Raw genomic sequence first — 230,686 nt, 5'->3', positions numbered from 1 at the left:
AACAGCAACACACGGGTGCGGCTGTCGAGGCTGGGGATCAGCGGGCACAGGCAATGGGCGGTCGGCCTCAGGCAGCGGGAACATTGGGGTCTGGACATGATTTTTCAGGCCTGGTTGAGCTGGGCTTTGAGCAGATCGCGGAAGGTCTGGATCAGCGGTTCGCGGCTGCGGCCACGGCGCATGATCATCGAGAACGGTGCCTGGTAGCCGAAGGTGGCCGGCAGCAATACGCGCAGGTCGCCCTTGTCGGCCCAGGCCTGGGCGTAGTGCTCGGGCAGGTAGCCGATATAGGCGCCGGACAGCACCAGAATCAGCTGCGCTTCCATACTTTCAACGGTCGCGGCGCTGTGCTTGAAGCCATGGCGCGCCAGTTCGGCCTGGCTCCAATAGCCGCGCCCGACCATGCGTTGCTGGGTAATCACCTGTTCGGGGATCCGCCGTTCATTGAACAACGGGTGCCGGTTGCTGCAATACAGCCAATGCTGTTCGCGGTACAGCGGCATATAGATCAGCCCGCTCATGCGGTTGGAGAAGGCGCCGATCGCCAGATCCAGGCGGTTGTCCTGCACGCCCAGTTGCAGTTCGTAGGGGCTCAGCACCGACAGATGCAGGTGCACCGCCGGATGCTCCAGGCTGTAGGCGCCGATCACTTCGGCGAACGGCAAGGCCTTGTCGCTGACGGTGGAGTCTAGAACCCCCAGCTTGAGCGTCCCGCGCAGCTCGCCCTTGAGTGCTGCGGCGTATTGCTCGAAACCCTCCAACTCACCGAGCAGGCGCAAGGTTTCCTGGTAGAACAGCTCGCCCTTGCTGGTCAGGCTGAACCCGCCCCGGCCGCGATGGCACAGCACCAGACCCAACGCCGACTCCAGCTGACTCATATACGTGCTGATGGCCGACGTGGACAGATTGAGTTCGTGCTGGGCATTGGCGAACCCTTGGTGTCGCACAACGCTGACGAAGATGCGCAGGAGTTTCAGGTCGGGCAAGGCGCTGGCCATGGAGTCTCCAGAAAACACAAACACTGTAGGAGCCGGCTTGCCGGCGATGGCGATCTATCTGACCCACTGCGATCGCCGGCAAGCCGGCTCCTACAGGTGGATCGAGTCCGACATGAGGTATTGCTCAGGCATCCGAGTCTACCTCACGCATTAGTTTAGAAAAATCTGAACTAAGTATTTGCCACTACCGATTCTTCCCGCCCCGAGCTTTTCGCAGAATCGACCGCTAATAAACACAACACGATGAGGCAATCCCGTGGACAAGATTTTCCACCAACCACTGGGCGGCAACGAAATGCCGCGCTTCGCCGGCATCGCCACCATGATGCGTCTTCCCCACCTGCAGTCGGCCAAGGGCCTGGACGCCGCGTTCATCGGCGTGCCCCTGGACATCGGCACTTCGCTGCGCGCCGGCACCCGCTTCGGGCCGCGGGAAATCCGTGCCGAATCGGTGATGATCCGCCCCTACAACATGGCCACCGGTGCCGCACCGTTCGACTCGCTGTCGGTGGCGGACATTGGCGATGTGGCCATCAACACCTTCAACCTGCTGGACGCCGTGCGCATCATCGAAGAAGCCTACGATGAGATCCTCGAACACGATGTAATCCCCATGACCCTGGGTGGCGACCACACCATCACCCTGCCGATCCTGCGGGCGATCCACAAGAAACACGGCAAGGTCGGGCTGGTGCACATCGACGCCCATGCCGACGTCAACGACCACATGTTCGGCGAGAAAATCGCCCACGGCACCACCTTCCGCCGCGCGGTGGAAGAAGGCTTGCTCGATTGCGACCGCGTGGTACAGATCGGCCTGCGTGCCCAGGGCTACACCGCCGAAGACTTCAACTGGAGCCGCAAGCAAGGCTTCCGTGTGGTCCAGGCCGAAGAATGCTGGCACCACTCCCTCGCGCCATTGATGGCCGAAGTGCGGGAAAAAGTCGGTGGCGGTCCGGTGTACCTGAGTTTCGATATCGACGGCATCGACCCGGCCTGGGCGCCCGGCACCGGCACCCCGGAAATCGGCGGGCTGACCACCATCCAGGCGATCGAGATCATCCGTGGCTGCCAGGGCCTCGACCTGGTCGGTTGCGACCTGGTAGAAGTTTCGCCGCCCTACGACACCACCGGCAACACCTCGCTGCTGGGCGCCAACCTGCTGTACGAGATGCTCTGCGTACTGCCCGGCGTGGCGCATCGTTGATGAGCACGCACGAGGTGTTGAACGCCGCCGCCAACCTGGTGGCGGCCTTCGCCCGCAATGATCGCGCCGCTTACTTCGATGCGTTCACGGCCGATGCCAGTTTTGTGTTTTACACCCTGCCCCAGCCGCTGCTCAGCCGCGATGCCTATCAGACGTTGTGGGATAGCTGGCGCCGGGACGAAGGTTTCGAGGTGCTGTCCTGCACCTCGAGCAACGCCGTGGTCAGCCTGCAAGGTGACGTGGCGATTTTCATTCATGACGTGGCCACCGAGTTGCGCATGAACGGGGAGCAATTTTTTAGCCAGGAACGCGAGACCATTGTCTTCAAACGGCAAGGCTCTCAAGTAGAACAACAAGGCCTATGGCTGGCCTGTCACGAACATTTGTCCGCTATGCCGGAAGGGCTGCCGCCCCCTTAGCCAATGTGATCGGAGCTGATCATGAATAATAAAAACAACGAAAACAGTATTCGCAAAATAGAAACCAACGGGGTCGAACAGATCCCGGACCACGAACGCACCGCCAGCCCCAAGGATCTGTTCCGCCTGATCTTCGGCGGTGCCAATACCTTTGCCACCGCCGTGCTGGGCTCGTTCCCCGTGCTGTTCGGCCTGTCGTTCCAGGCCGGCGTCTGGGCGATTGTGCTGGGCGTGCTGGTGGGCGCCGTGATCCTGGCGCCCATGGGCCTGTTCGGGCCGATCAATGGCACCAACAACGCCGTGTCTTCCGGGGCGCACTTTGGTGTGCACGGACGGATTGTCGGCTCGTTTCTGTCACTGCTGACGGCGATTGCCTTCTTCTCACTGTCGGTGTGGAGTTCAGGCGATGCGCTGGTCGGCGGTGCGAAACGGCTGATCGGCCTGCCGGAAACCGACCTGACCCTGGGCCTGGCCTACGGTCTGTTCGCCCTGCTGGTGCTGACGGTATGCATCTATGGCTTTCGCTTCATGCTGTGGGTCAACCGCATTGCGGTGTGGGCGGCGAGCCTGCTGTTCCTGATGGGCATCTTCGCGTTCGCACCGACCTTCGACAGCCACTTCACCGGCACCGTAGCCGTGGGCCAGACCGGCTTCTGGGCGGCCTTCATCGGCGCCGCGCTGGTGGCCATGAGCAACCCGATTTCCTTCGGCGCGTTCCTGGGCGACTGGTCGCGCTATATCCCACGGGAAACTCCGAAAGGTCGGATCATGCTCGCGGTGGTCCTGGCGCAGATCGCCACCTTGATCCCGTTCCTGTTCGGCCTGGCCACCGCGACCATCGTGGCGGCCAACGCACCGGACTACATCGCGGCCAACAACTACGTCGGCGGCTTGCTGGCGGTGGCGCCCACCTGGTTCTTCCTGCCGGTGTGCCTGATTGCGGTGATCGGCGGCATGTCCACCGGCACCACTTCGCTGTATGGCACCGGGCTGGACATGTCCAGCGTGTTCCCGCGCGTACTGTCGCGGGTCAAGGCCACATTGCTGATCGGGGTGATGTCGATTGCCTTCATCTTTATCGGACGTTTCGCCGCCAACCTGGTGCAGAGCGTGTCGACCTTCGCCGTGCTGATCATCACCTGCACCACGCCGTGGATGGTGATGATGATCATCGGCCTGATCGTGCGTCGCGGCTTCTATTGCCCGGATGACCTGCAGGTGTTCACCCGTGGTGAAACCGGCGGCCGCTACTGGTTCAGCCATGGCTGGAACTGGCGTGGCCTGGGTGCCTGGATCCCGAGTGCGCTGGTGGGGCTGTGCTTCGTCAACCTGCCGGGGCAGTTCGTCGGGCCGCTGGGCAATCTGGCCGATGGCATCGACATCAGCCTACCGGTGACGCTGGGCCTGGCCTCGGCGGTGTATCTGACGCTGCTGCACCTGTTCCCGGAACCGGCGGCCGTCTATGGGCCGACTGACCCCCGCAGCCAGCGCACGGATGCGCACCCTGCACCGACGCAGCAACACGCCACCTGATTTTCATAAAAAAAATAATCGGAGATTTGCCGTCATGGCTTTGGATTTATTCGTCGTCCTCCTCTACGCCGCCGGCATGCTTGTGCTCGGCTATTACGGCATGCGCCGCGCCAAGACCCACGAAGACTATTTGGTGGCCGGCCGTAACCTGGGGCCATCGCTGTACATGGGCACCATGGCCGCCACGGTATTGGGCGGCGCGTCCACTGTGGGCACGGTGCGCCTGGGCTATGTGCACGGCATCTCCGGCTTCTGGCTGTGCGCCGCGCTGGGCGCGGGGATCATCGCGCTGAACCTGTTCCTGGCCAAGCCGCTGCTGAAGCTGAAAATCTTCACCGTTACCCAGGTCCTGGAAAAACGCTACAACCCCATGGCCCGCCAGGCCAGTGCGGTGATCATGCTGGCTTACGCGCTGATGATCGGTGTGACCTCGATCCTGGCCATCGGCACCGTGCTGCAGGTGTTGTTCGGCCTGCCGTTCTGGATTTCGGTGTTGTTGGGCGGTGGCGTGGTGGTGGTCTACTCGACCATCGGTGGCATGTGGTCGTTGACCCTGACCGACATCGTGCAATTCGTGATCAAAACCGTCGGCCTGATGTTTATCCTGCTGCCGATCTGCCTGTACCGCGTCGGCGGCTGGGATGAGCTGGTGGCCAAGCTGCCGGCGTCGAACTTCAGCTTCACGGCGATCGGCTGGGACACGATCATCACCTACTTCATGATCTACTTCTTCGGCATCCTGATCGGCCAGGACATCTGGCAACGGGTGTTCACCGCCCGTGACGAAAAGGTCGCCCAATATGCAGGCACGTTCGCCGGTTTCTACTGCATCCTCTACGGCCTGGCGTGCGCGCTGATCGGCATGGCGGCCCATGTGCTGATTCCGGATCTGGATAACGTCAACAACGCGTTTGCGGCCATCGTCAAAGTGTCGCTGCCGGACGGGATTCGTGGGCTGGTGATTGCGGCGGCCCTGGCGGCGATGATGTCGACGGCCAGCGCCGGGTTGCTGGCGGCATCCACCGTATTGACCGAAGACCTGCTACCGCGGTTGCGTGGCGGCAAACAGTCGAGCCTGAAGATCAACCGCCTGTTCACGCTGTTGACCGGCATGGCGGTATTGGGCATCGCTCTGGTGGTCAATGATGTGATCAGCGCCCTGACCCTGGCTTACAACCTGTTGGTGGGCGGTATGCTGATCCCGCTGATCGGGGCGATTTTCTGGAAACGGGCAACCACTCCAGGTGCGATCACGTCCATGGCCCTGGGCTTTGTGACCGCGCTGGTGTTCATGTTCAAGGATGGGTTGGACGCGAACACGCCAATCTACTACAGCCTGGCGGTGGCGTTGGTGAGCTTTGTGGGAGTGAGTTTGCTGTCGCGCCGGCCTGAAGCGGTGGACGTGCGCGTAGCGTAGGAAACAACTGACTTTTGAGCGGTTTCTTCAGCGGGTGCGACGTCGGATGTCGCGCCCGTTTTTTTTGCCTTGCACAAAAACAGCCCCACTCTGTGCGGCGTTTTGAAAACTGCGCTCAAACACCAAGGCTTAAGCGCCTGAAGGCCTTATCTGCGACGTGGGCGACGTTGCTCATCGTCTGTACGAATCGGTACAGGTTGCAGTGGCGGCTCGATCAAGCCCAGTGCAACGCCGAGATCGTGGAGCCAGTTCTGGATTTTCTCTTTCATGGTTGCCCCCTTTGAGGGTAATGCGGGTAGGCGCATGTTCTGTCGCCTTTTCCTACAATGATAATAGCCCTAAGTCCTACGTATTGCTTGAACGAAACCACAACGAACTATTTCTGAATTGATCCAAATCCTGACGGATCGTTCAAGCAATGGCGCGCGTGTCTTGCAGGAGCGCGGTCTTCTCCGCTTGCTGCAGGTCGATCCATGCATTGAGGTTAGCGCCGAGCATACCCTTTCGCCACATCAGCCAGGTCGTCGCAGTGGCAAAAGGCCCAGTCAACGGATGAACGGACACGCTGTCCTTACCCGGAAGGCTGTTGAGCATCGATTCGGACATCAAGGCCACGCCAGAACCGGCAATGACGCAGGCGAGCATGCCTTGATAGGACTCGATTTCAATCGCTCGGCCCATCGCGACCCGCTCGTGGGAAAACCAGGTTTCCAAACGTGTGCGATAGGCGCAACTGCGGCGGAACGTGAACACCGCGCGGCCAGCGACATCCTGCGGCCCGCGCACCGGTGGGTGGTCGGCTTCACATATCAACACCAGTTTCTCCTCGCACAGCGGCACGCCATCCAGGCTGGCGATGGTCAGCGGGCCGTCCACCAGTGCCGCATCCAGACGCCCGGTGATCAATCCTTCCAGCAACTCTCCGCTGGGGGCCGATTGCACCTGCAAATTCACCATCGGGTAGGCCTTGTGATAGCGCGCCAGCAGCTTCGGTAAATGAACCGCCGCCGTGCTGTACATGCTGCCCAACACAAAGTCACCAGCCGGCTGCCCGCCCTGGACGGCGCCCTGGGCTTCGTCATGTAGCGCCAACAGACGCGTGCTGTAGTCCAGCAACACTTTTCCCGCAGGCGATAGCTGCAAACGCTGACGCTCACGCACGAACAAATCCACGCCAAGCTGTTCCTCCATCTGTTTGAGGCGGGTGGACAGATTCGATGGCACGCGGTGCAGGCGCTCGGCAGCGCGGGTAATGGAGCCCTCTTGCGCCACAGCCTGGAAAATCCGCAATTGACTGAACTCCACACCATTCTCCAAAACTGAACAAGTTACTCACTATTATTCATTTTTACAGAAAGTCAATCCACTCTAGCCTGATGGTCATTCGCTTGCTTGCAGGAAACCTGACCATGTCGCCTCTGATCCGCTTAGTCGCCAGCTTTATCGCGTTGATGATGGCCATGGGTATTGGCCGCTTCGCCCTCACCCCACAAATGCCCCACCTGCTCAGCGAGGGTCAGATCGACCTGACCGGCGCCGGCCTGATTGCGGCCGCCAATTACCTGGGCTATTTCGTCGGCGCGGTGGATTCGATCTTCGCCCGCAGCCATCACCATGTCCGCGGTCGTTTGTACGGTGGGCTGTGGTTGTGTGTGCTGCTGACCCTGGCGTCGTACTGGGCCCAGGGGTTCTGGCCGCACCTGCTGTTGCGCTTCGGGACCGGCGTGGCGAGTGCCTGGGTGTTGGTGATGATCACCAGCCTGAGCCAACCGCTGGCGATTGCCGCCGGACGTCCACGCCTGGGAGCCCTGGTATTTGCCGGGCCAGGGCTGGGGATTCTGTTGACCGGGTTACTGGCACTGGGCTCCAACCTGCTGGGGCAAAGCTCGGCAACCTTATGGTTGGTGTATGGCGGTGTCGCGCTGGTGATGCTGCTGGCGATCTTGCCGTTCCTGCCCAAGCCGTCCACCACCCGCATATCCATCGCCCGCCAAACCGAGAGCGCCAGTAACGACAGCATCACACACCTGTGCTGGATCTATGCGTTGTACGGCGTGGGCTACATCATCCCGGCGACATTCCTGTCCCAGATGGCCAGCGCACAGTTCAAGGGCGCCTGGCAGGCGGATCTGTTCTGGCCGTGCTTCGGCCTGGCTGCCGCGATGGGCGTGGTGGTCGCCAGCCTGCGCCGCAAGGACCCGAACACCACCCGCCGCTGGCTGATGACAACCTTATGGCTGCAAGCAGGCGGAGTGTTTGCCTGCCTGCTGGGCAATGGCTGGGGCCTGGCGCTGGGCGTGCTGCTGTGCGGTGGGCCGTTCCTGGCGTGCGCGCAATTGGTGATGGCGCGTCTGCAGGAGATCGCGCCCCACGGTTACCAGCGCAGCACGGGGTTACTCACCGCCAGCTTTGCCATGGGCCAGTTGAGCGGGCCGTTGCTGGCGTCGGTGAGCAGCCATGTGAGCGGTGGCCTGCAACCGGCGCTGGTGATTGCCGGCGCCGGTTTGTTACTGGCAGGCTCGGTATTGCTCAGCCGACAGCCATCGGCGCAGGCACGCGCACCTGTTCACGCCGCGCCAGCACCCAGTAAAACAGCCCACCCAGGAAGCAGCCGGTGAACCAGGCGAAGTTGGCCATCCCCTGCAACGCTGGGGTGAAGGTAATCGCGACGCCCACCAGTGTCGCAGGCACCAGCGCCTTGACCGCCGTCCAGTTCACGCCACCGTCGAAGTAGTAGCGCCCGCTCGGGCTGTCATCGAACAGTGCATCCACATCAATCTGCTGCTTTTTGATCAGGTAGAAGTCCACCAGCAAAATCCCGAACAGCGGACCGATAAACGCCGCGAGGATATCCAGGGTATAGTGAATCATCATCGGGTTATTGAACAGGTTCCACGGGGTGATGAAGATCGACGCCACTGCCGCGATCATGCCACCGGCACGCCAGCTGATTTTGCTCGGTGCCACGTTGGCGAAGTCAAACGCCGGGGACACGAAGTTGGCGACGATGTTGATACCGATGGTGGCGGTGACAAAGGCAAACGCGCCGAGCAGCACCGCCACGCTGTTATCAATGCGCGAAACCGTGGCAATCGGGTCATGGAGCATTTCGCCGAAGACCGGCAAGGTGCCCGAGACGATCACCACGGTCACCAGGGAAAACGCCAGGAAATTCACCGGCAGCCCCCAGAAGTTGCCGCGTCGCACGTCCTGCATGCTGCGGCAGTACCGGCTGAAGTCACCGAAATTCAGGGTCGGCCCGGAAAAGTACGAGACCACCAGCGCGATCGCCACGATCACCTGGCCGAACGCCTGCCAGCCCGACAGGGATTTTTCCGCCAGGGTAAAGCTGATATTCGCCCAACCGGCTTTCCACACGATCCAGCCGGCCAGGGCAAACATCACCGCATACACCACCGGCCCGGCCCAGTCGATAAAGCGGCGAATGGACTCCATGCCGGCCCAGAACACCGCCGCCTGCAAGACCCACAAGCTAAGAAAACCAAACCATCCGAGGTAAGACAAGCCTGCGAAATGCGGCTCTGCATACACCGCCATCTGCGGGAAAAAACGCAGCACCACGATGATCAACGCACTCGACGCCAAGTACGTCTGAATCCCGTACCACGCCACGGCGATCAAGCCACGAATCACCGCAGGAATATTCGCGCCAAACACCCCAAACGCCAGCCGGCAAATCACCGGATAAGGCACCGCCGCCTGCTGGCTCGGCTTGGCCACCAGGTTGGCGATCAATTGCACGATGCAAATACCAGCGAGCAAGGCGATCAATACCTGCCAACTGGCCAGGCCCAAGGCGAACAGACTGGCGGCGAACACATAGCCGCCGACGCTGTGCACGTCGCTCATCCAGAAGGCGAAGATGTTGTACCAGGTCCACTTTTGCGGCAGTGGCCCCAGGTCCTGGTTGTACAGGCGCGGGCTGTAGCCGTCGGGCAATTGTTCTGACATCGCTGGGCTCCTCGAAATACCGGCCTGCGCTTCCGTCACGGGATGCATACGGGAGGCTGGCTTGTTTGTATACGAGAGAGTCAGCAGATTGCGTGCCAATAGCACACAATCCCCATAAGACTGCGCACCAAAGGCAATTATGACGCTTTAGAAGTGCTGACCATGCTCAGCAACGGTGCACACAAATCCTGTACACAATCAGCGGTGCACTCGATGTGCACACAAGTGCCCAACCGTGCAGCAAGCCGCTGTGAGAACTGTGCCCCAGGCCATGTCCATCACGGTCAGCCCGGCGGACCAGCCGTGCAGCGTGGCCCAGTTGCTCAAGTCATAGGTGCCGTAGGCGACCAGGCCGAGCAAAGCGCCCATGCGCGCCGCGCGCTGCCAACTGACACTGGGCAAGACCACGAACACCACGCAACCGAGGACATACAGGAGGTAGAACAACACGGCGGGCAACAGCTGCGGCTGATCGAGCATCAGCGGGCCCAGCAGGGATTTGTAGGTCGGGCCCATGAGGACGCCGAGCCAGAGGCCGTCGAGCACCAGAAAGGCCAGCAAGGTGCCGAGGTAAGCGAATACAGATTTCTTTGACATGGCAGTGACCCACTATAGGAACGAGCTGGCTCGCGAAAGTATTCCACGCGCATCGCGGCGTCGGATGTACCTTTATTCGCGAGCTCGCTCCTGCAAGAGAGCAAAGCGGACTCAGCTTAGTTCAATGCGATCCGCATGAATCACGATCTGGCCCTGTTTGTAGAGCGCACCAATGGCCTTCTTGAAGTTGCCTTTGCTCACGCCGAACAAGTTGCTGATCACCGCCGGGTCGCTTTTATCGCTGACCGGCAAGGTGCCATTGTTTTCACGCAACTTGGCGAGGATCTTCGAGTTGAGGCTGGAGGCCGCTTCCTGGCCGACCGGTTGCAGGCTCAGGCTGATGTTGCCATCGGCGCGGATTTCCTTGATAAAGCCTTTCTCTTCCTTGCCCGGACGCAGGAACTTGAACACTTCGTTCTTGTGGATCAGGCCCCAGTGCTTGTTGTTGATGATCGCCTTGAAGCCCATATCGGTCGCTTCGGCCACCAGCAGGTCGACTTCCTGGCCCACCTGGTAGTTGGCCGGCGTCTTATCCAGATAACGATCCAGGCGCGCAGTCGCGGTGATGCGTTTGGTGTGCTTGTCGAGGTAGACGTGCACCACACAATATTCACCGGCGCTCAACTGACGTTTTTCTTCCGAATACGGCAACAACAGATCTTTGGGTAAACCCCAATCGAGGAAGACACCAATACTGTTGACTTCAACCACTTTCAAACTGGCAAATTCGCCAACTTGAACTTTCGGCTTTTCAGTCGTCGCGATAAGTTTGTCATCGCTGTCCAAGTAAATGAACACGTTAAGCCAGTCTTCATCTTCACTCGGAATATCTTTCGGGATATACCGATTAGGCAAGAGGATTTCACCGTCTTGCGCACCGTCCAGGTACAAACCAAAGTTAGTGTGTTTAACCACTTGCAAGCTGTTGTAGCGCCCGACTAAAGCCATTTCCAATACCCTCATTGCGTGGGCGGCATTCTACCCGAGTTGCGCTCGCCACGCGCGCACGCCTGAAAAATCGCGGGCTTGCGTGGCGTTCTCGCGGGCCCACCCCGCTCGTCCGATCAATCGACTCGATTTTGCCCCCAGAAAAATCCCGGCACGCCCCAGGGTTTCGAGCTAAAACAGTCAGTTAGGCGTTTAATTCAAAGGTGAACTTTGGTTCTTTCTCACCGCCGCACTTATTCTCCGCGGATATTTGCCAAGCAATTGTCAAGTATTTCCTGTACGATGCCTGGCCAAGTTAATTTTCTATAGGTTAGTGGCCGCCATGCGCGTAAAAGCATCCAATAGCAAAGCAAAGCCAGCTCCCGCCGTTGAAACCAGCGAGTCGATCAACAGCCAGATTGCTGCTTTTCTCAAGTCCGGTGGCGAAATCCAGCAAATTGCCAAGGGCGTGAGCGGCCAGACTTTCGGCCCGTCCAAGCAGATCAGCCTGGGTAAGAAGTAAGACTTCGCAACACACCTGGTCCCCGAGCGCCTTGCCTTCAAGGCGCTTGGACTAGAGCCGCCAATACCCTCTCAACACCTTCATCCTCGCACCAATCGACGAACGGGCCTCACCGCCGGGCATTCGCCGGTATGCTTGCACACGTCTAGCACGGGCATCTCCCGACTTTTTCGTCACTGCTCCTCGCTTTTCATGGAGTGAAGCATGTTCAAACCCTGCATTTTTTTGGTCGCCGCCCTGGCCACCAGCCCCCTCGCCGAAGCGCAGATCTTCCAGCGTGAATTGGGCGACTTCGACCTGAAATTGGGCACCACGCCCAGCCGAAGCATGGCCCAGGGACTGGTCAAACCAACCTCTCCCGGTGGCGATTCGTTCCATGGCGGGCTGGACCTCAGCCACGACAGCGGCCTGTACTTCGGCCAATTCTCGCCGAACATGGGCCTTTCTCCGGCGAGTAACCTCGAAATAGACTCCTATATGGGCTTCAAACACCCCTTCGATCAGACCCTGGGCTATGAAGTGGGCTTGATCCACTACAGCTACCCCAAGCTCAGCCCTCTCAACAGCCAGGAGTTCTATGGCGGCCTGAACCTGCTGGGCAATCGCTTCGGCGTCTCCTTCAGCAATGACCCGGACCGCCAGGACAGCACACTGTTTGCCGACCTCGGCGGTACGCAGCCGTTCGGCATCGGCGTCAGCATGAAATACACCACCCATCAGTTGGGCACGCCGGTCTCGGTGGAGGGCGGTTCCATTCGCGCCTTCAGCGACTGGTCGGTGCAATTTTCCAGGGCGTGGATGGGCGTTGACCTGAACCTGATCTACAGCGACTCCAGCCTCGGCGGCGGCGACTGCTCGGCCTACTCTGGACACAATTCGCAATGCGATGGCCTGTTGACCTTGAAGGCGGCGCGGCCGTTTTATTGATGGGCTGAACTGTCGCGCCCGCTGCGGGTTCACATGCATCAATACCTCTGCGCAAGGACCCGCCCATGTTGCACCGGCTCAAACTATTGCTGGTAGTGCTGACTATGAGCCTGGTGCTCGCCGCCTGTAACCGCGTCGGCCTGGCCTACCGCAATCTTGACGTGATCATCCCCTGGACCCTCGGTGACTACCTGGACATGAACGCCGGGCAGAAACGCTGGCTCAATGACAAGCTCAAGGAACACCTGGCCTGGCACTGCACCACCCAGTTGCCGGGTTACCTCGATTGGCTCGATCGCCTGCAACAGATGGTCGACAACCATCAGGTCAGCGACGCCGCCCTGCAGGCTCGTACCGTCGAAGCCAAGCAGGCCATCGCCAACGTCGCCCAGGCAATCACCCCATCGGCTGTCGAACTGCTCCAGAGCCTGGACGATCAACAGGTCAAGGACATGAACACCGCGCTGACCAAAGACCTGCACAAGCGCCAGGACGAGTACCTCAAGCCGCCCCTGGAGCAACAGATCAAGGAACGCGCCCAACGCATGAGCAAACGCCTGGACGCCTGGATGGGACCGCTCAGTGCCAGCCAGCAGAACCGGGTCACGATGTGGTCCATGGAGCTGGGCGAGCAAAACCGGGAGTGGATCGGCAATCGCGCCGATTGGCAGGCGCAGCTGATGGAGGCAATACGCCAACGCCAAACAGCCGACTTCCCGCAGAAACTGCAGCAGTTACTGGTGGATCGCGAAAGCCTGTGGACCCCGGAATATCGCGTCGCCTATGCCCAGACCGAAGCGGCGGCACGCAGCCTGCTGGTCGACTTGATGGCTGAAAGCAGCGTGCAACAGCGCCTGAAGCTGACGCAGAAAATCGACGGCGTGCGCAGCGACTTCAAGGCACTCAAGTGCCTCAAGACCGCCGCAAACTAACGAGCGAGCAAGCCCCCTCTCACATCAGGCGATCTGGGCCTTTGAGGCCACTTGCGCAAACATCGCCGGGTCCAGCGCATCGGCCTGCTCATCCAACACCTGACGCGGGTGATCATGGCCTGGAATCGAGCTGTCGATCAGCGCCAGCAACTGGGCGCCGAGGGTCGTCAGGACGAAATTCTCGCCATTACCCCCCTCTTCCTCCGGCCGCGATTCAATAAACCCACGCTTGAACAGCAGCGCCTCATAGTCGGCGGCGGTTTTTTTCAGCGCATCCAGATTACCGATGGACTCGCCCGCCGTGGCTTTCTCGGCGGCTTCCTGTTCGGCATATTTGCGTGGAGCAAAGCTGCCCTCACCGTTCTGAACTTCATGCAGCAGACGTTCGATCAAATCCCAGTTGTAAGTCGTCATCCTGATTCCTCCTGCGGGCCCAAGGAAAAGTCGCCCGTCTGAAGGTGTGACACGCCACATCAGCGGCCGTTCAGCTGAATGGACGGACGTCATTTCTCTGAATTTTCCAGGCATTCGCCCGCTCAACCGAGCATAAGAACTGAAAGGCGCCGCTGACAAAGCGAAAAATTGAAGGCATAAAAATCACTAAACCGGACATCGTCCGGTTTTTTACGCTCAGCCCTGCCTTACTCGGCAGCCGGTGCTTCCGGCTTGCGGCGCTTGAGCGGTGCCATGCCGTCCTTGCTGACGAGCGACAGGTTGTCGGTCTTCGGCCGGTTGGCGATCTTGCGCTTGGTCGGCGACTTGGCGCCGGCTTTTTTCTTGTCGCCCTTGGCGTCGGTCTTTTTCTTCTTCACGCCAACGGCCTTGCCGGACGCCTTGACCTTCTTCGGCCCGGTGTAGGTGCCTTTGACCTCCTTGATGGTGCGACGCTCGAACGACTGCTTGAGGTAGCGCTCGATGCTCGACATCAGGTTCCAGTCGCCATGGCAGATCAGCGAGATCGCCAGGCCATCGTTGCCGGCACGCCCGGTACGGCCGATACGGTGCACATACTCGTCGCCGCTGCGGGGCATGTCGAAGTTGATGACCATGTCCAGGCCATCCACGTCCAGGCCACGTGCGGCCACGTCGGTGGCAACCAGGATCTTCACGCCGCCCTGCTTGAGGCGGTCGATTGCCAGCTTGCGGTCCTTCTGGTCTTTCTCGCCGTGCAGCACGAATGCCTTGTAGTCCTGCGCAACCAGGCGACCGTAGATGCGGTCGGCCGCGGCACGGGTGTTGGTGAACACGATGGCCTTCTGATAGGTCTCGTTGGCCAACAGCCAGTTGAGGATCTGCTCTTTGTGCACGTTGTGGTCGGCGGTGACGATCTGCTGGCGTGTGGTCGCGTTCAGGTCGCTGACGTTGTTGACCTGCAGGTGCTCAGGGTTGTTCAGGACCTTGGCGACCATGTCGCGCAGGGTCGAACCGCCGGTGGTGGCGGAGAACAGCATGGTCTGCTGGCGATTCACACATTCGCCCACCAGGCGCTGCACGTCGTCGGCAAAGCCCATGTCGAGCATGCGGTCGGCTTCGTCGAGCACCAGCACTTCGACTTCCTTGAGGTCAAGGTTGCCGGCGTTGAGTTGCTCGATCATGCGGCCCGGAGTGCCGATCAGGATGTCCGGCACCTTGCGCAGCATGGCGGCCTGGACCTTGAAGTCTTCGCCGCCGGTGATCAGGCCGGACTTGATGAAAGTGAACTGGGAGAAGCGCTCCACTTCCTTCAACGTTTGCTGGGCCAGCTCGCGGGTCGGCAGCAGGATCAGGGTCTTGATGCTGACGCGGACTTTGGCCGGACCGATCAGACGGTTAAGAATCGGCAGGACGAAAGCGGCGGTCTTGCCACTCCCGGTCTGAGCCGTCACCCGCAGGTCACGCCCTTGGAGCGCGAGCGGGATGGCCGCTGCTTGCACAGGCGTAGGCTCGACAAATTTAAGCTCGGCCACGGCTTTGAGCAGGCGTTCGTGCAGGGCGAATTGGGAAAACACGGGTGCTACCTCGAAGAAATACAAAAAATCAGCTGCATAGGGTACCGGTTTCGGGCGTCCAAACCGAGTGTCTTTATGCGAACGGCGCTAATCAGCTGCTTTTTTGTCAGGGCATTTGTCCGGAACGCCAACTGTAATGCACTTAAATGCTCTAATCGCCCTCGTCTTGTCTTACAGAAGAATCGGTTCCACCCATGGATATCAAACAGCTCTGGCTCAACGCCCAGGACCTCTGGGGCGCCCTCGATCAACACCCGCTGCTGCATGCCAGCCTCGGCTTGCTGGTGTTGCTGATGGTGGCCCTGCTGCTCGGACGGGTGGCGCGTTACCTCATCCTCCACGCTGTTAAATTGCTCGGCAGGCAACCGTCCCTGCACTGGCTCAACGACCTGCGCCATAACAAGGTCTTCCATCGCCTGGCGCAGATGACCCCGTCCCTGGTGATCCAGTTCGGCCTGCACCTGGTGTCGGACCTGAGCAAGATCGCCATCCTGTTTATCGGCAATGTGGCTTTGGCGCTGACCATTCTGTTCCTGGTGCTGGCCATGAGCGCGCTGCTCAACGCCCTGCTGGACATCTACGCCCGCACCGAACATGCCCGCACCCGCTCGATCAAAGGCTATGTGCAGTTGGCGAAGATGGTGCTGTTCGTGTTCGGCGCGATCATCATCGTCGCCACCCTGATCGACCGTTCACCGCTGCTGCTGTTGTCTGGCCTGGGCGCCATGTCGGCAGTCATCCTGTTGGTGTACAAAGACACCCTGCTGTCATTCGTCGCCAGTGTGCAACTGACCAGCAACGACATGCTGCGGGTCGGCGACTGGATCGAAATGCCCCAGGTCGGCGCAGATGGCGACGTGGTCGACATCACCCTGCACACGGTCAAGGTGCAGAATTTCGACAAGACCATCGTCTCGATCCCCACCTGGCGCCTGATGTCCGAGTCGTTCAAGAACTGGCGCGGCATGCAGGCTGCGGGCGGGCGCCGTATCAAGCGCAGTCTGTATATCGACGCCAGCGGCGTGCGCTTTCTGCGTGATGACGAAGAAACACGCATGACCCAGGTGCATCTGCTTACGGACTACATCGGGCGCAAGCAGGCCGAGCTCAAGGCCTGGAACGAAGCTCAGGGTGAAAGCGCGCAACTGTCGGCCAACCGCCGCCGCATGACCAACCTCGGCACCTTCCGCGCGTATGCCCTGGCTTATCTGAAAAGCCACCCGGATATCCAGCCCAACATGACCTGCATGGTGCGCCAGATGCAAACCACCGCCCAAGGCGTACCGCTGGAAATCTACTGCTTCACCCGCACCACGGCGTGGGCGGATTACGAGCGCATCCAGGGGGACATCTTCGATTACCTGCTGGCGGTGTTGCCGGAATTTGGCTTGAGCCTGTATCAGCAGCCGAGTGGCAATGATTTGCGCGCCGGCATGTTGCCCGCCGTGTTGGGCGCCAGCCACCTGCCTGAGCCAGAAAAAACCGCGATCTAGAGCGATGCAGCACAGCCATTCAATCGTTGCGCTGATTATTTGACGACCCTTGGCCTCATGGAAAATCCTTCGAGGCCATGCCGATGCGCGCTCCAACCTTGCTTTCGCTTCTGCTGACCGGCACCTGCAGCAGTGTGCTGGCGGCGGGTTTTATCGAGGATTCGAGCCTCGACGTACTCAGCCGCAACTTCTACCTCGACAACAAGGAACGGTCCCCGTCCAGCCAGCCGCACAAGGCGGAATGGGCCCAGGGCTTTATCGCCGCGTTCGTCTCCGGCTTTACCCCCGGCACGATCGGCGTCGGTCTCGATGCCCACGCCTTTGTCGGCCTGAAACTCGACGGCGGCAAAGGCCACGCCGGCACCGGTGTGCTGCCGCTGGACAGTAAAGGACGCAGTGAACGCGATTACTCCAGCGCCGGCGGCGCCCTGAAGTTGCGCGTCGCAAAAACCACGCTGTCGGTGGGCGAGATGACCGTCGAAACCCCGGTGTTCGACACCGCCGACAAACGCCTGCAACCGGAATACGCCACAGGCCTGTTGCTGGACAGCCGCGAAATCGACGCCCTGCATTGGCAGGCGGGCCACTTCACCGCCTTCAAAAACCAGAATGCCTCGAGCGGGCACGGCGATTTCAATGGCTATGGCGCCAGCACGCGCAGCGGCGCCATCGACTTCCTCGGCGGGCAGTTCTTCGAAGGCCAACCGCTCGGTGGTGCGTTGTATGCCTCGCAACTGCACGACACCTGGCGCCAGTACTACGCCAACCTGCATGGAACCACGGCGAACTGGGGCCTCGACGGCAATATCTACCGCACCGAGGACCAGGGCCGCGCAGAGGCCGGTGCCATCGCCAACACCGCTTACAGCCTGGCCGGCAAGTACAGCTTCGCAGCGCAGTCGGTGACTCTGGCCTATCAGAAGATCAACGGCAATACGCCGTTCGACTTTGTCGGCGGCGACTCCATCTACCTGGCCAACTCCATCAAGTACGCCGACTTCAACGGCCCCGGCGAACGCTCATGGCAGCTTCGCTACGACCTCAACCTCGCCACCTTCGGCGTGCCGGGCTTGAAGTTCATGACCCGCTACGTCACCGGCCGAGGTATCGACGGCACGCACGCCCCCCAAGGCGGCGCCTACAACCCGTTCGATGCGGACAGCGGTAAGTATCAACCCCAGCAAGGCCGCGGCGGTCGCCATTGGGAACGCGATATCGACCTGCACTACGTGGTGCAATCCGGCCCGGCCAAGGACCTGTCGGTGCAGCTATCCCACGTCAGCCACCGCACCAACACGGTACAGGCCGGGGACGATATCGACCGGGTGTACGTCGTGATCGAATATCCACTCAAGCTTTAACCGCAGCCGAACGCACGCCCAACCGACTGATCCACACCGCCCCCACAATCACCAACCCGCCCAGCGCCAGGCGGCCCAGCGGTTCGTGCTGGTTCCAGATCAGCAGGTTGAGCAGCAACCCCACCGGCACGTGCAGGTTGTTCATCACCGCCAGGGTGCCGCCATGGACCAGGCAGGCGCCCTTGTTCCACCAGTACATGCCCAGCGCCGTGCTGACCAATCCGAGGAACACCAGCACACCCCATTGCAGCGGCGCGTCGGGCAGAAAGTCGGCTTTGCCGAACAGCAGGAACGCCGGCAACACCACCAGCAACGCGCCCAGGTAGAAATACCCGAAGCGTCGGTAGTGCGGCAGGTCGCTCGGATAACGCGCCACCAGATGCTTGTACATCACCTGCCCGGCGGCGTAGGTGAAGTTGGCCAGTTGCAGCAGCAAAAAGCCCATGAGGAAGTGCGGGGTGATCTGGTCGAAACGAATCACCGCCGCCCCCGCCACCGCCACCAATGCGGCGATCAGCGCCCAAGGGTTGAAGCGGCGGTTGAGGGCGTCTTCGATCAAGGTCACGTGCAGGGGGGTGAGGATCGTAAACAGCAGCACCTCCGGCACCGTCAACACGCGAAAGCTCAGGTACAGGCACACGTAGGTCACGCCGAACTGCAGCGCACCGATCAGCAGCATCCCACGCATGAAGGCCGGTTCCACCGAACGCCAGCGCGTCAGCGGGATAAACACCAGGCCGGCCAGCACGACACGCACCAGTACGGCGAAGTAGCTGTCGACGTGACCAGCGAGGTATTCGCCGATCAAGCTGAAGGAAAATGCCTGAATCAGGGTGACAACCAGTAAGTAGCCCATGCGCGCCTCGTTTCGAATGGGCCGGACATTAAAGGTTTTCGACGGTTGAAGAAACTCGGGGCAAAAAAAACCCGACCTCGCTATAGCGGCAGTCGGGCAGGAGCACTCAGGAGCAAAAGTGCAAAGGGAGGTCTGTTACGCGTACTTGAAGGGTTTGCGTGGCACTAGATAAACACCGCGCGATTATCTGGCGATTAAAGGATCAAGCCACCTGGGCCAACAGCACCTTGGCGTGCCGGCCTGCTTTCGATGATCAGAACTTTGGACATGACGTTGTAGGCTCCATCTGTAATTGCTGTAAGTCGATGGAGAAAAGATTAACCAGGGTTAATTCGATAAAAAAGCGCAAAAAACTGCTACAACCAATCTAGAAATTTGTTTATAAGCGGAGTATTCCTATAGACATGCTCCGCTGCTGCTTTATTTCGGGGCACAGGCCAGGGCGATGCGCATCTTGATAATCGCGCGGTTGAACTTGACCGTGGCGTTGGTGCTTTTGCCCGCGGGCACCGTCACCGTGCGACGACGTGGCGATTCCGGCCCATTGGTGAAGGTCACCGAACACACGGCATCCTTCGTGCCGTAATTGCTCAGTTGAATCGAACTGATATCGCCGTCCACGTCAGAAGCCGTGTAATCCACGCTCACGCCTTCGATCTTTTTTGTCACGTCGATGGGGTAGGCAAACGCGGTCATCGGCAACAGCGCCAACAGCACACAACACAATTTTCTCATTCGGCAGTCTCCAATAAGGACTGCCAGCTTAGGACAAGAGGAGCTCATCTTGAAAGCGCCCCGCGTTACCCTCGATCAATGGCGCACGCTGCAAGCCGTGGTCGACCATGGCGGCTTCGCCCAGGCGGCTGAAGCGCTGCATCGTTCGCAGTCCTCGGTGAGCTATACCGTGGCCCGCATGCAAGACCAGCTCGGCGTGCCGCTGCTGCGCATCGACGGGCGCAAGGCCGTGCTCACCGACGCCGGTGAAGTGCTGCTGCGCCGCTCCCGGCAACTGGTGAAAAACGCCAGCCAGTTGGAAGACCTCGCCCACCATATGGAACAGGGCTGGGAAGCCGAAGTACGCCTGGTGGTGGATGCCGCCTACCCCAACGCACGCCTGGTGCGTGCCCTCACCGCGTTTATGCCGCAAAGCCGTGGCTGCCGGGTGCGCCTGCGTGAAGAGGTGCTGTCCGGCGTCGAAGAGCTGTTGATTGAAGGCGTGGCCGACCTGGCGATCAGTAGCTTCAGCATCCCTGGCTACCTCGGCACGGAAATGAGCGATGTGGAATTCATCGCCGTGGCCCACCCCGAGCACCCCCTGCACCGCATGAACCGCGAATTGAGCTTCCAGGACCTGGAAAGCCAGATGCAGGTGGTGATCCGCGACTCCGGTCGCCAGCAGCCGCGGGACGTGGGCTGGCTCGGCGCCGAACAGCGCTGGACGGTCGGCAGCCTGGCCACCGCCGCCGCGTTTGTCGGCAGCGGCCTGGGCTTTGCCTGGCTGCCTCGGCACATGATCGAACGCGAACTCCACGAAGGCGTGCTCAAGCAGCTACCCTTGGAACAGGGCGGCAGCCGCCATCCCACGTTCTACCTGTACTCGAACAAGGACAAACCCTTGGGGCCGGCCACGCAGATCCTCGTGGAATTGCTGCGCACCTTTGACACGGCCCCCCTGGACGCGCCTTTCGCTGCGCCCCTGCAAGCCTGAAACGGAGTTCATCCATGGCCTGGTTCGACCACGAAGGCTGCAGCCTGCATTACGCGGAGTACGGCCACGGCACCCCGCTGATCCTGATCCACGGCCTGGGCTCCAGCAGCCAGGATTGGGAATTGCAGATCCCGGTGCTGTCGCGGCACTACCGCCTGATTGTGGTGGATGTACGCGGCCACGGGCGTTCCGACAAACCGCGCGAGCGCTACAGCATCAAAGGGTTCACCGACGACCTGATCGCCCTGATCGAACACCTGAACCTGCCGCCCGCCCATGTGGTGGGCTTGTCCATGGGCGGCATGATCGCCTTCCAGTTGGCGGTGGACGAGCCCGACCGAGTCAAGAGCCTGTGCATCGTCAACAGCGCGCCCGAGGTCAAGGTGCGCACGGTCGACGATTACTGGCAATGGGCCAAGCGCTGGACCCTGGCCCGTGTGCTCAGCCTGGCCACCATCGGCAAGGCCCTCGGCGACCGGTTGTTCCCCAAGCCTGCGCAAGCCGACCTGCGGCGCAAGATGGCCGAACGCTGGGCAAAAAACGACAAACGTGCTTATCTCGCCAGCTTCGATGCGATTGTGGGCTGGGGCGTGCAGGAACGACTTTCGAGGATTACCTGTCCAACCCTGGTCATCAGCGCCGACCACGACTACACCCCTGTGGCGCACAAAGAAATCTATGTAAAACTGCTGCCCGATGCGCGGCTGGTGGTGATCGACGATTCCCGCCATGCCACGCCCTTGGATCAACCCGAAGCCTTTAACACCACCCTGCTCAATTTTCTAAAAACTGTCGAAACCACTACCCAGGATCACTGACCCATGCTGAAAAAAATCGCCTTTTTTGCCGGTTCCGTTTTGTTCGCCGCCAACCTGATGGCGGCCCAGCCGGCCAAGGCGCCTCACGTACTGATCAGCACCACCAACGGCGACATTGAGATCGAACTGGACCCGGTCAAGGCACCGATCAGTACCAAGAACTTTCTGGCCTATGTCGACAAAGGCTTCTACACCAACACGATTTTCCACCGTGTGATCCCGGGCTTCATGGTCCAGGGCGGCGGTTTTACCCAGTCGATGTCGCAAAAGCCGACCGAAGCCCCGATCAAGAACGAAGCCAGCAATGGCCTGCATAACGTGCGCGGCACCTTGTCCATGGCGCGCACCAATGATCCGGATTCGGCCACCAGCCAGTTCTTCATCAACGTCGCCGACAATGCCTTCCTCGACCCGGGCCGTGACCGCGGCTACGCCGTGTTCGCCAAAGTGGTCAAAGGCATGGACGTGGTCGACATCATCGTCAACTCGCAGACCACCACCAAGCAGGGCATGCAGAACGTGCCTATCGATCCTGTCCTGATCAAGTCGGCCAAGCGCATCGACTGACGTCTGCAGGGAGTCCCGCGCGCGGCCTGCAAGGCTGCGCGCGCATTTGAACAGGAGAGCCCGCCAGGCGGGCGTCAACCCTAATGCTCTATCGTCGTTTCGAACAACTGATCGATATTTTCCGCGACGCGCCCAGCGCCGCCCCTCCCGATAAAGTCCTGCCCTTCTACCTCTATTACCTGCGCCAGGTGTGGCCGTGTTTTGCCGCGCTATTGGTGGTGGGCCTGATCGGTGCGCTGATCGAAGTCGCGCTGTTCAGCTACCTGAGCCGCATCATCGACCTGGCCCAGGGCACGCCGCCCGCCGACTTCTTCCAGATCCACAGCACCGAGCTGATCTGGATGGCCGTGGTCGCCCTGCTGCTGCGCCCGATCTTCGGCGCCCTGCATGACCTGCTGGTACACCAGACCATCAGCCCCGGCATGACCAGCCTGATCCGCTGGCAGAACCACAGCTATGTGCTCAAGCAGAGCCTGAACTTCTTCCAGAACGACTTCGCCGGGCGCATCGCCCAGCGCATCATGCAGACCGGCAACTCCCTGCGCGATTCCGCCGTGGCGGCGGTGGATGCGATCTGGCACGTGGCGATCTACGCCATCAGTTCCCTGGTGCTGTTCGCCGAAGCCGACTGGCGCCTGATGATCCCGCTGGTGACCTGGATCGTCTGCTACAGCCTGGCATTGCGCTACTTCGTGCCGCGGGTAAAAGCGCGTTCAGTGATTTCCTCCGAGGCGCGCTCCAAGTTGATGGGCCGCATCGTCGATGGCTACACCAACATCACCACCTTGAAGCTGTTCGCCCACACTCAATCCGAGCAGGAATACGCCAAGGAAGCGATCATCGAGCAGACCGAAAAAACCCAGCTGGCCAGCCGTGTGGTCACCAGCATGGACGTGGTGATCACCACCATGAACGGCCTGCTGATCGTCACCACCACCGGCCTGGCCCTGTGGTTGTGGACCCACTCGCTGATCTCCGTCGGTGCCATCGCCCTGGCCACCGGTTTGGTGATTCGCATCGTCAACATGTCGGGCTGGATCATGTGGGTAGTCAACGGCATTTTTGAAAACATCGGTATGGTGCAGGACGGCTTGAAAACCATCGCCCAGCCGCTGGCGGTGATCGACCGCGAGAACGCGCCACGCCTGACCGTGCCCCATGGCGAAGTGCGCTTTGAACAGGTGGATTTTCACTACGGCAAGAAGAGCGGGATCATTGGCGGCCTGAACCTGAACATCAAGGCCGGGGAAAAAATCGGCCTGATCGGGCCATCCGGCGCGGGCAAGTCGACCCTGGTCAACCTGCTGCTGCGCTTGTACGACCTGCAAGGCGGACGCATCCTGATCGACGGCCAGAACATCGCCGAAGTGGCCCAGGAAAGCCTGCGCGAACAGATCGGCATGATTACCCAGGACACTTCGTTGCTGCACCGTTCGATCCGCGACAACCTGCTGTACGGCAAGCCGGACGCCACCGACGAAGAACTCTGGGCCGCCGTGCACAAGGCGCGCGCCGATGAGTTCATCCCGCTGCTGTCGGACGCCGAAGGCCGCACCGGCCTGGATGCCCACGTGGGTGAGCGCGGGGTGAAACTGTCCGGCGGGCAACGCCAGCGCATCGCCATTGCGCGGGTGCTGCTCAAGGACGCGCCAATCCTGATCATGGACGAAGCCACCTCGGCACTGGACTCGGAAGTCGAAGCGGCGATCCAGGAAAGCCTGGAAACCCTGATGCAAGGCAAGACGGTGATTGCGATCGCGCATCGGTTGTCGACCATCGCGCGCATGGACCGCCTGGTGGTGCTGGAGAAAGGCCAGATCGCCGAGAGCGGCAGCCATGCCGAGTTGCTGGCCCATCGTGGGCTGTATGCGCGGTTGTGGCAGCACCAGACCGGGGGCTTCGTGGGCATCGACTGAGAACCCCCTCCCACATGGCTCTTCTGGATTTGTGCCACAACCGTGCTGTACTCAGTGCAGTGCCCAGACGGGCGCTGAAGTAAATCTGCAGGGAGCATCACTGATTTGCTGATTGGGTAGAGCGATCTATCAAGGACGGGTTGCATGTCTTTGTTCAAGCGTTCAGTCACAGAGGGGTTGGGAACGTTTTGGCTGGTGTTGGGCGGTTGCGGGAGTGCGGTGTTGGCCGCGGCGTTCCCCGCAGTCGGGATCGGGTTATTGGGTGTAGCCTTGGCGTTCGGGCTCACGGTGCTGACCATGGCGGTGGCCATCGGACACATCAGTGGTTGTCACCTCAACCCAGCGGTATCGGTGGGGCTGGTGGTGGGCGGAAGGTTTCCGGCCAGGGAGTTACCGGCGTACATCGTGGCCCAGGTGATTGGCGGCACTGTCGCCGCTGCACTGCTGTACTTCATTGCCAGCGGCAAACCGGGGTTCGAACTGGCATCGGGCCTGGCCTCCAACGGCTATGGCGAGCATTCGCCGGGCGGCTATTCAATGGCAGCGGGGTTTGTCTGTGAGCTGGTGATGACGGCGATGTTCCTGCTGATCATCCTCGGCGCCACCGACCATCGCGCCCCCAAGGGCCTCGCGCCCATCGCCATCGGCCTGGCTCTCACCTTGATCCACCTGATTTCCATCCCCGTGACCAACACCTCGGTCAACCCGGCCCGCAGTACCGGCCCGGCATTGATCGTGGGCGGGTGGGCGATCCAGCAGTTGTGGATGTTCTGGCTCGCGCCGATTCTGGGCGCGGCGATTGCCGGCGTGGTCTATCGATGGCTGGGCAAGGAGAAGCCGGACTGAGGCAAAGCGGGTTCAGCCCTGCCGATACGGCAGGGCTGCCCTCGCCTCTTCGGCATACGCCAGAATCCCCACCCGTTCGCGCTCGAGGAAATCCTCCACGGCCTTCTTCAAACCCGGATGGCGCAGGTAGTGCCACGACCGAGTAATCACCGGCTCGAACCCGCGGATCAATTTGTGCTCGCCCTGGGCACCGGCGTCGAAACGCTGCAGGCCGTGGGCGATGGCGTAGTCCATGCCCTGGTAGAAACAGGTTTCGAAATGCAGGCGGTCAAACTCGGCCAGACACCCCCAGTAGCGACCGTAGAAACTGTCGCCACCCAGCAGGCTGAAGGCCATGGCCACCGGGCGCGTACCTTGTTTGGCCAGCACGACACGGATCGCTTCAGGCATGCGCTCGGCCAGCAGGCTGAAAAACTCACGGGTCAGGTAGGGCGATTGGCGGCGTACCGCGTAGGTATTGGCGTAGCAGGCGTAGATAAAATCCCACTGCGCCTCGCTCAACTCATGGCCTTGCAACCATTCGAACTCAATACCCTGCCCGGCGACCTGCTCGCGTTCCTTGCGCATCTGTTTGCGCTTGCGTGAACTCAGGGCGTCGAGGAAATCCTGGAAGTCGCGGTAGCCGCGGTTCTGCCAATGAAACTGACAGCCCAGGCGCTGTAACCAGCCCGGCTGCTGGGCCAATGCTTCATCGGTCAATCCGTCGGTGAAGTTGATATGGGCGCTGGAGAGCCCTTCGATTTCCAGGTAGCCCGGCAGACTGTTGAGCAGTTCAAAACCGTCCCCGGCACTGCGCGCGAGTAAGCGCGGCCCGCTGACGGGGCTGAACGGCACAGCCGTCAGCAGCTTGGGGTAATAGTCGATGCCGGCGCGCTCACAGGCGTCGGCCCAACCATGATCGAACACGTACTCGCCGTAGGAATGCCACTTGCGATAACTGGGCAAGGCCGCCACCAGCCTATCGCCCTCCCAATGCAGCAAATGCTCGGCCTGCCAGCCCGACTGCGGGCCCAGGCTGGCGCTGTCTTCCAGCGCGCTGAGGAAGGCGTGCCGCACAAACGGCTGGGCATCCGGCACCAGCGCGTCCCAGGCCTGCGGGGCGATTTCAGACAGACTGTCCAGGCGTTGCAACGGCATTGGGATCCTCACTGCGTCATGGCGTGAAAGCTTCGCGAGTATCGCTTATCGCGGGTTGCGACACACTCTCAAATCGCACGACAAGGCTCTAGATAGATAGTTCCACACTTAAATAATTTGTCATCTAGATGACATCACTTCGCCACTCCTCCGTCATAAACGATGGCGATACTGACGCCTGTTTTTAGAGCGCCTGGTTCTAGCAGGTGGTTATTTTTCCGTCCGTCATCGGTCGGTTGTGTCCTGGATGGTTTGCCATCCCTCCTCACTTTCGGAGATTGATATGCGTCTTGCTTCCACTAAAACTGCGGCGGCCCTCTGCGGTGGCCTGTTACTGGCCCTGAGCGTTCCGGCCAGCGCCGCAGTCGACGCTAAATTGCTCGACATGCTCAAGGCCAACGGCCAGATCACCGCTTCGCAGTACACCGAACTGCAAGCGGAACTGGCCAAGGATCAGAAAGAAAAGCAGATCGCACAGCAAGCTCAACAAGAGACCAACGAACAGATCGCGGCCACCGCGAAAAAAACCAACGATCTGAGCATCTTCGACCAGAAGCTGGCCTGGGCCGCCAAGACTCAGTTCAAGGGTGATGTCCGTTTCCGTCAGGAAACCGTGAAAATCCAGGGCGAATCCAACAACGGTGGCCGCGACAAGGACCGCCAGCGCATCCGTGCCCGCCTGGGCGCCTACACCGAGATCAACCCTCAGGTCGACACCGGCATCCGCATCGCCACCGGCAGCAGCGACGACGCGCGCTCCACCAACCAGGACCTGGACAACTACTTCGACAAGAAGTCGATCTGGCTGGACCTGGGCTACATCGACTACCACCCGGACCAGATCAAGAACCTGCACGTCATCGGCGGCAAGATGCTGCAGCCTTGGGTAAACATGGGCGACGTGATCTGGGACGGCGATATCAACCCGGAAGGTCTGGCCCTGACCTACAAATACCCGTTGGGTAGCAGCGCCGAGCTGTTCGGCAGCCTCGGTAACTACAACCTCAAGGACAACGTCGACGGCGACGGCGTGCAGTTTCGCCACGACCTGCGCCTGACTTCCGGCCAGTTGGGCACGCGTTTCTCGGTGACCGACAACCTGAAAATGACCTTGGGCGGCAGCATCTACGCCTACCAGAACGACGAAAACAGCGCCTGTACGAGCAGCACCACGCCTTGCGCACTGGCGGTCAACGGCAACTCGGCAAACGAACAATTCCGTCTGTATGAAGGTTTTGCCCAAGCCGACATCGGCGGCCTGGCCGTACCGCTGGCGTTCTACGGTCAGTACGTGAAGAACAACGATGCGTCCAACGATCAGGACACCGCCTGGTTGCTGGGTGCCAAGTCCAAAGTGTTCGGCTTCAACCTGGACTACAACTACCGCGATACCCAACGTAACGCCGTGGTAGGCGCCTTCACCGATTCGGACTTCGCCAACGGCACCACCGGTTCGCGCGGTCACAAGATGAAGGTCAGCTACGACATCGACAAAAACTTCGCGCTCGGCGCCACGTACTACCTGACCAAGGCTGACTACGCCAGCCGCACTCAGCGTGATGCCAACACCAACACCCTGCAGTTGGATGCTGAAGCCAAGTTCTAAAAGTCAGTGTCAAACGCCTTGGGCCAGGACGGCCCGAGGTGGCTGTTACAGTCTTGCGCGGGGGGCGATCCCCATCATCCGTTCGATTCCCCCGCGCGAGCCTGCTTACTCCCCGCCTTTCGGATCCTTGAGCCGCTCGTCAGCCAGACGCTGCGCCAGGGCATCCACATCCTTGACCGGCTCCTCCGGCATGATCTTCAGCGTCGCCTGCATCAAGCGCATCTGGCGGATAAACCGTCGGCAGTTAGGGCAGAACATCAAGTGATGACGCACCAGCAAGCGCTCGCGAAAGGTCAATTGCCCATCGAGGTAGTCGCTGGAACGCGCCACTTGTTCTTTACAGGTCAACATTCGCCCGTTTCCTCAAAATGCTCCACCGTGGCGAAGACTTTAAGCCGTGCACGATGCAACAGCACACGCACGTTGGAGAGCGAGAGCGTCAGCAAATTACAGATCTCGTCCAGCTCCAGGCCCTGGCGTTCGCGCAGTACCAGCACGCTGCTTTGCAATTCGGACAGGCTCAGGATCGTGTGTTCCAGGCATTTGCGCAGTTCATCCTCGGTCAGCAGCGCTTCCGGGGTGTCCTGGTGCCAGGCGTACGGGGCGACAGCCCAGTGACCGTCGTCGGAGGTGAAGCGATCGTCGCCGATGGTGCCGTGGGGCGAGGGCAAATCGTCGAGCAACACTTCCCGACGATTTCGTTTGTAGCGGCCCTTGGCGGCGTTGGCGGTAATGGTCAGCAGCCAGGTCTTGAGGCTGGAACGCCCTTCGAACCTGGCCAGGTTGCGCACCACCGACAGCCAGGCGTCCTGTACCACTTCGTCGGCATGGCGCTGGCCGACGATGGCATAGGCCACCGCCCGCATTGCGCTTTGGTAGGTACTGACCAATTCCTTGTAGGCCCGCTGTTCACCCTTGAGCAGGCGCTCAAGCAGGTGCGCGTCGTCCGCTGCTGCCATTCAAGACCTCGATGTTTCAGCGTTTGCGCAGGATCACGCTACCGATCGAATAGCCCGCGCCAAACGAACTGAGTACCGCGACGGAGCCCTGGGGCAAGTCGTCCTGGTAGGTGTGGAACGCGATCACCGAACCCGCCGAGCTGGTGTTGGCGTAGGTATCGAGAATCACCGGCGCCTCTTCCACCGTGGCTTCGCGGCCCAGCAGTTTCTTCACGATCAGGTGGTTCATGCTCAGGTTGGCCTGGTGCAGCCAGAAGCGCTTCACATCGGCCACGTTCAAGTGGTTTTCTTCCAGGTGCGCACCGATCAGTTCGGCGACCATCGGGCAGACATCGCGGAAGACTTTGCGACCTTCCTGCACGAACAGTTTGTCCGGCGCGCCGATACCCTCTTCCGCCGCGCGGTTGAGGAAGCCGAAGTTGTTGCGGATGTTATTCGAGAACTTGGTCAGCAGCTTGGTGCTGACGACATCGAACTGATGCTCGGAAGTCGCCAGGTCGGCGCGCTCCAGGATCACGGCGGTCGCGGCATCGCCGAAGATGAAGTGACTGTCGCGGTCACGGAAGTTCAGGTGACCGGTGCAGACTTCCGGGTTGACCATCAGGATCGCCCGGGCCTGGCCCAGCTTGATGCTGTTGGCCGCGTTCTGAATGCCGAAGGTGGCGGAAGAGCACGCCACGTTCATGTCGAAACCGAAGCCCTCGATCCCCAGGGCTTCCTGGACTTCGATGGCGATCGCCGGATAGGCGCGCTGCAGATTGGAACAGGCGACGATCACACCGTCGATGTCGGCGGCGGTCTTACCGGCACGCTGCAAGGCCTGTTCGGCGGCGCCGACCGCCATCTGGCAGAGCACCGACCATTCGTCGTTGCTGCGCTCCGGCAGGCGCGGGGCCATGCGTTGCGGGTCGAGAATGCCGTCCTTGTCCATGACAAAGCGGCTCTTGATGCCCGAGGCTTTTTCGATGAAGGCCGCGCTGGACTCTGTCAGCGCCTTGACCTCACCGCGCTCGATGGCGGCGGCGTTGTCGGCGTTGAACTGATGCACGTAGGTATTGAAAGACTGCACCAGCTCTTCGTTGGAGATGCTGTTGGCCGGGGTGTACAGGCCAGTGCCGCTGATGACGACGTTATGCACGGTCGTTCCTCTAAATCTGTCAGGCAGAAGATATTGGTACCGTCGTACCAAACTTTAACTAGTCCGATTCCGCTCCGCGGGCACCAAACTGGCATCGCTTTATCCCATTGCGCCGCGGCTGCTCATCAGCCTCTCACGACGATCCCGGTATTTATGACCGCGAAGTTTGCCACAAACCCTGGGATTTGGCGCCATATGCCGGATAAGTGTCCCTTTCAGGGCGAACAGTGGCGAGCGGGGTTATTGTGGAGAGCGGGCTTGCCACACTGCCCCCCCCTAGACCGTCACGCCTCCACCACGCTCCATTGCTTGCTCAGGCGCTTATCCGAAATCGGCACCTTGGTACCCAATTGCTGGGCAAACAACGACACCCGGTATTCCTCCAACCACCAGCGATAGAGCGCCAGTTGCGGGTCACGTTTGCCTTCCTGGGCGTGCTTGTTCAGGCGGTTCTGGTACTGCGCCCACAGGCCGCCCAACTCGCCGCTCCACACGCGATCCTTTTGCACCTGGCTCGGCAGTTTCTCCAGGCGCAGCTCGATGGCCCTGAGGAAACGCGGCAGTTCCTTGAGCCATTGCGCCGGGGTTTCCCGCACAAAACCGGGATAGACCAGGTGGCTCAACTGCTGCTTGATGTCGTTCAAGGCCACGGCCTGGGCCAGGTCGATCTTGCCTTTGAAGCGTTTTTGCAGGCCGTGCCACAGTTTCAGCACCTCCAGGGTCAGGCGTGCCAAGCGTTCGGCGTGTTCGGTCCAGCTGCCGCGCTTGCGCTCGGCCAAGGCGGCCAGCCCCGCGCCGTCACGGGGCAGGTTGGCTTCGCCGTCGAGCACGCAGGTGTCGAGGCTGGCCAGCAAGATGTCTTCCACCAGCGCGTCGATACGCCCCAGTTCGCGGTACATGAGCCCCAACTCGGTCAAGCCGGGCAATTTACCGCGCAGGAATTTCGCCGGTTCCGCCAACTGCTGCATCAGCAGGCGCTGCAAGGCACGACGGTGCTGGAACTCGGCCTCGGCGGCGGTGGAGAAACGCCCTTCCTTGACCGTGCCGTTTTCTTCCACCAGCGCCGGATACACCGTCATCGACAGGCCCGCAATGTTCTGCTGGGTCTTCTCGGCCACTGCCGCGAAGACCTTGGCCTCCACCGGCTGTTGGCTTTTCGCCGTTCGTGGCACGGCCAACGCGGCCTGGCTGGCTTCGGCAAAGCGTGCGGTCAGCTCGGCCAGGTCGCGGCCTTCGCCGAGGAACTTGCCCTGGCCGTCGACCACTTCCAGGTTCATCCGCAGGTGGCTGTCCACCTGCTGCGCCGCTTCAGCCCAGGCTTCATCGCTGACCCGCGCACCGGTCATGCGCAGCAATTCGCGGCCCAGGGCCTGGGGCAGCGAGCCCTGGCCGAACTCGATGCGCTGCAACGCGGCCTTGACGAAGTCCGGCACCGGCACGAAGTTCTTGCGCAGCGCCTTGGGCAAATTGCGCACCAGGGCGATGCACTTGGCTTCGATCACCCCCGGCACCAGCCACTCCAGGCGCTCCGCCGGCAAGGCCGGCAACAGCGGCGCCGGCACGCGCAAGGTCACGCCGTCGCGCGGATGGTTAGGCTCGAAGTGGTAACTCAAGGCCAGCGCGAGGTCGCCCAGGTGCAGGGTGTCGGGGTAATGCGCGGCGGTGACTTCGCTGGCGTCGCGGGCCAGGACATCTTCCTCGCGCATGATCAACAGTTGCGGGTCTTTCTGGCTGTTGACCTTGTACCAACTGTCGAACGTGGCGGTCTGGTGGATCTGCGCCGGCAGCCGCGCATCGTAGAAGGCGTAGAGGGTTTCTTCGTCGGCCAGGATGTCGCGCCGACGCGCCTTGGCCTCCAACTCGTCGAGCTGCTCCAGCAATTGCTGATTGGCGGTCAGGCACTTGGCCCGCGACTGAATCTCGCCACGCACCAGGCCTTCGCGGATAAACAGCTCGCGCGACGCCACCGGGTCAATCGGCCCGTAATGCACCGGCCGGCGCCCGACCACGATCAGCCCGAACAGGGTGATCTGCTCAAAGGCCACGACTTGGCCGCGCTTCTTCTCCCAATGCGGTTCGAAGTGGTTTTTCTTGATCAGGTGCCCGGCCAGCGGCTCGATCCAGTCGGCATCGATCTTGGCCACCATGCGCGCATACAGCTTGGTGGTTTCCACCAGTTCGGCGGTCATCAGCCATTGCGGGCGTTTCTTGCCGATGCCTGACGAGGGGTGAATCCAGAAACGTCGCTGACGCGCGCCGAGGTAATCGCCGTCTTCGGTTTTCTGTCCGATCTGGCTGAGCAGGCCCGACAGCACCGCCTTGTGCAGTTTCGGGAAATCCGCCGGTTCTTTGTTGACGGTCAGCTGCATGTCGCGGCAGATCAGGCTCAACTGACGATGGGAATCGCGCCACTCGCGCAGACGCAGGTAGTTGAGGAAGTTCTTGCGGCACCAGTTGCGCAGCGGGCTGGCGGTCAGCGCCTGGCGCTGCTCTTCAAAGCCGCGCCACAGATTGACCAGGCCGGCGAAGTCCGAATCCGGGTCCTTCCATTGTGCGTGGGCCTGGTCGGCGGCCTGTTGGCGTTCCGGCGGGCGTTCACGCGGGTCCTGGATCGACATGGCGCTGGCCACGATCAGCACTTCCTGCAAGCTGCCCAGCTTGGCCGCTTCGAGCAACATGCGGCCCATGCGCGGGTCCACCGGCAGGCGCGCCAATTGGCGGCCCAGCGGTGTGAGCTGGCTGTTGCGATCCACCGCCGAGAGTTCTTGCAGCAGGTTGAAACCGTCGCTGATGGCCTTGCCATCCGGCGGTTCGATAAATGGGAAGTCGGTGATTTCGCCCAGGCGCAGGTGCAGCATCTGCAGGATCACCGCCGCCAGGTTGGTGCGCAGGATCTCCGGGTCGGTGAATTCCGGGCGGCCGATAAAATCTTCTTCACTGTACAGGCGGATGCAAATCCCCGGCTCGACCCGGCCACAGCGGCCTTTACGCTGGTTGGCGCTGGCCTGGGAAATCGCCTCGATAGGCAGGCGCTGCACCTTGGCGCGGTAGCTGTAGCGGCTGATGCGCGCGGTGCCGCTGTCGATCACATAGCGAATACCCGGCACAGTCAGCGAGGTTTCCGCGACGTTGGTCGCCAGCACCACGCGTCGACCGGGGTGGGACTGGAAAATGCGCTGCTGCTCGGCCGGCGACAAGCGCGCGTACAACGGCAGGATTTCGGTGTGCTTGAGCTGGGCCTTGCGCAGCATGTCGGCGGCGTCGCGAATCTCGCGCTCGCCGGGCAAGAACACCAGCACGTCACCTGGACTGCGGCGCTCGCTGCGCTCGTAGGCGGCGATTTCATCGAGGGTGGCGAGGATCGCCTGGTCGACGGTCAGGTCGTCTTCGACGCGGTTGCCCTCTTCGTCCTGTTCCAGGGTCAGCGGACGGTACCAAGTGTCCACCGGGAAGGTACGGCCCGACACCTCGACAATCGGCGCATCGTCGAAGTGCTTGGAGAAACGCTCCAGGTCGATGGTTGCCGAGGTGATGATCACCTTCAGGTCCGGGCGACGTGGCAGCAGGGTTTTCAGGTAGCCGAGCAGGAAGTCGATGTTGAGGCTGCGTTCGTGGGCTTCGTCGACGATGATCGTGTCGTAGCGCTCGAGGTAGCGGTCGTTCTGGGTTTCCGCCAGCAGGATGCCGTCGGTCATCAGCTTGATCAGGGTGTTGGAATCGCTCTGGTCTTCGAAGCGCACCTGATAACCGACCAGCGCGCCGAGCGGCGTGGCGAGTTCTTCGGCGACCCGGCTGGCGACACTGCGCGCGGCGATCCGGCGCGGCTGGGTGTGGCCGATCAGGCCGTGTTGGCCGCGACCGATTTCCAGGCAGATTTTCGGCAGTTGGGTGGTCTTGCCCGAGCCGGTTTCGCCGGCAATGATCAGCACCTGATGCTTGAGCAGCGCTGCCTTGATTTCGTCGCGCTTGGCGGCGATCGGCAGGCTGTCGTCATAGCGGATCAGCGGCAGGCTGGCACGCCGCGCCGTGACCTGGGCGCAGGACGCCTGCATGCGTGCGACCCACTGCGCCAGCTTCTGCTCATCGGGCTTCTTGCGCAGCTCGAGCAACTGCCGTCGCAGGCGGTTGCGGTCGGCGAGCATGGCGTGATCGAGGTTTTTCAGCAGTTGGTCGATAGCGGGCGCTTGGTCAGTCATCAGGTACGTATAGGTCGTCTATGTAGGCAAGGGGGCGGATTGTCGCAGAAAACCCTTGATGCGCGCGCCCCTCATTCGTTATCGCGGTCTTTGCGCCGGTACGGGAATACATCAATGACTTTGCCGGCGCGAATCGCATCCTGCAGGCCTTTCCAGTAGTCGGCGTTGTACAACTCGCCATGCAGTTCATTGAACAGCTTGCGTTGGCCGGCGTCGGCGAACAGGAACGGCGGGAACTCTTCCGGGAACACATCCAGCGGGCCGATGGAATACCAGGGCTCGGAAGCCATTTCATCCTCCGGCGTGCGCGGTGCGGGGATGTGGCGGAAGTTGGCTTCGGTGAGGTAGCAGATTTCGTCGTAGTCGTAGAACACCACGCGGCCATGGCGGGTGACGCCGAAGTTCTTGAGCAGCATGTCGCCGGGGAAGATGTTCGCCGCCGCCAGTTGCTTGATCGCCAGGCCATAGTCTTCCAGGGCTTCGCGTACCTGGGCGGGGTTGGCGTTTTCGAGGTAGAGATTGAGCGGGGTCATGCGCCGTTCGGTCCAGCAGTGGCGGATCAGCACGGTGTCGCCTTCGACTTCGACGGTGCCGGCGGCCACGTCGAGCAATTCGGCCAGGCATTCGGGCTCGAACTTGCTCAACGGAAAGCGAAAGTCGGCAAACTCTTGGGTATCAGCCATGCGCCCGACGCGGTCGACGCTTTTGACCAGGCGGTACTTCTCGATCACCGTGGCGCGGTTGACGTTTTTCGACGGCGAAAAGCGGTCCTTGATGATCTTGAATACGGTGTTGAAGCCCGGCAGCGTGAACACGCTCATGACCATGCCGCGTACGCCGGGGGCCATGATGAATTGATCGTCGGTGGTGGCCAGGTGGTTGATCAGCGCGCGGTAGAACTCCGACTTGCCATGCTTGTAGAAGCCGATGGAGGTGTACAGCTCGGCGATGTGCTTGCCCGGCAGGATGCGTTTGAGGAAGCCGATGAATTCTGCCGGCACCGGCACGTCGACCATGAAATAGGAGCGGGTGAAGGAGAATATGATCGACACATCGGCTTCGTCGGTGATCAGCGCGTCGATCTGGATACCCTGCCCTTCGCGGTGCAGCAGCGGGATGACCAGGGGCCACTGCTCGTCGCGGGTGTAGATACGCCCGACCAGGTAAGCGCCCTTGTTGCGGTAGAGCACCGAGGAAAACAGCTCGACTTTCAGGTCCGGGTCCTTGCACACCCAGTCCGGCAGGTTCTCGCGCAGTTGTGCTTCGATGCGACGCAGGTCGGCCGGCAGATCCGCGTAGGGCTCGCTGAAGCTGTAGTCGGCGAAAATCTGCGCCAGCATGGCGGAAATCCTGCCGACGGGCGTGTAGATCCGGGTTTGCGCGGCCCTCGCGCGGCGCAGGCTTGGCCGCGTGGTGTGGATGAACATGCAGCCGTCGCTGATCAGGTCGTGGCTGAACAGGCCGCAGAAGATCGAGTTGTACCAGGTCTCGGACAGCTCATCGTCGAAGCGCAGGTCGATCAGGCCGATGTAGGCGCTTTTCACCAGGGGCCAGGCGCCGATGTCGAGCAACACGGCTTCAGCGAAGTTCGCCCGCAGCCGAGCCGTCACTTCACTGACCTTTTCTTCGTACAGGTTGATACGCGCCGCCGACGCCGCCTGCCCTTGTTGCCACTGGGCTTTTTCAAAGCGCTCACGGGCGCCATCGGTGATCTGGCGGAAGTGCTCGCGGTAATCGTCGAAGCCTTCGAGGATCGTGCGGGCGATAGCGAGGGCAGGCGTGGGTTGCGACATGCGGAAAACCTCGAACGGGCATCTGGAAGCCCAGAGCTTAGCCAGTGAGTGCAGGCAGGAGAAGCAGTCATTTAGCATGCCTGGTTGTGGACTTTCGTGCATTTAGCGGATGGACGGGCGTTATCCGCGGGCAATGCGCCAATCGACCGGTGCAGGCCGGGGGTGGGATGTGTCCGGTAATCAGTGATTGTGTCGAGCCGGCCACTGGGCAACACTCGCCGCCTTATTGATGTAGGAGCGTTGCGTGAGACCTGTCGACACCCTGTACCTGCTGGGACTGGCCGCAATCTGGGGCGCGAGTTTTCTGTTCATGCGCATCATCGCGCCGGAAATCGGCACGCTGCCGACCGCGTTTTTCCGCGTATCGATTGCCGCCGCCGGGTTGCTGGTGATGCTGGCGGTGATGCGCGTGAACTGGGACTTCCAGGGCAAGTTCAAGACCATCCTGCTACTGGGCGTGATCAATTCCGGCATTCCCGCGACGCTGTACTCGGTGGCCGCCCAGGTGCTGCCGGCGGGTTATTCGGCGATTTTCAATGCCACCACGCCGTTGATGGGCGTATTGATTGGCGGCCTGTTTTTCAGCGAACGCCTGACGCCCTCGAAAGTTGCCGGCGTGTGCCTGGGCCTGTTTGGCGTGGGCGTGCTGACCCGCGCCGGGCCAGTGGCGTTTGATCTGGAGTTGTTGATGGGCGCGTTGGCCTGCCTGTTGGCCACCACTTGCTACGGCTTTGCCGGTTTTCTCGCGCGGCGCTGGCTGGATCAGCGCGGCGGGCTCGACAGTCGGCTCGCGGCCCTGGGCAGCATGCTCGGCGCAACCTTGTTCCTGCTGCCGCTGTTTGCCTACAGCGCCATCAACCATCCGCCAGCCAGTTGGGGCGGCTGGCACGTGTGGTTGTCGTTGCTCGGGTTGGGGCTGGTGTGTACGGCGTTTGCCTACGTCCTGTACTTCCGCCTGCTGACGGCGATTGGTCCGGTGAAGTCGATGACCACCACCTTCCTGATCCCGCCGTTCGGGGTGCTGTGGGGCGCGTTGCTGCTGGACGAGCCATTGTCGATGGCGCATCTGTATGGCGGGATATTGATCGCCGGGGCGTTGTGGTTAGTGTTGCGACCCGGGAAATTGGCCAAAACGCTGTAGGCGCATGCCTGCCCCTACAGCGTGTTCGGTGATCAGTGTTTACGGAACACAAAGACCAGGCCAATGATGATCAAGCCCATCCCCAATACGCTCAACAACGCGAGCCGGTTGCCGAAGATCAGGTAATCCATCACTGCCGTCACCGCCGGCACCAGGTAGAACAGGCTGGTGACATTGACCAGGTTGCCCCGGGCGATCAGGCGGTACAGCAACAGCGTCGCCAGCAGCGACACTACCAGTCCCATCCACAGCACCGGCAGGTAAAAGCTGGCGCTGTGTTCGAAATGGAACGGCTGGAACGGCACAAACACCGCGCACAACACCAGCCCCGCCAGGTATTGCACCGGCAGCGTGCCCAGGGGGTTATCGGTGATGCGCTTCTGCATGATCGAGCCGAAGGTCATGCTGGCCAGGGCCAGCAAACCGAAGAGCATCCCCGCCAGGGACATCCCCGACAGCCCGATGCCCTGGTACACCACCATGATCAACCCCGCCAACCCCAGACCCAGGCCGAACATCCGGCGCCAGGAGCGTTGGCGCTCCATCACCACCACGGTCAGGATCGGCTGCACGCCCATGATGGTCGCCATCATCCCCGGCGTGACGTTGAGGTCCAGGGCCAACAGATAGAAGATCTGGTAGGCCCCCAACAGCACCAGCCCGGTCGTCGCCGCATACAACAGCGGCTTGCCGGGTCGTGGCAGTTTCAGCTTGAGGATCGGTACCAGGATCACCAGCCCGGCCAGGGCGATGGCAAAACGGATCAGCAAAAAGGCGAAGGGCGACGCATGGGCCAGGCCCAGCTTGGAGAAAATCGCCCCGCTGCTCCACAGCAATACAAACAGGCTCGTCGAGGCCGTCGCGGCCACGGATTGTTTCGATATGACAGACATGGTTACCACCTGTAATCAGGCAAAAAGCCGATTCAGCAAAAGCCAAAACGCGAAGGTTCAGCCCAGTAGGTTTTTTTCAGGCGGGCATACGGGAACAGCTATTAGCTGATCAGCCCGAAATGCCGAGACCCGGCGGTGATACGACTGCGTACACCGGCGTGCTACTGACAGGTGGGGGGTAGTGACTGATCTGCGCAGGCTGCCGGTTCCCGCACGGCACGACCACAGCGCTGGACGCTGAATCGACTACCGCTGTGCACAGGAATGCAGGCATGGGCTGATCTTTTGAAGGGATGAGGACGCGACGACTATAACCAGCCACCGACATATTTTGCAATCGCTCCAGCAGCCGCTGTCGCGTGGCGGCTTTTTCATCTTGGCGGTGGAGTCCGCTCGCTATACTAGCGTCCGTTTTTTTCCAAGGATTTCAGATGGCCACTTTGCCCTGGTTGTACCTCGCCCTGCTGTCCATCGGCTATGTCCTGGCGCTGGTCTACGGCCAACTGGGTGTGCTGGCGGCAGTCTCCGTGACCCTGCTGCTGATTGCCGGATATGCAGTACGCCAGCAACGGACCCCATGGGCACGCTCCATCGGCCATGGCTTATTCATCGTGCTGGCCCTGAGCCTGGCGATGCACTGGCTACCGGGTTTCTACAACGGCCGCGGCATCGACCCGCAACGCTTGACCCCCGACGCCGTGCCCTTCTCGATGTACCTGAACCAGGACAAACCGCTGATCGGCTTCTGGCTGTTGCTGGCCTGCCCGTGGATCGTGGCGCGACGCACCTTGCGCCTGTCGATCTGCGTCACCGCCCTGGCCCTGACCCTGACCGCCATCGCCGCGCTGGGCGGCGCCACCTTACTGGGCGTCATCAACTGGGCACCGAAATGGCCGGAACAGGCCTGGCTGTGGATGCTCAATAACCTGCTGCTGGTGACCCTGGTGGAAGAAGCCCTGTTCCGCGGTTACGTGCAGGGCGGCCTGAGCCGGCGCTTCAAGCACCTGCCCTACGGCGACAACCTCGCGCTGCTGCTGGCTTCGCTGCTGTTCGGCCTGGTGCACGTGGGCGCGGGTTGGCATTGGGTGCTGTTGGCGAGCATTGCCGGAGTGGGTTACGGCATGGCCTATCGCTTTGGCGGGCTGGGTGCGGCGGTTGCCACGCACTTTGGTTTGAATCTGCTTCATTTTGGGTTGTTTACGTATCCGATGCTGGCGGGTTAACCCGGCACTGTTTCACGAGACACCCAGCCGTCTTGAAGGCGGTTTCGGTACTTTTATGCCCCCGCCCACACCTCCCCTACCTAACCGAACGGTCAGTAGCAGGCCGTTTGCCCTTTAGGCAGAATGGCCCACAGCCCCTTCGTACCTCCCCAAATACATACGACCCGGTTCCCAAGCACTTAAGGCCTGGCACTGCGTTGAAGGGAAGCGTGCACCCGCGATTCAGGCGGCGGACATCGCTCAGCATTTATTCACCAGTATCGGTTTATTTCCTTAAGAACAGGAACCATGCTCATGTCGCTCAAGACACTGTCGATTTTCGGCACACGCCCGGAAGCCATCAAAATGGCGCCCATGGTTATCCACCTGGCAAACGACGACCGTTTCAATTCAAAAGTATGCGTAACGGCACAACACCGGGAGATGCTGGACCAAGTGCTTGAGCTCTTCGGACTGGTACCTGACTACGATTTGGACATCATGACCGCAGACCAGAATCTGACGGATGTGACAACGGCGATCATTCAGGGGCTGCAGGCCGTACTGGAAGACTTCAAACCGGATGTGATCCTTGTGCACGGCGATACGGCGACCACGTTCGCCGCAAGCCTGGCGGCCTATTACCGGCAAATACCCGTGGCTCATATCGAAGCCGGGTTACGTACCAACGACCTCTATTCACCCTGGCCCGAGGAAGGCAACCGGCGCCTGACAGACAGCCTTGCCGCGATGCATTTCGCGCCCACTCAATCCGCTCGACAAAACCTGCTCAACGAGGGCATTGCCCCCAAGTCCATTCATGTCACCGGAAACACGGTGATTGATGCGCTGCTCAGTGTCGTCGAGAAGCTACGCCTGCCGACATCGCCGCTGCGCACGGCACTGGACCAACAATTTGCCTTCCTGCCCCAAGGACAACAGATGGTATTGGTCACCGGCCATCGCCGAGAAAACCTTGGCGACGGCCTTGAGCGCATTTGCCAGGCCTTGGTCGAAACCGCCGCACGCTTCCCAGCCGTGGTCTTTGTTTACCCTGTGCACCTGAACCCCAATGTTCAAGAACCTGTGCAACGCCTGCTGGCAGGTATCAAAAACGTGCACCTGATCCCGCCCCAGGACTACCTGCCGTTTGTATACCTGATGACACGTGCGTATCTGATACTCACTGATTCGGGCGGAATCCAGGAGGAAGCACCGGCGCTGGGCAAACCCGTATTGGTGATGCGCGACACGACTGAACGTCCCGAGGCCATCCACGCCGGGACGGTCAGGCTGGTGGGCACCGAGATCGCCAGCATCGCCCATCACCTTAAAGAGCTGCTCAGTAATGAAGCCGTCTATCGAGAAATGAGCAGTGCCCACAACCCCTATGGCGACGGCAACGCGTGCAGACGCATTCGCGACATACTGGCAACGACCTTGTGCAAAAACGAGGCGGCGGCATGAGCCTTTCAACGCTATGCGTCATCGGACTGGGTTACATCGGCCTACCCACCGCCGCTATCGTTGCCTCGCATCAACGGCAGGTCATTGGCGTTGATATAAGCCAGCATGTCGTTGATACCATCAACCTTGGTCAAGTGCATATCGTTGAGCCAGAGCTGGAGCAACTGGTTCACTCAGTGGTCAACAGCGGCTATCTGCGTGCAACCACCCGGCCCGAACCGGCAGACGCCTTCCTCATTGCCGTCCCCACACCGTTCCTGGCAAACCGTGAGCCAGACCTGAGCCATATCGAAGCGGCCTGCCGAGCCATTGCCCCGGTATTGAAAAAAAACGACCTCGTGATTCTGGAGTCGACGTCTCCGGTGGGAACCACCGAACTCATGGCGCAATGGCTGGCTGATGCACGTGCGGACCTGACATTCCCTGCCACCCATGGGGAAACCAGTGATGTCCGTATTGCTCACTGTCCTGAGCGTGTACTGCCAGGCCATATCCTGCGCGAGCTGGTCACCAATGACCGGATCATCGGTGGCATGACCGCAGCCTGCTCGACCGCGGCATTAAGGCTTTACCAACAGTTTGTCGATGGCCAGTGCATCGTCACCGACACCCGCACCGCAGAGATGTGCAAGCTGACCGAAAACAGCTTTCGCGACGTCAATATCGCCTTCGCCAATGAACTGTCCATGATCTGCGCACAGTTGAAGATCAATCCATGGGAACTGATCCGCCTGGCCAACCATCATCCAAGGGTAAACATTCTGCGACCGGGACCGGGTGTCGGTGGGCACTGCATCGCGGTCGATCCCTGGTTCATCGTCAGTAAAACGCCAGACCTTGCGCAGTTGATCCGCACCGCGCGCGAGGTCAACGACAGCAAACCCCAATGGGTCGTCCAACAAGTGAAACTCGCCGTGGCGAACCTCCTGTTCAAGCAACCCGGGCTTTGCACGAACAACGTAAAAATTGCCTGCTACGGCTTGGCATTCAAGGCCGATATCGACGACCTGCGCGAAAGCCCGGCACTTGGCATCGCCCGGCTGCTGGCCAAGGAGCTGGGGGTAACGCTGCTGCTGGTGGAGCCGAACATCGATGCACTGCCTGCCGATATGCTCGAACACTCGCTCACCGATACCGCCTGTGCCTGGGATAGCGCGCACATCCATGTACTGCTGGTAAGACACCGCGAGTTCAGGTCGATGTCGGCGCAACATTGGAACGGTGTGGTCATTGATGCCGCCGGCGTGCTGGCGAACTGAGCGAATATCGACGATGAACAACCAACGTCCCCTCGCCGATACTCACGATCACACCATGGATGCCTACTACGGCAGACTCAATGAACACCTCCCACTGAAAACGCGAGCGCGAATTCATTGGATCTGCGCACAGGTAGGCGGCAAAGCGGTAATCGACGCAGGCTGCTCGCTGAGTATCATCCCCGTGCTGCTGGCCCGTGACGGGCATGTAGTCACAGGAGTGGATAACCGCAGCCAGATGATCGAAGAGGCCTGTCACTGGCTGCGCACGGAACCCGAACACGTGCAACGTAACATTGGCTACGTGAACGCAGACTTTATGTCGCTGGATATCCAAGGTGCCGAACCTGACAGCATTGTGATCAGTGATCCCCCCCTCATACAGCTGGACGCCTGGGTAGAAAAGGCCGCGTCAATGCTCAAGGCCAACGGCAAACTGATCATCACCTTGCCCTTCGGAGTGAATGATCCTAACGACCATGACCCTGCGCTTTACCTGCTGGAGCCGTTTCGTCGGTTGAGTACACACCTGCAGGTTATCCAAGTCCAGGCGCTGGACAAATGGGTCGGAATGGTCGCAATCAAGGCCGAACCCGGACCTGCATTGTTGGGGGCCGAGCACATTCGCACGTTGGAGCGCGCTTTCGAGTCAGTCGAGCGCAGCCTGAATGGCAACCTGGCCGCCAGTCGCCAACAACTGGAGCAGATCAGTCAAAAACACTCTGCCGCCACCGACACGATTCACCAGCTAAAAAACGACCTTGCGCAATCCGTCGAGTGCAACGCCGGTCAGCAACGGCAAATACATGCCCTCATTGCCAACCTGCAGCGCGCGGATGCCAAGTGCCTCTTGCTGGAAACCCGCTTGATCAAGACGCGGGCAAGTACTACCTATCAATTGGGTTACCAACTGCGGATGGGGGTGAGCTCGCTCCGTGGCTTCCTTCATTTGCCTGCAGCCTTGTTTAACCTGTACCAGCAAGCCCGCGCGCGTCGAACAGACCGCCCACAGACGTCGCCCACGCCTGATGAAGCGGTCTCGCCCACGGCTCCAGAAGCCTGCCCTTTCCTTGTGTCACCGGCCCCCACGCCCTTGACGGATACCGATGACGCACGCCGTCACCTGCTGATCGCCCCTCATGATGGTGCCAAGCCGTTCAGAATCGCCTGTGTGCTGGACACTTTCACCCATGAGGCCTTCCGGTATGAAAGTGAGCTATTGCAACTGACCCCGGACCAGAGCCTGGCCGAGTTGCAATCATTTCAACCCCACCTGTTGTTTATCGAGTCTGCATGGCGCGGCCAGGATGACCGTTGGCATAACAAGATCACGCAGAACAGCCAGGAACTGCGAAGCCTCTTGAAGTGGTGCAGGGAGTATCAGGTGCCAACCGTCTTCTGGAACAAAGAAGACCCTGTGCATTTCGAGACATTCCTCAGCACCGCCAAGCACTTTGACCACGTGTTCACCACGGATATTGACTGCATCCACCGCTATAAAAGCGCGCTGGGACATGAACGCGTCTACGTGCTGCCCTTTGCCTGCCAACCCGCCGTGCATAATCCGATCGAACTGTATGAGCGCAAAGACGCGTTCTGTTTCGCCGGTGCCTACTACGCCCGATACCCAGAGCGGACCCGCGATCTTGAACACTTCGTCAGAGACCTGCCCCGCTTCCGGCCGCTGGAAATCTTTGACCGCAACTTTGGCAAACCAGAGGCCAACTATCAGTTCCCGGCCGAATATCGGTGCTACATCGCCGGCACCCTGAACACGGCGCAAATGGAGCGGGCGTACAAGGGCTACCGTTATGCGATCAACCTCAACTCAATCAAACATTCACAGTCCATGTTCGCCCGACGCGTATTTGAATTACTTGCGTCCAATACCCTCACGGTCAGCAACTTCTCTCGGGGCCTGCGTGTACTGCTGGGTGACCTGGTGGTCTGCAGCGATAGCAGCCAGGAAGTCCTGCGCCGGCTCAACACGCCCACTGAACACAACAAACTGCGCTTGGCCGGGCTGCGCAAAGTGATGCAGGAACACACCTGCGCCCACCGTTTGCGTTATGTAATGAGCAAGGTGACAGGCTGTTCGCAGGACGTGCCGCTACCAACGATTTGCCTCATTGCTGAAGCCGTCAACGAGGCTCAACTCCATGCGCTCGACGTCCACCTGCGCCGTCAGAACTACCCCCATGTCAAGCTGTACGTCGTGATAACCGCCGACTCAATAAGGCCGTCCGACAGTGCGGCCCCTCAATTACACCTGATTGATCGCACTCAACTCGACACACTCACACTCGGCGAACTGGCAAACGGCGCAGACCTGTTGGGGGTAATGGTTGCCGCAGACTACTATGGCCCCAATTACCTGCTCGACCTTGCCCTGGCAACGCGTTACAGCAAGGCCCAAGTGATCGGCAAGATGGCTCACCATGCTGCAGACGAACGGGGCATTCACCTGAAACACCAGGGACGGGAATACCAATACTGTGCCAGCGGTATGGCCGCACGGCGCGCCTTGATCAAAACGGCCTGCGTGGCAGAGCAGCCCATACACGACTGGCTGGGAAGACTACCGACCCTGACCTTTACACACGTTCAGGCACTGGCAACCGACGCCTTCAACTACTGTGAAAACGCCGCAGACCGCTATCAACAGCAAGCCATTGATGTGGTCAATGACCTTGACCTGTATGCCGGCATCAGCCTCCATCAGCTCCAGCACAACAGCGAAAGAATCCCGGCACTGAGCGTCGAAACCAACAGCCCACAAACCAGCGGCGCGGCGCTCGCAGAACTGTTTGGCCCAATTCGGAGCAAGTTCCTGCACGCGCAGGTCGAAGGTGATACTTGGCATCTCTGCTCATCGCTCGAAGACGCAACCCACGAATATCAGTACGCCCCACAGGAGTTGCGCGTTGCACAACTGATGGAAGCCGACGGCCCATTCCGGTTGCTGCTCGATGCAACGCCAGGTCTCAATCTTCAGTTGGTCGTCCTGTTTCTTGATGCGCAGAAACAGCGCATCAGCCATGTCATGCAACTGGCTAATCGCAACCACACCTGGGATGTCCCACCAGAAACAACTTACCTGCGCCTGGGCTTACGCGCCTATGGCAGCGGCAGTACGACGATCAAGGCCCTGATTCAAGGCCACCGCGATACTCAGCCGCACACACTGCTCGCCAAGGCCAAACATCTGCTACTGACCAATCACTACCCCTCCTATGACGACCTGTACCGCAATGGCTTTATTCACACCCGTGTCACCGCCTATCAGGAACAGGGGCTGCCGCTAGACGTTTTTCGCCTACGCCCAAACGACCCCGTGACTTATCACGAATTTGAAAATGTTGATGTGATCACAGGCCCGGGCAACGCCCTGGCGAAAATGCTCGACTCAGGAAACTACACGTCAGTGCTGGTGCACTTTCTGGACGCGCAAATGTGGGAAATAGTGCGTCCGTACCTGCCTGGCATTCAGGTGTTGGTCTGGGTGCACGGCGCCGAGATCCAACCTTGGTGGCGTAGAGCCTACAACTTCAACGACGACGAGCAATTGCAACTGAGCAAGGCACACAGTGAGCGGCGCATGAGTTTCTGGCGCAATCTGCTGCAACCCATGCCGCCCGGCCTGCAGCTTGTATTCGTGTCCCGCCAGTTTGCCGAGCAGGTGATGGAGGACCTTGGGTTCCGGTTGCCCGAGAGCCAATACCGAATCATCCATAACCCCATCGATACCCGACTGTTTTCTCACTCGGAAAAACCGCTCGAACAGCGCAAGAAAATCCTGTCGATACGCCCCTATGCTTCACGCACCTACGCCAATGACTTGAGTGTCAAAGCCATACAACTGCTGGCGACAAAATCGTGGTTCAACGAGCTTGAGTTCCTGATGGTCGGTGATGGGCCTTTGTTTGAAGAGACACTGGCACCGTTGCGTCAGTACCCGAATGTCAAAATCGAAAAGCGCTATCTGAAACGATCCGAGATCGCTGATTTGCACAAACACTATGGGGTGTTTCTATGCCCCAGCCGAATGGATACCCAAGGGGTATCGCGTGATGAGGCGATGGCTTCGGGCCTGGTCCCGGTGACCCATCGGGTGGGAGCAATCGGCGAATTTGTCGACGACACCTGCGCTTTCCTGTCTGCCCCCGAAAGTTACGTCGGACTCAGTGAGGCGATAGAAACGCTGTTTTTCAACCCGGATATCTTCAAAGCGAAATCGTTAAGTGCACGGCAGCGAGTGCTCATGCAAACAGACATACAACTGATCACAGCGGCTGAACTGAGCCTTATACGAGAAACCTGCGGTGAGCGAACAAGTAAAGGCATTACAACAAAGGATCCTTTCGACCCTCATCTGGTGCGTGCAGTTGGGCCATAACTTAATCAGCATTGCCCCGCGCGCCACTTTGATAGCGCATACCGCACACTTCTGCGCACAAGCGCTGTTGATCATGACCTATTTCCTGCCGATCAAGATCGTCATCCTGCTGGGATCGGAGACCGCCCCCGCCTATTTGCCGCCATTGTTGAAAGGCATTGACAAAACCGACCTGATCATCGCACTCAGTCTGTTGACGGCTATTTTTTATGCAGGCCATCTAAGCGCCGAATTTGTCGCGTCACGTCATTCAAGGGTTGGCGCACGCACCCTCATAAAGCACTGCGCCGACGCTGCGCTGTTAAACACTCAATTGCCTTTAGCGACCCGCGTGTTTTCCAGATTTACGCGGGGCTTGTCGGATGCCCTGTTTGTCCTGATCGTTTTCACCGTATTGCTCTACCTCTACCCGTTCCTCTTGGCCATCAGCCTGACTTATTGTGCCCTCGCCGCTGTCGCCCTCATTACGTTGAACAACCGTAACCAGCGCCTGCGTTCAGTACTGCGCCGTCACCCTCTCACGGTGTCCGACGCGTTCTACTCCACGGGCTTCCTGGTCACATTCAGCTTCATCATTGTGGACTTCCTTTGCCTACCGCCTCCCCATCTGTACATCGCACTTATATCCCTGATTCTCATACGCCAGAGTTTCAGCAGACTCAAAGTTATGACCCAAGACATTCTTTACCTGAACACCCACGCCCCGGCGATAAATCTACTGTTTTTTAGCGCCGCCCCCGTCCGCTGAACACCTTTTAAATCAACTGGAATCATCGCCCGTGTCCCGTATCGCCATGATCGTCTGGAATGAGTTCCGAAATGACGCCCGCGTGTTGAAGCAAGCCCGGACACTTCAGGCGAGCGGTTATCAAGTCACCGTGTTCGCATTGCATACGCCGGGCGTCACTTGTCATGAAGAAGTGCTGCCGGAAGGTATTCGTGTAATACGGGTGGCACGGACTGCGCCATGGCGAGCGACAACCGCTGGAGTTCGCTCATCAAGCGGCTCTTTTGAGCGCGAACAGTCAATGTCGGTGCGACGCCTCCTTTCGCGACTATGGGTACATGCAAGCCTGATGGTGCGGATCACTCTGCATCGCGCTGTTGTTGTGCACGCCCATGACGTCAATACCCTGCCTACTGCGTGGCTGGCAGCCCGGCTCAGCGGTGCCAAGCTGGTGTATGACGCACATGAAGTCAGTACCAGCCGCGAGGGGTATGCTCGCTTTCGAAAGTGGGTGGCCTGTATCGAAGCCACGCTGATGCCCAGGGCCGAGGGCACCATCACCACCACGCAAACCCGCGCCAAGTTTTTTGCCAGGGCCTATGGGATCGCTCGCCTTCTGGTGCTACAGAATCGCCCTTGTTTTAGCCTCAGCGCACCCACTCAGAGGATTCGCAACGAACTGGATTTGCAACACCCCTGGCCCATCGTCATTTATCAGGGTGGCCTTCAACAAGGACGCGGGCTGGAGCGTTTGCTACGCGTATCGGCAACGTTGCAGGGGGCTTATTTCGTCTTGATCGGGGGCGGGAGGCTGACCCAGGACCTAATGAAGTTGAGGGAGGAACTCGGTTTGACTGAGCGCGTGCACTTTATCCCGACCGTTCCACTCGCGGATCTACCCAGCTACACCGCATCCGCCGATATCGGCGTACAACCTATCGAAAATACCTGCCTGAACCACTTCAGCACCGACTCGAACAAACTCTTCGAATATGTCATTGCTGGACTACCCGTGGTGGCAACGAACTTTCCGGAGATTCGCAAGATTATCCGGCCCCACGCGCTCGGGCTGTTGGCAGCAGCAGACTCAGATCAACCACTGCGCACAGAACTCAAGCGACTGATTGATGATCCGTTGCTAAGGCAAACATGTGCTCGAAACGCGAAAATCGCTGCCCGGCATCTAAATTGGGAGCAGCAGGAAATCCAGTTAGTGGCACTGTATCAACGCGTATTGGCCAGGAACGCCGAGGTGCATCCATAACAATGCGTATTCTCTTGTTGAGCTATTACTATCCGCCCGACCTGTCGGCATTTCGCGTCGAGGCGTTGGTCAATGCACTCTTCACTCACGGTGGTGGTGAGGTGGAAATCGACCTGCTGACGACCCAACCGAACCGATACGCCTCCTATGATCCCGAGGGGGATCACCTCCTGCACCAACCGAAGCTTTCGATTACCCGCGTCGACCTGCCCGCCTCTGGATTCAGCGTATGCGGCCAGGCCTGGAGGTTCGCCAAGTATGCTTATGGCGTCCACAAATCAGTCAAGGGCAAACACTATGACGTGATCGTAGCGACCTCCTCCCGACTGATGACGGCTACGTTAGGCGCCTCAATCGCACGCAAGAAACAGACGCCACTCTATCTTGATATTCGAGACATCTTTGTCGATGTGCTGCCTGAACTGTTTCCCGGCGTCCTCGGCAAACTTTTAACGCGACTGTTTTCAGGCGTGGAAAGAATCACCCTCAATCACGCCACGCGGGTCAATCTGGTATCACCTGGCTTTTTGAGTTACTTCTCAGCCCGTTATCCACAAAAGACCTTTTCAACGCACACCAACGGTGTCGATGACCTGTTTATTCAGACCCCCTTCTATCCCGACACTCCCAGCGGTCCGAAAAGCCCATTGAACATTGTTTACGCGGGCAATATAGGGGCGGGCCAAGGCTTGGAGAAAATCCTGCCGGAATTGGCCGAGCGCCTGGCAAACACAGCTCGTTTCTATGTGATCGGCGACGGCAGTACGATGAAGAAATTGAGCGAAACGCTGATCAACAGACACGTCAAGAATGTCGAACTCATTCCCCCCATGCCCCGCCACAGGCTGATTCATTATTATCAGCACGCAGATGTGCTGTTCTTGCACCTCAATAGCTTCAAGGCTTTCCTCAAAGTCATTCCCTCCAAACTGTTTGAATATGCCGCCACCGGGAAGCCAATCCTGGCGGGCCTGGACGGACACTCAAAAGCATTCACCCTCGACCACATCCCCAATGCTTCAGTATTTCCCCCCGGAAACCCCGATGCAGCCGTTGCCGCACTGGCCAGGCTGAAACTGAGCGCCACTGACCGTGGCGCGTTTATCCGGGAGCATTCCCGCAACGCTATCCATCTGCGTATGGCGAACGACATTTTCAATACAGGTAGACTCAAATAAAACAGCGGGGCGGCCGTTCAGCGCGATGATTGGTACAAAATTAAGTTAAATAAACCCCCGCGCCGGCCGATACTCCCTGAAAGCCTTGCGGATTAGAACAACTATGCGTAATAACCAGCCCGTTACCCAGCGCGAGCGAACCTTCCCCGCTCAGCAACGGTTGATCTCCACCACAGACGCCAAGGGCGTGATCACCTACTGCAACGACGCTTTCGTCGAAATCAGTGGGTTCTCCCGTGATGAACTAGTCCGTGCCCCGCACAACCTGGTGCGCCACCCGGATGTTCCGGCGGCTGTGTTCGCGCATATGTGGTCCACGCTCAAGCAAGGCTTGCCATGGATGGGCATCGTCAAGAACCGCTGCAAGACGGGCGATCACTACTGGGTGAACGCCTATGTGATACCGGTCTTTGACGGCAACCAGGTGGTCGGCTACGAATCGGTGCGCATCAAGCCCACCGCGGAGCAGATCCGCCGGGCCGAAGCGCTCTACCAACGCATCAATCAGGGCAAGTCGGCCATTCCCCGGCGTGACAAGTGGCTGCCGGTGATGCAGGACTGGCTGCCGTTTATCCTGGTGAGCCAGCTGAGCTTCATGATCGGTGCTTCGCTCAACTCCCACTGGGGCTTTGCGTTGGCCGCCGGGCTGTCGGTGCCGCTGGGCCTGCTGGGCCTGAGCTGGCAACAGCGCGGCCTCAAGCGCCTGCTGCGCCTGGCTGAGCAGACCACCTCCGACCCGTTGATCGCACAGATGTATACCGACAGCCGCGGCGCTCAAGCGCGCCTGGAGATGTCGATCCTTAGCCAGGAGGCGCGTCTGAAGACCTGCCTCACACGTTTGCAGGACACCGCCGAGCACCTGAACGATCAGGCCGCGCAGTCCAATACCCTTGCGCACAACAGCTCCAGCGGCCTGGAACGTCAGCGCGTGGAAACCGAACAAGTGGCCACGGCGGTCAACCAGATGGCGGCGACCACCCAGGAAGTGGCCAGCCATGTGCAGCGCACGGCGGATGCGACCCAGGAAGCCAATCGACTGACCGGCCGCGGTCGCGATATCGCCGGGGAAACCCGCGAGGCGATTCAGCGTCTGTCGGTTGCCGTCGGTGAGACGGGCGTGACCGTCACCCAACTGGCCAAAGACAGCGACGAAATCGGCGGCGTGGTCGACGTGATCAAAGGCATTGCCGACCAGACCAACCTGCTGGCGCTCAACGCCGCGATCGAAGCGGCCCGCGCCGGTGAGATGGGTCGTGGTTTCGCGGTAGTGGCCGACGAAGTCCGCCAATTGGCGCAACGCACCGCTGAATCGACCGGGCAGATCCATACGCTGATCGCCAAACTGCAGCAGACCGCAGCTGCCGCCGTACAAACCATGGACGCAGGGCATCGCCAGGCCGAAGAAGGCGTTGCGAAGGTGATGGAGGCGGATCAGGCGTTGGTGGGCATCAGCGAAGCGGTGGCCAACATCACCGACATGACCACCCAGATCGCAGCAGCCACCGAAGAGCAAAGCTCGGTGGCCGAAGAGATCAGCCGCAATATCAGCACCATTGCGCTGTTGGCGGATCAAACCTCAGAGCAAGCACTGAACTCGGCGCAATTGAGTGAAGAGCTGACGCGTACGGCGAATACTCAGTATTCGCTGGTAGAAAGGTTCAACCGCTAGCACTCAATTCGCTGACACCGGCACGACTGAGGGTACCAACTTATGTTCGGGGCAACACGATTTGTAAATGATCGTGATGCTCCCGACACTGAATAAGTTTATAACCTGGAGAACGTCTCAAGCATTTGCGCATGAGATGAAAAAGCTGAAACACCATACTCATGCGTGTAATACAAACGCTTGTTCTGCGCCGAAAAATTACCCCCATGGCGGTTATAAGAAAAACTCGGGCTATTTTCAGCAGTTTCGACATACATCACATCCGCGCGATCTCGATCAACCTCTTCAAAACGCTCAGTAATACTAAAAGCACTCCGTGGATAGGCCCCGATCGACACCGAAAACTTACACCCCGTCATCACTCTGGAAAATTCTACATCTGCAACTTCAACCTTGCCATTGGCCAGAAAATACGAAACAAAGATCCGTTTCATCCCCACAATGACAGTCAAGCGTTTATCAGTCAGTACACTGGCGTGTTCAAGCGCCAAGCGTTGAATCGAATCAAAGTGCCGAGCCGTTATAAAATCATCATCGTCCAGTGCGAGCCGCACCACGACACATTTCTCCAACTCCCGCGCCGGAAAAAATCCTGATTTTTCAAGCGCTGCAGAAAAAAGCCGGTCTCGATGCTCCGGAAATGTAGAGTTAGGCCGACGGACCCGGTCTATATGGACCTCGTGTTCATTTCCGTATCCATCTTTGGGATGCGAGTAGATATTAATATAGACCTTTGAACCTAACCCAACACGCTCTATGACACGTCTGATCGCATCAATCGCTTGTCCCTTATCACTAGAGACATGAACAAACCAAATGAAATTACTGTAATTTTGCGAACTGACGCAGTAAATCAATCCTACAAAATAACTCAAGTAACGATTCAATACATCTGCATTCGTTTCGGTGTCGCAAAACACGGTTTCAATAACAATCAATGGAATAGCCAGACTGACTGTTGCTCGATAGTCACTGGACACCCACTTAAAAGCTGCGTGATTGAAACTATTGCACTGGGCAATCACCCTGCTGATTTTACTCAACGAACCGATGTTAAACGAATAGATTTCGGCTACTCCAGACTGCATAAACCTCAGCGCAGCCTTGAAATATGCAGCTTCAGGAGGAATTTCAATCTTTCCCGATTGATTTGCCGGAGAAGAACCGGATGCCAGCTTCTTGTTATCAGCATCAAAAAACACCAACACCGCAGTCAATGAAATATTCGACTGTGCGCTTAAAAAAACAAAGCAGTCGTCAGCATCGCAATGCAGGTCATCTACCGAAAGCACATCAGAATACAAGTAAGTATGAACGCCCTCTTCAAGCCTGGACGTACAGATCAACACATCATTGCTAAGAGAAACTTCTACCTCTTTGCTGGTCTTTCCTGAGAAAAGCTCAATCATGCCGCCCTCCTTTTTTAGATTTTTAGCCGCATTGAGTCGGACCATCGCCGCACTGAATAAATGAGCACTTTTAGGCAGGCGTGCCCTCTGTGAAACCCTAACAGGCATGGAGAAACCCGGCCACCCTCCGCGCCGCCGCCTCCAAATGCTGCTCATGGCTGAACCCCGACGCCTTCAACGGCTTCAGATCATGATCCCCCGCCACCAACCACATCACCTCAATGCCCGGCGCTAACGCATACCCCTGCACCGCCGCCCGATTGCCCAGTGCATCGCGCTCCCCCTGGACGATCAGCGTCGGCGTCTTCAGCCCGGCCAGGTGCTCGACCCGGGGCTTTTCCGGCTTGCCCACCGCATAGAACGGATAGCCCAGGCAGACCAGCCCATCGGCGCCCAATTCGTCCGCCAGCAAACTGGCCATGCGCCCGCCCATGGACTTGCCGCCAATGGCCAGTTTCCCAGCGACATGGCGTCGCACTTGGGCATACACCTCGCGCCACCGCTCTAACAGTTTCGGTGCCGGGTTCGGGGGGCGTTTGCCTGCGTCCACGCGACGCTGGGCCATGTAGGGAAACTCGAAGCGCAACACGTTGACGCCACGCGCAGCAAGGCGTGCAGCCATATCGTTCATGAAGGATGAGTCCATCGGTGCGCCCGCGCCGTGGGCCAGGATCAGGGTGACCGGTGGACGCCCATCGGCGCCCGACGCAGCATCCCACAACCAGCCATGTTCCCGCACACACCGCGCCCATTGATCCCCGTCAATACTGGCCTTGTGCTCTTTGCCCATGCTTGCCTCGCTATTTAGTCTGCCTATAACTCCAGCCCAAGTGTCGCACTTGCTTGGGTTGAACCGTGGATGGGGAACCATGAACACAACATTAAGCACCGCCTATAACTACAAGGTGGTCCGCCAATTCGCCATTATGACGGTGGTGTGGGGCATCGTCGGCATGGGGCTCGGGGTTTTTCTCGCAGCCCAATTGGTGTGGCCTGCACTCAACTTTGACTTGCCTTGGACCAGCTTCGGCCGCTTGCGCCCGCTGCACACCAACGCGGTGATCTTCGCCTTCGGGGGTTGTGCGCTGTTTGCCAGCTCCTTCTACTCGGTGCAGCGCACCTGCCAGACGCAACTGTTCGCGCCGAAAATCGCCCAGTTCTGCTTCTGGGGCTGGCAACTGGTCATTGTCCTGGCAGCGATCACCTTGCCGCTGGGTTACACCAGTTCCAAGGAGTACGCCGAGCTGGAATGGCCGATCGATATCCTGATCACCATCGTCTGGGTCGCCTACGCCATCGTGTTTTTCGGCACAGTGGCCAAGCGCAACACCAAACACATCTACGTCGGTAACTGGTTCTTCGGTGCGTTCATCATCACCGTGGCCATCCTGCACCTCGTCAACAACATGGAAATCCCGGTCAGCCTGACCAAGTCCTACTCGCTGTACGGCGGTGCGACGGATGCCATGGTGCAGTGGTGGTATGGGCATAACGCTGTAGGTTTCTTCCTGACCGCTGGCTTCCTGGGGATGATGTACTACTTCGTACCCAAGCAAGCCGAACGTCCGGTGTATTCCTATCGCCTGTCCATCGTGCACTTCTGGGCGCTGATCACCCTGTACATCTGGGCCGGTCCTCACCACCTGCACTACACCGCGCTGCCGGATTGGGCGCAGTCGTTGGGCATGGTGATGTCGCTGGTGCTGTTGGCTCCAAGCTGGGGCGGCATGATCAACGGCATGATGACCCTGTCGGGCGCCTGGCATAAGTTGCGCAGCGACCCGATCCTGCGCTTCCTGGTGGTCTCGCTGGCGTTCTACGGCATGTCGACCTTCGAAGGGCCGATGATGGCGATCAAGACCGTCAACTCGCTGTCCCACTACACCGACTGGACCATCGGCCACGTACACGCCGGCGCGCTCGGCTGGGTGGCGATGATCTCCATCGGCGCGCTGTACCACATGATCCCGAAAGTCTTCGGTCGCCAGCAGATGTACAGCGTCGGCCTGATCAACGCGCACTTCTGGTTGGCCACTATCGGCACCGTGCTCTACATCGCCTCGATGTGGGTCAACGGCATCGCCCAGGGCCTGATGTGGCGTGCAATCAACGAGGACGGCACCTTGACCTACTCCTTCGTCGAAACCCTGGTGGCCAGCCACCCAGGCTTCATCGTGCGGTTGGTCGGCGGCGCAATCTTCCTCAGCGGCATGCTCCTGATGGCTTACAACACTTGGCGCACCGTGCGTTCGGCACAACCTGTCGAAGACGCCCCTGTCGCGCAAATGGCCTGAGGAGTCAGTGATGAAACACGAAACGATTGAAAAGAACGTCGGCCTGCTGATGCTGCTCATGGTGCTCGCCGTGAGCATCGGCGGCCTGACCCAGATCGTCCCACTGTTCTTCCAGGACGTGACCAACAAGCCGGTCGAAGGCATGAAGCCCTACACCGCGCTGCAACTGGAAGGCCGTGACATCTACATCCGCGAAGGCTGCGTACAGTGCCACTCGCAGATGATCCGTCCGTTCCGCGCCGAAACCGAACGCTATGGCCACTACTCGGTCGCCGGCGAAAGCGTGTGGGACCATCCGTTCCTGTGGGGCTCCAAGCGCACCGGTCCGGACCTCGCACGCGTCGGCGCACGTTACTCGGACGACTGGCACCGCGCGCACTTGTACAACCCGCGCAACGTAGTGCCTGAGTCGAAAATGCCGGCCTACCCATGGCTGGTCACCGCCGCGGTCGACAGCAGCCACACCGAGACCAAGTTGAAAGTGATGCGCACCCTTGGCGTGCCGTACACCGACGACGACATCAGTGGCGCCGTCGCCAGCCTCAAGGGCAAGACCGAGATGGACGCGCTGGTTTCGTACCTGCAAGTGCTCGGCACCGCCATCAAGAGCAAGAGGTGAGCCATGGGATTTGAATTCGATGCGGGCACCATCCGCGGCCTCGGCACCCTGGTGGTTGCCATCGCCTTTATCGGCCTGTCGCTGTGGGTGTTCAACAACCGGCGCAATGCGGAATTCGAGCAGGCGCGCCTGCTGCCCTTCGCCGACGAACCCACTCCATCCGACGCTCAAGAAGAGCCTGTAACAAGGAGCAACCGGCCATGACTACCTTTTGGAGTACATGGATCTGCGTACTGACCCTCGGCAGCCTGATCGGCCTGACCTGGCTCTTGATCGGCACCCGCAAGGGCGAGACCAAGGGCAGTGTCGACCAGACCATGGGCCACGCCTTCGATGGCATTGAGGAATACGACAACCCGCTGCCCCAGTGGTGGTTCATGCTGTTCGCCGGCACCCTGGTGTTTGCGGTCGGCTACCTGATCCTCTACCCGGGCCTGGGTAACTGGAAAGGCGTGCTGCCGGGCTATGAAGACGGTTGGACGTCGGCCAAAGAGTGGGAAAAGGAGATGGCCAAGGCTGACACCAAGTTCGGGCCGATCTTCGCCAAATTCTCGGCCATGCCGGTGGAAGAAGTCGCCAAAGACCCGCAAGCGCTGAAAATGGGCGGTCGCCTGTTTGCCTCCAACTGCGCGGTGTGCCACGGCTCCGATGCCAAGGGCGCCTTTGGCTTCCCGAACCTGGCCGACAATATCTGGCGCTGGGGCGGCTCGGCCGACACGATCAAGACCACCATCATGAACGGTCGCCACGCGGCGATGCCGGCCTGGGGTGAAATGCTCGGCGACGAGGGCGTCAAAAACGTCGCCGCTTATGTCCGTCACGATCTGGCCAAACTGCCCTTGCCGGCTGACAACACCGCCGACCTGGCCGCAGGCCAAACCACCTTCAACACCATGTGTGTAGCCTGCCACGGTCCGCAAGGCCACGGCACTGAAGCCATGGGCGCGCCGAACCTGACGCTGCCAGCCGGCTTCATCTATGGCACCAGTCTGGCGCAGTTGCAGCAGACTATCCGCTATGGCCGCCAAGGTCAGATGCCGGCGCAGGAAGTGTTGCAAGGCAATGACAAGGTGCACTTGCTCGCCGCCTACGTTTACAGCCTTTCCCATAACGCTGATGGCGCAATGCCAGAAAGCCAGGCTCAGTAACCGCTGACTGCCGCCCCGCTCCGGGGCGGCAACTCTCCTTGCTCCCTCGCCACCGATTCATCGCTCGCGCTTGACTGAACCGCCCCTCCTGCGCGACCGAGTGTCGCACCCCCTCTAAAGCACAACTTTCCCCTCCTGCCATTCAGGTCTACGCTTGCTTGCACAGCGGACTGATCCTGGCGTACGCAACGACAGTCGTTGCGACCCTGAATTTTCCTGTCCACTCGATCAGCTTTTGATTTCGGATTTTGTCCTTACGCAAAACAGGGAAAGGGCGCAGAATCTGGCGTGGAACGTATTGATACAGGTCAGTCATTGCGTTGCAATGACCCCTTGCTTTCTACATACTTGCGGCCGATTTGACCTATAAAAAAACCTAAACCGTGGAACCTTAGAATGAGCACAGCAATCAGTCCGACTGCTTATAACTATAAGGTAGTCCGCCAGTTCGCCATCATGACGGTGGTCTGGGGGATCCTTGGCATGGGGCTCGGGGTGTTCATCGCCTCGCAACTGGTTTGGCCGGAGTTGAATTTCGGCTTGCCATGGACGACCTTCGGTCGCCTGCGCCCACTGCATACCAACCTGGTGATTTTCGCCTTCGGCGGATGTGCACTGTTTGCCACCTCCTACTATGTCGTGCAGCGAACCTGCCAGACGCGACTGATCTCCGACAGCCTCGCGGCCTTCACCTTCTGGGGATGGCAAGCCGTGATCGTGGGCGCGGGCATTTCGTTGCCGCTGGGCTACACCACCACCAAGGAATACGCCGAACTGGAATGGCCCATCGCCATTTTGCTCGCGATTGTCTGGGTGATCTACGCGGTGGTGTTCTTCGGCACCATCGTCAAGCGCAAGACCAAGCACATCTACGTGGGCAACTGGTTCTACGGTGCCTTCATCCTGGTGACGGCGATGTTGCACATCGTCAACCATGCATCGTTGCCGGTCAGCCTGTTCAAGTCCTATTCGGCCTATGCCGGAGCGACGGACGCGATGATCCAGTGGTGGTACGGGCATAACGCCGTGGGGTTCTTCCTCACCACCGGTTTCCTGGGGATGATGTACTACTTCGTGCCCAAACAGGCCGAACGTCCTATTTACTCGTATCGTCTGTCCATCGTGCACTTCTGGGCGCTGATCACCCTGTACATCTGGGCCGGTCCCCACCACCTGCACTACACCGCGCTGCCGGATTGGGCGCAGTCGTTGGGCATGGCGATGTCGATCATCCTGCTGGCCCCGAGCTGGGGCGGCATGATCAACGGCATGATGACCCTGTCGGGGGCCTGGCATAAGCTGCGCACCGACCCGATCCTGCGTTTCCTCGTCGTTTCCCTGGCGTTCTACGGCATGTCGACCTTCGAAGGGCCGATGATGGCGATCAAGACCGTCAACTCGCTGTCGCACTACACCGACTGGACCATCGGCCACGTACACGCTGGCGCACTGGGCTGGGTAGCGATGATTTCCATCGGCGCGCTGTACCACATGATCCCGAAAATCTTCGGGCGTGCGCAGATGCACAGCGTCGGGTTGATCAACACGCACTTCTGGCTGGCCACCATCGGCACCGTGCTCTACATCGCCTCGATGTGGGTCAACGGCATCACCCAAGGCCTGATGTGGCGTGCGATCAACGATGACGGCACCCTCACCTACTCCTTCGTCGAAGCGCTGCAAGCCAGCCATCCGGGCTACATCGTCCGCGCCCTGGGCGGTGCGTTCTTTGCCTCCGGCATGCTGTTCATGGCCTACAACGTCTGGCGCACCGTGCGCGCCTCTGACCCTGCAGAAGCCGAAGCCGCCGCCAAGATCGCCGTTGTGGGAGCCCACTGATGAAGCATGAAGTAGTCGAGAAGAATATCGGCCTGCTGGCCTTCTTCATGGTCATCGCCGTGAGTATCGGCGGCCTGACCCAGATCGTTCCGCTGTTCTTCCAGGACGTGACCAACAAGCCGGTCGAAGGCATGAAGCCACGCACCGCCCTTGAGCTGGAAGGTCGCGACATCTACATCGCCAACGGCTGTGTCGGCTGCCACTCGCAGATGATCCGTCCGTTCCGCGCCGAAACCGAACGCTACGGCCACTACTCGGTGGCCGGTGAAAGCGTGTGGGACCACCCGTTCCTGTGGGGCTCCAAGCGCACCGGCCCGGACCTGGCCCGTGTCGGCGGTCGTTACTCCGATGACTGGCAGCGCGCGCACTTGTACAACCCGCGCAACGTTGTGCCTGAATCGAAAATGCCGGCGTACCCGTTCCTCGTGGAAAACAAGCTCGACGGCAAGGACACCGCGAAGAAGATGGAAGTCTTGCGCACCCTGGGCGTGCCCTACACCGACGAAGACATCGCCGGTGCAGCCGCAGCCGTGAAGGGCAAGACCGAAATGGACGCATTGGTGGCCTACCTGCAAGGCCTTGGCACCATCATCAAAAGCAAACGGTGATTCTTCATGGATATCGGGATGATTCGTGGCCTGGGCACCGTTGTGGTGATGGTGGCCTTTATCGGCCTGGCGTTGTGGGTATTCAGCCCCAGGCGCAAGTCGGAGTTTGACGACGCGACCATGTTGCCCTTTGCGGATGATCCCGAAGCCATCAAGCACGTCGAGCAAGCTTCTAGGAGTAACAAAGAATGACTACGTTCTGGAGTCTGTACGTCACAGTCCTCAGTCTGGGTACCATCTTCGCCCTGACCTGGCTGCTGCTGTCGACCCAAAGGGGCCAGCGCAGCGAGCAGACCGACGAGACTGTCGGCCACTCGTTCGACGGCATCGAGGAGTATGACAACCCGCTGCCAAAATGGTGGTTCATGCTGTTCGTCGGCACCATCGTCTTCGCCCTCGGCTACCTGCTGCTGTACCCAGGCCTGGGCAACTGGAAAGGCCTGCTGCCGGGCTACAACTACCTCGATAACGACAAGCAAATCGCCTTCGCCAACGGCCAGACCGGCTGGACCGGCGTGCACGAATGGGAAAAGGAAATGGCCAGGTCGGACGCCAAGTTCGGGCCGATCTTCGCCAAATTCGCTTCGATGCCCATTGAAGAGGTCGCCAAGGACCCGCAAGCGCTGAAGATGGGCGGTCGCCTGTTCGCCTCCAACTGCTCGGTGTGCCACGGCTCCGACGCCAAGGGCGCCTACGGCTTTCCCAACCTGACCGACGCCGACTGGCGCTGGGGCGGCGAGCCGCTGACCATCAAGGAAACCATCATGAAGGGTCGCCATGCCGTGATGCCGGCCTGGCTGGATATCCTCAAGGAACAGGGCGTCAGCGACGTGGCCGCATTCGTCGTGACCAAGCTGGATGGACGCACGCTGCCGGAAGGCACCAAGGCCGACGCGGCCAACGGTGAGAAACTCTTCGCCGCCAACTGTGTGGCCTGCCACGGCCCGCAAGGCAAAGGCACCCCAGCCATGGGCGCGCCCGACCTGACCCATCCGGGTGCGTTCATCTACGGTTCGAGCTTCGCTCAACTGCAGCAGACCATCCGTTGGGGCCGCCAGGGCCAGATGCCTGCGCAGGAACTGCTGCAGGGCAATGACAAGGTGCACTTGCTCGCGGCGTATGTTTACAGCCTGTCCCATGGGGACAAGAAGGCTGAACAGCAGTAAGTCGGAGCAGCAACAACAACAAAGGCCCGCTCATTAAAAGGTGACGGGCCTTTTTTGTTGCCATGAACAGATCCAGTGTTTTGAAGGTTGAGCCCGCAAAAACCGTCCATACTTCGCAAGTCAATTGATCCAGATCACGTACACCATCAATTGATTTTCCCCAACGCGACCAAAGGTCGCACCCCTTGTACACTGTCGGGGGCGTATCATTACGCCACTGCAAGACTCTTTATTTGACCCCGGTTGGCACGCACTGGCCGAGGCAAATCTCCACCGCCGTGGGATGCAATGATGAGCAACCAGATACCGGTACATGACGTTACCCCGCCTGCCAAAAATCCAAATAGCGCAGACAGTAAAACCATTGATCTCTACGCATCGCGAGAGAAAATCTATACCCGCGCCTTCACGGGCTTGTTCCGCAACCTGCGCATGCTCGGCGGCGCGGGTTTGTTCCTGCTCTACTTCGGCACGGTGTGGCTGAACTGGGGCGGCCACCAGGCAGTATGGTGGGACCTGCCGGAACGTAAGTTCTTCATTTTTGGCGCGACCTTCTGGCCCCAGGACTTCATCCTGCTCTCGGGCATCCTGATCGTGGCCGCGTTTGGCCTGTTCTTTATCACCGTCTACGCCGGGCGCGTGTGGTGCGGCTATACCTGCCCGCAAAGCGTGTGGACATGGATCTTCATGTGGTGCGAAAAGGTCACCGAAGGCGACCGCAACCAACGCATCAAGCTGGATAAGGCGCCCATGGGCGCGAACAAATTCCTGCGCAAGTTCAGCAAGCACACGCTGTGGCTGCTGATCGGCTTTGTCACCGGCATGACCTTCGTCGGTTACTTCTCGCCGATCCGTGAACTGGTGTTCGACTTCTTCACCGGCCAGGCCGATGGCTGGTCGTATTTCTGGGTCGGCTTCTTCACCCTCGCCACCTACGGCAACGCCGGCTGGCTGCGCGAACAGGTGTGCATTTATATGTGCCCGTACGCACGCTTCCAGAGCGTGATGTTCGACAAGGACACCCTGATCGTCTCCTACGACCCACGCCGTGGCGAAGTGCGTGGCCCGCGTAAAAAAGGCGTCGACTACAAGGCCCAGGGCTTGGGCGACTGCATCGATTGCACAATGTGTGTGCAGGTATGTCCTACCGGTATCGACATCCGTGACGGCCTGCAGATTGAGTGCATCGGTTGCGCCGCATGTATCGACGCCTGCGACACCATCATGGACAAGATGGACTACCCGCGCGGCCTGATCAGCTACACCACCGAACACAACCTGTCGGGTCAGAAGACCCACAAGCTGCGTCCACGCCTGATCGGCTATGCGCTGGTATTGCTGACCATGATGAGCCTGTTGGCCACGGCATTTTTCATACGCCCACTGGTCGGCTTCGACGTCAGCAAAGACCGCGTGCTGTACCGAGAAAATGCCGAAGGCCGCATCGAAAACGTCTACAGCCTGAAGATCATGAACAAGGACCAGCGCGACCACAGCTATGTGCTCGACGCCGCCGGCCTGCCCGATCTCAAACTGCAAGGACGCCGCGAAATCAAGGTGGCCGCTGGCGAAATCGTCAGCATGCCGGTAGAACTGTCGAGCGCGCCGGAGCAATTGCCATCGAGCACCAACGAGGTGAAGTTCATCCTCCAGGATGCCGACGACACCAGCGTTCGTATTGAAGCCAAGAGCCGATTCATCGGCCCACAAGTTCGTTAACAGAGAGCCGATCAATGTCCGTAGCAACTGCCGCAAGCCCTTGGTACAAGCACCTCTGGCCCTGGATCATCATTGGCATCCTGGCCTGCTCGGTGACCTTGACCCTGTCCATGGTGACCATCGCGGTGAAGAACCCGGACAACCTGGTCAACGACAACTACTATGAGGCCGGCAAAGGCATCAACCGCTCCCTGGACCGCGAACTGCTGGCCCAGACTCTGCAACTGCGGGCCAAGGTGCACCTGGATGAGCTGACCGGCGAAGTCGAGGTGCACCTGACCGGCAACAGCAACCCGGCGACCCTGGAACTGAACCTGATTTCCCCGACCCAGCCGGAGAAGGATCGCAAGATCAACCTGGCGCGCACCGACAGCGAGCCTGGCCGCTATATCGGCCAGGTCACCGACAAAGTCGAAGGTCGGCGCTTCGTCGAACTGCTCGGTGTGGAAGGCGACCGCACCTGGCGCATGTTCGAAGAAGAGCAGGTCAGCCATGACAAGGACTTGCTGTTGGGTGATGAACCGTTGCAAGGTGCTGAAGACCTGAAAAACTAAAAGCCCGCGCTTCGCGCATCACGAGCAAGCCCGCGCCCACATCTGGAACGTGTTCCCCCTGTGGGCGCGGGCTTGCTCGCGATGAGGCCCACCCTGCCACCAAAGATCCCGAACCATGACCACCCCAACCCCCTGCTACCACTGCGCCCTGCCCGTTCCGCCCGGTAGCCGCTTCACCGCCGTGATCCTCGGCGAGTGCCGCGAACTCTGCTGCCCGGGCTGCCAGGCCGTGGCCGAAGCGATCGTGGCGGGCGGACTGGAAAGCTATTACCAGCATCGCAGCGAAGCCTCGGCCAACCCTGAGACGCTGCCGGTGCAACTGGTGGACGAACTGGCGCTGTACGACCGTGCCGACGTGCAAAAACCCTTCGTGCACCACAGCGGCGATCTCGCCGAAGCCACCCTGCTGATGGAAGGCATCAGTTGCGCCGCCTGTGGCTGGCTGATCGAAAAACACCTGCGCCGCCTGCCCGCCGTGGCCGAGGCGCGGTTGAACCTGTCCAACCATCGCCTGCAAGTACGCTGGGCCGATGGGCAATTGCCCTTGAGCCAGTTGCTCAGCGAGCTGCGCCACATCGGTTATGCCGCCCACCCCTATCAGGCCGACCGCGCGGCCGAGCAACTGGCCAACGAAAACCGTCTGGCGCTGCGCCAACTGGGGGTTGCCGGTCTGCTGTGGTTCCAGGCGATGATGGCCACCATGGCCACCTGGCCGGAATTCAATATCGACCTGAGCCCGGAGCTGCACGTCATCCTGCGCTGGGTCGCGATGTTTCTGACCACCCCCATCGTCTTCTATAGCTGCGCGCCGTTTTTCAAAGGTGCCCTGCGCGACCTGCGCACCCGCCACCTGACCATGGACGTGTCGGTATCCCTGGCGATTGGTGGTGCCTACCTGGCGGGGATCTGGACCGCGATCACCGGGGTGGGCGAGTTGTACTTCGACGCCGTCGGCATGTTCGCGCTGTTCCTGCTGGCCGGTCGCTACCTGGAGCGCCGCGCCCGGGAACGCACGGCGGCGGCCACCGCCCAACTGGTCAACCTGCTGCCCGCCTCGTGCCTGCGCCTGAAAGCAGACGGTCAGAGCGAACGCATCCTGCTCAGCGAACTGGCGCTCGGCGACCGTGTGCTGGTGCATCCCGGCGCGGTATTGCCGGCGGACGGGGTGATCCTCGACGGCCAATCCAGCATTGATGAATCCCTGCTCACCGGTGAGTACCTGCCGCAACCCAGGCAAGTGGGCGATACCGTCACGGCGGGCACCCTCAACGTCGAAGGCGCCTTGAGTGTCGAAGTCCGCGCCCTGGGCCATGAAACCCGCCTGTCCGCCATCGTGCGCCTGCTGGAGCGGGCCCAGGCCGAGAAACCACGCCTGGCCCAAATCGCCGATCGCGCCGCGCAATGGTTCCTGTTGGGCTCGCTGATTGCCGCCGCCGTCATCGGCCTGCTGTGGTGGGAGCTGGATTCATCCCGCGCGTTCTGGATCGTCCTGGCGATGCTGGTCGCGACCTGTCCCTGCGCGCTGTCCCTGGCTACGCCGACCGCCCTCACCGCCGCCACCGGCACCTTGCACAAACTCGGGCTGTTGCTGACCCGCGGCCATGTGCTGGAAGGCCTGAACCAGATCGACACGGTGATTTTCGACAAAACCGGCACCCTCACCGAAGGCCGCCTGGCGTTGAGAGCCATCCGCCCCTTGGGCAGCCTGAACAGCGACACATGCCTGGGCCTCGCCGCCGCCTTGGAGAACCGCTCCGAACACCCGATTGCCCGCGCCTTCGGCCGTGCGCCGCTGGCCGCCGATGAAGTGCTCAGCACGCCGGGCCTGGGGCTGGAAGGCCGCGTGGGTGAACGCCTGCTGCGCATCGGCCAGCCCGGTTTTGTCTGCGAACTCAGTGGTTGTCCGATTCCTGCCGCGCCCGAGGAGGCTGGCCAATGGTTGCTGTTGGGCGACCCACACGGCGCCCTCGCCTGGTTCGTGCTGGATGACCGCCTGCGCAGCGATGCCCCGGCATTGCTGGCGGCGTGCAAGGCGCGTGGCTGGCGCACGCTGCTGCTGTCGGGGGACAGTTCGCCGATGGTCGCCAGTGTCGCGGCTGAATTGGGCATCGACGAAGCCCACGGCGGCCTGCGCCCCGACGACAAGCTGCAGGTGCTGCAACGGCTGCATCAGGAAGGCCGCAAGGTGCTGATGCTCGGCGATGGCGTCAACGACGTGCCGGTGCTCGCCGCCGCCGATATCAGCGTGGCCATGGGCTCGGCCACCGACCTGGCCAAAACCAGCGCCGACGCGGTCCTGCTGTCCAACCGCCTCGACGCGCTGGTACAGGCCTTTACCCTGGCACGGCGCACGCGTCGGGTAATCATTGAAAACCTGCTGTGGGCCGGGCTGTACAATGGCCTGATGTTGCCGTTTGCCGCCCTGGGTTGGATCACTCCGATCTGGGCGGCCATCGGCATGTCCCTCAGCTCGTTGACCGTGGTGCTCAACGCCCTGCGCCTGACTCGCCTGCCGAGTCCGCAGACCGACAGCGCCCCTTTGGTAACCCGTCCACAGCCGGCTTGAGCCGCGTGGACCTGGAGTGCAGATGCCAGCTCTATACATCATGATTCCGGCGGCACTGTTGTTAGTGGGCGTCGCCATCTACATCTTCTTCTGGGCGGTCGACAGCGGCCAGTACGACGACCTCGATGGCCCGGCCCACAGCGTGCTGTTCGACGACCAGGACCCGAACCACCTGGCCGCCGTCGACGAAGCCAACGACCCCGAGCCGCCAACCACGCCCAAAGACCCGCCCCATGCTTGACCTCGCACCACTGCTGGTCTCCGCGCTGATCCTGGGCCTGCTCGGCGGCGGTCATTGCCTGGGCATGTGCGGCGGACTGATGGGCGCGCTGACGCTGGCGATACCCAAGGAGCAACGCCGCCGCCGATTCGGCCTGCTGCTGGCGTACAACCTCGGACGCATCCTCAGCTATGCCACGGCCGGCCTGTTGATCGGCCTGGCGGGCTGGGCCGTGGCCAACAGCCCGGCGGCGATGTTCATGCGCGTGCTCGCCGGTTTGCTGTTGATCAGCATGGGCCTGTACCTGGCCGGCTGGTGGAGCGGCCTGACCCGTGTCGAAAGCCTCGGTCGCGGCCTGTGGCGCTACATACAACCCGTCGCCAACCGCTTGCTGCCGGTGTCCAGCCTGCCACGCGCCCTGCTGCTGGGCGCGCTGTGGGGCTGGTTGCCGTGCGGATTGGTCTACAGCACCCTGCTGTGGGCCGCCAGCCAAGGCAACGCCCTGGACAGTGCCTTGCTGATGCTCGCGTTCGGCCTGGGCACCTGGCCGGTGCTGCTGGCGACCGGGCTGGCCGCCGAACGTGTCACCGCGTTATTACGCAAACGCAGTGTGCGCATGGCCGGTGGGTTGCTGGTGATCCTGTTCGGTGTGTGGACATTGCCCGGGCCGCATCAGCACTGGCTAATGGGCCACTAAAAGGCCATGTGGCATAGCGCCGCTCCCCGTTGACGCAAATCAAGATGCCCTATCAGCCGCGCCCCTAGACTCCGCCCATTAGCCTATCCGGGGGAACGCCCGCATGCTCGACGCCATTCGTTGGGACACCGATCTGATTCATCGCTACGACTTGGCGGGACCGCGCTACACGTCCTACCCCACCGCCGTACAATTCGACAGCCGGGTCGGTACCTTCGACCTGCTCCACGCCCTGCGCGACAGCCGCAAGGCCGTGCGGCCGTTGTCGCTGTATGTGCACGTGCCGTTCTGCGCGAACATTTGCTACTACTGCGCCTGCAACAAGGTCATCACCAAGGACCGCGGCCGCGCGCATGCCTATCTGCTGCGCCTGGAGCAAGAAATCCAGCAGGTGGCCTGCCACCTCGACCCCAAGCAGCCGGTCGAACAACTGCACTTCGGCGGCGGCACCCCGACATTTCTCAGCCACGACGAATTGCGCCAGGTCATGAGTTGCCTGCGCCAGCACTTCAACCTGCTGGACGATGACTCCGGCGACTATGGCATCGAGATCGACCCGCGTGAAGCCGACTGGGCGACCATGGGTCTGCTGCGCGAACTGGGCTTCAACCGCGTGAGCATCGGCCTGCAAGACCTCGACCCGGAAGTGCAACGGGCGGTCAACCGCCTGCAAAGCCTGGAAGAAACCCGTGCGGTGATCGATGCGGCGCGCACCCTGCAGTATCGCTCGATCAATATCGACCTGATCTATGGCTTGCCCATGCAAACGCCGATCAATTTCGCCCGCACCGTAGAGGAAGTGATCAAGCTGCAACCGGACCGCCTCTCGGTGTTCAACTACGCCCACCTGCCGGAACGTTTCATGCCCCAGCGGCGCATCAACAGCGACGACCTGCCGTCGCCGGCGGCCAAGCTGCTGATGCTGCAAACCACCATCGAGCAACTGACCCAGGCCGGGTATCGCTACATCGGCATGGACCATTTCGCCCTGCCGGACGACGAACTCGCCATCGCCCAGGAAGAAGGCACCCTGCAACGCAATTTCCAGGGCTATACCACCCATGGCCATTGCGACCTGATCGGCCTCGGCGTCTCGGCCATCAGCCAGATCGGCGACCTGTACTGCCAGAACACCAGTGACCTCAACGGCTACCAGAACGCGCTCGCCAGCGCACAACTGGCCACCAGCCGGGGCTTGCTGTGCACCCCGGACGATCGGTTGCGCCGGGAAGTGATTCAGCAGTTGATCTGCAATTTCAGCCTGGTATTCGAGCAGATCGAACAGGTCTTCAACATTGATTTTCGTGGGTACTTCGACGACGTGTGGCCGCAACTTGAGGCCATGGCGCAAGACGGCCTGATCGAGCTGGATGCGCAGGGTATCCGCGTGCTGCCGGCCGGCCGCCTGCTGGTGCGTTCGGTGTGCATGGTCTTCGACGCTTACCTGGAGCACCAGAACCGGCAGCGCTTTTCTCGGGTGATCTGAAGGCTTTGCAAATGACAGGACTTGGCCGACGTCCTGCGCGAAAGCTCGCAGCCTCGGCCATCCTCCATGAAACCCAGACGAGGTAGCCAGGACACAAACCTTTATACCGTTGCGGCTTTTCTGTACACACTGGCCTCAGAGTCCTACAGTGAGGTACCCTTACGCCTTATGTGTGCTTTCCTACAAGGATTTAAGAAATGTCCGAGCCAGTCAAACTGCGCGCTAACAGTCAGGCTCATTGCAAGGATTGCAGCCTGGCGCCGCTATGCCTGCCACTTTCGCTGAATCTGGAAGACATGGATGCGCTGGACGAGATCGTTAAACGCGGTCGTCCGCTGAAAAAAGGCGAGTTTCTCTTTCGCCAGGGCGATAAGTTCGATTGCGTCTATGCAGTACGTTCGGGCGCCTTGAAGACATTCAGCCTGAGCGATGGCGGCGAAGAACAGATCACCGGTTTCCACCTGCCCAGCGAACTGGTTGGGCTATCGGGCATGGACACCGAGATGCACCCCGTGTCGGCCCAGGCCTTGGAGACGACCTCGGTGTGCGAAATCCCCTTCGAGCGCCTCGACGAACTGGCCCTGCAATTGCCGCAACTGCGGCGCCAATTGATGCGCGTGATGAGCCGCGAGATTCGTGACGACCAGCAGATGATGCTGTTGTTGTCGAAGAAGACTGCCGACGAGCGCATCGCGACCTTTCTGGTCAACCTGTCGGCGCGCTTCCGTGCCCGTGGTTTCTCGGCCAACCAGTTCCGCCTGAGCATGTCGCGCAACGAAATCGGCAACTACCTGGGCCTGGCGGTGGAAACCGTGTCCCGTGTGTTTACCCGCTTCCAGCAGAACGAGCTGATTGCCGCCGAAGGCAAGGAAGTGCACATCCTCGACCCGATCCAGTTGTGCGCACTGGCCGGCGGCTCCCTGGACGGTCAATAGGCCGACGCAGCGGCCGCGCCAACCGGCAAGGCCGCAGGTATACTTCGGGTCCGTTTTCTGCCCCAGGACTCCTCGACGATGACCTTCGATTCGTTCGACATCAAATCCCTGATCCGTCCCGTCATCGACTTCCCCAAACCTGGGGTGATCTTTCGTGATATCACCCCGCTGTTCCAATCGCCCAAGGCCCTGCGCCTGGTGGCCGATACCTTTGTCCATCGCTATGTCGAAGCCGACTTCACCCACATCGGCGCGATGGATGCACGGGGCTTCCTGATCGGTTCGATCATCGCCTACCAGTTGAACAAGCCGCTGATCCTGTTCCGCAAGCAGGGCAAACTGCCGGCTGACGTACTGGCCGAGGGTTACCAGACCGAATACGGCGAGGCCTTCCTGGAGGTGCACGCCGACAGCCTGTGCGAGGGCGATTCGGTGCTGATATTCGATGACCTGATCGCCACCGGCGGTACCTTGATCGCCGCGGCCAACCTGGTGCGGCGCATGGGGGCGGACGTCTTCGAAGCGGCGTCGATTATCGACCTGCCGGAGCTGGGCGGCTCGCAGCGCCTGGAAGACATGGGGATTCCGACTTTTTGCCTGACACAGTTTGCGCTGACTGATCGTTAACGATTGATCGGACTGTGACGCTATCGGAAGCAAGCCCCCACATTTGAACTGCGCCAGGCCTCAGAGCGCGATCGGTTTGCGCCCTGCAAACGAATGCGCCAGAGTGCCGCCATCGACCAACTCCAACTCGCCACCCAACGGCACACCGTGGGCGATGCGCGAGGTGATCAGGCCTTTGTTGCTCAGCAGTTGCGCGATGTAATGCGCCGTCGCCTCACCTTCCACCGTGGGGTTGGTGGCCAGGATCACCTCGGTGAAGGTGCCCTGCTCTTCGATGCGTTTGACCAGTTGCGGAATGCCGATGGCTTCCGGGCCCAGGCCGTCCAGCGGCGACAGATGCCCCTTGAGCACGAAGTAGCGCCCACGATAGCCGGTCTGCTCCACCGCATACACATCCATCGGCCCTTCCACCACACACAGCAACGTGTCGTCACGGCGCGGGTCGGCGCATTGCGGGCAGAGTTCTTCTTCGGTGAGGGTGCGGCACTGGCGGCAGTGGCCAACGCCTGTCATGGCCTGGCTCAGAGCCTGGGCCAACCGGGTGCCGCCGCTGCGATCGCGCTCCAGCAATTGCAACGCCATGCGTTGGGCGGTTTTCTGGCCGACGCCCGGCAACGTGCGCAAGGCGTCGATCAGTTGGCGAATCAGGGGGCTGAAGCTCATGGGGCATGGGTCCGACAAAACGACGAGACGCGGTTTATACCCGCGCCCCGGATTAGCGTCAAATGGTCAATCCTGCGCGACCCTCACCACCAACTTGCCGAAGTTGCGCCCTTCGAGCAAACCGATGAAGGCTTCAGGCGCCTGCTCCAGGCCGTCGACCATGTCTTCGCGGAACTTGATCTTGCCGTCCCGCACCCACGGCGCCATCGCACTGAGGAACTCGGGCTGGCGATCGCCATAGTCGTCAAACACGATAAAGCCCTGGATGCGCACACGCTTGGTCAGCAAGGTACTTTGCAGCGCCGGCAACCGGTCGGGACCGCTCGGCGGCTGATGAGCGTTATAACCGGCGATCAGCCCGCACAACGGAATGCGCGCCTTCGGGTTGAGCAAAGGCATCACGGCATCGAATACCTTGCCGCCAACGTTCTCGAAGTAGATATCCACACCCTTGAAGCAGGCCAGGGCCAGTTCGTCGACGAAGTTTTCGCTTTTATGGTCGATGCAGGCATCGAAGCCCAACTCATCTACCACGTAGCGGCACTTGTCGGCTCCACCGGCAATCCCGACCACGCGCAAGCCCTTGAGCTTGGCAACCTGCCCCACCACCGAGCCCACCGCGCCGGACGCTGCCGCGATCACCAGGGTTTCACCGGCCTTGGGCTGGCCGATGTCCATCAGGCCCATGTAGGCGGTCATGCCCGGCATGCCCAGCACCCCCAAGGCCATCGACGGGCTGGCCAGGCCCTTGGGCACCGGCATCAGGTTGCGGCCATCGGAAATGCTGTGGCTCTGCCAGCCGGTGGAGCCGACCACCAGGTCGCCCACCTCGAATTTCGGATTACGCGACTGCTCGATACGGCTGACAGCACCACCGGTCATCACCTCATCGATTTCCACCGGCGCGGCGTAGGACGGTGCATCGCTCATGCGTCCGCGCATGTAGGGGTCGAGGGACAGGTACAGGGTTTTCAGCAGGACCTGGCCGTCCGCCAACTCCGGCAGGTTCACGCGCTCCAGGCGGAAGTTTTCCGGGGTCGGCGCACCGTGGGGGCGTGAGACCAGCACAATGCGCTGGTTAAGAATCGGTTCTTGAGGCATCAGGGGCTCCTTAACGAATCCGTCGGTATAGGTGCAGACCATGCTCGCCGCGCCGGGGTTCGATCGGATCGGCGTAAACAAAAATGCCAGGCACTGGGCCTGGCATTTGAGTTTAGTGGCTCTCGCCCATCAGAGCTGGCCGATCAGAACGGCAGCTTCATGCCCGGCGGCAGTTGCATGCCCGCGGTCACGCCGGACATTTTGTCCTGGCTGTTGGCTTCGATCTTGCGCACGGCGTCGTTGACGGCCGCGGCGAACAACGCTTCGAGCATTTCCAGGTCATCTTCGCTGGTGCCTGGCAATACGCTGGGGTCGATGCTCACACGCTTGATGTCGTGACGACCGGTCATCACCACGCTGACCATATCGCCACCGGCTTTACCGGTGACTTCGGCGTTGGCCAATTCTTCCTGCATCTTGGCCATCTTTTCCTGCATCTGCTGCGCCTGCTTCATCAGGCCGGCCATGCCACCTTTCATCATGGGAATCACCTCAAAGTACGTGGATCAATAAGTAACCCGGTGTCATGACGCCTGGGACACCGGGGCTTCGACAGGTTCAATTGTATCTTGGCGAACGACTGCGCCGAACTGTTGCATCATTTGCTGGATGAGCGGATCGGCGTGGATCGAGTCTTCTGCCTCGCGCTGACGGTTGATACGCCGACGAGTCGCGGCCTGGGCCGGGGTTTCCTGCTCGGGCTTGATCAGCTCGATGGCAATGGTCAGCGTGCGCTCATGGTACTGGTTCAGGGCGTCGTTGAGGCGACGCTGCTGGGTCGCGTTGAACAGGGCGCTGTGGGCCGGGTCCAGGTGCAACAACCAATGGTCGCCCTCGATGGAAATCAGCGTGCAGTTGGCGGCGATGCTGCCGGTCATCCCGGAGATCGGCAATTTCGGGAACAGCTCCAGCCATTGCAGGGCCAGGCCGGTGGCCGGTGCTGCGGCAGGCTCGACGTCGGGCTCGGGGGCGGGCTCGGCGGTGTGTTCGCTGGCCAGGTCGTCCAGGTAGCTGTAGGCCGAATCCATGTCCGGCTCGATGTAGTCTTCGTCCAGCGGCGGTTCGTCGTCGAGGTCGATACCGGGAACAGCGGCCTCCACCTGGGCCAGCGTCGGCTCCGGCACGGGAGCTGCGACCCACTCCGGCGCGTCCGGCACCACACTGTCGGGGAGCGGGCTGGGCATCGGCGTCAGTTCGGGCTGCTCGCCGGTGGTTTCCAGCACGGGTTCCACGGCGGGCTGCAGTTCGGGTTCGGATTCGGGTTCAGCGTCCAGCGGGTCATTCCAAGGCAGGTCGACCTCAGCCGCTGGCGCGGGCGCCACAACCGGCTCCGGCGCAACCACCGGCGGCACCACAACGGGAGCTGGCTCAGGCGCCGGCACAACAGGTGCAGCCACCACTGGCGCAACCACCGTCGCGCCAGCCACTGGTTTGGCGGAATCAACTGTGGCCTGGCTGATCCCCACTGGCTTTAGCGGCTGCCTCGGCGCGTCTGCCGTGTCAGCGGGCCGGAAGGCCAGCATCCGCAGCAGGACCATTTCAAAGCCACCGCGCGGGTCCGGCGCCAGCGGCAGGTCACGCCGGCCGATCAGGCCCATCTGGTAGTAGAACTGCACATCTTCAGCCGGCAACGCCTGGGCCAGGGCCAACACGCGATCGCGGTCGCCATGGCCGTTGTCGACACCTTCAGGCAAGGCCTGGGCGATGGCGACGCGGTGCAGCACATTGAGGATTTCCGAGAGCACGCCATTCCAGTCCGGGCCCTGCTCCGACAAGTGGCGCACCGCTTCGAGCAGCGCCTTGGCATCGCCTTCGATCAGCGCGTGGAGCACGTCGAAGACCTGGCCGTGGTCCAGGGTGCCGAGCATGGCGCGCACATCGGCGGCCATGACCTTGCCTTCACCAAAGGCGATGGCCTGGTCGGTGAGGCTCATGGCATCACGCATGGAGCCGTCGGCGGCGCGGCCGAGCAACCACAGGGCGTCGTCTTCGAACGGAACGTTCTCGACCCCCAGCACATGGGTCAAATGCTCGACCACGCGTTCGGGGGTCATGTTTTTCAGGGAGAACTGCAGGCACCGCGACAGAATTGTCGCAGGAAGTTTCTGCGGATCGGTGGTGGCCAGGATGAATTTGACGTAGGGCGGTGGCTCTTCCAGGGTTTTCAACAGAGCGTTGAACGAGTGGCTGGAGAGCATGTGCACTTCGTCGATCAGGTAGACCTTGAAACGGCCACGGCTCGGCGCGTACTGCACGTTATCCAGCAGTTCACGGGTGTCTTCGACTTTGGTGCGGCTGGCGGCGTCGATCTCGATCAGGTCGACGAAACGCCCTTCGTCGATTTCCCGGCATACCGAGCAGGTGCCGCAGGGCGTCGAAGTAATGCCGGTTTCACAGTTAAGGCATTTGGCGATGATGCGCGCAATGGTAGTCTTGCCCACCCCACGGGTGCCCGTGAAGAGATAGGCGTGGTGCAGCCGTTGGCTGTCCAAGGCATTGATCAGAGCCTTGAGCACATGGGTCTGGCCGACCATTTCGCGGAACGAGCGCGGACGCCATTTACGTGCAAGAACCTGATAACTCATCGAAAACCGTCGCAACTGGGAAGCGGAAGCCGGTAATGCTAGCGGAGCAAGGGGGAAATTGCATCCGGCACGCTCGCCTAATCTGACTAAGCTCACCTGATTGGCCCCGAAAAGGCCTGAACCCGGAGAATCTATGCGTGTAGTCCTGGGCGCTTTATGGATGATTGCCACGGCCAGCCTGGCCGCACCGGCGCCGTTGCGTTTCTCGGTTTCCGACAGCTGGGCGATGCCCATGATGCAAGTGGAGGACGGTCGGCCCGTCCAGGGCATTTTGTATGACCTGCTGGTGAGCCTGGCCACTCAGTTGGGCCGTCCGGCAGAGTTCCATGTCCTGGCCCGGGCGCGCATCTCGGCCGCCATGGAGCATGGGGATATCGACGTGCGCTGTTATGTCACCCAGGCCTGGCTCAACAACCTGTCCGGCGATTACACCTGGAGCATTCCGTTGATGGTGCAGCGCAATGTGCTGGTCAGCGCCCACACTCAACCGGTACAGGTGACCCGACTGGCGCCGCAACCGATCGGTACGGTGCTCAACTACCGTTACACCAGCCTCGAGCCCCTGTTCGCCAGCGGCAAACTGACCCGCGACGATGCCCGCAGCGAAGAGCAGGTGCTGCACAAACTGGTGGCCGGGCGCTTCCAGTACGCGGTGAGCAATGAATGGATACTTGACCGCTTCAACCAGCGACTGCCGACCGGGCGCCGACTGCATAAGGTCGCGGTGATCGATGAAGAAAGCCTGGGCTGCATCGTCCGCAATGACCCGAACGTACAGCCGCAACGGATTCTGCGCACCCTATTGAGGATGAAGATGTCGGGCGAAATCGACCACATTATCCAGCTGTACACCGGGGAAAACGCGGCCACCGACCCTGCACGCTGAAGACTTCCGGCGGGATCAGATACACCGCCACCACGCGCGGAAAAACTCGCCATGCACTGCGCAATAACACTTGGCAGATGGCGGTAATAAAAGATTTTTCGATATGAAACAGAAGGGGTATTGCAAGGGAGAGCGTTATGGAGGCAACCCCACCAGCCACACCCCGGCACACAATGTTCCCGCTGTGGCTGCTGCCTTCCGGCTCTGACCAGGTTCACGGGTAATCGTTGCGGGGGGACCGATGGGGTCACCATAACGACGCTGGCCTCTCGGCAAGCCGCGCCATTGTACCGATCTGATCGGAAGTTACAACCGTTGGTTCCGGATTAAAAACATTCGATGGTTCAAGCACTTGCCTAGCGGCTCCGACCATTCCCTGTAGGAGCGAGCTTGCTCGCGAAAAATTCATAGACACCACGCACCCGCGCCGTTCACGAACAAGCTCACACCTACAGAAGAACCGCCTCATCCGCCCGACCACCCTCTTCCTGGATCACCAGGTGGATGAAGTGCAGCTTGGCAATCACCGCCGGGGGCAGCACGAAGGGATAGAAGTCTGGCTGCCCCATGGCGCGGGACAGTTCGTTGAGCATCCCGGCCAATTCGATCCAGGCGTTGACGAAGGACAGAAACGCCGGCCCGCCAGGATGTTCGGGGTTGTAGAGGGTGGTGAGGGGAAACGGCTGGTAGTCCAGATCCATATCGCGAGCACTCATGCCGAAGCCCAGGGCGGTGTCGACGGCATCCATCATGTGCAGGTAGTGAGCCCAGGTTTCGGCCCAGTCTTCCCAGGGGTGCATGGTGGCGTAGGCGCTGACGCAGGTTTGCTGCCAGTCGGGCCGCGGGCCGTTCTGGTAGTGCTGGTCGAGGGCGTCAGCGTAACTGGCGCGTTCGTCGCCGAACAGGTCGCGAAAAGGTTGCTGCCAATCGCTGTTGGCGATCAGGCGATCCCAATAGTAATGGCCGACCTCATGACGAAAGTGGCCGAGCAAGGTGCGATAGGGTTCGCGCATCTGCACGCGGATTTTTTCGCGATGAGCGTCGTCGGCTTCCTTGATGTCGAGGGTGATCAGGCCGTTGGCGTGGCCGGTCATGGGCGCATTACCTTCCAGGTCGATGCCGACGAAGTCAAAGGCCAGGCCGTTATCCTCGTCGACGCTCTTGGGCACCACTCGCAGGCCGAGGCTGATCAACTGCGCCACCAACCGACGCTTGGCGGTTTCTACCTTGCACCAGCGTTCGGCATTTTCCGCGATCGACAGGTCGGGGATGGTGCGGTTGAGGCTGCACGCCACGCACAGCGGCGCGGTGCTATGGGCCGGAATCAACCAGTTGCAGGCGGCCGGAGTATCGAGGTTGGCACAACGGCGAAAGGCGCCGGCATCGAGATTATCGTCCGCAAGCCACGTGTCGACGACGGGGCCGGGCTGCAGAGAGGACAAGCGCGTTTGCTGCGGTTGATACCCCAGCAGCGCCGAACAGGCCAGGCATTGGCTGTTGCGAAAGAACAGCGACTGACCGCACCGGCACTGCCAGACCTTGCTGTTACGCGAAGTGTCGGCCATGAACGGTGCGGCGATGCGCGAACTGAGTTGCTCGAAGTAGCGGAACATGGCGATCTCTCTCTGGGTGACAGTGACTAGATCATTTCTCGCTCGGGATCGTTCAACACAAATAGGAATGCGGCTGCCCGCCTCTATGTAGGTGCGAGCTCGCTCGCGAAAAACGTCCAGACGATGCGACCCAGGCTGCCTGCGTTATCGTTCACGCTCTTCGCGAGCAAGCTTGCTCCTACCCTGATCAGACGGTGATGTGGTGCTTGGCCAGGAATGCGACGAAGGCCTCTTCGTCAAGCACCTTCAAGCCCAGCTCATTGGCCTTGGCCAGTTTGGAACCGGCGCCCGGTCCAGCCACCACGCAATGGGTTTTCGCCGAGACGGAGCCGGCGACCTTGGCGCCCAGGCTTTCGAGCTTGTCCTTGGCCACATCGCGACTCATCAGCTCCAGGGAGCCGGTGAGCACCCAGGTATGCCCCGCCTCCGGCAAGCCTTCGACCACTTTCTTTTCGCTCTGCCAGTGCATGCCGAAGTCGGTGAGCTGCTGCTCGATGGCCCGAGCGTGGTTGGCGTGGTTCGGGTTGTCGAAGAACTCGCGCACCGCCTTGGCCTGCTTCTCGGGCAGCGCCTGGCGCATGTCGAGCCAGTCGGCCTGGATCACGCCTTCGAGGCTGCCGAACTTGTCCGCAAGTTTCTGCGCAGCGCCTGGGCCGACACTGGGCACATTCAACTTGTCGAGCAAGCCGTCCAAGGTGGTGCTGGCGGCGAACTCGGCGCTCAGTTCCCCCTGATCCTGCAATTGCAGGCCGCATTCATCCGGCGACAACAGCGCGCTGATCACGTTGCGGTTGTGGCTGTCTTCAAAGAAGCTGTGGATCTCGTGGGCGACTTCCAGGCCCACGTCCGGCAAGTATGTCAGCACTTCCGGCAACGCCTTCTGTACCCGCTCCAGGGACGCCAGGGAGCGCGCCAGCACCTTGGCGGTCTCCTCGCCCACGTCGGGAATGCCCAGGGCGTAGATAAACCGCGCCAGGGTCGGTGTCTTGCTGTTTTCGATGGCGGCGATCAGCTTCTTGCTGGAGACATCGGCAAAGCCTTCCAGGTCGATGATCTGTTCGTACTTGAGCGTGTAGAGATCCGCCGGCGAACCGATGAGTTTTTCGTCTACCAGTTGCTCGATGGTCTTGTCGCCCAGGCCATCAATGTCCATGGCACGGCGCGAGACGAAATGGATGATCGCCTGCTTGAGCTGCGCACCACAGGCCAGGCGCCCGACGCAACGGTACACCGCGCCTTCACTGACGGTTTCCCTGCCCTTGCTGCGCTTGACCAGTTGCGTGCGCTCCACATGGGAACCGCACACCGGGCAGCTTTCGGGAATCTGCACCGCGCGGGCGTTTTCCGGGCGGCGCTCGGTGACCACCGACACCACCTGCGGGATCACGTCGCCGGCGCGACGGATGATCACGGTGTCACCGATCATCAGACCCAGGCGCGCCACTTCGTCCATGTTGTGCAGCGTCGCATTGGACACGGTGACACCGGCGACCTTGACCGGCTTCAAGCGCGCCACCGGGGTCACGGCGCCGGTCCGGCCGACCTGGAACTCCACGTCGAGCAGCTCGGTCATTTCTTCCATGGCCGGGAATTTATGGGCGATGGCCCAGCGCGGTTCGCGGGCGCGGAACCCCAGTTCGCGCTGGGAGGCAATGCTGTTGACCTTGAACACCACGCCATCGATTTCATAGGGCAGGCTGTTACGCCGCTCGCCGATATCGCGGTAGTACTCCAGGCACGCCTGAATACCCTTGGCCAGCTTCAGCTCGTGGCTGATAGGCATGCCCCACTTCTGCAACTGCTGCAGGTTACCGATATGGGTGTCGCTGATGTCTGCGGTCACTTGGCCAATGCCATAGCAGCAGAATTCCAGCGGGCGGCTGGCGGTGATTTTCGAATCCAACTGGCGCAGGCTGCCGGCCGCCGCGTTGCGTGGGTTGGCGAAAGTCTTGCCACCCACTTCCAACTGCGAGGCGTTCAGGCGCTCGAACCCGGCCTTGGACATGAACACTTCGCCACGCACTTCCAGGGTCGCCGGCCAACCGGCGCCATGCAGTTTCAATGGGATATTGCGCACGGTGCGCACGTTGACGCTGATGTCTTCGCCGGTGGTGCCGTCGCCTCGGGTGGCACCACGCACCAACTCGCCATCCTGGTAAAGCAGGCTGACCGCCAGGCCGTCCAGCTTCGGCTCGCAGCTGTATTCCACTTCAGCGCCGCCACCAAACAGATCGCCCACCGGCAGGTCGAGACCTTCGGTGACCCGTCGATCAAATTCCAGCATGGTGGTTTCATCGAACGCGTTGCCCAGGCTGAGCATCGGGATCTCATGACGCACCTGAGTAAAAGCGGACAACGCCGCACTGCCGACCCGCTGCGTCGGTGAGTCGCGCGTCACCAGTTCAGGGTGCTCGGCCTCCAGGGCCTTGAGCTCGTTGAAAAGGCGATCGTACTCAGCGTCCGGGATACTCGGCTCGTCGAGCACGTGATAACGGTAGTTGTGCTGATCCAGTTCAGCGCGCAGTTCAAGGATGCGGGTTTGGGCGGCGGTCATGGTGTTCTCTCATAAAGCAAAAGAGCAGCCGAAGCTGCTCAAATGTTGGTGCGCTTATTCTAATGACAACGCTGGAAACCAATCCTCAGCGTTTCTGTGTCAGGGCACGACGCTCGAACTCGACGATACGCTGACGGTAGTGTTCGATGGTCTGGGCGGTCAGGACGCTGCGCTGGTCGTCCTTGAGTTCGCCGTTGAGTTCCTGGGACAACTTACGGGCTGCGGCCACCATCACGTCGAACGCTTGTTTCGGGTGACGCGGGCCTGGCAGGCCGAGGAAGAAGCTCACCGCAGGGGTGCTGAACAGGTCGATATCGTCCAGGTCGAAGGTGCCCGGCTTGACCGCATTGGCCATGGAAAACAGCACTTCGCCATTACCGGCCATGCTTTCGTGGCGGTGGAAAATATCCATCTCACCAAAACGCAGGCCGCTTTCCAGAATGTTCTGCAACAGCGCCGGGCCCTTGAAGCCTGCGGCGTCGCGGCAGATCACGCTGATCACCAGCACTTCTTCTGCGGCAGGCTGGTCGTTGACGGTCTGGCGCGGCGCGTTCTTGCCAGCGTTTTCGTCCGGGAAATCATCGTCGCGACTGCTGAAACTCGGGCCTTCATCCACATCGAGGTTGAGGTCGCCCTGATGGGGTTCGGCAACGGCCGCGCTGCCGCGCTTGCCACGCTTGGACGACGGCTCGCGCGCTTCACGCTGCGGAGCGCTCATCGACGGCAGGTCGTGTTCGTCCAACTGCGGCTCTTTGTGGGTATCCAGCACGCGGGGCGGACCCAGCAGCTCGGCGCTGCCGTCGTCGTCGGGCAAGTTGGACAGGTTGCGATCCAGACGGAATTTGAGCTTGCCCTTGCCACCGCGCATGCGGCGCCAGCCATCAAAAAGAATACCGGCAATGACAATAATGCCGATGACGATCAGCCACTCGCGCAGACCGATTTCCATGTAATCCCGTGCCTCTAATAAAAAATGCTGAAAAATAAGGGGTTTAGCACCGTGCAAACCGCTTTAAAACGTGGCGCCAACTCTATGTTCTGACTGACGTTTTGCCCACGCATACGAAAAATTGACATTAAACTAGCACGACCAAAGATAACTTTACACCGTCTGTCAAAATGCCTTGAACAAATATGTCCATTTGCCAGTTTTGCCAGAGCGGTAAACAGTCTTACATCACGCTGAAATTTTCTCTCCTGGCGCGGTTCAGGATTCCACCATCGCCATCGCCTCTTCCACATCCACCGCCACCAAACGCGAACAGCCTGGCTCGTGCATCGTCACCCCCATCAACTGGTCAGCCATTTCCATGGCGATCTTGTTGTGGGTGATATAGATGAACTGCACCGTTTGTGACATCTCCTTGACCAGTCGCGCATAGCGTCCAACGTTAGCGTCATCCAGTGGTGCGTCAACTTCATCGAGCATGCAGAACGGCGCCGGGTTCAACTTGAAGATGGCAAATACCAGGGCCAATGCGGTCAAGGCCTTCTCGCCGCCGGACAACAAATGGATGGTGCTGTTCTTCTTGCCCGGAGGCCGCGCCATGATCGTTACCCCTGTATCGAGTAAATCTTCGCCCGTCAGTTCCAAGTAAGCGCTGCCACCCCCGAAAACTTTCGGGAATAACGCCTGTAAACCGCCATTAATCTGATCAAAGGTATCTTTGAAGCGGTTGCGGGTTTCCTTGTCGATCTTGCGGATCACGTTTTCCAGGGTGTCCAGGGCTTCCACCAGATCGGCGTCCTGGGCATCCAGATAACGTTTACGCTCGGACTGTTGCTGGTATTCATCGATGGCCGCGAGGTTGATCGCGCCGAGGCGTTGAATACGGGCGGCAATTCGCTCCAGTTCTTCTTCGGCGTCTTTCTCGTTCGCCTCGCCAGTGAGGGTATTGAGCACGCCGTGCAGGTCGTAGCCGTCTTCGAGCAATTGGTCCTGCAGGGTCTTGCGGCGCACGGTCAAGGCTTGCCATTCCATGCGCTGTTGTTCGAGTTGGCCGCGGATCAACTGGGACTGCTGCTCGGCCTGGGTCCGACGTTTTTCCGCGTCGCGCAGTTCGCGGTCGGCGTCTTCCAGGGCGATCTGCGCGGTCTTGAGTTCTTCGTCGACGGTCATGCGCTTGTCGAGCAACTCTTCGAGCTTGAGTCGCAGCTCTTCCAGGGGCGCTTCGCCCTCCTCCAGGTTGAGGCTCAGTTGCTCGCGTTTCTCGGTGAGGCGTTCGGACTGCATCTCCAGGCGCTCAAGGGCCTGGGCCGTGGACGCGTGCTGGGCGCGCAGGGAGCCGAGGCGCACGGCCAACTGATGGGCGTGATCCTTGTGCTGGCGGGCTTCCTGGCGCACGCGATCGAGACGCTCGCGCAGGCTGTCACGCTGGGCCAGCAGCCGTTCGCGCTGCTCGGTATCCAGGGCCATGCTGTCGAGGGCTTCCTGCAAGTGCAGACGCGCTTCGCCGATTTCTTCGTGTTCGAGGGCGCGCTGCTCGCCCATCTCGGCGACTTCTTCATCGAGACGGGTACGGCGCAGGGTCAGTTGCTCGGCCTTGGCCTTACTCGCCGAGAGCTGGGCTTTCAACTCGCCTTGCTGGCGCGCCTCGTCCTGCAACAGACGGCGCAGGTGTTCGCGGCCGGTCTCTTGCTGGCGCTGGGTGGCGCGTAGGGTTTGCAGTTCGGTTTCCAGACTTTCCAGGGTGACTTCGCGCTCTTCGCGCTCGGCAATCAGGTTGACGATTTCCTGGCCACGGGCCAATACGCCGCTCTCCGCTTCGCTGGCGCGACGCACCCGCAGGAAGTGGCGGCCGACCCAGTAACCGTCGCGGCTGATCAGGCTTTCACCGGCGCCCAGTTGACCGCGCTGCGCCAGGGCCTGCTCCAGGGACTCCACCGGTTTGACCTGGCCGAGCCATGGCGACAGGTCAATCGCCGCCTCGACTTTATCCAGCAAACTGCCCGGCACCCGCGTGCCATCGACAGCGGGACTGAGCAAGCGCAGATCGCCCTGGACGAAACCGGCCAGGTCGAAACCGCCGAAATCATCGACCAGCACCGCTTGCAGGTCGGCGCCCAATACGGTTTCTACTGCCAGTTCCCAGCCCGGCTCGACCTTCAAGCCTTCGGCCAGGCGCGGACGCTCGGCCAGGTGCTGGTCACGCAGCCATTCGGCGGTGCCGGTGCCAGGGTCCAGCGCGGCTTGCTGCAAGGCTTCCAGGGAGGCCAGGCGGCCATTGAGCCGCTGCAAATCGCCCTGGGCCTGTTGCTGGGCCTGGGTCGCCTGTTGCAGTTGCTGACGCAATTGTTCCAGGCGCTCGACTTGTTGTTCTTCGCTGGCTTCCAGCTCTTCCAGCGTCATTTCGCTTTCGGCCAGTTGCTCGTTGAGCGCCATGATCGCCGCGTCTTCCGGGTCGGCGGCAAGCAACACGCGCTCTTCCTGCAGACGGCGCTGGCGCTCGGCCAGGCGCTCCATGCTGGTTTCCAGTTGCTGGATGCGCGACTGCTGCACTTCAGCCTGGCGACGCGGTTCAGCGGACTGCAGGTTGAAGACGTCCCACTGCTCCTGCCAGCCGTGCATGGTGGATTCGGCTTCTTCCAGGGCGGCGGCGGCTTCCTCGGCGGCGGCGCTGGTGATTTCCTGCTCGGGGGTGAGCATGTCCAGCTCTTCGCCCAGGGTCAGCAGCAAGGTGCGGTCATGGCCCAGATGGGATTCGGTTTCCAGCCGCGCGCGTTCGGCTTCTTTCAAGTCCTCCTGCAACTGGCGCAGGCGCTGCTGGCCATGCTGGATGCTCTGCTCGACCCGGGCAATATCACCGCCCACCGAATAGAAGCGGCCCTGCACCAAGTTAAAGCGTTCAGACAGATCATGATGCCCGTCGCGCAGGCGCTCGATGCTGGCATCGGCGTTGCGCTGTTCGGCCACCAGGGCTTCGAAGCTGACCTCCTGGGTGCCGATGATCGCTTCGCGCTGGCCGACCTGGTCATTCAGCGCCTGCCAGCGCAGGGCCGAGAGTTGCGCCTTGAGCTGGCGTTCTTCGCCCTTGTATTCCTGATACTTCTCGGCGGCCTGGGCCTGGCGGTGCAGGCGCTCCAACTGGCGCTCCAGCTCTTCGCGCAGGTCGGTCAGGCGGGCGAGGTTTTCATGGGTGCGGCGGATGCGGTTTTCGGTCTCGCGGCGGCGCTCCTTGTACTTGGAGATGCCGGCGGCTTCTTCGATAAAGTTACGCAGGTCTTCGGGCTTGGCTTCGATCAGCTTGGAGATCATGCCCTGTTCGATGATCGAGTAGCTGCGCGGGCCGAGGCCGGTGCCGAGGAAGATATCGGTGATGTCCCGCCGGCGACACTTGGTGCCGTTGAGGAAGTAACTGTTCTGGCTGTCGCGCGTCACTTTACGGCGGATGGAGATTTCCGCGTAGGCCGCGTATTCGCCGACCAGGGTGCCGTCGGAGTTGTCGAACACCAGTTCGATGCTGGCCTGGCTCACCGGCTTGCGGCTGGTGGAGCCGTTGAAGATGACGTCGGTCATCGACTCGCCACGCAGGTTTTTTGCCGAGCTCTCGCCCATCACCCAGCGTACGGCGTCGATGATGTTCGACTTGCCGCAGCCATTGGGCCCCACCACTGCCGCCATGTTACTGGGGAAGTTCACCGTGGTCGGGTCGACGAAGGATTTGAACCCCGCCAATTTGATGCACTTGAGCCGCACGCTTAGACGTCCGCCAACGCAGCGACCACCAGCGAGCAACTGCGCTGGCCGTAGGCCGACAGCACCAGGCGAATCTGCGCCAGGTCACGGGCAAGCACGGCGGCGAGCAGTTGCTCGAACAGCGCCAGGTACTCGCCCATGGACGCCTTGCGTTGATCCAGCGCCAGGTAATAGGCACGGTTCATCGCCGGCTGCAGGTTCTCGACGGTTTCCTGCAAATACGGGTTGTTGGCGAAGGGGTACGCGGCGCGCATCACATTGAAGCTTTCTTCGACGAAGGCGCGGATGTCCTGGCGTTCGAAATGACTCACCAGGCGCTGCTGGATCTGCACGAACGGCGCCATGTCGGCCTGGACCTGCCAGCCCCGGGCAACCGCATTGCCGAGCAGGATATACAGCTCGCTCATCAGCGTGCACAGGCTCTGCACCTTGTGCGCGGTGAGTTCGGTGACATGGGCGCCACGGCGCGGCAGGATCGCGATCAGGTGACGACGTTCGAGGATCAACAAGGCTTCGCGCACGGAACCACGGCTGACGTTAAGCGCCAGCGTGACTTTCTGTTCCTGGATCCGCTCCCCAGGCTTGAGATCGCCGCGAATGATACGTTCGGCGAGGTGGTGAGCGATTTGCTCGGCGAGACTGTCCGGCGCCTTGAACGTCATGTTTTCCCTTCAAAATCTTCTATCGATACAAGCGCGGCAGTGTAGCGCAAATGCCTGGTTGATGGCGCTAGGCCCTCCTTGCTGAATTTGGCATGAAATAAGCAATGTTCAGCACTCAGAAGCCCCCAAAAACGCCGGTTCCAGAAGACTGGACCATAATTGAACAGGTTGCGACCGCACTTTCTTGACCTGCAAGTCAGAAAATCATTGACCGAAAAGTCAGACATGACTAGATTCGGCGCAAAGCGGTTAACAACAATAATGAGTCTGTGAGGCCTTCCGTGATCCAGTTTTTACTCAACCAGGAACTCCGTAGCGAGCACACCCTGGACCCCAACCTCACCGTGCTCAACTACCTGCGCGAGCATGTGGGCAAATCCGGCACCAAGGAAGGTTGCGCCAGTGGCGACTGCGGCGCGTGCACCGTGGTGGTCGGCGAGCTGCATGCCGATGCGCAAGGCGCCGAGCAGATTCGCTATCGCAGCCTCAATGCCTGCCTGACATTTGTATCGTCGCTGCACGGCAAACAACTGATCAGCGTCGAAGACCTCAAACACCAGGGCCAGTTGCACAGCGTGCAAAAAGCCATGGTGGAGTGCCACGGCTCGCAATGCGGTTTTTGTACCCCAGGCTTTGTGATGTCGTTGTTCGCCCTGCAAAAAAACAGCGACGGCCCCGACAGCCAGAAGGCCCACGAAGCCCTGGCCGGCAACCTGTGCCGCTGCACCGGCTATCGCCCGATCCTCGCCGCCGCCGAACAGGCCTGCTGCAACAAGCCCCAGGATCAGTTCGACAGCCGCCAGGCCGAGACGATTGCCCGCTTGAAAGCCATCGCGCCAACCCAGACCGGTGAGCTCAACAGCGGTGACAAACGCTGCCTGGTGCCGCTGACCGTCGCCGACCTGGCCGACCTCTACGACGCCTACCCCCAAGCCCGTCTGCTCGCCGGCGGCACGGACCTGGCGCTGGAAGTCACCCAGTTCCACCGCACACTGCCGGTGATGATTTATGTCGGCAACATTGAAGAAATGAAGCGCATCGAGTCCTTCGACGACCGCCTGGAAATCGGCGCCGCCGCCCCCCTCTCCGATTGCTACACGGCGCTGCACCACGAATACCCGGACTTCGGCGACCTGCTGCAGCGCTTCGCCTCCTTGCAGATCCGCAACCAGGGCACCCTCGGCGGCAATATCGGCAACGCCTCGCCGATCGGCGATTCACCGCCACTGCTGATCGCCCTCGGCGCACAAATCGTGCTGTGCAAAGGCAACACCCGCCGGACGTTGGCGCTGGAAGACTACTTCATCGACTACCGCGTCACCGCGCGCCAGGACAGCGAGTTCATCGAAAAAATCATCGTGCCCAAGGGCCATGCGCTGTTCCGTGCGTACAAGGTCTCCAAGCGCCTGGACGATGATATTTCCGCAGTGTGCGCGGCGTTCAACCTGACGATCGACAACGGTGTGATCCGCGAGGCGCGCGTCGCCTTCGGAGGCATGGCTGCCACGCCCAAGCGCGCCAAAAGCTGCGAAGCCGCGCTGGTCGGCGCCGCCTGGAACCCCGCCACCGTGGAGCAAGCCTGCGCCGCCCTGGCCCAGGACTTCACCCCGCTGTCGGACTTCCGCGCCAGCAAGGAATACCGCCTGCTCAGCGCACAGAACCTGCTGCGCAAGTACTTCATCGAGCTGCAAACGCCGCACATCGAGACTCGGGTGACCGCTTATGTCTAACCATCACGCCGTCGTTAAAACCCAGACCGAACTGGCCGAGCTGTTCGCTCAGGACCTGACCTCCGGGGTCGGTCGCAGCGTCAAGCATGACAGCGCCGCCAAGCACGTTTCCGGCGAAGCACAATACATCGACGACCGCCTGGAATTCCCCAACCAGTTGCACCTGTATGCGCGCCTGTCCGACCGCGCCCACGCCCGAATCCTGAGCATCGACACCACGCCCTGCCATGCCTTCGACGGCGTGCGCATCGTCATCACCCACGAAGATGTGCCAGGCCTGAAAGACATCGGCCCGCTGCTGCCGGGCGATCCGCTGCTGGCCATCGACACCGTGCAGTTCGTCGGCCAGGTCGTGCTGGCCGTGGCCGCCCGCGACCTCGACACCGCCCGCAAAGCGGCGATGGCCGCGGTCATCGAATACGAAGATCTGGAACCGGTGCTGGATGTAGTCGAGGCCTACCGCACAAAGCATTTCGTGCTGGACAGCCACACCCACCAACGCGGTGACTCGGCAAGCGCACTGGCAACCGCGCAATATCGCATGCAGGGCACCCTCCATATCGGCGGCCAGGAACACTTCTACCTGGAAACCCAGATTTCTTCGGTGATGCCCACCGAAGACGGCGGCATGATCGTCTACTGCTCCACGCAGAACCCCACCGAAGTACAGAAACTGGTGGCCGAAGTGTTGGACGTGTCGATGAACAAGATCGTCGTCGACATGCGCCGCATGGGTGGCGGTTTCGGCGGCAAGGAAACCCAGGCCGCCAGCCCGGCGTGCCTGTGTGCGGTGGTCGCGCACCTGACGGGGCAGCCGACCAAGATGCGCCTGCCGCGGATCGAAGACATGCTGATGACCGGCAAGCGCCACCCCTTTTATATCGAGTACGACGTCGGCTTCGACGACAGTGGGCGCCTGCACGGCATCAATCTGGAACTGGCCGGTAACTGCGGCTGCTCGCCGGATCTGTCCAACTCGATTGTCGACCGCGCAATGTTCCATGCCGACAACGCGTACTACCTGGGCGATGTCACGGTCAACGGCCATCGCTGCAAGACAAACACCGCCTCCAACACCGCCTATCGCGGCTTCGGCGGCCCGCAAGGCATGGTCGCCATCGAAGAAGTGATGGATGCCATCGCCCGTCATCTGGCGCTGGACCCACTGGCCGTGCGCAAGGCCAACTACTACGGCAAGACCGAGCGCAACGTCACCCATTACTACCAGACCGTCGAGCACAACCTGCTCGAAGAGATGACCGCCGAGCTGGAGGCCAGCAGCCAATACGCCGAGCGCCGCGAAGCGATCCGCCTGTACAACGCCCACAGCCCGATCCTGAAAAAAGGCCTGGCGCTGACCCCGGTGAAATTCGGCATCTCGTTCACCGCAAGCTTCCTCAACCAGGCCGGTGCGCTGATCCATATCTACACCGACGGCAGCATCCACCTGAACCACGGCGGCACTGAAATGGGCCAGGGCTTGAACACCAAGGTCGCGCAAGTGGTGGCCGAAGTGTTCCAGGTGGAGATCGACCGCGTGCAGATCACCGCCACCAACACCGACAAGGTGCCCAACACCTCGCCGACCGCCGCCTCCAGCGGCGCCGACCTGAACGGCAAGGCCGCGCAGAACGCCGCCGAAACCATCAAGCAGCGCCTGGTGGAATTTGCCGCGCGCAAGTACGAAGTGAGCGAAGCGGACGTGGCCTTCCATAACGGCCATGTGCGTGTGGGCGAGCAGATCCTGACTTTCGAGGCGTTGATCCAGCAGGCGTATTTCGCCCAGGTCTCGCTGTCGAGCACCGGCTTCTACAAGACCCCGAAAATCTTCTACGACCGCAGCCAGGCGCGTGGTCGGCCGTTCTACTACTTCGCCTTCGGCGCGGCCTGCTGCGAAGTGATCGTCGACACCCTGACCGGCGAATACAAGATGCTGCGCACCGACATCCTCCACGACGTGGGCGCCTCGCTGAACCCGGCCATCGACATCGGCCAGGTCGAAGGCGGCTTCATCCAGGGCATGGGCTGGCTGACCATGGAAGAGTTGGTGTGGAACGACAAGGGCAAATTGATGACCAACGGCCCGGCCAGCTACAAGATCCCGGCCGTCGCCGACATGCCTTTGGATTTGCGGGTCAAGCTGGTGGAAAACCGCAAGAACCCGGAAGACACGGTGTTCCACTCCAAGGCCGTGGGCGAACCGCCGTTCATGCTCGGGATTGCTTCGTGGTGCGCGATCAAGGATGCGGTGGCGAGCCTGGGTGACTATCGCCATCAGCCGAACATCGATGCGCCGGCAACCCCGGAGCGGGTGTTGTGGGGCTGTGAGCAGATGCGGCGGGTGCAGGCGGCGAAGACCGTCGAGGCGGAAACCGAGATGGCTTCGCTTTAGGACCGAGGCGCGGCCATCGGGAGCAAGCCCCCACCCACATTTTGATCGGTGAATACCTTCCAATGCGGGAGGGGGCTTGCTCCCGATGACGGACGAACAGACAACAGTAATGTTGAGGTAACCATGAACAACTGGATCAGCGCCCTCGCCCACCTGCAAGACCAGGGCGAACCCTGCGTGCTGGTGACCATCATCGAAGAGCTCGGCTCCACGCCGCGTAATGCGGGCTCCAAGATGGTGATCAGCGCCGCGCAGACCTTCGACACCATCGGCGGCGGGCACCTGGAATACAAGGCGATGCAGATCGCCCGCGACATGCTCGCCCGTGGCCAGCGCAACACCCATCTGGAGCGTTTCAGCCTGGGCGCAAGCCTGGGCCAGTGCTGCGGTGGCGTGACGGTGCTGCTGTTCGAGCCCATGGTGCAGGTGCAGGCGCAGATCGCCGTGTTCGGTGCAGGGCATGTCGGCCGCGCCCTGGTGCCGCTGCTGGCAAGCCTGCCGTGCCGGGTACGCTGGATCGACTCGCGCGAGCAGGAGTTTCCGGAACAGATTCCCCAGGGCGTGCATAAAATCGTCAGCGAAGAGCCGGTCGACGAAATTGCCGACCTGCCAGTGGGCAGTTACTGCATCGTCATGACCCACAATCACGCGCTGGACCTGGAACTGAGCGCCGCCCTGCTCAAGCGCAATGACTTCGCCTACTTCGGCCTGATCGGTTCGAAGACCAAGCGGGTCAAGTTCGAACACCGCCTGCGCGAACGCGGTTTCGCCCCCGCGCAGTTGCAGCGCATGCGCTGCCCCATGGGCCTTCCCGACGTGAAGGGCAAATTGCCGGTGGAAATCGCCATCTCCATCGCCGGCGAAATCATCGCCACCTACAACGCCCGTTTCGGCCAGCACAGCGCGAGCGCCGAACCCATTGCCAAATTGCTGCCGGCTTCGCGTCGCAGCCAAGCTATCTAAATTGAGATCACCATGCCTTTGACTCGCAAAGCCTACCGCGCCGCCATCCTGCACAGCCTCGCCGACCCTGCCGAAGTGGGTGTCGACGCTTCCTATGAGTATTTCGAAGACGGCCTGCTGGTGATCGAGAACGGTCGGATCAGTGCACTTGGCCACGCCGGCGACCTGCTGCCGAGCCTGCCTGCCGATATCGACATCACCCATTACCAGGATGCGCTGATCACCCCAGGCCTGATCGACACCCACATCCACCTGCCGCAAACCGGCATGGTCGGCGCCTACGGCGAGCAGTTGCTCGACTGGCTCAACACCTACACTTTCCCGTGCGAAAGCCAATTCGCCGACAAGGCCCACGCCGAAGAAGTCGCGGATATCTTCATCAAGGAATTGCTGCGCAACGGCACCACCACCGCGCTGGTGTTCGGCAGCGTGCATCCGCAGTCGGTCAATGCGTTCTTTGAGGCCGCCGAAAAGCTCGACCTGCGCATGATTGCCGGCAAGGTGATGATGGACCGCAACGCGCCGGACTATCTGACCGACACCGCCGAATCCGGTTACCAGCAAAGCAAGGCGTTGATCGAGCGCTGGCACGGAAAGGGCCGCCTGCACTATGCGGTCACGCCACGTTTTGCCCCGACCAGCACGCCGGAACAACTCGCGCGGGCCGGGCAACTGCTGGGCGAATACCCGGACCTGTACATGCAGACCCATATCAGTGAGAACAAGCAGGAGGTCGAGTGGGTCAAGGCGCTATTCCCGGAGCGAAATGGCTACCTGGATGTGTACGACCACTACAAGCTGCTCGGCGAGCGCTCGGTGTTTGCCCACGGTGTGCACCTGTGCGATGACGAGTGCGCGCGGCTGGCGGAGACCGGCTCGGCGGTGGCGTTCTGTCCGACCTCGAACTTGTTCCTGGGCAGCGGCCTGTTCAACCTGCCGATGGCCGAGAAACACAAACTGAATGTGGGCCTGGGCACCGACGTAGGCGGCGGCACCAGTTTCTCGTTGCTGCAAACCCTGAACGAAGCCTACAAGGTCATGCAACTGCAGGGCGCGCGGTTGAGCCCGTTCAAGTCACTGTACCTGGCCACCCTGGGCGGCGCGCGGGCACTGCGGTTGGAAGACAAGATCGGCACGTTGCAACCGGGGACCGATGCGGACTTTATCGTACTGGATTACAACGCCACGCCACTGCTCAGCTATCGCTTGAAGCAGGCGAATAACATTGCCGAAACGTTGTTCGTGCTGATGACCCTGGGGGATGACCGCACGGTGTTGCAGACGTATGCGGCGGGCAATCGGGTGCACCAACGCTGATCCCTACGGCAAGCCCAAACCACTGTGGGAGGGGGCTTGCTCCCGATGACGGAGTGTCAGTCACTGGATTGCTTGACTGATACACCGCCATCGGGAGCGAGCCCCCTCCCACAGGTTTGATCGGGTTTACAACTTTACAGACGAGCGCCCCGGCTTCTTGGTCTGCAACAAATGCGAGAACACTGCATGCAAATCATCCGACGCGCTTTCCTCGTCGAGGTTGAGCTTGCTGTCGATGTGATCCATGTGGTGCATCATCAGGTCTACCGCCAAGGCCGCATCCCGCGCTTCGATCGCGTCGATCAACTGGGTGTGTTCATCGTACGAACAGTGCGAGCGGTTGCCGCTTTCGTACTGGGCGATGATCAATGAGGTCTGGGACACCAGGCTGCGCTGGAAGCTGATCAGCGGCGCGTTCTTCGCCGCTTCGGCCAGCTTGAGGTGGAATTCGCCGGAGAGGCGGATACCGGCGCCGCGATCACCACGGGAGAAGCTGTCGCGTTCGTCGTTGACCATCTGGCGCAACTCAGCCAGTTGCTCGGTCGTGGCGTGCTGCACCGCCAGTTCGGTGATCGCCCGCTCCACCAGGCGCCGGGCCAGGAACACCTGGCGCGCTTCTTCCACGCTGGGGCTGGCCACCACCGCGCCGCGATTGGGCCGCAGCAGCACCACGCCTTCATGGGCCAGGCGCGACAGTGCGCGGCGAATGATGGTGCGGCTGACGCCGAAGATTTCGCCCAGTGCCTCTTCACTCAATTTGGTACCGGGTGCCAGGCGTTGTTCGAGGATGGCCTCGAAGATATGTGCGTAGACAATATCGTCCTGGGTTCCGCTGCGAGCGGTCTTGCCGGCTCGCGGTTGTTTCTTGAGAGGTTGCAACTGTTCGTTCATGGGCACTCGGGTTTGGAGAACGGCGGCGAATTAACGGTAATACGGCAACAGCGAGGCGCTGGCAAGTATCACCTAAAAACAGGGCACATTGTACACAACCCCATGCGCCAACACACTGTACGGCTGTTTGCGGCCGCGGCTGTATTGCAATGACTCGTTACGTTTGAGTTTAGGCTTGATTCCACGATTTCCCATGAACGACATCCCGCTGTAGGAGCGAGCTTGCTCGCTCCTACAGGGAAGGGAGTCAGGTAGAAGGAACACCTCACCATGACCGACGCCACCCAAGCGCCCCTGCGCCCGTTGGCCGACACCTCTGCATCGGCCATCGTCGCCGGCTTTATCGCCATGATGACCGGCTATACCAGTTCCCTGGTGCTGATGTTCCAGGCCGGGCAAGCCGCGGGCTTGACCACGGCGCAGATTTCTTCGTGGATCTGGGCGATTTCCATCGGCATGGCGGTCTGCAGCATCGGCCTGTCGCTGCGCTATCGCACGCCGATCACCATTGCCTGGTCGACACCGGGTGCGGCGCTGTTGATCACCAGCCTGGGCGGCGTGAGTTATGGCGAGGCCATCGGCGCCTACATCACCTGCGCGCTACTGGTCACGATCTGCGGGCTGACCGGCAGCTTCGAAAAGCTGGTCAAACGCATCCCGGCCTCGCTGGCGGCGGCGTTGCTGGCGGGAATTCTGTTCAAGATCGGCAGCGAAATTTTCGTCGCCGCGCAACACCGGACCGGCCTGGTGCTGGGGATGTTTTTCACCTACCTGATCATCAAGCGCCTGTCACCACGGTATGCGGTGCTCGCCGCGTTGGTGATCGGCACGCTGCTGTCGGGGCTGATGGGGCTGCTGGATTTCAGCGGCTTTCACCTGGAAGTCGCGACGCCGGTGTGGACCACGCCGCATTTCTCGCTGGCGGCGACCATCAGCATCGGCATTCCGTTGTTCGTGGTGGCCATGACCTCGCAGAACATGCCTGGCGTTGCGGTGCTGCGGGCCGACGGCTACAACGTACCCGCCTCGCCACTGATCACCGCCACGGGCCTTGCCTCTCTGGTACTGGCGCCCTTCGGTTCCCACGGCATCAACCTGGCGGCGATCAGCGCAGCGATCTGCACCGGCCCCCATGCCCATGAGGACCGCAACAAGCGCTACACGGCAGCAGTGTGGTGCGGGGTGTTCTACGGGATCGCCGGGGTGTTCGGCGCCACATTGGCGGCCTTGTTCGCGGCACTGCCCAAGGAGCTGGTGCTGTCGATTGCGGCCCTGGCGCTGTTTGGCTCGATCATCAATGGCCTGAGCATCGCCATGAATGAGCCTAAGGAACGGGAAGCGGCACTGATCACCTTCATGGTCACCGCGTCAGGCTTGACGCTGTTTTCCATCGGATCGGCGTTCTGGGGGATTGTGGCGGGGGTGTTGACGCTGCTGATTCTGAACGGGCGCAAGGCCTGAGGATTTAAAGCCCCATAACGAAACAGCGACCCGGGCGGGTCGCTGTTTCATGACATCAGACGGCCGGGTTGATCGGCGTCTCTGGATGCCAGGCGTCCAACAACGCGCTGACTTCAACGCGAGTCAGCTCTGGGCGGGCCTTGAGCCACGCTTCAACGGTTGCACGCTGCTCTTCGGTGACCGAACCACGAGTGGCTTTGCACACCAGACCGAAGTCTTCGCCACCAACGTAGTCAAGGCCATTGCCGTCCATCGCTTCGGTCAGGAATGCTTCGAGGAACGCGTCAACCGCTTCATCGTCCAAACCTTCTTTGAAGTCCAGGTTCAGTTCGAAACCCAGCTCTTGAAATTCATCAACGCATAGTTTTTTGCGCAGACGCCGGGAACGGTTAGTCGCCATTGGAACAATCCTCATAAGTAATAACGGGCGGCACTTTAGCAGTTTAAGGCGGCAATTGCCCGACTCTCTGGGACAGGCGTCACTTTGCCGGTAAAAAAACGCGGATTAGCAGCTATCGTTCAGCTACAACGGGTCGCACCTTGGGGCATAATGCCGTCACTTTCATGACCACTGAGGGATTTTTCTTATTTACCCCTCGTCTTTTTCACCCTTCTCAGCAGTAGGGTCTTATTTTTTATGATCACATCTTTGCGCTCAGTATTGCTCGCCGGTTTTCTCCTGCCACTGGCCTTCTCCACCGTCGCCGCCCCGATCAACAACACCCTGCCCCCGAATGTTCAGCAGGCACTGGCCAAGGCCAAGCTGCAAAACACCGCGCTGTCCCTGGTGATGATTCCACTCAACGGCCCAGGTACAGCCACCGTATTCAACGCCGATGTCTCGGTGAACCCGGCCTCCACGATGAAGCTGGTCACGACCTATGCGGCCCTGGAAATGCTCGGCCCCAACCATCAGTGGAAAACCGAGTTCTACACCGATGGCACCCTCAACGGTGGCGTGTTGCACGGCAACCTGTACCTCAAGGGCGGCGGCGACCCCAAGCTGAACATGGAAAAACTCTGGCTGCTGATGCGCGACCTGCGCGCCAATGGCGTGCAACAAGTCACTGGCGACCTGGTGTTGGACCGCAACTTCTTCAACCAGCCACAGTTGCCGCAATTCAACGATGACGGCAACGACGAGAACAAGCCGTTCCTGGTCAAGCCCGATGCCCTGCTGGTCAACCTCAAGGCCTTGCGCTTTGTGACCCGTAACGATTCGGGCCGCGTGATCGTATCGGTCGAGCCGCCCATCGCCAGCATCCGCATCGACAACCAGGTCAAGGTCTCCAATGCCAAGCAATGCACCGGCGATGTGCGTTACAACCCGGTAACGGCCGCCGACGGCAGCATGACCGTCACCGTCAGCGGCCAGTTGGCGGACGGCTGCAGTTCGCAGACGTATCTGTCGCTGCTGGACCACGCCACCTACACCGCCGGCGCCGTGCGCGCGATCTGGCAGGAATTGGGCGGCACCATCCAGGGCCGGGATATCCAGGCGCCAGTGCCCAAGGATGCCAAGGTACTGGCCCGCGCGTTTTCGCCAGACCTGGCGGAAATCATCCGCGACATCAACAAATACAGTAACAACACCATGGCCCAGCAATTGTTCCTGAGCCTGGGCGCGCAGTTCCGCAACGACGCCGATGGCGACGATGCCAAGGCCGCCCAACGCGTGGTGCGCCAGTGGCTGGCGAAGAAGGGCATCACCGCGCCGCACCTGGTCATGGAGAACGGTTCCGGCCTGTCCCGTGCCGAACGGGTCAGCGCCCGCGAAATGGCTGAGATGCTGCAAGCAGCCTGGAGAAGTCCGTATGCGGCGGAATACATCAGTTCGCTGCCGATCGCCGGTACCGACGGCACCATGCGTAAACGCCTGAAGACCACCGCCATGCGCGGGGAAGCCCACGTCAAGACCGGCACCTTGAACACCGTGCGCGCCATCGCTGGGTTCAGCCGCGACAACAACGGCAACACCTGGGCAGTGGTGGCGATCCTCAACGATCCGAAGCCATGGGGGGCTTCGTCGGTGCTGGATCAGGTGCTGCTGGATCTGTATCGCCAACCGAAGTTGGCGGCGGCGGCACCGGTTCTCTAACCATCCACTAATGGGGACCGCTTTGCGGTCCCGCGGGATCAAGCTCCCTCGCCACAGCCTCCACCCGATCCCTGCCCGCCTGCTTGGCGACGTACACCGCCGAGTCGGCACGCAACAACAGCGCGTCGATGCCTTCATCCGCCTGCCAACTGGCCACGCCAAAGCTGGCGGTGACGATGCCCACCGACGCCATCGGCGCACTGCGCAGCGATTGCCACAACTCCAGTGCCAGGCCATAGGCCTGCTCGCTGTCGGTGTTGGGGCATAGCACCATGAACTCCTCGCCCCCAAGACGGCAGAACACATCACTGCGGCGCAGACGCTGGCTGATGCGCTTGCACAACTCCTGCAGCACCCCATCACCGACCGCATGCCCGTGCTGATCGTTGATCCGCTTGAAATGATCGATATCAAGCATGATGACCGACAACGCCCCCGAAGTGCGGTTAAGCCTCACCATCTCCGCCTTGAGGCGATCCTGGAAATAGCGGCGGTTGTGAATCCCGGTCAGGGAGTCGGTAATGGACAACGCGCGCAATTCCTCTTCCACCCGCTTGAGATCGGAAATATCGGACACGTAGCCATGCCACAGGGTACCGCCCCCCGGCAATTCTTCCGGAGTGGCCTCGCCGCGAATCCAGCGCAGGCCCCGTTTCGGCAACAGCACGCGGTACTCTTCGCGCCAATGGCTCAACTGCAACGCCGACAAGCGAATGGACGTACGCACCCGCTCCACATCCTGTGGATGGATGCGTTCGAGAACCTGGCTCGCATCCTGCTGCAGCACGCTGACCTCGATTTCGTAGATATCGCGCATGCCATCGCTGGCGTAGATGAAACGCCAGTTGTCCCTGGGCTCCAGGGTGAACTGGAAGATCCCGCCGGGCACATGGGCGCTGAGCTTCTTGAGCAGGCGGTCCCGAGCAGCCAGCGCCTCGTAGACGCGTTTCTGCTCGGTAATATCCAAGTAGATGGCCAGGTGGCCGATCCATAAACCATGGTCGTCCAGCAACACCGTGCCCAGCATGTTCACGCTCAGATGGCTGCCATCCTGGCGGATCAGGGTCCATTCACGGGCTTCGCGCAGGTTGTCAGGGCTGTCCACCAACATCGCCTGGCTCGCCGGGATGCGTTTGCCCAAGGCCACACTCAGGCTAGCGGAACGCGCCTCCAGTTCCGAGGCCGAATGCAGCGTCTCCAGGGTCAACTTGCCAATCACCTGCTCGGCCTTGAACCCCAGCATCTGCTCGGCACCGGCGTTGAAGGTATTGATGACACCGCGCAGGTCGGTGGCAATGATCGCGACCTGGGTGGCGGCATTCAGCACGCTGCGCAATTGACCGTGGGCATCGCGCAACTCCTGCTCGCGCAGGCGTAACTGCGCGGTCCGTTGCTCCACCAGCTTCAGTGCGCGCTGACGCTGGCTCACCAGCACGTAGAGCAAGGCACTGAGCAGTAGGCTGAGCAACCCGCCCATGGGCAGGATCGTGGCGAGCGAGGAATGGTTGGACTGTTCGAACACCAGGCTCGGACGCAGGCTCAGGGCGTACACATGGTCACCCAGGCTCAGGCGGCGAACGCTGACGAGGCCACTGTCGGCCACGACATTATTGGACTCGAAGAGCACACGCTGTTGCAGGTCGGAGGTGTCGACGATCTGCATCACCAGATTGTCCAAGTCCGGCCTGGGCAAACCATCGGCCACCAGTTGGCGCATGCTGATCACCGCCATCACATAGCCGTAGGGCTCATTCGAGGACGACTCGGCAGTGGACAGGGGGACTACGGGCGCGACCAGTAATACCCCGGTGGCGTAAGCTGGCTCGACCCCCACCAGTTGCATCGGCTGGGACACCGCCAGCTTGCCGCTCCTATGCGCACGCTCGAGGGTCGAGCGCCGCAGCGGTTGGGCCAGCAGATCGAACCCCAGCGGCACGCCCAGCAGGCTTTGGGTCTGGCTGTAAAGCACGGGCACGTATTCATCGCGTTCAACCGCAGGCACCAGTTCGCCTGCCGAATTCAACTCACGGATAACATAGGGCCTGCCGATCTGACGGGACACCTCCTGTTCAAATTGCTGGCGTTGCTCACGAAACACCCGGGGCGCCCACGAGTAGGCGCGGGCGCGCAACAACAAGGGTTGGGCGAAACCGTCGAATTCTTCACGGGACACGTCGTCAGAGTTGACGAAGAAACGCCGCAGGCCGTTCAGGCGTTGTTCCTGATCTTCGAAGCGCTCCTGCAGGCGGGCATAACGTTCGCTGACCAGCAACTGAAAGCGCTGGCGCACCTGCTGTTGATAGAGGTCGGAGGCCGCCCAGGCGACGATCGTCGTCAGGGCGCAACCGGCCAGCACCACCACCACTGCCACCAGCCAAGCCGACGCCTGCTCACTGATAAAACCTAGGATTTTCGGGCGAACGGCTTGTAACGGCATAGGCAACACTCACAACGCCAGCGTGCGGGGGTGTCACTTTGGCTAGGCCTTACTTATAGCTATCGGCCCAGGGTTTGACCAGCGTAAAAAAGTTGTAGGAGCGAGCTCGCTCCTACAGGGGAAGCAACCATCAGCGCGCGGTGATTTTCCAGGCGCGGTGGATCTTGGCATTACGCGCAAAATCCGGGTCGAGGGTCTTGTCGCTGATCTCCTCGACCGCATAGCGTTCGCTGAGGTTGTCCTCGAGCACGAACTTGCGGAAGTTGTTCGAGAAGTACAGCACGCCGCCCGGTGCCAGGCGCGCCATGGCGAGGTCGAGCAACTGCACGTGGTCGCGCTGCACGTCGAAGATCCCTTCCATGCGCTTGGAGTTGGAGAAGGTCGGCGGGTCGATGAAGATCAGGTCGAACTCATCGCGACTGGCTTCCAGCCACGCCATCACATCACCTTGCTCCAGGCGGTTCTTGTCGGAGAAACCGTTGAGGGAGAAGTTGCGGCGCGCCCAGTCCAGGTAAGTCTTGGACAGGTCGACACTGGTGGTGGTGCGCGCGCCGCCCTTGGCTGCGTGCACACTGGCGGTGGCGGTGTAGCAATACAGATTGAGGAAACGCTTGCCGGCCGCCTCTTTCTGGATACGCATGCGCATCGGCCGGTGATCGAGGAACAGGCCGGTGTCGAGGTAGTCGGTGAGGTTGACCAGCAATTTCACGCCACCTTCGCTGACCTCGGTGAACTTGCCCTGGGCGCTCTGGCGCTCGTACTGCTTGGTGCCGCTCTGACGCTCGCGCCGCTTGACCACCACGCGGCTCTTGTCGATGTTCAGCGCCTGGGGAATGGCCGCCAAAGCGTCGAACATACGTGCCGAGGCTTTTTCCGGGTCGATGGATTTGGGTGCGGCGTATTCCTGGACGTGGACCCAGTCGTGATACAGGTCGATGGCCATGGAGTATTCCGGCATGTCGGCATCGTACACACGGTAGCAATCCACGCCTTCACGCTTGGCCCACTTGCCCAGTTGCTTGAGGTTCTTCTGCAGACGATTGGCAAACATCTGCCCGCCTTCGCTCAGTCGCGCCTGTTCGACTACGGGGGCCGGGGCCGGCTTGATCGGGTTGCCGTTCTTGTTGTACTGGCGTTCTTGTGGTTCGGCCGGGGCCTGATCGTAAGCGGCTTGTTCACGTTCGGCCTGGCGCTGTTCGGGGGTGCGGCGCTCGCCGGTGACGAACTGATCCGGGTTGACTTTGATCAGCAGCAATTTGCACGGCAAGGCACCGTTCCAGAACGAATACTGCTTGTGACTGCGAATGCCCATGCGCTTGCCCAGGTCCGGCGCGCCGGTGAACACCGCCGCCTCCCAGCCCATGCACGCCTGGCGCAGACGCTCGCCGAGGTTCTGGTAGAGGTACAACAGGCTGGCTTCGTCACCCAGACGCTCGCCATAGGGTGGGTTGCAGATCACCAGACCTTTCTGGTTCTGGTCCGGGCGCGGCTCGAATGTGCCGACTTCACCCTGGTACACCTTGATCCAATGGCTGAGACCGGCGCGCTCGATGTTGTTGCGTGCAGGCTGGATCAGCCGCGGGTCGGCTTCGTAGCCACGAATCCACAACGGCGGCTTGTTCATGCCGATGGCGGCACGCTCGCTGGCTTCGGTATGAAGCTTCTTCCACAGCGCCGGGACGTGACCGAGCCAGGTGGTGAAGCCCCAGAGTTCGCGATTCAGGTTCGGCGCCATGTCGGCAGCGATCATCGCGCCTTCCACCAGGAAGGTGCCCACGCCGCACATCGGGTCGGTCAGCGCGCCGCCTTCGGCAGCGATACGCGGCCAGCCGGCACGAATCAGGATCGCTGCCGCGAGGTTTTCCTTCAACGGTGCGGCGCCCTGCTGCAAACGGTAACCGCGCTGGTGCAGGCTGTGGCCGGACAGGTCGAGGGACAGGATGGCTTCGCCACGGTCCAGGCGCAGGTGGATGCGCAGGTCCGGGTTGATCTTGTCGATGGACGGACGCTCGCCGGTCGGGGTGCGCAGCTTGTCGACGATCGCATCCTTGACCTTCAGCGCGCCGAAGTGGGTGTTGTCGATACCCGAGCCGTGACCGCTGAACTCCACGGCCAGGGTACCGTCGGACACCATGTGGTCGGCCCAGTCGATATCCAGCACACCGTGGTAGAGATCTTCGGCGTCCTTCATCGGGAAGCGCTTGAGTACCAGCAACACCCGGTTGGCCAGGCGCGACCAGAGGCACAGACGGTAGGCGGTTTCCATGTCGGCCATGCCGCGCACGGCCGAGGTGTGCTCGCGAGCTTCCTCAAGGCCAAGCCCGACGGCTTCCTCGATCAGCAGGCCTTCAAGGCCCTTGGGGCAGGTGAGGAAGAGTTCAAAACGGTCCGACATGGGGCATTCCAGGCTTTTCAGCAATAAATGAACGGGCGACGCATCGCCGGCTCGGTTTTCAATCAAGCACTTTTCTTGAAGAGTACTCGCGTGGCACGAATGTGCCGTCCCACTCCGTCTGGCGGGCCTTCAGGCCTTGATTGACGGGGCAGAGAGATAATTGTCGCAACAAAAAGAAATATTCAGACCCTTCGTCGAATAATAACCGACCACAACGGGCGGGCTTTCTCACCCAAGGATTAAGCCCATTCTCTTCGTAAGGCACATCATAGCTGGCTTTGCCCCATAAAAGGGGCGAAAAGCCACCCCAGCTTATGGCTATAGCATCGTTATCGTTACGTGCTTATGACAAAACGATCATTGAATCCATGTGACCTATTGGTTAGAACTCAACACAGGCCAGCGCCACAACGACGCTGGCACATTGGCTCGCCACGCCGGCAGCGGGCCACACCAACGGCAGAAAAACTCTGCCCGGCCTCAGACGAGACCGAAGGATATCAAGACAGTCAACAAGTGAGGGAAACACCCTATGAGAAGACTTAAGCGTGATCCGTTGGAAAGAGCATTTTTACGCGGATATCAATACGGCGTTCATGGCAAATCCCGTGAGCTTTGCCCATTTACTCTACCGTCGGTACGCCAAGCCTGGATCAACGGCTGGCGAGAAGGACGAGGCGACAATTGGGACGGTATGACAGGCACTGCGGGCATCCACAGACTCAACGAACTTCACGCGGTCGGCTAATCAAGGGCATTCAATTCCGACACCATCACGAATATCAGTAAAAACTTAACCACGCACGCCCTATCCAGGCGGCGGGCTTCGGCCCAGGGGCTCCTTTTGAGGAGCCCTTTTTATTGGCGGCGAATCAGGCCTTCCTTGGCAGCGCCATGATCGCGTCCACTGACTCGCGAATCAGCTCAGGGCCCTTATAGATAAAGCCGGAGTACAACTGCACCAGACTCGCACCGGCGGCGATCTTCTCGGCCGCATGCTTGCCTTCGGTGATGCCGCCCACCGCAATGATCGGCAAGCGCCCCGCCAACTCGGCGGCCAGCACCTTGACGATATGGGTACTCTTCTCACGCACCGGAGCCCCCGATAGGCCGCCGGTCTCATCACCATGTGCCAGGCCTTCGACGCCGACACGGCTGAGGGTGGTGTTGGTGGCAATCACCGCGTCCATGCCCGACTCCACCAAGGCCTGAGCCACCAGCACGGTTTCTTCATCCGTCATGTCCGGGGCAATCTTGATCGCCAACGGCACGCGCTTGCCATGGCGCACGGCCAGGTCTTCCTGGCGTTGGCGCAAGGCTTCGAGCAGTTGCTTGAGGGAGTCGCCGAACTGCAGACTGCGCAGGCCCGGGGTGTTGGGCGAGCTGACGTTGACGGTGACGTAGCTGGCGTAGGCATAGACTTTGTCCAGGCAGATCAGGTAGTCATCGACAGCGCGCTCCACCGGGGTATCGAAGTTCTTGCCGATGTTAATGCCCAGAATCCCTTTGTATTTCGCCGCCTGAACCCGCGACAACAAATGATCGACGCCCAGGTTGTTGAAGCCCATGCGATTGATGATCGCCTCAGCCTCCGGCAGACGGAAGATGCGGGGCTTGGGATTGCCCGGCTGCGGACGCGGGGTCACGGTGCCGATTTCGACAAACCCGAACCCCAGTTGCGCAAAGCCATCGATGGCCGCGCCGTTCTTGTCCAGGCCAGCCGCCAGCCCGACCGGGTTGGGGAACTCCAGCCCCATCACCGATACCGGCATTTTCGCCGGCGCCTTGCATACCAGGCCATTGAGCCCCAGACGGCCGCCGGCACCGATCAAGTCCAGGGACAGGTCGTGGGAGGTTTCCGGGGAGAGTTTGAACAACAGCTGGCGGGCCAGGGTATACATGGGCGGGCTAGACTCGGATGGCGGCGAAAGGTGGCAGTGATTATAGCCGGGGTGACGGGGTGCACGCGAGGCGCGCCGTCCAAACGTCAGTGGCGCTGCATGACCAGGGCCTCGTAACGCGTCCAGATTTTTTCCGCGTAGCGTCGACGTAACGCCTCGCGCTCCGGCCCGGGGCCCGCCCCCACGTTATATGAACCGACCGCCGTCCAGTTGTAGCCAAAGCGCTGGATGAATTCCGCGAGAATCGAAGCCCCCACCTCCACCGACAGGCACGGCTCGCTCAACAGCCGCTCCTCGGTAATGCCTTGTTTGAGCAGACGGGGCAAGTGGATGCTGTTGATCTGCATCAAGCCGATATCCCGGGTGCCATTGCGGTTGGCATGATTGATCGCGTCCGCACGATAACCCGACTCCACATCGGCGATGGCTTGCAGCAATTCAGGCTCGATGTCATAGCGGCTGGCCGTTTCCTCCCAGCAATAGGCGAACGCCTGATTGCCCCCCACCAGTACGCCCAACAACAAACCCATGTGCCAGCACTTACCCATGGCTGACCCGGCCGCAAGCCGAACACACATGCTCCGTTTGCCCTTGCGCCGTCACCGGGCAGGTGAAACGGTAGCCTCGACCATAGATCGTCTTGATAAAGCCCTTGTCCGCGCCAAGGTGTTTGCGCAGCGAGTAGATGCAACGTGTCAGCGATTCCTCGGCGACCTCCCCCTGGGGCCATGCCTGCTCCAATAAGCGATCCTTGGTCATCAACGCCCCGCCGGAAACCAGCAAGAGCCGCAACACATGCCACTCCTTGGGCGGCAACTGAACATCCGCCCCCTCACCCGTGAGGCGACCATCGCCATGCAGGGTCCAGCGCGCAAAAACCAGAGCAGCCGTCGTCAGTTCATTACCCTCGACAGCCATACATACCTCGGCATCCGACTACTGACATTGAAGTCCTTATTTCCAGTATTGGCTCATGCGCCCATGGCACGACTATAAAAACCTGTCCCAGGCCTCACGTTAGGAAAAAACCTATACTCACATAGACTTACGGAGCTTCCCCGTAGGATGTTTCCCTATCCGGACCCACCAGGCGCCCACTCCGAATACACTTCGTACAATTCAACCCCCAACCGATCCTCCAGTTGCACCAGTTCGCCCAGGGCGAGCAATTGGCCATTAACCCGCACCTCCACACAGTGGATAACGTCGGGCGCCAACGGCAGCACCTTTCCCGGTGCAAAAGCCGCCAGGCGCCTGCGACTGACCAATTGTTCCTGTAGAAGAATTTCCAGATGCATGGAGTAACGCCTTATTCACGGTGAGATATCACGACCTGGACGTACAAACGCACGCTCTACACGCTCGTATTGCGCCGCAGTCAAGGGCACAGGTCCGACGCCACTGGCTAAAACCTTTGGCTCGCCCCCCGCGGCCCGCGCCTGAATGACAAACAGGCGCACTTGAACCGAACGCCTTGGCTCCCCGGTATCTCGCGCAAACGCTCCCAGCCATAAACGCTGGCCCTGCGATATACGAACAACACTGCCAACCCCCACCCGCCCGACCGCCGAGGGTGTATTGCCCGACCCCGCGTCACTCATCTGACGACCATCCTCGACATCCAGGCGCAGCTCGATCTGGTTGGCCTCGGTAAAACGCGGCAGCACGCTGACCTGAGTGCCATAACGCACCGGCCTCCAGTCGCCCCGTTCGTTACCGAGGGGCGGCAGGTAGAAGGTGTGGTTATCCTGGAACACCGCCGGCACATTCTCCTGGGTGAGAATCACCGGCAAGGTGACCACGCTCGCTCGTCGTCGGCGCTCCAGTGCGGTGATGTGCGCCATCAATCGTTGATCGTCCAGCGGTTCCATGACGCGGGTGGTCGCCGCCTCCTTGTCACCACCCAAGCCGAGCTTCTTCAACTCGTCACGGTGCACGTCCACCCACCACAACGAAACCTCGATAGATCGCTTGGGCAGGTCCAGCTCCGCCACCAGTTTCTGGATGAAACTCACCTGCGCCGGCTTGCCCTTGATCAGCAGGCTGTTGGTATCGGGGTAGGCGATCACACCCAGGCTCTTGTCGGCCAGCAGGCCTTTATGCTCGCTGGCGAGCAGGGTTTCGATGATGGATGCCATCCCAGGTACCCTGACCGGCCCATCCCGCGTGTCGTACTGGTGATCCGCAACAGGCGTGTTGAGCACCTGAACCACGCCAAAGGCCTGCGCGCCGACACGCAAGTCAGCCCGTTGCCGATCCATCAGTTGGGCCAGGCGCAGCACCTGGTCGACATAGTTCGGTGGGCCAGACACATAGAATGTCCGCGCGCCACTTTCGCGCAGGGGGTAGCGCGACTCATCGAGCCCCGAGCGGCGCATGAGGACCCGCAGCCGGTCGACGGAAATATGCCGCAAGGCGACCGCCGAGCCTTTTGCCTCGCTCGCGTCATAGAGGTAGAGCACTTGCCCGTCGTTGTACCCGATCAGCCCTTGCTGCAGCATCAGCGCGTCCAGGGTGCGTTGCGGCGCATCGAAATCCAGCACTGCGCTGAGACGCTTGCGGGCCACCGCGCGGCTGACAACGATGGGTATTCCAAGCGGCACCGACAGCGCGGTAAGCACCGTATGCAGGCTGTCGTCCTGTGCCTGGTAGGGTTCGCCCTGGGCATGCACATTCCCCAGCATCAGCGCGGCAAACAGCAGCCAGCGGCAAAGCCAGAGACGGGGCATCGTTACGGGAAATTCAGCGTACACCGTGGGGCTTCCTGGACGGCCTGGCATGGAGAAGCGGCCATACTGAAAGGCAGCCCCGTTTCAATCTTGATGGAAAGTTGACGGCGGGCCGCGACTGTCGCCCCGTGGCATGTGCCTTGCTATGGACTCTGTATCAAAGCACGCACCAACGGCGGAGCGTGCTTACGGACAAAGGCGTCGTTACCTGCAATGGCCTGCATCGCCATCTGAGGGAACGGCGCTTTTTTTTGATAGAAAAGGTAGGTGTTGATGAACGATTCGGATGGCAACAGCCCGATGAACGACCCGCTGGCGTGGGTCAACGGCAGTGATGCCCCGGAAAAGAGCAGTCTCGACCTGGGCTTCATGGCCTTGAGTGATTGCGCCTCGCTGGTGGTGGCCGCCACCCAGGGTTTCGCTCAACCCTACGGCCTGACCCTGAACCTCAAGCGTCAGTCCTCATGGGCCAACCTGCGGGACAAACTGGTCAGCGGCGAACTGGATGCCGCCCACAGCCTGTATGGACTGATCTATGCCGTGCACCTGGGCATCGGCGGCGTGGTGCCCACCGATATGGCCGTGTTGATGGGACTGAACCAGAACGGCCAGAGCATCAACCTGTCCCGCGCCCTGCAGCAGCAAGGGGTGGTCACTCCTGAAGCACTGGACCGCCACGTGCACCAAAGCCGAACAAAACTGACCTTCGCCCAGACCTTTCCCACAGGCACTCACGCCATGTGGTTGTATTACTGGCTGGCGAGCCAAGGCATTCATCCTTTACAGGACGTGGAAAGCGTCGTGGTCCCGCCACCGCAAATGGTCGCGCATCTGCAGGCCGGACGTATCGACGGTTTTTGCGTCGGCGAACCCTGGTCAGCCAGCGCCGTAAAGCAAAACCAGGGCTTTACCCTGGCGACCACTCAGGCGATCTGGCCGGACCACCCGGAAAAGGTACTCGGCTGCACTCAGGCGTTCGTCGACCAATACCCCAACACCGCCCGCGTGTTGGTAATGGCACTTCTGGAGGCCAGTCGTTTTATCGAGCAGAACATCGAAAACCGGCGCTCGACCGCGCAATTACTCAGCGGTCGCGAGTACCTCGATGCTCCGCTCGACTGTATCGAACCGCGTCTGCTGGGAATCTATGACGACGGCCTGGGTAACCAGTGGCAGGACCCCCACGCCCTGCGTTTTTTTGCCGGTGGCGACGTGAACCTGCCCTACCTCTCCGACGGCATGTGGTTCATGACCCAGTTTCGGCGCTGGGGCCTGCTGCGTGAAGATCCCGACTACCTGGGCGTCGCGCGCCAGGTGCAACAACTGGCGCTCTATCGCCAGGCGGCCGACGCGCTGGGCATCAGCAGTAACGCCCAGGACATGCGCAGCAGCCAGTTGATCGACGGCAAGATCTGGAACGGCTCGGATCCCGGCGGCTACGCGCGCAGCTTCCGCCTGCATGCCATGGCTGATCACTCCAGCCGCCAAGCCTTGCGCTGACAGGAGCCCCCTATGCTGCGAATCCTGTTGATCAACGACACCCCGCGCAAGGTCGGCCGCCTCAGGGCGGCATTGATCGAGGCCGGTTTTGAGGTCATCGATGAGTCCGGCCTGATCATCGACCTGCCCGCGCGCGTCGAAACGGTGCGCCCAGATGTAATCCTGATCGATACCGAGTCACCGGGCCGCGATGTGATGGAACAGGTGGTGCTGGTCAGCCGCGACCAGCCGCGCCCCATCGTGATGTTTACCGATGAGCACGACCCGAACGTCATGCGCCAGGCGATCAAGTCAGGCGTCAGTGCCTATATAGTCGAAGGCATCCAGGCCCAGCGTCTGCAGCCGATTCTCGACGTGGCCATGGCCCGTTTCGAGAGCGACCAGGCCTTGCGCGCCCAGCTTCAGGCCCGCGATCAGCAGTTGGCCGAGCGCAAGCGCATCGAGTTGGCCAAAGGCATGTTGATGAAAATGAAGGCCTGTAATGAGGAAGAGGCCTACACCCTGATGCGCCGTCAGGCCATGAGCCGCCAGCAGAAACTGATCCAGGTGGCGGAGCAGATTATCGCCATGAGTGAGCTGCTCGGCTGATTTGGCTCAGCTCTTGCTAAAGAATCATTACAGGTAACCAACGACGGTTGCCCCTCCACGACAAAGACGTCGCACACCCGGTTTGCCCTCGCGAACCCGGTGGCGGCGTTTTTTCGTTTTTGGCCCCCTGCGTGGGGTCGGTGGGGCGGCCCTAGACGGCTGTTCCATCACCAAGCCTTTTTACAAGACTCCCAACCGTTGAGGTGCGTGATGAAATCAAGCTTCTGGAAATCCGGGCACACCCCGACCCTGTTTGCCGCGTTCCTGTATTTCGACCTGAGCTTCATGGTCTGGTACCTCCTGGGCCCACTGGCGGTGCAGATTGCTGCCGACCTGCACCTGACCACCCAGCAACGCGGCCTGGTGGTCGCGACGCCAATCCTGGCGGGCGCAGTGCTGCGCTTCCTGATGGGCATGCTGGCCGACAAGTTGTCGCCCAAGACCGCCGGGCTGATCGGTCAAGTGATCGTGATCGCCGCACTGTTCGGTGCCTGGAAACTGGGGATCCACAGTTACGAGCAAGCATTGCTGCTCGGACTGTTCCTTGGCATGGCCGGCGCCTCCTTTGCGGTGGCGCTGCCGCTGGCCTCCCAGTGGTACCCGGCCGAGCACCAGGGCAAGGCCATGGGCATCGCTGGTGCGGGCAACTCGGGCACCGTGTTCGCGGCCTTGCTGGCCCCTGTACTGGCCGCCGCGTTTGGTTGGAGCAACGTATTCGGCTTTGCGTTGATTCCACTGATACTGACCCTGATCATCTTCGCCTGGCTGGCCCGCAATGCCCCGGAGCGGCCGAAAGCCAAATCCATGGCCGACTACTTCAAGGCCCTGGGCGACCGCGACAGCTGGTGGTTCATGTTTTTCTACAGCGTGACCTTCGGCGGTTTTATCGGCCTGGCCAGCGCCCTGCCCGGCTACTTCAACGACCAGTACGGCCTCAGCCCGGTGACCGCCGGTTACTACACCGCCGCCTGCGTGTTCGGCGGCAGCCTGATGCGTCCGCTGGGCGGTGCCCTGGCCGACCGTTTCGGCGGGATCCGTACCCTGCTGGGCATGTACAGTGTGGCGGCGATCTGCATTGCGGCGGTGGGGTTCAACCTGCCCAGTTCCTACGCGGCACTGGCCCTGTTCGTCTGCACCATGCTTGGCCTGGGCGCCGGTAATGGCGCGGTGTTCCAACTGGTACCCCAACGTTTCCGGCGCGAAATCGGCGTAATGACCGGCCTGATCGGCATGGCGGGCGGTATCGGTGGCTTTGCCTTGGCGGCCGGCATGGGCGCGATCAAACAAAGCACCGGCAGCTATCAGATGGCCCTGTGGTTGTTCGCCAGCCTGGGCGTGCTGGCCTGGTTCGGCCTGCATGGCGTCAAGCGTCGCTGGAGAACCACCTGGGGTTCGGCCGCCGTGACCGCTGCACGCGTCTGATGAGCCTGCGACTGAGCGTCGCCCAGGCCAGCGCCATCGGACCACGGGCAGAAAACCAGGATGCCTTGCGCGTGGTCACCCCGGTGGCGGAACTGGCCGCGAGCAAAGGCTACCTGTGCGCCATGGCCGACGGCGTGAGCCAATGCGCCGATGGCGGCCTGGCCGCGCGCTCGACCTTACAGGCCCTGGTCCTGGACTACTACGCCACGCCGCAGACCTGGGGCGTGGCGCAGGCGCTGGAGCGCTTGCTGCTGGCGCAGAATCGCTGGCTGCAGGCCAACGGCGGAGGCCAGCCATTGCTGACCACCCTCAGTGCCCTGGTGTTTCGCGGCCAACGCTTCACCCTGGCCCACGTCGGCGATTGCCGAGCGTATCGCTGGCTGGACGGCGAGTTGCAGCGCATCAGCGAAGATCACGTGTGGGAGCAACCGGGCATGCAGCATGTGCTCAAGCGTGCGCTTGGCCTGGATCAGCACTTGGTGCTGGATTTTCTCGATGGCCAACTGCGTGAAGGCGAGTGCTTCTTGCTGCTCAGCGATGGTGTGTGGGCCACATTGGGCGATCACAGCATCCGCGCCATCCTGCGGGAACAATCGGACCTGGATCTGGCGGTCAACACCCTGGTGAATGCCGCACACCTGGCGGGCAGCCAGGACAATGCCAGCGCCCTACTGGTACGCGTCGACGCACTCGGCGCGGCCACCCTCGGCGATGCACTGGTGCAATTGCAGCAATGGCCATTGCCGCCGCCTTTGAAAGCCGGGCAACACTTCGAGGGCTGGCAGGTGGAAACCGTGCTGGCGCAAAGCCGACAGTCGTTGCTGTACCGGGTACGCGATGCCCAACAGCAACCCTGGCTGCTGAAAACCCTGCCGGCGAGCCGCGACGATGACAACGACGCCGGCCAGGCATTGTTGTCCGAGGAGTGGTTCTTACGCCGCGTGGCTGGGCGCGCATTTCCTGAGGTGCACGCGGCCAGTGGGCGTCAGCACTTGTACTATGTGATGCGCGAATATTCCGGTCAGACCCTGGCCGAGCTGTTCGAGCAACAGGGGCCCCTTCCCCTCGCGCAATGGCAGTCTGTGGCCGAGCGCTTGCTGCGGGCGGTAGGCCTATTGCATCGACGGCAGATACTGCACCGCGATATCAAGCCGGAAAACCTGCTGCTGGGGGACGACGGCGAACTGCGCGTGCTGGATTTCGGCCTGGCGTACTGCCCAGGCCTCTCCGAAGACCGCGCTCATGCATTACCCGGCACCCCGACCTTCATCGCACCCGAGGCCTTCAACGGCGACAGTCCTACAGCCCAACAGGATTTATATAGCGTCGGCGTCACCTTGTATTACCTGCTGACCGGGCACTATCCCTACGGTGAAATCGAAGCCTTCCAACGGCCCAGGTTCGCCCAGCCCGTCAGCGCCAGCCGCTATCGCCCCGACCTGCCGGATTGGTTGCCCCTCAGCCTGGAACGGGCCGTGGCCGCCCAGCCGGCACAACGCTATGAAACCGCCGAAGAATGGTTATTGGTGCTGGAACAGGCCGACCGGCGGGAACTGAGTGTCCGCCCCAGGCCATTGCTGGAGCGCGAGCCGTTGAAGGTCTGGCGCACCTTGGCGTTGCTCTCGCTGCTGCTCAATCTGCTGCTCTTATATTCACTCTTCCATAGCTGATGTCATCTCCACACGAGGGAAAACCTATGAACGCAAAAGTCTGGCTGGTGGGCGCAGGTCCCGGCGACCCGGAGCTGTTGACCCTCAAGGCGGTACGGGCAATGAACGAAGCCGATGTGGTGCTGATCGATGACCTGGTCAACCCGGCGGTGCTGGAACACTGCAGCGACGCGCGCGTGATCACCGTGGGTAAACGCGGTGGCTGTCGTTCGACCCCGCAGGACTTTATCCACCGCCTGATGTTGCGTTATGCGCGCCAAGGCAAGTGTGTGGTACGCCTCAAAGGCGGCGACCCGTGCATTTTCGGACGGGGTGGTGAAGAGGCCACATGGTTGCGCGAGCGAGGGGTGGAGGTCGAACTGGTCAACGGCATCACCGCGGGGCTGGCGGGCGCGACCAACTGCGCGGTGCCATTGACCTTGCGCGGTGTCAGCCGCGGCGTGACCCTGATCACGGCCCATACCCAGGATGACAGCAGCCTTAATTGGCGTGCGCTGGCCGAGGGCGGTACGACACTGGTGGTGTACATGGGCGTCGCGAAACTGGAAGAGATTCGCCAGCAACTGCTGGAGGGTGGAATGGCGGCGGATATGCCTGTGGCGATGATCGAGAATGCCTCATTGCCCCAGCAGCGCGAATGCCGCAGCGAGCTGTCGCGGATGTATGAGGATGCGCAGACATTTGCCTTGAAGAGTCCGTCGATCCTGGTGATCGGCCGTGTTGCCGCCGCTGCACAGGTGGCTTATATCGAATCGGCGGCCAGCGCCTGAGCCAAATTGCAGGCGAAAAAAAGCCCGGCCTGAGCCGGGCTTTTTTCTACCACTTGTCCCGTCCTGAATAAGGTTTACACCTTCTGACCGATCTTCAGGAGGATTCAATGGATACGGGAAAAAGGCGGAGCCAGCGCGATTACACGCTAGCTTTTAAATTGTCAGTCGTAGATCAAGTCGAAAAAGGCGAGTTGAGTTATAAAGAGGCTCAACGGCGCTTTGGCATTCAAGGCCGGTCCACGGTACTGGTTTGGTTACGCAAGCATGGCCGACAGGACTGGAGCCAAGGCGCCTCAATCCGAGCGCTGCGGAGCAGGCCGATGACCGACCCCAACCTCCCGCTGACACCCGAACAGCGGATCAAAGAGCTTGAAGAACAGTTGGCGCTGAGCAATCAGAAGGCCCAGTTCTTTGAAGCTGTCGTGAACGTCTTGAAAAATGATTACGGTGTGTCCATCGTAAAAAAGCGACCCGGCAAGTCCTCTCGCAAGGGCAAATCCAAGACCTGAGCATTACCAGGGCTTGCCTGTTTATGGGCATTTCGCGCCAAGCGTATTACAAGCGCAACCGAGCCTTTGACGCGAGAGTTTGCCAAGACCAGCAGGCAGTGGAATTCGTTCTGGAAAAGCGTCGCCGCCAGCCGAGGCTTGGGACGCGCAAACTGCACCACCTGATGGTAACTGAAGCCGCAGCGACGCTACGTGTCGGTCGAGACCGCCTGTTTTCCATCTTGCGAGAGGCGCGAGAGCTAGTCCCTCGCAAACGTGCTTATCATAAAACCACGCATAGCCATCATCGCTTCCGCCGTCACCCCAACCTACTCAAAGCTGGCCCGGAACAAGTTGTAGCCAGCAGACCTGAGCAGGTTTGGGTCGCAGACATTACCTATCTCCCAACGCGGGAAAGTGTCGCTTACGTCAGCCTGATAACAGACGCGTACTCACGCAAAATCGTGGGTCATCATGTGCACGGCAGCCTGCATACGGAGTCGGTGGTCAGGGCACTGCAGAAGGCTGTTAGTCAGCGAAAATCCAATCAACCGCTCATCCATCATTCAGATCGCGGAGCCCAGTATTGCTCCGATTTATACCAACGGATGCATACCCGGCATGGAATCAGGTGCTCAATGACTGACGGCTATGATTGCTATCAGAACGCGATGGCGGAGAGGATAAATGGGATTTTGAAGACTGAGTTTTTGCTGCATCGTCCCAAAGACCTGGCGGATGCAGTGAAAATGGTGGATGAGTCGGTGCAAATCTACAATCGGGAGCGGCCGCACTTATCCCTGAAATACAAAACGCCCGATGCAGTGCACCGGGCGTTTTGAGACTGAAATAGGTGTAAACCTATTTCAGGACTAGACAACTCAGTAATTACTGAGCTTGAGCTTCAACCGACGCTTCTACGCGACGGTTAACAGCACGACCAGCTTCAGTTGCGTTGTCAGCAACTGGGCGGGATTCGCCGTAACCTACCGAAGTAACGCGGTTAGGTGCTACGCCGTCTTTAACCAGGACTTGCTTGACAGCGTCAGCACGACGCTGGGACAGCTTCTGGTTGTAAGCGTCTGGACCTACGGAGTCAGTGTGACCAGCCACTTCTACGTGGGTAGCTGGGTACTGCTTCATGAAGTCGGCCAGGTTTTTCACGTCGCCGTAGCTGTTAGGCTTAACAACGGCCTTGTCGAAGTCGAACTTAACGTCCAGCTCAACACGAACAACCTGAGCAACCGGAGCTTCTGGCTCTGGAGTTGGCTCTGGAGCTGGTGCTGGGGTAGGAGCTGGAGCAACTGCGCCAGCGTTACCGCCGAAGTTCACGCCCAGGCCAACCAGTGCGGAGTAGTCCCACTTGCCGTTGTCGAGTGCGTAGTCAGCTTCAACACCAGCACGAGCGTACAGGTTGTTGGTGAAGTAGTACTTCACGCCAGCGCCAGCGATAGCCAGGGTCGACTGATCGCGACCGCTGTGGCCATCAGCTTGAACGTTGGTACGGCTCTGGTGGCCGAAACCGCCTTCTACGTATGGACGCAGGCTATCAACGCCAGCCTGACCGAAGTGGTACTGAGCAGTCAGGCTGCCAGTGTCACCCTTGATCTTCTGGTTACCAGTACCGTCTTCCGAACGGGTGTGGTTGGTTTTGTCGTACGACAGGTTCAACGACAGGTCGTCGGTCAGGAAGTAACCAATGCGAGCGCCAGGGTTGAAGCCAGGTTCGATGTGCTTGACGCTATCGTTCCATTGCTTCTTGTAGAACAGCTCGCCTTCAACTGCGCCTTGGCCTTGTGCCAGAACGCCGAAAGAAGTAGCGGCAATAAGAGAACCAATGGCCAAGCCCAAGGTGTTTTTCAGTTTCATCCGTTAAATCCCCATCTGGTGATTGTAAAGCAGTCCCACAAACCGGGGGACAACTCGGCGACAAGTCTAACAGAACTTGCCTACACGTAAGAGATATTTGCCACGCACTAAGTTTCAGTCTCGCCCGCAAATTTCTCACGCAATTTATCTAGAGCACGTTTGTAACGCATTTTTGTAGCACTCAAACCCATATGCATGATGTCAGCGATTTCCTGAAACTCCAGCTCTGCGACAAAACGTAGCACCAGAATTTCCCGGTCAATCGGGTTCACATGCACCAGCCAGCGATCGAGTCCGCCCTTCTCCTCGGGTGTCGGCGCCTTTTCTTCAGACGCTTCCTCAAGGGGGTCCAGACTCAAGGCGTCCATCAAGCGACGCTTTCGCCGTTCCTTCCGATACTGCGTGATGCACTCGTTGTACGTGATGCTGTAGAGCCAGGTCTTGAACTTCGATTTACCCTCAAAGTTCTTCAGGCCATACAACACCTTGAGCATCACTTCCTGACAGACATCATCCGCATCTCTATCGTTCCCTAAATACCTTGAACAAACGTTGAACAGAGTGCGTTGATATCTGCGCATCAATTCTTCGTACGCGCGAGTGACGTGAAACAGCTCCGTGTGCGCGCGCGCGACCAACTCCTCATCAGAGAGCTCACGGGGGTCATAGCGCGTGGACAGCGTTTGGGCTTTATTCAAAACAAGTCGTGCCGACAGTCAGGTCAATGTCCGCCAAAGCCCGGTCACCCAGGCTCGCGGCGGCGTACATTAGCAGGGTTTGCCGGGTTAGCGGCTACTGACCTGCTGCTCCAGGAGAATCCGATTGGACAGCGACACCAAGTCACCGTCATCGGTCAGCACAGTTGTCTTGACCGTACCGATCTCCTCGATTTGCCCTTCGACCTCGCCCACACGCACGTGCTGCCCTACCTGATACAACTCACGCACATAGATTCCCGCCAGAATCTGACCGGCAATTTCCCGACTTCCCAGACCCATGGCCAGCGCAACGGCCAGACCAACGGTAATCAAAACAATCACAATCACATGGTTGAGCAGGTCAGTCTTGACCTCCAACTGGCTGATCGCGACGGAAATACTGATGATGATCACCAGCCCCTGGGCGATTCGCCCCAGGCCTGCCGCGTAGTCCAGACCGACCCCTTCAGCGGCCCCGCGTACCAACCCGTTGGCCAATTGCGCAAGCAAAACGCCGACGAGAAGCACCAGTGCGCCGCCGAAAACCTTCGGCAAATACAGCGCCAGCATGTCGAGCGTAGCTGAAACTCGCTCAAGTCCAAGGGATTGAGCCGCAGAAACCAGAAAAATCAGTAAAACAAACCAATAGACGATCTTGCCGATCAACGTGGAGATAGGCACTTGCAGCCCGGCGCGGCCGAGCAGTTTGGTCAGGCCGGTGCCTGCCATCAAACGGTCCAGACCGAGTTTGGCGAGCAATTTTGACAGCAGGGTGTCGAGCAGCTTGGCCACGACAAAACCCAGCAATACCAGGACCAGCGCCCCAAACAGGTTGGGAATGAAATTCGCCACCTTGGTCCACAATGCGGTCATCGCGGTGACCAGGCTCTGGGTCCAGAGATCAAGTTCCATATTCAATCAGCCTTATCAGCAGTGCGAGCAAGAGATTTACGGCGGGAAACCGGCGATACGTGGGCCGAACCATTGTTCAGGGCCATCATCAACGCTGGCAGCCACCGGCCGAGCAGACCGAACAGATCACCCGCCCCTACCTGACGGTTGGCGGTTTTCAACACGCGACCCAGGCAGGCATCGTCGTCACGGTTGGATGGCGAGGCATTGAGCATGTCACGTAAAGACTGTTCGAACGGATCGTGCATATAGACCTCTCGCAAGTGTTTTAAAAGACGAGGGTAAAATTCCTGGGGTCACATAGAACCCTTCCTACGTTCAGGCCATATTCAGCTCAAACCCAGCGCAATCGTCGAAATAGCCACCATTGCCCGAGAGCAACCGACACCATCAACAGACACGCAATCACGAATCCATAAGGGCTGGCAGAGAATGGTATGCCCCCCACGTTGATCCCCAGCAAACCGGTCAGAAAGCTCATCGGCAGGAAAATCCCGGTGATGATCCCGAAGCGGTACATGGTGCGGTTCATGCGCACGCTCAGGCGTCGATCTTCGGCCTCAAGCACAAGCCCCACGCGCTCCCGGGTCAATTCGAGCTCTTCCAGGTAGCGGGTCAGGCTGTTGTTCAATTCGTTCCAGTAGTCGGCATCGTCGTCACAGAACCACGCCAATTTGATCCGCGTGAGCTGGCCGAAAATATCCCGCTGCGGCGCCAGAAAACGTTTGAGTCCGGCCGCTCGGCGACGGATCTGCAAAATGCTGCCATGCTCGGGCGTATACCGTTCGTCGGTATCAAGTTTTTCTTCCTCGGCATCGACGATTTCAGATAGGTCCGTGACCAGATCCTGCACCTTTAGGGTCAGGTACTGCGCCATATACAGGATGAGTTCCGAGGCGGTTTTTGGCCCTTTGCCATCTGCCAGTTGCACCAACAGTTCATCGGTGGCGCGCAACGGTCGCAAACGCAGGGAAATCACACGGCTGGCAGCGGCAAAGATACGCACCGAGACCATGTCTTCGGGCTCGGCCCCCGGGTTGAGGTTGACGCCACGCAGGAACAGCAGCAACTCGGAGTCCGGCAATGGCAACAGACGCGGACGGGTGTTCTCCTCCAGCAACAAGTCACAGGCGAATTCGCTCAAACCGCTGGCTTTGCGCAGCCATGTCTGGGTTTGCGGATGGCTGCGATCCCAATGCAGCCACAGGCTTTCCTGAGGCTGCAGTTGCAAATCATCGAGCTCAGTCCGGGCAATCGAACGCGCACCGCCTTTACCATCCAGCACGAGGGCATGTACCAGCCCCCACTGCGCGTTGTCTTCCTCGAACATCCCTACCCCTGTGGCTATTGCGGTTTATTCAGGCATTTTCAGCGGGCTTGGCGAGACAATCACGCCGTTATTGTCGGCATAGATATATTCACCTGGGCGAAACGTCACGCCGGCAAAGGTGACTGCCACGTTGAGGTCACCAATACCACGCTTGTCGGTCTTCATGGGGTGGCTGGCCAGGGCCTGCACCCCCAGATCGGTCTGGGCAATCACGTCGACATCACGGATGCAGCCATAGATCACCAGCCCTTCCCAACCGTTTCTCGCGGCTTTCTCGGCGATCATGTCACCCAGCAGGGCGCGACGCAGGGAACCGCCACCGTCGACCACCAGCACCTTGCCGGCCCCCGGCTGGTCAGCCTGTTCCTTGACCAGGGAGTTATCTTCGAAGCATTTGATGGTGACGATCTCGCCACCAAAGGAGTCTCGGCCGCCGAAATTACTGAACATCGGCTCGACCACCTGCACCAGATCCGGGTAGGCATCGCACAGATCGGGAGTCACGTAATGATTCATTGAATAATTCCTTTCCGTCAAAGAGGTGTCTTTCGAAAGAAGCGCCGGCCAAGGCAGGTGCGAAACATCCCATCCGTTTCGCCGCAACGCAATAGCCGCTGCACGACTGAATATGACCAGGAGCGTTTAACGCGTCATATCTTAGCCGCAACCATCCGCGAGCGAAACGCCCTTGGTAGAGCGCTGCGTCAAATGGTGACCGCTCTTTCGACCGGTACGCCCGGCAAAGGTGTCAGTGGATCTTTCAACCATCGCGCCACCAGTGGCCACACTTCAGCCTGCGCGGCTTTGCTGACCAACATTTCTACGTGCCCGAAATCGCCGGTAAAGCCTTGCTGGCGTCCCAGGCAGAGATACTGGCGGTGCTCGGAACCGACTTGCTCGAACAGCTTGCGGCACGCCCAGTCGGGGTCCTGCTGATCTCCCGCGGCGCTGACTGCCAACAGCGGCAGGTCGACTTCCGCCAGGCCCTTCCACCAATCCTGCTTGCCCTCGCCGAAGCGACCGAACAAGCCGTTCCAGCGCATGGCTTCAATCATCACGCCTGCCGGTTCGTCCTCCGGGCCGCGCTTGAACCGCGCGCCGGATACTTGGCCGAAACGTTTCAAGAGCAATCGGCCAGCCCACTCCACCGGTGGGATTTTCAATGGCCAGTGGGTGCGGCTGACCTGGCAACCAAACAGCGCAACGGAGGCCACTGCGGGTGGGCCAAGGTGCTTGCCACCCAAGGCTGCCGCCAAGGTGGTGCCGCCCAGGGAATGACCGATCCAATGGGGAATCTGCGCGCTTTGCTCACGCACGAACGCACCGATGGCCGGCAAATCGTAGCGGGCGTAGTCGGCGACGCGATTTCTGGCGTAGTCGTGATTGCGCTTGGACAGGCCATGCCCACGCGTTTCCGGGATCCAGACATCGAACCCTTGGCGCGCCAGGTAAGCCCCCAGGCCGATGCCCTTGGGCGAATACCAGAACCGTCGATTGGAGAAACTGCCATGCAACAAAATGACTGGCACACCCCGGCTTTGCGGGGCATCGGCCAGGCCCAAACGGGTAAGTGCCAGCTCGACGGTGCCGTCCGGGCTGTTACCGGGTTTGAGGCGGTACACATCTTCACTCAGGTCGCCACGACGTTCAGCGCTGATCAGGGCGACGGGAAACAGGTTGCTGCTGCTTTGCATAATGCTCTTGCACAAAAAAGGGCGGCGTCCGGAAGGAGTTCCGCCCTGCACAGATAAGAATGCCGGTCATCCGTTACGGGTGACCGGCACTTTTTGACAGGTCGTGCTTAGGCGGACGCTTGGCCTTCCGCCAGGAAGAACCAGGTTTCCAGCACGGAGTCAGGGTTCAACGAGACGCTTTCGATGCCCTGTTCCATCAGCCATTTGGCCAGGTCCGGGTGATCGGAAGGGCCTTGGCCGCAGATACCGATGTACTTGCCGGCCTTGTTGCATGCCTGGATGGCGTTGGCCAGCAGCTTCTTGACCGCAGGGTTACGCTCGTCGAACAGGTGAGCGATGATCCCGGAGTCGCGGTCCAGGCCCAGGGTCAGCTGGGTCAGGTCGTTGGAGCCGATGGAGAAGCCGTCGAAGAACTCCAGGAACTCTTCGGCCAGGATGGCGTTGGACGGCAGTTCGCACATCATGATGACGCGCAGGCCGTTTTCGCCACGGGACAGGCCGTTTTCAGCCAGCAGGTCGACCACTTGGCTCGCTTCACCCAGGGTGCGCACGAACGGCACCATGATCTCGACGTTGGTCAACCCCATCTCGTTGCGCACACGTTTCAGCGCGCGGCATTCGAGTTCGAAGCAGTCACGGAAGGCTTCGCTGATATAACGCGAGGCGCCACGGAAACCCAGCATCGGGTTTTCTTCTTCCGGCTCGTAGAGCTTGCCGCCGATCAGGTTGGCGTATTCGTTGGACTTGAAGTCCGACAGGCGCACGATGACCTTTTTCGGGTAGAACGCCGCCGCCAGGGTGCTGATGCCTTCCACCAGCTTCTCGACGTAGAAGCCCACCGGGTCGTTGTAGCCGGCGATACGCTTGTCGACGCTGTCCTTGATGTCCTGCGGCAGACCGTCGTAATTCAGCAGAGCCTTGGGGTGCACGCCGATCATGCGGTTGATGATGAATTCCAGGCGGGCCAGGCCCACGCCGGCATTCGGCAACTGCGCGAAGTCGAACGCGCGATCCGGGTTACCGACGTTCATCATGATCTTGAACGGCAGGTCCGGCATGGCGTCGATGGAGTTTTGCTTGATGTCGAAGCCCAACTCGCCTTCGAAGATAAAACCGGTATCGCCTTCGGCGCAGGATACGGTCACGCCCTGGCCATCCTTGAGCAGTTGGGTGGCGTTGCCGCAACCGACTACCGCAGGAATCCCCAGTTCACGGGCGATAATCGCCGCGTGGCAGGTACGCCCGCCACGGTTGGTGACGATGGCGCTGGCGCGCTTCATCACCGGTTCCCAATCCGGATCGGTCATGTCGGAGACCAGTACGTCACCTGGCTGGACCTTGTCCATCTCGGACACGTCCTTGATGATGCGTACCTTGCCGGCGCCGATGCGCTGGCCGATGGCACGCCCTTCCACCAGCACGGTGCCGGTTTCCTTGAGCAGGTAGCGTTCCATGACGTTGGCCGAAGTGCGGCTCTTCACGGTTTCCGGACGCGCCTGCACGATGTACAGCTTGCCGTCGTCACCGTCCTTGGCCCACTCGATGTCCATCGGGCACTTGTAGTGCTTCTCGATGATCATCGCTTGTTTGGCCAGCTCGCTGACTTCCGCGTCGCTCAGGCAGAAGCGCGCGCGCTCGGCCTTGTCGACTTCAACGGTCTTGACCGAACGACCGGCCTTGGCCTCGTCGCCGTAGATCATCTTGATGGCCTTGCTGCCCAGGTTGCGGCGCAGGATGGCCGGGCGACCCGCTTCGAGGGTGCCCTTGTGTACGTAGAATTCGTCCGGGTTGACCGCGCCTTGTACGACGGTTTCGCCGAGACCGTAGGCGCCGGTGATGAACACCACGTCACGGAAGCCCGACTCGGTGTCCAGGGTGAACATCACGCCAGCGGTACCGGTTTCCGAACGCACCATGCGCTGCACACCGGCAGACAAAGCCACCAGCTTGTGATCGAAACCCTGGTGTACGCGGTAGGAAATGGCGCGGTCGTTGAACAGCGAGGCGAACACTTCCTTGGCCGCGCGGATCACGTTTTCCACGCCGCGGATGTTGAGGAAGGTTTCCTGCTGGCCCGCGAAGGAGGCGTCGGGCAAGTCTTCGGCGGTGGCCGAGGAGCGCACGGCGACAGCCATGTCCGGGTTACCGGCCGACAGCGTGGCGAACGCGGTACGGATTTCTTCGTTGAGTTTCTCGGGGAACTCGGCTTCCATGATCCACTGACGGATCTGGGCGCCGGTCTTGGCCAGGGCGTTGACGTCGTCGACGTCCAGAGCGTCCAGCGCGGCGTGGATCTGAGCGTTGAGGCCGCTCAGCTCGAGAAAATCACGGTAAGCCTGGGCGGTGGTGGCAAAACCACCTGGCACCGAGACACCAGCGCCTGCAAGATTACTGATCATCTCGCCGAGGGATGCGTTCTTGCCCCCTACGTGCTCCACATCATGGACGCCGAGCTTATCGAGGGAAACTACGTACTCTACCAAGGTGATCTCTCCACTTTCTGTATTGGAAAAGCTCAGGACGCCGGCTGCTCAGTAGGAGCATTCGCCAGCGCTTGTGGCCTGGACCTGGAAAATAAGTGAGAATGCGGCCCACTGAGGGACGGCAAAATCGCGCCTATCATATCCAAGATTCGCCATCAGCTTAAGGCCCAGGGCTCAAATGAAACGATCTGCTTTCTTTATTTCCGATGGAACCGGCATTACAGCCGAAACCCTGGGCCAAAGCCTGCTCGCGCAGTTCGAAAACGTTACTTTCGCCAAATTCACGCGCCCCTATATCGACAACGCGGATAAAGCGCGGGCTATGGTACAACAAATCAATCTGGCCGCTGAAAAAGACGGCTTCCGACCGATCATTTTCGACACCATCGTCAATCAAGACATCCGTGAGATCCTCGCTACTTCGAATGGTTTCATGATCGACATTTTCTCGAGCTTCCTGGCGCCGCTGGAACAGGAGCTGAGTGAACACTCCTCTTATTCGGTCGGAAAGTCCCATTCCATTGGGCACAACTCCAACTATATGGAGCGTATCGAAGCGGTGAACTTCGCCCTCGACAACGACGATGGGGCCCGCACCCACTACTACGACAAGGCCGACATCATCCTGGTGGGCGTGTCGCGCTGCGGCAAGACCCCGACCTGTCTATACATGGCCATGCAATTCGGCATCCGCGCGGCCAACTACCCGCTGACCGAAGACGACATGGAGCACCTGACCCTGCCGACCGCCCTGCGTGCTCACTCGCACAAGCTGTTCGGCCTGACCATCGACCCGGACCGCCTCACCGCGATCCGCAACGAGCGCAAACCCAATAGCCGCTACTCCAGCTATGCCCAGTGCGAGTTTGAAGTGCGCGAAGTGGAAAATCTGTTCCGTCGCGAGAACATTGCACACATCAATTCCACGCATTTTTCGGTGGAAGAGATTTCGGCGAAGATCCTGGTGGAGAAAGGTGTGGAACGGCGGTTCAAATAACCTTCTGGTGAGCCGGCCGGCTGTGGCTCTAGCTGACTCGCCACCTCCACCTACAGGTGAAACCGTCCGCCACCCTGCCCCAACGCCGTCGCCAGCGCATCAAAGCCCGCCCGCAATAACTGATCATCCCCCGAGGTGTTGCAGATACTCGCCCGGATAAACTGCGGCACCGCTGTCTGCCCTACGGCAAAGGCCTCGGCGGTGGCGATCAGGTAATTGTTCTGCTTGAGTTCCGCCTCGATTTCCGAGGCGCGCCATGGCTCCGGCACTTCGATCCAGAAATGCGGGCTGTTCAAGTGGGTGCGATACGCCAGGCCGTCCAACAAATCCTGTACCAGCGCTTTGCGTCGGCTGATCTCGTTGATCTGCTGATGCAACAGGTATTCCGCCGTACCGTTTTCGATCCATTGGGTGGCCAACTCCAGGGTCACCGGCGTCGCCATCCAGCAGGTGGAACGCAGGGCCGCAGAGATCCGGCTGACCAATGCCGGCGGCGCATGCACGTAGCCTACGCGCAGCCCGGCGGACACCGCCTTGCTCAAGCTGCTGATCAGAATCGTACGTTCGGGGGCGAAATGACTCAGCGGCGGCGGTCGGTCTTCCACCAATACACCGTGGGCTTCGTCCTCAAGAATCAGCAGATTATGTTCCCGGCACACTTTCACCAGCGCTTCACGACGCGCCACCGATAACACCGCGGTGGTCGGGTTCTGGATCGTCGGGGTGCAGTACAACGCCGAAATCCGGTGATTGCGACACACCTCATCCAGCGCGCTAGGCAACACACCTTCTTCATCCATCTCCAGGCCGATCAAGCGGATGCCGAGCATCCGCGCAGCCGTGATCAGGCCGGGGTACGTCAGTTGCTCGGTGACCACCGTATCGCCGGCCCGCAGCAACGCCATCATCGCGCAGAGCAAGCCATGCTGCCCGCCGTTGACGCAGATGACCTGCTCGGGAATCGGATGGAAATCGCGCTGCACCAGCCACTGCGCGCCCGCATCGCGGTAACGCGGCAGGCCGGCGTCCGGGGTGTAGGCGCTGATGTCCTGGAGAAATTTGGCGTTGGTGGACAGGGTCTGGAAACTCTGGGCCAGGAAGGTGGTTTCCTGCCCGGGGATATGCATGTTGCGACTCATGTCGAAGTACTGGCGTGGCTCATCGCTGAAGTTGCGAAAGCCTTCGTCGCGCTGACGCTCCATCCCACGCTTACGCACGAACGTGCCGTCCCCCACCCGTGCCACCACCAACCCCAGGCGTTCCAACTCACCGTAGGCCCGGCTGATGGTGCCGATGGTGACCCCCAGATTGTCGGAAAGTACCCGATGGGGCGGCAGTTTTCGTCCGGGCTCAATCAAGCCTTCGAGGATGCCTCGCTCCATGACATCGGACAGGCGCTTGTACTTGACGCCCTGTCCGTTGGACAACCCCTCACGCATAATTGACACCATGTCAATATTTGTTTTGACAGTCATCTTTAGCCCTAATAGTGTGCTTTTACGGGTTCAATCGCCGAATTTTACGACTCATTACCAGCTCAATATAGAGTTCAATTCCGGCTCAGGGAAGCAATAAACGATGCCAATGTCCGCCGTTCTCGAAAACAGCGCCAAAACAAAAACCCAAAAACAGTGGTTGGCCGGCCTGGTCACCAGCGTGATGTTTTTGATCGTGTGCCTGAGCTGGGGCACCACCTGGCTGGGGATCAAGATCGCGGTGGAGAGCGTGCCGCCGCTGACGTCCGCCGGCCTGCGCTTCCTGATCGCCTTCCCGCTGTTCCTGTGTTTCGCCATGGTGCGCCGCGAGCCGATCCTGTTTCCTCGCGAGAGCCGCTGGTTCTTCGTGTTTGTGACCCTGTCCTACTTCAGCGTTCCCTACTACCTGCTCAACTATGGCGAGATGCATGTGTCGTCCGGCCTGACCGCGCTGCTGTTTAGCTGCATGCCGGTGTTTATCCTGATCTTTTCCGCGCTGTTCCTGCGCGAGCGCATCTATTTCTCCCAGGTGGTCGGCATCGGCATCGGTTTCGGCAGCCTTTACATGATCATCAAGAGCCAGGGCCTGCACCTGGACCACGCGGAGTTCTTCGGGGTCCTGGCGATTCTGAGCGCGGCGATCATGCACGCCTTGTGCTACGTGATCACCAAGCAGAAAGGCAGCGCCATCAGCGTGATCACCTACAACACCCTGCCCATCGGCATTGCCGGGCTGATGCTGTTCGTCGCCGGGTTATGGTTTGAAACGCCGACCTTCGAAGCCATCACCCTGCGCTCATGGGGCGCCCTGTTCTACCTGGGGCTGGTGGCGTCGGTGGGCGGCTTCATCGTGTACTTCATGCTGCTCAAGCGCCTGAGCCCGATCATCCTGTCCTTCGTATTCATCATTTTCCCGGTCTTCGCGGTGATCATCGGTGCCTGGTACGAAGGCGTGGCGATTTCCCGCGACCTGATGCTGTACTCGGCCATCCTGCTGGCGGGCTTCGCGATCACCAAGTTGCCCGTTGAAAAACTCCTGGCCAAAAAAAATTGATCCTCCCGGCCCTCACACAGCAACGCGAGAGAAACATGGACGTCCTCCGCCCAGAAGCCCTGGAACAGATCTACGCCCACGCCAGCCGCAGCTACCCCGAGGAATGCTGTGGTTTCGTCTTCGCCGACGGCAGCGTGTACCTGGGCAGCAATATCCAGAACGAGCTGCACCGCAAGAACCCCGAGATGTACACGCGCAGTGCGGCCAACGGCTACACGTTTTCGGTGGCCGACACCCTGCTGCTGAGCAAGGCGTTTCGCAGCGACAACCCGGTGGTGGTGATCTATCACTCCCACCCGGACGTCGGTGCCTATTTCAGCGACGAAGACCAGGACAAGGCGCTGTTCATGGGCGAACCGATCTACCCCGTCAGTTACCTGGTGGTAGACGTTCGCCAGGGCCAGGCCCTGGGTTCCAAGCTGTTTGCCTGGGATGGCAAGCATTTCGCCCTTAAACCCTTCAACGACCTGCACACGGAGTTGTCCATGAACGCTGTCTCTTTCCCCGACATTCTGGTTCGCGTGGCCAAGCTGCCGGAGTCGACCCTCAAGGGCGCCGGATCGACATTGCGCGAAGTCATTGAAAACCTCTGCAGCCTCCACCCGCAGTTGCGCGAGCATCTGTTTCACGAGCAGAACAACCAGCTCAAGGAACACTTCCTGTTCACCGCCGAGGAAGCGCTGATCGACGCCGATGACCGATTGCCGGAAGAGGCCAGGATCGAAGTGCTGCTCGCCACTTCCGGCGGCATGGACGTCGACACCCTGAGCAATGAAGAAGTACAGCGCTACGTACGCCACATCACCCTGCCCGGCGTCGGCCGCGAAGGCCAGTTGAACCTCAAGAAAGCCAAGGTGCTGATCATCGGCACCGGCGGCCTGGGTTCGCCCATCAGCCTCTACCTCGCCGCGGCCGGTATCGGCACCCTGGGCCTGGTGGATTTCGACGTGGTGGAAAGCAGCAACCTGCAACGCCAGATCGTCCACGGCAACAGCACCCTCGGTATGCCGAAAGTGGCGTCCGCCAAGCAGCGTCTGCAGGATCTGAACCGCCATATTCAGATCAACGCCCACGACACCGCCCTCAACGCCGACAACGCCCTGGAACTGGTGGGCGCCTATGACCTAGTGATCGACGGCACCGACAATTTCGACACCCGCTACCTGGTCAACGACGCCTGCGTGCAACTGGGCAAACCCTTGGTGTACGGCGCCATCTACCGTTTCGACGGCCAGATCAGCGTGCTCAACTACAAAGGCGGGCCGTGCTACCGCTGCCTGTTTCCCAAGGCGCCGCCCGCCGAGCTGGCGCCCAATTGCAGCGCCGGCGGCGTGATCGGCGTGCTGCCCGGCGTGGTCGGGATGATCCAGGCCACCGAGGCCATCAAGCTGTTGATCGGCATCGGCGAGCCCCTGTCCGGCCGCTTGATGCGCTTCGATGCGCTGGCGATGAAGTTCAGCGAGATCCGCTTCAAGCGCCGCGCCGACTGCCCGTGCTGCTCCGAGCGGCGTCACAGTGAAATCCAGGCACCCGCCGCGTGCGCGGACGCGGTACCGCGCCAACCCTCCCTGGCCGAAGAGCGCTACATCAAGCCGCGCGTGCTCAAGCAGGTGCTCGAACACCACAGCAGCGCCGATGTGCTGCTGGACGTGCGCGATGCCAGCGAACTGGAAGTGTGCAAATTGCCCGGTGTGGTGCATATCCCCCTGGCCGAACTGGATGGGCACCTCGACAGCCTCAGTCGGGATAACACCCACTACCTGATCTGCTACGCCGGCACCCGCGCCGAGCAAGCCGCCAGCACCTTGCTGGCAGCGGGCTTCGCCAACACCAAAGTCCTGCAAGGCGGCATGAAACATTGGGTTCGCGACGTCGAACCCGACATGCCTTTGTACTGATCACCGGCCATGGGTTCCTACCTGATGCTGCATAACTCAATCCTCGATGCCATCGGCCACACGCCGATCGTACGCCTGGGGCAGTTTTCCGAAGACCTCGGCATCGAGGTCTACGCCAAGCTCGAATCCCTCAACCCCGGCGGCAGCCACAAGGCGCGCATCGCCCTGGGCATGATCCTCGACGCCGAGCGCCGTGGCGTGCTGATCCGTGACTCAGGGCAAACCATCATCGAACCCAGCGGCGGCAATACCGGCATCGGCCTGGTCATGGCCGGCAACGTGCTGGGCTACAAGGTGGTGCTGGTGATCCCCGACAACTACAGCCCCGAAAAACAGAAGCTGCTGCGCCTGTATGGGGCCAAGGTGGTGCTGTCGGACAGCCGCCTGGGCAACAATTCCCACGGCGAAAAGTGCATGGAGCTGCAACTGGAAAACCCCAGCTACGTGATGCTCAACCAGCAACGCAACGGCGCCAACCCGCAAACCCATCGCGACACCACCGCACGGGAAATCATCCGCGCGTTCGGTGATCGCCACGTGGACTATTTCGTCAGCGGCATCGGTACCGGCGGGCATATCACCGGCATCGGTGAAACCCTGAAGACCGCCTGGCCGGCCATCCGCGTGATGGGCGTGGAGCCGGAAGAATGCGACCTGCTGAACAACCAGCACGCACCGCACCATATCCAGGGGCTGTCGATCGGCCTGATCCCGAGCATCCTCAACCTGGAAGTGATCGACGGCATGCTCAAGGTCTCGCACCAGGAATGCATCGACATGATCAAACGCATCATGCGCACCGACGCCATCAGCCTGGGCCTGTCCTCCGCCGCCAACATGGTAGCGATCGCCAGGCTCGCCCCCGAACTGCCGCCCGAAACGGTGGTATTGACCATGGTCTACGACAGTGCCGACAGCTACCTGCCCAGTTTCGAATAACCGGTTTTCCAACCAACCAGAATGCGGGGGTGCCTCCATGGGCGGCTTTATCGACATGCAACTGTTGCACGATGAGTTACTCACCCACCTCATCAAGACCCTGACGCCCACGCAGATGAAGCAGTTGGAACCGCACCTGGCGCCACTGATCCAGGGCGCGGCCCAAGCGGTGGCCGAGGACCTGATCGCCTACGCGTATCGCGACCCGGCGTCCCGCGGACGTGGCGAGTTGATCCTGGAGTCCTACGCCTCGTTCAAGGCGGTGCTGTATTACCGGCTCGCGCACCGGGTGTGGCATTTCCCCGACCAGCCCAACGGTGTGTTTTCACGCATTGCCCTCAAGCTGAGCAACCAGGGCAAGGTGCTCTCCGGGGCCGAGATCCACCCGGCGGCGCGCATCGGTCGACGCTTCGTGCTCGACCACGGCTACGGCACGGTGATCGGCGAAACCTGCGAGATCGGCAACGACTGCTACATCCTGTGCGGCGTGACCCTGGGCGCCCGGGGCATTGCCAACAACCCCGACGGCAAGCGCCACCCGCGCCTGGGCAACAACGTCGAAGTCGGCTCCGGCGCCCGCGTGCTGGGCTATGTGCTGATCGGCGACAACGTGTTCATCAGCCCATCCTGCGTGATCACCCAGGATGTGCCGGCCGGCACCAAGGTCAAGGTGGTGAACCAGATCCAGTTGCAGAAAAACGACGAATCGGACCACAGCAACTACCTCGGCGCCTTCGCCCTGAATGAGCGCTTGCACGTGGTCGGCGAGGTCAACATCAACCACAAGGTCACCGTGCTGGACGCCGACTTCCACCCGTTGCCCGAGCTGATGCTCGAACCCACGGTGAAAGAGCGTCACCACCTGCAATTTCGCCTGCACCGCGTCGAGTCGGGCAACCATCTGCCGCGCCTGCCGCTGAACCTCAAGGTGTGCGGCCCGGAATTTGAAATCACCCTACTTTCCCCTCCTGGCTTGAGCGCAATGGTGCGCCACCTGCTGCAAGCCAGCCCATTGATTGTCGGAGGTTGAACATGTCCGTGCACACCATGGAAACCCTGGCGCTGTATGACAGCGCGCCCTACCAGAACGCCTTCAGCGCACGGGTGATTGCCGTCAGCGAACAGGGTATCGCCCTCGAACACACGCTGTTCTACCCCACCGGCGGCGGGCAACCGGGCGACACCGGCCATTTCATCCTGGCGGACGGCACGCGGGTCGAGGTGACCGGCACGGTGCGCGACCCGCTGCTGCGCTCGATCATCTGGCACCAGGTGGAGCACTGCCCCGAGCAGTTGATCGCCGGGGTCCAGGTGGACGCCAGCCTCGACTGGGAACGGCGCTACCAACACATGAAAATGCACACCTGCCTGCACCTGCTGTGCTCGCTCATCGACGCGCCGGTCACCGGCTGCAGCATCAGTGCCGACAAGGGCCGCCTGGACTTCGATTTGCCGGAAATGACCCTGGACAAGGACAGCCTCACCCGCGACCTCAATGCGCTGATCGAACAGGCCCATCAGGTGAAAACCCTGTCGATGCCCGCGTCGGAGTACGCCACCCTGCTGCAGATCACCCGCACCCAGGCGGTGGCGCCGCCGGTGATCCAGGGCGCGGTGCGGGTGATTGAAATTGGCGGGATCGATATCCAGCCGTGCGGCGGCACCCATGTGATCAATACCGAGGAAATCGGCCGGGTGTTCTGCGAGAAGATCGAAAAGAAGAGCAAGCACAACCGCCGGGTCATCCTGCGTTTTGAGTAACGGCCGGACCGCGGTTGGAACGCCAATGTGCTGACCGCGGTTCGTACAGGAAACTGACAGCAAATTTATGACCTTGTAACATTCTGAAACGTACAATTCCTCCTGCATCGCCTTGATGCCCAACACTCGCAAAAACACAACCGCCCTTAGCCGCGGTTGATTCGTGCGACAGACAAGCCCACGCCCATCACGCCCACTCTGAACCTGAACGCTGCAGGACTGACTGCCTATGAACAAAGTGTTCCGTCACTATATCCCTGCGTCCACGATGCGCTTGATGCCCAATCGCTGGGACCTGGTCGCCCTGCCCCTGGTGATCGGCTTTTTGCTGTTCTTCTCCATCACCGCCCGGGAAACCTGGGCCCCCATCGCCACCTTACAAAGCGACGTCATTTCCCTGGACCCGGCCAACCTGCCGGAATACGCGATGCGCACGACCCTGCGCATGCTCGCAGCGATGGCGGCGGCGCTGATCTTCACCTTGCTGTACGGCACCCTCGCGGCCAAAAGCCGGCGCGCCGAAAAACTGCTGGTACCGGTGCTCGACATCCTGCAATCGGTACCGGTGCTGGGCTACATCTCGTTTACCGTGACGTTCTTCCTGCTGCTGTTTCCCGGACGCGTGCTCGGTGCCGAGTTCGCGGCGATCTTTGCGATCTTTACCAGCCAGGCCTGGAACATGACGTTCAGCTTCTACCAGTCATTGCGCATGCTGCCCCATGACCTGGTCGAAGTGTCCACCAACCTGCGGCTGTCCGGCTGGCAGAAATTCTGGAAACTCGACGTGCCCTTCGCCATGCCCGGCATGGTGTGGAACATGATGATGAGCATGTCCGGTGGCTGGTTTTTCGTGGTTGCTTCCGAAGCCATCACGGTCGGCGACAAGACCATCACCTTGCCGGGCGTGGGTTCGTACCTGGCCCTGGCCATCGCCCAGAAAGACCTGCATGCCGTGGGCTATGTGATTCTGGTGATGATCGCGGTGATCCTGCTCTACGACCAGTTCCTGTTTCGCCCGCTGGTGGCCTGGGCCGACAAGTTCCGCATGGAAACTACCGCCTCGCAAGGCAGCGCCCCGCAGTCCTGGGTGCTGAACCTGATCCAGCGCACGCACGTGGTCCAACGCATCCTGCGCCCCTTCACCCGCGCGATCAGCCGCCTGGGCAACCGACGCTTCAGCTTGTCGCGCGGGACGCTCAAGGCAATGCCCACGGCCAGCGCGGCAAAGTCCAAAGTGATCGACTGGGTGTGGGGCGCCCTCATCGCCGCGCTGACCGCCTATGCGCTGTACCACATCGTGCGTTATGTCGGCACCGAGGTGACCCTCGGCGAAGTCGGGCATGTGATGGTGCTGGGCCTGATTACCCTGTTGCGGGTGGTGGGACTGATCCTGATCGCTTCGCTGATCTGGGTACCGCTTGGCGTGATGATCGGCCTGCGGCCAAGCCTGGCGGAAAAAATCCAGCCACTGGCACAGTTCCTCGCAGCGTTCCCGGCCAACTTGCTGTTTCCGGTGTTTGTCATTGTGATCCTGCACTACCAACTGAACCCGGACATCTGGCTGAGCCCGCTGATCGTACTCGGCACGCAGTGGTACATCCTGTTCAACGTGATCGCCGGCGCCAGTGCCTTCCCCAACGACTATAAGGAAGCCGCCGCCAACTTCCGTATTCGCGGCTGGCTGTGGTGGCGCAAGGTGATGTTGCCGGGCATCTTCCCGTACTACGTCACCGGCGCCATCACCGCTTCGGGCGGCGCGTGGAACGCCAGCATCGTGTCCGAGTATGTGTCCTGGGGACAGGACAACGTGGTCGCCCACGGGTTGGGCGCCTACATCGCGCAGACCACCGCAGCCGGCGACTTCCCGAAAATCACCCTGGGCGTGGTCGTGATGTCGATCTTTGTAGTGGCTTTCAACCGCGCGGTCTGGCGACCGATGTACGCCATGGCTGAAAACAAACTTCGCTTGAATTGATGGGATTCGCTGTGATGACTACCTGCACCGTACACACCGCCGACACACCGGAAATCTTCTCACTGAAAAATGTGAACCGGGTATTCGGCAAAGGCAAAGATGAACTGCAAGTCCTCAGCGGTGTGGATCTGACCCTGCACGAAGGAGAGATCGTCGGCATGCTGGGCCGCTCCGGCTCCGGCAAATCCACGTTGTTGCGCATTATCGCCGGGCTGATCCAGGCATCGTCGGGCGAGGTGCGCTACCAGGGCGCACCGCTGACAGGCCCGGCCGAAGGCGTGGCCATGGTGTTCCAGACCTTTGCACTGTTTCCCTGGCTGACCGTGCTGGAAAACGTCGAAGCGGGCCTGCAAGCCTTGCAAGTGGAACGCAAGGCCGCCCGCAAGCGCGCCCTGGCGGCCATCGACCTGATCGGCCTGGATGGTTTTGAAAACGCCTACCCCCGCGAATTGTCCGGCGGCATGCGCCAGCGCGTTGGCTTCGCACGCGGCCTGGTGGTCAACCCGACGCTGCTGCTGATGGACGAACCGTTCTCGGCGCTGGACGTGCTCACCGCCGAAACCCTGCGCACCGACTTGCTGGATTTGTGGAGCGGCAAACAACTGCCGATCAAGTCGATCCTGATCGTGACGCACAACATCGAAGAAGCCGTGCTGATGTGCGACCGCATCCTGGTGTTGTCGTCAAACCCCGGTCGGGTGGTGGCCGAAATCAAGGTGCCGTTCCCACACCCGCGCAATCGGCTGGACCCTTCCTTCCGGCAAATGGTCGATGACATTTACGCCTTGATGACCGACCGCCGCAGCGCCGATGCCAGCCGAGGCATACCCGAACTGAAAATGGGCAGCCTGCTGCCGGAAGTGTCCACCAACCTGATGGCCGGCCTGATCGAAACCCTGGCCGCCGAACCCTACAACGGTCACGCCGGCCTGCCCACTGTGGCCGAGCGGCGCTTGCTGGAAGTGGACGACCTGTTCCCGGTCGCAGAGATGCTTGAGCATCTGGGCTTTGCCGAACTCAAAGGCGCCGACATCACCCTGACCGAAGCCGGCAAGCTGTTCGCCGACTACGGCACCCAGGAGCGCAAGACCTTGTTCGCCGAGCACTTGATCCAGCACGTGCCGTTGGCTGCGCGCATTCACCAGGTACTCCTGGAGCGCAGCGGACACAGGGCACCACGCTTGCGCTTCGAACAGGAGCTGGAAGACTCGATGACCGAAGCGTTTGTGGAGAAAACCCTGGAAAGCGTGGTGGCGTGGGGTCGCTATGCAGAGATTTTCTCCTATGACGACCATACCGAGACGTTCAGCCTGGAGGATGTCGAGGGCAGCATGTAAGCCCTGCGGTTTGAATGAGGCCTCAAACAGATGGCGGTCAATATGGAGCAGGCCGGACCTTTTCCATATTGACCCGGTGGCTATCGCAGACCTCAGGCGGTCTTGGCTTTGACCTGGGCGCTCAATTGTTCGATTTGCTGTTTCAGTTGTGAAATCACCTGGGTGAATTGAGTAACCATTTGTTGGAGCTGGGCGTGAAGTTGTTGGTTGTCGCGCATCAGGTCGTCAACGCTGCGGTTTGTGGTCGAAGCTGCCTCATTGGATTGGGCCGGGCTGGCGTCCTGCTGTTCTTCGTCCGCCGCACGGTTTGGGGAAGCAGTGCTGCTGGCGTCCGCGCCGGAGGTGCTGGCAGGTGCCTGATCGGCGGCGGCGCCCGCCCCGCCGAGTTTTTGACTCAACGCCTGTATTTGCTCTTGAAGCTGGGTCACCACCGTCGTGAACTGGGTTTGCAGGCGCTCCACAGTCTCGCGTAGCTGGTTGTTTTCAGCGACCACCTGCTGGAAGTCATGAGGTGCCTCATGGCCTGATGCCTGTGCATTTTTTGCCGGAGCGGCGGCTTCATCAGGCGACTCGCGGTGCTCAGCCCCCCTGACGCCTTGTTCCGGTAGCGCGGCGGTTTTTTCTCCTGGGCTCCCCGCCCCATTGGCTTTTTGGGTGAGCTCAGCCACTTGCTGTCGAAGCTGCGTGATTATCGGGGTGAAGTGTTCTATCACCTTTTGAATCCCATCACGCAGTTGAGCGTTCTGCTGAGAGAGCTGCGCAAGCCGAGCGCTGTCAGCGCCAGTCGTGGATGACGCCGGGTTGACCAAACGGCCATGTGTCGAGAATTGCCCACGTTGTTCTGCCGTGACAGGCGGGCGCGGCGTCACTGAGTCCGAATGACGGGCGGAATGGTCCTGTGTCTGGGCACTGTCTTCGTGCCGAGTGGACGCTGGCTTTGGGGACATTTCATAGCTGGCGTTGTAGGACGCGGCTTGTCGATTGCTGACGCTGGTCATGGAGTGCCTCTCAGATTCAGGTGTTGTGTTCATAAGGATTGCTTGCCAGACGACTTGCTAAAACAAGTCGTCTGGCCACCTGATTGGGCATTTATCTGAAAACGGTTCCTCAGACGTAGGAAGCATGAATAGCAAAGTGTGTCGACTTCAAAACCAGCGCTCAGCGTCACGCGTCGACACACCTTCAGTCACATCACCCATCTGTCCACAAACTGATGGACCGGCGTCGCCTCAAGCCGCGCCTGATCCTTGCACAAGGCAAAAATCTCGGCACTGCGCTGGGCGGGAAACCGCGTGGCCAGGTTGGCCCTGAACTTGTCTTCCAGCAGCGAAATGCCGTCCGCCCGGCGCCGGCGATGGCCAATCGGGTATTCCACCGCGACCTGCCCGGTGCTGGAGCCGTCCTTGAAGAACACCTGCACCGCGTTGGCGATGGAGCGCTTGTCCGCCTCCAGATATTCGCGGCTGTAGCGCGGGTCTTCGATGATCACCATCTTGTCGCGCAGCTCATCGATGATCGGGTGCGCGGCGTGGAATTCATCCTCGTAATCCTCGGCCACCAGATTGCCGAAGGCCAGGGGCACGGCAGTCATGTATTGCAGGCAATGGTCGCGGTCGGCGGCGTTGGCCAGTGGGCCGACCTTGGAGATGATCCGAATCGCCGACTCATGGGTGGTGATCTCGATGCGTTCGATCTCGTGCAGGCGATGCTTGACCTGCGGGTGCAGGGTCACCGCCGCTTCGCAGGCCGTTTGCGCGTGGAACTCGGCGGGGAAGCTGATCTTGAACAGCACGTTTTCCATCACATACGTGCCGTAAGGCTGGGACAGGCTGAACCTGCGCTTATCCTCGGGTTTGAGCGCCAGGTCCTTGTTGGTATGACTGAACAGCACATCGTAGAAGCCCCACTGCGGCGCGCTCAACACGCCGGGAATGCCCATCTCGCCGCGCAGGGCGATATCCGCCAGGCGCACGCCCCGACTCGATGCATCCCCCGCCGCCCAGGATTTGCGCGAACCGGCGTTCGGTGCATGCCGATAGGTGCGCAAGGCCTGGCCATCGACAAAGGCGTGGGACAGCGCCGAGAGCAACTGATCGCGATTGGCCCCCATCAGCTTGGCAGCAACCGCCGTCGAGGCGACTTTCACCAGCAGCACATGGTCGAGGCCGACACGATTGAAGGAATTTTCCAAGGCAATCACGCCCTGGATTTCGTGGGCCATGATCATCGCGTCCAGCACTGCGCGCATGGTCAGCGGCGCGTCGCCATTGGCCACGCGTTTTTGCGAGAGGTGATCGGCCACGGCGAGGATGCCGCCGAGATTATCCGAAGGGTGGCCCCATTCGGCAGCGAGCCAGGTGTCGTTGTAGTCGAGCCAACGCACGATGCAGCCGATGTCCCAGGCCGCCTTGACCGGGTCCAGCCGAAACGACGTGCCCGGCACCCGCGCTCCGCACGGCACCACCGTGCCCTCCACCAGCGGTCCCAGGTGCTTGGTGCATTCAGGGAAACGCAGGGCCAGCAGGCCGCAACCGAGGGTGTCCATCAGGCAATTGCGGGCGGTGTCGAGTGCGTCCGGCGAATCGATCCGGTAGTTGAGGACATAGTCAGCGATGTCCTGTAGGACCTGGTCGTAATCGGGGCGGGTGTTCTGATCGACGTTGGCGCTCATGGCTGTTCTCCAAAGTGGGTGGGGGTCAGTCCTCGGGCTTACGGTTACTGGAGGCAGATCTTGGATGCCTGCCTTGGAATAGAGATCCCTTGTGGGAGGGGGCTTGCTCCCGATGACGGTGGGTCAGTCAATGAATGTGTCGACTGGTACACCGCTATCGGGGGCAAGCCCCCTCCCACAGGGGATTGGTGTTGGGTTTTAGAAGGCGTCGCCTGGGACGCGTACAAAGCCTTCCATCAGCACCCGCGCGCTGCGGCTCATGATGGCTTTCTTCACCACCCATTCGCCGTTCACTTGGGTGGCTTCGGCGCCGACACGCAAGGTGCCGGACGGATGCCCGAAGCGCACCGCATTACGCTCGACGCCGCCCGCTGCGAGGTTGACCAAGGTCCCGGAAATCGCCGCGGCGGTGCCAATCGCCACCGCTGCGGTGCCCATCATGGCGTGGTGCAGCTTGCCCATGGACAGCGCACGCACCAGCAGGTCGATATCGCCGGCCTTGATCGCCTTGCCGCTGGACGCCACGTAATCCGCAGGCTTGGCCACGAACGCGATTTTCGGCGTGTGCTGGCGCTGGGCGGCTTCGTCCAGGTGCTTGATCAAGCCCATGCGCAACGCGCCATAGGCCCGCACGGTCTCGAACATCGCCAGGGCTTTGGGGTCGCTGTTGATCGCGCCCTGCAGCTCGGTGCCGGTGTAGCCCAGGTCTTCGGCGTTGATGAAGATCGTCGGGATGCCGGCGTTGATCAGCGTGGCCTTGAAGGTGCCGATGCCCGGCACCTCCAGGTCGTCGATCAGGTTGCCGGTGGGGAACATCGAACCACCGCCGCCCTCTTCTTCCGCTGCCGGGTCGAGGAATTCCAACTGCACTTCGGCGGCCGGGAAGGTCACGCCATCCAGCTCGAAGTCGCCGGTTTCCTGCACCGCACCGTCAGTGATCGGTACGTGGGCGATGATGGTCTTGCCGATGTTGGCCTGCCAGATCCGCACCACGGCCACGCCGTTGCGCGGCACGCGGGCCGGGTCGACCAGGCCCGCGCTGATGGCGAAGGAACCCACCGCCGCCGACAGGTTGCCGCAGTTGCCGCTCCAATCGACGAACGGCTTGTCGATGGAGACCTGGCCGAACAGGTAGTCCACGTCGTGATCGGCGCGGGTACTTTTGGCGAGGATCACGGTTTTGCTGGTGCTGGACGTCGCGCCGCCCATGCCGTCGATCTGTTTGTCATAGGGATCGGGGCTGCCGATCACCCGCAGCAGCAGAGCGTCGCGTGCGGCACCCGGGACCTGCGCCGACACGGGCAGGTCCTGGACGCTGAAAAACACACCCTTGCTGGTGCCGCCACGCATGTAGGTGGCGGGGATCTTGATTTGCGGTACGTGTGCCATGGTTATCCTCTTCAGGCGGTCGCCGCCGATTCCAGGAAGTCCTGGGCAAAACGTTGCAACACGCCGCCCGCCTCGTAGATCGACACTTCTTCAGCGGTGTCCAGACGGCAGGTCACCGGCACTTCGACACGCTCGCCGTTCTTGCGGTTGATCACCAGGGTCAACTGCGCACGCGGGGTGCGTTCGCCGACCACGTCATAGGTTTCACTGCCGTCGATCTTCAGGGTGTGACGGTCGGTGCCCGGCAGGAACTCCAGCGGCAACACGCCCATGCCCACCAGGTTGGTGCGGTGGATACGTTCGAACCCTTCGGCGGCGATCGCTTCCACACCCGCCAGGCGTACGCCCTTGGCCGCCCAGTCGCGGGACGAGCCCTGACCGTAGTCGGCGCCGGCGATGATGATCAGCGGTTGCTTGCGTTCCATGTAGGTTTCGATGGCTTCCCACATGCGTGTGACCTTGCCTTCCGGCTCGATGCGCGCCAGGGAGCCCTGCTTGACCTTGCCGTTCTCGACGACCATTTCATTGAACAGTTTCGGGTTGGCGAACGTCGCACGCTGCGCGGTCAAGTGGTCGCCACGGTGGGTTGCGTAGGAGTTGAAGTCGACTTCCGGCAGGCCCATTTTCGCCAGGTATTCGCCGGCGGCGCTGTCGAGCATGATCGCGTTGGACGGCGACAAGTGGTCGGTGGTGATGTTGTCCGGCAGTACCGCCAGCGGGCGCATGCCCTTGAGCGGACGTGCACCGGCCAGTGCGCCTTCCCAGTACGGCGGACGGCGGATATAGGTGCTTTGCGGGCGCCATTCATACAGCGGCGCGACTTTCGGGCCGGTGTCTTCGTGGATCGCGAACATCGGGATATACACCTTGCGAAACTGCTCCGGCTTGACCGAGGCCTTGACCACCGCGTCGATTTCTTCGTCGCTCGGCCAGATGTCTTTCAGGCGGATTTCCTTGCCGTTGGCGTCAAGGCCCAGCACGTCCTTCTCGATGTCGAAACGGATGGTGCCGGCAATCGCGTAGGCCACCACCAGCGGCGGCGACGCCAGGAACGCTTGCTTGGCGTACGGGTGGATACGTCCGTCGAAGTTGCGGTTACCCGACAACACGGCGGTGGCGTACAGGTCGCGGTCGATGATCTCTTGCTGGATCACCGGGTCGAGCGCACCGGACATACCGTTGCAGGTGGTGCAGGCGAAGGCCACCACGCCGAAACCGAGTTTTTCCAGTTCGTGCCCAAGGCCGGCTTCTTCAAGGTACATGGCCACGGTTTTCGAACCGGGCGCCAGGGACGACTTGACCCACGGCTTGCGGGTCAGCCCCAGCTTGTTGGCGTTGCGCGCCAACAGGCCGGCGGCGATCACGTTGCGCGGGTTGCTGGTGTTGGTGCAGCTAGTGATTGCGGCAATGATGACCGCACCGTCGGGCATTTGCCCCGGTACTTCATCCCACTTGCCGGAGATACCTTTGGCGGCGAGGTCGCTGGTGGCGACGCGGGCGTGCGGGTTGCTCGGGCCGGCCATGTTGCGCACAACGCTGGACAGGTTGAAGGTCAGGCCGCGCTCGTATTGCGCGCCTTTGAGGTCGTCGGCCCACAGGCCGGTCTGGCGGGCGTACTGCTCGACCAGGGCGACTTGCTCGTCTTCACGGCCGGTGAGTTTCAGGTAGGCGATGGTCTGCTGGTCGATGTAGAACATCGCCGCGGTCGCACCGTATTCCGGGGCCATGTTGGAAATGGTCGCACGGTCGCCCAGGGTCAGGGCCGATGCACCTTCGCCGAAGAACTCCAGCCAAGCACCCACGACTTTCTGCTGACGCAGGAACTCGGTCAGCGCCAGCACCATGTCGGTGGCGGTGATGCCGGGTTGCAGCTTGCCGGTCAGCTCCACGCCGACGCTTTCCGGCAGGCGCATCCACGAGGCGCGGCCGAGCATCACGCTCTCGGCTTCGAGGCCGCCGACGCCGATGGCGATCACGCCCAGGGCATCCACGTGCGGGGTGTGGCTGTCGGTGCCGACGCAGGTGTCGGGGAAGGCTACGCCGTCACGCACCTGGATCACCGGAGACATTTTCTCCAGGTTGATCTGGTGCATGATGCCGTTGCCCGGCGGGATCACGTCGACGTTCTTGAAGGCCTTTTTGGTCCACTCGATAAAGTGGAAGCGGTCTTCGTTGCGACGGTCTTCGATGGCGCGGTTTTTCTCGAACGCTTGCGGGTCGAAACCACCGGCTTCGACGGCCAGGGAGTGGTCGACGATCAGTTGGGTCGGCACCACCGGGTTGACCTGGGCCGGGTCGCCGCCTTGCAGGGCGATGGCATCGCGCAGGCCGGCGAGGTCCACCAGCGCGGTCTGGCCGAGGATGTCATGGCACACCACACGCGCCGGGAACCAGGGGAAGTCGAGGTCGCGCTTGCGCTCGATCAGTTGGCTCAGGGACGCATTGAGGGTGGCCGGGTCGCAACGGCGCACGAGGTTTTCCGCGAGGACGCGGGAGGTGTAGGGCAACGTGGCGTAGGCACCGGGCTTGATTGCATCGACCGCCGCACGGGCGTCGAAGAAATCCAGGCGGCTGCCGGGGAGTTGTTTGCGAAATTCAGTGTTCATCGTCAGGACTCGGTCACGGTAATTACAAAAGAAGCCGACTGATCCGAAGCGGAAATGCGATCCATGTGGGAGGGGGCTTGCTCCCGATTGCGGTGTGTCAATCAACACAGCAACACCTGCTGCCCCGCTATCGGGAGCAAGCCCCCTCCCACCTGTTTAATCGGATTTCCAGCCAGGGATCGGCGGTCTCCTCATTCAGCGACGTTCGATTGGGACGAACTTGCGCTGTTCGACGCCGATGTAGTCGGCGCTTGGACGGATGATGCGGTTGTTGGCGCGCTGTTCGAACACGTGGGCAGCCCAGCCGGTCAAGCGCGAGCACACGAAGATCGGGGTGAACAGCTTGGTCGGAATGCCCATGAAGTGGTACGCCGAGGCATGGTAGAAGTCAGCGTTGGGGAACAACTTCTTCTGTTCCCACATGACCTTGTCGATGGCTTCGGAGACCGGGAACAACACCTTGTCGTCCACTTCGTCGGCGAGCAGTTTCGACCAGCCCTTGATCACCTCGTTGCGCGGGTCGCAGTCTTTGTAGATCGCGTGGCCGAAGCCCATGATCTTGTCCTTGCGCGCCAGCATGGCGAGGGTGCCGTCGACGGCGTCCTCTGCCGACAGGAAGCGCTCGATCATTTCCATCGCCGCTTCGTTGGCGCCGCCGTGCAGCGGGCCGCGCAGCGAGCCGATGGCAGCGGTGATGCAGGAATACAGGTCGGACAGGGTCGAGGCACACACCCGGGCAGTGAAAGTCGAGGCGTTGAATTCGTGCTCGGCGTAGAGGATCAGCGACACGTTCATGACTTTTTCATGCAGCTCGCTCGGCTTTTTGCCGTGCAGCAGGTGCAGGAAGTGGGCGCCGATACTTGGCTCGTCGGTCACGCAGTCGATGCGCTTGCCGTCGTGGCTGAAGCGGTACCAGTAGCACATGATCGCCGGGAAGGCGGCGAGCAGGCGGTCGGTGACATCGCGCTGTGCGCTGAAGTCCTGCTCCGGCTCGAGATTGCCGAGGAACGAGCAACCGGTGCGCATCACGTCCATCGGGTGGGCGTCGGCAGGGATGCGTTCCAGCACTTCTTTCAAGGCCAGGGGCAGGTCACGCAATTTGCTCAGTTTGGCGGTGTAGGCCGCCAGTTCGGTTTTGGTCGGCAGTTCGCCGTACAGCAGCAGGTAGGCGACTTCTTCGAACTGCGCATCGGCAGCCAGTTCGCGCACGTCATAGCCGCGATAGGTCAGGCCGGCACCGGCCTGGCCCACGGTGGACAGTGCGGTCTGCCCGGCCACTTGGCCACGCAGGCCGGCACCACTCAGTACTTTTGCTTCAGCCATGTCTGTTCTCCAATCTTGTATTTATCAGGGAAGCCTTCGTTGACCCCATCCCTGTAGGAGCGAGCTTGCTCGCGAAAAACCTACGGCCAGCACGTTTTCCAGCTTTCCCGCGTTATCGTTGACGATTTTCGCGGGCGAGCCCGCTCCTACAACGGATGACCAGCTTCTATTTCTTCGCGGCAAACAGCGCGTCGAGCTTCTGCTCGAAGGTGTGGTAGTCGATGCGATCGTAAAGCTCCATGCGGGTTTGCATGGTGTCGATCACGTTCTGTTGGGTGCCGTCGCGACGGATCGCGGTGTAGACGTTCTCGGCGGCCTTGTTCATGGCACGGAAGGCCGAGAGCGGGTACAGCACCAGGGAAACATCGGCAGATTTCAACTGTTCGGTGGTGTACAGCGGGGTCGCACCGAATTCGGTGATGTTGGCCAGGATCGGCGCTTTCACACGGGCGGCGAACAGCTTGTACATGTCCAGTTCGGTGATGGCTTCCGGGAACACCATGTCGGCGCCGGCTTCGATGCACGCGGCAGCGCGCTCCAACGCGGACTCCAGGCCTTCGACGGCCAGGGCATCGGTACGCGCCATGATCACGAAGCTGTCATCGGTGCGCGCATCCACGGCGGCCTTGATGCGGTCGACCATTTCCTGTTGGGACACGATCTCTTTGTTCGGACGATGGCCGCAGCGCTTGGCGCCGACCTGGTCTTCAATATGGATCGCAGCGGCGCCGAACTTGATCATCGACTTGACGGTGCGCGCCACGTTGAACGCCGAGGAGCCGAAGCCGGTGTCCACGTCCACCAGCAGCGGCAGGTCGCAGACGTCGGTGATGCGGCGTACGTCGGTCAGCACGTCGTCCAGGCCGGTAATCCCCAGGTCCGGCACGCCCAACGAACCGGCGGCAACCCCGCCACCCGACAGGTAGATCGCCTTGAAACCGGCGCGCTTGGCCAGCAAGGCATGGTTGGCGTTGATCGTGCCGACGACCTGCAACGGCTGTTCGCTGGCGACCGCGTCACGGAAACGCTGGCCTGGGGTGCTCTTAATGTTGGAACTCATGACTCACCTCGTTATTGGGGAGCGCCGTCCGGGAAGTGACGGGCGATGTTGCGTTTGGAAGCGCCTATGTGACGGCGCATCAACAGTTCGGCCAACTCACCGTCGCGATCGGCAATCGCGTCAAGAATCCGGTGATGCTCGGCAAAGGCCTGGCGTGGACGATTCGGGGTGGCGGAGAACTGGATGCGGTACATACGCACCAATTGATACAGCTCGCCGCACAGCATTTGGGTCAGGGTGCGATTACCGGCGCCTTGAATTATCCGGTAATGAAAATCGAAGTCGCCTTCCTGCTGGTAGTAGCCGACACCGGCCTGGAACGCTTCGTCGCGCTCATGGGTGTGCAACACCTGGCGCAGTTCGTCGATTTCCGCGTCGGTCATGCGCTCGGCGGCCAGGCGACAGGCCATGCCTTCGAGGGACTCGCGGATTTCATAGAGTTCGATCAGCTCGGCGTGGCTCAAGGACACCACTCTGGCGCCGACATGGGGCACGCGCACCAGCAGGCGCTGGCCTTCCAGACGATGGATCGCCTCGCGCAACGGGCCGCGGCTGATGCCATAAGTGCGCGCCAGTTCCGGCTCGGAGATCTTGCTGCCGGGAGCGATCTCGCCCTTGACGATGGCGGCCTGTATACGCCTAAAGACATTCTCGGACATCGTCTGGGAATCGTCCTGCGCCATCACTGGGTTTTCCAGCTGATCCAGCATATTGTCGACACCTTTAAAAGCAATGCGGCAAAAACTAGTCAATCAGGCCCTATTAGTCAAAGAATAAATCAACATTGTCGACAATCGTCTAATAACCTTCCCGTCAGTCCGCCAGCGTATGGCGGGCTGCCAGCGCTGGCGCCAAAAAAGCATCATGTTAGAATGCACGCCGCATTTGCCTGACATCACTAGATGAAACGGCGCACGAGGGAGCTTGCGCAGCAATGCCAGTCGCCTTGAATTGAACATCGCACTGCACCGCCTCAGGATCTATGAGACTCAAGCCCTTCCCCCTGTTCTGCCTACTGTTCATCCCCGGTCTTGGCGTTGCCGCCGAGAAGACCGTGTATGGTCTCAACGAATACGCGCAATTGGCCGGCATCGACCTGGAAGTCGCCGCCAAACTGGACACCGGCGCCAAGACCGCCTCCCTCAGCGCCCGCGACATCAAGCGTTTCAAGCGCAACGGCGAGTCCTGGGTGCGCTTCTACCTGGCCATCGACGCCGCCCATTCCCATCCCATCGAACGCCCCCTGGCCCGCGTCAGCAAGATCAAGCGTCGCGCCGGCGATTACGACCCCGATGAGGACAAGAACTACACTGCCCGTCCAGTGATCGCGCTGGATATCTGCATGGGTACCGCTTTACGCAGCATCGAAGTGAACTTGACTGACCGCAGCGCCTTCCAATACCCGCTGCTGATCGGCTCCGAAGCGTTGAAACGCTTTGATGCGCTGGTCGACCCCAGTCTTAAATATGCAGCAGGCAAACCCGCCTGCGCCGCCGACGCTCATACCGCCGAGTAAACCGAATGCGCTCTCTGACCCTGCACCTGAGAATCCTCATCGCCATCCTGGTGGTGTTGGGGATTTCGGTCACCGCCTACCAGATCTTCGTGCTGGGTATCCCTGTCACCGAAGACGCCACCGACGACTTGTGGAACATCGACGCCAAGGTCGAGTTCGTCGCCAACCCCAAGGACCCGGTGAAGGTCCAGATGTTCGTACCGCCGCTGAGCCGCGACTTCGTCAGTCTCAATGAGAGTTTCATCTCCAATAACTATGGGGTGAGCGTCAACCGCATCGACGGCAACCGCAAGGTCACCTGGTCGGCGCGCCGCGCCAAGGGCAACCAGACCCTGTATTACCGCCTGGTGCTGACCAAGCGCTACAGCGGCGAAAAGGTCAAGGTCAAGGGCCCGACCTTCCGCGACAGCATCGCCGTCGAAGGCCCGGAAAAAATCGCCGCCGAAGCTCTGCTCGCACCGATCCGCCAACACTCGGCCGACGTCGAGACCTTTATCAGCGAAGCGATCAAGCGCACCAACAACCTCAATGACGACAACGTGAAACTGCTGCTGGCCGGCGACCCGTCGACCCCGCACAAGGCCAAGATCGTCGAGCTGCTGCTGTCCATCGCCCACGTGCCGGTGGAAAAGGTCCACACCCTGCGCCTGGTGGCCGACCAGCCACAAACCCCGGAACTGTGGCTGCGCAGCTTCAATGGCAATGACTGGCTGTACTTCAACCCGGAAACCGGCGAACAAGGCCTGCCCGCCGACCGCCTGCTGTGGTGGACCGGCGATGAAAACCTGATCACCGTCGATGGCGGCAAGAAGGCCATGGTCACCTTCAGCCTGAACAACAGCGAAATGAATGCCATTCGCCTGGCCAAGCTGACCGACGAAAACACCGACGCCAACTTCCTCGAATACTCGCTGTACGGCCTGCCGCTGCAAACCCAGCAGACCTTCATGATCATGGTGATGATCCCGATCGGCGTGCTGGTGATCCTGATCCTGCGCAACCTGATCGGCCTGCAGACCCTGGGCACCTTCACGCCGGTGCTGATCGCCCTGGCGTTCCGCGAAACGCAACTGGGCTTCGGGATTGTGCTGTTCACCATTATTACCGCGCTGGGCTTATCCCTCAGGTCGTACCTGGAACACCTGAAGCTGCAGATGCTGCCGAGGCTGTCGGTGGTGCTGACCTTCGTGGTGGTGCTGATCGCGGCCATCAGCCTGTTCAGCCATAAACTGGGACTGGAGCGCGGGTTGTCGGTGGCGCTGTTCCCGATGGTGATCCTGACCATGACCATCGAACGCCTGTCGATCACCTGGGAAGAACGCGGCGCCAGCCATGCGTTGAAAGTGGCGATCGGCACGCTGTTCGCGGCGTCCCTGGCGCACCTGATCATGAGCGTGCCGGAGCTGGTCTACTTCGTGTTCACCTTCCCGGCCGTCCTGCTGATCCTGGTGGGTTTCATGCTGGCCATGGGTCGCTATCGCGGCTATCGCCTGACCGAACTGGTGCGCTTCAAAGCCTTCGTGAAGGCTGACTCGTAATGTTCGGCTTCTGGAAGACCTGGAAGGCCCTGGAAGCGCGGGGGATCATGGGCATCAACCGGCGTAACGCCGACTACGTGCTCAAGTACAACAAGCGCAGCCTGTACCCGATCGTGGATGACAAGATCATCACCAAGGAACGGGCCATGGCCGCCGGCATCCATGTGCCGCAGATGTACGGGGTGATCTCCACCGAGAAAGAAATCGACAAGCTCGAAGAGATCATCAAAGGGCACAACGACTTCGTGATCAAACCCGCCCAGGGTGCCGGCGGTGACGGCATCCTCGTCATCGCCGACCGCTTTGAGGGGCGTTATCGCACCGTGTCCGGCAAGCTCATCAGCCATGAGGAGATCGAGCATCAGATCTCCAGCATCCTCACCGGCCTGTATTCCCTGGGTGGCCACCGCGACCGTGCGCTGATCGAGTACCGCGTGGTGCCCGACCAGATCTTCAAAAGCATCAGTTACGAAGGCGTACCGGACATCCGCATCATCGTGTTGATGGGCTACCCGGTGATGGCGATGCTGCGCTTGCCGACCCGCCAGTCCGGCGGCAAGGCCAACCTGCACCAGGGCGCGATCGGCGTGGGCGTCGACCTCGCCACCGGCCTGACCCTGCGCGGCACCTGGCTGAACAACATCATCACCAAACACCCCGACACCACCAACGCGGTGGATGGCGTGCAACTGCCCAACTGGGACGGTTTCATGAAGCTCGCGGCCGGCTGCTACGAGCTGTGCGGGCTGGGCTATATCGGCGTGGACATGGTGCTGGACCAGGAAAAAGGCCCACTGATCCTTGAACTGAATGCACGGCCGGGGCTGAATATCCAGATCGCCAACGACTGCGGCCTGACCCTGCGCACCCATGCGGTGGAGGCGCACCTGGAAGCGTTGAAGGTCACGGGGATGACGCAAACCCCGGAAGAGCGGGTCAAGTTTGCCCAGGAAATGTTCGGACATATTCCGCCGGTAGAAGGCTGATCCACCCTTCCACCTGTCTATCCCCGACATCCCCCCTAGGACCAAATCCTACGGGGGACTACAATCCCCTCCCCCAAGCCAACGGCTGATCCACCCCGCATGTCGACCTGCTCCGTACACCCACTGCCCTATCGGGCCAACCCCGCCGAGTATTTTGCGGCGATTCGCCATGCACCCGGTGCGGTGCTGCTCGACAGCGGCCGCCCGGCAGCCGAGCGCGGCCGTTATGACCTGCTCAGCGCCTGGCCACTGGCAACGCTGACGGTGGGGCCTGACGAAAGCGGCAGCGAGTTCCTGCAACGCCTGCGGGAAAATCTTACGCAGTTGGGTGAAGCGGCATTGCCCGCCGGCTACGCGTTGCCGTTCGCCGGCGGCCTGATCGGTTACTTGAGCTACGATTTCGGCCGGCACCTGGAACCGTTGCCGCACCGGGCGGTGGATGATCTGCACCTGCCGGACGCACGTTTCGGGCTGTATGCCTGGGCCCTGGTCAGCGATCACCAGGCGCAGACCAGCCAACTGGTGTTTCACCCGACGCTGGTCGATAGCGAGCGGCAGCGACTGATCAGCCTGTTCAGCAGCCCCGGCACTGCTAAAGCGGCCTCCTTCAAGCTCCACGGCGCCATGACACCGGACATCAGCGCCCAGACCTACGCACAGGCCATCGCCCGCATCCACGACTACATCCAGGCGGGCGACTGCTACCAGGTCAACTTCACCCAGCGCTTTCGCGCAGCGTGCAGCGGCGATCCATGGGTGGCCTATTGCGCCTTGCGTGAGGCCTGCCCGACGCCGTTTTCCGGGTTCCAGAGCCTGCCGGATGACGGCGCGGTGCTGAGCCTGTCGCCGGAGCGTTTCGTGCGCATCAGCCAGCGCCAGGTCGAAACCCGCCCGATCAAAGGCACCCGCCCCCGCGGCCTCACGCCCGCAGAAGACGCCGCCAACGCCGCCGAACTGCTGGCCAGCCCCAAGGATCGCGCCGAGAACCTGATGATCGTCGACCTGCTGCGCAACGACCTCGGCCGCACCTGCCGCACCGGCTCGGTGAGCGTGCCGGAGCTGTTCAGCCTGGAAACCTACCCCAACGTGCACCATCTGGTCAGCAGCGTGACCGGCGAGCTGGCCGACGACAAAGACGCCCTCGACCTGATCGCCGGCAGCTTCCCCGGCGGCTCCATCACCGGCGCGCCGAAAATCCGCGCGATGCAGATCATCGACGAACTGGAACCGACCCGACGCGGGCTGTATTGCGGTTCGCTGGTGTATCTGGATGTGCGCGGCGAGATGGACAGTTCCATCGCCATCCGCAGTTTGCTGGTCAAGGATGGACAGGTGTGCTGCTGGGGCGGCGGCGGGATTGTGGCGGATTCGCAATGGGAGGCGGAGTATCAGGAGTCGCTGACCAAGGTGCGGGTGCTGTTACAAACCCTGGAAAGCCTGTAGCGCAGCGCCCTTCCTGGCGTCGGGAGGCAGCGCTCGGCCGCAGAAAAAATCTGAATCATACGTTTCGTGGGGACCCACGCACAGTACGATCAGATCAACGCGGAGACCGTGTGATGAACATCAAACCCATGGTGGAAGCCATCCGCTTTCGCATGGAGCAACTCGGCATGACGGCGCGCGACCTGGAGGCATTCATCGGCACCAGCGGCCGGGTGTCCGAAGTGCTCAACCGCAAGCGCAAGCTGAGCCTGTCGATGATCAAGCGCCTGCATGAAGGCTTGAGCATCGCGTATGAGCGGTTGCTGACAGGGGCCTAAGATCTCAGGCCGCCGTCAGCGAACGACTTACAGACTCAACGACCGGTTAGAAGCCTTGATGAACTCGTTCTTCAAATCTTCAAACGTGTGCACCGCCGGGAACTGCGGGAATTCACGAATCACGTTCTCTGGTGCATGGAACAGAATCCCACGGTCGGCTTCGCCCAGCATGGTGGTGTCATTGTAGGAATCACCCGCGGCGATCACGCGGTAGTACAGGCTCTTGAACGACAGCACCGACTGACGCTTGGGATCTTTCTGGCGCAGTTGGTAGCCAGTCACGCGGTCGGTGTCGTCGGTGATCAGGCGGTGGCACAGCAAGGTCGGGAACCCTAGCTGGCGCATCAGCGGCTGGGAGAACTCGTAGAAGGTGTCGGACAGGATCACCACCTGGAAACGCTCGCGCAGCCAGTTGACGAATTCGATGGCGCCGTCCAGCGGCTTGAGGGTGGCGATCACCGCCTGGATGTCGGCGAGCTTGAGCCCGTGTTCGTCCAGGATACGCAGGCGCTGCTTCATCAGCACGTCGTAGTCGGGGATATCCCGCGTGGTGGCCCGCAAGGATTCAATACCGGTTTTTTCGGCGAAGGCGATCCAGATTTCCGGAACCAGTACCCCTTCCAGGTCGAGAAAGGCAATTTCCACAAGACACTCCCATTGGTTGTTATGAGTTGAGCGAGCAAAAGGACTGCCGAACTCTAGCGATTCAAGCCCGCCGCCGCAACGCAGGGCGGATTTTGATACCATCGCTCCCCTATAGAGCGCTCAGCGCCACTGACCTGTAGGAACCGTCCTGATGAACCAAGCTTTTGACGTCGTTGAACTCGCCGCGACTTATGCCAACAAGTCTGCCCAGGACATTCTCAAGCTGGCGTTCAGCCAGTTCGGCGATGACCTGTGGATTTCCTTCAGCGGTGCCGAGGATGTGGTGCTGGTCGACATGGCCTGGAAGCTGAACAAGAACGTCAAGGTGTTCAGCCTCGACACCGGCCGCCTGCACCCGGAGACCTACCGGTTCATTGAGCAGGTGCGTGAGTTCTACAAGATCGACATCGAACTGATCTCGCCGGACCAGAGCAAACTGGAACCCTTCGTCAAAGAGAAAGGCCTGTTCAGCTTCTACAAGGACGGCCATGGCGAATGCTGCGGCGTGCGCAAGATCGAGCCGCTGCGCCGCAAGCTTGCCGGCGTGAGCGCCTGGGCCACCGGCCAACGCCGCGACCAGAGCCCCGGCACCCGCAGCCAGGTGGCGGCGCTGGAGATCGATACCGCCTTCTCCACCCCGGAACGCACCCTGTACAAATTCAACCCGCTGGCGCAGATGACCAGCGAAGAGATCTGGGGCTACATCCGCATGCTGGAGCTGCCCTACAACAGCCTGCATGAGCGCGGTTTTATCAGCATTGGCTGCGAACCCTGCACCCGCCCGGTACTGCCGAACCAGCACGAGCGCGAAGGCCGCTGGTGGTGGGAAGAAGCCACGCAGAAAGAATGCGGGCTGCATGCAGGCAACCTCATCAGCAAGGCTTGAAGCTGACGCAGTAAAACAGGTGGGAGGGGGCTCGCTCCCTCCTACATTTGTTTTGTGTTTGGCATTAAAGATGTACACATACATGTAACCATCGGTGCCATTTATGTGTGCAATCAGTCTTAATCCGCCCCCTAACGTAACACCTGACCCCGACCATCTTTTGGTCTGGCTGATGGCCCCCCTTGCAAGCGAAAAATAAATAGCTGTTCAATCGGTCAATTTATATCTGTTTAAATTCAGTTATTTATTCAACAAGCCCCTAAAAGAGAAATTAACCAGGACTTTTATAGAGCAAAAACTGGCACGCATGTGGCTTAAGGTGAAAAGAGCTTTGTATACAATAAATAAAAAACATACATACACTTTGCCATCCGCGGCGCTGCTGCAGATGTGCTGGAGCCTGCCGGAATGCGTACAAGTCTCTCGAACACTATCGCACTGGATCTGCCCTCCTCCGCCCTGAACCCCGAGGCCGCCGCGCCCGGCGCGTTGGTGCTCAGCCCACGCCTGCACAACAAGGACCTGGCACCCACCAAGGTCGAAGGCCGACGCTGGGGGCGCTACAGCATCTTTGCGCTGTGGACCAACGATGTGCACAACATCGCCAACTATTCATTCGCCATCGGCCTGTACGCACTGGGCCTGGGTGGCTGGCAGATTCTGCTGTCCCTGGGCATCGGCGCGGCGCTGGTGTACTTCTTCATGAACCTGTCGGGCTACATGGGGCAAAAGACCGGCGTGCCGTTTCCGGTGATCAGCCGCATCAGCTTCGGTATTCATGGGGCGCAGATTCCGGCGCTGATCCGGGCGGTGATTGCGATTGCCTGGTTCGGGATCCAGACTTACCTGGCCTCGGTGGTTTTCCGCGTGCTGCTGACGGCGATTCATCCAGGCTTTGCCGACTATGACCACAACTCGATCCTGGGTTTATCCACCCTGGGCTGGGCCTGCTTCGTGGCGATCTGGTTCGTGCAACTGGTGATCCTGGCCTACGGCATGGAGATGGTACGCCGCTATGAAGGCTTCGCCGGGCCGGTGATTTTGCTCACCGTCGCGTCGTTGGCCGGTTGGATGTACTTCCAGGCCGGCGGCCATATCGCCTGGTCGATCCGCGAACCGCTGAGCGGCGGTGAGATGTGGCGCAATATCTTTGCCGGCGGCGCGCTGTGGCTGGCGATCTACGGCACGTTGATCCTCAACTTCTGCGACTTCGCCCGCTCCTCGCCATGCCGCAAGACCATCCTGGTCGGCAACTTCTGGGGTTTGCCGGTGAATATCCTGGTGTTCGCCGCCATCACCGTGCTGCTGTGCGGCGGGCAATTCCAGCTCAATGGCCGGGTGATCGAAAGCCCGACTGAAATCATCGCCGCCATCCCCAATACCTTTTTTCTCGTGCTCGGTTGCCTCGCATTCCTGATCGTCACCGTGGCGGTGAACATCATGGCCAACTTCGTCGCACCGGCCTTTGTGCTGAGTAACCTGGCGCCCAAATACCTGAACTTCCGTCGCGCCGGGTTGATCAGCGCCACCGTGGCGGTGCTGATCCTGCCGTGGAACCTCTACAACAGTCCGCTGGTGATCGTGTATTTTCTCTCCGGCCTGGGCGCGCTGCTGGGGCCTTTGTACGGGGTGATCATGGTCGATTACTGGCTGATCCGTAAAAGCCAGGTGGACGTCCCGCAACTGTACAGCGAAGACCCCAGCGGTGTTTATTACTACAGCCGTGGCGTCAATTTACGCGCCCTGGCAGCGTTTATTCCGGCGGCGATGATCGCCATCCTGCTAGCGTTGTTGCCAGGGTTTGCCAGCGTCTCGCCGTTTTCCTGGTTGTTTGGCGCCGGTATTGCAGGGCTACTCTATCTGCTGATCGCCAAGCGTCAGCCGTTCTACGCCGATGTCAGCGGCGAAAGCATTGCAGTCGATAACGTCAGTCATTAATCAAGGACCTTCCATGCGTATCCTCGTGGTCAACGTCAACACCACCGAATCCATCACCGACACCATCGCCCAGCAGGCAAGGGCCGTGGCGGCACCGGGCACCGAGATTGTCGGGCTCACGCCCTACTTCGGCGCCGAATCAGTGGAAGGCAATTTTGAAAGCTACCTGGCCGCTATCGCGGTGATGGACCGGGTGATGGCCTACGACCAGCCGTTCGATGCAGTGATCCAGGCCGGCTACGGCGAACATGGCCGCGAAGGTTTGCAGGAACTGTTGAACGTGCCAGTGGTGGATATCACCGAAGCGGCCGCCAGCACCGCGATGTTCCTGGGCCATGCCTATTCGGTGGTCACCACCCTGGACCGCACCGTGCCGCTGATCGAAGACCGCCTGAAACTCGCCGGCCTGTACCAGCGCTGCGCCTCGGTGCGAGCCAGCGGCATGGCGGTGCTGGAACTGGAAGAACACCCGCTGGCAGCCATGGAAGCCATCGTGCACCAGGCGGAACTGGCGATCCGCGAAGACAAGGCCGAGGTGATCTGCCTGGGCTGCGGCGGCATGGCCGGGCTGGATGAACGGATTCGCCAGCGCACCGGTGTGCCGGTGGTGGATGGGGTGACGGCGGCGGTGACCATCGCCGAATCCCTGGTGCGCCTGGGGTTGTCGACCTCGAAGATTCGGACCTATGCGACGCCAAGGCCGAAGACCATCATTGGCTGGCCCGGCAAGTTTGGACAATAACAGCCAATGAGTGAGGGGCTTGCTCCCTCCCATCTGTTGATCTGTGCGCAACTTTAGACTGCGCTGAATCGTTGCCCCAAGCCCCGCTCGGAAAACTGCTCGATGATGAAATCCACAAACGCCCGGGTCTTGCCGGGCAGCAGTTTGTGCTCGGCGTAGTAGAGGGAAATATTGCCGTCGTCGACGTACCAGTCAGGCAGCACGCGCACCACCGCGCCACTGTCCAGAAACGGTACGGCCATGGGCATGCTCACCAGCGCAGTGCCCAGGCCTTGGGCACTGGCGCAGCAGGCGGCTTCGGAGTCGCTCATGGTCATGCCGGGCTTGAGCACCAGCGGGCGATGTTCGCGTTCGCGGCTGGTGAGTTGCCAGGAGCGTATACGCCCGGTTTGCGGGGAGCGGATCAGGATGCCCTGGCAGCGCGACAAGTCTTCGGGCGCCAGCACCGGTGGGCGTTGCGCCAGGTAATCCGGTGACGCCACCAACACCCGATGCGCCGGTGTGAGCTTGCGCGCCACCACGCCCAGGGGCAGTTCAAAGCCACCGCCGATGGCCGCGTCGAAGCCCTGGCCGATCAGGTCGACCTGGCGGTTATCGAAATGCCAGTCCGGGCTGATGTCTGGAAAACGCCGCATGAACTCGCCCAACAACGGCACCACATAGCGATTGCCGAACACCGTGCCCATGCTCACCTTGAGCGTGCCCACCGGCCGCCCTTCGGCGCTGGCCAGGTTGGCAACGGCGTTCTGGATAGTGGTGAGGCTGCCGCTGACTTCCTGCAAGAACACTTTGCCGGCTTCGGTCAGGGTCAGGCGTCGCGTGCTGCGCTGGAACAGGCGCACACCGAGGCGCGCTTCCAGCTTGGCAACGCTTTTGCCGACGGCCGCCGGAGTCAGGCTCAGGTGCCGCGCCGCCTCGGCAAAGCTGCCGCCTTCGGCACTGCGCACGAAGCATTCGATACTGCCGAAGCTCTCCATACCGCTCCACTCTAAACTTTTGGTTTACACAGACTATAGCAATCGCAATCTACCGGCGTGAGCGGGCGAGGTCGATACTCGGCTCCATCAACAAGGCATTTCGCCTTGAACATCGAGGAGATCGACATGACCACACAAAACCTCAGCGGCAAAGTTGCGTTGATTCAAGGCGGTTCCCGCGGCATCGGCGCTGCCATCGTCAAACGCCTGGCCGAACAGGGTGCCGCCGTTGCCTTTACCTACGTCAGCTCGGCCGCCAAGGCTGAAGCATTGCAGCACAGCGTGATCAGCCAAGGCGGCAAAGCCCTGGCGATTCAAGCCGACAGTGCCGACGCCACGGCGATCCGCAACGCAGTCAACGCCACCGTCGAAGCCTTCGGCCGCCTGGATATCCTGGTCAACAATGCCGGCGTGCTGGCCATCGCACCGCTGCAGGACTTCACCCTGGAAGACTTCGACCAGACCCTGGCAATCAACGTGCGCAGCGTGTTTATCGCCACCCAGGAAGCGGCCCGGCACATGGGCGAAGGTGGTCGGGTGATCAATATCGGCAGCACCAACGCCGAGCGCATGCCATTTGGCGGTGGCGGCCCCTACGCGATGAGCAAGGCGGCGTTGGTGGGCCTGACCAAGGGCCTGGCACGCGACCTGGGGCCACGGGGCATCACCATCAATAACGTGCAGCCGGGGCCGGTGGACACCGACATGAACCCGGCGAACAGTGAGTTTGCCGAGAGCCTGATCGGGCTGATGGCGGTGGGCCGTTATGGACACGTGGAAGAGATTGCCAGTTTTGTGGCGTATCTGGCCGGGCCGGAAGCGGGCTATATCACCGGTGCCAGCCTGACCATCGACGGAGGCTTCAGCGCCTGACAACCGCTGTCGAAAGCAAGCCCCCACCTGTTTGGCTATGTGTATTCAGGAAAGACGCGGCAGACCATAGGCAGCCAGATCGAAGTCCGCGAGCTTGCGGATGATCTGGTCTGCATGGTGATACTTGCTGTCGTCCATGGCTTCGTCCGGCACGGCGATGGCGGTCATCCGGGCCGCTTTCGCGGCGGTGACGCCAAACGGCGAATCTTCGAACACCAGGCAATCTTCCGGCGCCACGCCCAGGCGTCGCGCGGCGGTGAGGAAGATGTCCGGCGCGGGTTTGGCAGCGCCGACTTCCGGGTCGTCGGCCGTAACGATGGTGCCGAACAGGCTGAACCACTCGCGGTGCAAGGTGGTTTTGTGGCCAAACGAATGGCGCGACGAACTGGTGCCCACGGCAATCGGTATGTTGTGCGCCTTCAAGTGCCGCACCAGCGCCTCGGCCCCCGGCATGCCCAAGGCCTTGGGGAAACGCTCGCTCATCAGCGGCTCACGGATTTCCAGGAACTGCGCCGGCGTGATCGGCAGATCCAGCGCCTTGACCACATAGTCGGCCAGGTCCTGGGCACCGCGCCCGATGATGTGCTGCTTGATGCCCCAATCGTAGGTGCGGCCGAAGCGTTCGGCGATGATCTGTGTGACTTCGGTATAGATGCCTTCTGTATCCAGTAACAACCCGTCCATATCGAAAATCACGGCCTTGATCGGGACAGCGGTACGCGGTGCATTCATCACAACAGATCCTTGGGGGGAAGGACTAAAAGGATTCAGCACAATAACGGCCACGCTTGCCCGCAAGCAACCCTTTAGACGGAGCGCTCCTCCTTTTTGGCGCGCGCGCAAGGCTCTTTCGCCTGGCCGACACTTTTATCCTGTTCGTGCTGTTCTGCGCGGGATCAAGCAACGGTCGGCAGGTTGCCCATGCCGATCAATGTGGCCTCCACCGCCTCATCCAGCGGCGTATGGGGTTCGTTGCCCAGGGTCTGCAGGAGCCGATGGTTATCGAGGACCAGCGGGGCCTGCCACAGGTAACGCATCTCCTGCAGTTCGCGGAAGGTAACGACAAAAGGCGCGGCCATCTTCAGCAGCCACCAGGGGAAGCGGCCTACCTTGGGTAAGGCCCCCGTCCTGCGCAGGACGACTCGGCGGATAGCCTCAACCATCTGGGTACCCTCGACATCTACATGCCCGGCCATATGAAAACGGGCAAAGGGTTGCAACCTTTCGCGACGCTCCAGCAATTGGACCATCGTGCGCGCCACATCCGGCAGGTACGCCCATTGATGCGCCATGCCCGGTGCGCCCGGGTTACTCACCGCGCCCACCGGCTTGCCCGGTTTGACCAGCCCTTGGGAAAACCAGCTATTGGCGGCCCTGGCGCCGAAGAAATCCCCGGCCCGCACAATCAACACCCGTGCACCGTGCTGCGATGCGTCCAGCAAGCGCCGTTCCATCTCGACTCGAATCGCGCCTTTACGGGTCTGCGGGTGCTGGGGCGCGTCTTCGCCGACCAGCGGGAACGCATCCGGCCCATAGTTATAGACGGTACCCGGCAACACAATGGTCGCCCCTTCGGCGATAGCCGCAGCGATGCTGTTATCGATCATCGGCAACACCCACTCGGCCCAGCGACGATAACCGGGCGGGTTGACCCCATGCACGATCACCAAACAGCCGCTGGCCGCCGCGAGTACGTCCGCGCGGTTCATTGCGTCGCCCTGTACCCAGATGAAATCGCTGCTTTGTCGGCGAGCCTTTTCCACATCACGGGTCAGCGCTATGACCTGCCAGCCGCTGGCCGATAATTGACGCGCGACTTCACCACCGATCCCGCCCGTTGCGCCCAGTACCAATACCTTGTCCATGCCCGTCTCCCGCAATGAGTAGAAGGGTTCATCCTGAGCGCCGGCAGGCTATAGATAAATTGCCGAAGATCATCCAGCCGCTATACATTTATGCATGGCATTGAATATTGGTTGGGAGTTCTACCGGTCGTTCCTCGGCGTACTCGAGGAGGGATCGTTGTCGGGTGCCGCACGGCAGCTCGGCATCACACAGCCTACGGTCGGTCGGCATATTGCCGCACTGGAAACGGCGCTGGGCGTCGTGCTGTTTACCCGATCACCGACGGGGTTATTGCCGACGGCGGTCGCCCACACCCTACGCCCCCACGCCGAAACCATGGCGCGTACCGCCGCCGCGCTGGAGCGCGCGGCCTCATCCCACGGCGATGAAGTGCGCGGCGTGGTGCGCGTGTCCGCCAGCGAAGTGGTCGGCGTGGAGGTGCTGGCGCCGCTCATCCGCCAATTGCGCCAGCAACATCCTCACCTCAAGGTGGAACTGGTCCTGACCAACCGCCTGAGCGACTTGTTGCAACTGGAAGCCGACATCGCCGTGCGCATGGTCCGACCCCGCCAGGAACAATTGCTGGCACAGCGCGTCGGCCTGATCGAAGTTGGCCTGTATGCCCGCGACGATTACCTGCACCAACACGGCATCCCTTTGCAGATGCAAGATTTGGCCAACCACTCGGTGATCGGCTTCGACCAGGAAAACGCCTTTATCCGCAGCCTCGCCATCCCGGGCTTCGAGCGCAGCACGTTCGCCCTCAGCAGCGACAGCGACCTGGCGCAACTGGCGCTGATCCGTGCCGGTGCCGGCATTGGCGGCTGCCAGGTGCAACTGGCCAAGCGCGACCCACGCCTGCAGCGCGTCTTGCCGGATGCCTTCGCGCTCAAGATGGACACCTGGGTCACCCTGCACGAAGACCTGCGCAACAGCCCGCGCTGCCGGGTGATGTTCGATGCACTGGTGCAGGGTTTACAGCGTTACGTACAGGCTTGAGACAGCTTCACTGGTGAAGAATCAGAGTCCCTCAATCCCTTCACAGACGCCCCCATGTCCGAAGCCTTCGAAGTCCCCAGCCCCCACGAAAAACACATCGAACACACCACCGAACATGCCCACGGTCGCGGCGACAATTTCGCCAGCCGCATTGCCGTGATGACCGCCCTCATGGCCACCCTCGGCGCCATGCTCAGCTACCAGGCCGGCTCCACCGAAAGCGAAGCGGCGATGGACAAGAACAACGCCGCCATCATCAAGACTGAAGCAGCCAACCAGTGGAATTACTACCAGGCCAAATCCAGCCGACAGAACCTGGCGGAACTGGCCACCCATATTCCCGGCGTCGATGCGGCGCATTACAAGGATGAACTCGAGCGCTATAAAACCCAGAAGGAAGACGTGCGCCAAAAGGCCGAGAAACTCGAAGCGACCTCAAGGGAATGGGATGAGAAGTCCGAACAGGCGCTGCACCAGCATCATCGCTGGGCCCAGGCGATGACCTCGATTCAGATCGCGATTTCGCTGGCGGCGATTACGTTGCTGACGCGCCGGGAATGGTTGAAGCGTATGTCGTACACAGCGGCGGGTGTGGCGGTGGTGTTGGGGAGTCTGGCCTGGTTGCATATCTGAGGCGCTCGCCACAACCGCACCTTGGCACTTGGGTGCTGCCACCCTATCGCTATATAGTAAAAGGCATAACGATCAGTACAGCCTAACCCGAGGAGATACCGGTGTCCGCACAACCCAAGGAAGCCGTAGGTGACGCCTACAGCATTGACGCCATGCGTTACGCCCAGGCGATGACCTGGCAAGCCATCGAACAACTGGCCCAGCGCATCCGCCCCGGCATGCTGGAGTCCGAAGCCCGCGAGCTGGGCAAGCAGGTGCTCGCCGACCTCGACATGCAACGCATCTGGCACCCGCTGCTGGTGCGCTTCGGCGCCAACACCCTCAAGACCTTCAAGCAACGCTCCGAAGGCGACCCGATACTGGGCGACAACGACATCTTCTTCATCGACATGGGCGCGGTATGGCAAGGCCACGAAGGTGACGCCGGCGCCACATTCACCACCGGCAACGACCCGGACATGATCGCCTGCGCCAACGCCGCCAAAGACCTGTTCGAGCGCGTGCAAGCACGCTGGAAAAACGACCAGGTCATTGGCCTCGAGCTCTACCGCTACGCCGACGAACAAGCGCAAGCCATGGGCTGGGACTTGAACCTCGACATCAAGGGCCACCGTGTCAGCGACTTCCCCCACGCCATCCATCGCGGCGGCGACCTGGGCGACTTCGAGCACTACCCGAACGCCGGACTGTGGATTCTGGAAATCCAGATTGCCCATCCGTGCAAGCCTTACGGTGCCTTTTATGAAGACTTGCTGGCCTGAAGGGACGATTGTTTTCAATCTGTTACAGGAGCGATTAAAGTACCGCCCCCGAGAATTGAATCTCGGGCTTTAGCCCATGGAGTTACTCAGTGAAGTACGTCAGTAAAGTAGTTGCAGCAGCTGTTCTCGGTTTCGCCCTCGCCGGCTGCACTGGCACCGCCATCAAATCCCCGCAATACGACAGCAGCCAATACACCGTGCTGGGTCACAGTGAAGCCAGCGCCACCGGCATCATGCTCTTCGGCGTTATCCCAATCGGCCAGAACAGCCGTTTCGTGCGCGCCCAGGATGCTGCCATCAAGGCCAAAGGCGGCGACGCGCTGATCAATACCCAGGTCCAGGAAAACTGGTTCTGGGCTTGGGTGCTCAGCGGTTACACCACCAAGATTTCCGGTGATGTGATCAAGTTGAAAACCGCGCAGTAAAATCGCCGGGCTTTGACCAAAGCCCGCGACGTATCATGGGCCGACCTCTCGAGGATGGCCCATGAACCTCAGCATCGTTTACGCCCTCGCCGCCGCCGCCCTGTTCGGCGCCAGTACACCGCTCGCCAAAAACCTCGGCCTGGGCCTCTCGCCCATACTGCTCGCCGGCCTGCTCTACCTCGGCAGTGGCCTCGGGCTCGCCGCTGTGCGCCTGTTGCGTGATCGCGGCTTCAAACCTACCGGACTGACCCCCTCGGAATGGCCCTGGCTGCTCGGCGCCATCGCGTTCGGCGGCATCCTTGGCCCCGTCGCCCTGATGTTCGGCCTGACCCGCACCGCCGGCGCGACCGCCTCGCTGATGCTCAACCTTGAGTCGGTACTGACCGCTGTTATCGCCTGGCTGGTGTTCAGAGAAAACGCCGACCGGCGCATCGTCCTCGGGATGATCGCGATCGTGCTCGGCGGTGTGGTGTTGTCCTGGTCGGACGGGGGCGGCACAAGCCATGATTGGACGGGCCCCTTTGCGGTTGCGGTGGCCTGTTTGTGCTGGGGGATCGACAACAACCTGACGCGCAAGGTGTCGGCGTCGGATGCGCTGTTTATCGCCGCGGCCAAGGGGTTGATTGCCGGGGCGGTGAATGGTGGCCTGGCGCTTTATCTCGGCGCACAGGCACCCGGCGTGGCGCAACTGGCGCCGATCTTGCTGGTTGGGTTCCTGGGGTATGGCATCAGCCTGGTCCTGTTTGTGCTGGCGCTACGTGGTTTGGGCAGCGCGCGTACCGGCGCCTACTTCTCGACAGCGCCCTTCCTGGGTGCCGCGATTGCGGTGCTGGTGTTGGGGGAGTCGGTGACAGTGGCTTTCTGGATTGCGTCGGCGTTGATGGCCGTGGGTGTGTGGCTGCACCTGACGGAACGGCACGCCCATGACCATCTGCACGAAGCGACGGAGCACGGGCATTGGCATGTGCATGATGAGCATCATCAACATGAACATGGGTTTGAGTGGGATACGAAGGTGCCACACAGTCATGTGCATATACATAAGGTGATGAAGCATCGCCATGCACACTTTCCGGATGTGCATCATCGGCATAGGCATTGAGCAGACTGAAGATGTAATGGGCGACAGCAAGTCGCCCAGTGTTTATGCAGATTCAGTTCCACGCCTTATCAAATCTGGAATCTTTGCAGTTGTTCTTTCAACGTACCGCCGAGCTTGGCCAAACTAATGCTAGACGCCGCGGTTTGCTCGCTGGAAGCAGCAGACTGATCGGAAATATCACGAACGCGAGTGACACTCCGACTGATCTCTTCAGCGACCGCGCTTTGCTCTTCTCCAGCCGTCGCAATCTGCCGCACCATTTCCTGGATATTGCTGATCATCGTGGTGATCGCGGTGACAGAGACATCGGTATCGGAAATCTGAAGCACCGCCTTATCGGTAAGGCCACGGCATACTTCCATTCGCTCAACGGCTTCCTCTGAAATGGTTCTTAAACTGGCAATCAGTGTTTCGATTTCTTGAGTCGCCCCTTGCGTGTGCCGGGCTAAATTGCGGACCTCATCAGCCACAACGGCAAAACCACGACCCGCTTCGCCCGCCCTGGCCGCTTCAATGGCAGCATTTAGAGCAAGAAGGTTAGTTTGATCCGCGACAGACTTGATGACATTAAGCACGCCCTCAATATGCTCACTCTCTTGTTTGAGACGAAGCATAGCTTCCGACGTATTCGAGACTTCGGTAGCCAGATGTTCAATCTGTGCGACCGCTTGCTTGGCCGTTATTCCGCCGGTCTGCGCCTGCTGATCCGCCGTCGCGGCTGCATTCGCCGCATTTTCGGAATTGTGTGCAACTTCCATTACGGTGGCGGCCATTTCATGAATGGCCGTAGCGACCTGATCAATTTCCTGGCGTTGTTGGCTAACCCCCATACGGGTTTGCTCCGTTGCCGCTGAAAGTTCTTCCGCAGAGCCTGATATTACATTCGATGAGCTATGAACCTCACTGATCAGCCGACTGAGGCTGGATTGCATTTGGCCAAAAGAGGCCAGGACACTTCCAGGCCTGGCTGTTTTAATTTCAACAATGGCTCGAATATCACCAGAGGCGATTCGCTGGGCAATACCGGAAAGAATGGACGGCTCCGTGCCCAATGCTCGATCCAATCCACGAGTGATTACAAGCGTAAGCACCAACGCAATGAGCGCCGCAACCAGGCTAAAAGCAATCAGTTGATTGCGTTGTAACTCATACTCTTCCTGCGAATGTAGAACATTGGCGACGCTGGTTTTTTCCTCCAGCTCGATAAATTTAGTCACCACCCCAACCAGTTTCCGCAGGAGAGGCTCACAATCATTGTTGATTTTTACAATGGCCGATTCTTTTTCCCCCTTGAGTGCCAGATCGACAATATTTAAAGCAACCGGCCCGTACAAAGACTCGATCTGTTGAATGTCTGAAATTAAACGTTGAGCTTCGACTTTCTCTTCACTGGGCGACATACCCTCTACCGACGTCGTCAACTCACGCAACAACTCACCCACTTTCCGGCGGGCATTATCGACTATATTTTTTTCGTCAGCCCGAACGGTAGATGAATTGATCAGAACCAGATTTCTTGCCGAAACGGCTCGCTGTTGAGCAGCCAGCAACAACTCTGAAGAAAGTTCTTTTCGCTTACCGATGCCATCAACATAACTAGAAAAGCGATTATTAGAGTCACCCAGCGAAAAAATAGAAATAGCTGAAATTATCAATACCAGTAAAAACAATACCCCAAAGCCAAGGCCGAGCCTGGCCTTTACAGAGAGAATATCTTTCATTATCTAAAATCCGTATTAGTTTTAAATATGTTTATTTTTAAATCCAGGCCTCCAGGATCAGGGTGGCTCGTTGCGCTCAGCATGAGACATCTTGGCAACTTGATTAGACTGTGGCATTAGAAAACCCTTGTGATATCTGCATCCCAATCAGCGCTTGACTCCAACTTCCAACCGGTCACCCACGCTTGGATTTTCTTTAAGCCAATCATTGATATCCGAATGATGCATGGGTCGCGCAAAATAATACCCTTGAACAAAAAAACAACCCAGCCCAATCAACGCCTCCAACTCCTCACGCGTCTCCACGCCCTCGACGATACATTCCAGTTGCATGTCCCTGCTCAAAGCAACCAGAGACTTAACAATTTTGTAGCTGATTGGATTCTCATCAATACCTATGACAAAAACCCGATCTATTTTTATTTTGGTAAACGCCAATGACAATAATTGGCTAAGACTGGAGTATCCAGTGCCGAAATCATCAAGGGCCACACCGCAACCTAACCGACAGAATCGGTCTATAGAATGTTGCACCTGAACAACATCTTGCATAATGGCGGTTTCGGTTATTTCCAGGTCCAGTCGCCTGGGGTCAAAATTGCTTTCCTGAATAATTGAAATTATTTGTCCGGTAACTTCGTCCGAAGCGCAGTCGTGTGTGGACAAGTTAAAAGAAAGACTAATGTGCGAGGGCCAATCAGCGGCAATCACCAAGGCCTTGCCAAGCAGATGGGCGGTCAAGCGATTGATTAAACCGATCCGCTCGGCAATTGGAATAAATTGGCCGGGCGGGACGTCACCTAGCTCCAGGCTGTTCCAACGTGCCAATGCCTCGAACGCAACCGTCCGCCGGCTACGCAAATCAATCACCGGCTGAAAAACCAGGCTGAATTCTTGCTCAATATCGACCTGATGCAAGGCTTGCTCGATCTTACCTTGCCGTATCAGTTGTTGATTGTGGGACGGTGTGAGCATAAACGTGACCCCCCAGTTACCCGAACGTAGGCAATAGGAGCCGTTTTTTTCGACCTGTAATGACAAATAAACTCTTGGTAGTGCTATCCAAGCGCTGACGTCTGCAGACACCAGAAATCAATCGCATTTTCCTGCAGGCATAATTTTCTGCGTCCATGGGAAAATTCCTTAGCAATTCAACATCGTTCAGATAGTCAAAAAATGACTATACTGAAATTAGCTATAAAATAATAGCAATCTAGCCTTTTTCTGATCTTCCTGGGGAGGTAAATAGGTGTAAGCATTTGATTTTAAGTGATATTTCCCATGAAGCAGAATGCCACCATCACTATAGGCAAGCGAATCAAGCACTTACGACTAGACAATAAATGGACACAAGCCTCGCTTGCAGAAGCATTGGGGTGCGAGTCGATGACGGTGAGTCGCTACGAGCGGGGCGAATACGCCCCAAGCATCGAGATGCTGGAGCAAATCGCTAAGGTCCTGGGCGTGAGACTGGATGCGTTTTTCATCAGCCAGGATCACGCCGAACCAACCGCCGCGAACCTGCGCCACCACCTCTGCGACATCGCCTACCAGGCTGATGAAACCGCGCTGAAGGAAATTGTTGGCGCCGCAAAGAGGATCCTAAGAAACCGAGTGCAAGAGAAATACACGGACCGGTCCACCCAATAGACGGAGAACAATTTTGAGTCAGTTCAAGGGTCTTTTCGTTGTTTTTTTGATTACAGGTGCCATTCAAGCTTCATTAAGCCTAGGAAGGCATACTTTTATTCCCGTTCTTGCTGATAGAGGGGTATCCGGGGATATATTCGACAGCCTCCAATTACAACTTTAAAAATAACAAGAAGCGAGGCAATAACTGCCATATTTTTAATTAATAGGGGGCCACGACCTTCTTATAATCATTGGATTCAAAAACTAATAGCTGCACTTTCTCGGGAAGAACATTTTCAACCCGCCGCCACTCGTTTGCAGTGATTCAAACATTCATAAGAAATCTAACCGAGCGGTGTAATCATCTAGCACGAAACCAGCATAAGGCGATCAGGCAAAAAAATGGTGATTGCTAACCGAGGCAAGGTAGTGACGAAGCCCCGTAAACCAGGATTCGGACGCGGGCAATCCAACCGCCGGTGTTCCCGTGGACGTTCCCGTACACGCCTTTTTTGCCCCCCAGAAAACACAAAACCCCTGAAAACTTTAACGTTTTCAGGGGTTTTGTTGTTTCGAATTTGGCGGTGAAGGAGTCCGCCATTTTAGTGTTTCTAGAAGTCCATAGATGCTTAATTTCTTCTATAAAAACCCTATAAGAACATCAAGTTGCCGTAGATATTTTCTTTTGTGGTCCAGGCGTGACTATCGGAAGCCAGGGTCCAAGGTATGGGCTGGAGTATGGGCTGGAGTTCATTTAGATTGAGTCATCATCCTTTCAAATAGGAGGTGACTGATGGCATCTCTGACGACGAAAACGGTAGAAAAAATAGTCAGGTCGGGGCTCCCTGGAATGACCAACGATGGTGACGGCCTCTACTTGAAACTCGGCCGTACCGGTGGCGCAAGTTGGATCTTCCGCTACAAGCTTGCTGGCAAGAGCCGAGACATGGGACTGGGCAGACACCCCGAAGTAAGTCTTGCGGTAGCCCGTGAGAGAGCAGCAGAAGCCAGAAAGCTGAGTAAGTCTGGCGTCGATCCGCTTACCCGTCGGGATGAGCAGATGGAACGGCAACGGCTGGAAAAAGAAGCTGAACGTTTAGCTCAGGATGCAGCCAGGGCCAAAGCAATCACTTTCAAAGAGGTTGCTCTCGACTATATCGCTGCCCACAGGACGGGCTGGAAAAATGCCAAGCATGCTCAGCAGTGGGAGAACACTCTGGCGACTTATGCGTTCAAGGTCATAGGCGATCTTCCGACGCAGGAAGTAGGCGTTGAGCATGTGTTGAAAATCCTCAAGCCGATTTGGACAGTAATACCCGAATCCGCCAGTCGTTTGCGAAACCGTATCGAACTGGTCCTCGATGCAGCAAAGGCCAGAGGGCTGCGTGATGGAGAAAACCCCGCTCGATGGCGTGGACACCTGGACAAACTGCTACCACCTCGCGCAAAAGTGCGTGCTGTGAAACATCACGCAGCAATGTCGTGGACAGAGCTTCCCGCCTTCATGGCGCCCCTTGAAAAAGCAAATGATCTGAGCTCTAAAGCGTTGCGCTTTACCATCCTGACTGCCTGCCGCACCAGTGAGGTGCTTGAATCGACATGGGCAGAGATTGATGTCGCAGCAAGGGTATGGACCATTCCTGCGCTGAGGATGAAAGCAGGGAAGGAGCACCGGGTGCCTCTATCAAAAGCGGCATTGGATTTACTCGCAGGGCTTCCTCGCGTTGAAGGAAACAATCACCTATTTGCAGGGGCTCGCAAAAAGCGCCCTCTAAGCAATATGGCGATGTTGATGGCATTGCGTCGGATGAAACGAAACGATCTCACGACGCATGGATTCCGTTCGACTTTCAGGGATTGGGCTAGCGAAGTTACCCACTATCCTCGAGAGGTCTGTGAGCAGGCACTCGCGCACACCGTAGAGAATGCGGTAGAGGCGGCTTATCGACGTGGTGATCTTTTTGAAAAGCGGCGAATATTGATGGAGGATTGGGCGCGATATGCCACATCGCCGCCCAAGCAAAAGCCAAGCGATGCGGACACTTGAGTGTTTGGTGAGCTAATCGGTGTGGGTAGACACATCCGCCCTGCTGGCGACAGCGGCGACACCGGCGACAACCTGCGTGTTACTTGGCCTGCAGCGTGGCGACAGAGGTGGCGACTGTCGCCGTTGCAGCCTGGCTCTTGGGGCTTTTTCGGCCAAGCCCACGCGAGCGGGAAGGCTCCGCATTCCCGCTCGCGTGGGCTCACATTAAAAACCGACGAACGACCACCCGGCCATGTAATGCCATCGATTTCCAAGGTCTTCCAGCACCACCGATTGGCGCAAGAGTAGCCCCCAAAATGCTGTTGACCGCGAGCAGAACGAGCGTTACACCAGAACCGTACCAGCGCTGTCCTCGACAGCACCCAGGTAGCCAGAACCTTTGAGGCTACGCCACGAACGTGGTGGTTCACCCCCCAGTGCGATTAGCATCCGGCGGCTCGCACGGTCACTACCCATGTGATGGATGCCTACTTCTTCCAGAGCGCCCACTGCGGCAACTCATACCCCTTCCTGGCTGCTCTGCAGCAACTTATCCGCTTGGCCATTTCTTGCGCCAACCTGTTGCACGTCTCTTTGCCTCCCAAAGAGACGGGCGCATCTCACACTGCTGCAGCCCTGCTCGCATGGGGCTTTGCGGCATTCCCCCTCGTGACAATCGGCGTGACAAACACCGAATGCTCACTCGCCACAGCGATGCCGATGATGGTGCCGCAGCCCACGGAATGGACTGCACCTGACTGACAGTCAGGCATGCCCCAGTCATCGCCTCACTGCCTTCACCTGACTCAGGATCTCGCGGCACCGGTCTCGTCAGCCAGTGCAGTCTCCACCCGCCCACCGCTATCGGTGTTCAGGAGGCCAGATCATGAGATGCCCAAGCTCCCGGTCGTAAGGAGCCGCCAGTCCCGCGTAACTGGACAAACCTCACAGGTCGCAGGGGCCTTGATCCCTGATAACACTCAACAACCGTGGCGGGATGAGTGAGGACGAAGTCGATAATCTCAGGAGAAGTGCGATGCAACTGTGCGAAGCGTTCGAGCCACCACAACCATTGCTGGAATACCAGCAGGCGCCATTGCCCTACCCGGTCGAAGCACTAGGGGCTGTGTTGGGCCCTACGGTCGAGCGACTGGCTGAGGTAATCGGCGTGCCCTGCGCCATGGCCGCGCAATCGGTGCTTGCCAGCGCTGCTCTGGTGAGCCAGGGTCATGCCAATGTCCAACTCGACGGTCGAACCTATCCGCTGTCCCTCTACCTACTGACGGTGGCGTCCTCAGGTGATCGCAAAAGCGCGGTGGATCAGCTAGCACTGAAGGCGGCGCGTGATTGGGAGCGACAGCAGTGGACCCAGTATGCGGAAAAGCTCAAAGCCTATCGCGCCGCTACCAGCATCATGGCCAAACCCAAAACCTCAACGGAGCGTGCTGAGGCGAAAGGCGGCGAGCTGTCCGAGCCGGTACCGCCGAGACTGATCATTGCCGAGCCCACCATTGAGGCCCTGGTCAAAAGCCTGTGCCATGGCTTGCCCAGCATGGGTTTGTTCAATGATGAGGGCGGCCAGTTCTTGGGCAGCAGCACCATGAACAAAGAGAATCTGCTCAAGGCAATCACCACCTTGTCGATGCTGTGGGATGGCAGCCCGATCGACCGGGCCCGCTCCATGGCCGGAGAAAGCCTGCGCGCCTATGACCGCCGCCTTAGCCTGCATCTGATGCTGCAGCCCTACCTGGCCAACCAGATTTTCAAAGACCCGCTGATCAATGGCCAAGGCATCCTCGGCCGTTGCCTGATCAGTTGGCCCGAGCGCCTGGCTGGCCAGCGACTCTACAAGGCAATCGACCTGACCCGAGATGCCAAAGTCCAGCGCTACCAACAGCGGATCACCACCCTGCTGCAAAAGCCCTGGTCACTTCACAAGGATGGCTCACTCAATCCCGCCACGCTGGAGCTGACTCCCCGTGCCCGCCGTGCCTGGATTGATATTCACGACACCATCGAGTGCCAGTCTGGCGAGTTCGGCGAGCTGGCCGGTGTCCAACCTGTCGCGAGCAAGGCCGCGGCGAATGTGCTGCGTATCGCGGGCGTGCTGGCCATGGTTGAAGAGGCCAGTGCCTTGGACGAAGCACACATCCAGCGCGCCTCCACGCTGATGGATTACTACCTGGCCGAGATTCAGCGCCTGACCGAACTGGAGCCGGTCAATAGCCGACGCGAGGAAGCGGATCGGCTGCTGCGCTGGCTGATGCAGAAAGGCTGGACCCACTTCACCGTCCGCGACGTCAATCGCAACGGTCCTCGTTTTGCCCGCAAGAGCGCTGACCATACCGCCTCTTTATTCGTCGAGCTGATCACTCATCGTTGGCTGAGCAGCCGCGACGGAAAAACTTTCAAGGTCCGTCATGTTTCGCCTCAATGACGCGGTGCGCCGCTACCAGGCGAAACATCAACCGCAACCTGAATCGCGGCGTGTCGCCGCTTCTGTCGCCACCCTGTCGCCACGCGCCAGGCCAGAAACGACGCGGGTTGTCGCCACTGTCGCCGCTGTCGCCACACCACCATTTGAGCCAGCCAACCTCGCCCTGCTGATCGAGCAACTGCGTGAGGAAGGGGCACTGCTGCAACACCACAAAAATGCCCTCCTGATCCGCCCGACACACTGGCAGCAAGTGGACAGGCTCAGCCCTTACTGGAAAGCCCTGCTGCTCTTTCTGCAAGACAACGAAAATGGTGATGACGATGACCTTGATTAGTCGGCGTGATGGTCGCAACTTTGGCTATGGCCGCCAGGTGAGCTATGCCGGCTCACAAGCGCTAAAGGATTTGTTTGCCGGCGGCCACTTCGCCACAGTCAAAGCGCATAGCGATCGCTGGCATGCGTTCGTGCGTTGGTGTCGATCAGAGAACGGCCCGGGTTACAACGATGCGCGCCAGATCGATAGACAGACGCTACAAGACTACGCCGCGTATCTGCGCCAGCAGATCCAGCAAGGTGAACTCTGCATCGCCACCGCGCAGAACCGCCTGAGCAGCGTCAACCGCACCCTCGCCGCGCTGCGCGGTGATCAGGACGTGAGGATCGCCAGTCCGAGCCAGGCGTTGGGACAGCAGCGCTCGAGCGTACGCACCCGTGCGCCGGATGGCCAAGACCACCAACAGGTACAGCGAGTGCTTGAGGCGCTGGGCAAACAGCACCGCGAGCGGGTGGCGGCGATTGTCCTGTTGGCCCGAGCAACCGGTATGCGCCTGCGCGAAGCAATTCTGGCGGACCTGCCACGCTTGCACCGCGAAGCCGAACACTTAGGCCGCATCAACATCCAGGACGGCACCAAAGGCGGCCGCTCAGGGGCATCAGCGCCGCGCTGGGTTGTGGCCAATGAAGCGGTGAAGGCGGCGCTGCAGTTAGCTCGTCATGCGTCGCCGCCCCGTAGCCGCAACTTGCTGACCCGCGACGAAAACTACGCCGTATTCCTGCAACAGACCGTGCTCCCCGCCCGAGACACGCTGCATGAACACGGGCTGAAGGGCTTTCATGAACTGCGAGCAGCTTACGCCTGCGAGCGTTACGAGCAGCTCACGGGCCACCCCGCTCCGGTCAATGGGGGCCACTGCTATCGCATTGACCGTGAACTGGATCGACAGGCGCGCCAACAAATCAGCCTTGAGCTCGGGCATAACCGGATCGATGTGGTTTCAGCCTACATTGGAGGTCGAGCGTGACCAAGCCGTTCGATATGGCGCTGTTCCTGAGCGGCGTACTGACTGGCTCGAAGGCCACGCAGCAACGCCACCTACGGCAAGCCCGAGTCATGCAAGCGGCCATTCAACAACGATGGCAGCGAGATAATCCCTGGACCTGGCAGCGCAAGCATGTGCGCTGGTTCCTGGCTCACCATCTGAAGGGCCATTCCGATGCTACCCGGTATTACTATCGGCTCACGGCCCTATTGGTCTGGAAGCGATTAGGGAACGGCCGAGAATTGCTGATCGTTCGCTCGACTAGTCATGGATAGGCAAGGGCGATGGTGTCCACCTATTAAGTGGACACCATCGTCCTTATGGCAGGGATCGGGTAGGTAACTTCGCCGGACGTACATGGACGCCCCCTGTTTGCAAAGCTTTCATTTAGAAACGGTTTGAAGGTAAAGATTGCACCCGTACATTCGGACTTTTACTGCGAGACATGCTCGCTGTCCCTGATGGGTTCTGCTGGTCAGCGCCTCAATCGCATACACGCACTCTAAGTGCCTCGTCCGGCGAGGGTTGTGCCGACCACGGTCTTACCTGTCTTGCCATCACTAAGTGATTGCTTGTGCAATCGGTGGTGTGATCTACCTCGGTGAAGCTCCGACGACTCGTCTATGCAGTTATCAACGAATGCCGGTAATCCGGTTGGTACTCGCTTTTGTGGGTTAGTAATGCCCAAACGATCCTGGCCGTCTTGTTGGCCAAGGCCACGGCAGCCACATTGATATTGCGCCGTTTGATTAGCTTGACCAGCCAGCTATCGGGATCGTTTTTCTGGCCGGCCCGATAGATCACTGAGCGGGAGCCATGAATCATCAAGGTTCGTAGATACGCGTCTCCGCGTTTGCTCATGCCTAGCAACGTTGACCTTCCACCACTGGAGTGCTGCCGAGGCACGAGACCTAACCAGGCAGCCAATTGCCGTCCGTTTTTAAAGTTCCTCGCATCGCCGACAGAGGCGACTAACGCACTGGCAGTCAGCGGGCCAATGCCCGGTATCCTTTCTAATTGGCGGCTGGTCTCGTTGGCCCGGTGCCACGCCTTGATTTGCGCTTCAAACTCTTCAACCTCGTTATCCAGCGCCTTGAAGTGCTCGATCAGTCGCTCAATAAGCTGACGGAACGAGACCGGCAGCTCATTAGCCGCGCCTTCGATTACGCTCGGGAGTCTCGTAGTAATGTGGGCGATTCCTTGCGGCACAATCAGACCAAACTCAGCAAGCAGCCCTCGGATCTGATTGGCCTGGGCTGTACGCGCCTTCACGAATCCCTGACGCGCACGATGCAAGGCTAATACAGACTGCTGCTCAACATTCTTAATCGGCACAAAACGCATCGTTGGACGAGTTACAGCCTCGCAGATAGCCTCGGCATCTGCTGCATCATTCTTGTTGCTCTTGACATAGGGTTTGACGAATTGCGGGGCCATGAGTCGCACGGTATGGCCAAGTGTTTCGAGCTTGCGGGCCCAGTAGTGAGCACTGCTACAAGCTTCCATGCCGATCAAGCAGGGAGGTAAGTTGGCAAAAAATACTGTCACCTGATCGCGCTTCAGTTGCTTGCGTAATAGGGGCTTGCCTCGCTCGTTCATACCATGGATCTGGAACACGTTTTTGGCCAGGTCGATACCAACGGTTTTGATTTCCATGGCTAATTACCCCTTTGCACAAGTGGATGGCGACTCCGCTCACTCTGGCACAGCGATACGATTATGGGCGGGGGCGTCCATCCCATTGCTTACGTACGAGCAGCTCACGGCCATGCCGCACCGATCAATGGTGGCCACTGCTATCGTATTGACCGCGGCCTTGATCAACAGGCGCGGCAACAGATCAGCCTTGAACTCGGGCATAACCGGATCGATGTGGTTTCGGCCTACATTGGAGGTCGAGCGTGCCCATGCCCTTTGATATGGCGCTGTTCCTGAGCGGCGTACTGACCGGCTCGAAGGTCACGCAGCAACGCCACCTACGGCAAGCCCGAATCATGCAAGCGGCCATTCAACAACGATGGCAGCTAGACAATCCCTGGACCTGGCAGCTCAAGCATGTGCGCTGGTTTCTCACTCAGCGCCTGAAACACCATTCCGACGCCAGCCGGAATTACTATCGACTCACCACTCTATTGGCTGGAAGCGATTAGGGAAGGACCGAGAATTGCTGCTCGGTCGCCCGAATAGTGGTGGTTAGGCAGCTCCCCAGTCCCACTTTTCCGCCTTCATCTGTCTCAGCATAGACATGCTCTTGTTCAGTGTTTACGTTCGCCAGTTACCCGAAGACTTCCAGGCGCCAAACCAAAAAAATCCCGAAACCGCCGATGAAAATGTGAAATGCTAACGAAACCGGTGACGATAGCAATTTCCGAAATAGGCCTATTACTTTGCTGAATGAGCTGCCTCGCTCGCGTCAGGCGTAACTCCAAATAGTATCGGGTCGGTGTAGCCCCCATGAAACGACAAAACCATCGTTCCAGCTGACGCTTTGAAATTCTGACGCAGGTAGCGAGCTCATCGATCGTCAATGGCTCCTCAATGTTCTGGCGCATCAGCTCTAACGCGGACTTGAGCGTCTGAGGCAACGTCGGGTCTGAGTCCACTTCAATGACCGATATGTCTGATGCGTTGTCCGACTCGTCGCACCGCAGCACCTCCTCCACTGCGCAAACCAGTTCCTGCTTGCCTGTCTGCCTCATCAGCTCGAGCATCATCCGTAGTGAACTGTTTGCGCCGGCACAGCTGATACGACCCCGATCAAAAACGTAAGTACGGCTGGAAACGCTAACTTTTGGAAACGCCTCGGCCATCATAGCGCGGCCGTCTGGATGAAACGCACACTCGAATCCGTCCAGTAAATTCGCTTCCGCCAGGAAAAAAGCACCGTTCCACAACCCTCCCATGATCGCCCCCGATGAGGCTGCCGTTCGAAGCTTGCGTCGCAGCAGTGGCTCACCTTGCAGTCGAACGCGAAAACCGCCCGCGACAATAACGATCTGCTGGTTGTTCTCCAGCTGATCCAGTTCGCAGTCCGCTGAAATGACGATACTCAGGTCACTCACTACCTGACGCCCCGACATACCCACCGTCAGTATCTCGTACAGCGGTTTCTGGCTCATCAGATTAGCCGTGACCAATGCATCCACTGCCCCGGTGAAGGACATCATTGAGAAATTGTCCATCAGGATAAAAGCCACCCGTACGGAGGCTCCTTTCATTGCAGGCAAGGCATCCCCACAGCGATAAGCCATGTTTTTGCTCTTAAGCACGCTTTCAAATGCGTATCGCATAACTCCCCTTTGGAGGCTGAAATATAGTGGTTAAATGAATCTAGGCTACGGCTCGCCGAACAAATTAAGGAACATTTAAGGAGTATTTCCACCTAGCCCCGAGCAACCAGTGAGATATCGCAGGGACTACTTCATCGAAAACGTGACGGACAGTGCTTCCGAAAATACCCCTAATCTATCGAACGCTGTTAAGTATCGACGACTAGTGTCCTGAGCAGTTAATTCAATAACTTATTTTTCATCGCCCCCAGCTTTGTTTTTTTAAAGAACTTATTGATTAGTGAGTCTCTCCGGCGGCCCCAGCAACAAGGATCGCCGTATAGGGTTTGCCTTGCTCTGGGACTCAGGATAATCTTCGAGATCCACTAGTTAAAATTAATTATCGCACTAAATTGATACCACAATTGATAATAATTGCCGTGTTGATCTCAAACAGATGAAAGCCTTTGTGGCGGTGCCGAGCATCTGCATTTCAGCATGCGGCAGACGTGCTGTTCATTACACAGCCTACGTTGAGCCGCTTAATTAAAGGACTGGAGGATGAGCTGGGTGCAGAGCTGTTCTTGCGCACCACGCGGCAGGTAGAGTTGATGGAAGTCGGCCGTCTATTCCTGCAGGAATGCAATCAGGTCTTTCATCATATCGACCGAGGTGTAGATCTGGCCCTCTGCGCAGCCGCCGGCGATATCGGCTATATTTCGATCGACTACAAGGACTTTGCGATCAATGGCGCATTCCCCCCCACCCTTGAGTGTTTCAAGGAGTTTCACCCGGATGTCACAGTAGAGTTTCTCTACATGCCATCCCACGAGCAATACAACGCCATCAAGGACTTCCTTATTGACGTAGGCTTCGTGCTGGGCCCCATTTCCGTACCGGCATCGAATCACCGCTCGTGGCACAAGAAAAAAGTGGTAGTCATTCTTCCGGTGCGGCATCCCTTTGCCAGACACAAGCGCATCAACATCGAACAGCTGAAAGACGAGCGTTTCATTTTCGGCGCACAAAGCGGCTGGAGTCTGTTTCGCCAACAGACGTTTCAACTCTGCCTGCGCTTTGGCTTCACGCCGAATATAATTCAGAAAGCGACCACCAGTATCGGCATACTTCAGGCCGGCCGCCGCCAACATGGGGATATCTACCTGTCGAAGTACACTCAAGAGGAGTTGGATAAGTTGCGTATTTACTGAACATCCGACCGCGCAAGCGATTTAACTGGTTGTTTCCGATCAAGGTGTTCATTCACCTGATGGACTTGCAACATGCGGCTACTGTTTCAATTCAATAACCAGGTTGCACTCAACTCCTGCAACCGCCCATCAATGGCTCAGCGCGTCATCAACTTTAGTTGACGTCGGCTACGGCGGGCGCTAAAAGGCGTATTCCATAGCAAGGCGGTTTTGCCAGTAATTTTTTTCCTGGCCTGGCTGGTTTTGCAAGGCAATGAATTCAGTGATGCTCCAGCCCTTGAGGTTTCCGCCAAACTTGTAAACGGCGAACGCAAGGTATTCCGACTGATTGATGCTGGCTGCACTTTCACTGGGTTTGAGGTCCATGAACGAGTAGCGTGCGCCAATGAACACGTCTTCGCGTAAGGCACCATTGATATCGAATGCATACGCATTCCCCGCCCCCAGGTCTTGGGTCGTGGTCAGGAACGGTTGGGCAAATAACGGACCTGAACTGACGCCATGAGCGTAGGGCGTTACTAGCGCGCCATTGAGGTAGGAGTTTTTGTCTGGCTCGATGCGGTCGTAGCCGAGGCTGGTGGTCAGAGAATTATGCTTTACGCCCAATTGCACACCATAAACCCTACTATGCACTTCACTGAGCAATTCACGACCTTCATTGTTTTCTCGAACGATCTGTGTCCCGATAAAGGGCTTGAAATCGCCTTCGCGCTTGCTCAGTTGCGCTTCCAGGTAGGTCATCCTGGCATAGTCGTCGTAGTCAAACTGCCAGGCTTTGGCGTTGAGCTGTACCGGACCTAGGTCCAGGCTGCGGGCGCCACCGATTCCCCAAAATCCGTCGGTTTCCTCATCGTCGATTCCTGAGAAAGCGTCAAATCCAGCGTTGTAGGTGGTCTGTTTCTTGAACGAGTTGTCAATATACGACTTGAAGCGATACATGCGCATCGCTGAAAGGTAGTTCGCGTCATCGCCGTAGTGCACTGAAACGCCCTGGAACAGCTGGGGTGCCATGCGCCAGTCATACGTTGAGGCGTAGGGCACATCGATCTCCTGGTTGCCAGCGGTGATCTTGAATTGGTCGTGCTCCCATTGAAGATAAGCTTCGCCCAATGCAGTGATATTGGGCCCAAGGTCTCGGTCGCGTTCGGCGGGATCATCGGAATGGGCGATTCCGCGTTGTACATAAGCACTGATGCCCGCGCTGAAGCCGTCGTAGGCGGCGGTTTTGAAACCCAGTTTGCCGCCGTAACTCAATGTATCCTGGGTCAGCCCTTTGTTAAAAAAGGCATTATGTCCGGAGAAGTAGATGGTGCGAAAGTTGCCGTTAATACTGCCCTTGCTGAATATTTCTGCCACCGATGAGGCATCGCTACTCTGCGATGTAGTTTGTTCGTCATTCAGCCGCGACAGACTTTGATGTTGTACCGGTTCGCCGAGGGTTTCAGGTTGTAGTGCCGCCGTATTCAATACGTCCGCATCCTGCCCTACAGTTGATGTTTCAGCCCAAGCGAAACCAGGCACGGCGATGGCCATGACGATAAGTAGATCCCGTGGGCGTAAGCTTAAGTTGAGTTCAGTATTGTCTCTATTCATTGCCGCTCTTCTTCGATAGGGTGCTGCCCTTCAAAGTCGCAACATCGAAGGCGCGCTTATAAAGAGCGCCTTGGACATTAATCGCTACTCCCGGGACAAACATTGTTATATGGATGAGTGGGCAGTACTGACGAAAGCAAAGTTGAATCACTGGGTTACGGCAGTCTGGGACGACGGCACTCAGTGCATTTTTTTATTATGAGAGCGTGTAAGTACACGTTATATCTGGATGACATCGTTCGACCGGGTAGCCGTTCTTCTTAATCCTTAAATGCCCAGGAAACAGTTGCCGGGGTCGCCACTAGCAGCGCGCCCCCCGACTTATTTTCGAAAGATGCCTGTTCGTCCGCAGGATCGGCGAGAGTCATTTCGCGTCGATCCTCTTGGCCTTCCCTTAAGCCGGGCAGTCAGCTTGAATGAGCGAGCAACTGAGCACGCCGCTCGATCGTGGCCTGGACGTCTAGCTGTACGCGCTCATTGAGGATGACCCCATAGACGTCACGTGCATGTTCAATCGTGCAGAAGTCATCCAGCACATCCTCGCGAACCTGTTCGGCACTGCGCTCCAACGGGTTGCCATAGCCGCCGCCGCAGGGCGAGTAATACGCCATGACGTCGCCTGCGCGTGAAGCATGTCCTGAGAATTTGGAGGGCATCTGCACGATCTCTCCAGGGCGCGCAGCATTGTAGATTTCTGTCTTGCCGACAACGCCGTCAGTACCACCGAAAATCCCCCATGGCACATCGTAATGACGTTCGCTTTCGTGGGTTATGAAACCTGGCGTCAACACCCGCTGTGCCTTGACCACGCCAATGCCACCACGGTATTTACCGGCGCCGGGCATGACGTCATCGCGCAACTCATAGCGATCGCAGATCATGGGCAAATGCATGCCCAGGTCCTCAATGGGGTTGTTGCGAGTGTTGGCCATGAGGTTATCGATCGCATCGGGACCGTCAGATTTTGGCCGACCGCCATACGCCCCTTCATTGACCTCGAGAAAGACCCAGTAATCGCCATCAGGCTTTATCCCGGAGTAGGCGGCGAAGGAAATCGACGCCGAGCTGCCAGCGATGATTCGCTCTGGCAAAACCGGTGACAATGCCTTGATGATCAGATCGATCATCCGATTGCATTGAGTAAAGCGCGCCTCGGCCGCTGCCGGAAAGATCGGATTGAAGATCGAGCCTTCGGGTGCAACCACACTGATCGGTCGGAACGACCCTTCGTTCGACGGCACCGGACTTTCCATCGTATAGGCATCGAGCAGAATCTTGCGAAAAGCTGCATAGGCAGCCACCTTGCATGACCCTTCAAAAGGGACGTTGTAGGCCGTTGGCGTCTGGGGGGCCGAACCGGTGAGGTCGACAATCAGCGAGTCGCCCTGCACCTTGACCGTCACGACTATTGGCAAGCGCTCATCACGATTGCGACCATCATCGTCAAGGTAACCTTCGGCCCGGTATTCGCCATCGGGAATCTCCGAAATCTTCTGGCGCATGATGGCTTCGGAGTAATCGATCAACTGATTGACCGCGCTGAAGCAGAAGTCTTTACCGTAACGCTCCAACAGTTCCTTGAAGCGTTTTACCCCCAGCTGTGCCGAAGCGACCTGGGCTTCGATATCGCGTACCAGCTGTGTTGACGCGCGGCTGTTGTACTTGAACATTTGTACGAGCGCTTCATTACGCACTCCCTTCTCATAGAACTTCAGGCCGGCCATCAGCATCCCCTCGGCATACACGTCACCGACATCGATGATCAGACCGGGGGTGGCGGCACCGATATCGATGTGGTGCGCGGTATTGCCGGAGAAGCCGACCAGTTCGCCTTCATAGAAAATAGGGATGATGATCGCCAGATCCGGGCTATGGCTTGAGCCATGGTATGGGTGGTTGTGGATGACCACGTCTCCCTCATGCCACGCACCACCTTGCAGTGTGTTCTCGATACCACGCAAGTAAGCCGGAATCGAGCCGATGTGCATCGGCGTGGATTCGGACTCGCAGATCGTCTGGAAGCGCGTATCGAACAAGCCGGCCCCCATGTCCTGAGACTCACGGATGATCGAGGAAAAGGACATTCTATAGAGCACGTGTCCCATCTCTTCGGCAATGGTCTTCAAGGCGCCGTTGATAACTTGCAGGGTTATCGGATCGACCTTTTGCTGATTCATGTGATCAACCTCCGGGTTAAATGCGGGAAATAATCAAGTTGCCGTACTGCGTCACTCGACCTACCCACCCCGGCGGCACCAAGGAAGTTGAGTCATGCTGCATCAGCATCGCCGGGCCTTCGACGTATTGCCCTGCACGCAGTTTGCTGCGGTCATAACGCGGCGTCGGTAACATCTCGCCGTTATCGAAATAAGTTGGGCGCTCGTACAGGAAGGCTTTCTGGCTGTCGCCATCCTGGGCGGCTTGCAAAGGCTGCCAGGCCAACTTCTCCGACTTCGAATTACCGATCACCCGCAGGCTGACAACCTCCACGGCAGCATCGCCGAAACAGTAGCCATAGTCCTTTTCATGGGCGCGATGGAAGTCCGCCATGATCTGCTCAATGACATCGCGGTTGATGGGCCCTTCGGGCACTTGTGCACGTAACTCGAAACCTTGGCCATCGTAACGACATTCGGCAATTTTGCTCACCCGCATGTTGTCTTCGCTGACGCCGTCATTGCGCAGCTGTTGGCGAATTTCCTCCTCCATGCCGAGCAACGCCTGCTCAAGGCGCAGCATGTTGGCGTCGTTGGCCTGGTTAAGGTTGAAAAGCAGCGAACGCAACGCTTCGTATTGCAAATCGGTGGTCAGCAAACCTGCCGCTGCGGTAATACCCGGTGCGGGTGGAATCAACACTGACTTGGCATTGACCTCATCGGCCAGTGCCGGACCATGCACCGGGCCGGCGCCGCCGAAAGGCATCAGCACAAAATCACGGGGGTCAATGCCGCGGGCCACCGAGCTGGATCGGATCGCCAGCGCCATGTTGTTATTCACGATCTTCAAAATACCCAGCGCGGCCTGGTGCACACTCATGCCCAATGGTTTAGCAATATTGTCCTCGATGGCCTTGAAAGAGAGCTGCGGATCGATCTTGAGGTCGCCACCCAGCATCTGATCGGGGTCCAGACGACCCAAAACGATATTGGCGTCCGTTACGGTCGGCTCCTGGCCACCACGGTTGTAACAGGCTGGCCCCGGGTTCGACCCCGCCGAACGCGGACCGACTTGAAAGCCGCCGGCCGCATCGATGAAGGCCACTGACCCGCCACCGGCCCCGATAGTGATCAAGTCAATCATCGGCACCAGCACCGGGTGACCGGAGACATAGGAATCACGAGGATTCATGATCTTGATCTGGCCATCGACCAGCGTCGAAATATCGGCTGAAGTGCCGCCGATATCGACGGTAATGATGTTGCGCTCGCCATCGAGTTCGGCGAAATAGTGGCCTCCCATGACCCCTCCCGCAGGGCCGGACATGAGGATACTGACCGGTCGTTCGCAACAGCTTTCGACAGTGGCCACCCCGCCGTTCGATTGCATGATGCGCAGTTCCGCATTGATGCCGTTATCACGCAGTTGAGTCGAGAGATGCGTCAGATAGTGTGAGGTACGAGGGCCCACATAGGCGTTCATCGCCGTGGTAGAGAAGCGCTCGTATTCACGCATCACGTCGACCACTTCGCATGAACAGCATACATATGCCTCAGGCATGACCTCCTTGACGATCGCCTTGGCGCGCAGTTCATGTTCGCGATTGAGGAACGAATACATGAAGCCGATGATGACAGCCTCGATACCCCGCGACTTCAGTGTCAGCGCGGCCTGACGAACCTCTGCCTCATCCAGTACGGTTTCGACCTGGCCGTGCGGTGGGAGTACTCGCTCATTGATGGCAATGCGGTTACGCCGGCGTACCAGCGGAGCACTTTGCCAAGGCACATCGAAATGCAGGGAGAAGTTGTGGGGGCGCTTGTGTCGGCCAATGTGCAGAATGTCGCGAAAGCCCTTGGTGGTGAGCATGCCCACGTCGGCACCGTTATGTTCAATCGAAATGTTGGTGGCTACAGTGGTGCCGTGCACGATGAGTTGAACTTCATCGGTGCTGATCCCGGCCTTGGCGCATAACTCAAGAATCCCTCGCATGACCGCGATCGATTGATCCTCAATCGTCGTAGGGACCTTGTGCGAAAAAACATGCCTGCCGATTGAGTCTTGTTCTGTGGTTTCCAGAATCAAGTCTGTGTTTGTACCACCGACGTCTACGCCAATGCGTGCCATCTCGTGACTCTCCTGCGCTAAAGCGAGATAACTCGAATTGAACACCCGAGCCTGCTCACAAGTTAATTATCTATATTTGTAATTTTTATACCCGAACAACAGCTTGATATTTAACGACTCTCAACTTCGACAGCTGCTCGATGAGATCACAATGCTTGCTCACCCCACGAAAAGCCATTTACCAAGGCCGCGCAAAACAGCTGCCGTTCCGGGCCTGACCGCATAATTATGTTTCTATCTCACGACACTTCAGATCCTGAGAAAAACAATAGAGCAATCGTTGATACACTTCTAATACATTTTTCACCCGCATTCGTACATTAATCCGCATCAGTTTTTGCACTAAATTAACGCCCTTTTCAGCCGACGCCTGATGATAGTGCGGCTCACCCGCTCTATCACGGGGCGCTCTACTTCCATGTCACGGCGCGCAGTTCAGCAACGAAGATAGTCAGCGACGGCTGTATCGCGCGGTTTCAGTTAGAAGGCGATTTGACAGGCTGCGTCGCTTGGCTACCGCGAAAGGTGCACAGTCCGTAGTAAACCAAAGCGCCCAGAATCGAACCTGTGAACCAGCCATAATCGTAGAACCAGCTGAAGGCCGGGCTGCTCAATGACAGTAGGGTCAGTACCACCGGCACGGCGAAGGCAATGAAACCCGCAGAGTTCCACGCCGGGTAGACATCATCACGATAGAGCCCTGCCAGGTCCAGCTTCTGCTTTTTGATCAGGAAGTAGTCAACGATCATGATCCCCGCAATCGGCCCAAGTAGACTGGAATACCCTAACAGCCAGTTCGAGTAGACCGTATCGAGGCTGATGTCCGAGACAATCAGGCCCAGCTTTTTCAACAGCTCGTGTGCCATCATTCCCAAGCCAACCACACCGGTTAGCATCACCGCGTGAGTCCGGCCGATCAGTTTCGGGGCGATGTTCTGGAAATCATTGGTTGGTGAAACAATATTGGCTGCGGTATTGGTCGACAACGTGGCGATGATGATCATCGCCATGGCCAGTGCCACCCAGACCGGGCTCTGTATGTGCCCGATCAGGTTCACCGGGTCGGAGACGGTTTCGCCAACCAGTGAGGCAGACGCAGCGGTCAACACTACGCCCAGCGAGGCGAACATAAACATGGTCAAAGGCAGGCCGATGATCTGCCCGACGATCTGGTCTTTCTGGCTTTTGGCGTAACGACTGAAATCCGGGATGTTCAGCGACAACGCCGCCCAGAAGCCTACCATCGCGGTGAGGCCGGCGAAGAAGTAACTCGCCAGCCCGGCGCCTTCGGGGCGCTTCGGTGGCTGGGACAGCAGTTCGCTAATCGACACGTTCGGCATAGCCCAGACCAGCAACCCGGCACCGACCAGCACCAATAGCGGTGCCGACAGGGTTTCCAGCCGCTTGATCGACTCGGCACCGCGCAGCACCACCCACAGGTTCAGGGCCCAGAAAATCATGAAACCGATGACTTCGCCCGTTCCGCCTAGACTTTTCCAGCCGTCGGACATTGAGCCCAGAAACAAGTTAATGGCCTGTCCGCCGAACATCGTCTGAATGCCGAACCATCCGCACGCCACAACGGCCCTGATCAGGCATGGCAGGTTGGAGCCGAGTATGCCGAACGAAGAACGCAGCAACACCGGGAATGGAATGCCGTACTTGGTACCGGCGAAAGCATTAAGGGTCAGCGGTATCAGCACAATGATGTTTGCCAGCAGAATCACCAGGAGCGCCTCCCCCACCGAAAGGCCAAAGTGGCCAGTGAGTACGCCTCCCAGCGTATAGGTCGGCACGCAGATCGACATACCGACCCAGAGTGCAGCAATGTGCCACTGGTTCCAGGTGCGCTGGTGGACCTTGGTCGGGGCTATGTCGTCATTGTAACGAGGGCTGTCAAGGACGTCGCTTCCGGCTTCAAGCTCGACCAAACCGTCCCGTTCGGTCACTTGCGATTTAATCTGTTGCATGGCCACTCCACTGTTTACTGTTATTAGGTAATCGGTCGTAAAGCCGCCTCAAGCAGCGGTTTGACCGTGAGGACATTTTGCTCATGGTGGGTTGTTGTGATGTCGGTCAAACCGCTTGAAATATCAGGCGCTAGACAGTTGAATAGTCGAACCTGCGCAAAGTTAATGAGCCCGCCCCGTCAATGTGCGCCCAGCTTTCTGCCCTGTTATTTAAGTAGTTTTCCCGCATTCTCGAACATTGACTATTCAAACTTGCTCAAATAACGATTCAGCTATCAAAATGCCAAGATCCAGCAAAACGGGTGCCACCTCAAAAAAGCTGACAGCACGATTATATTTTTACCCATACAATGCCGCCCCTGAGAAAACAATAAAACAATCTTGGGTGGGCTTCTAATTCATTTTCCATGTGTATTCGTGCATTTCCCTGCATTAGTTTATGCACCGCATTAACGCTATTCTTATATTTTTGCCAAACCGTGGTGCAACTCACCCGTACTGTTTCAGGGCGTCAGACTTCCATTTCAGTGCCCCCCCCCTGCGCATAACCCACGCCTGCCCGTACAAGCTTCGCCAGACAAGAAATAAACCGCGTGATTTCAATCGTTTAACAACGCGCTTCTATCGAAGGTGCAGGTGCTCGGCTGGCCAGCGATCGGACACCGGTCGTCAGTCACCCTGTAAAACAACAGACGCAAAATTAAGGAGACGCTGAATAATTAACCCGTTCGCGCCGTCCTCCATTCCAAGCCATTTTTTTCAACCAGCCGACCTTATTCTGCGTTTCTGGGGCCGATTTCTGCCCTCATTTTGCTGATTTGCGGGCCAGCCTCGCCTTTCAGACGGATTTATCCCGCCGCCCGTTGTAAATACCGCTTGGCCAGCATCAGATTGGCCAACCCAAATAGACTGAACAACTGCACCGTGTACTTTTCCAGTCCACGGTACCGAATCTTGCGATGATTGAAACGCACCTTGAGCACCTGGAACGGGTGCTCGACCTTGGCACGCAGTTGCGCCTTGGCGTATTCGATCTTGCGCTTGACCCGGAACAGCAAGCTGCCTTTACCGTGGTGCTTGTAACTGCTTGGCCGTGCTGCAATCGACCAGATAACGTCCCGTTCAGCATGCTCCGGTCGCTTGGCCGCACCGGTGTATCCAGCGTCACCCGAAACATAGGTTTCGGCACCGTGCAGCAACTGGTCGACCTGGGTGATATCCGCCACGTTGGCGGCCGTCCCTACCAAGCTGTGTACCAGCCCTGACGTGGCGTCGACACCAATGTGAGCCTTCATCCCGAAGTGCCACTGATTGCCTTTTTTAGCTTGATGCATCGCAGGATCGCGCTTGCCTTCTCGGTTCTTGACCGAAGGCGGCGCGGCGATCAGGGTGGCATCGACTATGGTGCCTTCCTTGAGTAGCAGACCCTGGCTGGCCAGATGCTGGTTAATCGTTTCAAACAGTACTCGCGTGAGCTGATGGGTTTCCAGCAAGCGGCGAAATCGTAGCAAGGTGGTGGCATCCGGTGCCGACTCACGGCCCAGGTCAATGCCGATAAAACCACGAATGGCCTGGCTATCGTAGACGGTATCTTCGGTACCTTCATCGGAGAAACCGAAACACTGCTGCACGACATACATGCGCAGCATGCGCGACAACCCAATTGCAGGGCGCCCGCGCTTGCCAGTGGTGTCGCTATAGAACGGAACCACTTGCGCCTCCAGTTGTGCCCAGGGCACCAGCTGTTCGAGGTCAGCCAAGAAGCGATCGCGGCGAGTCTGCTTTTTCTTGCCGGTGTATTCGAGTTCGGAGAAGGTCTTCTGCACGCGCGTAACAAGGCTCACGGAGAGGGGGCTGGTTGAAAGTGCTCAGTGTGCCAAGGGTGAGGACGGTTGGCGATTTTTGCAGCGCCTCCTTAAGCACATGAAGGACGCGGTGCACGGCTGCCTGGCATTTTCCAGGTACAAAAAAACCATGCCAAAGTCAACCTTTGGCATGGTTGGGGTGGTGCGTCACTCATACGAACATGAGCAACTTCTTTCTACCGTTTTATTTCAGGCCGACAGTCGCCAGGTAATCCAGGCACGTGTTGACAGTTTCCACATCGGCAAATTTGGCGTCGATGTCGAACAGGTTCCAGGCCACCGCACCCGGTACCCGGTCACCGATGCACTCCTTCACCGCGATGGTACGGAAGCCTTCAGCCAAACCATCGCACAGCGTGGTGCGCACGCACGCCGATGCGGTCACTCCGGTGACCAGGATAGTATCCACGCCGGCAGATCGCAGGTAGCCGGCCAGCGACGTGCCGCTGAACGAACTGGCGCGCTTCTTCACCAGTACGAATTCGCCGTCGATAGGGGCAATTCGCGAGTCGATGGCCCAGAGGTTCTCATCGCTCTGATTCACAACATCCACCGGGATTTTGTTGTGCCATTGGCCCATGTCGGTGTTGGGATCATTTCGATCAGTGTTCTGGTAGCAGGTGGTCACGTGCACGATCGGAAACTTGTTGGCGCGAAACTCCTTCATCAGGCGCTGCACCCCCGGAATGATCTCATCATCAATCTTTTCGCAGGTGAAAGGGTTACCCGGACGAGTCCAGGCGTTAGCCAGGTCGACGTTGATCAATGCAGGGCGTTTGCCAAAACCGATGCGCCGTTGAAAGCCACGCTCCTTATAGAGCTTGGTCGATTCTTCAAAGGCGCGGTTGAGCATCTCCATCAGGTCTTGCGACATAGTAAGTATCTCCAGATGAGTTCAGGGTACCGAGGTGGTTCGAGGGGTTTGCGTTAACCTTGAACTAACGATAATCTCCATAATTAATAATTGCTAATTCATATTTTCGGATAATTGATACCATTATGAGCAACAATGCCCGGTTCGATCTGAAGCAGATGAAAGCCTTTATGGCGGTTGCCGAGTCACTGCATTTCAAGCGTGCAGCGGACTCGCTTTTCATCACCCAACCGGCGTTAAGCCGATTAATCAAGGGGCTGGAGGAAGAACTGGGCGCAGAATTATTGGTGCGTACCACTCGGCAAGTCGCCCTGACAGAGTCAGGGCGTTTATTTCTGCAGGAGTGTCGCCAAGCGTTGCGGCATATAGACCGCGCGGTTTATCTGGCCAGGAGTGCAGCAGCCGGTGACATCGGCCACATCTCGGTGGCTTACAACGACTTTGCTATCAATGGCGTGCTGCCCTCGATTCTTGAACAGTTCAAGGAGTTACACCCGGACGTCACGGTCGAATTGGTTTATATGCCGTCACAAGACCAATACAAAGCCATCAAGGACAGCCTGATCGACATTGGTTTCCTGCTGGGGCCGTTGACTATTCCCGGAATTGAAACTCATCGGATTGCATTGGAGAAAATGGTCGTCATTCTTCCAGCACGACACCCTCTGGCCAAACACAAACACATCAAAGTCGAGCAGCTTAAAGAGGAGCGCTTTATTTTCGGCGCGGAAAGTGGCTGGAGCCTGTTTCGCGAGCAAACATTCCACCTCTGCCATGCGAACGGCTTCAGTCCGAATATCATTCAGGAAGCGACCACCAGTATCGGTATTTTTGGACTGGTCGCCGCCAACATGGGGGTGTCGATCTATTCAGAATGCGCCTTCAAGATAAAGCGCGAGGGCGTGGCAATAGTCCCCTTGAATAGCAAAAACGCCACGATCGAAACCATAGCGGCCTGGAGCCAGGATTACGAAAATCCGACAGCGCGCCTATTCAAGAAGCTCTTGCGTGAACTTGCCCCTCAAGGACATCTCTGAGGACCAGATCGGCGCCATGCAAACCAGGCATGGATTCAGGCTTAAAAAGGTAATTAGTCGCACGTCGGCATGAAAGCCCATGTGCGACCTGAATGTCGCTTGAATTTCTGTTTTGCTTAACAAGTCTGTTTTGACTGGGGATTCCATGCGCACTTGGACACCCAGTCCACGCTGACTTGGACACTCATTCCACGGCCACTTGGACACTGATTCCACAAGCACTTGGACAGTGATGTTCCACTGATCCGATCCATGCTCAGGCAGGCAGCAACGCAGGATTATTCACTACCATCGACCTCTTTTCTCGAAGCGAAGAGGTCATCGTGGAGCGTATATCCATGCGTAAAATCCGAGAGGTACTACGTCTAAAGTTCGACGCTGGCCTGTCCGTGCGCAAGATCGCCGCCAGCCTGCGCATCAGTAGCGGCAGTGCGGGCAATTACTTGCACCGTTTCAACGCTTGCGGGCTGAGTTGGCCGACATTGTTATCGGATGCCGAACTGGAGCGATGCCTGTTCCCTCCAGCACCAACAGTTCCCAGCGATCAACGTCCGATGCCTGACTGGTCTTGGGCGCATGCCGAGTTACGCTGCCCCGGCGTCACTTTGGCCCTACTCTGGCAGGAATATCGACTCGCTCACCCGCAAGGCTTCCAATACAGCTGGTTCTGCGAGCACTACCGCCTCTGGGCCGCCAAGGTCGACGTTGTCATGCGCCAGGAGCACCGTGCCGGCGAAAAGCTGTTCGTCGATTACGCCGGACAGACCGCGCCCATCATCGACCGACAGACCGGTGAAATCCGTCAGGCCCAGATCTTCGTCGCCGTCCTCGGCGCGTCCAGCTACACCTTTGCCGAGGCCACCTGGTCGCAGAAACTGCCCGACTGGCTGGGCTCGCACGCCCGCTGTTTTGCTTTTTTCGGCGGCACATCGCAGATCCTGGTGCCCGATAATCTGCGCAGTGGCGTCACCAAGGCGCATCGCTACGAGCCGGGCATCAACCCCAGTTACCGCGATCTCGCCGAGCATTACGGCGTAGCCGTACTGCCCGCGCGTTCGCGTAAACCCAAGGACAAAGCCAAGGTTGAAGTGGGTGTGCAAGTGGTCGAGCGCTGGATCCTGGCAGTGCTGCGCAACCGCCAGTTCTTCTCGCTCGGAGAACTCAACACGGCAATCAGCCTGCTGCTCGAACGCCTCAATCAAAAGCCCTTCAAGAAGCTGCCCGGCTCACGCCGCTCGGCCTTCGAGACCATCGACCAACCCGCACTGCAACCGCTACCAGAACATCCGTATGTCTACGCCGAATGGAAAAAGGCGCGGGTGCACATCGACTATCACGTCGAGGTCGAGGGCCATTACTACTCGGTGCCGTACCAGCTGGTGAAGCACCAACTCGAAGTGCGGCTAACCGCTAAGACCGTCGAGTGCTTCCACGCCAACCAGCGGGTGGCCAGTCACCTGCGCTCGCTGCACAAAGGCCGCCACACCACCCAAACCGAGCACATGCCCAAGAGCCACCGGGAGCACGCCGAATGGACACCGCAACGGCTGATCCGCTGGGCCGAGCAGACCGGGCCTAACACCGCTGGCGTTATCGCCTACATCCTTGAGCGCCGAATCCATCCTCAGCACGGCTTCCGCGCCTGCCTGGGCATCCTGCGCCTGAGCAAGCAGCACGGCGAAGAGCGGCTGGAAGCCGCTTGCCAGCGAGCGCTGGCACTGGGCGCGTGCAGCTACAAAAGCCTTGAATCGATCCTGCGCCAAGGGCTGGAAAAGCTACCGCTGTCCCAGCAAAACCTGCCGCTACTGCCCGACGAACACATCAACCTGCGCGGCCCTGGCTACTACCACTGACCTGAAAAAGGAGCACCAAAATGCTGCCCAACCCGACACTCGACAAGCTGCAAACCCTGCGCCTGCACGGCATGATCAAGGCGCTGAGCGAGCAACACGCCACGCCCGATATCAATGATCTGAGCTTCGACGAACGCCTCGGCCTGATGGTCGACCGCGAGCTGACCGAACGTGAAAACACGCGTCTGAGCAGCCGCCTGAAACTGGCACGACTGCGCCATAACGCCTGCCTGGAAGACATCGATTACCGCAGCCCACGCGGCCTGGACAAGTCCCTGATCCTGCAACTGGGCAGCGGCCAATGGCTGCGCGACGGCCTGAACCTGATCATCGGCGGCCCAACGGGCGTAGGCAAAACCTGGCTCGCCTGCGCGCTGGCTCACAAGGCCTGCCGCGACGGTTACAGCGTGCGCTACCTGCGCTTGCCGCGCTTGATGGAGGAGCTGGGCCTGGCTCACGGCGACGGCCGTTTCGCCAAACTCATGGCCGGCTATGCCAAGACCGACCTGCTGATCCTGGACGACTGGGGCTTGGCGCCGTTTACCGCTGCGCAGCGGCGCGACATGCTTGAACTGCTGGACGACCGCTACGGCAACCGCTCGACGCTGGTCACCAGCCAGATGCCGGTGGACAAATGGCATGCGCTGATCGGCGACCCGACCTTGGGCGATGCGATCCTCGACCGGCTGGTGCACAACGCTTATCGGATCGAACTGAAGGGCGAATCGATGCGCAGACGCGCAACGAAATTGACGGCGACAGAGACTTCAGACTAACAATGCAAACCTGCGTCGCTGCGCTCCGACTGCCTGTCCAAGTGGACGTGGATCAGGTGTCCAAGTGAGCATGGAACGAGTGTCCAAATGATCGTGGGCTGAGTGTCCAAGTGTCGTGGAATCCGCATTTTGACAAAACCGGTTGTTCCATCAACCGTTCCCTACCCAGACATGCAGAGCCGGTAACAGCTCGGTGTGAAGCTCTGGGGACAATGTAACCGCCGATCTATTCGGTACGCCAACCCGTGAGGGTAAGCAGAAGCTGCGAGCACAAACGCGGTGAGGGGCTAGGGATGAACGAATACGACCAACGTATGTGAACTTCTGATAAACGTCGTCATCATTTACAAGCCAAAGGTGCTGATAGGCTTGAACCAAAACGGTACGCGGTAAGGTATGGCCTCTGTGAGCTGGGCCATCGTGGACAAAACACCGCCGGCGAATAGGAAGGGTCCGACTCGTTCTGAAATTCATTCGGAACAGGGTAAGCCCGTAGTGCTGCCGGTAACGGCAGGCGGACTGTAAGGAACGCTGTTGGTGCTGCGGGTATAGGAGTGAGGAGAAAGCGAATGCCGTTCTGTAACGGAGTGGATACCGGCTGAAACATCGTCGGGCGTGAAAACGAGCAGACTTCCGCATGGTCATTTGTGGCGAGAGAATTTGGCAAATCGTTATATGAAGGAAAGCAGATGACGGCATTCGATGCTGGTGCGCCTTCGCACGCTGAAAAGATGTGGCTCCAGGCAGACTGGCCGCGCATCAAGGAAGAGGTGAAACGACTCCAAGTGCGTATCGCCAAGGCAACAATGGAAGGCAGATGGGGCAAGGTTAGCGCCTTGCAACGATTGCTGACCCGCTCGCATAGCGGCAAGATGTTGGCCGTGAAGCGAGTGACGGAAAATCGCGGCAAGAGAACGCCGGGCGTCGATGGGAAAATCTGGTTGGGCCCGGCGGCCAAATGGAATGGAGTCGATGAGGCATCGCAGCTACCACGCGCTGCCGCTTCGGCGTATCTACATTCCGAAGAGTAATGGCAAGAAGCGTCCGCTGGGAATCCCCCGAATGCTCTGCAGATCAATGCAGGCGCTATGGAAGCTCGCTCTGGAACCCATTTCAGAGAGCTTGGCTGACCCGAATTCCTATGGATTTCGGCCTAACCGCTCGACCGCTGATGCCATTGAATATTGCTTCACCACGCTGGCGAAACGCATGTCGCCAGCATGGGTTCTGGAAGGAGACATTCGGGGCTGTTTAGATAACTTCAGTCACGACTGGATACTCCAGAATATACCGATGGACAAGGCGATCCTGCGCCAATGGCTTCAAGCTGGATTTATCGAAAAAGGAACTCTGTTTGCGACGGAAGCTGGAACTCCCCAAGGCGCAGTGATAACGCCGGCAACAACAGAGCAAACTCTCGGATAAAATGGGGGCTGCGCATTGCCAGGGAGAGTTTTTCCCCGAGGCATGCGGGATGCCCCAATGTCGAGACTGTTCTCGTCATTGAGGTCATCGCCCCCACTGACGGGAGACTTCAGTCATGAGCCGAAAACCGCGGATCTGGCGTATTCGTCTGGCTTTTGAGCCAAATCGATTCTCTCGTGAACAGCTCGAGAGGGTCTACGAGCAGCTTAAGCCAACAGAAACGCGGGCTTCATCAGAATTGTCACAATCCCAGCCCTCTGTGAAAAAGCATCGTAGTGCGAAGCGAGGTGAGCAATGAGTCAGGCCGTGATGGTGGCGTTCTATGCCCGCGTATCCTCTGACCAACAGGCTAAACGCGGCACGATTGAAAGCCAGATTGCCGCGTTGACAGAGCGGATCGTGGCCGATGGTGCCCACGTTGCTGAGGACATGCGCTTTGTCGACGCAGGCGTCAGCGGCGCGACGCTGATTCGTCCACAATTGGAGCGGCTCAGAGACCGCGCTGCACTTGGCCTGGTAGATCGTCTCTACGTCCTCTCCCCAGACTGACTGTCGCGAAAATATGCTCACCAGGCATTGCTGATGGAAGAGCTATTGGCGTGTGGCGTGCAGGTTGTGTTCCTCAATCATGCCATTGGCGTCACGCCGGAGGAGTCGTTGCTGCTGCAGATGCAGGGCATGATCGCGGAGTACGAACGGGCCAAAATTATGGAGCGTCATCGTCGCGGCAAGCTTCACGGGGCCAAACGCGGCAGCATCAATGTGCTGTCGACTGCGCCCTACGGTTATCGCTACATTCGCAGGCAGCTTGATGGAGCACCCGCACAGTACGTTATCGATTTGCCACAAGCGGCGACGGTCAGAGCCATATTTCAGTGGATCGGGATGGAGCGACTGAGCATCGGCGAGGTGGTGCGGCGCCTAGCCGCAACAGGCACCGTCACGGCTTCAGGTAAGCCGTGCTGGGACCGCAGTGTCGTGTGGGGAATATTGCAAAATCCAGCCTACATGGGCCGGGCCGCTTTCGGCAAAACACAGGCGCGTGATTGTTTGCCCCGCATACGCCCACAACGCCACAGTGCCGATGTGCCCAAGAAGGGCTATTCAACCGTACGTACGGATCCGAGTCAGTGGATCGAGATACCCGTACCAGCGATCGTCAGCGAAGGGTTGTTTCAGTCGGTTCAAGAGCAACTTGCTGAGAATCGCAGAGCGACTCGTCAGCGCCATCATGGTGCTGTTTACCTGCTTCAAGGCTTGACCGTTTGCGGCCATTGTCACTACGCCTATTACGGTAAAAAGGTCAGCAAGGCAGCGGCCAAAGGCCAACGTCGGGACTATGCCTATTATCGTTGCATTGGAACCGATGCCTGCCGCTTTGGTGGCGAACGCGTCTGTGACAATCAGCAAATACGAACGGACCGGCTCGATGAACTGGTGTGGCAGCAGGTTGTTGAACTGCTTGCCCACCCTGTAAGGCTAAAGAGTGAATATGAACGCCGGCTGGGTGCCCTCGAAGAAAAAGAAAAAACAAATCCTGATACTGCAGCACTGGAACGACAACGACTGCAGCTGGATAAAGGCAAGTCGCGGCTCATCGATAGTTATGCCGAGGGTATGATCGACAAAACGGACTTTGATCCAAAGATGCGGCACTTGAAGAACCGCCTGGAACAGATAGATCAGCAGATACAGGCGTCACGGTGCCATCAGGTGGGTCAACGCGAGCTGTTTCTCGTAATTAATCGTCTCGAAGAGTTTGCCGCTGCTGTCCATGACCGATTGGACACTGTCGATTTCGTAACGAAACGCGAGATCATCCGCGGCCTGGTCAAACGCGTCGAAATTCACAAGGACGAGATTTTGGTCGTGTTTCGGGTTGATCTGGATCCCCGGTTCAACGCCAGCGAGAGTTCGACTGGATCAGACGTCAGAGAAAAAAGTATGCAAGATCGTACGCGGCGTAATCTCGCCCGTAATCGCGAACATGACGCTGGACGGACTTGAAGCGACAGTAGATGCAAGCGTGGCCCCGATGGTGCGAGCGCGCAGAAAGTGCAAGGTCAACGTCAACAGATATGCGGATGATTTCGTTGTGACAGGGGTGTCGAAGGAAATTCTCGAAAACAACGTTCTCCCGGCGATCAAGCAATTCATGGCCGTCCGGGGGCTGGAACTCTCGGAAGAGAAAACCAGAGTCACCCACATTGATGAGGGTTTCGATTTCCTCGGGCAAAACGTGCGCAAGCATGGCGGTAAATTGCTCATCAAACCGGCTGCCAAGAGCGAAAAAGCACTCCTGGAAAAGGTTAGAGGAATTGTGAAGAAAAACTGGACAGCTACTCAAGCCAACCTGATTTTACAGCTCAATCCTGTGATTCGGGGCTGGGGTATGTACCACCGGCACGTAGTGTCCAAATCCCGCTTTACATCGATAGATGCTCAAGTTTGGCGCCTCTTATGGAGATGGGCATTGCGCCGACATCCCTCAAAAGGCACGGGCTGGGTAAGGCAAAAGTATTTCCACGCAGAGGGAAATCGGACATGGGTATTTGCAGCGAAAACCAAGGTCAACGGGCTAACCCAACGACTGCGGCTCTTTCGTACCGCAACGATTCCAATCGTTCGTCATGTCAAGATACGTGGCAAGGCGAATCCGTTTGATTCAGCGTGGATGTCTTACTTCGCTCGCCGTCGCACCGCGACCGTTTCAGATTGATGCCCGGTGCCCAAACATGGTGCTGACAAATGGCTTGAGCCGGATGAGGGGTGACTCTCACGTCCGGTACTTAGGGGGCGGCAGCGCAGCAATGCGCTGTTGCTACCCGACATTGGTGTGAACGCAGCGTCGGATTGGTACATAGCCTAGTCGGGGCTGCGGCCAACATGGCTCATGTCACCCGAGTCGCGTTACACGGTGGAGAAACGTACGTCCCAAGCGATACGGTTACATCGGTGCGGCCAAACGAGTGGAGCATACTAATCGGGAAATCATCTGGTCGATTGCTGCGTGGCCGAGCAGTTACCGGCCTCACGGCAAAAGCAGCGTGCCATACCAAGTCAAGCACAGGATCGAATACGCCAACGCCTGGCTCGTTCCAAGTTGGAGCAAACGTTTCAGGTGCTCAAGGTGCGTTTCAATCATCGCAAGATTCGGTACCGTGGACTGGAAAAGTACACGGTGCAGTTGTTCTTAGAGGGGCTAAACCGGGTTGGGAAAAGCAAAATAAGGCCGGCGGGTTGATGATGTTGGTTTGAAAATGGTGCAAGGGCGCGAACCGGTGAACTGTTCAGCGCCTCCTGAGTTATATTTCCCAAGCTCTTCGATCATTTGCAGCTCAGGCCAATGGGTTGAATCGGTGCTGTGGCTGCGGAGTGTTCACTTCAAGTGAGCCCCCAGAGGTTTCAGGCAGAGTAAGACCACCGGCCAAGGCGAAGATCGCTACACCGGCCAGGTAGAAAGCAGGCGCCATCGAGTTACCGGATTGCTCGATCAACCAGGTCGCCATGAACGGTGCCGTCCCGCCAAATATCGTATAGGCCATGTTGTAAGTGATGGCCGAGGCCGTGTAACGGGTACGGGTAGGAAACACTTCCGACAGCAGTACGGCAGTAACCACACCGCACAGGACCGCTCCGACCGCCAGCAGCAGCGCACCCGCCAGGGCCGGCAAAAACAGCCCTGAACCGGCGAGCAGAAAGGCCGGATAGATCGTCACCAGCAGCCATACGGCAGCGGTCAGCATAGTGCAGCGGCGACCGACACGATCGGAGTAGGCGCCGGCGAACGGACAAAATGCGGCTGCAAATATCAGTGTGAGTACTGAAACAAGCAACGCAGTCGGGCGTTCCAGGCCACCCTGGAGTTGTAGATAGGTGACGAAGTAAGTGGTGCAGATATAAAACGACAACGCCGTCAACGAGATGAACGCCCCCAGACACCCCATGGCGCCCGCCTGCTGACGCAGGGTTTCCTTCAACGGCACATGGACGGCGCGCTCGGTTGCCGCGATGGCCTTGAACGCAGGGGTTTCTTCCAGCTGCCAGCGCAGGTACAACCCCACCAGGCCAAGCGGCGCGGCAATCAGAAAGGGCAGCCGCCAGCCATAACTGGCCATCTCTTCGGCACTCAGAAAGGTGTTGAGGGCATAGGTGACGATGGCTGCTGCGGCGAAGGAGGCAAACGTCGACACCAGCGCGGCACTGCCGTATCTGGCGCGCTTGTTGGCGGGTGCGTGTTCGATCAGGTAGATGCACGCGCCGGCATACTCTCCCCCGGCGGAAAAACCCTGGACGCAACGGATCAAGGTCAACAGCACCGGGGCCAGCAGGCCAATGCTAGCGTACGTGGGTAAAAGGCCGATCAGGGTGGTCGCGCCCGCCATCAGCAGGATCGTCAGTGACAATACCCGCCGCCGTCCCAGCCGGTCCCCCAGCATCCCGAACACCAGGCCGCCCAGGGGACGGAAGGCGAACGCCACGGCAAACACGGCAAAGGTCTTGAGCAACGCCGTGGTGCTGTCGCCGCTGGGGAAAAAGACTTGCGCGATCGTGGCCGCGAGAAAGCCATAGATTGCGAAATCAAACCATTCGACAAAATTGCCGATGGACGCCGCCCATACCACTTTCTTCAATGCCACCGGTTGCTGCGGCATATGCGTATTAGTTGTCATATCCACCTCACTGTCAGTTGTCCAAACAAGCGATGGGCAGTTGCAAACTAAACCAAAAGCGACTGCGACATGTTCGGCCTCTCGCGGGCCGTGAATGCCTTCGGGTCATGACGAAAAGTGGCTGCTCTCCACTTTTCATCCAGACCCTGTTCTGAACCGAAACCTCTAACGCGCTGCCGAGCCGAGCGCACGCTTGCTGAAAATCAGGCTGGCATTCGCCCCGCCAAAGCCAAAGCTGTTACTCATGACGCAATCCACCGACTGGTCAAAACGCGTATCGCGGATAATGGGCAATGCCTCGACTTCAGGGTCCAGTTGCTCGATGTTGTGAGAGGCCGCCAGAAAGCCGTGTTGCATCATCAACAGCGAGTAAATGGCTTCATGCACACCCGCCGCGCCCAGCGCATGACCGGTCAGCGACTTGGTCGAGCTGAACGCCGGCAAACTGCCGTCGAAGGCCTGCGCGGCAGCGCGCAGTTCGACCAGGTCGCCAGCCTGGGTGCTGGTGCCATGGGTATTTAGGTAGTCGACCGATTCGGCACAGGTACTCAGCGCCGCCTGCATTGCCCGAAACGCGCCGTCACCGCTAGGGGAAACCATGTCCTGGCCATCGGATGCCGTGCCATAGCCGATCACTTCGGCGTAGATCCTGGCGCCACGGGCAAGCGCATGGCCAAGCTCTTCGAGAACCAGTACGCCACCGCCACCGCTGATGACGAAACCATCACGCGTCACATCGTATGGACGGCTGGCCTGGGTCGGCACATCGTTGTAGCGCGTGGAAAAAGCCCCCATGGCGTCGAACATGCAGCTCTGGCTGACATGCTCCGCCTCAGCCCCACCGGCGAACACGACATCCTGCTTGCCAAACTGGATCTGTTCGAACGCGTGCCCGATGCAATGGGCACTGGTGGCACACGCCGAAGCGATGGAATAGTTGAGCCCCTTGATCGCAAAGAAACTGGCCATGCACGCCGACACCGTGCTGGTCATGGTGCGAGGTACCCGGTAAGGGCCAACCTTGCGAATACCCTGGCCAAGCAAATGATTGGCTTCAACGATGTCCTCGCTGGAACCGCCCCCCGAACCCATCACACAACCGGTTCGCGGGTTCGAGACCTGCGAGGCTTCCAGCCCGGCATCGGCAATCGCATCGCGCATCGCCAGGTAGGCGTAAGCGGCGGCATCGCCCATGAAGCGGCGTTGGCGCCGGTCGATCTGCTCCAGGTCAACGTCCAGCAGGCCGCTGACATGGCTGCGCAGGCCCGCTTGTGCATACGCCGGGTTGAAACCGATCCCCGAGCGCCCTTCGCGCAACGCCTGCAAAACGTCTGCCGCAGAGTTGCCCAGGCAGGAAACGATACCCATTCCGGTCACTACGACCCGTCGTAACCCTGTGTTGTGGCTGGAGGTTTTTTCAATCTGCAAGACATAACTCCCTACTCTTTTCGCAACGTGAACAACGCTGCGATGTGCTCGAGTCTAATGGTGATATTTAATTCTGATAATTCGTATATCGGCGCGCTTTATTACCAAAAAACGCACGAATTGCAGGAGCTGGCTGGCTCGCGAAAGCGGTTCGTCAGGGACACCTGTATCGACAGTCACTACGCCTTCGCAAGCCAGCCGGCTCCTACGGGAGGGTGTCGTTCTCATAAATTGCGGGATGCGCGAGCAGTGTGGCGATCCTGCAAGGTTCACCTTTTCAGCCGGCGAAGCGTTCCACACGAGCCGGGCTGCGCTGCATCAGCACTTTGCCGTCACGGATCGACGTCAATACCTGGCCCTGGCTGCGGATCAGCTCGTAGTCGTCCGGCGCGGACAGGATCAACAGGTTGGCCGGGCGCCCGACTTTCAGTCCGTAGCGCTCGCCTAGGTGCAGGGTCCGGGCGCTGTTGTCAGTGATCAGGTCCAGTGCACGCTTGAGGTCTTCGTAACCGAGCATGTGGCAAATGTGCAGGCCGGCTTCGAGGATGCGCAGGATGTTGCCGTTACCCAATGGATACCAAGGGTCGACGATGGAGTCCTGGCCGAAGCAGATGTTCATTCCCGCCCGGTCGATTTCGGCGACGCGCGTCAGGCCCCGGCGCTTGGGATAGCCGTCGAAACGCCCTTGCAGATGGATGCTCTCGGTCGGGCAAGAGATGAAATTGATCCGCGACCGCTTGAGCAGGCGGAACAGCTTGTAGCAATAGGCGTTGTCATAGGAACCCATGGCCACAGTGTGGCTGGCGGTCACCCGTTCGCCCATGTCCCGCACCCGCGCTTCGTCAGCCAGCACTTCGAGAAAGCGCGACTGCGGGTCATCGGTTTCATCGCAATGCACGTCCACCAGGCAACCGGTGCGCTCGGCCAGGTCCATCAGAAACTTCACCGAGGACTCGCCCTGCTCCCGGGTATTCTCGAAGTGCGGAATGCCCCCCACGACGTCGGCACCCATGGCCACCGCCTCGGTCATCAAGGCACGGCCATTCTTGAACGATTCAATGCCTTCCTGGGGAAAGGCGACAATCTGCAGATCGATCAGGTGACGGGTTTGCTCGCGGACCTCAAGCATCGACTTGAGCGCCGCCAGGGACGGGTCGGTGACATCGACATGAGTACGCACGTGCTGGATACCGTTATCGACCAGCATGTCGATGGTTTTGCGCGCACGAACCTTGGTGTCTTCGTGGGTGACCAGCGCCTTGCGCTCGGCCCAGCGCTCGATGCCCTCAAACAGCGTACCGCTCATGTTCCAGCTCGGCTCACCAGCCGTCAGCGCGGCATCCAAGTGAATGTGCGGCTCGACGAAGGGCGCGGTCACCAGGTTCTGTCCGGCGTCCAGATCCGCCGCACTGGTGGCTTGAACCACCTGCGCCTGCGGGACGATAGCCGCAATTTTTGCGCCATCGAGTTCAAGACGATACAAGCCGGTTTTACCGCGCAGGCGGGCGTTGATGATGTTCATGTTGACTCCTTGCTGTGGACTTCGGTCATGCGCCATACCAGCAGCGCGACCGATGCATTCATTCGAAAAAGCGGATCGTCCAGCGACTTTCCGCTCTGCTGCTCGATACGCTGGATGCGTTGATTGATGGTGTTGCGGTGGATGGCCAGGCGACTGGCTGCCTTGAGCGCATTGCCATTTTCCTGGAGCAGTGCGTCGAGGGTTTCAAGCAGCGTGAATGGCTGCTTGCGAGACGGCTCGATCAATGGCCCGAGGGTTTGCTTGACGAAGTGATCGATCACCGAGCGGTCGCCGATGCCTTGCAACAGGCGCAGCACACCCAGCTCGCTGAAATCGCAAAAGCCGCTCGCCGGGTGCAGGCTCTCGGCGACATCCAGGGCCTGGCGTGCTTCGTTCAGGGCCTGGCGATAGTGCCCGCAATCCTCCACGCGGTTCGCCAGGCCCATGTACAAGGTCATGTCGCCAATCAATTCGCCGAGCGCCTGGTACAAGCTCAGCAGATCGGCGCGCAGACTGTCCTGATCGGGCAACAGCACAATGAACAGGTCGCCCTGGAGGATCACCGGCAATGCCTCGGCCCAGTTGCGGTTCCAGGCTTCCAGATGATCCTGCAGGGACTGACGGGTTTGCTGCAACAGCCGCTCGGCCTCCGCTGGCGGATGGCGCTCGAACAGCACGCTCACGCTGGACAACCGCAGGGCCACCAGACGACGTGGCCCCTCGACGGGCAATTGCACATGCTCGGCACGCTGCTGCGCGATGGCCAGACTCGGATAGTCGCCGGTGAGCAACTGGCTGAGAATGTCGTGACGCGAACGCCGGGCTTGCGCCATATGCACCAGCGCCGTGCCGATGGCGTGGGTGACGATAACCATCTTCAGCAGGTAAGGCTGTTCGATCAACGGCAAGCCGTAATGCTCCGCACGCTCGATCACAGCCTGGGGGATGCGCTGGATAAACGTCCCCCCCGTGAGAATCACTAGGCCGGCAATTCCCATCGCCACGCCATCCTCGATGAGGCTCAACAAGTTGGCCTCCTCGCGTGCATGATTGACGCCCGTGATGAATACCAGCTCGCCGCCTATGACCCACTCGGCGATGCCCTCGTTCTCGGCGACATAAGGCCAACGAACGGTGCGATGCAGGTGCAGGTTGCCGGCACGCACGGTCAAGCCTTCAAGCCCCGGCAACTTGAGGACTTCTGCGACCGTCAGGCTCACAGTTCCTCCTGCGTCGAGCCAATGGTGGCGCGGCGACCGCACAATTGCAGCAAGCCGATGTAGCACACGGCAGACACCGCGATCCCCACCAGCGGAGCGACCCAGGGCGAGCAATAGGCAACCAGTGCGCCGACGGCGTAGGCCGACAGCCCGACGACGTTGTAGCGCGGCAATCTGGCGCTGGCCAGCAGCGGATATTGGCCGCGATGGCGGTACCAGAAGTCGGCCATGATCACGCCGCCCACCGGAGGGATGATCGAGCCGAGCAGCACCAGAAACGGGATCAGCATCTCGTACATGCCACCGATGGCCAGCAGCACGCCAACGCCGGCAGCGACCAGGGTCATGGTCCGGCGGCGCTCACTGCGCAGCAGGTGACAGGCCGCCGCGGAGACGTTGTAGATCGTCGGCCCCTGGATCGTCCACAGGTTCAGGCAGAGCATGATCACCGCGGCGAACGATAGGCCTTGCAGGATCATCACTTCGACGATATCGGCCTGCTGATAGACGATCGCGCACCAGGCACCCGCGACCACCATCAAGCCATTGCCGAGCAAAAAGCTGACGATGCTCGCGATGATCGCCACGCGACCGGTACGTGACAGCCGTGTCCAGTTGGTAGCCTGCGTGGCACCGCTGGCGAAGGTACCGAACACCATGGTCACGGCGGCCGAAAACGTCATGGTTTCATGGGGGATGACGGCCGCCAGGGCCTGAAAACCACCAATATCGTGGGTGGCGATGTACATGGAAATAATCAGCAGGACGAACATCAACGGCACGGAAACCCGCGAGAGTACATCAAGCCCTTTGTAGCCGATGATGGCGGTGAGGCTGAAGCCAAAGCCGAACAGAATCATCAGCGGGATCGTCAGGCCCCCTGCCAGACCGAGCATCTTCACCAGTACGATCGCCACCGTCGCCGTCCCCCAGGCATACCAGCCCAACTCAGCGAACCCGAGCAGAAAATCTGAAAGTCGGCTACCCGCCTCGCCAAAGCAAAACCGCCCCATCAACACGGTATTGAGGCCACTACGGGAGGCGATGAAGGAAAGCGCCGCAGCATAGAGTGCCAGCAGGCTGTTGCCGATGGCGGCGATCCACAGCATGTCGACGAAGTTGAAGGCCATACCCAGCTTGCCACCGGCAAACATGGTGCCGGTGAAAAAAGTAAAACTGAACAGCACCATGGAAATGGACAACAGCCCTTTGCGCGCTTCGCGTGGGGCTTCGCTTAACGGAAAATCGCCGGATGAACTCATTTCATTATTTCTCCAGATCGAAAGCGGGCTTGGATGGATGGGCACACCCATGTCAGAGCAATTACCGGGCCCATAGCGGACCGCTTCGAAAATGAAGGGAAATACATGCGAAAACGACATCGATGAAAGTGCAAAAAGCACATCTTTGAAGAAAAATTCTTTATTTTTCTGTGCCAAACGCCCTTTTTTATTGCCATCGCGCACCATTCATGGACGCAACAGGGAATTGCAGCGTCTTCAAAGACCACTAGCGGCGACCAATACTTCGATACCCGTGGCCACGCAACAGGCCAAATCGAGGGCGAGGAAGGATTTGCCTTTTCCTGGCGGCCCAAACAACACCGCCAACGCGCTCTGCTCCAAATAATCATGGACCAACCAAACGATGGGATTGATCGGCATATCACTGGCTGCGACGGACTCGAAAGACGAAGATGCGCTGACCGCAGCGACCTTCCATTCCGCAGCATAAAGATCGAGAGGAAGCACCTGATCGGGCTTATCCCCAACCGCCGTTTAGCCTGCTCGTAGCGAGCGCGATCCTCTGGGTGTTGGCGCCGACTCCGAATTGACAATCTGGCAAGCGCTCGCGCATTGGTGTCGGTCAGATGATGATCCCGATTACAACGATGTGAGTCAGATCGATCGACGGATCGCTGCTGGACTGCACCGCTTAGAAACTGTCAGAAAATCTGCCTTTGGTCGAAAAACACTGAGTCATCCAGGGTATGGGCCATAGTATGGGCTGGGATTTTTTTCAGAAACACAGAAACGAAAAAGCCCTGAATAATCAGGGCTTTTTCGTATATATGTGGCGGTGAAGGAGAGATTCGAACTCTCGATACAATTTCTTGTATACACACTTTCCAGGCGTGCTCCTTAAGCCACTCGGACACTTCACCGTATCTCGTCAAACCAGTTCAGTCTGTCGAGGCGCGCTAATGTAGTCGAAAGCCTTTCTGATGGCAAAGGTTTTTTTCAGAATTTTCATGCGGTTAGACGGGTATGCCGCGCCACGCCCGGCAAAGGGCGGTGATTCTGCCATTCTTGGGCATTGGCGACGTGCGTCTGGAACGGCGATTGCGCCCCGCCCTAGGGAGTTCAACACACAACCCACAGGAAAAGTCTGACTGGCCAGTCAGTCACGGCGCTTTACCGGGGCGGGCGTGGTGGGTAACGTCTGCGCAGGCACTTCTATAACAAATCTATTAAGGAACCGCGTCATGAGTGAGTTGATCTCCTACCACCTGGAAGACGGTATCGCGACCCTGACGTTGAGCAACGGCAAGGTGAATGCGATTTCTCCTGCGGTGGTCAATGCCTTTAATGAAGCGCTGGACCAGGCGGAGAAAGACCGGGCGGTGGTGATCATCACCGGCACGCCGGGGATCTTGTCGGGCGGTTATGATTTGAAGGTAATGACGGCCGGCCCTAAAGAGGCGATCGGTCTGGTGACGTCGGGCTCGACGTTGGCGCGTCGTCTGTTGTCGCACCCATTCCCGGTGATTGTGGCGTGCACCGGGCATGCGGTGGCCAAGGGTGCGTTCCTGCTGTTGTCGGCGGATTATCGAATTGGGGTGGAAGGTCCGTTCAGCATTGGCCTGAATGAAGTGGCGATTGGCATGACCATGCACCACGCCGGTATCGAGTTGGCGCGGGATCGTCTGCGTAAGTCGGCGTTTCATCGCTCGGTGATCAATGCCGAGATGTTCGACCCGCAAGGTGCCTTGGGTGCCGGCTTCCTCGATAAAGTGGTGGCCCCGGAAGAGCTGCACGCGGCCGCGCTGGAAGCGGCGCGTCAGTTGAAGAAGCTCAACATGAACGCCCACAAGCAGACCAAGCTGAAGGTGCGTAAGGCGCTGCTGGAAGCGCTGGACGATGCGATCCTCCAGGACCAAGGCCATATTTTGAGTTAAACACCTACCGTTGGTGTGTCAGAGCCCGACCTTGCGTCGGGCTTTTTCTTACACATGAATCCGAATCGTCTTCCGCCGCTCTAGCCTGCCAATACAGGCAGATGTTGAAACATGTACTTAAACATCGCCTATCTCCTCCCTCTACAGGGGTAATTGCCGAATACAGTGCACAACCGTACACTGCGCCACCTTTTGTCCCCATAGGCCGTGTCGATGCTTTTTCTGTTGCGTATGTTGTTGATGGGTCTGCATTTTATGATCGCTGGCGTGCTGGGCGTACTGATCGGTATCTGCCGGCCGTTCAACCCGGACAATAGCCGTCTATGTGCTCGCCTCTACGCGCTGCCGGCCATGTGGCTGCTGGGCCTGAAGGTGAACGCCGATGTGGACTCGCTGCGCAACAAACCCGGCACCTGCGTGATCATCGCCAACCACCAGTCCAACTACGACCTGTTTGTATTGGGCACCGTGGTACCCCAGCGCACCGTGTGTATCGCCAAGAAGAGCCTGAAATGGGTGCCGCTGTTCGGCCAGCTGTTCTGGCTGGCGGGCAATGTGCTGATCGACCGCGGCAATGCGCACAAGGCACGCCGCGCGATGCTGACCACAACCCGAACCTTGCAACATGAAGACACGTCGATCTGGGTGTTTCCGGAGGGCACACGCAACCTGGGCAAAGGCTTGCTGCCATTCAAGAAAGGCGCGTTCCATATGGCGATTGCCGCCGGCGTGCCCATCGTGCAGGTATGCGTCAGTAACTACGTCACTCATATGCGGCTCAATCACTGGAACAGCGGTGATGTGCTCATACGCTCTCTGCCGCCGATTCCTACGGTCGGACTGACCTCGGATGACATCCCTCAGTTAATGCAGGCCTGTCAGGCGCAGATGGATGAGTGCATCAAGGCGATGGACCTTGAACTGAAAACCGCCGGGGCATCGCGCACTCTGTAGGTGCGAGCAGGGTCGCGAGAAACCTGAGAGCGCCGCTTCAAGTCGGACGGTCCGCGTCTTCGTTGACGATCTTCGCCGGCAAGCTGCTCCTACTTTCGTCAGCAACAAATGAACGCCATTCAGGCTAAGCTGCCCAACATCTGTCCTCCTAATACGAAGTGATCAGCACCATGGGTAGAGTTGTTGCGGCCGCCGTTTACAGCGCCGGAAAGAAAGTTACGGATATCACCCTCGACGAAGGCGCGGCCTGGGCCGCCAAACCCGGCCATTTTGTATGGATCGGCCTGGAAGAACCCAGCGCCCTGGAACTGTCCAACCTGCAACGTCAGTTCAACCTGCATGAACTGGCCATCGAAGACGCCCTGGAAAAACACAGCCGACCAAAGCTGGAAACCTTCGGTGACGCGCTGTTTATCGTCACCTACTCACCGGTGCGCGATAACGGCAAGCTGGAGTTTATCGAGACCCATATTTTTGCCGGTACCGGTTACATCATCACGGCGCGCAATGGTCATTCGGCGTCCTACGGCTTTGTACGCCAGCGCTGTGAGGCGCGCCCGCTGTTACTGGAGCATGGGGAAGATTTCGTACTCTATGCGCTGCTGGATTTCGTCACCGGAAACTATCAACCCGTCAGCGAGGCAATCCACGCCGAGATCGATGAACTGGAGCGCAACGTGCTGTGCAGTTCGCTGAGCGAGCGTGATATCCAGAACCTCCACGGCCTGCGCCGTGACGTGCTGCGACTCAAGCGGTATGTGGCGCCGATGGTGGAGATCAGCCAGGAGCTGCAGAAACTGAGCTTCCCGTTCATCGACAAGAACATGCGCCCGTATTTCCGTGACGTGCAGATCCACGTAACACGGCAGATGGAAGACCTCACCACCCTGCGCGATATCGCCAGCCAGACCATCGAGATCGGTGTGTTACTGGAAGCGTCGCGCCAGAGCGTGGTGCAGCGCAAGTTCGCCGCGTGGGCGGCGATCCTGGCATTCCCCACCGCGGTGGCGGGGATCTATGGGATGAACTTCCAGAACATGCCCGAGCTGCAATGGCACTACGGCTATTTTGCGGTGCTCGGGTTTATTGCCACGGGATGCACGGGCTTGTGGGCCAGCTTCAAGCGCTCGGGATGGCTTTAACCTTCGCGTCGGGCTTGTGGGCCACAAAGCGCATCATCCATTCCGCCACGGTGACGCCGTGGTGGTCTCGCTCCAGGCTTGCCACACCATTGGTGTAGACCTTTTCGCCGAGAGTCGTCTGAAGAATCTCCAGCAACTCGCGGGAATAATCGTGGATAAACTCCGGATGGCCCTGGAAGCACAGCACCTGGTCGCCGATGTGGTACGCGGCGAACGGGCAAAATTCGCTGGAGGCGATGACCGTGGCATTGTCCGGCAAGGTCGTCACCTGGTCCTGGTGGCTGATCAGTAGCGTCAACTCTGGGACTTCAGGACTCATCCACGGCGCCTTGGCATCGAGTTTGTAGTCGTGGATGCCCATGCCCCAACCCTGGCCGGCGCGTTCGGTCTTGCCGCCCAGCAGCAACGCCAGCAATTGATGACCGAAGCAGATGCCCAGCAACTTGTCGCCGCGTTCATAGCGTTTGAGCAGGTAAGTCTTGAGGGTCTGTATCCACGGGTCGGTACCGAAGGAGTCGGCCTTGCTGCCGGTCACCAGGTACGCATCGAACGCTTCATCATCCGACGGGTATTCACCCTGTACCACGTTGTACACGACAAACTCGGCGGGAATCGGCTGCTTGGCGAACAGGCGCTTGAACATCTGCCCGTACCCTTGGTATTGATCGATCAAGCCTGGACGCAGGATATCGGTTTCCAGGATACAGACGCGTAGCGACATAAAAAATACCTGACACGGTGATGGGAATATTGAACGCCCCAGAGCGTGCCTTGAAATACCCCCACAACGCAAGCCCTTGGCATGCGCCCCTTGCTCACGCAGAACGTTGACGAAAACGCGACATCCTTGTCGCTTGTTCGTTTTTCGCGAGCTCGCGCCTACAGAGGGGAGTTAGAACATTGCTCCTTGTGCAGCCTTCTCCAGCAGTAACGCCGGAGGGGTGAATCGGTCTCCATATTGCTCGGCCAGGTAGCGGGCGCGGGCGATAAAATCCTTGAGCCCGTACTGGTTGATGAACTGCAACGCACCGCCGCTCCAGGCCGCAAAGCCGATCCCGAAGATCGAGCCCACGTTGGCGTCCGCCGTGGACATCAACACACCCTCCTCCACACAGCGCACGGTTTCGATGGCCTGGATAAACAGCAAACGGTCGCGTACATCCTGTGGCGAAATCCGCTGGTCCGGTTGCTCGAAGCGGCTTTTCAATTCCGGCCACAAATACTTCTGCCCACCCGCAGGGTACTCATAGAAACCGCCCCCAGCGGCCTTGCCCGTGCGTTGGTATTCATTCACCAACAGGTCGATCACCGCGGTTGCCGGATGAGTCGGCACGGCTTTACCTTCGGCCAGCAGATCCTTGGCCGTCTGCTGTCGGATATGGCTCATAAGGCTGAGAGACACTTCGTCAGACACCGCCAACGGCCCCACCGGCATACCGGCCTTGCGCGCTTCGGTCTCAATCATTGGCGCGGCCACGCCTTCGCCGAGCATGGCAATGCCTTCGTTGGTGAAAGTGCCGAACACCCGCGAGGTAAAGAAGCCACGACTGTCGTTGACCACGATCGGGGTTTTGTTGATCTGCAGGACGAAGTCAAAACCTCGGGCCAGGGTTTCGTCTGAAGTGCAGGCGCCCTTGATGATTTCCACCAAGGGCATTTTGTCCACCGGGCTGAAGAAGTGCAGGCCGATAAACTTGCCTTGATCGCGCACTGCGGTCGCCAGCCCACTGATGGGCAAGGTGGAGGTGTTGGAGGCGATCACTGCGTCGGCGCCGACCACGCGTTGCGCGGCGGCAGAGACCTTGGCCTTGAGTTCGCGGTCTTCGAACACCGCTTCGATGATCAGGTCGCAGCCGGCCAGATCGGCGTCATCCTGTGTAGGATGAATACGCGCCAGGGTCTTTTCCCGCTGCTCGGCGGTCAATTGCCCACGACTGACCTTCTTATCCAACAGCGCAACCGAATGCGCCTTGCCCTTCTCGGCTGCCACCAGGTTGATGTCCTTGAGCACCACGTCGATGCCCGCACAAGCACTCACATACGCAATCCCCGCGCCCATCATCCCGGCGCCGAGCACGCCGACTTTGCGCGTCACGTAAGGCGCAAAACCCTGTGGCCGCGAGCTGCCGGCGTTGATTTGATTGAGCTGGAACCAGAAGGTGCCGATCATGTTTTTCGCCACCTGCCCGGTGACCAGCTCAGTGAAGTAGCGGGTTTCGATCAGGTGCGCGGTGTCGAAATCCACTTGGGCGCCTTCCACGGCGGCACAGAGGATTTTTTCCGGAGCCGGGAAACAGCCGTTGGTTTTGCTGCGCAATATCGACGGCGCAATGGCGAGCATCTGCGCGACTTTCGGGTTCGACGGTGTGCCACCGGGGATCTGGTAAGCCTTGTTGTCCCAAGGCTGCTTGGCCTGCGGGTTGGCAACAATCCAGGCTCGGGATTTGGCCAGCAACTCGGCAAGATCCGCTGCCAGCTCATTGATCAAACCGGCTTGCAGCGCCTGTTGCGGGCGGATTTTTTTGCCTTCGAGCAAATACGGCAAAGCCTTTTCCAGACCGAGCAGGCGCACCATGCGCACCACTCCGCCTCCGCCCGGCAGCAGCCCCAGGGTGACTTCCGGTAAACCCAGTTGCACCGATTTGTCGTCCAGCGCGACACGGTAATGGCACGCCAGGCAAATCTCCCAGCCGCCACCCAGCGCGGCGCCATTGATCGCGGCCACCACCGGTTTGCCGAGGGTTTCCAGACGGCGCAGCTGCGCCTTCAGCACCCGCACACTGTCGTAGAAATCCTTGGCATGGGCCTTGTCGACTTTAATCAGTTCATTGAGGTCGCCGCCGGCAAAAAACGTCTTCTTCGCCGAGGTGATGATCACCCCGGCGATGCTGTCTTTTTCCGCCTCCAGGCGCGCAACGATGGCCGCCATGGCCTCGCGGTATGCGGCGTTCATGGTGTTGGCGCTCTGGCCGGGCATGTCGAGGGTCAGTACCACGATCTGGTCCTGGCCTTTTTCGTAACGAATGGCGTCGGTCATGACAAACTCCTTGGGCTCAGAGGCGTTCGATGATGGTGGCGATGCCCATGCCACCGCCGACACACAGGGTGGCCAGGCCATAGCGCTGCTGGCGCGCCTCCAGTTCGTCGAGCAGGGTGCCGAGGATCGCGCAGCCGGTGGCGCCCAACGGGTGGCCCATGGCGATGGAGCCGCCGTTGACATTGACCCGTGCGGCGTCAATGCCCATGTCCTTGATGAACTTGAGCACCACCGAGGCAAAGGCTTCATTGACCTCGAACAGGTCGATGTCTTCCACGCGCAAACCGGCCTTGGCCAGCGCCTTGCGCGTAGCGGGCGCGGGGCCTGTAAGCATGATGGTCGGATCGGTGCCGGTCACCGCCGTGGCGACGATGCGTGCCCGCGGCTGCAAGCCCAGCTCGCGCCCCTTGGCCTCGGAACCGATCAACATCAACGCGGCGCCATCGACGATGCCGGAGCTGTTACCCGGCGTGTGCACATGCTGGATACGCTCCACATGGCTGTAGACCCGCAACGCGGTGGCGTCGAAGCCCATCTGGCCGATCATTTCAAAGCTCGGCTTGAGCGTGCCCAGGCCTTCGAGGGTGGAGTCGGCGCGGATAAATTCATCATGGTCCAGCAGCACGATGCCGTTCTGGTCCTGCACCGCGATCAGCGACTTGTTGAAGGAACCGTCCGCGCGAGCCCTGGCCGCTTTCTGCTGGGACTGTAGGGCAAATCTATCGACATCCTCGCGAGTAAAGCCCTCGAGGGTGGCAATCAGGTCCGCGCCGATGCCCTGGGGCGTGAAGTGGCTGTGCATGTTGGTTTGCGGGTCGAGCACCCAGGCACCGCCATCGCTGCCCATGGGCACGCGAGACATGGACTCGACGCCGCCGACCACCACCAGGTCTTCGAAGCCTGAGCGCACTTTCATCGCGCCGAGGTTGACCGCTTCCAGGCCCGAGGCACAGAAGCGGTTGAGCTGGACGCCGGCGACGCTGACGTCCCAATCCGCCACCAGCGCAGCGGTCTTGGCAATGTCGGCGCCCTGGTCGCCCACGGGGGTGACGCAGCCGAGGACGATGTCATCCACCTGATGGGTGTCGAGGTCGTTGCGTTGCGCCAGGGCTGTGAGTAAACCGGCCACCAGGTTTACCGGCTTGACGCTGTACAGGGCGCCGTCGGGCTTGCCTCTGCCACGGGGCGTGCGTATCGCATCAAAGATCAAAGCTTGGGTCATGACGTCCTCGAACCATTGCGCAGTAGTGCCCTTACCTTAGGCCCGAATGACACGGTTTCAATGACGGATGCGCTCATTGCTTTTGACCGCCACGCTCGGACGAACGGTAGGTTCAGTGAGCAATCAATGGATTAATCGTTTTAGCGGTCTAGCCAAGGCATTGGCGCCAAGATGGCGATAGGCCTCATGCCGTTTTAAGCTTAAATTTTGATTAGTTGATACGAAATGGATCTAAGCCACGAAGAACGAGGGCTCTAAGGTTCAATCAGTAAGAAGTTGCTGCCGGGTTTTGCTGGAGCATCTGTAAGAAAAGCGACACGTCATATCGGCATAGTAGATTTTACCGGCACGTATTTGACGCTCAGGAATAACAACAAAAGGCAGTCAGCCATGTTCAAACACTCGAAACTCCGCCAGGCGGGACTCATTCTTTTCGCCACCACACTGATTCTGATCCTCCCCAATCTAACCAAGATTATCGGGTGAGCCTTTACCCCCACCTTCCGTGCCTACACAGCATCAGGGCTGCAGGTTTTGGTAGCACCTGCCGGGACATTGCCCATAGCGGTCCCGCAGGGGCTGCCTTTTTTACCCGCAGATTTCCGGTATCGTGAGCCCCATCGCCACTTCGCACCGGGCCTCTCTCTTGAAATCGATCTTCGCCCTTTTTGCCCTGCTCATCAGCCTGCCCGCAGCGGCGGCGCAGTTGACCATCGAACTCGACCACGCCAGCAAGACCTGGCAGACCGCCGACTTGCTCAAGCACCCCGACGTGCAGACGGTGCAGATTGTTAATGACGTTTCCTACAAACGCACCATGACCTATCGCGCAGTGCCGTTGGCAGCGCTCCTACCCGGTCTTACACCGGAAAATCATCTGCAAGCGGTTGCCCTCGATGGGTTTGCCGCCGAACTGACGGCCTCGCCCTTGCTGGAAAAAAGCGGCGCCCGCGCCTGGCTGGCGGTGGAAGACCCGGCCCACCCATGGCCCGCGCTGGCAGACGGCAAGCCGAGTGCCGGGCCGTTCTACCTGGTGTGGACCGACCCGCAAGCCGGGCATATCAGCCCTGAGCAGTGGCCGTTCCAGATCTCGGGGATCAAGCAGTTGAAGACGGTGGCCGAGCGTTTCCCGGCGCTCTTGCCGGACCCGACGCTGGCGGCGAATGACCCGATCAACCAGGGTTTTGCGTTATTCCAGAAGAATTGCCTGGCCTGCCACCGCCTCAATGGCGCCGGCGACGCACAGGTGGGGCCGGACCTGAATATTCCCTACAGCCCCACCGAGTATTTCGGCAGCGATTTCCTCAAGCGTTATATCCGCGACCCACAGAGCCTGCGGCACTGGCCCCAGGCGAAGATGCCGGCGTTCGCCGCCAGTGTGTTGCCTGACAGCGAGCTGGCGTTGTTGGTGGAGTATCTGAAGCACATGGCCGGGCGCAAACAACAACCTTAACCCCCGTAGGCGCGAGCTTGCTCGCGAAAAACCTCAGAACCCCACAGGGGTATCAGTTACCCCGCGTTGTCAGTCAACTACTGCTGCGGCGCCACAAACACCTTGGCATGCATCTGCTCATGCCCGCCGCCCCGGCGCATGCCACGCACCGGACAGGCGTCGAGGTAGTCCAGGCCCACGGCCAGTTTCAAATGCCGTTCCGGCCGGGCCAGTTGGTTGGTGACGTCAAAGCTGTACCAGGCGTTGTCCAGCCAGGCTTCCGCCCAGGCGTGGCTGGCCAGGTGGGTGCTGTCTTCGGTGTACAAATACCCCGACACATACCGAGCAGGAATCCCCAGGCTGCGCGCGCAGGCCAGGAACGCATGGGTGTGGTCCTGGCACACGCCCGCGCGCCCTGCGAAGGCTTGGGCGGCACTGGTGTCGACTTCGGTGGCGCCCGGCGTGTAGACCATCGACTGGTGGAGGGCGTGCATCAGGTCGATCAACGCGGTGCGGTCGCGACGCTGGTGGCAATGCTGTTCGGCAAAGGCACGCAAGGCCTCGTCAGGTTCGGTCAGGCGCGTGCAGCGCAGGAATGGAAAGGCCGACTGGCTCTCGTGTTCCGCTTCGCGCAATTCGTCGATATCCACTTGGCCGCGGGCACCGATGATGATGGCGTCGTGGGGCTCATCGAGGGTCAGCACATGCAGGATGTTACCGAACGGGTCCACCTGCGCGCGCACCGGGCGTGGCAAGTCCAGTTGCCAACTGAGCACGTGCTGGCGCTCGCTGTCATGGGGCGTGAGGCGCAGGTACTGGATGCTGTTGCGCACCTGGTCTTCGTAGCGGTAGGTGGTTTCGTGGCTGATGGAGAGTCTCATGCCGCCTCCAGGTAGGAACTGTAGATGGCGTCGCCCAACTGGCGAACCAAGGGGATAAAGTCGGTCAGCCAGGCGTGCAGGCCTTCCTCGAGGATTTCATCGATGGCGGTAAAGCGCAGGCGCGCGTCCATCTCGGCGGCCAGGCGTTGTGCCGGTCGGCCATTGAGGCCTGGCAGGCTGGCGAGGATCTGGTCGATCTCTTCACTGCAGGCCCGCAGCGAGCGCGGTACGTCGGCGCGCAACAGCAACAGCTCGGCGACTTGCCGGGCGCCGGGGGCGTCGCGGTAAATCTCGGTGTAGGCCTCGAACGAGGACAGCGCACGCAGCAGGGCGCTCCACTGATAATAGGCGTGAGCCGTGCCATCGGTGACGGCTTCGGCCTGGTCGCCGGCCATTTCATAGCGCGCGTCCAGCAGGCGCAGGGTGTTGTCGGCACGCTCGATAAAGGTGCCCAGCCGAATGAAGCGGAAGGCGTCATTACGCATGATGGTGCCGTAGGTCGCCCCTCGGAACAGGTGCGAACGCTCCTTGACCCACTCGCAGAAGCGGCTCATGCCATAGCGACTCAGCCCCTGCTGGGCGATGTCACGAATATCCAGCCACGTGGCGTTGATGTTTTCCCACATGTCCGCGGTGATTCGCCCTCGCACCGCATGGGCGCTGGCCCGCGCGGAGCCGAGGCAGCTGTAGATGCTGGCCGGGTTGGCCGCGTCCAGCGCGAAGAAGTGCAGCAGCCGTTCGGCGTGCAATTCGCCGTGGCGTTCGCGGTAGTCATCCAGCGTGCCGGTGATCAACAGCGGCATGGCCAATTCATGCAGGCCGTCGCCGCGCCCATCCTGGGGCATCAGCGACAGCGAATAGCTGACATCAAGCATGCGCGCGAGGTTTTCCGCGCGTTCCAGGTAGCGCGACATCCAGTACAAATCCGAGGCAGTTCTACTCAACATGGCATCAGTCCTCAACCACCCAGGTGTCTTTAGTGCCGCCACCCTGGGACGAATTGACCACCAGCGACCCTTCACGCAGCGCCACGCGGGTCAAACCGCCGGGCACTACGCGGGTTTCCTTGCCAGACAACACGAACGGGCGCAGGTCGATATGGCGTGGTGCAATGCCGTTTTCGACGAAGGTCGGGCAGGTGGACAAACACAGGGTGGGCTGTGCGATATAAGCGTGGGGCTTGGCCTTGATCCGGGCGCGAAAAGCTTCGATTTCCGCCGCCGTGGAGGCCGGCCCGACCAACATGCCGTAGCCACCGGAGCCCTGGGTTTCCTTGACCACCAGGTCCGGCAGGTTGGCCAGTACGTGGGACAGTTCGTCGGGCTTACGGCATTGGAAAGTCGGAACGTTCTGCAGGATGGGGTCTTCATCCAGGTAAAAACGAATCATCTCGGGGACGAAGGGATACACCGACTTGTCATCCGCCACCCCGGTGCCTATCGCATTGGCCAATACCACATTGCCCGAGCGATAGGCCGCGAGCAGGCCGGGCACGCCGAGCATGGAGTCCGGGTTGAATGCCAGCGGATCGAGGAACGCATCGTCGAGGCGACGGTAGATCACGTCCACGGCTTTGGGGCCGTCGGTGGTACGCATGAACACGTGGTCGTCACGCACGAACAAATCGGCGCCTTCTACCAGTTCGACGCCCATTTCCCTGGCAAGAAAAGCATGTTCAAAGAATGCACTGTTGAAGCGCCCAGGGGTCAGCACCACTACGCTGGGGTTATCCAGGGGGCTGGCGCTTTTCAGGGTGTCGAGCAACAGGTTGGGGTAATGGTCGATGGGCGCAATGCGCTGGGCAGCGAACAGCTCCGGGAACAGGCGCATCATCATCTTGCGGTCTTCGAGCATGTAGCTGACGCCGCTCGGTGTACGCAGGTTGTCCTCCAGCACGTAGTAAGTGCCGTCACCATCGCGTACGAGGTCGACCCCGGAGATGTGCGAATACAGATCACGGTGCAGGTTCAGCCCCTGCATCGCCAGTTGGTACTGCTCATTGGCCAGGACCTGTTCGGCGGGGATGATCCCGGCCTTGATGATGCGTTGTTCGTGGTACAGGTCGGCGAGGAACATATTCAGCGCCTTGACCCGTTGGATGCAGCCGCGCTCGACCATCCGCCATTCGCTCGCGGGAATACTGCGCGGGATCGTGTCAAAAGGGATCAGCCGCTCAGTGCCTTGCTCGTCCCCGTAAAGGGTGAAGGTGATCCCGGCGCGGTGGAACAGCAAATCGGCTTCGCGTCGGCGCTGAGCCAGCAGTTCAGCAGGGGTGTCAGCCAACCAGCGGGCGAACTCACGGTAGTGAGGGCGAACGTGCCCTGCCCCGTCGTACATTTCATCGTAATAAGTGCGGATCATGCCGAACTCCTTGTCACCCGGACGCAAGAACCATCGCAAGGCCCGTGCCAGCGGCATAAACACTTAAAAATCAGCGGGTTGAATAACTCAAGAGATTTGAACGCACCGTCCTGGTGCGCAGAATGCCCAGTGTATCGCCGCACGCCTCATCGCAATGCAGGCTTCGACTATCAACAGCATAGTCACAGTTGATTTCACTGCCTGGCCCAGCCTGCGGATAATCGCCACCTTCTGCTGAACAGGATGTGTCCTACAGCGTCAACCATTGCGCAATCGGTACCGTGACAGCTCGTGTATCGACCGGCTCCTCCGGTCTTCCCTTTCAGCCACCCTGCGCGGGTGGCTTTTTTTTGGTGCTGGAAAAGGCTGCACAAGTTCCAGAAATTTTCAGACATCCCAAACAAAATCGGCTGACCCATAGGCCAGCCGATACGCTGTGTTTCTCATACCGCTACATGGGCAAGCCACGCACCTCCTGCTTGACGCCCCATCCCTCGATAATCCCGCCCAAGGGCTCGACCACCGCCTCAAAGTCCTGCTCGAAGTCTCCTATACCGTCGTAGGTCGCAAACATGATTTTGCTCAGTTCCAAGTACCAGGCGCCATCGTCGCGCGCGCTGACCTGGGCATTCAGGGACTCCCCACGAAATCGACCCGCAGCCCTGCGCGCCCGTTCCTCATCCGGGAAAATGGCGTAGAACTCGATGGGGTGAAACCGTGAAAAGTCGAAGCCGCCTTCTTTCATGCGGCGCAGAACGTTGGTGCTGATGTCTTCTTGATAGGCTGTGCTCATGAAACGTCCTCCTCAAACTGATGGATAGACTTTCCGTGCTTCCCGAAGCCCGCGCCCTACTGGCGCGGGTACTGCGGCAATAACATCACCGATGGAAAACAAGCATGTAGCTGACAAGACCAGACCTTAGCGATTCATTCGCTGATCTCACTTGCAGAGTAGCGCGAAGCTATCACCTCCACCAGAGGCGCTTGGAACGCATACAGGGAATGTTCAGGCGGCGGGGGAAATGTCGAGGATTTGAATACTGTTCTGCTCTTTGAGGATCTTGACCGTAGGCTCTGGCTGGCGGCCCTCAAGGTCATTGAGGTCGAGTTCGGCAGCCACGGGCAGCAGTTTGTTGCGAATCATGTGCGCAGCATCTTCCAGGCTGGGCTTCTGCTCGCAGGCGAACTGCTCGACAGACTTCACGCCATGATCGTCAACGAAGGTAATTTGCCACGTTTGCATTGGTGCCTCCTCGATAAAGCCCATGTGTGGGCTTACACGTATCTGGACCTTGAGGGTTCGCCAAACGTTCCACCCAAGGCTGGAGGCACCTGATCAAATGCACTTACTTTTCAGCTTGTTCCTTGAGGGCTTTCAAGGTGTTGAACGGGGCGTCCACCACGAACTTGTTGGCCAACCACGAAGGCACGCTGCCGCCGGGCTCGGTGTGCACCTGGTAGGTGACTTCGGTCTGGTTGTCACCCTTGGGGACCAGTTTCCAGAAACCGTCGACCTGCGCCACCCGCACGTAGCCTTTAACTTCCGGCTGATAGGTTGGCACTTCCAGGAGCTTGCGGGTCACAGTTCCGTCGGCGGCCTTGGACGTGGTGATTTCCAGGATGGAATCACGGTCAGTCACTGGGAATGGTGCCTTGAACTGGGTGTAGGTCCAGCTCTTGTCACCTTGCGCCTTGAGCAGCTTTTGCGACTTGCACTCGTGAATCCAGGAGCAGGCTCCGACTGCGTCTTCCTGCAGGGCCTGGATCTTGGCGATTGGCGCCTTGATCACCGTCACACCGCGATAAGCTTTGTACTTGGAGCCGGCAATTTCGCTCAGCGAAATCTTGATACCGTCTTCATCCTTGGCGACTTGCCAATCCTCAGCCTGGGCAGTGGCAGCAAATAACACCGTAAAACCGCACAACACAGCCATTCGTTTCAGCGAACCCATTGTTGTATTCCTTATTGTTGAAGTTCCGATAGTAAAGCCCATCAAGCCGCCGTCATCTGCTCCCACCAGCCGATCAAGCGGATGGCATCGGCCTGGTCGATGCCGCAGACATCGATATCCGCCTTGAAATCACTGCACACCGCCGGTCGTTCCGGCTGGCCGAACAACAGGCATAGCTGTTCGACAGACAGGTGCAGACAGCGTTCGCCCGCCGGTTTGCCATGGGGCATTCCCGGGAGAGGTGAACTGATGGAGGGGGCGATGCAGCAAGCGCCACAACCTTCACGGCATTTCATGACCAGTAGATCCTCGACGACTCAATGTAGATGGCCGGGCTTAGATTACGCCCTTAAACAGCCGTTTTAAAATGGTCTAACAGGGCTTTTCCGCACAAAAAAAAGGTGACTGACCAGTCTGCGACAGATGGTCGAAGGCACGCGTCACGTTTGCGGGAAGGTTTACTGCTTGAACTCGAATTCCAACGCGGCGCCTTCCACATCCCGGCGTTCTTCGTTGCGCAGTTGCAGCTTCATTTCATTGCTGAGCAAGCGACCGTTGATCTGGAAGGCGCTGTTGTCGGTGGGTTTCTCGCCAAACATGGGTGGCAGCAGCGGCACGCTCTTGGGTTTGGGCACGGTGCCCAGTGGCTGCAAGTGCCTGACCATGTCCGAAGGCAATGACAGGTCCAACTGTGCAGGTGGCAATTGGGTTTGCGCCACTTCACGGGCCGACTTGGATTTGCTCGCGACCGACGCACGTTTCTTCACCGTGGCGGCTTTTTTCTTGGCGGCGGGGGCCGTTTTGGCCGGTGCCGGCTTTTTCGCAGAGGTCTTTTGTTGGGCATTGACAGCGGGCTCGGCCTCGGTCACCGATGCCGCCGCCAGCACTGTGCCAACGTTACACAGGCTTAACAGGCCAATCACGAAAACAGCACGAACAATAGAGGTCATATCGCCAACAGCATTAACGGCAGAGGGCCATATGCTCGCCTGTTGTGTGCAGCATGACAAGCGCGGTGATCAGCCAACCAGGCGAGTTGTGCCTTTTCAGGGCCTCAAAGGCCCGCCGCCGTCTCCTGACATAACTGGCTGGCAAGCATCCCCAGAGTCATCAGCGCCCGCTCTGCTTCGCGGTTCCACGGCGTTCCGCAATTAAGGCGAATGCAGTGATTGAACTGCTCGGTGTTACTGAAAATCAGCCCCGGTGCAATGCTGATGCCCTGTTGCAGGGCACGCACGTGCAGTTCCTGAGTATTGACCCGCCCCGGCAAACTGACCCACAGGATAAAGCCGCCGGTCGGACGGGTCATCTGGGTACCTTCCGGGAAGTACTGCTGCACGGCCAGTTGGAAGGCACTGAGGTTCTTGCGGTATTCCTGGCGGATGTAGCGCAAGTGCCGGTCGTAACCGCCATTCTCCAGGTACGCCGCAACGCCCATCTGGGTGACACTGCATGCCGAATGCGTACTGAACATCTGCAAACGCTGGATTTCCTGCTGGTACTTGCCGGCGATCATCCAGCCAATGCGCACGCCCGGCGACAAGGTCTTGGAAAAGCTCGAGCAATAAATGACCCGATCCAGGCGGTCATAGGCCTTGAGGGCCTTGGTGCGGCCCACTTCAAACATCAGTTCGCCGTAGATATCGTCTTCGACGATCTGGATATCGAAATCCGAGGCCAGACGCAGCAAGTGCTTCTGTCGCTCCTCCGGCATGGTGCCGCCCAAAGGATTGCTCAAACGCGTCGTCAGCACCAGGGCCTTGATCGACCATTGGTTGGCCGCCAGTTGCAGGGCTTCCAGGCTCATGCCGGTGGAGGGGTCGCTGGGGATCTCGATGACCTTCAGGCCCAGCAAATCGGCCAACTGCAGCAAGCCGTAATAAGTCGGTGATTCAGCCGCGATCAAGTCGCCTGGCCGCGTCAGCACGCGCAGCGACATTTGCAACGCATCCACGCAACCATGGGTGATCACCACTTCGGAAGGGTCCACCACCACACCCGCATCGCGCATGCGAATCGCCACCTGGCGGCGCAGCGGCTCGAAACCCGGGCTGAACATGTAGCTGAACGCGCGCGGGCTCTGAAACCGCGTGACCTTGGCCAACTGCTGGTGCAGCGCGCGGACCGGCAGATAGTCGACACTCGGCACGGCGGCGCCCAACGGGAACACCCCTTCACGGCGCGACTCGCCCAATACCTGCTGAATGATGCTGCTGCGGGTAACCAACCCCGGACGCTCGACCCGCGCGATATCCGGCGTCGGCGCGGTCAGCGCTGGCGTCTGGTGCACGTAGTAGCCGGACTGCGGTCGCGCCCTGATCAGCCCCTGGTCTTCCAGGTTCGCGTAGGCCTGCAATACCGTGGCGTGACTGACGTTGAGCTGGGAGCTCATTTTGCGCACCGAAGGCACGCGCTCGCCCGGTTGATAGACACCGCGTCGGATATCCTCAGCCAGTTGCTGGGCGATACGTTGGTAAAGCAACAGATTGGTCATGACGCAGCACTCGATTTCACGGGTATTTTATTTTTGTGTGAAACATACCGGCACAGTTTAGAAGTGTACGGGGACAGTTGCCACAATAGTCGAGCACGGGCGGCAGTGATAGCAAAAACTGTAAGGGTGATAAACAGAATTCCAGGCAACAAAAACCCGGGATAAACCCGGGTTGATGGGACAAACCTGGCTTAGCGGGCAGCGCCCAATTGGCCCTTTTCGTCAGAAAAAACAATTTCTACCCGACGGTTCTGCGCGCGTCCGCGTTCGGAGGCATTGGCTTCCACCGGGTACTGGTCACCGTAGCCCTCGACCTGGATGCGTTTTTCGTCGATCCCAAGGTCGACCAGCACATCGGCCACCGACTGCGCTCGATCACGCGACAACTGGAGGTTTTCCTGCTCACCACCGGTGCTGTCGGTGTATCCCTCGATACGCACCACACGCTTGGGGTTCAGTTGCAGGAACTGCACGATTTTCAGCACGGTACGATTGGCCGAGTTTTTCAGTTCGGCTTCGCCGGTGTCGAACAGCACGTCGCCCAGGGTCATCACCAGGCCACGATCGGTCTGGGTCGTCGCCAGGCTGGCGATCTGTTCTTCAAGCCATTTGCCTTGCTGCTGCACGCTGATCAACTTGCTTTCACGCAAGGCCAATTGCAGGCGCTGGCGCTCCAGTTCGAGCTTGGTGCCGCGCTCTTCATTGAGCGCCTGTTCGGTGTGCTCGCGGGCGATGGCACTGTAGCGCTGGCTCAGGTAAGCGTAATGCACCACGTCCGCACCGCTGCCCCAGTAGCTGGACAGACGGTCGGCGCGGGCCAGGGATTCACCGGCGCGAATCACGTCCTTGGGCGCGATACGCAGCACATTCGCGTCTTCCTTGACCTTCTGGAAATCACTGCCGGCCTGTTGCAGGGCCTGCTCGCTGTTGGGATGAGTGGCGCAACCGCCCAATACCGCGCTACCCAGCAGCAATACACAGCCCAGTCCACGGATCAGCGGGCTCATTGGGCGTCCCCCAACTGCAATTGCTTGCGCAACCGCGTGATGCGGGTGTTGAGCACGTTCAGTTGCTCGTGGCTTTTGCGCGTCAGCACTTTGGCTTCGGCCAGACGGGCATCCAGCTCAGCCTGTTCAGCCTGCATGCGCGCGTCTTTGTAGGATTGGTCGGCCATGTCGGCCTTGGCTTGGGTGAATTTGTCTTCAGCCAGTTTCAACTCGGGCGAGTCATCCGCGCTCGCCCCCACGGCGCTGGCTTGTTCCAGGGCTTGCTGAGTGAGGCGTATTTGTTCATTCGGCGCAGGATCGGCTGCACATCCCGCCAGAGCGACAACGGCGAGGGCCGCGAAAAAAGGTCGAAGAGTCACTGAAAATCCCTACTTTGTTGGGGTGCCGACGGGCTGTTGCAATTGCGCTTTCCAACGCTCGAGATTGCGCTGCAGCGCAGCTTGCGTCACACCGGACCCGGGCAATTCTGTCATCTTTTTGGCGAGCTGTCCGCGCAACCACGGATCATTGCAGGCCGAGTTGTGGGAGATCGCCAGGTAGAGGCCGGGCTGATCGATGGGGACTTCGCGCGCGACAAGGTCGGTGCTCATGCCCAATGTCTGAGCCATGGCCATGCCGGAATAACGTCCGGCCAGCACGTAATCCACTTCCCCAAGCAGCAGTTTCTGGAACGCCGGAGTCAAGGTGGGAAAGCGTTGCAGCGTCAGTTGCTGACCGGCGAAGGTTTCGAAAGCCCGGCTCAAGCGTGCGCGCTCCGACACTGCGCCTCTATAGCCATACAGGTCAGCTGCGGTGGTGTAGGCCAGCGCTGAGTCCTTGCGGGTCCATACCAGATAATCGGTCTGCACCAGCGCCGGATGAATGTAATCGAGGGTTTCCAGCTCGCCGATGTTCAGCGGGGCATCGGCGAGGATGTCCATGCGGCCACTGCGGACTTCATCCAGGGCCAGGGCGCGTGTGCCGCCGTAGAGCAGGTCGATTTTCACACCGAGGTCCTTGGCCACCTGTTGCAACACATCGGCAGTCGCGCCGATCAGGTGGGTGGGGTCCTGGGGATCGCGCCAGAGCAAGGGCGGTGCGTCCGGACTGCCGGTGATCACCAGGCGATCACATTTGCCGGCGGCCAACGACAAGGTCGGCAGCAGCACAGTGAAGCCCAACAGTAAGGTCCAGGGACGCAGTTCCATGGCGAGGTTCTCCGATGTTCAAAAAAGACAGGCAAAAAAAACCCGGTCACAGGACCGGGCTCTTTATAAGTGAAGCGACTGGATTAGACCAGCTTCGAAAGCTCGGGTACGGCTTCGAACAAATCCGCCACCAGCCCGTAATCGGCCACTTGGAAGATCGGTGCTTCTTCGTCCTTGTTGATCGCCACGATCACTTTGGAGTCTTTCATACCCGCCAAGTGCTGGATCGCGCCGGAGATACCGACGGCGATGTACAGCTGCGGCGCAACGATCTTGCCGGTCTGGCCGACCTGCATGTCGTTGGGCACGAAGCCTGCGTCGACGGCTGCGCGGGACGCGCCGACCGCCGCGCCCAGCTTGTCGGCCAGCTCGTACAGGTGCTTGAAGTTGTCACCGTTCTGCATGCCACGCCCGCCGGACACGACGATCTTGGCAGCGGTCAACTCAGGACGATCCGACTTGGCCAGCTCTTCGCCGACGAAGCTGGAAATGCCTGCATCGTGGGCTACGGAGACGGCTTCAACGGCAGCCGAACCACCTTCAGCAGCAACCGGGTCGAAACCGGTGGCACGCACAGTGATGACCTTGACCGCAGCGCTCGATTGCACGGTGGCAATGGCGTTACCGGCGTAGATCGGGCGCTTGAAGGTGTCGGCGCTTTCGACCGAGATGATCTCGGAGATCTGGTCAACGTCCAGTTGCGCGGCAACGCGCGGCAGGATGTTTTTGCCGTTGGAGGTGGCGGCAGCCAGGATGTGGCTGTAGCCAGCACCGAGTTCGGCAACCAGAGGGGCAACGTTTTCCGGCAGTTGGTGAGCGTAAGCGGCGTTGTCGGCCAGCAGTACTTTGCTCACGCCGGCGACTTTCGCTGCGGCTTCAGCCACGGCGCCAGCGCCTTGACCTGCAACCAGCACGTGAATGTCGCCACCGATTTTCACAGCGGCAGCCACGGTGTTCAGGGTGGCCGGAGCCAGTACCTTGTTGTCGTGTTCTGCGATTACCAAGATAGTCATGATTCGGCTCCCCAATTCAAAGCACCTTCGCTTCGTTTTTCAGTTTCTCGACCAGTTCAGCCACCGACTTGACCTTGATGCCCGCGCTGCGTGCAGCCGGCGCTTCGACTTTCACGGTCTTGTTGGTAGAGGCGGTGGAAACGCCCAAAGCGTCTGGAGTCAGCACTTCGAGAGGCTTCTTCTTGGCCTTCATGATGTTTGGTAGGGACGCATAGCGCGGCTCGTTCAAACGCAGGTCGGTGGTGACGATGGCCGGCAGTTTCAACGAAACCGTCTGCGCGCCGCCGTCGATTTCGCGGGTCACGGCTACGTTGTCGCCGCTCACTTCGACTTTCGAGGCGAAGGTGCCCTGGCCGTAACCGGTCAGTGCAGCCAGCATCTGGCCAGTCTGGTTGTTGTCGCTGTCGATGGCTTGTTTGCCAAGGATCACCAGCGATGGCTGTTCCTTGTCGACCACGGCTTTGAGCAGCTTGGCCACGGCCAGGGAAGTCAGGTCTTCGGCGGACTCGACCAGGATGGCGCGGTCGGCGCCCAGTGCCAGGGCGGTACGCAGTTGCTCCTGGGCCGTGGTCGGGCCGATGGAAACCACGACGATTTCAGTCGCCACGCCTTTCTCTTTCAGGCGTACGGCTTCTTCCACGGCGATTTCGCAGAAAGGGTTCATCGACATCTTGACGTTAGCGAGGTCGACGCCGGAATTGTCCGCCTTGACGCGAACTTTCACGTTGTAATCGACAACGCGTTTGACAGCTACAAGAACCTTCATGGATTCCTCGTTACTCTCCGGTGAAAAGAAAGTCGCCTAGGCGAACCTGGCGGTTGATGCTCATCGGCACACAAGGGCACCTCCAAAAACGTCGGCAAATGACACAGCGCTGGGGAAGTGCGACCGTTCGTCAGTGGTGACTGACAGGTCATTCTTTCTCGCAGCGTGTAAACTGCGCGCCATCATTGGCACGCGTGTTACCGTTTTGCCTTTGCCCTGCTTTTGGACGTGCTCTTGAAACCTGCTGTCTGCCTACGGTTAGCGCAAAACCGCCCGTATCTTGACCGGAACACCTATTCTGGTCAATACGGCAAAATGGCCAGTCATAAGCCGCGTCGCTTTGATTTACCTAGCCTGCGGGCAATTCAAACAAACGTTTGTATTGGACGCTGACAGTGGTCTATATATAATGCGCCACCTAGAGAGAACGGTGGGTCATCCCTGCCCAGTGAACGCAGCGATGACGGTTACGACCCCAACCTCCACCCATTAGAAAAAAAGCCTGTTGAGCCTTGAGTAGGAGATAGCCTGTGGAACGCGAATACATGGAATTCGACGTGGTCATCGTCGGCGCTGGCCCGGCGGGCCTGTCCGCCGCCTGCCGATTGAAGCAGAAGGCCGCCGAAGCCGGTAAGGAAATCAGCGTCTGCGTGGTCGAGAAAGGCTCCGAAGTCGGCGCACACATTCTTTCCGGTGCCGTGTTCGAACCCCGTGCCCTGAACGAACTGTTCCCGGACTGGAAATCACTCGGCGCCCCGCTCAACACGCCCGTGGTGCGCGATGACATCTATGTCTTGCGCAGCGCCGACACCTCGACCAAGGTGCCTGACTTCTTTGTGCCCAAGACCATGCACAACGAAGGCAACTACATCATCTCCCTGGGCAATCTGTGCCGCTGGCTGGCCCAGCAGGCCGAGAACCTGGGTGTGGAAGTCTACCCAGGCTTCGCCGCCCAGGAAGCGCTGTTCGACGAGAACGGCGTGGTCCGCGGCATCATCACCGGCGACCTCGGCGTCGACCGCGAAGGCCATCCAAAAGAAGGCGTCTACACCCCAGGCATGGAACTGCGTGGCAAATACACGCTGTTCGCCGAAGGCTGCCGTGGCCACATCGGCAAACAACTGATCCAGCGCTTCAACCTGGACAGCGACGCCGACGCCCAGCACTACGGCATCGGCCTGAAGGAAATCTGGGAAATCGACCCGGCCAAGCACAAGCCAGGCCTGGTGGTCCACACCGCCGGTTGGCCGCTGGACATCATGAGCAACGAGAACACCGGTGGCTCCTTCCTTTATCACCTGGAAAACAACCAAGTGGTCGTGGGCCTGATCGTCGACCTGTCCTACAGCAACACCTTCCTGTCGCCCTTCGATGAGTTCCAGCGCCTCAAGCACCACCCCGTGCTGGCCCAGTACCTCGAAGGCGGCAAGCGCATCAGCTACGGCGCCCGTGCCATCTGCAAAGGCGGCCTGAACTCGCTGCCGAAGATGGTCTTCAAAGGTGGCGCACTGATCGGTTGCGACCTCGGCACCCTGAACTTCGCCAAGATCAAGGGCAGCCACACCGCGATGAAGTCCGGCATGCTCGCCGCCGACGCCGTGGCCGACCGCCTGTTCGCCGAGTCCGAAGGCGGTGATGAACTGACCGCTTACGTCGACAGCTTCAAGTCCAGCTGGCTCTATGAAGAACTGTTTGCCAGCCGCAACTTCGGCCCGGCGATGCACAAGTTCGGCCCGATCATCGGTGCCGGCTTCAACTGGTTCGACCAGAACATCATGGGCGGCAAAATGCCGTTCACCCTGCACGACACCAAGCCGGACTACGCCTGCCTCAAGCTGGCCAAGGACTGCCAGAAGATCGACTACCCCAAGCCCGACGGCAAGCTGAGCTTCGACAAGCTGAGCTCGGTGTTCATCTCCGGCACCAACCACGAAGAAGAACAGCCGTGCCACTTGAAGCTCAAGGACCCGAGCATCCCGATCGGCACCAACCTGCCGCTCTACGATGAACCGGCGCAACGCTACTGCCCGGCCGGCGTGTATGAAGTGATCACCAAAGAAGACGGTGAGAAGCGCTTCCAGATCAACGCCCAGAACTGCGTGCACTGCAAGACCTGTGACATCAAGGACCCTTCGCAGAACATCACCTGGGTCACGCCGGAAGGTGCGGGTGGGCCGACTTACCCGAATATGTAAGATGGCTTGAGCATAGAGGCTCCCAAATCGGGAGCCTTTTTTATGTGGGCGGGGGCCCTCCCACACTTGAATGTATTCACACATCAAAATGTGGGCGGGGGCTTGCTCCCGATAGCAGTGGAACAGTCAGCACATCTATAGCTGAACCACCGTCATCGGGAGCAAGCCCCCTCTCACATTCTTAATCCCGTTGAACCAGGGAGAATCAGGCTGCACGCTCTTCGCCCGGATTACGCTCGAAGTAGCGCTTGTATTCGCGGCTGAACTGCGACGTACTCTGATAGCCCACGCTGTGCGCCGCCTGCGCCACGCCCATGCCTTCGACCAGCAACAACTGCTGAGCCTTCAATAACCGCAAGCGCTTGAGGTACTGCACCGGCGACAACAAGGTGCAGCGCTTGAAGTGCTCATGAAAAGTCGACGCACTCATATGCGCGTAACCGGCCAACGTCTCGATATTCAGCGGCTCGGCGTAATGGGCATGCAGGTGATTCAACGAGGTGGCGATCCGCGAGAATTGCCCCTGCTGTTCCACCAGTGCGCGCAGCACATCGGCCTGGGGGCCGCGCAATGCGGTGAACAATAATTCGCGCACCCGCGCCGGGCCCATGATCCGGCTTTCCAGCGGATCGTGTAGGCACTGCAACAGCCGCTCGACACACCCGCGCATGGCGTCGTCAAGCACCACCGAACTCATCGACTCCAGGGTTTGTGCCGTCGGCGGCGGCCCGGCCTGCATGCCCATAGCCATCACCAACTCCCCCAGCACCACTCGATCAATGCCCACGGTCACCCCGAGCAACGGCGCGCCGGGCGCCATGGCGAAGGTCTCGCACTCAAATGGCACCGGCATGGCCTGGATCAGATAATGCCCGGCGCCGTACTCCAGGGTACGCGGGCCCAGGTACGCGACCTTGCTGCCCTGGGCCACGAACATCAGGCTCGGCTCATAGATCTGCGGCCCGCGCGCCACGTCGCAACTGGCGCGCAGCACCTGCACGCCGGGCAGGTGGGTCGGGGAGAAACCGTCGCGAGGTGTCAGCTTCTCAATAAAGGAAACCAGCGTGGCGTTGGCGTCGAGATGGCGGGTCAACAACATGGCAAAAAACTTCGCTGATAGGGGATGCAAACATCATCGCAGGTCTGACCGCCGATAGATCCAAACCAGGGGCACTCCCGGACGAATAGGCATGAGACTCGGAGCAATCGCCATGGCCGCATCAGGGGACGGCACGCAGAATGGCCCGCCTCACTTGTCACTGCTTTTGCGAGGTTGTCCATGTATACCGCCATCGGTTATGCCGCCCAGTCGGCCACCACTCCCCTCGCCCCCATGTCGTTTGAACGCCGCAGCCCGCGCGCCGATGACGTGGCGATCGAGATCCTCTACTGCGGCGTCTGCCATTCCGACATCCACCAGGCGCGCAACGAATGGGGCATTGCCGTGTACCCGCTGATGCCGGGCCACGAGATCGTCGGCAGAGTCACCGCCGTCGGCGCCAGTGTCAGCGCGCACAAAGTCGGCGACCTGGTCGGCGTGGGCTGCATGGTCGATTCGTGCCGCCATTGCGAAGCGTGTCAATCGGACCTGGAGCAATACTGCCTCGAAGGCCCGACCATGACCTACGCCACCCCGGACCGTGTGGACGGCAGCAACACCATGGGCGGCTATTCCGACAGCATCGTGGTCAGCGAGCACTTCGTGGTGAAGATCCCGGCCAAGCTCGACCTGGCCAGCGCCGCGCCGATTCTCTGTGCAGGCGTCACCACCTACTCACCGCTCAAGCACTATGGCGTCAAGGCCGGCGACAAGGTCGGGATTCTCGGCATGGGCGGCCTGGGCCATATGGGCATCAAGTTCGCCAAGGCCATGGGCGCGCAAGTGACCCTGTTCACGCGCTCCGCGAGCAAGGCTGAAGAAGGCCGTCGCCAGGGCGCCGATCATGTGATCGTGTCCACCGATGCCGAGCAGATGAAAGCCGCTGCCGGGCACTTCGACTTCCTGCTGGACACCATTCCGGTGCAGCACGACCTCAACCCCTACCTCGACGTGCTGCGCTTTGACGGCGTGCATATTCTGGTCGGTCTGGTCGAGCCGGTGGACCCGCCGGTGAACGCGGCCAAGCTGATACTGGGCCGTAAAATGCTGGCCGGCTCCTTGATCGGTGGCATTGCCGAAACCCAGGAAGTCCTGGATTTCTGCGCCGAGCATGGCATTACCTGCGACATCGAAATGCTCGACATCCGCCAGATCAACGAAGCCTACACCCGCATGATCGCCGGCGATGTGAAGTACCGCTTTGTCATCGACATGGCGACCTTGAAAGCCTGATCAGGCCTTCGCGCCCAACTCCGCCGACAGCCGCGCTGCGACCTGTTTGATCACAGGGATCAGCTCGGCCATCTTCTCCAGCGGCATATAGGGCACGGTACTGGCGATGCTGATGCCGGCGACGATTCGCCGGCTGGCATCGCGCACGGGTGCCGCCACGCAACGGATCGACGGTTCGTTGTCTTCCAGATCGAATGCATACCCCCCCACCACGTATTCACGCATGCGCTGCTCGAACTGTGCCCAGGATTGTTCCGGGTGGTGCGGCCACTGCAAGCTCTTGCCGCCGACCGGCAAACTGGTCTCGTACAGACGCTGCCACTCCTGCACCGTGTCATCCAGCAACATCGCCTTGCCAACGCCGGTACGCGCCAACGGCATGCGATGGCCGACCCGCGAGCGCATTTCCGGGCCGTTGCGTCCGGGGTTCTTGTGCAGGTAAAGCACGTCGTCGTCTTCGCGAATGGCCAGGTGGATGGTGTCGCCGGTCAGTGCCGACAACTCGTCCAGGTACGGTATGGCCAGGGTCACCAGCGGCAGCTCTTCACGCGCCTGGAACCCCAACTCAATCAACTTCGGCCCGAGCAGGTAACCGACTTGCGGCACCACACGCAGGTAGCGTTCATCCACCAGGCAACTGGCCAGGCGATGCGTGGTGCTGCGGGTGGTGCCGATGCGCCGGGCGATCTCTTTCAGATCCCGAGCACCGGCCGCCACCGCTTGCACCACGCCCAAGCCACGCAGCAAGGTCTGGGTGCCGGTGGGCGCGGCGTCTTTGACGGGGGTGTGGGCGTTTTCCTGCATATCGGGCCTATTGGGAAGTACGAAAACGGCGCCATTATGGCAAATGCCGGACCTCAATACCGGGAGTTTCAGCGTTGTTTCATGCGGTCAATCACCACCGCCAGCAACAGGATCGAACCCCGGATCACATACTGGTAAAACGTGTCGATGTTCTTCAGGTTCATCGCGTTCTCGATGATCGCCAGGATCAACACCCCCGCGATCACATGGCGGATCATCCCCACCCCGCCGCTCAGCGACACCCCGCCCAGCACGCACGCCGAGATCACCGTCAGCTCGAAGCCCTGGCCGATCATCGGTTGGCCCGAGGTCATGCGCGAAGCGAGGATCACCCCGGCCAACGCGCCGATCAGGCCGTGTACGGCGAAGATCAGGATCTTGGTGCGGTCCACGTTCACCCCGGCGAGCAACGCCGCTTCCGGGTTGCCGCCGATGGCCATGGTGTTGCGTCCGTAGGTGGTGTAGTTGAGCAGCCAGCCGAAAAACACGAAGCACACAATCGTGATCAGGATCGGCACCGGCACGCCCAGCAACTGGCCGTTGCCGAAGATAAAGAACTGTTCCTGGGACACGCCCACCGCCTTGCCGTCGGCAAAGATATACGCCAGGCCGCGCACGATCTGCATGGTCGCCAGGGTGGTGATCAGTGCGTTGACCCGCAGCTTGGCGATCACGATGCCGTTGATCAGCCCGACGATCAGGCCCATCAGCAGCGCCGCGCCGATGCCCAGCAGGACGCTGTCGGTGTCGCGCATCACGATCGCCGCCACCACCCCGGCGCAGGCGATCACCGAGCCCACTGACAGGTCGAAGTGCCCGGATGCCAGGCAGAACAGCATGGTGCACGCGGCGATGCCCACGGTGGAAATCGCCAGGCCCAGCCCGCGCATGTTCAACGGCGAGAGGAAGTTGTCGATCAGTAAGGCGCACAGCAGAAAAATCCCCAGCGCCGCCAGCAGCATCGCCCAATTGTCCAGCAGCGCACGCGTATCGAGGGGTTTGCGTGCCGTCGCCAGCAGCTTGTGTTGAGTGGTCATGGTCGTCTCTCAGTTCGCCAGGCCGCGCGGCAACGCCAGCTGCAGCAGGTTGGATTCAGTGGCGTGGGCGCGGGTCTGTTCGCCGCGCATCGCGCCTTCACACAGCACCAGGATGCGGTCGGAAATGCCCATCACTTCCATCAGGTCGCTGGACACCACGATCACCGCAATGCCGCTGGCCGCCAGGTTATGGATGATCTGGTAGATTTCGGCCTTGGCGCCGATGTCGATGCCGCGCGTGGGTTCGTCGAGCAGCAACACCTTCATTGGCATCGACAGCCAGCGGCCCAGAATCGCCTTCTGCTGATTGCCGCCGGACAGGTAGAGGATTTTCTGCTCGGCGTTCGGCGTCTTGACCTTCATCGCAGTGATTTGCCGCTCGGCGTTGCCCTTTTCCCAGCCGTCGCGCAGCAGCCAGCCGAAGCGCGAATGGGCGCCGCGCGCGCTGATGTTGATGTTCTCCGCGACGCTGGACAGCGGAATGATGCCCTCCTTCTTGCGGTCCTCGGGGCACAGCAGTACGCCGGCGGCGATGGCGTCGCGGGGCGAGCGCAGTTGCAGCGGCTGACCACACAGCTCCAGGCTGCCGGCGCTGGCGCGCTCCAAGCCGCTGAGCAGGCGAAACAGCTCGGTACGCCCGGCGCCCACCAGCCCGAACAGGCCAAGAATCTCGCCCTTGCGCACCTCGAAACTGACCGGCTCACGCACGCCGGGGCCGAGCAGGCCCTTGACCTTGAGCGCCACGTCACCGTGCTCGCGCGGGCGGTAATCGTAGATGTCCTGGATATCGCGGCCGACCATGCACGTCACCAACTGGTCGTGGGTCAGCGTGCTCATGTCGTCAAAGGTGCACACGTAGCGGCCGTCCTTGAACACCGTGACCGCGTTGCAGATGCGGAACACTTCTTCCATGCGATGGGACACGTAGAGCACCACTTTGCCCTCGTCGCGCAGGCGCGTGATGATCGCCATCAAGCGGTCGATCTCCCGCGCCGACAGGCTGCTGGTGGGTTCGTCGAAGGCGATCACATGGGCGCCACGGGACAAGGCCTTGGCGATTTCCACCAGTTGCCGCTGGCCGAGGGACAGGCGCCCAAGCTTTTCATCCGGGTCGATTTCATCCGCCAGGCCCTTGAGGCACGCCAGCGCCTGTTGGCGCAGCAGCCGGCGATTGACCACACCGAAACGCGTCGGCAAGTGCCCGAGGAACAGGTTCTCGGCGACGCTCATGTCCGGCACCAGATGCAGCTCCTGATGGATCACTGCAACACCGCTGGCGATGCTGTCGGCGGCGCATTTGAACGCCATGGTCTGCGCGCCGATCTGCACGCTGCCGCTGCTCGGAATGTAGGCGCCGCCGAGGATCTTCAGCAGCGTCGACTTGCCCGCGCCGTTCTCGCCCATCAACGCGTGTACCTGCCCCGGCTGGGCGCTGAAGCTGATGCCATCCAGCGCCTTGACCCCGGGAAAGGTTTTGCCGATGCCGTCAAAACGCAGCGCTGCTGCGCTCATTTCCACAGCCCGATTTTGCTCAGTTCTTCCTGGAAGTTGGCGCGGGTGATCAGCGTCACTTCGTCCATCGCCGTGTACTTCGGCGGCTCCTTACCGGTGGTGACCCACTCGTACATCATCAACGCGGTGTTGTAGCCCTCGATGTGCGGGCTGGGCAGCATCGAGCCGAAGAAACCACTGTTGGCTTTCTTCAATTCGCCGATGGCGTCGGTGCCGTTGATGCCGATGCCGATCACGTTGGCAGCGGCAAAGCCGGCGCTTTCGGTGGCACGTACGCCGCCGAGCACGGTGTTGTCGTTCATGCCGCCGATGATCAGGTTTTTCGCGCCGCTGGGCAGCTTGACCAGCGCCGAGTTGGTGGCGTCCATGCTGCCCGGCACGTCGAGGGTTTTGAGCGCGGCGGTGAGGATGTGGTCCTTGGGAATGCCGGCTTCTTCGAGGGATTTGATCGAACCGTCGGTGCGTTTCTTGCCGGTATCGAGTTCGTTGAAGGTGTTGATCACCGCGTAGGTGTCCTTCCAATCCCACCCGCGATTTTTCGCCTCGGCGGCCATCGCCGCGCCCTGCTTCTGACCGACTTCAAACGCGGCCATGCCCAGGTACGGCACGTCTTCCATGAAATTGCCCTTGGCATCGACGAAGCGATCATCCACGGCCATGACTTTCAAACCATTGACCTTGGCCTTGGCAACAATAGCCGGACCCAGGGACACGTCCGGCGGGCAGATCACAAAACCCTTGGCGCCGTTGGCGGCCAGGCTGTCGATGGCCGAGAGGGTCTTCTCGCCATCGGGCACGGCGATCTTGATCACGGTGAAACCATGTTCCTTGCCGGCTTTTTCGGCGAAGGCCCATTCGGTCTGGAACCAGGGTTCTTCGGCTTGCTTGACCAGGAAGCCGATTTTCACGGCTTCAGCGGCCAGCGACAGCCCGCTCAAGCCGATGGCCGAGACCGCCACAGCGGCGCAGCACAAGGAACGGATAGCACGACGACGATTCATACGGTTGACTCCTTATTGTTGTTGTTTTTTGTAGGAGCGAGCTTGCTCGCTCCTACAGTGAAGCGGTGCAGCGTTTAGGCGGCGAAAACCCGTAGAGCTTTAGTGAGTGCTGATGCAGGCGAAATATAAACCCATCGTTTAAGCTATCTCAATATATAAATTTACATCCCATATATTGATCAAGAGCACAAAAAAGCCGGTCATCGATAACCGGTTTTTCGAGGCGTATCAGCCCTGGGCGAAATCCCGTAGCGCATCGCCTTCCATGCGATAGCGCACCCACTCCTCCTGCGGCTGGGCGCCGATGGATTTGTAGAAGGCAATCGCCGGCTCGTTCCAATCCAGCACGCTCCACTCGAAGCGACCGCAACCGTTATCGCAGGCGATCCTGGCCAGGTGGCGCAACAGCTTCTTGCCCGCCCCGCCGCCGCGTTGTTCCGGGTTGATGTAGAGGTCTTCGAGGTACAGGCAGTTGCTGCCCAGCCAGGTGGAATAGCTGAAAAAGAACACCGCGAAACCGATCGGCAAACCGTCCCGCGAACAGATCAGGCCATGGGCGGTGGCGCCCTCGCTGAACAGGCTGCGCTCGATGTCCGCCACGCTGGCGATCACTTCGTGGCGGGCCTTTTCGTACTCGGCGAGTTCGGTGATGAAAGTCAGGATCTGCGCAGCATCACTGGGCACGGCGGGGCGAATCTCGATGGTCATGGGCGAGCCTTGGGACAATTTCAAAGCACACATACTAAGGCGCTTTCATGACTGATTGCAGTGCAATTTCGCCGGCCGTTCAGTTACTCCGGCCAAAATTCCGTTGATTCAACTGCGACCGTTCGTCGCCATCAAGGCACGAACCCGAAACGAGGGCTGACCAATAGTAGGTAAGGACATCAATCATAAGGAGACACCCCCATGAACCCTTCCAAGCTTGCCGCCCTCGCCCTCACCGGTCTGTTGTCTGCCGCGTCACTGAGCGCCTTTGCGGCTACCTCGTCCACCGGCAAGACCGATCCCGTCGGCAGCCCGCCAAGCCCCGCCACCCAGGAATCCCAGGACTCGATGGGCACCGGCCTCGATACCAATGGCGGCGCGATCATCGATAACGGCGCCGACCCACGCACCCGAGGCAACGACACCCAGCGCCAGGCGCCGGCTGCCGTGGGTAACGGCAAAATGGGCCCGGCTATCAATCAGCCCAATATCAACAAGGGCGACGATTCCAACATCCCGGGCGCACCGAAACAGCCTGCGCCTTGATGCCTCGAACCGCCGGTCACTTCCCAGTGAACCGCTCGGGTTTATTCACCGAGTAAGGCGTTGACTTCGGCGGTGCCTGGGGACGTCGCCGGCCCCCAGCGGGTGACCGCCAATGCCGCCGCCGCATTCGCTCGCCGTGCGGCGACGGCAGGCGCCAGACCACTGGCCAGTCCGGCAATGAACACCCCGGCATGCGCATCCCCCGCGCCATTGCTGTCCACCGCCTGCACCTTGAAGCCCGGCACATGCTCGATCTCGCCCGCACGCCCTACCCAGCAACCATTCGGCCCGTCGCGCACCACCCGCAGCGTTTGCGCGGGCAGGTGGCGACTGAGCGCGGTCAACGCGCTGGCGATATCCGTCGCACCGGTGAACGCCAGGGCTTCGGGGGCATTGCTGGTCCAGATGTCGATACGCGGCAACAACGCGCGCATCAAGGCTGAGTCCGGCGCCTTGACCAGCGGGCCGGGGTCGAACACCACGGTGATTGCTCGCGGCAGTGCCAGCAGCCAGTCGAGCAGAGCTTGCGCTTTGCCCTCCAGCAACAGGCTGTAGCCGCTGACGTACACGTAGTCGTCCGCTCGTGGCGCGACCTGTGCCAAGTCCTCGGCGCTCAATTCACCTTCAGCGCCGATATGGGAAATGAACGTGCGCTCGGTGCTGGCCTCGGTCAGCGATACGCATAAACCGGTGTCCTTGTGCCCACTCACAGGCTGGGCAATTTCCACGCCTTCGGCCTGCATCGCCGCACGGGCCAGGTCGCCGAAACGCCCATTGCCGTGACGGCCCAGGTAGACCGCCGGCAGCTCGTTGCGCTGCGCGGCGGCCATCACGTTAAAGCCACCGCCGGCCTCGAAGCTGGCCGATTGCGCCAGCACGTCGCCGCCCGTGGCAGGCAAGGTATCGAGGGCCATGACCAGGTCGACGATGACTTGGCCGGTGTGCAGCAATCTAGACATTGGGGCTCTCGACTAACGCCGCACGGCGGTCAGTCGCGCCGCCGAGTACGGCATAAATCCCACCGGCCAGCAGGAAAGTGACGATCCAGCCCAGGCCGTTATGGCCCAGCCAGGAGTCGGACAACGGCCCGGCGAACCAGATATTTTCGCCAGTGGTGCCGATGGTGGTGAAACTGAAACCCAGCACGATCGCCACGGCCCAGGCGCCGAATGCACGCCATTCCACGCCGCCGCGGTACCAATAGGCACTGCTGGGGCTGACGTCCAGCAGGTCCTTGGGGCTGTAGTAATGACGATGGATCAGGTCAACCACGAAGATCCCCACCCATGCCGTGATCGGCACCGCCAGCAACGAAATGAAGGTGATGAACGGACCGTAGAAACTGTCGGCGATCAGCATGAAATAGATGGAACCGGCGAAGATCGCCACGATGTCGACGATCACCGCATGCACACGCTTGACCTTGAGGCCCAGGGTCAAGGTGGTGAGACCGGCCGAGTACACCGACAGGTTGTTCGACAGCAGCAGCCCACCGAACGCGGTGATCAGGTACGGCACGGCCATCCAGGTCGGCAGCATGTCGCGGATGGCGATGATCGGGTCGGTGGCCGAAGCCAGGTCGTTGTTGCCCACCGACAGCAGGCCGCCGAGGGTGATCAGCAACACCAGCGGGATGCCCGCACCGAATGCGGCGGAGGCCACCAGGCGCACGGCCTTGACGCTGCGGTGCTGGTAGCGCGACATGTCGGCGCCGGCGTTGGCCCAGCCGATGCCGGTACCGGCGGCCATGGTGCCGACGCCGATGATCATGGCGCTCAGCGGTGCCGGGGTGGCGTTGAACACCGCGCTCCAGTCGATGGTGGCGCAGAGGAAACCGCCCACCAGGATATTCAAGCCGCCAAACACATAGGTGGCCCACTTCTGGATCACCAGCAAGGTCGCATGGCCCAGGCCGGAAACGGCCAGGGTCAGCAGCACAAAAATGCCGATGAAGATGAGGGTGAGCAACGGTGCGCTTTTCGCCTCGACCGCAGAACCGAACAGGATCGAACAGAGCGACAACAGCACGAAGGCGGCCGTGGTGGTGTTGACGGTTTCCCAGCCCAGGCGCGACATCAGCGACACCAGGGTCGGGCCGATATTGCCGCGCACGCCGAAGATCGCACGGGACAGGGTCAGGCTCGGCGCACGGCCACGCCGACCGGCGATGGAAATAATGCCCACCACCGCGAAGGAGCCGGCGGCCCCGAGGATTGCGACGATGATCGCCTGCCAGATCGCCAAGCCACGAAACGCCACCAGCG

Annotated in this window: 195 protein-coding genes, 1 tRNA gene, 1 other RNA gene and 6 pseudogenes (2 of these 203 only partly in view); 102 read left to right on the top strand and 101 right to left on the bottom strand. The window is 59.9% G+C overall.

All coding sequences use genetic code 11. From position 1 onward, the window contains the following. Positions 1-98, bottom strand: partial view of a tRNA-uridine aminocarboxypropyltransferase gene (locus tag ACLH0J_RS12655; protein ID WP_411392223.1) — the start only. It extends 508 nt beyond the left edge of the window; the window shows 98 of its 606 coding nt (coding positions 1-98); it begins with the start codon at positions 96-98; its stop codon lies off the left edge, out of view. Between the two features lie 6 nt (positions 99-104). After that, on the bottom strand, positions 105-998 hold the full coding sequence (locus ACLH0J_RS12650) for a LysR family transcriptional regulator (RefSeq protein WP_411392222.1): 894 nt from the start codon (positions 996-998) through the stop codon (positions 105-107). A 256-nt stretch (positions 999-1,254) separates the two neighbouring features. Here ACLH0J_RS12650 and speB point away from each other — a divergent pair, with 256 nt between their 5' ends. From speB to ACLH0J_RS12630, 4 genes are read left to right on the top strand one after another with little or no spacing between them, the layout of a single operon-like run. After that, positions 1,255-2,205 carry an agmatinase gene (gene speB, locus ACLH0J_RS12645; RefSeq protein ID WP_065940607.1) on the top strand — a complete coding sequence of 317 codons (951 nt, stop codon included), beginning with the start codon at positions 1,255-1,257 and terminating at the stop codon, positions 2,203-2,205. Continuing rightward, positions 2,205-2,624 carry a YybH family protein gene (locus tag ACLH0J_RS12640; RefSeq protein WP_411392221.1) on the top strand — a complete coding sequence of 140 codons (420 nt, stop codon included), beginning with the start codon at positions 2,205-2,207 and terminating at the stop codon, positions 2,622-2,624. Before speB ends, ACLH0J_RS12640 begins: the two co-directional genes overlap by 1 nt. 21 nt (positions 2,625-2,645) lie before the next feature. Beyond that, positions 2,646-4,157 carry a purine-cytosine permease family protein gene (locus tag ACLH0J_RS12635; RefSeq protein ID WP_411392220.1) on the top strand — a complete coding sequence of 504 codons (1,512 nt, stop codon included), beginning with the start codon at positions 2,646-2,648 and terminating at the stop codon, positions 4,155-4,157. A gap of 34 nt (positions 4,158-4,191) precedes the next feature. After that, entirely contained in the window at positions 4,192-5,574 is a 1,383-nt protein-coding gene (locus ACLH0J_RS12630; RefSeq protein ID WP_411392219.1) for a sodium:solute symporter, read from the top strand. Between the two features lie 146 nt (positions 5,575-5,720). Here the strand turns inward: ACLH0J_RS12630 and ACLH0J_RS12625 are convergent, their stop codons facing one another. Both ACLH0J_RS12625 and ptrR read right to left on the bottom strand, forming a co-directional pair. After that, complete coding sequence (locus tag ACLH0J_RS12625; RefSeq protein ID WP_003193089.1) at positions 5,721-5,843, bottom strand: PA1414 family protein; 123 nt, start codon at positions 5,841-5,843, stop codon at positions 5,721-5,723. 142 nt (positions 5,844-5,985) lie between these two features. Continuing rightward, a complete protein-coding gene (ptrR, locus tag ACLH0J_RS12620; protein WP_411392218.1) occupies positions 5,986-6,879 on the bottom strand; it encodes a putrescine utilization regulator PtrR in 894 nt (297 codons plus the stop codon). Between the two features lie 104 nt (positions 6,880-6,983). On the opposite strand from ptrR, the gene ACLH0J_RS12615 reads away from it, so the two are divergent. Beyond that, entirely contained in the window at positions 6,984-8,192 is a 1,209-nt protein-coding gene (locus ACLH0J_RS12615) for an MFS transporter (protein ID WP_411392217.1), read from the top strand. Here the strand turns inward: ACLH0J_RS12615 and ACLH0J_RS12610 are convergent. From ACLH0J_RS12610 to ACLH0J_RS12600, 3 genes are all read right to left on the bottom strand, one after another. Continuing rightward, complete coding sequence (locus ACLH0J_RS12610) at positions 8,104-9,546, bottom strand: NCS1 family nucleobase:cation symporter-1 (protein ID WP_411392216.1); 1,443 nt, start codon at positions 9,544-9,546, stop codon at positions 8,104-8,106. The genes ACLH0J_RS12615 and ACLH0J_RS12610 overlap by 89 nt on opposite strands. A gap of 198 nt (positions 9,547-9,744) precedes the next feature. Beyond that, positions 9,745-10,143 carry a DUF2177 family protein gene (locus ACLH0J_RS12605; protein WP_411392215.1) on the bottom strand — a complete coding sequence of 133 codons (399 nt, stop codon included), beginning with the start codon at positions 10,141-10,143 and terminating at the stop codon, positions 9,745-9,747. A gap of 111 nt (positions 10,144-10,254) precedes the next feature. Then, the gene (locus ACLH0J_RS12600) at positions 10,255-11,091 is read right to left on the bottom strand and encodes a S1 RNA-binding domain-containing protein (RefSeq protein ID WP_034099624.1); all 837 of its coding nucleotides are present in this window, start codon (positions 11,089-11,091) and stop codon (positions 10,255-10,257) included. Positions 11,092-11,413: 322 nt separating this feature from the next. Here ACLH0J_RS12600 and ACLH0J_RS12595 point away from each other — a divergent pair, with 322 nt between their 5' ends. From ACLH0J_RS12595 to ACLH0J_RS12585, 3 genes are all read left to right on the top strand, one after another. Continuing rightward, the gene (locus ACLH0J_RS12595) at positions 11,414-11,593 is read left to right on the top strand and encodes a hypothetical protein (RefSeq protein ID WP_003193095.1); all 180 of its coding nucleotides are present in this window, start codon (positions 11,414-11,416) and stop codon (positions 11,591-11,593) included. A 204-nt stretch (positions 11,594-11,797) separates the two neighbouring features. After that, on the top strand, positions 11,798-12,520 hold the full coding sequence (locus tag ACLH0J_RS12590; RefSeq protein WP_411392214.1) for a TorF family putative porin: 723 nt from the start codon (positions 11,798-11,800) through the stop codon (positions 12,518-12,520). 65 nt (positions 12,521-12,585) lie between these two features. Further along, positions 12,586-13,452 (top strand): DUF6279 family lipoprotein, encoded by an 867-nt coding sequence (locus tag ACLH0J_RS12585; protein ID WP_411392213.1) that lies wholly within the window; start codon positions 12,586-12,588, stop codon positions 13,450-13,452. Positions 13,453-13,476: 24 nt separating this feature from the next. On the opposite strand, the gene ACLH0J_RS12580 is transcribed toward ACLH0J_RS12585, so the two are convergent. Beyond that, a complete protein-coding gene (locus ACLH0J_RS12580; protein ID WP_411392212.1) occupies positions 13,477-13,866 on the bottom strand; it encodes a transcriptional regulator in 390 nt (129 codons plus the stop codon). 227 nt (positions 13,867-14,093) lie between these two features. Further along, a complete protein-coding gene (locus tag ACLH0J_RS12575; RefSeq protein WP_010563894.1) occupies positions 14,094-15,440 on the bottom strand; it encodes a DEAD/DEAH box helicase in 1,347 nt (448 codons plus the stop codon). A 194-nt stretch (positions 15,441-15,634) separates the two neighbouring features. Here ACLH0J_RS12575 and ACLH0J_RS12570 point away from each other — a divergent pair, with 194 nt between their 5' ends. Together ACLH0J_RS12570 and ACLH0J_RS12565 are read left to right on the top strand one after the other, a co-directional pair. Then, positions 15,635-16,933, top strand: a complete 1,299-nt coding sequence (locus ACLH0J_RS12570; protein WP_411392211.1) for a mechanosensitive ion channel family protein — start codon at positions 15,635-15,637, stop codon at positions 16,931-16,933. A gap of 83 nt (positions 16,934-17,016) precedes the next feature. Next, the gene (locus ACLH0J_RS12565) at positions 17,017-18,294 is read left to right on the top strand and encodes an OprD family porin (protein ID WP_411392210.1); all 1,278 of its coding nucleotides are present in this window, start codon (positions 17,017-17,019) and stop codon (positions 18,292-18,294) included. Here the strand turns inward: ACLH0J_RS12565 and ACLH0J_RS12560 are convergent. Together ACLH0J_RS12560 and ACLH0J_RS12555 are read right to left on the bottom strand one after the other, a co-directional pair. Beyond that, on the bottom strand, positions 18,284-19,150 hold the full coding sequence (locus ACLH0J_RS12560; RefSeq protein WP_411392209.1) for a carboxylate/amino acid/amine transporter: 867 nt from the start codon (positions 19,148-19,150) through the stop codon (positions 18,284-18,286). The genes ACLH0J_RS12565 and ACLH0J_RS12560 overlap by 11 nt on opposite strands. Positions 19,151-19,570: 420 nt before the next feature. After that, positions 19,571-19,885 carry a 3-phosphoglycerate kinase gene (locus ACLH0J_RS12555; RefSeq protein WP_411392208.1) on the bottom strand — a complete coding sequence of 105 codons (315 nt, stop codon included), beginning with the start codon at positions 19,883-19,885 and terminating at the stop codon, positions 19,571-19,573. A 49-nt stretch (positions 19,886-19,934) separates the two neighbouring features. Between ACLH0J_RS12555 and ACLH0J_RS12550 the strand changes: the two genes are divergently transcribed. The 5 genes from ACLH0J_RS12550 (at position 19,935) to aqpZ (ending at position 25,005) form a co-directional block, all read left to right on the top strand. After that, positions 19,935-20,858 carry a LysR family transcriptional regulator gene (locus tag ACLH0J_RS12550; RefSeq protein ID WP_411392207.1) on the top strand — a complete coding sequence of 308 codons (924 nt, stop codon included), beginning with the start codon at positions 19,935-19,937 and terminating at the stop codon, positions 20,856-20,858. A 14-nt stretch (positions 20,859-20,872) separates the two neighbouring features. After that, positions 20,873-21,676: an alpha/beta fold hydrolase gene (locus ACLH0J_RS12545; RefSeq protein ID WP_411392206.1), complete on the top strand. Its 804-nt coding sequence runs from the start codon at positions 20,873-20,875 to the stop codon at positions 21,674-21,676. Between the two features lie 3 nt (positions 21,677-21,679). Beyond that, positions 21,680-22,243 (top strand): peptidylprolyl isomerase, encoded by a 564-nt coding sequence (locus tag ACLH0J_RS12540; RefSeq protein WP_411392205.1) that lies wholly within the window; start codon positions 21,680-21,682, stop codon positions 22,241-22,243. Between the two features lie 83 nt (positions 22,244-22,326). Beyond that, positions 22,327-24,159 carry an ABC transporter ATP-binding protein gene (locus tag ACLH0J_RS12535; RefSeq protein WP_411392204.1) on the top strand — a complete coding sequence of 611 codons (1,833 nt, stop codon included), beginning with the start codon at positions 22,327-22,329 and terminating at the stop codon, positions 24,157-24,159. A 144-nt stretch (positions 24,160-24,303) separates the two neighbouring features. Continuing rightward, positions 24,304-25,005, top strand: a complete 702-nt coding sequence (aqpZ, locus tag ACLH0J_RS12530) for an aquaporin Z (RefSeq protein ID WP_411392203.1) — start codon at positions 24,304-24,306, stop codon at positions 25,003-25,005. Positions 25,006-25,017: 12 nt separating this feature from the next. Here aqpZ and ACLH0J_RS12525 read toward each other — a convergent pair whose 3' ends face one another. Then, complete coding sequence (locus tag ACLH0J_RS12525; protein WP_411392202.1) at positions 25,018-26,142, bottom strand: GNAT family N-acetyltransferase; 1,125 nt, start codon at positions 26,140-26,142, stop codon at positions 25,018-25,020. A gap of 283 nt (positions 26,143-26,425) precedes the next feature. Between ACLH0J_RS12525 and ACLH0J_RS12520 the strand changes: the two genes are divergently transcribed. Next, positions 26,426-27,748: a putative porin gene (locus tag ACLH0J_RS12520; RefSeq protein ID WP_411392201.1), complete on the top strand. Its 1,323-nt coding sequence runs from the start codon at positions 26,426-26,428 to the stop codon at positions 27,746-27,748. A gap of 105 nt (positions 27,749-27,853) precedes the next feature. On the opposite strand, the gene ACLH0J_RS12515 is transcribed toward ACLH0J_RS12520, so the two are convergent. From ACLH0J_RS12515 to aceK, 5 genes are all read right to left on the bottom strand, one after another. Then, positions 27,854-28,099, bottom strand: a complete 246-nt coding sequence (locus ACLH0J_RS12515; RefSeq protein WP_411392200.1) for an anti-sigma factor family protein — start codon at positions 28,097-28,099, stop codon at positions 27,854-27,856. Beyond that, positions 28,093-28,707, bottom strand: a complete 615-nt coding sequence (locus ACLH0J_RS12510; protein ID WP_411392199.1) for an RNA polymerase sigma factor — start codon at positions 28,705-28,707, stop codon at positions 28,093-28,095. Before ACLH0J_RS12510 ends, ACLH0J_RS12515 begins: the two co-directional genes overlap by 7 nt. A gap of 16 nt (positions 28,708-28,723) precedes the next feature. Beyond that, positions 28,724-29,845 carry a beta-ketoacyl-ACP synthase III gene (locus ACLH0J_RS12505; protein WP_411392198.1) on the bottom strand — a complete coding sequence of 374 codons (1,122 nt, stop codon included), beginning with the start codon at positions 29,843-29,845 and terminating at the stop codon, positions 28,724-28,726. A gap of 284 nt (positions 29,846-30,129) precedes the next feature. Beyond that, positions 30,130-34,041, bottom strand: a complete 3,912-nt coding sequence (hrpA, locus tag ACLH0J_RS12500; RefSeq protein WP_411392197.1) for an ATP-dependent RNA helicase HrpA — start codon at positions 34,039-34,041, stop codon at positions 30,130-30,132. Between the two features lie 71 nt (positions 34,042-34,112). Further along, positions 34,113-35,834 carry a bifunctional isocitrate dehydrogenase kinase/phosphatase gene (aceK, locus tag ACLH0J_RS12495; RefSeq protein ID WP_411392196.1) on the bottom strand — a complete coding sequence of 574 codons (1,722 nt, stop codon included), beginning with the start codon at positions 35,832-35,834 and terminating at the stop codon, positions 34,113-34,115. Between the two features lie 244 nt (positions 35,835-36,078). Between aceK and ACLH0J_RS12490 the strand changes: the two genes are divergently transcribed. Further along, the gene (locus tag ACLH0J_RS12490) at positions 36,079-36,975 is read left to right on the top strand and encodes a DMT family transporter (RefSeq protein WP_411392195.1); all 897 of its coding nucleotides are present in this window, start codon (positions 36,079-36,081) and stop codon (positions 36,973-36,975) included. 32 nt (positions 36,976-37,007) lie between these two features. Here the strand turns inward: ACLH0J_RS12490 and ACLH0J_RS12485 are convergent, their stop codons facing one another. After that, positions 37,008-37,868, bottom strand: coding sequence for a DMT family transporter (locus ACLH0J_RS12485; RefSeq protein WP_411392194.1), 861 nt, complete (start codon positions 37,866-37,868; stop codon positions 37,008-37,010). A 431-nt stretch (positions 37,869-38,299) separates the two neighbouring features. Between ACLH0J_RS12485 and ACLH0J_RS12480 the strand changes: the two genes are divergently transcribed. The 8 genes from ACLH0J_RS12480 (at position 38,300) to ACLH0J_RS12445 (ending at position 51,030) form a co-directional block, all read left to right on the top strand. Further along, positions 38,300-39,091, top strand: coding sequence for a lysostaphin resistance A-like protein (locus ACLH0J_RS12480; protein WP_411392193.1), 792 nt, complete (start codon positions 38,300-38,302; stop codon positions 39,089-39,091). Positions 39,092-39,385: 294 nt separating this feature from the next. After that, positions 39,386-40,537, top strand: coding sequence for a non-hydrolyzing UDP-N-acetylglucosamine 2-epimerase (gene wecB, locus ACLH0J_RS12475; RefSeq protein WP_411392192.1), 1,152 nt, complete (start codon positions 39,386-39,388; stop codon positions 40,535-40,537). Further along, positions 40,534-41,796 (top strand): UDP-N-acetyl-D-mannosamine dehydrogenase, encoded by a 1,263-nt coding sequence (gene wecC / locus ACLH0J_RS12470; RefSeq protein WP_411392191.1) that lies wholly within the window; start codon positions 40,534-40,536, stop codon positions 41,794-41,796. Before wecB ends, wecC begins: the two co-directional genes overlap by 4 nt. 13 nt (positions 41,797-41,809) lie before the next feature. Continuing rightward, positions 41,810-46,192, top strand: coding sequence for a glycosyltransferase (locus ACLH0J_RS12465; protein WP_411392190.1), 4,383 nt, complete (start codon positions 41,810-41,812; stop codon positions 46,190-46,192). Beyond that, on the top strand, positions 46,119-46,940 hold the full coding sequence (locus ACLH0J_RS12460; RefSeq protein ID WP_411392189.1) for a hypothetical protein: 822 nt from the start codon (positions 46,119-46,121) through the stop codon (positions 46,938-46,940). The genes ACLH0J_RS12465 and ACLH0J_RS12460 overlap by 74 nt, the downstream gene beginning before the upstream one ends. A gap of 31 nt (positions 46,941-46,971) precedes the next feature. Then, a complete protein-coding gene (locus ACLH0J_RS12455; protein ID WP_411392188.1) occupies positions 46,972-48,183 on the top strand; it encodes a glycosyltransferase family 4 protein in 1,212 nt (403 codons plus the stop codon). Between the two features lie 2 nt (positions 48,184-48,185). Then, complete coding sequence (locus ACLH0J_RS12450) at positions 48,186-49,361, top strand: glycosyltransferase family 4 protein (protein ID WP_411392187.1); 1,176 nt, start codon at positions 48,186-48,188, stop codon at positions 49,359-49,361. Positions 49,362-49,464: 103 nt separating this feature from the next. Further along, positions 49,465-51,030: a methyl-accepting chemotaxis protein gene (locus tag ACLH0J_RS12445; RefSeq protein WP_411392186.1), complete on the top strand. Its 1,566-nt coding sequence runs from the start codon at positions 49,465-49,467 to the stop codon at positions 51,028-51,030. A gap of 98 nt (positions 51,031-51,128) precedes the next feature. Here ACLH0J_RS12445 and ACLH0J_RS12440 read toward each other — a convergent pair whose 3' ends face one another. After that, positions 51,129-52,595, bottom strand: a complete 1,467-nt coding sequence (locus tag ACLH0J_RS12440; protein ID WP_411392185.1) for a hypothetical protein — start codon at positions 52,593-52,595, stop codon at positions 51,129-51,131. After that, positions 52,537-53,229, bottom strand: a complete 693-nt coding sequence (locus ACLH0J_RS12435) for an alpha/beta family hydrolase (protein WP_411392184.1) — start codon at positions 53,227-53,229, stop codon at positions 52,537-52,539. The genes ACLH0J_RS12440 and ACLH0J_RS12435 overlap by 59 nt, the downstream gene beginning before the upstream one ends. A gap of 79 nt (positions 53,230-53,308) precedes the next feature. On the opposite strand from ACLH0J_RS12435, the gene ccoN (ACLH0J_RS12430) reads away from it, so the two are divergent. The 16 genes from ccoN (ACLH0J_RS12430) to ACLH0J_RS12355 all read left to right on the top strand — a co-directional run bounded on the left by ccoN (ACLH0J_RS12430) (position 53,309) and on the right by ACLH0J_RS12355 (position 68,917). Further along, a complete protein-coding gene (gene ccoN, locus ACLH0J_RS12430) occupies positions 53,309-54,733 on the top strand; it encodes a cytochrome-c oxidase, cbb3-type subunit I (RefSeq protein ID WP_411392183.1) in 1,425 nt (474 codons plus the stop codon). 10 nt (positions 54,734-54,743) lie between these two features. Next, a complete protein-coding gene (gene ccoO, locus ACLH0J_RS12425; protein WP_017735321.1) occupies positions 54,744-55,352 on the top strand; it encodes a cytochrome-c oxidase, cbb3-type subunit II in 609 nt (202 codons plus the stop codon). A 3-nt stretch (positions 55,353-55,355) separates the two neighbouring features. After that, a complete protein-coding gene (locus ACLH0J_RS12420; RefSeq protein ID WP_411392182.1) occupies positions 55,356-55,556 on the top strand; it encodes a cbb3-type cytochrome oxidase subunit 3 in 201 nt (66 codons plus the stop codon). Further along, positions 55,553-56,500 (top strand): cytochrome-c oxidase, cbb3-type subunit III, encoded by a 948-nt coding sequence (gene ccoP, locus ACLH0J_RS12415; protein ID WP_411392181.1) that lies wholly within the window; start codon positions 55,553-55,555, stop codon positions 56,498-56,500. The genes ACLH0J_RS12420 and ccoP (ACLH0J_RS12415) overlap by 4 nt, the downstream gene beginning before the upstream one ends. Positions 56,501-56,896: 396 nt before the next feature. Then, a complete protein-coding gene (gene ccoN, locus ACLH0J_RS12410; protein WP_411392180.1) occupies positions 56,897-58,339 on the top strand; it encodes a cytochrome-c oxidase, cbb3-type subunit I in 1,443 nt (480 codons plus the stop codon). After that, positions 58,339-58,947, top strand: a complete 609-nt coding sequence (ccoO, locus tag ACLH0J_RS12405; RefSeq protein ID WP_017845258.1) for a cytochrome-c oxidase, cbb3-type subunit II — start codon at positions 58,339-58,341, stop codon at positions 58,945-58,947. Before ccoN (ACLH0J_RS12410) ends, ccoO (ACLH0J_RS12405) begins: the two co-directional genes overlap by 1 nt. Positions 58,948-58,953: 6 nt before the next feature. Beyond that, complete coding sequence (locus ACLH0J_RS12400; RefSeq protein ID WP_003193169.1) at positions 58,954-59,139, top strand: CcoQ/FixQ family Cbb3-type cytochrome c oxidase assembly chaperone; 186 nt, start codon at positions 58,954-58,956, stop codon at positions 59,137-59,139. Beyond that, the gene (ccoP, locus tag ACLH0J_RS12395; RefSeq protein WP_411392179.1) at positions 59,136-60,113 is read left to right on the top strand and encodes a cytochrome-c oxidase, cbb3-type subunit III; all 978 of its coding nucleotides are present in this window, start codon (positions 59,136-59,138) and stop codon (positions 60,111-60,113) included. The genes ACLH0J_RS12400 and ccoP (ACLH0J_RS12395) overlap by 4 nt, the downstream gene beginning before the upstream one ends. A 291-nt stretch (positions 60,114-60,404) precedes the next feature. After that, a complete protein-coding gene (gene ccoG, locus ACLH0J_RS12390; RefSeq protein WP_411392178.1) occupies positions 60,405-61,832 on the top strand; it encodes a cytochrome c oxidase accessory protein CcoG in 1,428 nt (475 codons plus the stop codon). Between the two features lie 14 nt (positions 61,833-61,846). Continuing rightward, a complete protein-coding gene (locus ACLH0J_RS12385) occupies positions 61,847-62,386 on the top strand; it encodes a FixH family protein (RefSeq protein WP_411392177.1) in 540 nt (179 codons plus the stop codon). 115 nt (positions 62,387-62,501) lie between these two features. Next, positions 62,502-64,952, top strand: a complete 2,451-nt coding sequence (locus ACLH0J_RS12380; RefSeq protein ID WP_411392176.1) for a heavy metal translocating P-type ATPase — start codon at positions 62,502-62,504, stop codon at positions 64,950-64,952. Positions 64,953-64,974: 22 nt separating this feature from the next. Then, positions 64,975-65,193 (top strand): cbb3-type cytochrome oxidase assembly protein CcoS, encoded by a 219-nt coding sequence (gene ccoS, locus ACLH0J_RS12375; protein WP_010563860.1) that lies wholly within the window; start codon positions 64,975-64,977, stop codon positions 65,191-65,193. Then, entirely contained in the window at positions 65,186-65,869 is a 684-nt protein-coding gene (locus ACLH0J_RS12370) for a sulfite exporter TauE/SafE family protein (protein ID WP_411392175.1), read from the top strand. The genes ccoS and ACLH0J_RS12370 overlap by 8 nt, the downstream gene beginning before the upstream one ends. Positions 65,870-65,972: 103 nt before the next feature. Beyond that, positions 65,973-67,355: an oxygen-independent coproporphyrinogen III oxidase gene (gene hemN / locus ACLH0J_RS12365; RefSeq protein WP_411392174.1), complete on the top strand. Its 1,383-nt coding sequence runs from the start codon at positions 65,973-65,975 to the stop codon at positions 67,353-67,355. A 197-nt stretch (positions 67,356-67,552) separates the two neighbouring features. Further along, positions 67,553-68,290, top strand: coding sequence for a fumarate/nitrate reduction transcriptional regulator Fnr (gene fnr / locus ACLH0J_RS12360; protein ID WP_411392173.1), 738 nt, complete (start codon positions 67,553-67,555; stop codon positions 68,288-68,290). Between the two features lie 78 nt (positions 68,291-68,368). Beyond that, complete coding sequence (locus ACLH0J_RS12355) at positions 68,369-68,917, top strand: adenine phosphoribosyltransferase (RefSeq protein WP_411392172.1); 549 nt, start codon at positions 68,369-68,371, stop codon at positions 68,915-68,917. Between the two features lie 60 nt (positions 68,918-68,977). Here the strand turns inward: ACLH0J_RS12355 and recR are convergent, their stop codons facing one another. The 4 genes from recR to dnaX all read right to left on the bottom strand — a co-directional run bounded on the left by recR (position 68,978) and on the right by dnaX (position 73,266). Further along, entirely contained in the window at positions 68,978-69,580 is a 603-nt protein-coding gene (gene recR, locus ACLH0J_RS12350) for a recombination mediator RecR (protein ID WP_411392171.1), read from the bottom strand. A 66-nt stretch (positions 69,581-69,646) separates the two neighbouring features. After that, entirely contained in the window at positions 69,647-70,681 is a 1,035-nt protein-coding gene (locus ACLH0J_RS12345; RefSeq protein ID WP_411392170.1) for an NADP-dependent oxidoreductase, read from the bottom strand. A gap of 143 nt (positions 70,682-70,824) precedes the next feature. Further along, positions 70,825-71,163, bottom strand: coding sequence for a YbaB/EbfC family nucleoid-associated protein (locus tag ACLH0J_RS12340; protein ID WP_094949597.1), 339 nt, complete (start codon positions 71,161-71,163; stop codon positions 70,825-70,827). Between the two features lie 42 nt (positions 71,164-71,205). Next, on the bottom strand, positions 71,206-73,266 hold the full coding sequence (dnaX, locus tag ACLH0J_RS12335; RefSeq protein WP_411392169.1) for a DNA polymerase III subunit gamma/tau: 2,061 nt from the start codon (positions 73,264-73,266) through the stop codon (positions 71,206-71,208). A 133-nt stretch (positions 73,267-73,399) separates the two neighbouring features. On the opposite strand from dnaX, the gene ACLH0J_RS12330 reads away from it, so the two are divergent. Further along, the gene (locus tag ACLH0J_RS12330) at positions 73,400-74,152 is read left to right on the top strand and encodes a substrate-binding periplasmic protein (protein WP_411392168.1); all 753 of its coding nucleotides are present in this window, start codon (positions 73,400-73,402) and stop codon (positions 74,150-74,152) included. Positions 74,153-74,299: 147 nt separating this feature from the next. On the opposite strand, the gene ffs is transcribed toward ACLH0J_RS12330, so the two are convergent. The 6 genes from ffs to ACLH0J_RS12300 all read right to left on the bottom strand — a co-directional run bounded on the left by ffs (position 74,300) and on the right by ACLH0J_RS12300 (position 83,677). Further along, positions 74,300-74,396, bottom strand: an RNA gene (gene ffs / locus ACLH0J_RS12325) — signal recognition particle sRNA small type. Between the two features lie 205 nt (positions 74,397-74,601). Continuing rightward, a complete protein-coding gene (locus tag ACLH0J_RS12320; RefSeq protein WP_411392167.1) occupies positions 74,602-75,765 on the bottom strand; it encodes a putative zinc-binding metallopeptidase in 1,164 nt (387 codons plus the stop codon). A gap of 187 nt (positions 75,766-75,952) precedes the next feature. Beyond that, complete coding sequence (ligA, locus tag ACLH0J_RS12315) at positions 75,953-78,319, bottom strand: NAD-dependent DNA ligase LigA (protein ID WP_411392166.1); 2,367 nt, start codon at positions 78,317-78,319, stop codon at positions 75,953-75,955. Between the two features lie 85 nt (positions 78,320-78,404). Next, positions 78,405-79,268 (bottom strand): cell division protein ZipA, encoded by an 864-nt coding sequence (zipA, locus tag ACLH0J_RS12310; RefSeq protein WP_411392165.1) that lies wholly within the window; start codon positions 79,266-79,268, stop codon positions 78,405-78,407. A gap of 258 nt (positions 79,269-79,526) precedes the next feature. Next, positions 79,527-83,015 (bottom strand): chromosome segregation protein SMC, encoded by a 3,489-nt coding sequence (gene smc, locus ACLH0J_RS12305; protein ID WP_411392164.1) that lies wholly within the window; start codon positions 83,013-83,015, stop codon positions 79,527-79,529. A 2-nt stretch (positions 83,016-83,017) separates the two neighbouring features. Beyond that, positions 83,018-83,677, bottom strand: coding sequence for a GntR family transcriptional regulator (locus ACLH0J_RS12300; protein ID WP_411392163.1), 660 nt, complete (start codon positions 83,675-83,677; stop codon positions 83,018-83,020). A gap of 281 nt (positions 83,678-83,958) precedes the next feature. Here ACLH0J_RS12300 and xdhA point away from each other — a divergent pair, with 281 nt between their 5' ends. From xdhA to guaD, 4 genes are all read left to right on the top strand, one after another. Beyond that, positions 83,959-85,407, top strand: a complete 1,449-nt coding sequence (gene xdhA, locus ACLH0J_RS12295) for a xanthine dehydrogenase small subunit (protein WP_411392162.1) — start codon at positions 83,959-83,961, stop codon at positions 85,405-85,407. After that, positions 85,400-87,799, top strand: a complete 2,400-nt coding sequence (xdhB, locus tag ACLH0J_RS12290) for a xanthine dehydrogenase molybdopterin binding subunit (RefSeq protein ID WP_411392161.1) — start codon at positions 85,400-85,402, stop codon at positions 87,797-87,799. Before xdhA ends, xdhB begins: the two co-directional genes overlap by 8 nt. A 123-nt stretch (positions 87,800-87,922) precedes the next feature. After that, positions 87,923-88,762 carry a xanthine dehydrogenase accessory protein XdhC gene (xdhC, locus tag ACLH0J_RS12285; protein ID WP_411392160.1) on the top strand — a complete coding sequence of 280 codons (840 nt, stop codon included), beginning with the start codon at positions 87,923-87,925 and terminating at the stop codon, positions 88,760-88,762. 12 nt (positions 88,763-88,774) lie between these two features. Further along, positions 88,775-90,079 (top strand): guanine deaminase, encoded by a 1,305-nt coding sequence (gene guaD / locus ACLH0J_RS12280; RefSeq protein WP_411392159.1) that lies wholly within the window; start codon positions 88,775-88,777, stop codon positions 90,077-90,079. A 126-nt stretch (positions 90,080-90,205) separates the two neighbouring features. On the opposite strand, the gene ACLH0J_RS12275 is transcribed toward guaD, so the two are convergent. Beyond that, positions 90,206-90,970 carry a GntR family transcriptional regulator gene (locus tag ACLH0J_RS12275; RefSeq protein ID WP_411392158.1) on the bottom strand — a complete coding sequence of 255 codons (765 nt, stop codon included), beginning with the start codon at positions 90,968-90,970 and terminating at the stop codon, positions 90,206-90,208. Positions 90,971-91,240: 270 nt separating this feature from the next. On the opposite strand from ACLH0J_RS12275, the gene ACLH0J_RS12270 reads away from it, so the two are divergent. Further along, positions 91,241-92,431: a benzoate/H(+) symporter BenE family transporter gene (locus tag ACLH0J_RS12270; protein WP_411392157.1), complete on the top strand. Its 1,191-nt coding sequence runs from the start codon at positions 91,241-91,243 to the stop codon at positions 92,429-92,431. A gap of 55 nt (positions 92,432-92,486) precedes the next feature. On the opposite strand, the gene ACLH0J_RS12265 is transcribed toward ACLH0J_RS12270, so the two are convergent. Next, positions 92,487-92,831 carry a YggL family protein gene (locus tag ACLH0J_RS12265; RefSeq protein ID WP_411392156.1) on the bottom strand — a complete coding sequence of 115 codons (345 nt, stop codon included), beginning with the start codon at positions 92,829-92,831 and terminating at the stop codon, positions 92,487-92,489. A gap of 237 nt (positions 92,832-93,068) precedes the next feature. Between ACLH0J_RS12265 and dacB the strand changes: the two genes are divergently transcribed. Continuing rightward, positions 93,069-94,529: a D-alanyl-D-alanine carboxypeptidase/D-alanyl-D-alanine-endopeptidase gene (gene dacB / locus ACLH0J_RS12260; protein WP_411392155.1), complete on the top strand. Its 1,461-nt coding sequence runs from the start codon at positions 93,069-93,071 to the stop codon at positions 94,527-94,529. Between the two features lie 7 nt (positions 94,530-94,536). Here the strand turns inward: dacB and ACLH0J_RS12255 are convergent, their stop codons facing one another. After that, entirely contained in the window at positions 94,537-96,966 is a 2,430-nt protein-coding gene (locus ACLH0J_RS12255) for a diguanylate cyclase (protein ID WP_411392154.1), read from the bottom strand. A gap of 130 nt (positions 96,967-97,096) precedes the next feature. Continuing rightward, entirely contained in the window at positions 97,097-99,361 is a 2,265-nt protein-coding gene (rlmKL, locus tag ACLH0J_RS12250) for a bifunctional 23S rRNA (guanine(2069)-N(7))-methyltransferase RlmK/23S rRNA (guanine(2445)-N(2))-methyltransferase RlmL (RefSeq protein ID WP_411392153.1), read from the bottom strand. Between the two features lie 532 nt (positions 99,362-99,893). Here rlmKL and rmf point away from each other — a divergent pair. Beyond that, entirely contained in the window at positions 99,894-100,109 is a 216-nt protein-coding gene (rmf, locus tag ACLH0J_RS12245) for a ribosome modulation factor (RefSeq protein WP_002553055.1), read from the top strand. A 124-nt stretch (positions 100,110-100,233) separates the two neighbouring features. On the opposite strand, the gene ACLH0J_RS12240 is transcribed toward rmf, so the two are convergent. The 5 genes from ACLH0J_RS12240 to sctC all read right to left on the bottom strand — a co-directional run bounded on the left by ACLH0J_RS12240 (position 100,234) and on the right by sctC (position 103,991). Beyond that, on the bottom strand, positions 100,234-101,262 hold the full coding sequence (locus ACLH0J_RS12240; protein WP_411392152.1) for a quinone-dependent dihydroorotate dehydrogenase: 1,029 nt from the start codon (positions 101,260-101,262) through the stop codon (positions 100,234-100,236). Positions 101,263-101,348: 86 nt separating this feature from the next. Further along, a complete protein-coding gene (locus ACLH0J_RS12235; protein ID WP_411392151.1) occupies positions 101,349-101,792 on the bottom strand; it encodes a transglycosylase SLT domain-containing protein in 444 nt (147 codons plus the stop codon). A 10-nt stretch (positions 101,793-101,802) separates the two neighbouring features. After that, complete coding sequence (locus ACLH0J_RS12230) at positions 101,803-102,180, bottom strand: winged helix-turn-helix domain-containing protein (protein ID WP_411392150.1); 378 nt, start codon at positions 102,178-102,180, stop codon at positions 101,803-101,805. 155 nt (positions 102,181-102,335) lie between these two features. Further along, entirely contained in the window at positions 102,336-102,560 is a 225-nt protein-coding gene (locus ACLH0J_RS12225; protein WP_411392149.1) for a FliM/FliN family flagellar motor switch protein, read from the bottom strand. Positions 102,561-102,575: 15 nt separating this feature from the next. Next, a complete protein-coding gene (gene sctC, locus ACLH0J_RS12220) occupies positions 102,576-103,991 on the bottom strand; it encodes a type III secretion system outer membrane ring subunit SctC (RefSeq protein ID WP_411392148.1) in 1,416 nt (471 codons plus the stop codon). Between the two features lie 273 nt (positions 103,992-104,264). Between sctC and ACLH0J_RS12215 the strand changes: the two genes are divergently transcribed. The 6 genes from ACLH0J_RS12215 to ACLH0J_RS12190 all read left to right on the top strand — a co-directional run bounded on the left by ACLH0J_RS12215 (position 104,265) and on the right by ACLH0J_RS12190 (position 111,271). Further along, positions 104,265-105,491, top strand: a complete 1,227-nt coding sequence (locus ACLH0J_RS12215) for a CmpA/NrtA family ABC transporter substrate-binding protein (RefSeq protein WP_411392147.1) — start codon at positions 104,265-104,267, stop codon at positions 105,489-105,491. A gap of 12 nt (positions 105,492-105,503) precedes the next feature. Beyond that, on the top strand, positions 105,504-106,079 hold the full coding sequence (locus tag ACLH0J_RS12210; protein WP_411392146.1) for an ANTAR domain-containing response regulator: 576 nt from the start codon (positions 105,504-105,506) through the stop codon (positions 106,077-106,079). A 210-nt stretch (positions 106,080-106,289) separates the two neighbouring features. Further along, positions 106,290-107,501, top strand: a complete 1,212-nt coding sequence (locus tag ACLH0J_RS12205; protein ID WP_411392145.1) for a nitrate/nitrite transporter — start codon at positions 106,290-106,292, stop codon at positions 107,499-107,501. Continuing rightward, positions 107,501-109,171: a protein kinase domain-containing protein gene (locus tag ACLH0J_RS12200; protein WP_411392144.1), complete on the top strand. Its 1,671-nt coding sequence runs from the start codon at positions 107,501-107,503 to the stop codon at positions 109,169-109,171. The genes ACLH0J_RS12205 and ACLH0J_RS12200 overlap by 1 nt, the downstream gene beginning before the upstream one ends. A gap of 26 nt (positions 109,172-109,197) precedes the next feature. Continuing rightward, positions 109,198-109,941 (top strand): uroporphyrinogen-III C-methyltransferase, encoded by a 744-nt coding sequence (gene cobA / locus ACLH0J_RS12195; protein WP_411392143.1) that lies wholly within the window; start codon positions 109,198-109,200, stop codon positions 109,939-109,941. Between the two features lie 107 nt (positions 109,942-110,048). Continuing rightward, positions 110,049-111,271, top strand: a protein-coding gene (locus ACLH0J_RS12190) for an IS3 family transposase (RefSeq protein WP_411389552.1) whose coding sequence is annotated in 2 segments (ribosomal slippage) — positions 110,049-110,400 and positions 110,400-111,271 — 1,224 coding nt in all. Because the reading frame shifts where the segments join, the coding sequence is not laid out codon by codon here. A 46-nt stretch (positions 111,272-111,317) separates the two neighbouring features. Here ACLH0J_RS12190 and ACLH0J_RS12185 read toward each other — a convergent pair. The 8 genes from ACLH0J_RS12185 to ppsA form a co-directional block, all read right to left on the bottom strand. Continuing rightward, on the bottom strand, positions 111,318-112,298 hold the full coding sequence (locus ACLH0J_RS12185; RefSeq protein ID WP_411392142.1) for an OmpA family protein: 981 nt from the start codon (positions 112,296-112,298) through the stop codon (positions 111,318-111,320). Positions 112,299-112,405: 107 nt separating this feature from the next. Next, on the bottom strand, positions 112,406-112,996 hold the full coding sequence (gene sigX / locus ACLH0J_RS12180) for an RNA polymerase sigma factor SigX (protein ID WP_083357325.1): 591 nt from the start codon (positions 112,994-112,996) through the stop codon (positions 112,406-112,408). Between the two features lie 87 nt (positions 112,997-113,083). Then, positions 113,084-113,908: a mechanosensitive ion channel family protein gene (locus ACLH0J_RS12175; RefSeq protein WP_017845209.1), complete on the bottom strand. Its 825-nt coding sequence runs from the start codon at positions 113,906-113,908 to the stop codon at positions 113,084-113,086. Positions 113,909-113,910: 2 nt separating this feature from the next. Further along, on the bottom strand, positions 113,911-114,156 hold the full coding sequence (locus ACLH0J_RS12170) for a CrfX protein (RefSeq protein WP_411392141.1): 246 nt from the start codon (positions 114,154-114,156) through the stop codon (positions 113,911-113,913). 86 nt (positions 114,157-114,242) lie between these two features. Continuing rightward, a complete protein-coding gene (locus ACLH0J_RS12165) occupies positions 114,243-115,238 on the bottom strand; it encodes a zinc transporter ZntB (protein ID WP_411392140.1) in 996 nt (331 codons plus the stop codon). Between the two features lie 24 nt (positions 115,239-115,262). Then, on the bottom strand, positions 115,263-115,754 hold the full coding sequence (rraA, locus tag ACLH0J_RS12160; RefSeq protein ID WP_010563820.1) for a ribonuclease E activity regulator RraA: 492 nt from the start codon (positions 115,752-115,754) through the stop codon (positions 115,263-115,265). 188 nt (positions 115,755-115,942) lie between these two features. After that, positions 115,943-116,932: an alpha/beta fold hydrolase gene (locus ACLH0J_RS12155; protein WP_411392139.1), complete on the bottom strand. Its 990-nt coding sequence runs from the start codon at positions 116,930-116,932 to the stop codon at positions 115,943-115,945. Positions 116,933-117,039: 107 nt separating this feature from the next. Further along, positions 117,040-119,415 (bottom strand): phosphoenolpyruvate synthase, encoded by a 2,376-nt coding sequence (gene ppsA / locus ACLH0J_RS12150; protein ID WP_411392138.1) that lies wholly within the window; start codon positions 119,413-119,415, stop codon positions 117,040-117,042. Between the two features lie 178 nt (positions 119,416-119,593). Between ppsA and ACLH0J_RS12145 the strand changes: the two genes are divergently transcribed. After that, positions 119,594-120,412 (top strand): pyruvate, water dikinase regulatory protein, encoded by an 819-nt coding sequence (locus ACLH0J_RS12145; RefSeq protein ID WP_046382423.1) that lies wholly within the window; start codon positions 119,594-119,596, stop codon positions 120,410-120,412. Between the two features lie 50 nt (positions 120,413-120,462). Here the strand turns inward: ACLH0J_RS12145 and ACLH0J_RS12140 are convergent, their stop codons facing one another. Then, complete coding sequence (locus ACLH0J_RS12140; RefSeq protein ID WP_411392137.1) at positions 120,463-121,887, bottom strand: PLP-dependent aminotransferase family protein; 1,425 nt, start codon at positions 121,885-121,887, stop codon at positions 120,463-120,465. Between the two features lie 160 nt (positions 121,888-122,047). On the opposite strand from ACLH0J_RS12140, the gene ACLH0J_RS12135 reads away from it, so the two are divergent. From ACLH0J_RS12135 to ACLH0J_RS12105, 7 genes are all read left to right on the top strand, one after another. Next, the gene (locus tag ACLH0J_RS12135) at positions 122,048-122,941 is read left to right on the top strand and encodes a DMT family transporter (protein WP_010563815.1); all 894 of its coding nucleotides are present in this window, start codon (positions 122,048-122,050) and stop codon (positions 122,939-122,941) included. A 35-nt stretch (positions 122,942-122,976) separates the two neighbouring features. Further along, positions 122,977-124,839: a molybdopterin-synthase adenylyltransferase MoeB gene (gene moeB, locus ACLH0J_RS12130; protein WP_411392136.1), complete on the top strand. Its 1,863-nt coding sequence runs from the start codon at positions 122,977-122,979 to the stop codon at positions 124,837-124,839. 24 nt (positions 124,840-124,863) lie between these two features. Then, positions 124,864-125,778 carry a PLP-dependent cysteine synthase family protein gene (locus ACLH0J_RS12125; RefSeq protein ID WP_411392812.1) on the top strand — a complete coding sequence of 305 codons (915 nt, stop codon included), beginning with the start codon at positions 124,864-124,866 and terminating at the stop codon, positions 125,776-125,778. Positions 125,779-125,815: 37 nt separating this feature from the next. Further along, a complete protein-coding gene (locus ACLH0J_RS12120; protein ID WP_411392135.1) occupies positions 125,816-126,808 on the top strand; it encodes a serine O-acetyltransferase in 993 nt (330 codons plus the stop codon). A 2-nt stretch (positions 126,809-126,810) separates the two neighbouring features. Next, positions 126,811-127,539, top strand: coding sequence for an alanyl-tRNA editing protein (locus ACLH0J_RS12115; protein WP_411392134.1), 729 nt, complete (start codon positions 126,811-126,813; stop codon positions 127,537-127,539). A 229-nt stretch (positions 127,540-127,768) separates the two neighbouring features. Next, a complete protein-coding gene (locus tag ACLH0J_RS12110; RefSeq protein ID WP_411392133.1) occupies positions 127,769-129,514 on the top strand; it encodes an ABC transporter permease in 1,746 nt (581 codons plus the stop codon). Positions 129,515-129,528: 14 nt separating this feature from the next. Beyond that, on the top strand, positions 129,529-130,851 hold the full coding sequence (locus ACLH0J_RS12105) for an AAA-associated domain-containing protein (protein ID WP_411392132.1): 1,323 nt from the start codon (positions 129,529-129,531) through the stop codon (positions 130,849-130,851). A 92-nt stretch (positions 130,852-130,943) separates the two neighbouring features. Here the strand turns inward: ACLH0J_RS12105 and ACLH0J_RS12100 are convergent, their stop codons facing one another. The 7 genes from ACLH0J_RS12100 to ACLH0J_RS12070 all read right to left on the bottom strand — a co-directional run bounded on the left by ACLH0J_RS12100 (position 130,944) and on the right by ACLH0J_RS12070 (position 140,610). After that, entirely contained in the window at positions 130,944-131,849 is a 906-nt protein-coding gene (locus tag ACLH0J_RS12100) for a hypothetical protein (RefSeq protein ID WP_411392131.1), read from the bottom strand. Between the two features lie 188 nt (positions 131,850-132,037). After that, complete coding sequence (prpD, locus tag ACLH0J_RS12095; RefSeq protein WP_411392130.1) at positions 132,038-133,522, bottom strand: 2-methylcitrate dehydratase; 1,485 nt, start codon at positions 133,520-133,522, stop codon at positions 132,038-132,040. 198 nt (positions 133,523-133,720) lie between these two features. Continuing rightward, positions 133,721-134,911, bottom strand: coding sequence for a 2-methylaconitate cis-trans isomerase PrpF (prpF, locus tag ACLH0J_RS12090; RefSeq protein ID WP_411392129.1), 1,191 nt, complete (start codon positions 134,909-134,911; stop codon positions 133,721-133,723). Between the two features lie 11 nt (positions 134,912-134,922). After that, the gene (gene acnD, locus ACLH0J_RS12085) at positions 134,923-137,517 is read right to left on the bottom strand and encodes a Fe/S-dependent 2-methylisocitrate dehydratase AcnD (protein WP_411392128.1); all 2,595 of its coding nucleotides are present in this window, start codon (positions 137,515-137,517) and stop codon (positions 134,923-134,925) included. A 195-nt stretch (positions 137,518-137,712) separates the two neighbouring features. Then, positions 137,713-138,840: a 2-methylcitrate synthase gene (gene prpC, locus ACLH0J_RS12080; protein WP_411392127.1), complete on the bottom strand. Its 1,128-nt coding sequence runs from the start codon at positions 138,838-138,840 to the stop codon at positions 137,713-137,715. Positions 138,841-139,006: 166 nt separating this feature from the next. After that, positions 139,007-139,900 (bottom strand): methylisocitrate lyase, encoded by an 894-nt coding sequence (gene prpB / locus ACLH0J_RS12075; protein WP_010563802.1) that lies wholly within the window; start codon positions 139,898-139,900, stop codon positions 139,007-139,009. A gap of 11 nt (positions 139,901-139,911) precedes the next feature. Beyond that, positions 139,912-140,610: a GntR family transcriptional regulator gene (locus ACLH0J_RS12070; protein ID WP_411392126.1), complete on the bottom strand. Its 699-nt coding sequence runs from the start codon at positions 140,608-140,610 to the stop codon at positions 139,912-139,914. A gap of 272 nt (positions 140,611-140,882) precedes the next feature. Here ACLH0J_RS12070 and ACLH0J_RS12065 point away from each other — a divergent pair, with 272 nt between their 5' ends. The 5 genes and pseudogenes from ACLH0J_RS12065 to ACLH0J_RS12045 all read left to right on the top strand — a co-directional run. After that, a complete protein-coding gene (locus ACLH0J_RS12065) occupies positions 140,883-141,416 on the top strand; it encodes an ATP-dependent zinc protease (RefSeq protein ID WP_411392125.1) in 534 nt (177 codons plus the stop codon). 5 nt (positions 141,417-141,421) lie between these two features. Next, the gene (locus tag ACLH0J_RS12060; RefSeq protein WP_411392124.1) at positions 141,422-142,954 is read left to right on the top strand and encodes an inactive transglutaminase family protein; all 1,533 of its coding nucleotides are present in this window, start codon (positions 141,422-141,424) and stop codon (positions 142,952-142,954) included. Next, on the top strand, positions 142,954-143,940 hold the full coding sequence (locus tag ACLH0J_RS12055; protein ID WP_411392123.1) for an alpha-L-glutamate ligase-like protein: 987 nt from the start codon (positions 142,954-142,956) through the stop codon (positions 143,938-143,940). The genes ACLH0J_RS12060 and ACLH0J_RS12055 overlap by 1 nt, the downstream gene beginning before the upstream one ends. A 99-nt stretch (positions 143,941-144,039) precedes the next feature. Further along, complete coding sequence (pabB, locus tag ACLH0J_RS12050) at positions 144,040-145,383, top strand: aminodeoxychorismate synthase component I (RefSeq protein ID WP_411392122.1); 1,344 nt, start codon at positions 144,040-144,042, stop codon at positions 145,381-145,383. A gap of 131 nt (positions 145,384-145,514) precedes the next feature. After that, positions 145,515-145,700 (top strand): annotated as a pseudogene (locus ACLH0J_RS12045) (helix-turn-helix domain-containing protein); the annotation flags it as partial. Between the two features lie 27 nt (positions 145,701-145,727). On the opposite strand, the gene thrH reads toward ACLH0J_RS12045, so the two are convergent. Beyond that, the gene (gene thrH, locus ACLH0J_RS12040; RefSeq protein ID WP_411392121.1) at positions 145,728-146,345 is read right to left on the bottom strand and encodes a bifunctional phosphoserine phosphatase/homoserine phosphotransferase ThrH; all 618 of its coding nucleotides are present in this window, start codon (positions 146,343-146,345) and stop codon (positions 145,728-145,730) included. A 151-nt stretch (positions 146,346-146,496) separates the two neighbouring features. Between thrH and ACLH0J_RS12035 the strand changes: the two genes are divergently transcribed. The 3 genes from ACLH0J_RS12035 to ACLH0J_RS12025 all read left to right on the top strand — a co-directional run bounded on the left by ACLH0J_RS12035 (position 146,497) and on the right by ACLH0J_RS12025 (position 149,911). Continuing rightward, positions 146,497-147,231, top strand: a complete 735-nt coding sequence (locus tag ACLH0J_RS12035) for a phosphoadenylyl-sulfate reductase (RefSeq protein WP_411392120.1) — start codon at positions 146,497-146,499, stop codon at positions 147,229-147,231. A gap of 408 nt (positions 147,232-147,639) precedes the next feature. Then, complete coding sequence (locus ACLH0J_RS12030) at positions 147,640-149,169, top strand: NCS1 family nucleobase:cation symporter-1 (RefSeq protein WP_411392119.1); 1,530 nt, start codon at positions 147,640-147,642, stop codon at positions 149,167-149,169. A gap of 13 nt (positions 149,170-149,182) precedes the next feature. After that, a complete protein-coding gene (locus ACLH0J_RS12025; RefSeq protein WP_411392118.1) occupies positions 149,183-149,911 on the top strand; it encodes an aspartate/glutamate racemase family protein in 729 nt (242 codons plus the stop codon). A gap of 53 nt (positions 149,912-149,964) precedes the next feature. Here ACLH0J_RS12025 and ACLH0J_RS12020 read toward each other — a convergent pair whose 3' ends face one another. Further along, complete coding sequence (locus ACLH0J_RS12020; protein WP_411392117.1) at positions 149,965-150,888, bottom strand: LysR substrate-binding domain-containing protein; 924 nt, start codon at positions 150,886-150,888, stop codon at positions 149,965-149,967. A 126-nt stretch (positions 150,889-151,014) separates the two neighbouring features. Between ACLH0J_RS12020 and ACLH0J_RS12015 the strand changes: the two genes are divergently transcribed. Then, complete coding sequence (locus ACLH0J_RS12015) at positions 151,015-151,761, top strand: 3-oxoacyl-ACP reductase family protein (RefSeq protein WP_411392116.1); 747 nt, start codon at positions 151,015-151,017, stop codon at positions 151,759-151,761. A gap of 45 nt (positions 151,762-151,806) precedes the next feature. Here the strand turns inward: ACLH0J_RS12015 and ACLH0J_RS12010 are convergent, their stop codons facing one another. Further along, the gene (locus ACLH0J_RS12010; protein WP_411392115.1) at positions 151,807-152,493 is read right to left on the bottom strand and encodes an HAD-IA family hydrolase; all 687 of its coding nucleotides are present in this window, start codon (positions 152,491-152,493) and stop codon (positions 151,807-151,809) included. A 164-nt stretch (positions 152,494-152,657) separates the two neighbouring features. Next, positions 152,658-153,626 carry an SDR family NAD(P)-dependent oxidoreductase gene (locus ACLH0J_RS12005; RefSeq protein ID WP_411392114.1) on the bottom strand — a complete coding sequence of 323 codons (969 nt, stop codon included), beginning with the start codon at positions 153,624-153,626 and terminating at the stop codon, positions 152,658-152,660. Between the two features lie 94 nt (positions 153,627-153,720). Between ACLH0J_RS12005 and ACLH0J_RS12000 the strand changes: the two genes are divergently transcribed. The 5 genes from ACLH0J_RS12000 (at position 153,721) to ACLH0J_RS11980 (ending at position 157,526) form a co-directional block, all read left to right on the top strand. After that, on the top strand, positions 153,721-154,605 hold the full coding sequence (locus ACLH0J_RS12000; protein WP_411392113.1) for a LysR family transcriptional regulator: 885 nt from the start codon (positions 153,721-153,723) through the stop codon (positions 154,603-154,605). A 54-nt stretch (positions 154,606-154,659) separates the two neighbouring features. After that, positions 154,660-155,238 (top strand): DUF4337 domain-containing protein, encoded by a 579-nt coding sequence (locus ACLH0J_RS11995; RefSeq protein WP_411392112.1) that lies wholly within the window; start codon positions 154,660-154,662, stop codon positions 155,236-155,238. Between the two features lie 101 nt (positions 155,239-155,339). After that, on the top strand, positions 155,340-155,999 hold the full coding sequence (locus ACLH0J_RS11990; RefSeq protein WP_411392111.1) for a M24 family metallopeptidase: 660 nt from the start codon (positions 155,340-155,342) through the stop codon (positions 155,997-155,999). 89 nt (positions 156,000-156,088) lie between these two features. Further along, on the top strand, positions 156,089-156,424 hold the full coding sequence (locus ACLH0J_RS11985; protein WP_010563783.1) for a hypothetical protein: 336 nt from the start codon (positions 156,089-156,091) through the stop codon (positions 156,422-156,424). A 61-nt stretch (positions 156,425-156,485) separates the two neighbouring features. Then, positions 156,486-157,526, top strand: a complete 1,041-nt coding sequence (locus tag ACLH0J_RS11980) for an EamA family transporter (RefSeq protein WP_411392110.1) — start codon at positions 156,486-156,488, stop codon at positions 157,524-157,526. A gap of 68 nt (positions 157,527-157,594) precedes the next feature. On the opposite strand, the gene ACLH0J_RS11975 is transcribed toward ACLH0J_RS11980, so the two are convergent. Beyond that, complete coding sequence (locus ACLH0J_RS11975; protein ID WP_411392109.1) at positions 157,595-159,247, bottom strand: methyl-accepting chemotaxis protein; 1,653 nt, start codon at positions 159,245-159,247, stop codon at positions 157,595-157,597. Positions 159,248-159,394: 147 nt separating this feature from the next. Then, positions 159,395-160,222, bottom strand: coding sequence for an EAL domain-containing protein (locus tag ACLH0J_RS11970; protein WP_411392108.1), 828 nt, complete (start codon positions 160,220-160,222; stop codon positions 159,395-159,397). 306 nt (positions 160,223-160,528) lie between these two features. Here ACLH0J_RS11970 and ACLH0J_RS11965 point away from each other — a divergent pair, with 306 nt between their 5' ends. The 6 genes from ACLH0J_RS11965 (at position 160,529) to ACLH0J_RS11940 (ending at position 166,936) form a co-directional block, all read left to right on the top strand. Beyond that, positions 160,529-160,897, top strand: coding sequence for a helix-turn-helix domain-containing protein (locus tag ACLH0J_RS11965; protein WP_411392107.1), 369 nt, complete (start codon positions 160,529-160,531; stop codon positions 160,895-160,897). Positions 160,898-161,672: 775 nt separating this feature from the next. Further along, the gene (locus ACLH0J_RS11960) at positions 161,673-162,926 is read left to right on the top strand and encodes a tyrosine-type recombinase/integrase (RefSeq protein WP_314690961.1); all 1,254 of its coding nucleotides are present in this window, start codon (positions 161,673-161,675) and stop codon (positions 162,924-162,926) included. Positions 162,927-163,941: 1,015 nt separating this feature from the next. Continuing rightward, the gene (locus ACLH0J_RS11955; RefSeq protein WP_314690965.1) at positions 163,942-165,342 is read left to right on the top strand and encodes a YfjI family protein; all 1,401 of its coding nucleotides are present in this window, start codon (positions 163,942-163,944) and stop codon (positions 165,340-165,342) included. Next, a complete protein-coding gene (locus ACLH0J_RS11950; protein ID WP_314690967.1) occupies positions 165,326-165,676 on the top strand; it encodes a hypothetical protein in 351 nt (116 codons plus the stop codon). The genes ACLH0J_RS11955 and ACLH0J_RS11950 overlap by 17 nt, the downstream gene beginning before the upstream one ends. Then, positions 165,663-166,643 carry an integrase domain-containing protein gene (locus ACLH0J_RS11945; RefSeq protein WP_314691107.1) on the top strand — a complete coding sequence of 327 codons (981 nt, stop codon included), beginning with the start codon at positions 165,663-165,665 and terminating at the stop codon, positions 166,641-166,643. The genes ACLH0J_RS11950 and ACLH0J_RS11945 overlap by 14 nt, the downstream gene beginning before the upstream one ends. After that, the gene (locus ACLH0J_RS11940) at positions 166,640-166,936 is read left to right on the top strand and encodes a hypothetical protein (protein ID WP_314690969.1); all 297 of its coding nucleotides are present in this window, start codon (positions 166,640-166,642) and stop codon (positions 166,934-166,936) included. Before ACLH0J_RS11945 ends, ACLH0J_RS11940 begins: the two co-directional genes overlap by 4 nt. Positions 166,937-167,282: 346 nt before the next feature. Here ACLH0J_RS11940 and ACLH0J_RS11935 read toward each other — a convergent pair whose 3' ends face one another. Next, positions 167,283-168,317 (bottom strand): IS110 family transposase, encoded by a 1,035-nt coding sequence (locus tag ACLH0J_RS11935; protein WP_314690970.1) that lies wholly within the window; start codon positions 168,315-168,317, stop codon positions 167,283-167,285. Between the two features lie 245 nt (positions 168,318-168,562). Between ACLH0J_RS11935 and ACLH0J_RS11930 the strand changes: the two are divergent. Then, positions 168,563-168,858 (top strand): annotated as a pseudogene (locus ACLH0J_RS11930) (hypothetical protein). A 58-nt stretch (positions 168,859-168,916) separates the two neighbouring features. Here ACLH0J_RS11930 and ACLH0J_RS11925 read toward each other — a convergent pair. After that, entirely contained in the window at positions 168,917-169,951 is a 1,035-nt protein-coding gene (locus ACLH0J_RS11925; RefSeq protein WP_314690973.1) for a GlxA family transcriptional regulator, read from the bottom strand. A gap of 488 nt (positions 169,952-170,439) precedes the next feature. Here ACLH0J_RS11925 and ACLH0J_RS11920 point away from each other — a divergent pair. Then, positions 170,440-171,057: pseudogene (locus ACLH0J_RS11920) on the top strand (LysR family transcriptional regulator); the annotation flags it as partial. A 36-nt stretch (positions 171,058-171,093) separates the two neighbouring features. Then, positions 171,094-171,239, top strand: a pseudogene (locus ACLH0J_RS11915) (IS30 family transposase); the annotation flags it as partial. Positions 171,240-171,321: 82 nt separating this feature from the next. Here the strand turns inward: ACLH0J_RS11915 and ACLH0J_RS11910 are convergent. The 6 genes from ACLH0J_RS11910 to ACLH0J_RS11885 form a co-directional block, all read right to left on the bottom strand. After that, on the bottom strand, positions 171,322-172,674 hold the full coding sequence (locus ACLH0J_RS11910; RefSeq protein WP_411392106.1) for an OprD family outer membrane porin: 1,353 nt from the start codon (positions 172,672-172,674) through the stop codon (positions 171,322-171,324). A gap of 467 nt (positions 172,675-173,141) precedes the next feature. Then, positions 173,142-174,911, bottom strand: a complete 1,770-nt coding sequence (locus ACLH0J_RS11905; RefSeq protein ID WP_019692273.1) for a hydantoinase B/oxoprolinase family protein — start codon at positions 174,909-174,911, stop codon at positions 173,142-173,144. Positions 174,912-174,927: 16 nt separating this feature from the next. Further along, a complete protein-coding gene (locus tag ACLH0J_RS11900) occupies positions 174,928-177,018 on the bottom strand; it encodes a hydantoinase/oxoprolinase family protein (RefSeq protein ID WP_314690980.1) in 2,091 nt (696 codons plus the stop codon). A 476-nt stretch (positions 177,019-177,494) separates the two neighbouring features. After that, positions 177,495-178,988: an NCS1 family nucleobase:cation symporter-1 gene (locus ACLH0J_RS11895; protein WP_314690983.1), complete on the bottom strand. Its 1,494-nt coding sequence runs from the start codon at positions 178,986-178,988 to the stop codon at positions 177,495-177,497. Between the two features lie 848 nt (positions 178,989-179,836). Next, complete coding sequence (locus ACLH0J_RS11890) at positions 179,837-180,814, bottom strand: IS5 family transposase (protein WP_314691110.1); 978 nt, start codon at positions 180,812-180,814, stop codon at positions 179,837-179,839. 223 nt (positions 180,815-181,037) lie between these two features. Continuing rightward, positions 181,038-181,727, bottom strand: coding sequence for an isochorismatase family protein (locus ACLH0J_RS11885; protein ID WP_314690985.1), 690 nt, complete (start codon positions 181,725-181,727; stop codon positions 181,038-181,040). 125 nt (positions 181,728-181,852) lie between these two features. Between ACLH0J_RS11885 and ACLH0J_RS11880 the strand changes: the two genes are divergently transcribed. From ACLH0J_RS11880 to ACLH0J_RS11840, 9 genes and pseudogenes are all read left to right on the top strand, one after another. Then, positions 181,853-182,764 (top strand): LysR family transcriptional regulator, encoded by a 912-nt coding sequence (locus tag ACLH0J_RS11880; RefSeq protein WP_314690988.1) that lies wholly within the window; start codon positions 181,853-181,855, stop codon positions 182,762-182,764. 338 nt (positions 182,765-183,102) lie between these two features. After that, positions 183,103-184,617 (top strand): IS21 family transposase, encoded by a 1,515-nt coding sequence (gene istA, locus ACLH0J_RS11875; protein WP_346096478.1) that lies wholly within the window; start codon positions 183,103-183,105, stop codon positions 184,615-184,617. 20 nt (positions 184,618-184,637) lie between these two features. After that, positions 184,638-185,393: an IS21-like element ISPre4 family helper ATPase IstB gene (gene istB, locus ACLH0J_RS11870; RefSeq protein WP_034000379.1), complete on the top strand. Its 756-nt coding sequence runs from the start codon at positions 184,638-184,640 to the stop codon at positions 185,391-185,393. A 689-nt stretch (positions 185,394-186,082) separates the two neighbouring features. Continuing rightward, positions 186,083-186,424 carry a reverse transcriptase N-terminal domain-containing protein gene (locus tag ACLH0J_RS11865; protein WP_411392105.1) on the top strand — a complete coding sequence of 114 codons (342 nt, stop codon included), beginning with the start codon at positions 186,083-186,085 and terminating at the stop codon, positions 186,422-186,424. After that, positions 186,366-186,818 (top strand): reverse transcriptase domain-containing protein, encoded by a 453-nt coding sequence (locus ACLH0J_RS11860; protein ID WP_411392104.1) that lies wholly within the window; start codon positions 186,366-186,368, stop codon positions 186,816-186,818. Before ACLH0J_RS11865 ends, ACLH0J_RS11860 begins: the two co-directional genes overlap by 59 nt. Positions 186,819-187,112: 294 nt before the next feature. Next, positions 187,113-187,559, top strand: a pseudogene (locus tag ACLH0J_RS11855) (recombinase family protein); the annotation flags it as partial. Between the two features lie 21 nt (positions 187,560-187,580). Next, entirely contained in the window at positions 187,581-188,825 is a 1,245-nt protein-coding gene (locus ACLH0J_RS11850) for a recombinase family protein (RefSeq protein WP_314691112.1), read from the top strand. Then, positions 188,806-189,537, top strand: coding sequence for a group II intron maturase-specific domain-containing protein (locus ACLH0J_RS11845; RefSeq protein ID WP_314690991.1), 732 nt, complete (start codon positions 188,806-188,808; stop codon positions 189,535-189,537). Before ACLH0J_RS11850 ends, ACLH0J_RS11845 begins: the two co-directional genes overlap by 20 nt. A gap of 131 nt (positions 189,538-189,668) precedes the next feature. Continuing rightward, positions 189,669-190,062 (top strand): annotated as a pseudogene (locus ACLH0J_RS11840) (transposase); the annotation flags it as partial. Between the two features lie 94 nt (positions 190,063-190,156). Here ACLH0J_RS11840 and ACLH0J_RS11835 read toward each other — a convergent pair. The 7 genes from ACLH0J_RS11835 to ACLH0J_RS11805 all read right to left on the bottom strand — a co-directional run bounded on the left by ACLH0J_RS11835 (position 190,157) and on the right by ACLH0J_RS11805 (position 197,825). Further along, on the bottom strand, positions 190,157-191,491 hold the full coding sequence (locus ACLH0J_RS11835; RefSeq protein WP_314690993.1) for an MFS transporter: 1,335 nt from the start codon (positions 191,489-191,491) through the stop codon (positions 190,157-190,159). Positions 191,492-191,656: 165 nt separating this feature from the next. After that, the gene (locus ACLH0J_RS11830) at positions 191,657-192,919 is read right to left on the bottom strand and encodes a beta-ketoacyl synthase N-terminal-like domain-containing protein (RefSeq protein ID WP_314690996.1); all 1,263 of its coding nucleotides are present in this window, start codon (positions 192,917-192,919) and stop codon (positions 191,657-191,659) included. Between the two features lie 277 nt (positions 192,920-193,196). Then, positions 193,197-194,441 carry a cytosine deaminase gene (gene codA, locus ACLH0J_RS11825; protein WP_115284335.1) on the bottom strand — a complete coding sequence of 415 codons (1,245 nt, stop codon included), beginning with the start codon at positions 194,439-194,441 and terminating at the stop codon, positions 193,197-193,199. Continuing rightward, positions 194,438-195,661 (bottom strand): PucR family transcriptional regulator, encoded by a 1,224-nt coding sequence (locus ACLH0J_RS11820; protein ID WP_115284336.1) that lies wholly within the window; start codon positions 195,659-195,661, stop codon positions 194,438-194,440. The genes codA and ACLH0J_RS11820 overlap by 4 nt, the downstream gene beginning before the upstream one ends. Next, the gene (gene codB, locus ACLH0J_RS11815; protein ID WP_115284337.1) at positions 195,658-196,923 is read right to left on the bottom strand and encodes a cytosine permease; all 1,266 of its coding nucleotides are present in this window, start codon (positions 196,921-196,923) and stop codon (positions 195,658-195,660) included. The genes ACLH0J_RS11820 and codB overlap by 4 nt, the downstream gene beginning before the upstream one ends. A gap of 237 nt (positions 196,924-197,160) precedes the next feature. Further along, positions 197,161-197,412: an AAA family ATPase gene (locus ACLH0J_RS11810; protein ID WP_258869207.1), complete on the bottom strand. Its 252-nt coding sequence runs from the start codon at positions 197,410-197,412 to the stop codon at positions 197,161-197,163. A 323-nt stretch (positions 197,413-197,735) separates the two neighbouring features. Continuing rightward, a tRNA-Ser gene (locus tag ACLH0J_RS11805) sits at positions 197,736-197,825 on the bottom strand. A 321-nt stretch (positions 197,826-198,146) separates the two neighbouring features. On the opposite strand from ACLH0J_RS11805, the gene ACLH0J_RS11800 reads away from it, so the two are divergent. The 3 genes from ACLH0J_RS11800 (at position 198,147) to ACLH0J_RS11790 (ending at position 200,935) form a co-directional block, all read left to right on the top strand. Further along, entirely contained in the window at positions 198,147-198,839 is a 693-nt protein-coding gene (locus ACLH0J_RS11800) for a crotonase/enoyl-CoA hydratase family protein (RefSeq protein WP_411392103.1), read from the top strand. 213 nt (positions 198,840-199,052) lie between these two features. Further along, positions 199,053-199,793 carry a lysophospholipid acyltransferase family protein gene (locus tag ACLH0J_RS11795; protein WP_411392102.1) on the top strand — a complete coding sequence of 247 codons (741 nt, stop codon included), beginning with the start codon at positions 199,053-199,055 and terminating at the stop codon, positions 199,791-199,793. Positions 199,794-199,963: 170 nt separating this feature from the next. Further along, the gene (locus ACLH0J_RS11790) at positions 199,964-200,935 is read left to right on the top strand and encodes a magnesium and cobalt transport protein CorA (RefSeq protein WP_411392101.1); all 972 of its coding nucleotides are present in this window, start codon (positions 199,964-199,966) and stop codon (positions 200,933-200,935) included. Here ACLH0J_RS11790 and ACLH0J_RS11785 read toward each other — a convergent pair. The 3 genes from ACLH0J_RS11785 to ACLH0J_RS11775 all read right to left on the bottom strand — a co-directional run bounded on the left by ACLH0J_RS11785 (position 200,913) and on the right by ACLH0J_RS11775 (position 205,194). Continuing rightward, positions 200,913-201,656 (bottom strand): amidotransferase, encoded by a 744-nt coding sequence (locus ACLH0J_RS11785; RefSeq protein ID WP_411392100.1) that lies wholly within the window; start codon positions 201,654-201,656, stop codon positions 200,913-200,915. The two genes, ACLH0J_RS11790 and ACLH0J_RS11785, sit on opposite strands and share 23 nt — an antisense overlap. 171 nt (positions 201,657-201,827) lie before the next feature. Then, positions 201,828-203,972 carry a 3-hydroxyacyl-CoA dehydrogenase NAD-binding domain-containing protein gene (locus tag ACLH0J_RS11780; protein WP_411392099.1) on the bottom strand — a complete coding sequence of 715 codons (2,145 nt, stop codon included), beginning with the start codon at positions 203,970-203,972 and terminating at the stop codon, positions 201,828-201,830. Positions 203,973-203,988: 16 nt separating this feature from the next. Further along, the gene (locus ACLH0J_RS11775) at positions 203,989-205,194 is read right to left on the bottom strand and encodes an acetyl-CoA C-acetyltransferase (RefSeq protein WP_411392098.1); all 1,206 of its coding nucleotides are present in this window, start codon (positions 205,192-205,194) and stop codon (positions 203,989-203,991) included. A gap of 646 nt (positions 205,195-205,840) precedes the next feature. Here ACLH0J_RS11775 and ACLH0J_RS11770 point away from each other — a divergent pair. Beyond that, positions 205,841-206,647 (top strand): c-type cytochrome, encoded by an 807-nt coding sequence (locus tag ACLH0J_RS11770; RefSeq protein ID WP_411392097.1) that lies wholly within the window; start codon positions 205,841-205,843, stop codon positions 206,645-206,647. Positions 206,648-206,724: 77 nt separating this feature from the next. Here the strand turns inward: ACLH0J_RS11770 and ACLH0J_RS11765 are convergent, their stop codons facing one another. The 14 genes from ACLH0J_RS11765 to ACLH0J_RS11700 all read right to left on the bottom strand — a co-directional run bounded on the left by ACLH0J_RS11765 (position 206,725) and on the right by ACLH0J_RS11700 (position 218,287). Continuing rightward, positions 206,725-207,507 (bottom strand): transglutaminase N-terminal domain-containing protein, encoded by a 783-nt coding sequence (locus ACLH0J_RS11765; RefSeq protein WP_010563771.1) that lies wholly within the window; start codon positions 207,505-207,507, stop codon positions 206,725-206,727. Next, positions 207,504-208,454, bottom strand: coding sequence for an alpha-E domain-containing protein (locus tag ACLH0J_RS11760; RefSeq protein ID WP_411392096.1), 951 nt, complete (start codon positions 208,452-208,454; stop codon positions 207,504-207,506). The genes ACLH0J_RS11765 and ACLH0J_RS11760 overlap by 4 nt, the downstream gene beginning before the upstream one ends. Positions 208,455-208,458: 4 nt before the next feature. Further along, positions 208,459-209,868, bottom strand: a complete 1,410-nt coding sequence (locus tag ACLH0J_RS11755; protein WP_411392095.1) for a circularly permuted type 2 ATP-grasp protein — start codon at positions 209,866-209,868, stop codon at positions 208,459-208,461. A gap of 451 nt (positions 209,869-210,319) precedes the next feature. Then, the gene (locus ACLH0J_RS11750) at positions 210,320-210,661 is read right to left on the bottom strand and encodes a ribonuclease E inhibitor RraB (protein WP_003193463.1); all 342 of its coding nucleotides are present in this window, start codon (positions 210,659-210,661) and stop codon (positions 210,320-210,322) included. 213 nt (positions 210,662-210,874) lie between these two features. Beyond that, positions 210,875-211,111, bottom strand: coding sequence for a hypothetical protein (locus ACLH0J_RS11745; RefSeq protein ID WP_411392094.1), 237 nt, complete (start codon positions 211,109-211,111; stop codon positions 210,875-210,877). A gap of 103 nt (positions 211,112-211,214) precedes the next feature. Then, complete coding sequence (locus ACLH0J_RS11740) at positions 211,215-211,820, bottom strand: START domain-containing protein (RefSeq protein WP_411392093.1); 606 nt, start codon at positions 211,818-211,820, stop codon at positions 211,215-211,217. A 41-nt stretch (positions 211,821-211,861) separates the two neighbouring features. After that, positions 211,862-212,116, bottom strand: a complete 255-nt coding sequence (locus tag ACLH0J_RS11735) for a YkgJ family cysteine cluster protein (protein ID WP_411392092.1) — start codon at positions 212,114-212,116, stop codon at positions 211,862-211,864. A gap of 162 nt (positions 212,117-212,278) precedes the next feature. Then, a complete protein-coding gene (locus ACLH0J_RS11730) occupies positions 212,279-212,770 on the bottom strand; it encodes a translation initiation factor 2 (RefSeq protein WP_411392091.1) in 492 nt (163 codons plus the stop codon). A gap of 104 nt (positions 212,771-212,874) precedes the next feature. After that, positions 212,875-214,314 (bottom strand): PLP-dependent aminotransferase family protein, encoded by a 1,440-nt coding sequence (locus ACLH0J_RS11725; RefSeq protein ID WP_010563764.1) that lies wholly within the window; start codon positions 214,312-214,314, stop codon positions 212,875-212,877. A 191-nt stretch (positions 214,315-214,505) separates the two neighbouring features. Next, a complete protein-coding gene (locus ACLH0J_RS11720; RefSeq protein WP_411392090.1) occupies positions 214,506-215,321 on the bottom strand; it encodes an OmpA family protein in 816 nt (271 codons plus the stop codon). Further along, on the bottom strand, positions 215,318-215,680 hold the full coding sequence (locus tag ACLH0J_RS11715; RefSeq protein WP_411392089.1) for a DUF4398 domain-containing protein: 363 nt from the start codon (positions 215,678-215,680) through the stop codon (positions 215,318-215,320). Before ACLH0J_RS11715 ends, ACLH0J_RS11720 begins: the two co-directional genes overlap by 4 nt. 9 nt (positions 215,681-215,689) lie before the next feature. Continuing rightward, a complete protein-coding gene (locus tag ACLH0J_RS11710; RefSeq protein ID WP_411392088.1) occupies positions 215,690-216,508 on the bottom strand; it encodes a substrate-binding periplasmic protein in 819 nt (272 codons plus the stop codon). Between the two features lie 83 nt (positions 216,509-216,591). Next, positions 216,592-217,521, bottom strand: coding sequence for an electron transfer flavoprotein subunit alpha/FixB family protein (locus tag ACLH0J_RS11705; protein WP_411392087.1), 930 nt, complete (start codon positions 217,519-217,521; stop codon positions 216,592-216,594). Between the two features lie 16 nt (positions 217,522-217,537). Continuing rightward, complete coding sequence (locus ACLH0J_RS11700; RefSeq protein ID WP_411392086.1) at positions 217,538-218,287, bottom strand: electron transfer flavoprotein subunit beta/FixA family protein; 750 nt, start codon at positions 218,285-218,287, stop codon at positions 217,538-217,540. 530 nt (positions 218,288-218,817) lie between these two features. Here ACLH0J_RS11700 and ACLH0J_RS11695 point away from each other — a divergent pair. Next, positions 218,818-220,482: an electron transfer flavoprotein-ubiquinone oxidoreductase gene (locus ACLH0J_RS11695; RefSeq protein ID WP_411392085.1), complete on the top strand. Its 1,665-nt coding sequence runs from the start codon at positions 218,818-218,820 to the stop codon at positions 220,480-220,482. Between the two features lie 205 nt (positions 220,483-220,687). Here ACLH0J_RS11695 and ACLH0J_RS11690 read toward each other — a convergent pair whose 3' ends face one another. Then, complete coding sequence (locus ACLH0J_RS11690) at positions 220,688-221,581, bottom strand: AraC family transcriptional regulator N-terminal domain-containing protein (protein ID WP_411392084.1); 894 nt, start codon at positions 221,579-221,581, stop codon at positions 220,688-220,690. A 180-nt stretch (positions 221,582-221,761) separates the two neighbouring features. On the opposite strand from ACLH0J_RS11690, the gene ACLH0J_RS11685 reads away from it, so the two are divergent. Then, positions 221,762-222,814: an NAD(P)-dependent alcohol dehydrogenase gene (locus ACLH0J_RS11685; protein ID WP_411392083.1), complete on the top strand. Its 1,053-nt coding sequence runs from the start codon at positions 221,762-221,764 to the stop codon at positions 222,812-222,814. On the opposite strand, the gene ACLH0J_RS11680 is transcribed toward ACLH0J_RS11685, so the two are convergent. From ACLH0J_RS11680 to ACLH0J_RS11660, 5 genes are all read right to left on the bottom strand, one after another. Further along, a complete protein-coding gene (locus ACLH0J_RS11680) occupies positions 222,815-223,618 on the bottom strand; it encodes an IclR family transcriptional regulator (RefSeq protein ID WP_411392082.1) in 804 nt (267 codons plus the stop codon). Between the two features lie 68 nt (positions 223,619-223,686). Then, positions 223,687-224,655, bottom strand: coding sequence for an L-arabinose ABC transporter permease AraH (gene araH / locus ACLH0J_RS11675; protein WP_078834509.1), 969 nt, complete (start codon positions 224,653-224,655; stop codon positions 223,687-223,689). Between the two features lie 9 nt (positions 224,656-224,664). Beyond that, a complete protein-coding gene (araG, locus tag ACLH0J_RS11670) occupies positions 224,665-226,167 on the bottom strand; it encodes an L-arabinose ABC transporter ATP-binding protein AraG (RefSeq protein WP_411389100.1) in 1,503 nt (500 codons plus the stop codon). Continuing rightward, a complete protein-coding gene (locus tag ACLH0J_RS11665) occupies positions 226,164-227,168 on the bottom strand; it encodes a substrate-binding domain-containing protein (protein ID WP_411389101.1) in 1,005 nt (334 codons plus the stop codon). The genes araG and ACLH0J_RS11665 overlap by 4 nt, the downstream gene beginning before the upstream one ends. 228 nt (positions 227,169-227,396) lie before the next feature. Continuing rightward, a complete protein-coding gene (locus ACLH0J_RS11660) occupies positions 227,397-227,876 on the bottom strand; it encodes an N-acetyltransferase family protein (protein WP_411392811.1) in 480 nt (159 codons plus the stop codon). A gap of 201 nt (positions 227,877-228,077) precedes the next feature. Here ACLH0J_RS11660 and ACLH0J_RS11655 point away from each other — a divergent pair, with 201 nt between their 5' ends. After that, positions 228,078-228,422 (top strand): hypothetical protein, encoded by a 345-nt coding sequence (locus tag ACLH0J_RS11655; RefSeq protein WP_411392081.1) that lies wholly within the window; start codon positions 228,078-228,080, stop codon positions 228,420-228,422. Positions 228,423-228,463: 41 nt separating this feature from the next. Here ACLH0J_RS11655 and ACLH0J_RS11650 read toward each other — a convergent pair whose 3' ends face one another. Both ACLH0J_RS11650 and ACLH0J_RS11645 read right to left on the bottom strand, forming a co-directional pair. Next, on the bottom strand, positions 228,464-229,381 hold the full coding sequence (locus ACLH0J_RS11650; protein ID WP_411392080.1) for a PfkB family carbohydrate kinase: 918 nt from the start codon (positions 229,379-229,381) through the stop codon (positions 228,464-228,466). Beyond that, positions 229,374-230,686: the 3' portion of a purine-cytosine permease family protein gene (locus ACLH0J_RS11645; RefSeq protein WP_411392079.1), read on the bottom strand. The gene runs 154 nt beyond the window's last position; only the last 1,313 of its 1,467 coding nucleotides appear in the window; its start codon lies beyond the right edge, outside the window; the stop codon is at positions 229,374-229,376. The genes ACLH0J_RS11650 and ACLH0J_RS11645 overlap by 8 nt, the downstream gene beginning before the upstream one ends.

Source organism: Pseudomonas sp. MPB23 (assembly GCF_046605395.1).
GTDB lineage: Bacteria > Pseudomonadota > Gammaproteobacteria > Pseudomonadales > Pseudomonadaceae > Aquipseudomonas.
The sequence above is the reverse complement of the archived record's forward strand: the minus strand, read 5'-3'. Positions and strand labels throughout refer to the sequence as shown.

What these genes read in the sequence shown, in the direction of transcription:
- araH (WP_078834509.1), bottom strand. Translation starts at nt 224,655, where the DNA reads ATGACCACTCAACACAAGCTGCTGGCGACGGCACGCAAACCCCTCGAT.
- ccoG (WP_411392178.1), top strand. Translation starts at nt 60,405, where the DNA reads ATGAGCAACCAGATACCGGTACATGACGTTACCCCGCCTGCCAAAAAT.
- ACLH0J_RS11775 (WP_411392098.1), bottom strand. Translation starts at nt 205,194, where the DNA reads ATGACCCAAGCTTTGATCTTTGATGCGATACGCACGCCCCGTGGCAGA.
- istA (WP_346096478.1), top strand. Translation starts at nt 183,103, where the DNA reads ATGCGTAAAATCCGAGAGGTACTACGTCTAAAGTTCGACGCTGGCCTG.
- ligA (WP_411392166.1), bottom strand. Translation starts at nt 78,319, where the DNA reads ATGACCGCCGCCCAAACCCGCATCCTTGAACTGCGCGCTGAACTGGAT.
- prpB (WP_010563802.1), bottom strand. Translation starts at nt 139,900, where the DNA reads ATGAGTTCCAACATTAAGAGCACCCCAGGCCAGCGTTTCCGTGACGCG.
- prpF (WP_411392129.1), bottom strand. Translation starts at nt 134,911, where the DNA reads ATGGCACACGTACCGCAAATCAAGATCCCCGCCACCTACATGCGTGGC.
- ACLH0J_RS11790 (WP_411392101.1), top strand. Translation starts at nt 199,964, where the DNA reads ATGGGTAGAGTTGTTGCGGCCGCCGTTTACAGCGCCGGAAAGAAAGTT.
- prpD (WP_411392130.1), bottom strand. Translation starts at nt 133,522, where the DNA reads ATGAGCGCCAACGTCGATCAGAACACCCGCCCCGATTACGACCAGGTC.
- ACLH0J_RS11835 (WP_314690993.1), bottom strand. Translation starts at nt 191,491, where the DNA reads ATGACAACTAATACGCATATGCCGCAGCAACCGGTGGCATTGAAGAAA.
- ACLH0J_RS11785 (WP_411392100.1), bottom strand. Translation starts at nt 201,656, where the DNA reads ATGTCGCTACGCGTCTGTATCCTGGAAACCGATATCCTGCGTCCAGGC.
- codB (WP_115284337.1), bottom strand. Translation starts at nt 196,923, where the DNA reads ATGAGTTCATCCGGCGATTTTCCGTTAAGCGAAGCCCCACGCGAAGCG.
- aceK (WP_411392196.1), bottom strand. Translation starts at nt 35,834, where the DNA reads ATGTCGCAACCCACGCCTGCCCTCGCTATCGCCCGCACGATCCTCGAA.
- ccoN (WP_411392180.1), top strand. Translation starts at nt 56,897, where the DNA reads ATGAGCACAGCAATCAGTCCGACTGCTTATAACTATAAGGTAGTCCGC.
- ACLH0J_RS12420 (WP_411392182.1), top strand. Translation starts at nt 55,356, where the DNA reads ATGGGATTTGAATTCGATGCGGGCACCATCCGCGGCCTCGGCACCCTG.
- ACLH0J_RS11750 (WP_003193463.1), bottom strand. Translation starts at nt 210,661, where the DNA reads ATGAGCACAGCCTATCAAGAAGACATCAGCACCAACGTTCTGCGCCGC.
- ACLH0J_RS12120 (WP_411392135.1), top strand. Translation starts at nt 125,816, where the DNA reads ATGGGCGGCTTTATCGACATGCAACTGTTGCACGATGAGTTACTCACC.
- ACLH0J_RS12170 (WP_411392141.1), bottom strand. Translation starts at nt 114,156, where the DNA reads ATGCACGATCCGTTCGAACAGTCTTTACGTGACATGCTCAATGCCTCG.
- ACLH0J_RS12525 (WP_411392202.1), bottom strand. Translation starts at nt 26,142, where the DNA reads ATGCCGTTGCAACGCCTGGACAGTCTGTCTGAAATCGCCCCGCAGGCC.
- ACLH0J_RS12605 (WP_411392215.1), bottom strand. Translation starts at nt 10,143, where the DNA reads ATGTCAAAGAAATCTGTATTCGCTTACCTCGGCACCTTGCTGGCCTTT.
- dacB (WP_411392155.1), top strand. Translation starts at nt 93,069, where the DNA reads ATGATCACATCTTTGCGCTCAGTATTGCTCGCCGGTTTTCTCCTGCCA.
- ACLH0J_RS12115 (WP_411392134.1), top strand. Translation starts at nt 126,811, where the DNA reads ATGTCCGTGCACACCATGGAAACCCTGGCGCTGTATGACAGCGCGCCC.
- ccoS (WP_010563860.1), top strand. Translation starts at nt 64,975, where the DNA reads ATGCCAGCTCTATACATCATGATTCCGGCGGCACTGTTGTTAGTGGGC.
- codA (WP_115284335.1), bottom strand. Translation starts at nt 194,441, where the DNA reads ATGAACATCATCAACGCCCGCCTGCGCGGTAAAACCGGCTTGTATCGT.
- ACLH0J_RS12440 (WP_411392185.1), bottom strand. Translation starts at nt 52,595, where the DNA reads ATGAGCAGCATTTGGAGGCGGCGGCGCGGAGGGTGGCCGGGTTTCTCC.
- ACLH0J_RS12450 (WP_411392187.1), top strand. Translation starts at nt 48,186, where the DNA reads ATGCGTATTCTCTTGTTGAGCTATTACTATCCGCCCGACCTGTCGGCA.
- ACLH0J_RS12370 (WP_411392175.1), top strand. Translation starts at nt 65,186, where the DNA reads ATGCTTGACCTCGCACCACTGCTGGTCTCCGCGCTGATCCTGGGCCTG.
- ACLH0J_RS12465 (WP_411392190.1), top strand. Translation starts at nt 41,810, where the DNA reads ATGAACAACCAACGTCCCCTCGCCGATACTCACGATCACACCATGGAT.
- ACLH0J_RS12200 (WP_411392144.1), top strand. Translation starts at nt 107,501, where the DNA reads ATGAGCCTGCGACTGAGCGTCGCCCAGGCCAGCGCCATCGGACCACGG.
- ACLH0J_RS12185 (WP_411392142.1), bottom strand. Translation starts at nt 112,298, where the DNA reads ATGAAACTGAAAAACACCTTGGGCTTGGCCATTGGTTCTCTTATTGCC.
- ACLH0J_RS11845 (WP_314690991.1), top strand. Translation starts at nt 188,806, where the DNA reads ATGACGCTGGACGGACTTGAAGCGACAGTAGATGCAAGCGTGGCCCCG.
- ACLH0J_RS11705 (WP_411392087.1), bottom strand. Translation starts at nt 217,521, where the DNA reads ATGACTATCTTGGTAATCGCAGAACACGACAACAAGGTACTGGCTCCG.
- hrpA (WP_411392197.1), bottom strand. Translation starts at nt 34,041, where the DNA reads ATGACTGACCAAGCGCCCGCTATCGACCAACTGCTGAAAAACCTCGAT.
- ACLH0J_RS12515 (WP_411392200.1), bottom strand. Translation starts at nt 28,099, where the DNA reads ATGTTGACCTGTAAAGAACAAGTGGCGCGTTCCAGCGACTACCTCGAT.
- ACLH0J_RS11735 (WP_411392092.1), bottom strand. Translation starts at nt 212,116, where the DNA reads ATGAAATGCCGTGAAGGTTGTGGCGCTTGCTGCATCGCCCCCTCCATC.
- ACLH0J_RS12565 (WP_411392210.1), top strand. Translation starts at nt 17,017, where the DNA reads ATGCGCGCTCCAACCTTGCTTTCGCTTCTGCTGACCGGCACCTGCAGC.
- ACLH0J_RS12030 (WP_411392119.1), top strand. Translation starts at nt 147,640, where the DNA reads ATGCGTACAAGTCTCTCGAACACTATCGCACTGGATCTGCCCTCCTCC.
- ACLH0J_RS12205 (WP_411392145.1), top strand. Translation starts at nt 106,290, where the DNA reads ATGAAATCAAGCTTCTGGAAATCCGGGCACACCCCGACCCTGTTTGCC.
- ACLH0J_RS11960 (WP_314690961.1), top strand. Translation starts at nt 161,673, where the DNA reads ATGGCATCTCTGACGACGAAAACGGTAGAAAAAATAGTCAGGTCGGGG.
- ACLH0J_RS12485 (WP_411392194.1), bottom strand. Translation starts at nt 37,868, where the DNA reads ATGTCTGTCATATCGAAACAATCCGTGGCCGCGACGGCCTCGACGAGC.
- guaD (WP_411392159.1), top strand. Translation starts at nt 88,775, where the DNA reads ATGCCTTTGACTCGCAAAGCCTACCGCGCCGCCATCCTGCACAGCCTC.
- ACLH0J_RS11780 (WP_411392099.1), bottom strand. Translation starts at nt 203,972, where the DNA reads ATGACCGACGCCATTCGTTACGAAAAAGGCCAGGACCAGATCGTGGTA.
- ACLH0J_RS12215 (WP_411392147.1), top strand. Translation starts at nt 104,265, where the DNA reads ATGAACGATTCGGATGGCAACAGCCCGATGAACGACCCGCTGGCGTGG.
- ACLH0J_RS11740 (WP_411392093.1), bottom strand. Translation starts at nt 211,820, where the DNA reads ATGGGTTCGCTGAAACGAATGGCTGTGTTGTGCGGTTTTACGGTGTTA.
- ACLH0J_RS12110 (WP_411392133.1), top strand. Translation starts at nt 127,769, where the DNA reads ATGAACAAAGTGTTCCGTCACTATATCCCTGCGTCCACGATGCGCTTG.
- ACLH0J_RS12100 (WP_411392131.1), bottom strand. Translation starts at nt 131,849, where the DNA reads ATGACCAGCGTCAGCAATCGACAAGCCGCGTCCTACAACGCCAGCTAT.
- ACLH0J_RS12625 (WP_003193089.1), bottom strand. Translation starts at nt 5,843, where the DNA reads ATGAAAGAGAAAATCCAGAACTGGCTCCACGATCTCGGCGTTGCACTG.
- ACLH0J_RS12580 (WP_411392212.1), bottom strand. Translation starts at nt 13,866, where the DNA reads ATGACGACTTACAACTGGGATTTGATCGAACGTCTGCTGCATGAAGTT.
- ACLH0J_RS11650 (WP_411392080.1), bottom strand. Translation starts at nt 229,381, where the DNA reads ATGTCTAGATTGCTGCACACCGGCCAAGTCATCGTCGACCTGGTCATG.
- moeB (WP_411392136.1), top strand. Translation starts at nt 122,977, where the DNA reads ATGGACGTCCTCCGCCCAGAAGCCCTGGAACAGATCTACGCCCACGCC.
- ACLH0J_RS12635 (WP_411392220.1), top strand. Translation starts at nt 2,646, where the DNA reads ATGAATAATAAAAACAACGAAAACAGTATTCGCAAAATAGAAACCAAC.
- ACLH0J_RS12320 (WP_411392167.1), bottom strand. Translation starts at nt 75,765, where the DNA reads ATGTTCCGCTACTTCGAGCAACTCAGTTCGCGCATCGCCGCACCGTTC.
- ACLH0J_RS11690 (WP_411392084.1), bottom strand. Translation starts at nt 221,581, where the DNA reads ATGTTGTTGACCCGCCATCTCGACGCCAACGCCACGCTGGTTTCCTTT.
- ACLH0J_RS12020 (WP_411392117.1), bottom strand. Translation starts at nt 150,888, where the DNA reads ATGGAGAGCTTCGGCAGTATCGAATGCTTCGTGCGCAGTGCCGAAGGC.
- ACLH0J_RS11925 (WP_314690973.1), bottom strand. Translation starts at nt 169,951, where the DNA reads ATGCGATACGCATTTGAAAGCGTGCTTAAGAGCAAAAACATGGCTTAT.
- ACLH0J_RS12300 (WP_411392163.1), bottom strand. Translation starts at nt 83,677, where the DNA reads ATGACGTTCAAGGCGCCGGACAGTCTCGCCGAGCAAATCGCTCACCAC.
- ACLH0J_RS12000 (WP_411392113.1), top strand. Translation starts at nt 153,721, where the DNA reads ATGGCATTGAATATTGGTTGGGAGTTCTACCGGTCGTTCCTCGGCGTA.
- ACLH0J_RS12025 (WP_411392118.1), top strand. Translation starts at nt 149,183, where the DNA reads ATGCGTATCCTCGTGGTCAACGTCAACACCACCGAATCCATCACCGAC.
- ACLH0J_RS11880 (WP_314690988.1), top strand. Translation starts at nt 181,853, where the DNA reads ATGAGCAACAATGCCCGGTTCGATCTGAAGCAGATGAAAGCCTTTATG.
- ACLH0J_RS11660 (WP_411392811.1), bottom strand. Translation starts at nt 227,876, where the DNA reads ATGACCATCGAGATTCGCCCCGCCGTGCCCAGTGATGCTGCGCAGATC.
- ACLH0J_RS12560 (WP_411392209.1), bottom strand. Translation starts at nt 19,150, where the DNA reads ATGGGCTACTTACTGGTTGTCACCCTGATTCAGGCATTTTCCTTCAGC.
- xdhC (WP_411392160.1), top strand. Translation starts at nt 87,923, where the DNA reads ATGAACAACTGGATCAGCGCCCTCGCCCACCTGCAAGACCAGGGCGAA.
- ACLH0J_RS12005 (WP_411392114.1), bottom strand. Translation starts at nt 153,626, where the DNA reads ATGGACAAGGTATTGGTACTGGGCGCAACGGGCGGGATCGGTGGTGAA.
- aqpZ (WP_411392203.1), top strand. Translation starts at nt 24,304, where the DNA reads ATGTCTTTGTTCAAGCGTTCAGTCACAGAGGGGTTGGGAACGTTTTGG.
- ACLH0J_RS11950 (WP_314690967.1), top strand. Translation starts at nt 165,326, where the DNA reads ATGTTTCGCCTCAATGACGCGGTGCGCCGCTACCAGGCGAAACATCAA.
- araG (WP_411389100.1), bottom strand. Translation starts at nt 226,167, where the DNA reads ATGAGCGCAGCAGCGCTGCGTTTTGACGGCATCGGCAAAACCTTTCCC.
- ACLH0J_RS11795 (WP_411392102.1), top strand. Translation starts at nt 199,053, where the DNA reads ATGCTTTTTCTGTTGCGTATGTTGTTGATGGGTCTGCATTTTATGATC.
- ACLH0J_RS12060 (WP_411392124.1), top strand. Translation starts at nt 141,422, where the DNA reads ATGCGCTCTCTGACCCTGCACCTGAGAATCCTCATCGCCATCCTGGTG.
- ACLH0J_RS12145 (WP_046382423.1), top strand. Translation starts at nt 119,594, where the DNA reads ATGAAACGATCTGCTTTCTTTATTTCCGATGGAACCGGCATTACAGCC.
- acnD (WP_411392128.1), bottom strand. Translation starts at nt 137,517, where the DNA reads ATGAACACTGAATTTCGCAAACAACTCCCCGGCAGCCGCCTGGATTTC.
- ACLH0J_RS12630 (WP_411392219.1), top strand. Translation starts at nt 4,192, where the DNA reads ATGGCTTTGGATTTATTCGTCGTCCTCCTCTACGCCGCCGGCATGCTT.
- ACLH0J_RS11865 (WP_411392105.1), top strand. Translation starts at nt 186,083, where the DNA reads ATGACGGCATTCGATGCTGGTGCGCCTTCGCACGCTGAAAAGATGTGG.
- ACLH0J_RS12555 (WP_411392208.1), bottom strand. Translation starts at nt 19,885, where the DNA reads ATGAGAAAATTGTGTTGTGTGCTGTTGGCGCTGTTGCCGATGACCGCG.
- ACLH0J_RS11935 (WP_314690970.1), bottom strand. Translation starts at nt 168,317, where the DNA reads ATGGAAATCAAAACCGTTGGTATCGACCTGGCCAAAAACGTGTTCCAG.
- ccoO (WP_017845258.1), top strand. Translation starts at nt 58,339, where the DNA reads ATGAAGCATGAAGTAGTCGAGAAGAATATCGGCCTGCTGGCCTTCTTC.
- ACLH0J_RS12225 (WP_411392149.1), bottom strand. Translation starts at nt 102,560, where the DNA reads ATGCATCTGGAAATTCTTCTACAGGAACAATTGGTCAGTCGCAGGCGC.
- ACLH0J_RS11765 (WP_010563771.1), bottom strand. Translation starts at nt 207,507, where the DNA reads ATGAGACTCTCCATCAGCCACGAAACCACCTACCGCTACGAAGACCAG.
- ACLH0J_RS12125 (WP_411392812.1), top strand. Translation starts at nt 124,864, where the DNA reads ATGCTGCATAACTCAATCCTCGATGCCATCGGCCACACGCCGATCGTA.
- ccoP (WP_411392179.1), top strand. Translation starts at nt 59,136, where the DNA reads ATGACTACGTTCTGGAGTCTGTACGTCACAGTCCTCAGTCTGGGTACC.
- ACLH0J_RS12270 (WP_411392157.1), top strand. Translation starts at nt 91,241, where the DNA reads ATGACCGACGCCACCCAAGCGCCCCTGCGCCCGTTGGCCGACACCTCT.
- ACLH0J_RS12400 (WP_003193169.1), top strand. Translation starts at nt 58,954, where the DNA reads ATGGATATCGGGATGATTCGTGGCCTGGGCACCGTTGTGGTGATGGTG.
- ACLH0J_RS11900 (WP_314690980.1), bottom strand. Translation starts at nt 177,018, where the DNA reads ATGGCACGCATTGGCGTAGACGTCGGTGGTACAAACACAGACTTGATT.
- ACLH0J_RS11975 (WP_411392109.1), bottom strand. Translation starts at nt 159,247, where the DNA reads ATGAAAGATATTCTCTCTGTAAAGGCCAGGCTCGGCCTTGGCTTTGGG.
- ACLH0J_RS12330 (WP_411392168.1), top strand. Translation starts at nt 73,400, where the DNA reads ATGCGTGTAGTCCTGGGCGCTTTATGGATGATTGCCACGGCCAGCCTG.
- ACLH0J_RS12345 (WP_411392170.1), bottom strand. Translation starts at nt 70,681, where the DNA reads ATGCCTCAAGAACCGATTCTTAACCAGCGCATTGTGCTGGTCTCACGC.
- ACLH0J_RS12595 (WP_003193095.1), top strand. Translation starts at nt 11,414, where the DNA reads ATGCGCGTAAAAGCATCCAATAGCAAAGCAAAGCCAGCTCCCGCCGTT.
- ACLH0J_RS12640 (WP_411392221.1), top strand. Translation starts at nt 2,205, where the DNA reads ATGAGCACGCACGAGGTGTTGAACGCCGCCGCCAACCTGGTGGCGGCC.
- ACLH0J_RS12590 (WP_411392214.1), top strand. Translation starts at nt 11,798, where the DNA reads ATGTTCAAACCCTGCATTTTTTTGGTCGCCGCCCTGGCCACCAGCCCC.
- ACLH0J_RS12055 (WP_411392123.1), top strand. Translation starts at nt 142,954, where the DNA reads ATGTTCGGCTTCTGGAAGACCTGGAAGGCCCTGGAAGCGCGGGGGATC.
- ACLH0J_RS11800 (WP_411392103.1), top strand. Translation starts at nt 198,147, where the DNA reads ATGAGTGAGTTGATCTCCTACCACCTGGAAGACGGTATCGCGACCCTG.
- ACLH0J_RS11730 (WP_411392091.1), bottom strand. Translation starts at nt 212,770, where the DNA reads ATGACCTCTATTGTTCGTGCTGTTTTCGTGATTGGCCTGTTAAGCCTG.
- ACLH0J_RS12615 (WP_411392217.1), top strand. Translation starts at nt 6,984, where the DNA reads ATGTCGCCTCTGATCCGCTTAGTCGCCAGCTTTATCGCGTTGATGATG.
- rmf (WP_002553055.1), top strand. Translation starts at nt 99,894, where the DNA reads ATGAGAAGACTTAAGCGTGATCCGTTGGAAAGAGCATTTTTACGCGGA.
- ACLH0J_RS12105 (WP_411392132.1), top strand. Translation starts at nt 129,529, where the DNA reads ATGACTACCTGCACCGTACACACCGCCGACACACCGGAAATCTTCTCA.
- ACLH0J_RS12545 (WP_411392206.1), top strand. Translation starts at nt 20,873, where the DNA reads ATGGCCTGGTTCGACCACGAAGGCTGCAGCCTGCATTACGCGGAGTAC.
- sctC (WP_411392148.1), bottom strand. Translation starts at nt 103,991, where the DNA reads ATGCCCCGTCTCTGGCTTTGCCGCTGGCTGCTGTTTGCCGCGCTGATG.
- ACLH0J_RS11755 (WP_411392095.1), bottom strand. Translation starts at nt 209,868, where the DNA reads ATGATCCGCACTTATTACGATGAAATGTACGACGGGGCAGGGCACGTT.
- ACLH0J_RS11685 (WP_411392083.1), top strand. Translation starts at nt 221,762, where the DNA reads ATGTATACCGCCATCGGTTATGCCGCCCAGTCGGCCACCACTCCCCTC.
- ACLH0J_RS11970 (WP_411392108.1), bottom strand. Translation starts at nt 160,222, where the DNA reads ATGCTCACACCGTCCCACAATCAACAACTGATACGGCAAGGTAAGATC.
- ACLH0J_RS12255 (WP_411392154.1), bottom strand. Translation starts at nt 96,966, where the DNA reads ATGCCGTTACAAGCCGTTCGCCCGAAAATCCTAGGTTTTATCAGTGAG.
- ACLH0J_RS12520 (WP_411392201.1), top strand. Translation starts at nt 26,426, where the DNA reads ATGCGTCTTGCTTCCACTAAAACTGCGGCGGCCCTCTGCGGTGGCCTG.
- ACLH0J_RS12035 (WP_411392120.1), top strand. Translation starts at nt 146,497, where the DNA reads ATGAACCAAGCTTTTGACGTCGTTGAACTCGCCGCGACTTATGCCAAC.
- ccoN (WP_411392183.1), top strand. Translation starts at nt 53,309, where the DNA reads ATGAACACAACATTAAGCACCGCCTATAACTACAAGGTGGTCCGCCAA.
- ACLH0J_RS11720 (WP_411392090.1), bottom strand. Translation starts at nt 215,321, where the DNA reads ATGAGCCCGCTGATCCGTGGACTGGGCTGTGTATTGCTGCTGGGTAGC.
- xdhB (WP_411392161.1), top strand. Translation starts at nt 85,400, where the DNA reads ATGTCTAACCATCACGCCGTCGTTAAAACCCAGACCGAACTGGCCGAG.
- ccoP (WP_411392181.1), top strand. Translation starts at nt 55,553, where the DNA reads ATGACTACCTTTTGGAGTACATGGATCTGCGTACTGACCCTCGGCAGC.
- ACLH0J_RS11885 (WP_314690985.1), bottom strand. Translation starts at nt 181,727, where the DNA reads ATGTCGCAAGACCTGATGGAGATGCTCAACCGCGCCTTTGAAGAATCG.
- ACLH0J_RS12445 (WP_411392186.1), top strand. Translation starts at nt 49,465, where the DNA reads ATGCGTAATAACCAGCCCGTTACCCAGCGCGAGCGAACCTTCCCCGCT.
- ACLH0J_RS11665 (WP_411389101.1), bottom strand. Translation starts at nt 227,168, where the DNA reads ATGAATCGTCGTCGTGCTATCCGTTCCTTGTGCTGCGCCGCTGTGGCG.
- ACLH0J_RS11905 (WP_019692273.1), bottom strand. Translation starts at nt 174,911, where the DNA reads ATGAATCAGCAAAAGGTCGATCCGATAACCCTGCAAGTTATCAACGGC.
- dnaX (WP_411392169.1), bottom strand. Translation starts at nt 73,266, where the DNA reads ATGAGTTATCAGGTTCTTGCACGTAAATGGCGTCCGCGCTCGTTCCGC.
- pabB (WP_411392122.1), top strand. Translation starts at nt 144,040, where the DNA reads ATGTCGACCTGCTCCGTACACCCACTGCCCTATCGGGCCAACCCCGCC.
- wecB (WP_411392192.1), top strand. Translation starts at nt 39,386, where the DNA reads ATGTCGCTCAAGACACTGTCGATTTTCGGCACACGCCCGGAAGCCATC.
- recR (WP_411392171.1), bottom strand. Translation starts at nt 69,580, where the DNA reads ATGAGCTTCAGCCCCCTGATTCGCCAACTGATCGACGCCTTGCGCACG.
- ACLH0J_RS12510 (WP_411392199.1), bottom strand. Translation starts at nt 28,707, where the DNA reads ATGGCAGCAGCGGACGACGCGCACCTGCTTGAGCGCCTGCTCAAGGGT.
- fnr (WP_411392173.1), top strand. Translation starts at nt 67,553, where the DNA reads ATGTCCGAGCCAGTCAAACTGCGCGCTAACAGTCAGGCTCATTGCAAG.
- ACLH0J_RS11745 (WP_411392094.1), bottom strand. Translation starts at nt 211,111, where the DNA reads ATGCAAACGTGGCAAATTACCTTCGTTGACGATCATGGCGTGAAGTCT.
- ACLH0J_RS12165 (WP_411392140.1), bottom strand. Translation starts at nt 115,238, where the DNA reads ATGTTCGAGGAAGACAACGCGCAGTGGGGGCTGGTACATGCCCTCGTG.
- ACLH0J_RS12175 (WP_017845209.1), bottom strand. Translation starts at nt 113,908, where the DNA reads ATGGAACTTGATCTCTGGACCCAGAGCCTGGTCACCGCGATGACCGCA.
- ACLH0J_RS12585 (WP_411392213.1), top strand. Translation starts at nt 12,586, where the DNA reads ATGTTGCACCGGCTCAAACTATTGCTGGTAGTGCTGACTATGAGCCTG.
- ACLH0J_RS12380 (WP_411392176.1), top strand. Translation starts at nt 62,502, where the DNA reads ATGACCACCCCAACCCCCTGCTACCACTGCGCCCTGCCCGTTCCGCCC.
- hemN (WP_411392174.1), top strand. Translation starts at nt 65,973, where the DNA reads ATGCTCGACGCCATTCGTTGGGACACCGATCTGATTCATCGCTACGAC.
- ACLH0J_RS12265 (WP_411392156.1), bottom strand. Translation starts at nt 92,831, where the DNA reads ATGGCGACTAACCGTTCCCGGCGTCTGCGCAAAAAACTATGCGTTGAT.
- ACLH0J_RS12480 (WP_411392193.1), top strand. Translation starts at nt 38,300, where the DNA reads ATGGCCACTTTGCCCTGGTTGTACCTCGCCCTGCTGTCCATCGGCTAT.
- ACLH0J_RS12155 (WP_411392139.1), bottom strand. Translation starts at nt 116,932, where the DNA reads ATGCAAAGCAGCAGCAACCTGTTTCCCGTCGCCCTGATCAGCGCTGAA.
- ACLH0J_RS12650 (WP_411392222.1), bottom strand. Translation starts at nt 998, where the DNA reads ATGGCCAGCGCCTTGCCCGACCTGAAACTCCTGCGCATCTTCGTCAGC.
- ACLH0J_RS11760 (WP_411392096.1), bottom strand. Translation starts at nt 208,454, where the DNA reads ATGTTGAGTAGAACTGCCTCGGATTTGTACTGGATGTCGCGCTACCTG.
- ACLH0J_RS11860 (WP_411392104.1), top strand. Translation starts at nt 186,366, where the DNA reads ATGAGGCATCGCAGCTACCACGCGCTGCCGCTTCGGCGTATCTACATT.
- rraA (WP_010563820.1), bottom strand. Translation starts at nt 115,754, where the DNA reads ATGAATCATTACGTGACTCCCGATCTGTGCGATGCCTACCCGGATCTG.
- ACLH0J_RS12140 (WP_411392137.1), bottom strand. Translation starts at nt 121,887, where the DNA reads ATGACTGTCAAAACAAATATTGACATGGTGTCAATTATGCGTGAGGGG.
- ACLH0J_RS11895 (WP_314690983.1), bottom strand. Translation starts at nt 178,988, where the DNA reads ATGCAACAGATTAAATCGCAAGTGACCGAACGGGACGGTTTGGTCGAG.
- ACLH0J_RS11965 (WP_411392107.1), top strand. Translation starts at nt 160,529, where the DNA reads ATGAAGCAGAATGCCACCATCACTATAGGCAAGCGAATCAAGCACTTA.
- rlmKL (WP_411392153.1), bottom strand. Translation starts at nt 99,361, where the DNA reads ATGTCGGACCGTTTTGAACTCTTCCTCACCTGCCCCAAGGGCCTTGAA.
- ACLH0J_RS12600 (WP_034099624.1), bottom strand. Translation starts at nt 11,091, where the DNA reads ATGGCTTTAGTCGGGCGCTACAACAGCTTGCAAGTGGTTAAACACACT.
- ACLH0J_RS11710 (WP_411392088.1), bottom strand. Translation starts at nt 216,508, where the DNA reads ATGGAACTGCGTCCCTGGACCTTACTGTTGGGCTTCACTGTGCTGCTG.
- ACLH0J_RS12540 (WP_411392205.1), top strand. Translation starts at nt 21,680, where the DNA reads ATGCTGAAAAAAATCGCCTTTTTTGCCGGTTCCGTTTTGTTCGCCGCC.
- ACLH0J_RS12435 (WP_411392184.1), bottom strand. Translation starts at nt 53,229, where the DNA reads ATGGGCAAAGAGCACAAGGCCAGTATTGACGGGGATCAATGGGCGCGG.
- ACLH0J_RS12610 (WP_411392216.1), bottom strand. Translation starts at nt 9,546, where the DNA reads ATGTCAGAACAATTGCCCGACGGCTACAGCCCGCGCCTGTACAACCAG.
- ACLH0J_RS12570 (WP_411392211.1), top strand. Translation starts at nt 15,635, where the DNA reads ATGGATATCAAACAGCTCTGGCTCAACGCCCAGGACCTCTGGGGCGCC.
- ACLH0J_RS12235 (WP_411392151.1), bottom strand. Translation starts at nt 101,792, where the DNA reads ATGGGTTTGTTGTTGGGCGTACTGGTGGGGGGCAATCAGGCGTTCGCC.
- ACLH0J_RS12070 (WP_411392126.1), bottom strand. Translation starts at nt 140,610, where the DNA reads ATGCTGGATCAGCTGGAAAACCCAGTGATGGCGCAGGACGATTCCCAG.
- ACLH0J_RS12340 (WP_094949597.1), bottom strand. Translation starts at nt 71,163, where the DNA reads ATGATGAAAGGTGGCATGGCCGGCCTGATGAAGCAGGCGCAGCAGATG.
- istB (WP_034000379.1), top strand. Translation starts at nt 184,638, where the DNA reads ATGCTGCCCAACCCGACACTCGACAAGCTGCAAACCCTGCGCCTGCAC.
- ACLH0J_RS11680 (WP_411392082.1), bottom strand. Translation starts at nt 223,618, where the DNA reads ATGCAGGAAAACGCCCACACCCCCGTCAAAGACGCCGCGCCCACCGGC.
- ACLH0J_RS12385 (WP_411392177.1), top strand. Translation starts at nt 61,847, where the DNA reads ATGTCCGTAGCAACTGCCGCAAGCCCTTGGTACAAGCACCTCTGGCCC.
- wecC (WP_411392191.1), top strand. Translation starts at nt 40,534, where the DNA reads ATGAGCCTTTCAACGCTATGCGTCATCGGACTGGGTTACATCGGCCTA.
- ACLH0J_RS11655 (WP_411392081.1), top strand. Translation starts at nt 228,078, where the DNA reads ATGAACCCTTCCAAGCTTGCCGCCCTCGCCCTCACCGGTCTGTTGTCT.
- prpC (WP_411392127.1), bottom strand. Translation starts at nt 138,840, where the DNA reads ATGGCTGAAGCAAAAGTACTGAGTGGTGCCGGCCTGCGTGGCCAAGTG.
- cobA (WP_411392143.1), top strand. Translation starts at nt 109,198, where the DNA reads ATGAACGCAAAAGTCTGGCTGGTGGGCGCAGGTCCCGGCGACCCGGAG.
- ACLH0J_RS11995 (WP_411392112.1), top strand. Translation starts at nt 154,660, where the DNA reads ATGTCCGAAGCCTTCGAAGTCCCCAGCCCCCACGAAAAACACATCGAA.
- ACLH0J_RS11980 (WP_411392110.1), top strand. Translation starts at nt 156,486, where the DNA reads ATGAACCTCAGCATCGTTTACGCCCTCGCCGCCGCCGCCCTGTTCGGC.
- ACLH0J_RS11725 (WP_010563764.1), bottom strand. Translation starts at nt 214,314, where the DNA reads ATGACCAATCTGTTGCTTTACCAACGTATCGCCCAGCAACTGGCTGAG.
- ACLH0J_RS12275 (WP_411392158.1), bottom strand. Translation starts at nt 90,970, where the DNA reads ATGAACGAACAGTTGCAACCTCTCAAGAAACAACCGCGAGCCGGCAAG.
- zipA (WP_411392165.1), bottom strand. Translation starts at nt 79,268, where the DNA reads ATGGAAATCGGTCTGCGCGAGTGGCTGATCGTCATCGGCATTATTGTC.
- ACLH0J_RS12535 (WP_411392204.1), top strand. Translation starts at nt 22,327, where the DNA reads ATGCTCTATCGTCGTTTCGAACAACTGATCGATATTTTCCGCGACGCG.
- ACLH0J_RS12210 (WP_411392146.1), top strand. Translation starts at nt 105,504, where the DNA reads ATGCTGCGAATCCTGTTGATCAACGACACCCCGCGCAAGGTCGGCCGC.
- ACLH0J_RS12240 (WP_411392152.1), bottom strand. Translation starts at nt 101,262, where the DNA reads ATGTATACCCTGGCCCGCCAGCTGTTGTTCAAACTCTCCCCGGAAACC.
- ACLH0J_RS12230 (WP_411392150.1), bottom strand. Translation starts at nt 102,180, where the DNA reads ATGGCTGTCGAGGGTAATGAACTGACGACGGCTGCTCTGGTTTTTGCG.
- ACLH0J_RS12065 (WP_411392125.1), top strand. Translation starts at nt 140,883, where the DNA reads ATGAGACTCAAGCCCTTCCCCCTGTTCTGCCTACTGTTCATCCCCGGT.
- ACLH0J_RS12355 (WP_411392172.1), top strand. Translation starts at nt 68,369, where the DNA reads ATGACCTTCGATTCGTTCGACATCAAATCCCTGATCCGTCCCGTCATC.
- ACLH0J_RS11700 (WP_411392086.1), bottom strand. Translation starts at nt 218,287, where the DNA reads ATGAAGGTTCTTGTAGCTGTCAAACGCGTTGTCGATTACAACGTGAAA.
- ACLH0J_RS11910 (WP_411392106.1), bottom strand. Translation starts at nt 172,674, where the DNA reads ATGGCCATCGCCGTGCCTGGTTTCGCTTGGGCTGAAACATCAACTGTA.
- ACLH0J_RS11945 (WP_314691107.1), top strand. Translation starts at nt 165,663, where the DNA reads ATGACCTTGATTAGTCGGCGTGATGGTCGCAACTTTGGCTATGGCCGC.
- ccoO (WP_017735321.1), top strand. Translation starts at nt 54,744, where the DNA reads ATGAAACACGAAACGATTGAAAAGAACGTCGGCCTGCTGATGCTGCTC.
- ACLH0J_RS12015 (WP_411392116.1), top strand. Translation starts at nt 151,015, where the DNA reads ATGACCACACAAAACCTCAGCGGCAAAGTTGCGTTGATTCAAGGCGGT.
- ACLH0J_RS11955 (WP_314690965.1), top strand. Translation starts at nt 163,942, where the DNA reads ATGCAACTGTGCGAAGCGTTCGAGCCACCACAACCATTGCTGGAATAC.
- ACLH0J_RS12010 (WP_411392115.1), bottom strand. Translation starts at nt 152,493, where the DNA reads ATGAATGCACCGCGTACCGCTGTCCCGATCAAGGCCGTGATTTTCGAT.